Genomic DNA, 230,686 nt, shown 5'->3' with positions numbered 1-230,686 from the left:
TCGCCGACAGCGACAGCAATCACGCCATGACGCTGGGCCGAACCTCGATCATCACCGAGACCGGAATCGAGGGAGTGTCGAGACACCCGCTGGACATGATTGCATGCTGAATAGATGATCGCACACCGTCATCCCTTCACCGCACCGGCGGTCAGGCCCTGGACCAGATAGCACTGGATGAGGGCGAAGAAGACACAGGCGGGGATGAGGGCAAGGACGCCGGCGGCCATCATCTGGCCCCAGTCGACGGAGAACTTGCCGATGAAGCTCAGCAGGCCCACCGGGAAGGTCATCTTTTCCTCGCTGTTGATGAGCATGAGCGAGAACAGCAGTTCCGACCATGCGGCGGTGAAGACGAAGCCGAGTGTGGCCGCCATGCCCGGCAGGGTCAGCGGGAAGATGACCTTGCGCAGCGCCTCGAACCGGGTGCAGCCGTCGATCATGGCACTTTCCTCAAGCTCCTTGGGGATGCCCTCGAAGAACGACTGCATGAGAAAGGTGGCAAACGGTACGTTGAAGGCGGTGTAGGTGATGATCAGCCCCCACAGCGAATCGGTGAGTCCCAGCGGTGTCATCAGCCGGTAGATCGGAGCGATCAGCATGACGATGGGAAACATCTGCGTGAGCAGCATGAGCCCCACGATCAGGGCCTTGCCGGCAAAGCGGAAGCGCGAGAAGGCGTAGCCCGAAAGCGAGGCGAAGATCGTGACGAAAAAGGCGGTTCCGCCTGCGACGACGATCGAATTCCTGAAGAACGCCGGGAAGTCGGTGGCGGTGAGCACCTTGGTGAAGCTGTCGAAGCTCATGGCCGAGGGCCACAGGCGCACACCCTCGGAATAGAGCAGTGATTCGGGGGTGACGGCGATCTTGAACAGCCAGTAGAGCGGGAACAGGGCGAACAGGACGTAGGCCAACAATCCGAGCCTGTGGGCGATGATGCGAAGCGGGCTCTTTTTCATGTCGTCGATCGCATGTTGCGGCGCAGCCTGAACAGGATGGCCGTGTAGAGCAAGAGCAGGCCCAGAAGTACGCAGGCGATAGCCGAGGCATAGCCGAAGTCGAGTTGCTTGTAGGCGGTGGTGAAGATCAAGGACGGCAGGATCTGGGTGGTATTGGCGGGCCCGCCATTGGTCATGACCACGATGAGATCGGCGAAATTGCTGATCCAGATGGTGCGCAGGAGAACCGTGATCGCGATCATGGGCGCGAGATAGGGCAGGGTGACGTGCAGGAACTGCTGCAGGTCGGTGGCGCCGTCGATGGCGGCGGCCTCGTACATCTCGTCGGGAATGGCCTGCAGCGCGGCCAGAAGGGTGATGGCGAAGAAGGGAATGCCGAACCAGACATTGGCGATGATCGGTCCCCACATGGCGAGGCCGGGATCCCCCAGGATCGAATAGGGTTCTTTCATCAGCCCGAGCGCGAAGAACCAGTGCGGCAACGGCCCGATGACCGGATTGAACAGCCAGGCCCAGGTGAGGCCGGAAAGGAAGGTCGGCACCGCCCATGGCAGCAGGACGATCGCCTGCACCAGCCGCTTGCCGGCGAACTTGCGATTGAGCAGCAGGGCAAGTCCGAGGCCGAAGGCGAACTGGAGCGTGACGCTGGCGATCGTCCACCATGCCGTGTTGCCGAGCGCACGGTAGAACACCTTGTCCCCGGTGAGCAGCTTCTCGAAGTGTTCGAGCCCGATCCAGCCCCTGCTGAAGGGTTTCAGGATCTGCACGTCCTGAAAGGCATAGCTGATGCCGACGAACAGCGGCACCACCATTACCATCACGATCAGGACGAGTGCTGGTGACAGGTAGCACCATGGCTCCAGCATGAGTGAAAGCCGCCCCCCGCGAGGGGGGGCGGGCTTGCCGTGGGCAGCCATTACTGCTTGGCTTTCCACTTGGCATAGGCCTCGGTGAAGTCCCCGGCCCATTCAGTCGCGACATCCTCGGGCGTGCGCTGGCCGAGCAGCAGTTCCTGCCCGGTCTGGATCGAGGTGACATCGGCAAAATAGGCGAACTCTTCCAGATAGGTCGGCATGGATACCGGTTCCCAGCGCGGATCGTTGATCTCGGTGAACCAGCCTTCGAACTGCGGCGTACGGAAATAGGGATCCTGTTCGGCACCCTGATAGATCGGGATCACGCCGACGAACTTGGACCATTCGATGTTCATGTCAGGACTGGAGAGGTGCTGCACCAGCTTCCAGGCCTCGTCCTCGTGCTGCGTGGCGGAAAAGATCGACCAGCCCGCATAGCCGATGGTCGGAAACGACTTGCCGTCCGGCCCCAGTGGCATCGGTGCCACCGCAAAGTCGTCGGTGTTCATGCGCTCGGCGACCGCGATGAGCGCATCGGGATCCTGGTCGAGCATGGCGCAGGTGCCGGAATAAAAACCGGCAACGATCTCGTTGAATCCCCAATTGACGCTGTCGCGCGGGACAAAACCGTTCTGGTACATGTCCTGGATGAACTGAAGGCCCTGCACCGCCTTCGGATCGTCGAGTGTCGACTTTCCATCCTCGGTGAAGAACTCGTTCTTGCCCAGATAGTTGAGCATCCACATGATATAGCCGTTGGTGGCGCCGGGACCGCCGCGCAGGCAGTAGCCGGACTTGCCCGGCAGTTCGGAGATCTTCGCCGAATAGTCCATGAAGTCCTGCATGGTTTCGGGCGGACCGTCGAGACCGGCCTCGGCGAACAGCTTCTTGTTCCAGAACATGGCCCGCAGGTAGAAACCATAGGGGATCATGTGGGTCTCGCCGGGGATCACACTGCCGAAATCCCGGGCCGCCTGGGTCAGGTTGGCGGCTTCGGGCCATTGTTCCATCAGCGGCCTGAGATCGACCAGTGCGCCATTGTTGGCATAGAGCGCCATCCACCGGTCGGGCATTTCCACCACGTCGGGGATCTGTCCGCCCTGGACCATGGTTGCCAGCTTCTCGAAGGCCTGACCCCATGGCAGCGAGGTGACCTCGACCTTGATGTCGGGATTGGTCTCCTCGAATTGGGCGATCATGCCCTTGAGGTGTTCGGTACGCGCCGGGCTGGTAATGACTTCCACCAGTTGCAATGTGGTTTCGGCCCACACCTGGCCGGACATGAACAGCGTTCCGGTGAGGGCTACGGTTGTCAGCAGTTTTCTCATCCTTGGCTCCCTTTGCCGTTTCTTGCTGCGGCCCTGATGGCGATATCGAGGTCCGCGACGAGATCCTCGGGCTCTTCCAGCCCGATGTTGAGCCGCACCAGTTGCGGCGGCACGCCGAAATCGACGAGTGCGTTATGCTCGCCGGCCTGGTTGAGGCCGACGGCCATGGGAAAGACGAGGCTCTCGTGGCCGCCCCAGCTGACGCCGAGACGGAAGAGCCGGAGCGTGTCGCAAAAGCGGATGGGGTCGACGCCATCGGCCAGTTCGATGCTGAACAGTCCACCGCGGCCGGAAAGCGCACCGCTGGCGTTTGACAATTCCGGAAGGTTGATCTTCGCCACTTCGGGACGTTTCCGCATCCAGTCGGAAACGCGGGTCACGCTGTCATTGTGCCGGCGCATGCGCAAACCGAGCGTTCGCAGCCCCCGCAACAGGAGCCATGCCTCGAAGGGAGCCAGCTTGCCGCCGAGGAAGGGGTAGGTCAGCGTATTGATCTGCCGAATCCGCTCGCGGCTGCCGATGGCGACGCCGGCCACCGTATCGCTGTGTCCGGAAATGTACTTGGATGCGGAGTGGACGACGATATCGACGCCCAGCGCCAGCGGGCGCTGGAATACCGGGGTGGCCCAGCTGTTGTCGATGACCGAGACTGCTCCGGCCTGGCGGGCAAGGTCCGCCTGGGCGCGGATGTCATGGGTCTCGAAGATGACGCTGGTCGGGCTCTCGAGATAGAGCAGGCTCGCGCCTTCGAGCGCCTTTTCCAGGGCGTCGAGATCGCGACCGTCGACAAATACCGTTTCGATGCCCAGGCGGACCAGCAGACGGCGCATCAGCCTGTAGGTATCGGGATAGACGTTGCGCACGCAGACGATGCGGTCACCGCTGCGTGCGAAGGCAAGAATGGTGGCGGCAATCGCAGCCATCCCCGATGCGAAGCCGCGCGCCGCCTCTCCTCCTTCCAGCGCCGCGATCTTGTCTTCGAAGACCCGCACGGTGGGATTGTTGCCGCGTGTATAGATAGGCCGCTCGTTCCCGCCGGAGAAGGTCTCGACCATCTGCGCGACGTTGTCGAAGGTGAACAGCGAGGACTGGTGGATGGGGGGCACCACCGGCCCGGATTCGAGATCGTCATGGACAAGCATGGTGGCGAACGAGTCGGTCATGAAGCCGCCTTCAGATCCTCCTCGACGACGTCGAGGATGTCGTTGATGTGCTGCCGGGCAGCCTCCGGATTGCGATCACGGATCGCTTCGAAAAGCTTGCGATGGAATGGAAACGAGCGTTCGGCGAAGCCCGGCTGCTTGAGCGGGTTGGTGAAGAAGGTCGCGAAGATGTCGTTCAGCGAGCCGATCAGCTGGACGAACAGCGGATTGCCGGTCGCCTCGTAGATGGCCTGGTGGAACTGCACGTCGATCCGTGCCGACCCGGCGCCGGTGCGGGCATGGTGCTCCTCCATCGCCAGTAGGTGCCTCTCGATGATCGAGAGCTGGCCTTCGCCGGCCCGCAGGGCGGCGAGTGTCACGGCCTCGCTTTCCAGTCCGCGACGGATCTCGAGGCCGTTGAGCAGTTCGGTCTGGCGCAGCGACAGGCTGACTTGCAGGTGGACGGTGTTTTCCTCGATGGAACGGGTGAGGTAGGTGCCCGAACCGATGCGGCGCTCGACCACACCCATTCCTTCGAGCTGCCGCAGGGCCTCGCGCACCGTGGACCGGCCGACCTCGAGCTGCAACATCAGCTCACGTTCCGGCGGCAGCCGTTGGGGCGGTTTCAGCCCTTCCTTGATGATGAAGGCGCGGATCGCTTCGACAACGGCGGTCGTCGATGTCAGCGCACGAACGGGTTCCAGTCGAATGGTCTGCCTTCCCCAATGAATTGGTCAGACCATAGGACCGAAAATTGCATCCTGTCAATCCCCGGGCAGTTGCCCGGATGGGCGGTCGTCACTCGGGAACTGTTGGACGGGGCCGGGTTCAGCCAGGGAAGCGGCCTTGCCTCGACGGAGAACCTGGCCAGGCAGGTCAGAAGCCCGCGGGTGCCGGGAGTCCGGCGGCAGCGAGTGCGGCCCTGATCTCGTCCTTGCGCTCGTTCAACCCCGCCTCGCTCTTGGCTTCAGCCCGGGCGACCAGCACCGCCTGGGTGTTGGACGCGCGCAGGAGCCACCAGCCGTCGCCGCTGTTGACGCGGACACCGTCGGTTTCATCGACGGTCGCTCCGAGTTTCGCCAGATGGGCCTTGATGGCCCTGATGGCCTCGAACTTGCGCTCTTCCGCACAGTCGAAGCGGATTTCCGGCGTATTGAAGGTTTCCGGCATCCGGTCGCGGAGTTCGGCCAGTGTGGTCTTTCCACGGGCGAGGATATCGATCAGGCGTACAGCGACATAAAGCGCATCGTCGTGACCGTAGAACCTGTCCTTGTAGAAGATATGGCCCGACATCTCGCCCGAAAGCGGCGCACCGGTTTCGACCATCTTCGATTTGATCAGCGAGTGGCCGGTCTTGTACATGAGCGGCTTGCCACCCATCCGCGCGATCTCGTCGAAGAGGATCTGGCTGGCCTTGACGTCGGCGATGATGGTGGCACCGGGATGGCGTTCGAGGACGTCGCCGGCGAGGATCTGCAGGATCTGGTCGCCCCAGATGATCCGCCCCTTGCCATCAACCACGCCGATGCGGTCAGCATCGCCGTCGAAGCCGATACCCATCTCGTAGCCGCCTTCCTTCACCCTGGCGATCAGATCGACGAGGTTATGTTCCTCGGTAGGATCAGGATGGTGGTTGGGGAAGGTTCCGTCGACCTCGGCATAGAGGCACTCATGACGGCCGGGAAGACGGTTCGCCAGCGCTTCCATGGCCGGCCCGGCAACGCCGTTGCCCGCATCCCAGACGCAATTCACATCACGCTTCCCGTGATAGTCCTGCATCAGCCGCGCGACGTAGCGGTCGAACACGTCGACATGCTCGACGCTGCCGGTACCGTTCGCCCATGCGCCCGAAGCGGAGATACGGCCCAGTTCGACAATGCGCTCGCCGAAGAACGAGGCCTTGCCCATCATCATCTTGAAGCCGTTGTAGTCGGGCGGGTTGTGCGAGCCGGTCACCTGGATGCCGCCATCGGCTTCCAGCTCGTGCACGGCGAAGTAGAGCATGGGCGTGGGGCTCTGGCCGATGTCGAGCACCGTCATGCCGGTCGACGACAGGCCCTCGACCAGGGCCGCCGACAGCTCGGGAGAGCTCAGTCGGCCATCCCGGCCGACGGCGATCCGGCTGCGCCCTTCGCCTTTCGCGATGGTGCCGAACGATGCGCCGATGGCACGCGCGTCCGCAGCATGCAGCGTCGTACCGACAATTCCGCGAATGTCGTATTCGCGGAGCACGGATGAATGGAACTCATGACCATCGGCCATCGATCAACTCCCTGGACGGACAATTCCCTAGACGTAGACAAGACAAACGAGGGCGAAGGCCGCCCTCGTTCCATTTTTCCCAAATCGGGATGCTCTACCGCACAATCGGGCTTTCGAGCAATCCTATTGCTCAGACGCATTCACTTCGTTCATTCATCCGAGCACTAGTTCCTTGTTTTTGCATCGATTTATCCAGTCAGATCAGTATGATCCGTCTGGGTCGATGCACTATGGCTTCAGTTCGTGGCCAGCGCTCCCGCCTTCGGGCTGGCTTCGACCTTCTCGGCCGTCCGGCTTTCGAGACCGTTTCCCATGCAGGGTCGGCCGATGCTCGTATAGGCGAAACCGGCGCGGGCGACCACGGCCGGATCGAAGATGTTACGCAGGTCGATAATGACGGGAGTGCGCATGATTTCCCGCAACCGGTCAAGGTCGATACCACGGAAGATGTTCCACTCCGTCAGAATGACCACGGCATCGGCACCTTCGGCCACCGAATAGGGATCGTCCTGCCAGTCCACTTCCGGCATCATCTTGCGCGCCTCGTCCATGCCCTCGGGATCGAAGGCTTTGACCGTCGCACCTTCGGCCTTCAAAGCGGGGACGATCACCAGACTGGGACTGTCGCGCATGTCATCGGTGTTGGGCTTGAAGGTGACGCCGAGCACCCCGATGGTCTTGCCGCCGACATTGCCGCCACAGGCATTGATGACCTTGCGCACCATCTGCCGCTTGCGCCCGTCATTGACGCTGACCACCGTCTCGACGATGCGCAGGGGCGAATTGTGCTGTTCGCCGGTCCGCAGCAGGGCAAGGGTATCCTTCGGGAAGCAGGAGCCGCCATATCCGGGGCCCGCATGCAGGAATTTCCGGCCGATGCGGCCGTCGAGCCCCATGCCCTTGGCCACCATCTGCACGTCGGCGCCGACCCGTTCGCACAGATCGGCCATCTCGTTGATGAAGGTGATCTTGGTGGCGAGAAAACTGTTGGTGGCGTACTTGATCAGTTCGGCCGTTTCCAGTGCGGTGAACAGGATCGGCGTCTCATTGAGGTTGAGCGGCCGGTAGCACTGGCTCAGGACATCGCGGGCCTTTTCCGATTCGACGCCACAGACGACGCGGTCGGGGCGCAGGAAATCCTCGATGGCCGAACCTTCGCGCAGGAACTCGGGGTTGGAGGCGACGTGGATCTCGAGATCCGAACGCTTGGCCCTGAAGATAGCCTCCAGCTTGCGGCCGGTGCCCACGGGGACCGTCGACTTGGTGACCACGACAATCGGCTCCACCAGCGATTCGGCAATCTCTTCGGCGGCTGCAAAGACATAGGTCAGATCGGCATGGCCGTCGCCGCGACGGGTGGGGGTGCCTACGGCAATGAACACGGCATCCGCGTTCTGCACGGCTTCGCGCAGGTCGGTGGTGAACTGCAACCGACCCTCGCGCTTGTGACGCTCGACCAGCACGTCAAGGCCCGGCTCATAGATCGGAATCCGGCCTTCGAGCAGCATGTCGATCTTGCGCTGGTCCTTGTCGACACAGGTCACGTCGAGGCCGAATTCGGCAAAGCAGGCCCCCGAAACGAGTCCTACGTAGCCAGTGCCGATCATTGCAATGCGCATGACAAGAAATCCTTGAAAAAACTAGCGGTGATAGGTGGCAAGAATGGAGCGCAGCTGATCGCCGAGCTCCGGTCGTTCGAGGGCCAGGGCGACGATGGCCTCAAGATAACCGAGCTTGTCGCCGCAATCGAACCGCCGGCCCTCAAAGGAAAGGCCGTGGAACGGGCGGCTGCCGATCATGCGTTCCATGGCGTCGGTGAGCTGGATCTCGCCACCGGCACCGATCTGGTGTGCGGACAGATAGTCGAAAATCTCGGGAAGGAGAATATATCGACCGATCACCGCGAAACGTGAGGGTGCTTCCGCCGGATCGGGTTTTTCGACCAGGCCGCGAACTTCGACCAGTTGCCCGTCGCGCGCGCCCGGATCGACCACGCCGTAGCGGGATGTCTGCTCTTCGGGGACTTCCATCACCGCGATGACATTTCCGCCAGTCCGGCCATGAGCATCAGCCAGCTGCTTCATGCACGGTGTCCGGCTGTGAATGAGGTCATCGACCAGCATCACCCCGAAAGGCTCGTTGCCGACGACGTGGCGGGCGCACCAGACGGCATGGCCGAGCCCTCTGGGCTCCTGCTGGCGGGTGTAGATCACTTCGCCGGCCCCGGGCACGTCATCGACCAGTTGCCGGAGTTCCTTCTCCTTGCGCTTTTTCTGCAGGGTCTCGAACAGCTCGAAGGCGCGATCGAAGTGGTCCTCCATGATGGTCTTGCCACGGCCGGTGACGAAGATGAACTGTTCGCAACCCGCTTCGGCAGCCTCTTCCAGCGCATACTGGATGATGGGCTTGTCCACCACGGGCAGCATTTCCTTCGGCATGACCTTGGTGGCGGGCAACATGCGGGTGCCCAGCCCGGCAACCGGAAAGACAACTTTCTTGATCGATGACATCGCAGATCCTCAAAAAGCGTCAGGTCAGACATGCCGCATCATGACGGCGAGCCGAAGTGAAGTTTCTTACGGGCATGCACGGTTTAGCCAATTGGGCAGCCGCATATCAACCATGACGCCCCGTACTTTCGGTCCTTCGACGGCAAAAAGCGATACTCCTTTGTGACACGGACGCCACGGTGGAAGTGCTGTGTTCGCCCGCCACCCTAGCGCCAAGTCGGTAAGATAGTGTTAACGTCACAGGATACCGATGGTTCTCGACGACAAAATACCGCCCCCCGGCGCCGGCGGCGATCAGTCGGACGGGGTGTCCAGATGTGACAGCAGCAGCTCCCTTGCGCGGTTGATCTGGCTGGCGAGATAGGTGCTGCCGCCATGATCGGGGTGGAAGCGCGCCATCAGGCGGCGGTGCGCCTGCCGGATCTCCTCGGCGGTGGCGCCATCCCGGAGGCCGAGGATGTCGAGTGCCATGGCATCGGTCATCACGTCGTGAACGTCGCCACTGCGGGACCTGCCGTCATCGTCACCCTGCGTGGAGTCGTTAAACTCCCGCCAGTCGGGATGATGACGATCGAGGAATGCCTCGACGAGGGAGACGCTGAGCGCGTCATCAAGCCTCACCCGATGCAACAACTGGAGAAGTTCTCCCAGGGACAGGGAAGCCAGCTTGCGGCCCGCAAATGCGCCGTCGATGATCTCGCCGTCGATTTCACCCGTGGCCCGGTCCAGGCGCATGCGCAGGAACCGGGTCTCTATCTCGCTGGTTCCGGTGGTGCTGCCGGCGTTCCGGGCCCAAGGATCGGCCCCGCGCCTGCCGCTCCTCAGCTTGCGGACGGTGATGGCCGTGGCCAGCAGCAGCATGAGAGCGATGCCGAAACGGCCAGCGACCATCAGTCCCATGCCGGCAAGCCCGCTCAGGACGGCGAAGAAGGTGCGCAGCGCATGGGCGATGTCCTGCGGCCTCATGGAGGTGAAATTGCGGGCGGCCCAGCCGAGGGCGGCGAGAGCCGCGATGCCGAGCAGGAAATAGAGGACCATCGCTCAGCCCATCCTCTGTTCCAGCATCCTCGCCGCGCCGACGCCACCCGCCGACAGCCGGCGCAGTTCTCTCAGTCCGCCCGAGGCATAGGCCGCCACCGCGCCGAGCAGGGCCCGCAACTCGCCGGGCGAGCCCGCATCGAAGCGGCAATGGGCTCCGCCTGTGAGCCGCGCGATCTCGCCGAAGGCGAAACCCGCTGCGGCGTCCCCGCCTTCCTGGAACATGAATGCCCTGACCCCGCGCATTCCCAGCTCCCCGGCAAGGTTGCCGAGGCTGTCGACCGGCTCCTCGACGCAATCGCCGATGAAGACCAGCGCCTGCACGGGCTTCTTGCCGGCCTCATTGGCGGCATGGCGCAGGATGCGGCCGATCTGGGTCGTGCCCGCACGGCAGTCGACCCGTGCCATCAGGTCGACCAGCGCCTTGCCACTGGAAACCCAACGGCTGGCCTTGCACTCGTCGAAACCGCGGTAGAAGGCGAGCTGCACGTCCAGGCCGCCATGCCTGTCGGCTTCGAGGAACATCTCGCCCTGGACCCGGCTCGCCCGGTCCCATGCGGGCCTGCGCGATGCGGTCGCATCGAGAGCGAAAATCAGACGGGCGCGACGGCCACCCTGCGGTACCGGCTGCAGCCTGCGCATCTCCGCGACGAAATTCTCGACCTCGGCCGCGCGACCGGGTTCGATCGATGTGCCCTTGCTCATGCTTCTCATGTGCGGACGATGGACCGCGGAGTCCAGACCTTGTCGTGCGACCGCGGGTACTCAGTAGGTGGCGCGACCGCCCGAAAGGTCGAATACGGCACCGGTGGTGAAGCTGTTCTCTCGCGACACCAGCCATGCGACCATGGCCGCGGCCTCCTCCACCTTGAGGAAACGCCCGCGCGGAATTTTCGAGAGCATGTAGTCGATGTGCTCCTGGCTGATCTGGTCGAAGATCCGGGTCTTCGCGGCGGCCGGGGTGATGCAGTTGACGGCGATGTCGTAGCCCGCGAGCTCCTTGCCCAGCGACTTGGTGAGCGCGATCACGCCGGCCTTGGCGGCACTGTAGGGGGCCGCATTCGGGTTGCCCTCCTTGCCGGCGATCGAGGCCGTCGAGCAGATCCGCCCGTAGCCCTTGTCGATCATGTGCGGTACCACCGCGCGCATGCAGTGGAACACGCCGTTCAGGTCGATGTCGACGACATCGCGCCAGGCGTCGAGGTCATACTCCCAGACCTTGGCCGACGGTCCGGCAATCCCCGCATTGCAAACGAGGATGTCAAGCCCGCCCAGCTTTTCCACGGTGACATCGCGGGCCTTCTCGACGCTGGCGTAGTCGGTGACGTCGACGGTCACCGCCACCGCCCTGCCCAGCGACGACAGACCCGCCGCGGCCTCTCCGGCCAGCGCCGCATCGCGATCCCACAGCGCCACCGACGCACCGGAGCGCAACAGCCGTTCGGCAATGGCAAGACCGATGCCCTGGGCACCGCCGGTAATCGCGGCCATGCCGCCCGCGAGGTCGATCTGGTTCATCCGGTTTCCTCCTCCAACGCAGACATGAATGTCCTTTTGCGAGTACGACCGCAATCTGGCAAGCGGTAGCAATGGCTGCGGACCTGGACCACGGCGATTTTACTGTTAAGCGGTCCGGCAAGATGGCTGATGGAGGTGGTGCAACATGTCGTCATGGATCATGACAAGTGGAATATGATGGAAATTTCAAGGAATTAATCCATATATCCATGATCGGGAACGGTCGCTATCCCTGACATATCCTGTTAGGAAACGGGATGATCGATTTCCTGCGACGGAACCTCATGACCCCGGCTTTCACCGTTACGATACCGCACCGGCGAACCGTGTCGCCCGTGACCTGGCTGCCCGTGCTGGCCTATCATCTCGTGTCATGGAGCGGAACGCACCGGCTCTATGCTGCCGCTGTCGACCTGCGTCTGCCGTCGGGACGCAGCTTCGGACTCGGGATCGGCGATATTCTCGTCGTGGCGGCCATGCTGCTGTTGACGTTCACCGCGTTCCGGTGCGGGCGGGGTGCCGTGGCCCGCAGCGGCCCTTTGCGGGCGGGCCAGGTCCTGCTGGCCGTGTCCGCAATCGAATTTCTCTTTGTCAGCGGGTTTGGAACCGCCATCTTCTTCATGCTGATGCTGGCCATGCTGGCGGAGGTGGTGATGCTGGGGCGGAGTGCGGGCGGCGTTCCCGCCAGGTCCGGCCCGAACGATCGAGAGGGGCCCGGCGGATCGACCGGGCGGGAAACGTTCAACGGGGAGGGACAATGACGATGCAACATGACTGCCGCGGGCTGGAACTGACGACCGAAAGCCGTACGGCTGCCGGGGCCTTCGACGATGCGGTCCATCATTTCCTCGAATACCGGGCCGATACGGCGGCCATGATCGACCGCGCTCTCGTGGCCGATCCGGCATTTCTCATGCCGCGCATCCTGCGTGCCGGTGCCATGCTGCTGATGGGCACCAACAGCGTGCGGCCGGCCATCGATGCGGAACTGGCGGCCATCGGCGCGCTCGAAACCCCGCGCAACGAGCGCGAAAGGCTGCATGAACGGGCATTGCTATCCTGGGCTACGGGCGATCTGCGTCGGGCGTCGCGGCACTGGGAGACGATCATCACCCGCTGGCCGCACGATATCCTCGCCCTGCGCAGCCTGCATTTCCAGAACTTCTGGATGGGGGCAGCGCCCTATATGCGGCAGGTGGTCGGCGCGGTCATTCCGCGCTGGACGGAGGACATGCCGGGCTATGGCTTCGTGCTCGGAATGCTGGCCTTCGGCCTGGAGGAATGCGGCCGTTACCGGCAGGCCGAGCGCTGTGGTCGCGAGGCGGTGGAACGCAATGACGACGACATGTGGTCGATCCATGCTGTTGCTCACGTGCTGGAGATGCAGGGACGTACGGCAGAGGGCAGTCGCTGGCTGGATCACCCGCAGGATCGATGGGCCGATCGGGGACCATTCAAGGCGCATCTGTGGTGGCACCGCGCGCTTTTTGCCGTGGAGCGCGAATCGTTCGACGAGGCGCTGGCGCTGTACGACGCGCATGTGCGTCCGGGCGAGCGTTTTGTATCCACCGACATGATGAATGCACCCACGCTGCTCGCCCGTCTGGAGTTTCAGGGGGTCGATGTCGGCGACCGCTGGGAGGGGCTGGCGGAGCGTTCGACGGCCTGGGTGGAGGACCATGTGATCGCCTTCACCGACGCGCATACCATGATGCCGCTGGCGCGAACCGGTCGCGCGGCGGAAGCCGAAGCCTATCTCGAATCACTCGAACGGCTGTCGCATGTGTCGGACTGCTATGCCGCCGAGGTCACCGGTCCCTACATCCTGCCGCTCGCCCGCGCCATCCATGCGTTCTACGGCGGCGATCATCGAGGCTGCGTCGATCTGCTCATGCCGCTGCGGGCAGCGTTGCAGCCCATCGGCGGTAGTCATGCACAGCGTGACGTGTTTCACCAGTTGCTGCTGGAAGCCGCCATGAGGGCCGGCGACTGGCCGGTGGCACGATTGCTGGCGGAGGAACGTATAGCCCTGCGGGCGGACAATCCGCTGAACTGGACGAAACTGGCGGTGATTCTCGATCGGACGGGCGAAACCGCGGCGGCCGAAGCCGCTCGCGGGCGGGCTGCCATGCGGCCGGATTGAACCATCGGAGCCGGCAACGAAAACCGCCCGGCATGCGGTGACGATGATCTCGTCGCCGTAGCCGGGCGGCTGTCTGTCGAACGGGAACCGGAGAGACGCCGGTTCGCGCGGTTGCAGGTCAGTTGATTTCGAAGACCAGGTGGCAGTTTTCGCCAGTGGTGCGGTTGTATTGCGACGCGGTCGTCAGGGCGGAACCACCGTCGAGGCAGGTCGTGTAGGTCTGCCGGATCCAGCCCGTGCCGGGACGTCCGTCATCGAGCTTGCGATCGATGCTCTCGGCCTCGCCGCCGTCGATGATGCCATCGGTTGAGGATGGCGCGCGCTCGAGGTTGATCCAGTGAGCACGCTTGCCGGCCACCGTGACCCATTCGATGCTGAAGCCGCCGCCGACGGGTGCGCTCGGAAGGCCCTGACCATGGGCGCTGACGACGGTGTCGCCAAGCTCGATGCCGGTGATCATGTCGGCCGCGGCGAGATGTTGCCAGTAGAGCAGGGATTCCTGACTGGCACCGGAACCCTCGATGACACCGTCGCCGTCACAGGCGGCATTGCTGCCGTCACAGGCGGGAGTGGTCCAGGTGATGCCGACATGGTCGCCGAGTGCTGCCTGGCCGTCCTTGAAATCGCCGGGCAGGGCGCCGTAACGGTCGCGGAAGGTGTTGTGAGCGGCACGGTAGGCCTCGACCTGGTTCATGGTCGATTTCAGCCGCGCGCTCTGGATCATCTCCTGACCCTTGAGGACGCCGCCGATGATCAGGCCGATGATGACCAGAACGATTGACAGTTCGACGAGTGTGAAACCGGCCTGGCCCGATCGATTGGCGTCGATGCGATTCGGTATTGAAGGTGGTATCGGGGCAACCATTGAAAAGCTCTCCGCGCGAATAGTCTCGTGATGTCAGACAGCTTCGCATGGAAGAGTTAAGCAGCTGTGAACGGTCTCTCCAAAGCAGGAAAATTTTGCCGGATATTGTGTATCAAATGGACCATGACCGCCGAATGTTTCAGCCTTCAGCCCATGTGCCATGTGGCTGTCTGCCGCAGCACGTCGGCCAGTTTCGCGTCGTCACGACGTTCTGCGGCATCTGCCGCCTCAACCGCGCGATCATAGCTTGCAGGTGCTGGATCATCGAGGATGATCCCGACCGCCACCGGCATCGGCTGTTCCATCGATGCGAGCAGAAACGCCAGATGGCGATCGTGCACATCGTGGACGACGGGGTCGCCGTCGGCCAGCGCGAACACTTCGAGTGCCGTACCCTTCTCGTTCAGCCGCAGGCCCTTGTCGCGGTCCTTGCCGAAGATCAGCGGTTCGCCATGGACCAGATGGACCTGCGCCTCGGCCTCGACCTGCCGCTCGGTGAATGACGAGAATGCATTGTCGTTGTAGACGATGCAGTTCTGGATGATCTCGGTCAGTGCCGCACCCTTGTGGTTGCGCCCGGCCTTGAGGATCTCCGGCAGGATCTTCTGCTGGGTATCGATGCCGCGGGCGATGAAGCGGGCGCCAGCTCCAAGGGCGAGGCCGAGGGCGTGCAGAGGGGTATCGATCGATCCTCCGGGAGTCGACGGGCTCCGCGTTCCGACCCGCGAGGTCGGTGAATATTGTCCCTTGGTGAGGCCGTAGATCTCGTTGTTGAAAAGCAGGATGTTGAGATCGACATTGCGGCGCAGGGCGTGAACGAGGTGATTCCCGCCGATCGACAGCATGTCGCCGTCGCCACCAACCACCCAGATGTCGAGATCGGGATTGGCGAGCTTCAGGCCCGTCGCGACCGCCGGAGCCCGGCCGTGAATGGTGTGGAAACCGTAGGTCTCGATATAATACGGGAAACGCGCCGCACAACCGATGCCCGAAACGAATACGGTCCTTGCGGGATCGGCCTGAAGATCGGCCAGTGCCTTCTGTACCGCCTTCAGGATGGCATAGTCGCCACATCCCGGGCACCAGCGCACTTCCTGGTCGGTGGCGTAATCCTTCGGCAGAAGCCGGATCGTTTTGGTCGCGAGCGGCGCGTTCATGCTCCGGTCTCCAGAAGATGGTCGATCGCGTTCTCGATCTCCTCGATGGTGAATGGCTTGCCCGTCACCTTGGCGAGGGATTTCGCATCGACCAGATATTCGCTGCGCAGGATATTTACCAACTGGCCACGGTTCATTTCCGGCACCAGAACATGGTCGAAGCGTTGCAGCATCTCCTTGAGGTTGCGCGGCAACGGCCAGAGATTGCGCAGATGGATATGCGATACGGCCATGCCATGCGCCTGCTTCACGCTCACCGCCCGGCTGATCGGACCATAGGTGCTGCCCCAGCCGACAATGGCGAGCCTGCCGCCGTCAGGGCCGGACTCGACCTCCTGTTCGGGGGTGTCATGGGCAACGGCCAGCACCTTGTTCCAGCGCGCGTCGGTCATGAACTGGTGATTGGCCGGATCGTAGGAAATGTTGCCGGTAAGATTCTGTTTCTCGATACCGCCGATGCGGTGCATGAGGCCCGGTGTGCCGGGCTTTGCCCAGGGGCGTACGCCCTTGTCATCGCGTTGGTAGGGGTGGAAGGGATCGGCGTTCGCCTCCGTGGACGCTTTGGCGAATGCGACCGGGAAAGCCGGCTTGTCCGCCAGCTCCGGTATAAGCCACGGTTCCGAGGCGTTGGCGAGGAAGCCGTCGGTCAGCAACATCACCGGCGTCATGTGTCGGACGGCGATGCGCACCGCCTCGCGTGCCATCGTGAAGCAGTCGGCGGGGGTTGCCGCTGCCAGCACGACAACCGGGGTATCGCCGTTGCGGCCGAGAACGGCCTGGTAGAGATCCGATTGCTCGGTCTTGGTGGGCATGCCGGTGGACGGGCCGGCGCGTTGCGAATTGACGATCACCAGCGGCAGCTCGGTCATGACCGCAAGGCCGATGGCCTCGGACTTGAGCGCTATGCCGGGTCCCGAGCTTGACGTGATCCCGATGGCACCGCCGTAGGAGGCACCGATGGCGGCACAAATGGCGGCGATTTCGTCCTCGGCCTGGAAGGTCTTCACCGGGAACCGTTTCAGCTTTGCCAGATTGTGCAGCAGGCTGGAGGCTGGCGTGATCGGATAGGAGCAGAAGATCAGTTCGAGACCGGCGTTGAGCGCGCCATCGACCAGCCCGAAGGCCAGCGCCTCATGACCGGTAATGGTTCTGTAGAGGCCGGCGGGCAGGCTGGCATGGCCTATGCTGTAACCGGGAAGCTGATGCAGCTCCGCAGTCTCTCCCAGCGCATGCCCGGCATCCAGCGCCTTGCGGTTCGCTTCGCCGAGTTCCGGACGGTCCTTGAAGCGGCGTTCGAGCCACTGCACCGTGGATGTCCGGTCACGGTCGAACATCCACAGCACGATTCCCAGTGCGGTGAAGTTCTTGCATCGCAACTGTTCTCGTGCGGTGAGTCCGGTGTCGGCCAGCGCATTGCGGGTGAGGGCGGTGATGTCGACCTCGACGACGCGCAGGCGGTCGAGCGAGCCGTCCTCGCGCGGATCGGCGACGTAGCCCGCCTTCTTGAGATTGCGTTCGGTGAACGACCCGCTGTCGAGAATGAGAAGCGCGCCATCGGCGAGGTCCGGGGCGTTCACTTTCAGTGCCGCCGGATTGAAGGCCACGAGCACGTCGGGACGATCGCCGATGGTCTTGATCGCGCGCGAGCCGAAATTGATCTGGAACGCCGAAACGCCGAAGGTGGTTCCGACCGGTGCGCGGATTTCTGCCGGAAAATCGGGGAAGGTGGCAAGGTCGGAGCCGGCTGCGGCCGTGGCTTGCGTGAACTGGGCACCGGTGAGCTGGATGCCGTCGCCACTGTCGCCGGCAAAACGGACGACCGCCGATTCGCGAACCTCGCGCGCTAACGCCTCGCGCTCCTCAACTGCGCCGGAAAGGGCCATGTCCTGGTTATCCTCGGGAACGGGATGTCATCTGAGGCAAGGCCATGCATGGCTTGAATGCTTATGTCAATGGCATTCAATGCGTCATGCAAGTGTAGTATAAAATAAATAACACATTAAAAATGTTATAATATTTCGATGCGGCTTCTTTTCTGGCTTTGCGCGGCGGTCACAGTCAGGGGTGTCACGATGTCGATTCCGGGGCTGTCAATGTGACGCATGCTTGTCCGAAACGACCCGATTGGCCATCAACTGCAGGCACGTCATTCGAAAAAAAAGCATAGGGGTCCGCAGGAACTCATGAACTTCATCTTGTCGAAGCTGCTGTGGATGCTCGTCCAGCCGACCAATCTCCTTCTGTTCACGGCATTCATTGCAGCACTTCTCGCTCTCGACATACGTCACAGGGTGGCGGGAAGGCTGGCCGTCGCAATGTTGCTGCTGTTGCTGGTCGTGGCGATCCTGCCGGTGGGGCTGTGGTTGCGGGAGCCGCTCGAAGACCGTTTTTCCCGTCCCGACCCGCTGCCCGATCGCGTGACCGGCATCATCGTCCTGGGTGGCGCCCAGGTACCCGTGATTACCCATGACCGTGGCGTTCTGGCAATGAACGAGCGGGCGGAACGCCTTGTCGAAGCCGTGGAACTGGCCCGGCTCTATCCCGAGGCACGCCTTCTCCTGACGGGCGGCAATGGTGCCCTGGGCACTGGTGGCGTGAGCGAGGGAGAGGTCAACCGGATCTTTATCCGCATGACAGGGCTCGATCCCAGGCGAGTCATTTACGAGGAGCAGTCGCGCAATACGTACGAAAACGCGCTCGACAGCAAGGCGATCATCCGTCCCGATGCAAGCGAGATTTGGCTGCTGGTCACATCCGCCTTCCACATGCCGCGCTCGGTCGGCATCTTTCGCAAGGCCGGCTGGCCGGTCGTGCCCTGGCCGGTCGACTACCAGACCGTGCCCGGCCAGGGAATGGTACCGGAAATCAACATGAGTGGAAGATTGCTGGAACTGGACGAGTCCGTGCGTGAGTGGATCGGGCTCGCAGCCTACTACCTCATGGGCCGCACCGATGCCCTCTTCCCGGCACCCCGCTGAACGGACCGGCGGATTCTCGTGGGAGGAGCGATGCTTGCGCATCGACCGTCCATGGTCTCACCACTCTTGCCAATCGGTCGAAGAGCCGTAATGTTCGATGGCACGCGCAATCAGGGAAGGTCATCGAGATGAAACAGAACAGACGCGGCGTGCTCGCCGGTGCAGCCATGCTGGTGGCAGGTTCGCTTGCTGCCAGCGGCCCGGTGTCAGCGCAGGAAGAGCGTTCCTACATCCTGACCACGGCAACAACCGGCGGAACCTACTATCCGGTGGGCGTGGCCCTGGCGACCCTGGTCAAGGTCAAGCTGCAGAACAGCCAGAAGATTGACATGTCGGCAATCTCCTCGGCGGGGTCGGGGGAAAATCTCAAGCTGATGCGTGAAAATCAGGCGCAGTTCGCCATTCTCCAGGGGCTTTACGGGCAGTGGGCGTGGAAGGGCACCGGCAAGCTTGAGGCGGATGGCAAGCAGGCCAATCTCCGCTCCATCACCATGCTCTGGCAGAACGTCGAGCAGATGGTTCTGGCTTCCGATCTGGCGAAGACGGGCACGGTCGATGACCTCGCCGCCCTTGCGGGCAAGCCCTTTTCCATCGGTGTGAAGAACTCCGGTACCGAGGGGTCGGGGCAGGTTCTTCTGGGCAATCTCGGCATCGACTACGAAGGCTTTGATCTGGTCCATCAGGGATATACGCCGACTGCGGAAGGTCTGCAGAACGGAACGATTCTCGGCGCCAACATGACGGGAGGACCGCCGACGGCAGCCATCACCCAGGCGATGGCTGCCATGGGGAACGGTCTGACGATCCTCGATTTTACCGATGAGCAGATGACGCGTGCGAATGGCGACGGCGATCTCTGGACGCGTCAGGTCATTGCCGCCGGTACCTATCCCGGCCAGGACAAGGCTGTGAATACCATCGCCCAGCCCAATTTCCTTGCCGTCAATGCCGATGTGGATGAGGAGGCGGTCTACCAGATCACCAAGACGATTTTCGAGAACCTGCCATTCCTGCAGAACATTCATTCGGCGACCAAGGCCATGTCTCTCGATGCGGCGACAGGAGGTCTGCCGGCTCCGTTGCATCCGGGCGCCTTGCGGTACTACGAGGAACAGGGCGTCAGCATTCCCGATCAGCTCAAGGGCGGATGAACGTTGCCGTTTCCGCAATGAGCGACAGGGGGGGCGGGGCGATCCCGCCACCCCTGATCTGAAGGCGCCCGGGTCGAGGGAAGCAAAAGCATGGCCGAAGAAGCAGAGCGCGATCTCGACAAGGGCCTTCTTGGCCGGCTGACATTCGGATTCTGTGTGGCATTCGCCCTTTTCCACGTTTGGGCGAACACATTGGGAACCCTGCCGGAGCTGACCCTTTCGGCCATCCACTTCGCTGGATTCGGCCTGCTCTGTGCGCTGCTGATGCCGGCCTGGCGCGGGGCGCCGCTCTGGATCGATGCCCTTGTCGGCTGCGCTGCCCTGGCCTGCGGCATCTATGTCATCTTCGCCTATGACTGGATCTACGAGCGGCCGAACATAAGTTTCATCTGGTCGGACTGGCTGTTTTCCATACTGGCGATCATCGTCATCCTGGAACTGTCCCGTCGGGTTGCCGGCATCTTCATCCCGATCATGACGCTGGTTTTCCTGTCCTACATGACCTGGCTGGGTCCGCTCGTTCCGGGTGTGTTCAAGTTTCCCGGACTGACCTGGGAAACCACGCTGTTCCGCGCCTATATCGAGGTCGCCGGCATGTTCGGCCCGATTGCGCGAATCAGTTCCACCTTCGTTTTCATGTTCATCATCTTCGGGGCCTTCCTCATCCGCTCCGGTGCGGGAGAGTTCGTCATCGATCTTGCGCGCACGGTGGCAGGGCGGATGGTGGGCGGGCCGGGACTGGTGGCGGTGCTCGGATCGGCACTCACCGGCACGGTTTCCGGGTCGGCGGTGGCCAATACGGTTTCCACCGGGACCATCACCATTCCCCTCATGAAGAAGGCCGGCTTTCCGCCGAAGTTCGCTGCCGGCGTCGAAGCCGCGGCCTCCACCGGCGGCCAGCTCATGCCGCCGATCATGGGAGCGGGCGCCTTCGTCATGTCCACCTATACCCAGATTCCCTACCTGACCATCGTCGCCGTTTCGGTATTGCCGGCAATCCTCTACTTCTTCTCGGTTGCGGTATGGGTGCGGATCGAGGCGAAGAAGCATGGACTGGGAGGAGGCGGGGATGATGCGCCATCCTTCAGGGAGGTGATGAGCCGCGGCGGCATCTCCTTTCTGTTGCCCATCGGCGTTCTGGTCTTCATGCTGATGTACGGATTTACACCGACCTATGCCGCAGGCTATGCGATCATATCGGTCGTTGTCTCCAGCTGGCTGACACCCAACAGGATGGGACCGGTGGCCATCATGGAGGCGTTGGCTCTCGGTACCCGCAACATGATCAGTACCGCCATCCTGCTGATATCGGTGGGGATCGTCGTCATGGCGGTGGGAACGACCGGAATCGGCAACACGCTCTCGCTGCTGCTTGCCGACTGGGCCGGAGGAAGTCTCATTCTGGCGCTCATCCTCGTTGCCATCGTATCGCTGGTGCTGGGCATGGGGCTGCCGGTGACTGCTGCCTACATCGTCCTGGCGACGCTCTCGGCACCCGCTCTCAAGGAACTCATCCTCAACGACTTCATGATCGATCAGATCGCCAACGGTACCCTGGCGGAACCGGCCCGCGCCATCTTCATGCTGGCCGACCCGGACGCGTTGGCCAAGCTGGCAGCGCCCATGTCTCATGCGGATGCCGCCGCGCTCTATGCACTGGTACCGCGGGACTTCACCTCGACGCTGTTCGATCAGGCACTCGATCCGGCACTCGTGACAACGGGCCTGCTGTCGGCCCACATGATCATCTTCTGGCTCAGCCAGGACAGCAACGTTACCCCGCCGGTGTGTCTTACGGCATTTGCCGCGGCCGCCATCGCCAAGACACCGCCCATGGCGACGGGACTTTCGGCGTGGCGGATTGCCAAGGGCCTCTATATTGTACCCATCCTGTTCGCCTACACGCCAATTCTCTCCGGGAACTGGCTGTCGGCGCTGGAGATTTCGCTCTATGCCGTCGTCGGTATCTATGCGGTTGCGGCGGCATGGGAAGGGTATGGCGAATGGCCCGTGGCGTTGTGGCTCCGGCCGTTCCTGTTCGTTCTTGGCGTCCTGTTGATCTGGCCGGCGGGGCGGATCTACGACTTGGCGGCGCTGGCGGGGGTGGCCCTGGTTCTGGCTCTTGCCCGGTGGGTCAGTTCGAAGTCCCTGGCGCCGGCGTGAATGGCAGCTGTGGCCGGGCTGTCTGCTCGGGTACCTTTCCCGTGCTGGTGGTTTTCGACAACTGCATGATGCCGGCAGGGCGGCAAGACCGGCTTTCATCTCGTGGGGAGGAATGAAATGAGGCGGATGAACGATCTGCTCTACAAGGGCCTGCAAGGCCTGTTGACCTTGCTCATGATGGCGCTGGTCGTTCCGGTCGCCATGCAGATTCTCTCACGTTACACGGGTCTGATTCCGCGGTTCATCTGGACCGAGGAGATAGCCCGGTTCTGTTTTGTCTGGATCGTGATGATCGGTTCGATGATTGCCGTGCGCGATGGAACCCATTTCGATGTGGATCTGCTGCCGCACAGCTCCGATCCGGCAGTCGAACGCCTGTCGCGGTTGTTTGTCTATCTGGTGATGATCGTCGCCGGGCTGACCTTCCTCGTCTGGGGCTGGGATTTTGCGGTCCTCGGTTCCCGGCAGCGTTCCGAAATTGCCAGCCTTCCCATGCTGTCAATTTATATCGCGTGGCCGCTTGCCGGCGCCATCTGGATCCTTTTCCTGATCGAGAAGATCATGGACGAGTTCGCCATCGGCAAGGATACCTCGCGGGCTGGAGACGAGGCATGAGTCCCGGTGAGGTCGCAGCCATTCTCTTCGGCACTTTCGGATTGCTCGTTGTCCTTCGTGTTCCGGTCGCTTTCGCGCTCGGTGTTGCGGTGATCCCGGTCTTCTTCATCGACGACCGGTTGACACCGCTTCTCCTGCTGCGGGAAATGTTCAAGAGTTACAATGCCTTCATCCTGCTGGCCGTGCCGTTCTTCCTGCTGGCCGCCAATTTGATGAATTCCTCCGGCATCACCGACAGGCTCATCAATCTGAGCCGCGCCCTCGTGGGACACCTGCCGGGTGGCCTTGGCCACATCAATGTCATCGTTTCGATGCTGTTTGCCGGCATATCGGGCAGTTCCACCGCTGATGCTGCCGGAATTGGCTCCCTCCTCATTCCCCAGATGAAGAAGGAAGGCTACGACACCTCGTTCTCCGTCGCGATCACGGCATGCTCGTCGGTCATGGGGGTCATCATTCCGCCTTCCATCCTGATGATCATCTGGGGCGGGCTGATGTCGGTCTCGATCGGCGGGCTGTTCCTTGCCGGTGTTGTCCCCGGCATCCTGATTGCCGGTTCGCAGATGCTGACCGTCTATGTCTATGCCAGGAAGCGGGGCTATCCGGTCTATGGACGTTCTTCGTTCAGGGAACTGTTCAGCGCCTTCGCCAGTGCATTCCTTGCCTTGATGACGCCTGTGATCATTGTCGGCGGTATCGTTGCGGGGTTTTTCACGCCGACGGAGGCATCGCTGATCGCCGTCATCTATTCACTGATGCTCGGCCTGTTCGTCTACCGCACCATCGCACCGCGGGAATTGCCGCATGTCTTCTATGAAAGTGCCCGGTTTGCCGGCATTTCCCTGTTCTGCGTCGGCACGGCGTCGGCCTTCGGCTGGTGTCTCGCGTATTTCAAGATTCCGGCGGCACTGGTAGCGCAGATCGAGATACTGGGACTGGGGGTAACCGGTACAGGCGTCATGATCGCGCTCGCCTTCCTGCTGTTCGGCATGTTCATAGATGCCGTGCCGGCCATCATCATCCTCGGCACCGTGCTGTTTCCGGTCGCGGATCATGTCGGGATGCATGCCATTCATTTCGCCATCATCGGCGTGATCAGTCTGGCCTTCGGCCTTGTGACCCCGCCCTACGGGCTGTGTCTGCTCATCGCCTCGGCCATCGGCGAGATCAAGCTCCTGAGGACGCTCAAGGACGTGGCGATTATCCTCGCACCCATGCTGGCCGTTCTGCTTGTCATCATCCTGCTGCCCGATATCATACTGTTCCTGCCGCGCCTGCTGATGCCGAAATTCGTCAATTGAGCCCGGGTGTGTCGCGCTGGCCCGCGGTCAGCTCCCGTATCCGGGACAATGCCAGGTGTTTCACGATGAAGCGTGACAAGTTCGCAAAGCTCGTCTGTAATCAACGCCAACGAAGTTTGAACGGGAGGTTTGAGACCATGATCAGGATCACCAATTTGCTGGCTACGACGGCCGTGGCCATCCTTGCTGCCACCAGTGCTGTCCGGGCTGAGGATGTGACGCTCGTCGGTGCGGTCCAGTTCGATGAAAGTCACGCCTTCACAAAGGGGCTGCGCAAGTTCGAGGAGCTGGCAGGCGAATGTTCCGGAGGATCACTCAAGTTCGATCTGCATCTCAATTCCGAACTGGGACTCGAGAAGGACTATTTCGAATATATGAGCCAGGGAATATCGGTCGATTACGCGATCGTATCTCCATCCCATATGTCGACGTTCTCGCAGATGGCTCCATTGATGGACATGCCCTTCCTGTTCCGTGACGTCGATCACTGGAACAAGGTTCTTGATCAGGATGCGCTGGCTCCGATCGCGGAAGACGTGCTGGCCAATGCAAATGTCCGGATCATCGGTTACGCCGGCGGCGGGACACGTGAACTCATTGCCAATAGGCCGATCACCAACATGGATGAACTGAACGGCTTTTCGATGCGGGTGATGGGGGCACCGATCCAGACACGGATCTTCGAGGCCATCCATGCCGCACCCTCGGTCATCGCCTACAGCGAGGTTTACAATGCCATCCAGACCGGCGTGATTGACGGGGCCGAAAACGAGGCCGCCGGCATCGAGCAGATGAAGTTCTACGAGGTGGCGCCGGAGATTTCACGGACGGCACATGCCATCACCGTGCGTCCGATCGCGTTCTCGGAAGCCACCTTCGAGCGGCTCACGCCCGAACAACAGGCCTGCGTGCTGTCGGCAGGCAAGGAAGCAGGCAGGTATGCCCGCGGGATCGAGAGCTCGGAGGACTCCCAGAAACTCGAAACGATGCAGTCGGAGGGCCTTCTCACCGTGCATGAGTTCGTCGACCGCGACGAGTTGCTTAAGCTGGCCGAGCCGGTCAAGCAGGCCTATGCGGCCGAACTGGGAGCATCGGAGGTCTACAAGGCGATCAGTGATATCCACTAGGGCGCTTCCCGATCGGGTGGAATACGAGAACGACAGGGAAGCCCGTTCGATGATGGTGGCGGCGGGGCGGCGGTTACTCCGGATCGGTACGTGTTCCTAGCCGAACAATGCGTCGATCGAGTCCTGTTGCAGGCCGTTCCTGTGCAGGGCCGGGCCGTTGAGCAGGGAGGCTTCTCTGGTGATGTTCGATGGAGCGGGAAGGGCTGCGAACCGGTCCTGTCCGTAATGTTTGATCATCGCCAGAAGTCGACTATCAACGTCGCGTAACAGTGCCATCACCTTGCTGATCCGTTGGCCGGTGATGTCCTGGAAGTTGCAGGCTTCGTAGATGTTGGTTACGGTGCTGCCTATCTCGGCGGCCTGTTCGCTGTCGAGGTTTTCGGCAATTCCGTCGAGTTTCTCGGCAGCGGCGAGAATGTGCTCGGTGGCGACTTCCGTCGCCGCGACAATAGCCGCCAGTTCATCGACAGCCGCCTCGACGCGATCATGTCCCATCATCGGATGGCGCAGGGTTGCCACTTCACGCATCGTCGCCTGGATCTGACAGGTCAGTTCTTCGAGCTCTTCGCGCAGTTCCGCGTCTTGATCCGAATGTTCAGCGCTCATCGACGTCCCTTCGTGTTTTTGGCAAAGGCGGATTTCTTCGGATCACGCCATTCCATCAAGAACGTCATTCTAGGCGGCAACGGTAAAGGTGAGGTTAACAGTCAGTGCAGTTTTCGATAATTGTTCGGTAGTTTTGTCGCAAGATGTAGCCAGCGAGGTAAAGTGATCCACAAATGAGGATTGTGCGAGGCGCATCGCTCCGGCGATCGCAAAGACTGTCGAGGGCGGCCTCGATCGTATCGGATGCCTCGGCATCGCTCCAGCCGTGTTCCCGTGCCCGTGACGCCTCCACGGCGGGATCGCGACTAAGGGCCTCGTCGGGTACTCGCACGAAGCGCAAACGGTCGATATGGCCGTGCAGGGGCGCAAGGAATGCCCCGGTATCCTTGGTTTCCAGCATGCCCAGCACCAGGTCCACAGGTCGATCAGGGGCAATTTCGGCCAGGCTCGACGCAATGGCGATGCCGGCGGCCGGATTATGGCCGCCATCGAGCCAAAGTTCGAATGATGGCGGAAGGCGGCCGCGCAACGGGCCGCCCGTCAGTCGTTGCAGGCGTGCCGCCCAGCGGGCTTCATGCAAGCCGGTGACGATACTTGCCCGATCGAGGCCGAGCTGGCACGCGGCGAGGATTGCCAGTCCGGCATTTTCCAGCTGGTGAGACCCGCGCATGGCAGGGCGGTGATAGGATTGCCATTCGCCGTTCATTTCGAGCTGGATATTCTGGCCGTCCGTCGAAAATCCTACATTGCGGCCAAGGGCCAACATGGGAGCTTTCCGCTCGGCGGCATGCCGAGCCAGCACGGCATGGACCACATCGTCCTGCGGTGCTGTAATCAGAGGCACCCCGGCCTTGATGATGCCGGCCTTCTCGCCGGCGATGGAGGCGATATCCGCACCCAGATAGGTTTCGTGGTCCATCGAGATGGGAGTGATCAGAGTTAGCGCGGGACGGTCGATGACATTGGTGGCATCGAGCCGCCCTCCCAATCCTGTCTCCAGCAGCAGATAGTCGGCCGGCATGCGACCGAAGGCGATAAATGCCGCGGCGGTCGTGATTTCGAAAAACGTGATCGGATCGCCGCCATTGACCTGCTCGCATTCGTCGAGCACATCGGCCAGCAGGGATTCGTCGATGGGTTGTCCGTGCAGCATGATGCGCTCGTTGAAGCGCACCAGATGCGGTGAAATATAGCGGTGCACCTTGTGGCCCGCCGCCGTGAGCATGGCGTCGAGCATGGCAAGGGTCGACCCCTTGCCATTGGTGCCCGCGACATGGACGATCGGTGGCAAACGGGCCTCGGGATGTCCAAGCCGGTCGAGCAGTCTTTCGATGCGGGCCAGCGACAGGTCGATGCTCTTGGGATGCAATTGCTGCAGCCTGGCAAGGATGAGATCGCTGCCGAATTCAGTCATCATCGCTGTCCGCAGGAATGATCTTTTCGGGGGCGGGCAGGGCATGGGTCGGCGGGCTTCCGGCGGCAATCTCGGTATCGGGCAGCACCTTGACCCGCAGCAATTCCAGTAGCCGCGCCAGCGTTGCCTTCATCTCGAAGCGATGTACGACCATGTCGACCATGCCGTGCTCCAGCAGGTATTCGGCGCGCTGAAAACCTTCAGGCAGCTTCTCGCGAATGGTCTGTTCAATGACGCGGGCACCGGCGAAGCCGATCACGGCACCGGGTTCCGCGATGTGGATATCGCCCAGCATGGCAAAGGACGCGGTAACACCTCCCGTTGTCGGATCGGTCAATACGACGACATAGGGAAGTCCCGCTTCCTTGACACTCTCGACGGCCAGGGTGGTTCGGGCCATCTGCATGAGTGAAAGGGCACCTTCCTGCATCCGCGCTCCGCCGGAGGACGTGAAGACGATGAAAGCGGCTTCCTGCATCACCGCCAGCCTGGCCGCGGTGATGAAGGCCTCGCCGACCGCCGCACCCATGGAACCGCCCATGAAGCTGAAATTCATCACCGCGATCACCGCAGGCTGGCTGCCAATCCGTCCGTGAGCGGCTTCGAGCGCATCCCCGATCCTGTTTCTGGCCTGCGCCTCCTTGAGCCGATCCGAATACCGCTTGACGTCACGGAACTTGAGCGGATCGACCGGGGCCTTGGGCAGTTCGATCTTCTGCCAGCTGCCCTTGTCGAAAATCGCGTCGAAGCGGTAGGCCGGTCCCACACGCATGTGATGGTTGCAGTGCGGGCAGACGCGCTGGTTCGACTGCAGGTCACGATGGAATATCATCCGTTCGCAGGCGGGGCACTGATGCCACAGGTTCTCGGGTACATCCGGCTTGTCCGAGCTGCGGACCAGGGCACGGAAACGGGGCCGGACGTAGTTGGTGAGCCAGTTCAACTGTGTCGTGCTCCCCGTACGGCTTCGGCCAGCGCGCGAACCTTGTCGTGAACGGATTCGACGAGACCGGGCATCGCCCTGCCCTGTCCATCGAGATGCGAGCGGACGAGGTCGACCAGCGCCGATCCCACGACCGCAGCGTCGGCATGGCGTGCGATCTCAGCGGCCTGTTCCGGCTCACGGATCCCGAAGCCCACCGCGATCGGAAGCGATGTGTGGCGTCGCAATCGCCTTACCGCATCTTCGACCCGGGTGGCCACCGGTGCTGCCGCACCCGTGATGCCGGTGATCGAGACATAGTACAGGAAACCCGATGTATGGGTCATGACCCGCGGCATACGCCTGTCATCGGTGGTCGGAGTGGCGAGACGAATGAAGTTCAGGCCGCGTTCGAGTGCGGGAAGGCACAATTCGCTGTCTTCCTCCGGCGGCAGGTCGACAATGATGAAGCCGTCCACGCCGGCATCGTTCGCCTCGTCCAGGAACGCCGCCGTGCCCATGCGGTGAATGGGGTTGAAATAGCCCATGAGCACGATCGGGGTCTCGTCGTCCGTCTCGCGGAAGCGGCGGACCATGGCGAGTATATCGGCAAGTTTCGTGCCGGCATCGAGGGCACGGAGATTGCCGGCCTGTATCGACGGGCCATCGGCCATCGGATCGGAGAAGGGCATGCCGATCTCGATCACATCCGCGCCGGCCGCGGGCAGCCCCTTGATGATATCGAGCGATATCTGCGGGTCGGGATCGCCGCCGCAAAGGAAGGTGACGAGACCGGCGCGGCCTTCATCGCGCAGCCGGGCAAACCGTCGTTCGATGCGTGTGCTCAAAGCTTCACTCCCATGTGGCTGGCGACGGTGTAGACGTCCTTGTCGCCCCGGCCGCATAGATTCATGACGATGATGTCGTTACGGTCCATGTCCGGTGCCGTCTTGATGACCTGGGCCAGTGCGTGGCTGGGTTCGAGAGCGGGCAGTATTCCCTCCAGCTTCGAGCACAGCGCGAACGCGTCCAGCGCCTCTCGGTCGGTGACGGCGGTGACCTGGATGCGGCCCATGTCCTTGAGCCAGCTATGTTCGGGGCCGATGCCGGGATAATCCAGACCAGCCGATATGGAGTGCGGTTCGATGACCTGTCCGTCATCGTCCTGCAGCAGATAGGATCTGGCGCCGTGGAGGACGCCGGGTTCGCCAGCGCTCATGGCTGCCGCATGGCGACCGGTCTCGATGCCGTCGCCTGCTGCTTCCACGGCGATGATCCCCACGCCGGGATCGTCCAGAAATGCGTGAAACAGTCCCATGGCGTTGGAGCCGCCACCGACCGCCGCGACGAGAAGGTCGGGCAGTCGTCCCTCCTTGTCGAGGATCTGTTCGCGGGCTTCCTGGCCGATGATCGCCTGGAAGTCGCGCACCAGAGCCGGATAGGGATGCGGCCCGGCCACCGAGCCAATGATGTAGAAGGTATTCTCGACATTGGTGACCCAGTCGCGCAGCGCCTCGTTCATGGCATCCTTGAGCGTCCGCGAGCCGGAGGTCACCGGAACGACTTTCGCTCCCAGCAGGCGCATGCGGAACACGTTGGGTTGCTGCCGCTCGATGTCCTTCTCGCCCATGTAGATGATGCATTCGAGGCCGAACCTCGCGGCGACGGTGGCTGTCGCCACGCCATGCTGGCCGGCACCCGTCTCGGCGATGATCCGGGTCTTGCCCATGCGTCGGGCGAGCAGGATCTGTCCGACGCAATTGTTGATCTTGTGAGCACCGGTATGATTCAGCTCGTCGCGCTTGAAGTAGACCTTCGCACCGCCGAGATGTTCGCTCAGGCGGCCTGCATGATAAAGCGGCGATGGCCGGCCGACATAGTCGGCGAACCAGCTCTTGAGCTCGGCATCGAAGGCCGGGTCCTTCTTTGCCGTTTCCCAGGCCTGCTCCAGTTCGAGAATGTTGGGCATCAGCGTCTCGGCGACGAAGCGGCCGCCGTAAATGCCGAAATGTCCGCTCTCGTCGGGTCCGGCCCGATAGCTGTTGGGGCGTGGCTCAGTCGCTGTCATGCGGTACTACCTCGGTTTCGCGTGTTTCGCCTCGTACCAGCGTGCTGGCGCGGGTCAAGAGGCGCTTCATTTCCGTATGGTTCTTCAGGCCCGGTTCGCTTTCGATCCGGGACGACGCATCGATTGTCGAGGCACCCGTGAGCCTCACCGCTTCCGCGACATTGTCGGCATCGAGACCGCCCGCCAGTATCCACGGCAGTCCGATCGGATGCCCCGCGAGCAGGCGCCAGTCGAAACTGATGCCGTTGCCGCCGGGGATCGCTCCCGCGGTCGCGGGCGGTTTCGCATCGAAGAGGATCATGTCAGCGCAATCGAGATAGTCCCTGTGCCTGTCGACATCGTCGGCATTGCGGACCGGGATCGCCTTGATGATCCGGACACCGCTGCGTTCCCGGATTGCAGATGTCCGCCCCGGTGTCTCCCTGCCGTGAAGCTGGATATAGTCGAGCGGGGCCGTTTCCAGAATTTCATCGATCCAGCGATCCTCGGGATCGACCATGACACCGACGTGCGGCACGGTCGACGGACTACCGGAGGCAAGTTGCTTCCAGCGCGAAATGTCCACGTTCCGCGGTGATGGCGGATAGAAGACGAACCCCAGATAGGCGGCACCGCTGGCGACCGCTGCGACGAGATCGTTCGTGTTGGTGATGCCGCAGATCTTGACGTCGATGGCCATCTCAGGCCGCCTCCGCCAGTCCGGCGAGGATGTCGCTGGCTGCCCTGGCGGGATCGGCGGACTGCGTGATCGGCCGTCCGATGACAAGGCGATCGGCGCCTGCGCGCAGGGCTTCGGCAGGTGTCATCGTCCGCTTCTGGTCATCGGTCCCGGCATTGGGACGGATACCCGGCACCACCAGTTTCGGGATGTCGCCGAAACGCTCGCGCATGGCGCGGATCTCCAGGGGCGAACAGACGATGCCGTCGCAACCGGCTTCCAGCGCCAGTTCCGCCAGCCTCAGCGCCTGATCGGTCGACGGGGCGTTCACGCCGGTGGCAACGAGGTCGGCGTCGTCGAGGCTGGTCAGCACGGTCACGGCCAGGACCCACGGCCGCCTGGCGGAGCCGTGGGCGACCTCGCATGCCGATCGCATCATCGCCGATCCGCCGGATGCCATCAGGGTCATCATCGCGACCGGCAATTCGACGATGCCGCGCATGGCACCGGCGACGGTATTGGGAATGTCGTTGAGCTTGGCATCAAGGAAGATCGGTCGTCCCAGTTCACCCAGGGAACGCACGCCCGCCGGACCCTGGGCATAGAGGAACTCCAGTCCCAGCTTGATCGTGCCGACACTGTCGTCGAGCGTTCGGGCGAGTGCCATGGCACCATCGAGATCGGGCCGGTCGATGGCACAGATGATGGGCGAGATGTCGGACATGGGGCGTAACCTTGGCGCAGCTCAACTCGGGCGTAGGCGGCTTGTATCAAAAGGGGTGGGCAAAGCCAATCCAAGGCTCATCGATATCCCGGTGCAGGCGGGCGGTAAATATTTACCATTGCGGTAGGATCCCTGTATTGCTTTGTTACCGCACGGACACAAAGGGGATCGACGTTGAGAGAATCTCCGGGGAGTGAAATTATGACCGTGAAATCGTTCGTCATCGGCTTGGCAGCATGCCTCAGCCTGACGGCTTGTCTTTCCACCAATGAACTCGGTGGCGGGTCCAGCATGGCCACGGGTTCTGCCGGGCTTGCGGGAAATGCCCAGGGGGCGAATGGTGACTTGCCGAGATGTTCGGCTCCTCTGGGAACGGTGGCGCTGGTCGAAGACCAGTATGCAAGCTACACCCGCTACAATGTGGAATCGCCGCTACCCATCCTCCGGTTGCTGGTCGCCCAATCGGGATGTTTCAATGTCGTGGACCGTGGCGCCGGCCTGACGCGCATCCGCCAGGAGGATCAACTCACCGGCAGCACGGGGCAGGGCGAGCAGAAACTCGTGCGAGCGCAGTATTATCTTACGCCACAATTGACATTCGCGGACAGCAACAGTGGCGGCGGCCTGGCCAATCTGGGCGGGCTGTTCGGCAGTGTCGGCAACACGCTCACCCAGGTCGCCGGAAGCGTCGGCCTCACCCAGGCCGAGGCCCAGACCGTGCTGTTCCTTACTCAGACCGACAGCGGCCTTCAGGTGGCCGCCGCCGAGGGGTCGTCGAAGAACACCGACTTCGCCCTGAGGGGCAACAGCTTCATCAACAGGCTCGGCGGCGGTGCCAGTGCCTATGCATCGACGGACATGGGCAAGGTCATCATTGCCTCGCTGGTCGATGGTCTCAACAAGCTGGTGGCCCAGTTGCAGAGCCAGGGCGGAAGCTGAGCACCGGTCCGAAGGCCGCAGGGGTATGACCTCGTTCACTGTCGAGGCGTACCCTGTGCTGCCTCGCACTGGCTGCGGGTGACCAGGCGGAACTCGATCCATTCGGGATCGGTCCCGACAGCGCATTTGACGAAATAGTCCTGCCCGCTGCTGGCGGCAGGCCGGCCATATTCGAGGACCGGGTCAACCGGATAGCCGTATCCCGGATAGGCAACATACCCCTGTGGGCGGATTTCAAGGCGCTGGCAGAAATCCAGCAACAATCGAAAATCCCTCTCGCTGGAAGTCATTCCCGAGGCGAGGGCCTCGCACCGCCGATCGGCGAGCGGCCGGTCAATCGCGGCGGGTCCGGTGCGATGCCCGCCATCCGCATGGGCCAGCGGTACGCCCGTGGCGAGAGCGGCGATGGCGAACCACCCGACTCGTTGCAGTCGTTTCGAGATCGTTCCCGGTTGCGGCATGATCCATCTCCTCACTGCAGCAGGCGCCAGTCGCCGCCGATGTCCTTGCATTGCTGGAAAGTCAGGAAGCGCTCTCCCGCCCAGGCGGCACCGGACCGGGCCTTGCAGGCGACCATTGTGAAAGGCGGCGGTTCGCTTCGCGCCGACGGTGGCGGCATTGTCGCGGGCCGCGCCTGGGCAGCCTCCTGCGGCAACATCGTGACAGGCCCGGCTGCGGATGCTGCTGCCGGCGCGGGAGCTGCCAGCGGTACCGCGGAGCCATCGCCCGGAACAAGATAGAGTTCGCCAAGCAGGGCAGAATTCGTCCAGGGGAGTTGATCGCCATCGGTGCTGGCATAGACGTCGGCCCGCACGCGGGTCATCAGCTGGTTGATTTCGAGCCCCGGGGTCGCGAGATGCCTGATGAGGGCCGTAGTGAACGGGCTGTGCTGGCCGTCGCCGTCGAGGGCGACATCGCCCGGTGCCGTGGCGAATGCGATCATCGAGCCGGTACCGGCACTGAGCCGTGCAAGGCCGTTGCCAACGGTTGCATTGCGTGACCGGCGCTGGAAGCTGCGGCCGAGCGGGTTGTTGCGGCAGGCATCGAGGATCAGGACACTGGCTCGGTCCGGTGCCTCAAGCTGCCTCATCAGGTCGCCGAGGGAGATGGTTTCGTAGGCGAGATCGCTCTCGTGAGCGAGTTCGGCATCGACCGGCAGGAGATAGTTCTCGCCATTCACCTGCAGGCCGTGGCCGGCATAGAAGATCAGGCCGGTATCGGCACCGTCGAGGGAACGGGCGAAGTCCCGGCTCAGCCCGCGCATGGAATCGAGATCGAGGTCGATGCCGGAAAAGACGGTGAAGCCGATCGCCCGCAGGCTCCGGGCCACCGAGCGGGCGTCATTGGGTGGATTCGGCAGCTTGCCGGCGTGGCTGTAGGCGCCGTTGCCCATGACAAGTGCTACTCTCTGCCCAGCGTAGACATTGACCGGAGCGAGCAGGACCAGGCCTGCAAACAGGATCAGCGTGCGGATCGAACCGTGAGTGAACATCTCTTGCCACCTCGTTACAGCCACACTGTACCCGTCCGAGGAGATGCGAGCGGTGATATCCGTCACCGCGGGACATCGATGGGCCAACGGCTGTCCTACTTCCTGCGCCAGCCCGAGCTGTCCATCACCCACTCGCCGGCCGGCGCCTTTTCGACCATCTTCTCGCCGGCGATGGCCGCCACGGCCTTCACCGGCACGCTGCGCTTGCCCGCGATTTCGGCATAGCTCTTTTCGCGTTTGGCGTTGATCTCGTCGGCCAGGGATTTTGCCGAACCGCCGGCATCGGGGGGAACGCCCAGATAGCCGTCGATCCGCTCGCCGAGTTCGCCCGAGGCCTTAGCGTCGTCGAGCGGTTCGGCCATCACCGGTGCAGCACCCAGGAGAAGAATGAAGAGAAAGGCGAGAAGGCGCATCAGAACAGCTCCTTGTCCGTCAGCAGTTCATCCACGTCCTTTTCGACCTTGACCCGGACTTCCTGCTCGATCTTGACGTTGAGGTTGATGGTGATGGGTTTCTCGGGAGCTTCGACCTTGACGGTCGGCTGGCAGGCGCTAGCGAGTGCCGCCAGCAGCATGAGGCCGGCGAATGAAGTCCATCGCGTTCCCGGCCAGAATGTCGGGGAGGCGATAGCTGTCGAGGACCTGGCGAACGAGGCCGGCCAGGGCTCCTTCGAGATTGACGTTGAGATCAAACGGGTGTCCTCCATACAGATCCGGGTTCCGGCCTGCGAGTTGCAGGCCCGCTTGCATCGACCCGTCCAGCTTTCCGTCGACTGTAAGCGTCAGGCGATCATAGTGGAAGTTTTCCAGAGCCTGCATCAGCAATGCCATGCCGCCGGCCTCCGCGGGCGTGTCGGTCGGTGCGTTCCCGGATGGACGATAGCGGATGATGCCCGGTTGACGCGACATGACCATGCCACTGTCAATCGCCGGCACGAGATCGGCGCCGACATGGAAAGGCAGGTTGCCGTCGAACAGGCCGTCTCCGGAGAAATCCGGCAGCGCCAGCGTATCGGCGATCGCCCGCAGGCTGATCCCGTCAAGCCACAGGACGGGTGAGCCCCGGGACCCTTCGGGTGTCAGTTCCAGTCCGTCCATCATCGCGCGGCCGCCCAACGCATCGATCCGCAGTCGACCCAGGGTGATGATGGATGTCTTGCGGTCGATGTCGACGCCGTCGATCGTGCCCCGTTCGCCATGCGGCCCGGTAATGGCGATCTGGCCGATATGAATGGAGCGCGGTGAAAACGCCGACGCCGAATGGCCGTCGGTCACCGTCGTGGCGAGGGCGAGCCCGACGAGGATGACCGGCAGGAACGGTCTTGCCAGCCGGTACCCCTTGCCGCCGGCTGCTTCCGGTCGTCGGCTCGTCTCACCCGTTATCGGGCATCGTGGTCTCATCGCTCCGGCATCCGACATCCGGTTTGCCGAACACGCTTCGTGCGAGTTCGTCGACACAGACCGGCTTTCCGAAATAGTAGGTGATGCGGGGATCTTTGCCAGCGCGCAAACGGTCCCTGGGGTGCATCGAAGTCGAGACGATGGCGATTTTCATGGCCGTCAGTCGATCGGCCAGCATCGCATGCAGGCGGTCGATGAACTGGAAGCCATCGACACGTGGCATGTTGATGTCGATGAACATGATGTATCCGCTGAGATCGTCGATGCCGCTCAGAAACTCCATGGCTGGATCGGCCCAGGCGAATTCGAAGATCTCCGCGGTCGAGCCGGCCTTGCGGATGGCACGCTGGACCAGCATCCGGTCGAACCTGTCATCGTCGATGATGATCACCTTGTCGATCGTCACGGTTCGATCCTTTCTGGCATGTGAATGAGGAAGGTGCTGCCGATACCGACTTCGGACCGAAGTTCGATGTGCCAGCGATGCTCCTGGGCGATTCGCCTGCAAAGCGACAGTCCAAGGCCGGTGCCCGGATATTCGTCGAATGTGTGGAGCTTGATGAAGATGTCGAAGACGCTGGCGTGATGTTCGGGGTCGATGCCCATGCCGTTGTCGGTGATGCTCAGGACGACAGCACCGTCGCGCCTCTCGCAGCCCACCTTGATGATGGCCGTGGGCTTGTCGCAGAACTTGAGGGCGTTGCCGAGGAGGTTCCGGAACAGGGCTCTGGCGGCAACCGGGCTCGCGTCGATACGGGGCAGAGGGTCCCGGACGATGACGGCCTTGTGCCTGGAGATCATCTCCTGCATGTCTTCTTCCAGTTGCGTGAACAGCTCTTCGAGGCTGATGGGTGCCATCTGGAAGTTCCTGCGGTCGGAGAGCATCGCATATTGCAGGATGTCGGTAACGAGCGTGCGCATCCGGTCGAGCAACATGATCGAATTGGTGATGTGTTCGAGTGCGGTACGAGGGATCTGGGTCGAATAGTCTTCGAGCACGATGCCCAGCAGGGCCGATACCGTATTGGCGGGCGCCTTCAGGTCGTGGGACGAGGCGTAGGAAAATTCGATCAGGTGCTTGCCGAGATCGTGGGCTTCTTCGAGTTGCCGTTCGGTCCGTTCCTGCAGCTGTACCATTTGCCGCTGGCGGTCACTTGCGGACTGCGACATCTGCCAGGCGGAATGCGCTACCCGATCCAGTTCTCTGACGAAGCTGGTGGATGGATCCGCTGTCGACGTTCCCGGATGGCCATCCATCATGCAGGTGAGATCGTCGACGAAGGAGGTGAGACGGTGCTGCAGGACAGCGAGCAGGGCAGCTGCCGGTATGCAGGCGACGGCGAGCCCGCCCAGCGTCGCGGCCATGCCGGCAGGCCCGGTGGGCTTCCAGGGCCCGGCGATGATACCCGCCTGGATGGTCGCGGCCAGCAACGCCGCACCGGCCAGCGCTCCGAACCCCACAAGGCCGAGAGCGAACCAGATGAACCGTACGGTCATGGCGTCAACTCACCCTATCCGCCGACGCAGAGGTGATCGCGGTGTGATGGCACATGAAGGCCGTTCGGACGACCCGCAGGCGCATATCGGTCCGGCTGGCGATGGTCGATGAAATCCAGGCATGTCGATCTCCAGAACAATGGGAAGATCCTAGCATGAAACAAGATATGATAGGAAGAAAAACCTTAAATATTTTCCACTTGCCATCTTGCAGTACGGACGGGCGGATGTTGGGGGAGCGATTTGTGCGGCGATGTCGTCCTTCAGGTCCCCCTGTTCGTCGTGGCGATGTCCCAAGATACGCTGAAACGGACCACGGTCGGAAATGATCGTCAAAATGGTGTAAAAGCCGGCGTCCCTGATTGTTGTGGAAACAGCCATGTGCGGCTTTGCCGGATTCTATGCCCCTTCTTCGCCTGTCGATGGTGCAGGTGCCGAACAAATTGCCCGGGCCATGGCCCGGCCCATCGAACATCGGGGGCCTGACGCCGATGGCGTCTGGTGCGACACGGACCGGGGTCTTGCGTTTGCCTTCCGGCGCCTTGCCATCATCGATCTGACCGAGGCCGGCCACCAGCCCATGCTCTCGCGGGGTGGTCGGCTGGCCATCGTCTTCAATGGCGAGATCTACAACGCGGCGACACTGAAAGGCCGGCTGGATGAGCGGGGAGTTGTCCTGCGCGGTCACTCCGATACCGAAATCATGGTCGAGCATATGGCGTTGTTCGGCATTGAAAACACGCTGACTCAACTGGTCGGCATGTTTGCCATCGCGGTTTTCGAACGCGAAAGCGGAAGGCTGACGCTGATTCGCGACCGTCTTGGCATCAAGCCGCTGTACTGGGGCCGGTTCGGGGATGCCGTCTTGTTCGGATCGCAGCCCAAGTGCTTCCTGGGCCATCCGCAATTCCGGCCGGTCATGGATGAGGGCGCGGTCGCCCAGTTCCTGCGCCTTGGCTATGTGCCTGCACCGCATTCGATCTACAGCGGAGTGCGCAAGCTCGAACCCGGGCACATGCTGACGATCGACCGGAGCGGCCGGATAGGGGAGTGCTGCTATTGGGACATCGCTGCGGTTGCCGAAGAGGGGGTGAGCGATCCGCTCAAGGTCGATGATGACATGGCGATCGAACAGTACGATGCGCTTCTGACCGACGCAGTAAAGATGCGCATGGTCGCCGATGTGCCCATCGGGGCCTTCCTGTCTGGTGGCATCGACAGTTCCCTGACGGTTTCGCGCATGCAGAAGCTCGCGGGTCGGCCGGTCAAGACCTTCACGATCGGTTTCACCGATCCCCGTTTCGACGAATCGCACCAGGCCATGCGGATCGCCGAACTGTTGGGTACCGAGCACCATGCGCTGACGCTCGATCCGGGCGAGGCGATGGCGCTCATTCCGCAATTGCCCGAATGGTTCGATGAACCCTTTGCCGATTCTTCACAGCTGCCGACGCTGCTCGTCTCTAGATTTGCCCGGGAACATGTCACGGTGTCGCTGTCGGGCGATGGCGGCGACGAGATGTTTGCCGGTTATACCCGTTACGGCGATGTCATGGCGCTCAAGCGAAAGCTTGGCGTCCTTCCCGCGTCGGCGCGGCATTGGCTGAACCGGATCGACCGTTTGCCGGGCGGCGCTATCGGTGCCGTCGAGGCGCTGGGACGCATGGCCGGAACCGAACTGCGCATCGATGAGCGGGCGCAGAGGCTGGCCATGGCTGCCGGCACCCGTCCGACCATGCTGATGCGTGATGTGCTCAGTCACTGGCGACACCCTGACCGGCTGTTTCCCGGCATCGAGGAGCCGGTCGTCGATGCGTGGCAACATGATACCGCCCTCGAAATGCCGGGCGATCTGCAACTCTGTGACATGCGCACCTATCTGCCGGAAGACATCCTTGCCAAGGTCGATCGTGCGAGCATGGCGTTTTCGCTCGAAGCTCGTGTGCCACTTCTTGATCATCGCCTGGTCGAGTATGTCTGGCATTTGGAAGCATCCAAGCGCCATCGTCCGGGACGATCCAAATGGATGCTGCGTGAACTGCTGGCACGCGAGCTGCCGCGGCATTTGTTCGAGCGACCGAAGAAGGGGTTCAGCATTCCGATTCATGAGTGGCTTCGCGGCCCGATGCGGGACTGGGCCGAGGCACTGCTTGATGTCTCCGTGCTGGGGCGACTGCCCGGCATCGATGCGGGTTATGCCCGGACCATGTGGAATCAGCACATCGCTGGCCGGGCCGATCGTCGTTTCGAGTTGTGGAACCTGCTGATGCTGGTTTCCTGGAACGAGCGGTGGATGCGCGGGCGGAACGGGAAAGGGGTGGAAGCGGGCGGTCTCTATGCCCTGTCGGCTTGATTCCGGCTGCGTGGCCTCAGTCCTTCGAAAAGCAGTTGCCGGATGGCCGTGCGCGCATCCGCGGTGAAAGTTCCGTCGTCGAGACCGGTGCCGGAGACGGCCTTTATTTGTGTGTCGAAATCTGCGTAGTGCTGGGTCATCGCCCATATCATGAAGATGAGGTGCAGTGGCTCGACCGGCGCCAGTCGACCGGCATTGATCCATTCCTGGATGAGTGAGCATTTTTCCGCGACGAGATCGCGCAAGTGGCCTTCGAGGACCTCCTTGATGTGCGGCGCGCCCTGGATGATCTCGGTGGCGAACAATCGTGACGCTTCGGGGCGGTCGCGGGCGAGCTCCAGCTTGCGGTCCAGATAGGCTTCGATCTCGTCGAGAGGTTCGCCATCCGCTGTCATTCCCCTGAGCGGTTCCAGCCATTCGTCCAGCGTGTTTTCGAGAACGGCGGCATAGATCTGGCTCTTGGAGCGAAAATAGTAGAGCAGGTTGGGCTTGGACATGCCGGCACGCCCGGCAATCATGTCCAGCGTGGCTCCGCGAAAGCCGTGCTTGGCAAAGACTTCGAGTGCTGCGCTCAGAATGCGCTCGCGATTGGCTTCCTGGATGCGGCTGCCGCTCGCGGACCGCCGGAACGGGGTCTTCTTGCTCACCTGGGGTCTATCCAATGGCGCAAGACAATCCATTCTTGATAATTGACCACATGGTCAAAATTTGCGAATTTTTCGAGAGGAGTCCATGACGGATCGATATAGCTGGCGGCTGTGAGGTCGTCGATGCCCGGGGAGACGTTGCGCATGACTTTGACCAGCAATCTCACGATCAATGGCGAGCGCCTGTGGGATAGTCTCATGGAAATGGCGAAGATAGGTCCGGGTATTGCGGGCGGCAACAATCGCCAGACCCTGACCGATGCCGACGGAGAGGGCCGCAGACTTTTCCGGAGCTGGTGCGAAGCCGAAGGACTCAGCATCGGAATTGACGAGATGGGTACGATGTTCGCCCGCCGCGAAGGCACCGACGCGGATGCACTGCCGGTCATGGTGGGCAGTCATCTCGATACCCAGCCTACCGGCGGCAGGTATGACGGCGTGCTCGGTGTTCTGGGCGGGCTCGAGATTATCCGGACCCTCAATGAACGCGATATCCGGACGCGGCATCCCATCGTCGTGTCCAACTGGACCAATGAGGAAGGGACCCGGTTCGCTCCGGCCATGCTGGCGTCAGGTGTGTTCGCCGGCATCCACACCAGGGAATGGGCCTATGCCCGCACCGATGCCGAAGGCAAGCGGTTTGGGGACGAACTGGAGCGGATCGGCTTCAAGGGCGATGAACCTGTCGGCGCCCGCAAGCTGCATGCCTTCTTCGAACTGCATATCGAGCAGGGGCCGATCCTGGAGGAACAGGGCAGGGATATCGGCGTCGTCACCCACGGCCAGGGGCTGAAATGGTTGCAGATCACGCTGACGGGCCGGGAGAGCCATACCGGCTCGACCCCGATGCCCATGCGTGTCAACGCCGGTCTGGGGATGGCCCGGATCACCCAGCTCGTGGACGAGATCGCCTGGAGCCACGCACCGAATGCCCTGGGTGCGATCGGCCAGTGCGATGTTTATCCCAATTCGCGCAACATCATCCCGGGCAAATGTGTCTTCACTGTCGACTTTCGCTCGCCGAAGAAGGAGATCATTGCCGACATGGTCGAACGGCTTGAAAAGGGTGCACGCGAGATCGCCGGCAAGATCGGGCTGGAGATCGAGATCGAGGAAGTCGGTGCCTTCGATCCCGTGACCTTCGACGAGGGTTGCGTGACTGCCGTGCGCAATGCCGCCGAGCGGCTCGGCTACAGCCACATGAATATCGTCTCTGGCGCCGGACACGATGCCTGCTGGATCAACCGGGTCGCCCCCACAGCGATGGTGATGTGCCCCTGCGTTGGCGGGCTCAGTCACAACGAGGCCGAGGAGATATCGCCACAATGGGCGAAGGCCGGAGCTGAAGTGCTGTTCCATGCGGTGGTCGAGACCGCCGGCATCGTCGAATAGGCAGGTGGAGGAAAGCGTATGAGCAAGGTTATCAAGGGCGGCACGATCGTCACCGCCGACCGGACCTGGGACGCCGATGTTCTCATCGAAGGGGAGAAGATCGCCGAGATCGGAACCGATCTGAAGGGCGACGAAACCGTTGACGCCGCGGGCGCCTATGTCATTCCAGGCGGCATCGACCCGCACACCCATCTGGAAATGCCGTTCATGGGGACGACCGCCGCCGAGACCTTCGAGAGCGGCACCTTTGCGGCAGCGTCGGGCGGTACCACCATGCTCGTCGATTTCTGCCTGCCGGGGAGCGACGGATCGCTCCTGGCCGCGCTCGATGACTGGGACCGCAAATCAAGGGACCAGATCTGCGTCGACATCTCCTATCACATGGCGATCACCGACTGGAACGAGACCATCTTCGGCGAGATGGAAGAAGTGGTGAAGCGCGGCATCAACACCTTCAAGCACTTCATGGCCTACAAGGGTGCGCTGATGGTGCAGGATGACGAGATGTTCGCCTCGTTCAAGCGTTGTGCCGAACTGGGCGCCCTGCCGCTGGTCCATGCCGAAAATGGCGATATCGTTGCCGAGCTGCAGAAGAAATACATGGACGATGGCACCATCGGTCCCGAGGGCCATGCCTATTCGAGGCCGCCGGAGGTCGAAGGCGAGGCCGCCAACCGGGCGATCATGATTGCCGATGCCGCGGGTGTGCCGCTCTATATCGTTCACGTTTCCTGCGAGCAGGCCCATGAGGCCATTCGCCGTGCCCGGCAAAAGGGCATGCGTGTGTTCGGGGAGCCCCTCATCCAGCATCTCAGCCTCGATGAGAGTGAATATTTCGACAGGGACTGGGATCATGCTGCGCGCCGGGTGATGTCGCCTCCGTTTCGCTCGAAGGATCACCAGGCGAGCCTGTGGGCCGGGTTGGCCGCGGGTTCATTGCAGGTCGTTGCCACCGATCATGCGGCTTTCACTACCGAACAGAAGCGGATGGGCCTGAAGGGCTTTCCCATGATTCCCAACGGGACGGGCGGGCTGGAGGATCGATTGTCCGTGCTCTGGACACTGGGGGTGGAAACCGGACGGCTTACGCCCAACGAGTTCGTCGCCGTCACATCGACCAATATTGCAAAGATCCTCAATTGCTATCCGACCAAGGGTGCAATCCTTCCCGGTGCGGATGCGGATATCTGCGTATGGGACCCGAAGCTCTCGAAGACGATCTCCGCGGCGAACCAGAAATCGATCATCGACTACAACGTGTTCGAGGGGATGAAAGTTGGAGCCCTGCCACGATATACCCTGAGCCGGGGAGAGGTCGTCTGGGCTCACGGGCAGAACTCCGAACCACGGCCCGGACGCGGCAGGTTCGTTCGGCGCCCGGCCTTCGCGGCGACCAATCGCGCGCTGTCGAAGTGGAAGGAACTCACGGCCCCGCGCATGGTTCAGCGCGATCCGACCAATATCCCCTCCGGGGTTTGATCCATCGCGGCAGTCCTTGTCGAGGTGGCGGAGACTGCCACCTCGATCAAAATCCCAGTGAGGGGTAATTTTCCAGCATGATACGACTGCCGATGACGATGGCGATGCCTCCGATGCCGGCCATGGCCAACTGTCCCGTCCAGGCCGCACCATGTTCGAAGCGCCGGAGCGGAAGCGAGGCGGCACATGTCAGCAGGGTCATGCCGATGATCGATCCGACGCCGAAGCTGGCGATGTAGGATATCGAAACGGCGGGAGACCGGGTGGTTGCCACGAGGATCGCGAGCAGGGCGCCTGAGCCGGCGGCCCCGTGAACGATACCCACCAGTAGCGGCCGGACGAACCCGTCCCTGTGCCGGTGTTCGACGGGTAGTCCGGTTGGCCCGCCGGCGGTGGCGGCGAGGGCATGGATATGGGGGCGGCCGTCGGCATGTCGGTGAACCCTCAGCCGTATGTGATCGCGAAGAACTCGCCGTATCACATTTGCTCCCAGCAAGGTGATCATGACGCCCACGGCAAATTCCAGCGCAGCTTCCATGCGCGAGGTGATGATGAACCCCGTGAGGAGAGCGCCTCCGCAAACCAGAAACAGGGCAACGGTATGCCCCGTTCCCCACCAGGCTCCACGCAGGGCCATCGACCATGGCGACGAGCGTCGCGCCGACAGTGCCGCGACCGCGGCCAGGTGATCCGCCTCAAGGGCATGCTGCATGCCGAACAGAAGGCCCAGAAGAAGCAGGCCCGCAACATCCATGGTCATTCGGGCCGAACTCCGATCCTGCTCTCAAGATGTTTCTACGGTCCTGATTTTCCTTTTTCGCTGGCCATGTCAAGGTGGCGACTGTCGCAGGGCAGGGCCATTTTCGGTGACATGAACGACTGCTCATGGCAACCGGTGCTGCATGGCCGTCGTGTCAGTGCTGTTTCGGCGAAGATCTCGATGCAAGGATTTTCGCGTCAAAGGGAAGATTGGCACTCAGTCGAGTTCGAACTTCAGCGAATAGTCGGGATTCGGCAAGACCAGCTGCATGGCGCGACGGGCATCGACATCGACGAAGATGGGTGCGCGCAGGTTGACGTACTTGCGGAAACCGCCAGGGGTCCGCTGGAACGTCACGATCAGGAAAACGAGGAGGTTGTCCGCCTCGATCTCGAGGACCTGCGCAGCAGCGGCAACATCTTCGAGATGGAGAATGCTTGTCGGTTCGCTGACCGACATGACGAAGAAACCGACATCAGGTGATTCGACAGCCTGCAGAAGCAGCAGTTCGGTGTTGACCCCCGGGGGCTGCTCAAGCTGGAACAACTCGTGGCCGGGAAAGCCCGGCAGGCCGCCGGGGACCACGATCTGGCGGTCGGCATTCAGCGGGATCGGGCCAAACCGCGATTCGAAGGTCTCGCGAGGTCCGTCATCGGTGCCCGGCTTGCCAGCCGTGGCGATTTCATCGCGATCGAGTGTTGCCGTCGTCACCGAACCCTCCTCGTAGGTCATCCAACGCGAGCTATCCTAACGGGTGATAGTTAACAGCTCTTGAAGATTTGAACGGTCAGCGGATGAAATCGGCAAGAGAAAGCTGACTGATCTGGGAAATCGCAACATAGGATGCCTCAAGGGTATTCCGGTCCTGTGCAAGGCGGGTCATGACCGTGGGCAGATCCGTGTCCTCGATGCGGCTGACGATTTCGCCCAGATAGTCGGAAGTGCTGCGCTGGCTGTCGGTAATCGCTTCGAGGCGTTCCATGCGCACGCCGGCACTCCCGCGCAGAGTGCTGATCGTGTCGAGATTGTCATCAAGACGTTCGAGACTGTCGCTCAGCGCCGTCATGTCGCCCGAATTGTGAGCTGCCTTGATGTCCGCCAGCGTTTCGAGAATGGGTATGACGTCGGCGGCCGTTGCCGGGGCGTCTACGGTTACCTCGTCATCCGCGCGGATCGAAATCCTGATCGTGTCGCCCCGATATGCATCGGCAAGGTCGGTCGCGTCGTTGACCGCGGACGGCAGGTCGACAGGCTTGATGTTCGTCTTGCTCCCCGAGAACAGGTAGCGGTTGTCGAGCTTGATGTTCAGTTGCCCGGCGGCTTCCTCAAGCATCATGTCGACCTCGGAATCGAGTGGCAGGTCGGCGCCGGCAGGGCCCGAAAGCCGTTCGACGACGAGGACGCGCATGCGGTCGAGCATGTTGGCGATATTACCGAGCGCTCCATCCATCGCCTGGAGGCGATCGATGCCCGTCAGGTTCTGGGAGATGTGGGCATCGGCAATGGCCCTTTCCTGTTTTGCCGACACCAGCAGCGAGGCCTGTTCGCTGATCTTCGAATATTCCTGGGCAGACTTGCCGGTGGCGATCGCCAACTGGTCGTCGCGTATCCGCTCCTGCGTTTGCTGGGTATAGCTTGCCAGACGGGTATTGTGAGCGTAGTCACCGATGCGGCTGAACATGGAAGTCGTTCCTCACTCTAGCGCCCGACATTCATCAGTTCGTCGAACAGCTCGTTGGTCACGGTCATCACACGGGCTGAAACCGTATAGGCGCGTTGATAGATGATGAGCTTCGACAGCTCCTCGTCGAGATTCACTCCCGAGATGGAGGACTGGCGTTGCAGCAGTTCGTCAGTCAGCGCCTGGTTCGACGCGGCCCGATTGTCGGCTTCGGCGGCATCCGAGGCCTGGGCGCCGATCACATCGGAGATATAGTCGACGATCGTGGTTGTTCTCCCGGCGAGGCCGCCCCGGTCGATGGTGGTGAAGTCGGAACGGACGGCGGCAGCGAGATTCTGAAGGCCGCGATTGTCGCCTGCACCGCCGATTTCCGCGGTTCCGGTCGAATAGTCGAGTATGGCCTGGCCAATTCGGGACTGGTCGGAGGAAATATCCGGTCGAACGGACAGCTCGGTCGTCTTGGTTCCGTCCTGAACGATGAGATCGTTCAACCCGAAATAATGCGCAAACCCGTAATTCCAGTCGCGGCCATTATTGTCGGTGAAGGCAATGCTGCTGGTGTCTTCGGACAGCGCAACGCCATAAGGCTGACCACTGACATCATTCCCCATGGTGATTTCAAGCCGGTTGTCGGCTGTGATCGTCGCGCTGCCAAAGCCGCCCAGCTGGGTATTCAGATCGGTGACTAGATCGACTGCCGAGGGATAGGTCGACATGTCGAGCGAGATGTCGGTAGCCAATGTTCCATCGGCAGCGAATACCGCGACATGGGCAATGCCGGTCGCCGTGCCGGTCCCGGCCGCGGCATCGAAATCGGCAAAGCCGGATCTCGTGCCGCTGAATTCGGTTGGCAGAGGGTAGGGCATGGCATTGTTGTGCGCCTTGTTGACATTGTAGCGCACCATGGTGGCGATCTCGGAAATCTGGTCGGCCAGTTGCGGCAGCTTGCGATCCCGGGCCTCCAGCAACCCCTGCAACTTGCCTGTCCGAAGCGGCGAGACGACAATCTGGTCGGAGTCGGCGATGGCATCGTTGGCAAGCTCGGGCGTCAGGTCCATTCTCAGGCCGGAACTGACCAGCACCGAACCGGTTTCCCCGGCTTTGGGCAAGCCTGTCTCGGCGTCGATCTGCCGGTAGTCATAGACGTCGATCGACCGAAATGCCGTACTGTCGGTGACACTGGCCGCCGGAGTGTAGATCAGCTTCTTCGGTCCGTATTCGAGGAGCGCCTCGCCATTGGCGGTATACACCGCGATGGTATTGTTCTCGTGGGTGAAGACGCCGATATCGATCTTCCCGGCGAGGTCCTCAAGGACCTGATCGCGCTGATCGAGCAATTCGGCCGTGGGAATGGCGCGGGCGAATTGCTGGTTGAGGTGATCGAGGCGTTGAATGTCGCCGTTGATGGAATCGATGGTACTCTTGATCTGGCGATCGACATCACCACGCAGGCCCTGGACTGCCGTGGCGTTTCCATCGATCTCGTTCAGCATGTCCTCGAGCTCGGCCATCATCGTGCTGCGGGTGGCGGCATTCTCGGGCGAGGTCGCAACGGCCTCGATCGAGGCGGTGAAATCGGCAAACTTGTTGGACAATCCGCGGTCGCCATCTCCGGGCGCACCGAAAACCCGCATTTCCACCTGGTCGAGCACATCGCTGAGGGCATTGCTTCGACCGAGAAATCCCAGTTGCTTGCGGATCTCGACATCGAGGAACTCATCGACGATCCGGGTCGCTTCCTCGGTGTCAACGCCGTAGCCTTCGCCCTCGATGATACGCGTGGACTGGTGGACTTCCTTGCGCGAGAAACCGTCGGTATTGGCATTGGCGACATTATTGGCCGTAGTGCCAAGGGCGCGCTGGGCCGAATTCAGGCCGGTGAGGGCAGTCTGGAGGGTATAGGTGAGAGACATCAGTCCTGCTCCTCAGATCCGGTGGTTGAAGGCAACCGATATGACACGTCCACGGCTGTCGCTGTCATATCCGGATGGCCTGTTGCGGCGCTGTTCGAGCGTGCGGCCGAGACGACGGACGATCCGGTCGACAACGGTCCGTGCGGCTTCAACCGCATGCGCATTGCGGCGGCTGGCCGATTGCAGCGTTCGGACGGCATCCTCGAAGCTCTGGCGAACTTCGATCGGCAGGGCGCCCAGAACCTCGGGTTCCTTGCGCAGCCTGTACATCTCGATCTCGTAGGCCTCGGCGAGGGCAACCTTTTCATTCTGAAGCGCTTCCAGCCGCTCGATCTTCATCGCCCGCAGATATTCGGTCTCCTCGTCCAGGAGGTTCTGCAGCTGGAGCATCAAGGTCATGACCACGGTCACTTGTTCGAGCGGGCTCATTCCGGCTGTTCCTGCATCTTCAACATTTCCTTGAGCACGGCATCGGCAATGCCGATGCCGCCACTGCGGCTGATGAGCTTGGCGTATTCCTGCTGCAGCATGTCGGCGAACGGATTGCTGTCGCTATCCGCGAGTGGTCCACTGTCTTCGAGACCGGTCGACAGCCCGCGCAGGACCTGGGACAGGAACACGGATTCGAACTCGTCGGCTGTCGCCCGCATCCTTGCCGTCGGGACTGACCCTGCGGCATCGCTGGCGGGTGCACCGACATTGCCGTGGAAGTCGATGTTGCTCATGCTCACATCACCTCGATATCGGCCTGTAGCGCACCGGCTGCGCGGATGGCCTGGATGATGCTGATCATGTCGCGCGGCCCGATGCCGAGCGCATTGAGACCGTCCACCAGTGTTTCCAGGGTCACGCCGGGTTCGAGAACGACCAGCTTCTTGTCGTCGTTCTGATCGACCTGAACGTTGGTCTGGGGCTGCACAGCGGTCTGCCCGCCGGAAAATGGCGGCGGCTGAACCACTTGGGGATTCTCCGTGACCCGTACCGTGAGGTTGCCCTGGGCCACCGCCACCTTGGAGATGGTGACATTGGCGCCCATGACGATGATACCGGCACTTTCGTCGATCACGATGCGCGCAGGCTGGTCGGGTTCGACCCTCAACTGCTCGATGTCGGTGAGCAGGCGTGCGGTCTTGCCGGAAAAACGCTGCGGCAGCGGTATGCGTACCGTTGCGGAGTCGGTTGCCGAGGCCACATTGTCGCCGAGATGGCGATTGATGGCGGTCGCTATCCGTTCGGCGGTGGTAAAGTCGGGATTGCGCAGGGTGAGGCTGACGCTGCGCAGGTCATCGAGGGCGAACTCGACCTCCCGCTCGACAATCGCGCCATTGGGAATGCGTGCTCCGGTTGGTACGCCCCTGGTCACCGTCTCGGCATTGCCAGCCGCGGAAAAGCCTCCGACCGCCAGTGCTCCCTGACTGACGGCGTAGACCTCGCCATCGGCACCGACCAGCGGTGTCACCAGCAGCATGCCGCCGAGCAATGACTTGGCATCGCCCATGGCGCTGACACTGACGTCGATCCGGCTTCCCTGGCGCGCGAACGGTGGCAGTGTCGATGTGACCATCACTGCGGCGACGTTCTTCGTGTTGAGATTGGCACCACGGGTACTGACACCCAGGCGTTCCAGCATGGCCACCAGGCTCTCCTGGGTGAACATCGAATTGCGAAGCGAATCTCCGGTGCCATTTAGGCCGACAACGAGGCCATAGCCGACAAGCATGTTGTCGCGGACGCCCTCGAAATCGGCAATGTCCTTGATCCGCACCGACGCATTCGCGCCGGCACCAAGCATCAGGATCATCGTGGTCATGAGGACAAGGCGCAACAAGCATTTCCCCTTTCATCCGTGGCGGAAGTTCTCCGCTCAAGCTGCCGGAACCGACTCTGTCCGACTTCAAGCAAGAGGCGTGCCAATGTTCGGCATGCCTGCATTCTGACAGTTTCAGCGGGTGGAATTCGTCGATGTCACCGGCAAATTCATCCGCCCGTCGGCAAGTTTTGCCGGGTGGAGGATGAAATCGGGCGCCGGCAATCCCCGCCCATCGATCCCGGCCCTTTCACAAGCATCATTGCCCGGGTGAATGGTGGGTGGGCAGATGTTTATAAACGGTGAACGAGGATAAGTTTGTCGGTCCCGGTCATCTGCATTTCGCCGACCTTCTCGGTTCTGACCTGACTGCCCCGGAGATGGTCGAAGGTCGCGGCGGCGATGAGAATGGTCGTTCGCTCGGCGGGGCTGACCGACTTGCCGAGCTGTTCGAGGCGTTGTGCGACGTTTACCGTATCTCCGACGAGCGTGTAGTTCAGCCGTCCCGGCGCACCGATATTGCCGACAAGTGTCGGGCCGCTCTGGATTCCGATCCGGATCGCCGGTGATCCGGGGTCGGCCGCGAGTGCCGCACGGATGGCGAGCGCGGCCCGGCAGGCCCGTGCCGCGTGGTCGTCCTGAATTTCCGGGGCCCCCCAGAATGCCATCACGCTGTCGCCGATATATTTGTCGATCGTGCCGCCCTCAGCTTCGATGCATTCCTTGAGAATGGCAAAGTGATGGTTGAGGAAGGCCGCGACTGCAGCCGGATTTTTGCCCGTTGTATGCCGGGTGAAACCGACGATATCCGTGAACATCACGCTGACATCGAGTTCGCGTGAAGGGACGCCCGAGGCGCCGTGTGTCCGGATGAGATATTGTACAAGCCGGCGTGGTACATAAGCCTCGAACCACTTGAGGGCCGCGGTCATGCCGTTGAGGGCCTCGGTTGCGGTGTGCAATTCCCGGATCGAGCTCGGTGGAAGCGGTTCGAGCCGGTCGAACTGGAGATCGCCCACCTTGTGGGCAAAATCGGCCAAGCGTACCAATGGGCGGCTAAGTCGCCGTCCGATCCAGAACGTCAAGACCACGGCCGCGAGACTCACCACCAGGCTGAGCGCGATCAGTCCCATGAAACGCCGGACCTGTTCGCCCGCTTCGCTGGCAGGAACATGTGTGCCGATTGTCCAGGCGAGGTCCGTGAATCCCTTGACCTGCCTGGTGATGATGGCGCGACGGACACCATCGACCTCGATGGCCTTGCTCGTCGCGTTGACACCGGGGGCGATCTCGGAAAGCCGGTCCGGCTTGGCATCGTTGAACGCGGCCAGCACCCGGTCGGTGGCTTCGGCGACCTCGACCAGAGGATGCTCGGAAGTCAGGTCGGCCGTTGCGGGATCGAACCCGTTATAGCCGAGGATCCACCGGCCGCCATGCAGCACGAACACCGGCTGGCCGACTTCATTGGCCAGCACGGTCAACTGGCGGGCGAACGTGTCGATCTCGATGGCGGCCAGTACCAGCCGCTCCCTGCCGTCGCCGAGGTCGAGCCTGAGCCTGGCATTGATCACTGTCGTCCTGACGATGGGGCTCCATGTCGGAGGTCCCCAGACGACCCGGTCACCGGCGGAATCCCAGTCGAAGAATCCGTCTTCGCTTCCCGCATCGACCCTGAATTGTGAAAATTGCGGCGAACCGTCACGTTCCTGGTGAATCAGTCCCACGCCCCGCTCGACCACGCCAACGCCCTTGATCTGGTCGGCGGCTGCAAGCATGCCACGCAGGAAGTCGACGGTGCGTTCGTCCTTCAGCGACGGGTCGAGTTGACCACTCTGCATCCGATCGCGGATCAGTCGCAGGCGCGCTTCGACAGGATGCAGATAATTGATGACCCCGCGTTCGATGGCATCGAGCGTCAGGTTTATGCGGGCAGTAAGCAACTGGCGGGTATTTTCGCCCGCCGTGTAAAGGCTGCCGACAATAAAGGTGCCCAGCGTCACGACCAGCATCGCGCAGAAGGCAAGGGCGAGCGCCGTGGCCATCGAGAACAGGCATCGTGGTCGTCGTGTCAGCCGTGCGATCGGCGCCCCCCCGGATCAGACGTTGAAGCGGAAGTGAAAGACGTCGCCATCCTGCGCGACATAGTCCCTGCCTTCCAGTCTCATTCTTCCCGCTTCCCTGGCTCCCTGTTCGCCGCCAAGACGTACATAGTCGTCGAATGCTATGGTCTCCGCGCAGATGAAGCCACGTTGGAAATCGGTATGGATGACGCCCGCCGCCTCCGGTGCGCTGGCGCCTCGATGCACCGTCCAGGCCCGCGCTTCCTTGGGACCGACGGTGAAGAAGGTCAGCAGGTTCAGCAGTGCGTATCCTTCCCGGATGACCCGGTGCAGGCCCGGCTCATCGAGCCCGAGGCTTGCCAGGTACTCGCTCCGGTCGGCCGCGGGCAGGGTGGTGAGTTCGGCCTCGATTGCAGCCGAGACGACAACGCTGCCGGCCCCGATGCCTTCGGCCATGGCCGCGGCTCCGGCGCTTGTGGCATTGCCGGCGGCAGCCGAGCCCTCGTCGACGTTGAGAACGAACAGAACGGGCTTGGAAGTGAGGAGATTGAAGGAGCGGAGCGCTGTGCGCTGGTCGTCGTCAAGCTTGAGCGACCGGGCCGAACGCCCTTCCTGCATCAAGGGCAGGATCTGTTCGAGCAGGGCCAGGCGGGATCTGGCATCCTTGTCCTGTCCGCGTACCCGCTTGACCAGCGAGTCCCTTTGTCGCTCCAGGCTGTCGATGTCGGCGAGCAGCAGCTCCGTTTCAATCAGTTCGGCATCGCGCAGAGGGTCGATCGAGCCTTCGACATGAGTGATGTCGTCATCCTCGAAACAGCGCAGGACATGCAGGATCGCGTCGACCTCGCGAATGGCTCCGAGGAACTGGTTGCCCAACCCCTCGCCCTTGGAGGCTCCCCGGACGAGCCCGGCGATATCCTTGATTTCCAGCTGGGTTGCGATGGTTTTGACCGACTTCGCCAGTTGCGCCAGCCGGTCGAGGCGGGGATCGGGTACGGGAACCCTGCCGATGTTGGGTTCGATGGTACAAAATGGATAGTTCGCGGCTGCAGCCGCGGCCGTTTCCGTCAGGGCATTGAAAAGTGTCGATTTGCCGACATTGGGCAGACCGACGATGCCGCAGTTGAAACCCATTGCGGTTCCTTGTCTCTTGGCGTGCCGTGGATGATGGGCTTGTGGCCAAAATGCGCGGCAGATGCAAGGGGCGCGGCGGTCGCGTTTTTCACAGCAGACAATCGGGAAACGGCATGTCCGGACAACGCTACCGCGGGCGATGAAAAAGAAGAAGCCCCCCGAAAATTTCGGAGGGCTTCGTTCGGCAGTATGACCGGTTTTGAGACGGTCTTAGCCGACGCGCTTCAGGTTCTCGGCCGAGCTCTTGCCGTTTCTGCCACGGACCAGCTCGTACTCGATTTTTTCACCCTCGCGCAGGCCGTCCATGCCGGCCCGCTCGACAGCGGAAATGTGGACAAAGGCGTCAGGGCCGCCATTGCTGGGCTGGATGAAGCCGTAACCCTTCGTGGTGTTGAACCACTTAACAGTACCAGTCTGCAAAACTTGACCTCTAAGAGTAGTGCATCGCCAGCGACGTGCTTGCGATGAGGATAATTCCACGGCACCCGAAGAGTGTTCCATTGGAACTAGCCCGCATCGGTTATGGAGCACGGACCGCCGCGACGCAAGCGCTTCTTTCATCCGGCGGATGATTGCGCTATTGGGGGATAATGCGCAAACGGGGAAGGTATCGTATGTTAGGCAAACGTCGTTTCGGTCGGACGGGGCACATGAGTTCATGCGTGCTGTTTGGCGGTGCTGCGCTCAAGGATGTCGACCAGTCGGTTGCGGACAGGGTTCTGGACCTGTTGCTCGAACATGGTGTCAACCACATCGATACGGCCGCAAGCTATGGCGACAGCGAGCTTCGTATCGGCCCGTGGATGGACCGCCATCGCGATGATTTCTTCCTCGCGACCAAGACCGGCGACCGCAGCTACAAGGGTGCGCGGGATAGCATCGGGCGTTCGCTCGAACGCCTGCGCACGGACCATGTCGATCTCATTCAGCTTCATGCCCTGATCCATCCCGACGAGTGGGACGAGGCGATGGGCGAAGGAGGTGCGCTGGAAGCCTGTGTCGAGGCGCGGGAACAGGGGCTGGTGCGATATATCGGCGTCACCGGGCATGGCTGGAATGTTGCCGCGATGCACCGGCGTTCGCTGTTGCGCTTCGATTTCGATTCCATTCTCCTGCCCTATAACTGGTTCACGGCCCACCACGGCACTTACGCGAGGGATTTCGAGGATGTGGTGGCGCTGGCCGAACGCCGTGACGTGGCCGTGCAGACGATCAAGTCGATTGCCCGCGGTCCATGGTCGGCCATCATGGAGCGTCGGCGGGCGACCTGGTACGAACCGCTGGAAGAGGAGGAAGACATCGGTGTCGCTGTGAAATGGGTTCTCGGGCGTCCGGGAGTGTTCCTGAATTCCGTGGGTGATGTCGACCTGCTGCCGGCTGTCCTGCGCGCGGCATCGGGAAGCGATGAACCGGAAGCCATGCCCGACAATGCGGTCATGGCGGAAATGAGCCAGCGCATGGGACTTTCCAGCATATTCGGCCTCTGACACCCCGGCGAGGTCGTTCGTCGGAGACGTGACGTATGGCGGCACCTTTTCCCGAGTGGGAAAGGTGCCGTTTTCTTTTCATTGCTGTCGGTAAAAAATGTGCCGCATGAGGATATCGATGTGACGACGACGAACTGTTTTCCGTGTTGTTATCAAGAATGAATTAATGGCAATTCAAACTACGGTAGAATTCAAAGGATTTACAAAATAATTAAAAATATAATTTGAATTAACGTTAATAAAAAAGAATGGTGAATGATCGTTTTATTTGTAGCGTTAACGGGATGAAATGATGATATTGCAGTTCATCGAAGCGGCGGGATGAACTTCAGGGTTTGCCGCAGACTTCGAGAAGATGATCGACAGTTCTGCGGGAAGAAGACATGCGTTACCTGGCATTGGGCGTTGCGGTTGTTGTGGCGGGTCTTTCGGTTCGGGCCGAGGCCTTCCAGGATGACTGGCGCGGGCGGGGTCTGGAGACGCCCATCGGCGTCGACGGCGGCCGCATGGAAGAAGGCCCGATGCCGTTTCTGCGCGACGAGATGGGTCGCCGGGTCGAGGTGCGTGCGCCCTACGGCACGACGCTGTCCACGGCCATCGGCAACCTGATCAATGTCCAGGCAGGCCGCGGGGCCACGGTGGTGATCAACGCGATGCAGATCAACACCGGCAACCAGCGGGCCACCACCACCATCGACGGTTCCACCGCCGATGCCATGCTGAAGAATGTCGAGACCGTCGAGCCGGCGGCCGGCCCGGCCAACTGAGCCTTCCTTTCCCCCATCATCGTCCCCATGGCCCGGCCGGCCTCCACCCCTGACCACCGACGGATAGCGATATCTCGATCCCCGGATCGACAACAAACAAAAGGTTCGACCATGCTGAGCAAGATTTCCCTGAAGAGGGCGTCGGCGGCCCTGTGCTGTCTGGCCGCCACCGCCTGCACCAATCCCTACGCCACCGGCGGCAACTACGCCTCGCCGATCGGCGGCGCCCCGGTCCTGGAGAACCCCTCGCTCTACACCCCCGCGCTCACCTGCCTGTCCCTGGAGATGGCGATGAAGGGCCGCGGCCCGGCCACCGTCACCGTCGGCAAGATCCTCGACTATACCGGCAAGGACGACCTCGAGACCGGCAAGCGGCTGACCCAGGGTGCCGCCCTGATGGCGATGTCCGCGCTGGGCAAGGCGAAGATCCCGCAGGTCGAACGCTTCGACACCTCGGTCACCGAGCTCGAACTCAAATGGGCCGACAACAAGCTCATCGGCGACCCCGCCTCGGACAAGGGCTACCGGCCGATCCTCGCCGGCCAGATCGAGGGGTCCGACTACCACATCATCGGCGGCATCACCGAGATGAACTACAACATCCGCTCGAACAATGTCGAACTGCTGTTCGACGCCTTCTCCGGCAGCGGCCGCACCTACGTCATGAACATCGGCGTCGACCTGCGCCTGGTGAACAGCCGCACGCTCAAGGTGGTCGACACGGTGTCCTACCAGAAGCAGGTCATCGGCCGCGAGATCCGCGCCGGCGTGTTCGAGTTCTTCGGCAACAAGGTGTTCGACCTCGGCCTCGGCGAACGCTCGCTCGAACCCATCCAGCTGGCCGTCCGTTCGGTCATCGAGCGCGGCGTGTTCGAGCTGATGCGCGACCTGCACAAGCTGCCGCGCAACACCTGCGGCGACGTGCTCGGCCATTCCGACGCCCAGATGGAGGATGCCTCCGCCATCAGGACCGGGTCCTGACCGCCGCCCGCCGCTTCCCTTCCACCCTTTCCATCCACCCCCGCGAGCCGGCTTCCCCCATCCGGTCCGGTTCGCCCCTGACGAACGCTCAACCCCCCAAGGAGAAAACCTGATGCGTATGTTCACCCTCACCGCCCTGGCCACCGTCCTGGCCGCCTCGGCCGCCGTCTCCGCCCAGGCCCAGGACTGCGGCACCGACTGCGTCGTCTCGCCGGTCGAGATCCACCTCGACAAGGACATCTACCTCAACGGCACCAGCGGCCTGAAGCTCTCCAACGTCAAGGTCGTCGCCCCCGAGGTCGAAATCCCCGTCATCCCCCCCGTCTCCCTCGACAACGCCGTCGAACTCTACCAGTCCAACACCGGCGACATCTCCGCCACGAAGAATCTTACCACGACGGGTGTAGCCGAAGTCGAGGCTTCCTCGACGGCAATCGCCAACGTCGCCAACATCGACGTCCAGGGCGGCCTTTCCCTCGAGGGTGCGCAGGCCAACAGTGGTGATGTGATGTCGACCCTGAACGTGACGTCCACTGACGCCGAGACCGCCAACATCACGGCGACCGCCATCGGCAACGCCGTCAACGCCACCACCACCGGCGACGCCATCTTCGACATGCGCCAGACCAACAGCGGCGACACGATCTCGGCGATGGTCGATGCCAATATCCATGGCACGGGTGGCGTCGGCGAGGTCAACACGGCCGCCACCGCCATCGCCAACAGCTTCAGCATCAATTTCGACGGTTCGGCCATCGGTTCTGTCGCACAGGAGAACTGCGCCGACGTCATTGCCAGCAACACCGACACGATCAATGTCTGGCGCGATCCGGCCACCGCCACCGCCATCGGCAATGCCATCAACATCACCAAGACGGCTTCCAAGTAAGTCTTCTTGCGACTTGTTTCAGCATGACTTGGGGGCAGCTTCGGCTGCCCCTCTTTTTTTGCCTTCCGGTTCCGCCAGCCGGTGACGTATCCGTCGATCGGGGGTGTTCCGCTTGGCAAACCTGTTGCAAGTACTCGGCACAACTGGGAAGATTTGTCCGCGATCAATGAATAATCCGGCTCGTACCGGAAGTTCCAGGGAAGGAGAGTGAAAATTGTCGGATGACGAGACCTTGTCGGCATGGAAGCCGGGTATCCGATCGGTGCTGCCGCGTGCATTCATGCCCATGGTCTCGATGTTTCATCCGGAAAACATGCGGATTTCGTTCGAGGAACTGAACGAACGGGCCGATTTTACCGGACTGGAACGTGAAGAACTCGCGGTCTTCACACCGGGGCGTCTGGCTCTCCATTCTCTTTTGATCCGTATTACCGCGAATGTCGAAATCTCTGATGGGCGGCATTATCGCGATCTGGGAATCAATTTCCGGTCGATTGCTGCCGAGCTGGAAAGAACCCATCTCGAACCGCTGATGCCGCAGATCGAACGGGCCTACGGGACGTTGCGCGACGATGTCCTGAAGATCACGGGCGACTGGCTGAGATCGGCACTCGACCCCGCAGTCGGGACCGAAACAAATCATGCTCCTGAAAAGCGCGGGCTATTCGGTCTTGGGGCGCTATTCTCCAGGCGGCATCGAGCGCCGGCCCCTCAGGTTCCGGCAGCAGCGCCCGATCTCGGGAACATCCTTGCGGATCTCGCCATCACGGTCGATCGGGCCGGTGACGAGAAGGTCGAACGCAGCCTGCGCAGCCTGCACAAGCTTCTGACGGCAATTTCGATCCGTTACGGGCGGATTGTCGGCGATCCGGAAAGGCTGGTCGAAATTTCCACTGACATGGCCATGAATGTGCTCGGTTCGGCACATCTGGGCGAACTGGTGGAGGAAGGGTTCCATGCAGCCGCGACAGGTGCCGGTTGTCGGCTGCTGCCCGCCCAGAGCGAACCGGTGGTCATGAACGTCAAGGGCGCATCGGCCGCCGGCAAGAGCACGATGCGTCCGCTGCAGCACGATCTGGCGGTTCGGCTCGGACTGAACTGGGAGGATTTCGCGCTCATCAGCCCGGACATATGGCGGAAATATCTGCTGGACTATGACGGTCTGGGTGATGCATGGCGCTATGCCGGCACCCTGTCGGGACAGGAGCTCAAGTTCGTCGATCGCAAGCTCGACCTCTACATGACCATGAAGGGCCGGAAAAACCAGATCCCGCACATGCTGATCGACCGCTTCCGGTTCGACAGCTTTGCCGAAATGGACGTCAATCGCGGCGAGCATCGGCTGCTCACCCGTTTCGGGCACGAGATCTTCATGACCTTCATGGTCACGCCGCCTCAGGAGACGGTCGAACGGGCCTGGAGGCGCGGCCTCAGCGTCCAGCGGTTCAAGGCGGTGGACGATCTGCTCGACCACAATGTCGAGGCCTATTCAGGTATGCCGCCGCTCTTCTTCCGCTGGGCCTGCCGTACAGACAAGCGGGTTCACTACGAATTCCTCGACAACAGCGTGGCGCAGGAAATGCGGCCGCCGACCATTGCCTTCGGCGATCGGGGTGAACTGGTCATCCTTCGGATCGGGGGACTCATCGATATCGAGCGTTTCCGTAAGATCCGCCTCGATGCGCGCTCGGCGGAGGACCTCTACCCACCCGACGGCGAAATGGCTGCATCGGCCAATACCACCTTCCTGCGGCAATGCGCAGAGCGACTGGTCCGTCTGCGTTTTGCCGATCCTGCCACCGGCAAGGTGTTCGCCACCCGCGAAGGCGGACGGTTGACGGTCCTCGATGCGGGGCTCTTCGATCATGCGTTGGAAGACGGGAATTTCCGGGCGGGAATGGAAGCCATCGACAAGACGGCGGTCGATGGCGGGTACTCCCTCTGTGTCAGGGATGAGTGGCTCGACGAGAAGGGCACGCGGACGATGGGCCAGTGGGGATCGCGCCCCGCCTTCAGGCAGGCCGGTGATGTCGGCGCTCAGGAATAGCCCCGCTGGCGATCGCGTTCGCGGGCTGCGGCGGACCGCTCTTGCGGGTCGCCATAACCGCCGCCACCAGGGGTCTGGACCTCGATCACGTCACCGGGCGACAGGGCGATGGCCTGAGCCTTCGACAGGTGGGGCGGGTCCGTCACCCGGCCATCGGCATGACGGATGACGATGCGGTTGACGGCGCCATCCTCTCCGCCCAGTGCCCCTTGCGGCCCGGTTCGCCCGTGATCCATGATGAAGGACACCTGCGCTGAACCGCGGCGCAGCTTCATCGCGTAGCTCAGTCCCATGCCGCCGCGATGACGGCCATCGCCGCCCGAACCCTCGCGCAGGCCATAGCGTTCGAACAGGACGGGAAAATACTGTTCGGTCACCTCGATGGGTGCGCTCTTCGAGATGCCGATGGTCGAGCACCCGTAGGACAGCCCGTCATGATCGGCATTGCCGCCATACCCGCCGCCGGTGATGAAATACATGACGAAGGGACGTTCCTTCTCGGGATCGATCCCCCCCATGACGAGATTGCCGGACGTGCCCGCCGGTGCCGCCGTCACCCGTTCGGGAATCAACTGCACCATGGCCGCGAACACGGCCTCGGCAATGCGCTGGCTGACCTCGGCGGCACAACCCGATACCGGACGGGGATATTCCGCATAGAGGAACGTTCCCCGCGGGTCCCTGATCTTCAGCGGCTCGAACATCCCCGCATTGATCGGAACCTCGGGGAAGATGTGCTTGATGGCGAGGAATACCGAGGAACGGGTCGTGGCGATGACGCTGTTCATCGGCCCGCGGCAGGGCGGGCTCGAACCCTCGAAATCGAAATGCAGGTCCTGATCGCGCTTTTCGAGGCGCAGGCGGATGGTGAGCGGTTCATTGACCACGCCGTCACTGTCGACGATGGCCTCGGAATGATAGATGCCATCGGGCAATGGCTCGATCTTGGCGCGCATCTGGATCTCGGCGCGGGCCCGCAGCTCGCCGATGGCCTCGTCGATGGTGTCCTCACCATAGCGATCGAGCATCGCAGCAAGGCGTTTCGCACCGACGTTGAGGGCGGCCTTCTGGGCGCGGATGTCGCCGATGCGCTGTTCCGGCACGCGGATATTGGCATTGATGATGCGCAGGATCTCCGTGTCCATCCGCCCTCGCTTGTAGAGCTTGACCGGCGGCAGGCGCAGGCCCTCCTGCTGGACCTCGGTGGCATTGGCCGAAAAGCCGCCCGCCACGGCGCCGCCGATATCCGGCCAGTGGCCGGTATTCGCCAGCCAGCAGAACAGTCGGCCGCCATGGTAGAAGGGCTGGACGAAGCGCACATCCATGAGATGGGTGCCACCCAGATAGGGATCGTTGACGATGTAGACATCGCCGTCTTCGGGCGCTGCGACCTCGCCCTTGCGCACGGCGTCGATGACTCCCATGGTCGAATATTGCATGGTGCCGACGAAGACCGGCAGACCCAGTTCTCCCTGGGCCACCAGTTCCCCGCTGTCGCGATGATAGATCCCGTCGGAGCGGTCATTGGCCTCGGCAATGATCGGACTGAAGGCCGAGCGCGAGAACGCCAGATCCATCTCGTTGCAGACCTGCACGAGACCGTTCTGGATAACCGTGAGCGTGACCGGGTCGAGTGCCATGCGGACCTCCAAGCATCAGGCCCCTGCCGGCCCTGCGGAACCGAGTCTAGCGGTGAACCGGTGACATGTCATGCAGAGTATCAGTCGCCGTATCTGCCTTGAGAACATATTGGAATTGTCGTATTATCGTCATCATTCGGTCGATTTTATTATTCGATTTATTTTTGACAGGAGGCATGAAGATGAGCAAATTGCTTGTTTGCTGCGATGGCACTTGGAATGATGAAAGGGATGAGACCCATGTCTGGCGCATCGCCACGGTGGCCAAGGCAGATCCGGACATCATCGACAGCTCAAGGGTCCATTACGATTCCGGTGTCGGAACGGACGATCCGAAGGACACCGACAACGGTCAGGGCGTTCTGCGATGGCTGGCCGACTGGATAGGCGGAGGAGCCTTCGGCAAGGGCATCTCGAAGAATATCGTCGAGGCCTACGAGTTCATCGTCGACCGTTACGAACCGGGCGACGAGATCTACATGATCGGATTCTCGCGCGGGGCATTCACCGTGAGAAGCCTGGCCGGGTTGATGGGACAATGCGGTCTGGCTGCAAGGAACAGCGGTCCTGCCGTCTGCAAGACGGCCTACGAAGCCTATCGCTATCGCGACGATGAGGCCATGGGCAAGGATCTCCTCAAGACATGGAACGAATCCGCGGACGGGAAGGCGGCGCGCCGTGAGGTGCCGATCGCGTTTCTCGGCGTGTTCGACACGGTGGGTGCGCTGGGCATTCCGATCGGCATACTCCAGCGGGGCGACGAGTTGCTGAACCCGCGGCGCAAGGTCCAGTTCCATGACACCAGGCTGGGCAAATCCGTCCTTCATGCCGCTCAGGCCCTCGCGGTCGACGAGCATCGCGGCCCGTTCGTGCCGACCTTGTGGACCGGCGGGGAACGGTTCCCGGGACAGAAGATCCGTCAGGTCTGGTTTTCGGGCGTTCACTCCGATGTTGGCGGCGGATATCCGGAAAAGGAACTCGCCGGCATTCCCCTCGCGTGGATGCTGGGCGAAATGGCCGAGGCCGGGCTCGATCTGCGTCACGCCATACCCGAAAGCGGCGATTATCGCGGCGAAATGCATGACTCGATGTCGGCAGCCTACAAGCTGGCCGACCTGCTGCCGTCGATGCGAAGCCGGGTACGGCCCATCGGGGCGAAACGGTCGCCGGACGCGGATGGCAAGCCCGTCGCGGTGCCGGGCGAGGCCCTGAACTGGTCGATACAGGAGAGAATCCTGGCCGGCCCCGTCATTTCCGGCCGGAGGAAGGGAGACTATCGTCCCGTCAATATTCAGCTCGACGATGGTCTCCATATCCATGGCGATATCGGCCTGACGACGTCCGACCGGCGTCGGGAAGGTCGACAGGCGGAAGAAATCGCCGGGCAGATCGCCGGTATCGGCTTTTGCACCTTTGTCGGGTCGAGCCGGACGGGCACGCGGGCGCGCTTCTCGGCGGACCTCCCGCCTGCCGATCAGCTGGTGGCGTCGGACGTGCGGCTGATGGCCGATGCGGTGGAACTGACGGAACGCATGGCAAGGATCGTCTGGGTCGCGAGGGACCACAGGGAACTCGGCCTGCAGTTCGTCTAGCCGCTGCGCCCTGCCCGGCAGGACGGCGGGCGGGGCGGTCCGGTCCGGCGGAACTTTACGATGTTTCGCTGCTCCCCTATACCTCGCGCCGCGCGTTGCCGCGCAAGGGCCGAACGAGTGAGTGGGAAGAGAGACGTGAGCGAGGTTGGCGCGGACAGCGGGGTGGTACATCTGGCCTTGCCCAAGGGGCGGATGCAGGAAAACGTCATGACGATCCTGCATGATGCCGGCGTGCGCCTGTCCTATGACCGGCGGGGCTATCGCCCGTCGATCTCGCTCGAAGGCTTCGAGACCAAGATCCTCAAGCCGCAGAATATCGTCGAGATGCTGCATGCGGGGTCACGCGACATCGGCTTTGCCGGTGCCGACTGGGTAGCCGAGAAGGAGGCCGATCTGGTCGAGCTGCTCGATACCGGGCTCAATCCGGTGCGGATCGTCGCTGCGGCCGACCCGGCCTTTCTCGTCGACGGCAGTCCGCCATCGACGCCGTTCACGGTGGCCACCGAATATGAGCGGCTCACCCGTGACTGGCTCGCGCGGGAACATCTCGACGCGAGGGTGGTCCGGTCCTACGGTGCTACCGAGGTATTCCCGCCCGAAGATGCCGACTGCATCGTGGACAACACCGCCACGGGAGCGACGCTCAAGGCCAACGGACTTTCGATCTTTGCCGATGTGATGCGTTCCTCGACACGGCTCTACGCCCATCCGCGCTCGCTGGACGTGCCGGAGAAGCGCGGGCGGATCGAGTTCTTCTGCCTGCTGGTCCGCTCCGTTCTGGATGCCCGCACCCGGGTGATGATCGAAATGAATGTCAGCAGTGGCGATCTCGAAACGCTGGTAGATCTGCTGCCCTGCATGCGCGAGCCGACCATATCGCCGCTGCATGGCGGGCAGGGCTATGCGGTCAAGGCGGCGGTCCCGCGGGTCGGGCTGCCCGGTCTGATCGGCGACATCAAGGCGGCCGGCGGATCGGACATCGTGATTTCCGAGATTGCGCAGATCGTCGGGTAGGAACGGCACCGGGTAGGAACGGCACATGGACAAGCGACAGGCGACCGTCGAGCGGGCGACTTCCGAAACGGAGATCCGGCTCACGCTCAACCTCGACGGCAGCGGCGAGGGAGAGATCGACACCGGGCTCGGTTTCCTCGACCACATGCTGACCGCACTGACCCGACATGCGCGCTTTGACCTGCAACTGGCCTGTTCGGGCGATCTTCAGGTGGACGATCATCACACCGTGGAGGATTGTGCCCTGGCGCTGGGCCGGGCCATCAACGAGGCGCTGGGCGATCGTGCCGGCATCCACCGCTTCGCCCACGCCTACGCCCCGCTGGACGAGGCGCTGGTGCGGGTGGTCGTCGACCTTTCGGGAAGACCCTTTTCCAGTGTCGACCTGGGATTCGTGCGGCCGAGCGTGGGGGACGTGGCCACCGAGAACCTGACGCACTTCTTCCAGTCGCTCGCTGCCAGCGGGCGCATGTCGCTTCATGTCGACCTTGTCCGCGGGGAGAATGACCACCATCGTGCGGAAGCCGCGTTCAAGGCCCTGGCGCTGGCCCTGCGGCAGGCCGTGTCCCGGGGAGGGTATGGCGACATTCCCAGCACCAAGGGGATGCTCTGATCATGCCTGACGTCGTCATCGTACCGACCGGAACCGCCAACATCGCCTCGGTCAAGGCGGCATTCCGCAGGTTGGGGGCCGAGCCCCGGATTGCGGAAACCGGGAGTGACATCGAACAGGCCAGTCACGTCATGTTGCCGGGCGTCGGTGCGTTCGGTGCCTCCATGCGGCGCCTGCAGGAGCGCGGGATGGACCGGCCGCTGATCGAGCGGGCCAGGGCGAATCGGCCCACCATCGCGATCTGTGTCGGTCACCAGCTCCTGTTCGAGAGCAGCGACGAGAGCCCCGGGGTGCGCGGGCTGGGGATCGCGCCCGGCCACATCACCCGCTTCGGCGAGGGCGTGCGGGTGCCGCAGTTCGGCTGGAACCAGGTGGAGACCGGCGACGACGCCTTGTTGCTCGAAGATGGCTGGGCCTACTTTGCCAACAGCTATCGCGCCGGGACGGCCTCGGGCTGGCGTGTGGCCCACTCCGATCATGGCGGCCGGTTCGTTGCCGCCATGCAACTGGGGAATATCATCGGCTGCCAGTTTCATCCCGAACTGTCAGGTCCCTATGGCGAGGCGCTTCTGTCGCGATTTCTGGAGCAAAGGGCATGATCGCATCACGGATCATCCCGTGTCTCGACGTCAGCCACGGGCGTGTGGTCAAGGGAGTGAAGTTTCAGGGGCTACGGGATGCCGGCGATCCGGCCGAGCGCTCCCTGCTCTATCAGGACCAGGGGGCGGACGAGATCGTCATTCTCGATGTCTCGGCTACGCCCGAGGGACGCGGGAACCAGCATTCGACGGTTGCACGGGTGCGCGAACGACTGTCCATTCCGCTCACCGTGGGCGGCGGGGTGCGGGTCGAGGACGATGCTGCGGCATTGCTCGATGCCGGTGCCGACAAGGTGTCGGTCAATACGGCGGCGGTCAACGATCCCCTGATCCTCACTCATATCGCCGAGCGCTTCGGCAGCCAGTGCTGCGTGCTCGCGATCGATGCCGCCATGCGCGACGGCCGTTTCGAGGTGCTGGTCAAGGGGGGGCGGGAAGGAACCCGCATCGACGCGGTGCAATGGGCCCGGGAAGCGCAGGAGCGCGGCGCCGGTGAAATCCTGCTCACCTCGTGGGATCGCGACGGGACGCGCGAGGGTTTCGATCTGCCCTTGACCCGGGCCATCGCCGAGGCGGTGCATGTGCCGATCATCGCATCCGGTGGCGCCAATTCGGCCCTGCACATGAAAGAGGCCTTCGACGCGGGGGCCGATGCGGTGCTGGCCGCCTCGATCTTCCATGACGATGATCTGACCGTCGGCGATGTGAAGATGTGGCTGATGGAGCATGGCGTGACCATTCGTCCGTCGTGATCCGGATCGCCGTCAGAAAGATGCCGGCGGCTCATCGACGGAAAATGTTTGGCATCGCTGGTTATGGTAGCCATCATGGGCTGATCTTCGGATGAGGAGGAGAGGGTGCTCATGTCGGATCACAAGGGCTCGTGCCTGTGCGGCAAGGTACGTTTCACCGCGCGGGAAATTCATGGTGAGCATCATGTCTGCCACTGCGGAATGTGCCAGAAATGGGCGGGAGGGCCGGTATTCGCGGCCATGGCCGATGGCGTTTCTTTCGAAGGTGGGGACTTCATCAAGACGTACAGTTCGTCGGAGTGGGCGGAGCGGGGTTTCTGCTCGAACTGCGGCTCGAACCTGTACTATCGCCTGAAGGACAGCGGGCAGTACATCATGGCAACCGGCCTGTTCGACGACAAGTCGGTGTTCAAGGTCGTTGGCGAGATCTTCATCGACCGCAAGCCGCCGGGCTACGACATTGCTGGCGATCATCCCCGCCTGACGGAAGCGGAAACTTTCGAGATGTTTGCCAAACAGCAACAATCTACGGAATAGGTCGGTCGACAGAGTGGAGTTGCAGGCTCCCGGCAATCAGTCCTGTTCGGTCGACGCGAGCAACGAGGCATTGCCGCCGGCGGCCGTCGTGTCGATGCACAAATGGCGTTCGAGTGACAGCATTTCCTCGCCGTTGCGACTGTCGACAAGCGGCATGATGGGTCCGTTGCGCGCTGCCAGTGCCTTGCGGATGGCTCGCTGGCGCGGCTCGTCCGCCCATGAAATGATGGCGCCGATCCCTTCTCCGTCCGCGAGTGCAGCCGGATCGAGCGTGCCATCGATGCAGTCGGCATCGTCCGGTCCTGCACCTTCGGCAACAATCAACACCCGGTTGCCATGTTGCCGGGCCATGCGTGCCTGAATTCTCGCCGCGCTCGCACCGGGTCCGAGACACAGCACGATACCGCGCGGATAGTGGCTGAGTCGGTTGGATTCACCGGTCGGCCCGGGCATGTCGAGGACCTCGACGGCAGCTTGATCCGGTGCTGTCAGCCCACGCAGGGTTTCCTGGAGTTGCTGCCCGGTCACGGTCTTGCCAACGGCAACATCCGCGACCACCTTGCTTTTACCGCAGAAGCGCTGGAGATAGGAGGGGCCGCCGGCCTTCGGCCCGGTTCCCGACAGGCCCTCGCCGCCGAATGGCTGCGAGCCGACGACGGCGCCGATCTGGTTGCGGTTGACATAGATGTTGCCGGCCCTGATGCGATCGACGATCTGCTGGACGCGGTCGTCGATGCGCGTGTGCAGGCCGAAGGTCAACCCGTAGCCCTTTGCATTGACGGCGTCGACGACGGCATTGATTTCATCAGCGTCGAAGGTCGCCACGTGGAGAACGGGACCGAAAATCTCCTGTTCCAGTTCGGAGATTCCATCCACTCGCAGAACGGTTGGCGCGACGAAATGGCCCTGCAAGGGGGCGTCGAGCCGCTTCAGCAGTCGGCCATTCTTTTCCATCGCGGCGATGTAGTTCGCGATCATATCATGCGCCTCCCGATCGATGACCGGACCGATATCGGTGGCAAGCGACCATGGATCGCCGAGATCGAGGGCATCCATGGCACCGTACAGCATGGTCAGGAACTTTTCGGAGATATCCCTTTGCAGATAGAGGACCCGCAATGCGGAACATCTCTGTCCGGCACTCTGGAACGCCGAGGCGATGATGTCGCGGACGGCCTGTTCTGGTAGTGCCGTGCTGTCGACAATCATCGCATTGAGACCGCCTGTCTCGGCGATCAGGGGAGCGCCGGGAGGTGCATTTTCCGCCATCGACCTGTGGATCAGCCGCGCGGTGTCGGTCGATCCTGTAAAACAGATGCCATCCACCCGCGGGTCGGCAGTCAACCGGGCACCCACACGGGCTCCGTCGCCCGGAAGCAGCTGGAGAACGTCGCGCGGTATCCCGGCTTCATGCATCAGGGAAACGGCGCGTGCGGCCATCAGCGGCGTCTGTTCGGCGGGTTTGGCCAGCACCGTGTTACCCGTCACGAGAGCTGCGGCGATCTGGCCGGTGAAGATGGCCAACGGGAAATTCCACGGCGAAATGCAGACAAATACGCCGCGCGGTGGACCGAGCTCGGCAGTCTCGGCCTCATTGGCATAATAACGCAGGAAATCTACCGCCTCGCGAATTTCCCCAACCGCATCGAGCAGCGTCTTGCCCGCTTCCCGCGCGGCAATCGCGAACAGCTCGGGCGCATGCTCCTCGTAGAGGTCGGCTGTCCGACGCAACAGGGCCGCCCGTTCGCCTGTGGTCCTGTCTGCCCACGACTTCCTGGCTGTCGTGGCTGCCGCAAGGGCTCTCTCGATATCGGACGGCACGGCATCGGCGACCGAGCCGACGACGTCGGTCGGGTCGGCCGGGTTGACGATGTCATGACGGTCGGCACCCTCGACGGCGTCATCCGCGATCAACGGCCCACAATGCCACTGGTGTCCCCTGGCGAACGGCGCCCGTGTCCTGTCGAGGGTGTCGATCGTGACCGGATCGGCCAGATCGAACCCCATGGCATTGCGCCGTGCCTTGCCATAGAGCATCGGCGGGGTACGGATCAGGGTGTTGGGAATGGAACCGGCGTGCCGTTCCAGCATGGCGAACGGGTCCGCGGCGATCCGTGCCGGGGGGATGGACTCGTTGACGATCTGGTTGACGAATGAACTGTTGGCCCCGTTCTCAAGCAGGCGGCGGACCAGATAGGCCAGCAGGTCGTGATGGGCGCCGACCGGGGCATAGATCCGGCACCGCGTCCGTTCACGCTTCCTGACTGTCTCGTGCAGCGTCTCGCCCATACCGTGCAGGCGCTGGAACTCGAACCTGTCATGGCCGATTCCCAGCATGTTCGAGAGATGCAGGACGGCGGCAATCGAGTGGGCGTTATGAGTGGCGAATTGCGGATAGATGCGATCGGTTCTGCCCAAAAGCAGCCGGGCACAGGCGATATACGATATGTCCGACCACGGCTTGCGGGTGAATACGGGGTAGGACTCAAGGCCCAGAACCTGGCCGCGCTTGATTTCGGTGTCCCAATAGGCTCCCTTGACCAGGCGGATCATGATCCTCCGGTCATGCTTTTCGGCCAGCGCATGCAGCCACTCGATGACATCGACAGCCCTGCGGCCGAATGCCTGGACCACCACGCCGAGCCCACGCCAGTGTCGCAGTGACGGGTCCGCGACGATGGCTTCGATCACATCGAGCGAAAGGTCGAGCCGGTCGGCTTCCTCCGCATCGATATTGAGGCCGATGCCCGCACTTTGCGCAAGCAGGGCCAGCGAGCGGGCACGGGCGATCAGCTCCGGGAGCATGGTCTCGCGCTTGGCGAATTCGTAGCGTGGATGCAGGGCCGACAGCTTGACCGAGATGCCGGGATTGTCCGGTATATCCTTGTGGATGCAGGCCGGCTCAAGCGCCGTGATGGACCGCGAATAGGCCAGATGGTAGCGCTTGGCATCAGCCTCCGTTCGGGCCGCTTCCCCCAGCATGTCGTAGGAATGCGTGTAGCCGCGCTTCTCCAGATCGGCGGCGCGCTTCATCGCCTCCTCGATGGTGCGGCCCAGCACGAACTGTCCGCCCAGCTCCCGCATCGCCTGGCCGACGGCCTTTCGGATCACCGGCTCTCCCAGACGGCGGATCGCGCCGCGCAGCGCGCCGGCAATGCCCTCCTCGCGATCGTCGTGGAGAACCTTGCCGGTGATCAGCAATGCCCATGTGGAAGCATTGACCAGCGACGAACTGGAGTGACCAAGATGGCTTCCCCAGTCCGACGGCGCGATCTTGTCCTCGATCAGCGCGTCGATGGTCTCCGCATCGGGAACGCGCAGAAGTGCTTCGGCCAGGCACATCAGCGCCACGCCTTCCCTGGTCGAAAGCCCGTATTCGGCCAGCAGGGTCTCCATGAGCCCCGGATCAGAGGATTGACGCACGGCCTCGACCAGCTCTTCGGCGGATTTCGAGATGTCGGCGCGCGCGGCCGGTCTGAGGTCGGCCAGCATCACCAGCCGGTCCAGAACTTCCGCTTCGGGAGCCAATGATGCCTTGCGCATCCTCTCGCGAATCGTTTCCAGCATCGCCCGGTCTCCGCCACTTGCGATTCGTGCATGGACGCTCCGGCGCCCGTGCAATCCCGGCCCGTCGTGGGGCCTGGCCGGAGCAGCGTCAAGGCCAATCTACGGCGATCGTGTCAGACGATGCCACCGCCGTAGGAGGCCACCTGCGGTCGTTCATTGTCCTTGCGCAGCCTGTAATTCGAGGCCCGGTAGGTGGCAATCGGGTCGATGGCGCCGCCCTGGCGCAGCCGTGCCTCGGCGATCAGCGGCGAGACATCGCAGCGATAGGCCGACATCAGGCAGTCGCGGGCGATGATCGCATCATTGTCGGCCTGGGCGGCAGCCAGCGCGTCGCGATCCACCAGCAGGGCCTGGGCATGCGAGCGCTGGATGGCGACCGCGCTGTCCATCAGGCTCTCGATCGGATCCGTGACGTTGTGGGATTGGTCGATCATGTAGGCCGGTTCGAAATCCCCGGCCCTGCGTTCCTCTGCGAGGACCAGTTCGTTGAAGACGAGGAAAAGCTGGAAGGGGTTGATGCTGCCGGCATCAAGATCGTCGTCGCCATACTTGCTGTCGTTGAAGTGGAAACCTGCCAAGCGGCCGAACCGTACCAGCCGGGCGACGATCTGCTCGATGTTCACATTGGGGGCATGGTGACCGAGGTCGACCAGGCAACGAGCCCTGGGACCGAGCTCGCACGCGGCAAGGTATGAACTCCCCCAGTCCGAGATGACGGTCGAGTAGAACGCCGGCTCGTAATATTTGTGTTCGAGGAAGACCAGCCAGTCATCGGGCAGACCCGCATAGATCGCCCTCATGGATTCGATGTAGCGATCGAACGCGTCGCCCAGGTCCTGCTGGCCGGGGAAGTTGCTGCCGTCGGCGATCCACACGGTAAGGGCCTTCGAACCCAGCTTGCGGCCGATCTCGATGCATTCGAGGTTGTGCTCGATGGCAAGTTCCCGGGTGGCCGCGTCGCTGTGGCTGAGCGAACCGAACTTGTAGGAGAGGAGCTGGCCCGGCTGGTCCTGGAAGGTATTGGAATTGACGGCGTCGAAACCGAGCCCGTGCTCGCGGGCGAAGCTCACGAGTTCATCGTAGTCATCGCACTTGTCCCAGGGAAAGTGCGGCGAAACTGTCGGCGTGGAGCGCACCAGCCTCTGGATGGTGCCGCAATCCTCGATCTTCTCGAAGATCGACCGCGGCTCGCCCTGTCCGGGGAACCGGCCGAAACGGGTGCCGCCGGTGCCGACACCCCAGCTCGGCACCGCAACCTTGAAGGCACCGATGCGCTCGATCAGCTGCTCGACATCCTGTCCCTGCCGGTCGAGCCTGTTGGCGAGCGAATCGAGATCGGCCTTGTGATTGGCCATGAGCGGCCTGTTGTTGTCCTCGATCATCGATGGCTCGATCATGAAGGTCGTCATGGATCGGTCCTCCCCTTTCATGAATCAGCGGCTGAAGGCCGTGGCATTCCCGGCATCGACGTTGATGATGTTGCCGGTGGACCGGGACGATGCGTTGCTGGCGAAGAAATACACACCTTCGGCAATATCTTCAGGGAGTACATTGCGCTTGAGCATGGAGCGCTGGCGATAGACTTCCTCAAGGGCTTCGCCTTCGGCCTGGTAGGACTGCTCGCGCGCCTTGCGCCACTCGCCCTGCCAGATGCGCGAACCGCGCAGGACGGCATCGGGGTTGACGATATTGGCGCGAATCCCGAGGGGCGCTCCTTCCAGCGCCATGCAGCGGGTGAGGTGCAGGACCGCCGCCTTGGCGGCGCAATAGGCCGAGGCACCGGCGGAAGCGGCAAGCGCGTTCTTGGAGCCGATGGTCACGATCGAGCCCCCCAGTCCCTGCGCCTTCATCACCCGGAAGGCTGCCCGGCAAACGAGGAATGCCCCCTTGCCAAGAACATCCATGTTGCGGTTCCAGTCCTCGACCGAGGTATCCTCGAAGGGGGAAGCGCTGGCGAGACCGGCATTGGCGACGACGATATCCACTCCGCCGAATTCGGCCGTTGCCAGTTTCAGCAGATCGTCCATGGATGTCTCGTCGGTAACGTCGCCCACATGGGTCCGTATGACGTCTCCACCGAAGCTCTGCCGCATGGCCTGCGCCGCCTGTTCCAGAGGCTCCGCGTCGCGGTCGGTCATGACGATGCAGGCACCCTCGCCGGCCAGCCGCCGCGCCGTGGCCTGGCCTATTCCGCCGGCGGCACCGGTGATCACGGCGATGCGCCCGGCCAGGCTCCGGGGCTTGGGCATCCTCTGCAGCTTGGCTTCCTCAAGCAGCCAGTACTCGATGTTGAATGCTTCCTGCGCGTCCAGGCCGACATAGCGGTCCACGCTGGATGCGCCACGCATCACGTTGATGGCATTCACATAGAATTCGCAGGCGATGCGGGCCGTGGCCTTGTCCTTGGCAAAACCCAGCATGCCGACGCCGGGCACCAGATAGATCACCGGGTTGGGATCGCGCATGGCCGGGCTGTCGGGATGCTTGCAGCCTTCGTAATATTCGGCATAGCCGCGCCGGTAACCGTCCAGCAGCCGGTCGAGATCGTCGGCGCCGGTGTCGGCAGGCAGCACGATGGGGCGGATCTTCGTTCGAAGGAAATGATCCGGGCAGGATGTTCCCAGAGCCGCGAGTTCTTCCAGCTGTCCGGAATTGACGAATTCGAGAACGGTATCTGAGGTGTCGATGTGGCCGATCTTCGCTTCTTCTCCACCGATCCTTCCCCGGATCAGTGGCATCAGCCGGGAGATTGTCTCCAGTCGTTGATCTTCGCCAAGACTCTCGCGAACGGTGCCGCCAAAGGCCGGACCGCCGGCCTGCCCGTCGAGCCAGTCCTGCGCCTTCTGGATGATGCGCAGGGTCAGCTCATAGCAGGACTTCGAATCGTCCGCCCAGGTGAAGAGTCCGTGCCCGCCGAGAACCACGCCGCGATAGTGTGGATTCTCGCGGGCGATCTTCTCCAGCTTGAGACCGAGATCGTAACCCGGACGCTGCCAGGGAAGCCAGCCGATCTCGTCGCCGTAGCATTCGCGCGTCAGCTCCCGCGATCGCGCGGAGGCGGCAATCGCGATGACCGCGTCGGGGTGCATGTGGTCGACGTGGCGATAGGGCAGGTAGGCATGCAGGGGTGTGTCGATGGATGCCGCGCGGGGATTGAGGTCGAAGGTGCAATGGGGCAGATAGCCGACCATCTCGTCTTCGTGCTCGATGCCACGATACAATGTCTTGATGGTGTCGAGTTTCGCCATGTAGAGCGTTGCGAATCCGTCGAGCTTCATCGAGCCGAGATCGCCGCCCGATCCCTTGACCCATAGCACCTCGGCCTCGTCGCCTCCCAGCGGATCGGCCATCTTGACCTTCGCCGAGGTGTTGCCGCCACCATAATTGGTGATGCGCTTGTCCGATCCCAGGAGGTTGGAGCGATAGAGCAACAGCTCGGGTTCACTCATGCCATGGGCCAGGGCGTCGTCCCAGCGGTTTTCCAGCCTTGCGCTCAACGCGTTTTCCTCCCGTTCGAGATCGTCTCGGTGCCTCTATAGCGCAAGTGCTGTGTCGGTGTGAGCGTGATATCCCTGCGCGCCGGTTCGTCGCACCTCGATTTGTTCAGGTCGGGGAAAATGTAAACGACATGAGGCATCAACTCGATACCGGCATACGCCATGCCGGAAGTCGACGATATCGGCATGCGCCATGCCGGAAGTCGACAATGTCCCGATCTTCGGTATCAATGATTCCGGCGGCATGGCAGGGCTGCTTTCCGCAATGCGGAAAAACGCTGTCACCAGCCGCTGGAGGCAGGTTGCCGGAAGGACCGTGCGGGCACGGAAGGGAGCTGACCGGACGTCGGCGCAAGCAACATGGATTGACGATGACCCGGTCAGTCAACCATGTTGCTTCGATCAGGGGAGGAAGCGAACATAATGACAGGCACACTCGAATTGTCCGGGGTCACGAAGCGTTTCCCCGGCGTTCTGGCTCTGAACGATGTGCATTTCGACGTGCGTTCCGGCGAGGTCCATGCGCTGCTGGGCGAGAACGGTGCGGGAAAGTCGACGCTGATCAAGCTGATATCCGGTGTCTACCGGCCCGACGAGGGCAAGATCTCGATGGATGGCAAGCCTGTTCATTTCGATGATCCGCAAGCAGCGCAGGCAGCCGGCATTGCCACCATCTTCCAGGAACTGTTGCTGTTTCCCGAACTTACCGTGGCCGAGAACATCTTCATGGGTCATGCGCCGCGCGGGCGCTTCGGGGCATTGGACTGGTCGGCGATGCGTCGCCGTGCACGCGAACTGCTGACATCGCTGGATATTCACGATCTCGATCCAGACGTCATCGTGGGATCGCTGTCGGTTGGTAACCGTCAAAGGGTCGAGATTGCCAAGGCCCTGTCGCATGACGCCCGCATCCTGATCATGGACGAACCGACGGCGGCGCTGACCGAGCACGATGTCGAGCGGTTGTTCGGCATCGTCCGGCTGTTGCGCGAGCGTGGGGTCGGCATCATCTACATCTCTCACCGTCTTGAGGAAATCTTCCTTCTGGCGGACAGGGTCACCGTGCTGCGCGACGGCCAGTATGTTGCGACCAAGCCGGTCAGCGAGACCAGTCATGACGACCTCATCGAGATGATGGTGGGACGGCGGATCGACCAGTTGTTCCCCAAGATCGAGGTGCCTGTCGGCGAACCCGTGCTGCAGGTGGAGAACCTCGTGCGCCGACCGATGACCCGCGATGTGTCGCTGGTCGTTCGCGCTGGCGAGATCGTCGGGCTGGCCGGTCTGGTGGGTGCCGGACGCAGCGAACTGGCGCAGACGATCTTCGGCATCACGCCGGCGGAAAGCGGCACCATCCGCATCAATGGCCGGGAGGTGCAGATCAGCTCCCCGGGCGAGGCCAAGGCGCTCGGGATCGCCTATGTGCCGGAGGACCGCGGGCATCAGGGCCTGGTACGGCCGATGCCGATCCTGCCCAATGTGTCGCTGTCGGTGCTCGATCGGCTGTCCCGCCGGTCGGTGATCGACAGGGGAGCCGAAATCCGGCTGGCGCAGGAGAGCGTCAGCCGCTTCTCGATCCGCGCCAGCGGTATCGACCAGATCGTGGGCAAGCTCTCCGGCGGCAACCAGCAGAAGGTCGTGCTCGCCAAGTGGCTTGCCACCGAGCCGCGCCTGCTGATCATGGACGAGCCCACGCGTGGCATCGATGTCGGCGCGAAAGCCGAGATCCACAGACTGATGAGCGAACTGGCCGGTCAGGGATTGGCCATCTTGATGATCTCTTCCGAACTTCCGGAGATCCTGGGGATGTCCGACCGGGTGCTGGTCATGCGGGGAGGGCGCATCGTCGCCGAGGCCGGTCGCGAACAGGCCACCCAGGAGGTCATTGCCGCGGCCATGATGAGCGACGTCAGCGGAGAAGCGGCATGAAGCGCCTCGTTCGCATCATTGCCAGCCAGGAATTTGTGCTGCTGGTCGTCATTGTCGCATTGATGATCTGTGTCGGCTGGATCAATCCGCGCTTCCTTGCCGAGCGCAACCTTCAGAGCATCTTCCTCGGCAATGCGTATATCGCCGTGGCGGCGATCGGCATGTCGCTCATCATCATTTCGGGGAATATCGATATTTCGGTAGGATCGCTCATTGGCGTCCTTGCCACCCTGAGCGGCACGCTCGCGGTCAACAATGTGCCGATCGTGCTGGCCTGGACGATCCCGATCGTCGTGAGCATCCTGATCACGTCTTTCATGGGGGTACTGGTCGCCTATCTGCGAATACCCTCCATTGTCGTCACTCTCGGCATGATGAGCGTGCTCAAGGGGGCGCTCATCGTCGCCACCGGCGGTGCGTGGATCAACAACCTGCCCGAGGGCTTTCACCTCGCCCAGGCCCATCCGTTCGGAATCCCCATGCCCATCTGGTTCATGGTGACCCTGACGGCAGGTGCCGCGATCTGGATGAAGTATGGAAGTTTCGGCCGCTCGGTCTATGCCATCGGCGGTAATGCCGAGGCGGCCCGTCTCTCGGGCATCGACCGGGAGCGGACGATCGTCAAGGTGTTTGCCATCCACGGCTTTTTCGTCGGCATTGCCGGCATCCTGTTCGCGACCCAGCTGAGCATCATCCAGTCCACGGTGCCGCCCAATCTCGAACTGACCATCATCACCGCTTCGGTCGTGGGCGGTGTGAGCATCCTCGGCGGTACCGGCACGGTCATAGGCTCGACGCTTGCAGCCATCCTCATCGCCGCCATCGCTTCCTCGCTCATCTTCGTCAGCATATCGCCCTACTGGCTGCGGTCGGTGCAGGGTATCCTGATCCTGCTCACGGTGCTCGCCGACCTCTGGCGGCGGCAGCGCCAGCGCCGGAGTGCCCGTTCATGAGCCGCCTGCGCAACCATGCCCACGAACTCGTCCTGCTGGCCATTCTGCTGGCGGCACTGTTCGTCATTTCGAGAATGACCGACCGGTTCCTCACCGTGGACAATCTGCTCAACCAGGGGAGATTGATGGCGGAAGTGGCGCTGGTCGCGCTGCCGATGACCTATATCATCATCACGGGCGGGATCGACCTCTCGGTGGGCTCGATCATGGGCCTCACGGCGATAACACTGGGCTACAGCTGGAAAAACATGGGCCTGCCGCTTGAGCTCGCCATTGTCTTTTCCATCGTCGTCGGCACCTTCGCCGGCTATCTCAACGGCCTGCTCATCACCCGCCTCAAGGTACCGCCGCTCATCATGACGCTGGCGACGCTGGCGCTCTATCGCGGTCTGGCCGAGGGGATCAGCCAGGCCCGTTCGGTGCGCGGATATCCGGAGTGGTTCTTCACTCTGGGACAGGGCGCGCTGTTCGACGTTCCGACGCAGCTGTGGCTGGTGATCATCGCGGTGGTCATCTTCGCGTTCGTGCTGGCCCGGACCACGTTCGGCCGGGCACTCTATGCCATCGGGCACAATGAGACCGCCGCCCGCTTTTCCGGTATCCCGGTCGATCGCATCAAGCTGGTCATCTACACGCTGTCGGGTTTCATGGCGGCCATCGCCGGCTGGATCTTCGTCTCGCGGGTCAGCACCACCCGGTCGGACATGGGAACGGGGCTGGAACTGGATGTCATTGCCGCTGTTGTGCTGGGTGGTACCAGCATCTTCGGTGGAATTGGTACCATTGCCGGAACGGTCATCGGTTTCACGCTGATCCAGCTGCTCAAGAACGGACTGGCGCTCATCGGCGTGAAGGGCGACGCCACGATCATCGTCATCGGCAGCGTGCTCATCGGATCCATTCTCATCACCAACTGGCTTCGTTACAGGCGAGGCCGGGAGGAGTAGGTTCACCATGCTCAGGCAAACAGGGAGTTTCGAAATGCTGAGAACCGTTCTCGTACTTCTGGGAACCACAGCCATGGCCGGCGGGGCCATGGCCGCCGACCTCTGGGATGGCGCCGACGACCTGCCCACCAGTCCGCTGGCCTGTGACGGGACGCCTTCCGAGGTCGCGAGCAAGCCCTATGACGGCGGCACCCCCACGGATGCGCCCGATCGCGCGGGCAAGGATCTCACCCTGATCGACGTGCCGAAGCTCGTCGGCATCGGCTATTTCGCGGCCACCACCAAGGGGATGCAGGAAGCGGCCGCCGAACTGGGCAACGTGACGGTAACGACCGACGGTCCCACCGAGGCCAATATCGACGACCAGATCACCTTCATCGACAACTACATCACCCAGGGTGTGGATGGCGTGCTGTTCGCCGCCAACGACCCGGTGGCGATCGCTCCGGTGCTGAAGAAGGCGCTTGACGCCGGGATCATGGTGGTCGGCTATGACGCCAATTCCGAACCCGACGCCCGCCAGTGGTTCGTCAATCAGGCCGAGTTCAACGGCATCGGCAAGGCGCTGATCGACAGCATGGCGCAGGAGATCGGCGAGGACGGCAAGTTCGCCATCGTCACCTCGACCTTCACCACGCCCAACCAGGCGCGCTGGATCGCCGAGATGCAGGCCTACCAGGAACAGTGCTATCCCAATATGTCCTGGCTGGAGACGGTGGAAGCCCAGGAGGATAACATTCTTTCCTTCAACCAGGCGACCACGCTCATCAACAAGTATGGCGATGACCTCGACGGCATCTTCGGCATGACCTCGGTGGCGACTCCCGCCTCCGCGGAAGCCGTGACCCAGGCTGCGGCCTGCGGTGATGTCGCGGTCATCGGACTGGCGACGCCCAACGCGATGAAGCCCTATGTCGAAAGTGGCTGCGTGAAGTCGGTGGTGCTGTGGAATCCGGTCGATCTGGGTTATGCTGCCGTTTACACGACCCGTGCGATTGCCGATGGCAAGTTGCAACCGGGCGCTGCCGAGGTCTCTGCCGGAAAGCTCGGCAATCTCAAGGTCATCAATGGCAGCGAGATCCTGCTCGGTTCTCCGTTCGTCTTCACCAAGGACAATATCAACGATTTCGATTTCTGATCGGAAACCTGTCTTCAGGGCAGGGCAGCCGAACTGACTGATCCGGACACGGCCGTGCCGCAAGCATGGTCGTGTCCGATTTTAGAAAAGTTCCATGAATTCATGACGACAGCAGTCCTCGATATCGGCAAGACCAACGTCAAGCTCGTGCTTTTCGACGACAAGGGTACAGAGATAGCCGCCCGGTCGAGATCGAACGAGGTGATCGGCGGCGATCCCTATCCGCATTTCGATCTCGATGGTCTGCAACGCTGGTTCATCGACAGTTTCCGGGAAATGCCCGACCGGCAGCAGATCGGGGCGATCGTTCCGGTGACCCACGGTGCATCGGCCGTGTTGTTGCGCGACGATGGCATGCTGGCACTGCCGATGCTGGACTACGAACATTCCGGTCCCAACGAGGTGGCCGACAGGTTTCGCGCGCTTTGCGATCCGTTCGAGCGGACCTTCACTCCGGATCTGCCCGACGGACTGACCGTCGGGCGGCAGCTCTTCTGGTTGCAGGACCGTTTCCCCGGGGACTTTGCCCGGGTGGCGTCTGTTCTTTGCTATCCGCAATACTGGTCGTGGTGGCTGAGCGGCGTGCAGGCCAGCGAAGTGACGTCGATGGGTTGTCACAGCCACCTCTGGTTCGCGCGGGAACGCCGGACCAGCGACATGGTGCGGCGGCTGGGCTGGGAAGCGCTGTTCCCGCCGATCCGCCCGGCTTTCGATGATCTGGGGCCTCTGCGTCCGGAACTGGCCCGGCAGACCGGTCTTTCGCCGCATTGCCGGGTGTTCAACGGCATTCATGACAGCAACGCCTCGCTGCTGCCCTATCTGCGCCATTGCGAGCCGCCATTTGCCGTGGTCTCAAGCGGAACCTGGACGATCAACATGTCGATCGGTGGTGAACTGGAGCACCTCGATCCGGCAAGGGACATGATCGCCAGCATCGATGTCGCCGCCCGTCCGGTGCCGACACTTCGATTCATGGGGGGACGCGAATATGCGGCGATTGCCGGCGAGGACGGGCTGAAGGCGGGGTTCGGCGGCGGCGAACTGCGAAGCCTGATCGGGGAAGGGGTGATGGCGCTGCCGTCGTTCGTCGAAGGTGTCGGACCATTTCCTGCCGGGACGGGGAAGATCATCGGTGCGCAGGATCTCTCGGCATCGCGAAGAGCCGCGCTCGCTACTCTCTACAGTGCGCTGATGGTCGACTACAGCTTGGAATTGCTTGGTGTGGAATTTCCAGTCTTTGTCGATGGTCCCTTTGCGCGGAACGACTGGCTTGTGGGTATGCTTGCGGCACTGCGCGCCCCGCAACCGGTTCATCCGCGTCCCTCGGCCAGCGGTGCGGCTGCCGGTGCGTTCCTGCTCACCCGATGGGAGGACCGACCGTCCTCTCCCGGTGACATCGGTCCCACCAGCGATCCTGTCGACCTGCCGGGTCTTTCCGCCTATCGGGATCTCTGGCGGGAGCGTATCGCCGGGCTTTGATGATTTGCGCAACTCGGCGAAAGCCATGAAGGGGCGGTAGTCAACGAATGATGCGTTGTCGCCAGAGCCGCCACAGGATCGGTCCGGCGGCGAGGATCGGGTGACGGCGCTGCCAGTCGCTCAGTTCCACGGTCGTGCCGCTGTGCCTTTCGATTTTCCATACCAGGTAGTCGGCCCCGCCGGAGAAGGTGAAGGCGGCTTTGACCAGCCGCAGGACGGACAATACCTTGCCTTCGCAGCGTCGCAGGCGTCTCGAACGACTGATCGAGGGGTCGATGGGTGTCGAAGCGAGAATGGTGTCGATAGCATCAAAACGGGACTGGTAGCTGCGATAGATCTGCGCCGCCCGTTCGGGTTTTTCCACGCGCAATTCACTGCGATAGGTCTCCTGCAACACGCCAACCCAACGATCTTGCGCATTGGTCGCATTGCCGCACAGGCAACGGGCATGGCCATGCAGGGTGCGTATGGCTCGAACAAGGACCTGCTGGAGCCGGTCCTTCGCGGCCTCGTCGACTTCGACGATGCCGGTGGGCTGGGCAAAGCGGGCCCAGAAATAGGGGTTCCGGCAATCGGGCTGCATGCGGCGGGCGAACTGATCGAGTGTCAGTACGGCATATTTCGCCCGAACGATACGGTCTCCATACGAACACTGTACGTAATAGACATTGGGTGGCACGAGGCGATTGGTCAGGCGGCTCAGCAGGCCATGGTGCAACGACGCGTAGCGGTCGGCGAGCAGATAGAGGTCGACCATGCCGTCGCTGACCACTCCATCGCGATAGCAACTTCCATAGAACAGGACGGCCACGATGCCGCCGCCCTCGCTTGTGCGTCCGCCGGCCCGTCGGACGGCCTCATCGGCAAGGCTCCGGACCTCGGGCGGAACCGGCTTTTCCAGCTCGGGTGCGATCAGCTCCAGCAATGGCCTTTCGAACGCCTCACACACGCAGCAGGTCCAAAGTCTCGAATGCCGTTATGCGAACCGGGCGGGTACGCAGTGGCTCGAAGAACTCGCCGTCGATGGTGAATGGCTCGTCCAGCCACAGTTCCACACTTCTGGCACCGAGACTGCGATAGTGGGTTTCGGGAAGGCGGCGAGGCTCGCCGCCATAGAGCACTCGCCATGAATTGCGCACGAGGCCCAGGGGAGGATAGGAGATGCGGGTGAAACGCACCGGTCCCCCCTCGCTCTGCCAGAAGGGGCGCGAGCGCAGGACGAGCTGGTCAAGCGTGGTGCAGAGGAGCAGCAGCAGCCGCTCGTCGAGCCGTTCGCCCTGGTCGACTCGCAGGCGGATGTCATGCCCGTCGATGCCAAAGGCTTCGAGCCCCCTGAACAGCGACCCGATGAGGAGCCCCGCCAGTGTCACCGCATGCGACCACTCGCCCTTGAAACCATGGGTGTGAACCGACCCTGTGCAGATTTTTATGGCATCATAGATACCGAGGCCGCCCATGAACATGCCGCGCTGGACGGGAAGGTCGTCGCGATAGTCCACCCGTAACACATGTCGTTTGACGAGGATTTCCTTCAGGCGATTGCTTTCCGCAGCCGCCATGAGCCTTTCCATCGACGACCAGCGCGGCGAGCGCAGGCCGCAATCGGCGGCCGTCATGTTGGCCATGCCGCGCGGCCAGATGGCCATCACCGGCGGCTGGACGAAGATCGGCTTCTCAAGGAGCGAGGTCATGGCTGCCTGCACCATGCCATCGCCGCTGTTGCATACGAGGATGTCGATTCCGGCGTCCGCGAATTCGGCAAGGATATCGTCGAGCGGGCGATCGGGCGCGAGCTGGCGATGGATGATGCGCGGTTCGGCGTCGATCCTGCGGCGCATCCGCTCCAGGGTCTTCTTGTTGCGTTCGCTCCTGGGGTTGCTCACCAGACCTATCAGCGGACTCACGGATCAGGCTCCCGACGGGCGATGCCGCGACACCCGCAGGGCCACGGTGAAAATGAACAGGCAGAGCAACATGGTCGGTCCGAATGCTGCGAGGCTCGGTGGCAGGAACCCGGCTTCACCCAGGGCGATCGCCAGGCCACTGAGGATGAGAAAGGTGAATCCCACGGCAATACCGCGAATGAACAATGAAGCGATACCACCTCCGCGCGTAAAGCGATAGGCGAGGGCGAAGCCCAGAAAGCTCATCAGCATGGGGACGAAGGCGCTGGCAAGACGGTAATAGAGCCAGGTACGGTGCCGCTCGGTCGAGGATACGCCGTATCCATCATGGCGGACGATGTCGATCAGGCCCGCCAGACCGACTTCCTGCGGCGGGCGGGCGAGCGCGGTGACACGTTCGAGCGGCAGGTTGTTGGCCCAGTTCATCTGCTCGATATGCTCGATCGTTCGTCCGCCGACGGCCGTTCTGGTCACTCCGAAAAGCGTCCATTCGCCCGGTGCGATCCTTGCTCGCTCCGTCTGGATGGTCTCGACCAGGCTACCGGCGTCGTCGAGACGGATGATCATCAGTCCCCTGATTTCGGTTGTCCGGTCATCTTCGAACAGGGGAAGGCGCACGATATCGAGGCCATCCTTGACCCAAAGAAATCCCTCGTCGGCACCTAGTGCCGCCGAGCGATAGTCGCCGATGCCCCAGGAGCGCAGGGTTTCCACGGCATAGGGTATGGCAAAATCGTCGTTGGCCAGTTTGAAACCCATGACCAGAAGGCCGGTGGGCACCAGCAGCAGCATGATCCGCAGGACCGAAAGACCGGACGCCCACATGATGACGAGCTGGCTGGTCCGCAACAGCTCGGCAGCGGTGAACAGCGCCGCGAGCAGTGCCGCTATGGGCAGGATCTCCGACAGCAGGGTCGGGAGGCGCAGGACGGCATAGACCAGCAGTCCGCGCAGGAGGCCCTTGTCGTTGCCCAGATCCTCGCCGACCTCGATGAGGTCGAACATCAGGGCGAATATGGCGATGCCGAAGGCGGCAAGGACGAGCCGGGTCAGGTAGATGCGGTTGAGGTAACGCGACAGGACGCTCATGAGCCGGCCTTGGCCTTGCCCCGGCCGCGAAAGACGTGATCGAGGGCTTCGACGATCCGATCGAAGTGCCGGCCATGGGTCGGATCGGGAACTTTCCACGCACTGCGGAAGAACAGCGCGAAAGACCCGATGGTGAAGACGGCATAGGGCAGCCACAGGCCCAGCAACGCGCTCATCTTGCCGTCATCGACGATTCCCTCGGTCGTCTTGATGAGCTGGTTGTAGCCGATCAGGATCGTGATACCGATGATGAAGCCGTAGGAGCGCTGGGCACGCCGCCGGCCGAGCGAAAGGGGCAGGGCGAGGAATGGCAGCACCAGGACCGACAGGCTGCGTACCAGCCTGCCATGCAGTTCCGCGTGGACACCGGAAAAGGCGATGGGCTCGTTGGTGTGGGGATAGACAAACAGCTCCGGCACGGTCAATTCGCGCTCATTGCTTCCCCTCGGGCGGAACGGCTCGGGCTCGCGGCCATGGAGATCGGTGGTGAATTCACGAAAGCGCAGGGTGAGGGCAGCCGGCCCGCCACGTTCTCCGGTATCGCTGCGTTGGCTGCGGATCAGCTGCTGGGTCCCGTCATGGAGTTCGAGTTCCAGCGGGTCGAGGGGACCTCTTTCGATGACATCGCCGGATCTGGCCGTGAGGACGACATCGCCGCGTTCGTCATCAGTCGAATAGAGGAAGACACCATCATAGTGCTCGCCCCTGGCGTCGACCTTCTCGACCCGGTAGGTCGTTCCGGCGATGGTCACGAATCGATCCTCCTGGATCAAGCTCAGGAACGACGCATTGGTGACCGCATGGACGGCGGCCCGGTAGGCATAACGGCTGTAGGGTTGCAGATAGCTGACCAGCGCGAGATGCATGGCCGTTACCACCAGGGCAAGATAGACCATCGGCCGGACCATCTGCACGAGCCCGTATCCCCCCGCGCTCATGGCATCCAGTTCGCTTTCGCGAGACAGTCTCGAATAGGTGAACAGGATCCCGATGAAAAAGGCAGCGGGCAGGGCAAGTCCCATGTAGTGGGGAATAAGGTAGCTCAGCATCTCGAACACGATGAGCACGTTGCCCCTCCAGCCGAGCACCAGCTCGACCACGGACAACGCCCGCTCGGCGAGCAGGGCGAGCAGGGCGATGAGCACCGTGGCGCCCATGGGACGCAGGACCTGTTGCAGCAGGTATCGATCGAGGATCGACATGGATCGCTGATGGACTCCGTTGAACCGGTGTTGTTGAGGGGCTCAATATCTCAAACGGCGGTCGTGGACCAGTCGCCGGCAACGAGCATCACCTCATCGTTCTTGCGCATGAGGTGACCTTCCATGTCGGACTGGAAGGCGTTGCGTTGCCGATCGTAGCGGCGCAGTTGAATGGCAATCCGCCCGTCTCCCGGATCGATGCGCAGTCGCATGTAGCCGCCTTCCTCCCTCCTGTAGGGATCGTCAAGGGATGAAGACGGTGTCACGATCACCGGAACCGGGCCGTCCGGCCCCGGCAGCGAACCCAGTTCGTGGCGATGCTGGTGACCGCTGAGAACGAGATCGGCACCCGTTTTTGCGATCACTTCGGCAAATTCCCCATGATCGCGAAGATTGCGTCGATAGTGCAATCGCGCCAGCGGCGGATGGTGGATCAGGATGACGATGAAACATTCTTCACTGCGCAATTGTCGCAATATCGGTTCGAGTGCCTGGACCTGCTGCCTGCCCATGCGCCCGTAGGCGAAGGCCACCGGACTGGGAATGGCGCTTGACAGGCCGACGAAAGCCACGGGGCCGCGCCGTCGGACATAGGGGAACGAGATATGATCCCCGCCGTCCATCGTCATGTAGTCCCGCCACAGATCCCAGTGTTCGCGGTAGCGACCCTTGACATAGGCATCGTGATTGCCGGGCACGAGCGAAACCTCGTCTGGCGGTCCGAAGCGTTCCAGCCAGGTAGCGGCATTCTTGAATTCCTGTGCGAGCGCGATATTGACCATGTCGCCGGTAATGACGGTGTGATCGGCGTGATGCGTGGCGAGGTCTGCCAGCAGGGCCTCGATGACGTCGATGCGATGCAGCAGGTGGCGCTTGCGGTGCCATGACAGGAAACCGAAGAAGCGCTTTGACAGGAGCTGGCGATAGCTCACGTTTGGCAGGGGACCGATATGGAGGTCGGTCAGATGGGCTATTTCAAACATGGAGGTCCGGGATTCAGGGGGCCTGACGGCGTTCAAGGATGGCATCGGCCAGCAACAGGTCATCGACCTTGTCGACATCGATGGCCGCTTCGGCAAACGGCAGCAGCACCGCCCGCGCCTGCGCACCCACGCGCTGCGACGCCTTTTGCATGGCTTCGTCCAGGCTCAGCCGCCGCAGGAGATAGGAGACGAGCAATCCCGGCCCCATGGCCATCGCGATGCGCCAGGGCTTCTTGCGGTCCTGTTCCACCCGCCGCCAGAAACGTACCGCGTTGCGCGCCCGGTCGTTGCCAAGCCAGAAAAGGTTGGCGCCCGAAAACCGGCCGTCGCGAAATTTCAGGTATGTGCGCCGGTTGTCGGGATAGTCCTGGAGAATCACTGTGGAACTGACCAGGCCGACGGCGATGTCCGCATCGCTGGTCGTGGCCCGGTCGATGAAGTGGGTCAGCATCTCGCGGGTCAGAAGGGGATGGTCGGCCGTCGTCACGAGCATCGGCGCGCCGGCTTCGTGGAGATGCGCGGCCACGGTCAGGCTCGGTGTCGGCTCGCAACCGGTCAATGTCACCCGACATTCATTCGCAATAACGGGAAGGTCTTCAAGTTCAGAAGGTTTCTGGGCTGCAATGCGCAGCCGCACGACACCGTCCAGCGACAGAATCGTTTCGGCCACGCGTTCGACCATGGGCCGACCCGCGACGGCGGCGAGGCATTTCTGGCTGACGCCCGCATGCTGCGCCAAGGGGTCGCTGCCACCGCGCGAGCCTGCGAGGACCAGGACCTGCATCAGGCGATATCCCGCTCGAATATCCTGTAGGTCTTGTAGGCTTGGCCTCCCATCGTCTCGACGACATCGCGGATCGGGGCATTGTCTTCGAGCAGCCATGAGAGTTCACCGCGCCGTGCACCCCGGCCGACATGGTAATCGCGGATGGCGCTGACCACACCCAGCAGAGCCGCGGCCCCCTTGAGCGTGCCCTGGACTTCCTTGCGAATGCCCACCAGCGGGACGCGCCAGCGCCTGATGCCGGAGACCTTCAGCCGCCAGAGCAGCTTGATGAAGCCGAACGGGAACAGCCTTCCGCCCAGATCCCGGCTGGCATCGTTGAGGTCCGGCAGGGTTACCGCCATCGCGACCGGCCTTCCCTTGAGCTCGGCAATGGCCACGCAGCGGTCGGTCACGAGCGGCCTGATGGACTTGCCGAGATGCATCGTCGCCGCCTCATCCAGCGGTATGAAATTCCAGTTCTCGGACCATGCATCATTGAAGATGTCGCAGATGAGAGCGATTTCCTCCTCATACCGGTTCATGTCGAGAGGGCGGATCGTGAGGCCCTTCATCCCGTTCATGCGGCCCAACAGCCGCTGTGCCGCCGGGGGCCATGGTTTGTCGGCGTCGAAGTCGTAGGCGATCAGATCCTTGGCCTTGCGGTATCCAAGCGCTTCCAGCTCCGGTGCATAATAGCGCCTGCCGTGCGGCATCATCAGGTAGGGCGGGGTGTCAAACCCCTCGACCAGCAGGCCCGACTCGTCGTTGATGGACAGCGAAAATGGCCCCTGCAAGCGCTTCATGCCACGCTCGCGCGCCCAGATTTCGGCGGTTTCCATCAGCAGGCCGATCACTTCGGGGTCGTCGACGGCCTCGAAGAAACCGAACTGTCCGGTGGCATCGCCATACTTGTCGAGATGGGCCCGATTGATCTGGCAACTGATGCGCCCGACCACATCCGGCCCCCGCTGGACCGTCCAGTAGGCAACCTCCATCTGTTTCAAGGCGGGGTTTTTCCCCGGATCGAGATGGTCCAGCCGCTCAAAGGTCAATGGTTGCACGAATACCGGATCGTCCGCGTACAATTGGCGCGTCATCTCGATGAAGCGGCGCTTGTCGGCTGTCGTTCGAACGATCGTGATCGAAAGGGGGCGGTCGTCAGACATCGCGCCGCTTGCGTCGCCGGGCATAGGTTTCGTCATCGGCACTGAGTTCGGCGACCCACGGGTACTTGTCCCGCAATGCACCTGCATAGCCCAGATTGTGTACCGTATCGCTGCGCGGCACGTCTTTCGGCTGGGCATAGAACGTGCCGAACACATGGTCGAACATGTTCTGTGTTATTCCGAAATTGCCATGTTCGCTGTGGAAATGATGGGCGAGATGGCGGCGCTTGATCTCGCGCAGGAAGGTTATCCGCGGGTTGAAGGGCAGATGCTGCATGCAATGGGTGAACTCGTAGACACAAAAGATGATGCAGCCGGTGGCGAACGCGGCAAGCGCACCCGCCCAGCCGTCGATGAGGCCGCCGATGGGCAGGGTGATCCCGGCGATTGTCGGCAAGGTGGTGTAGAGGGCACCGAACAACACGGCCAGATCGTGGGGATTCTGGTGGTGGTCGTAGTGGATCCGCTTCCAGACCTTTGCCGTCGCCTTGTGCTTGAACAGTTCGTGCGAGTGCAGCAGGTATCGATGGACGACATATTCGACAAACGGATAGGCCAGCACCACGACGATGACGGCCGTCAGCGGACCCGCCCACCCATCGGCGAGCCAGAATGATCCCGCGATGGCAACAATCGCGACGAGGATATAGGCCTGAATGGAGTAATAGGTGAAATAGGCACGCACGAGGTCCGCGAGCGTCATCTTGTCCAGGAAATAGCTGCGATCGCTCCAGGGGCCCCAGGATATCAACATGGTATGTCTCGGAATTGCGGGTGTCAGGGTACCCCTCTAGCTAGTGTCAGGGAGGACATACGGCAAGCACCCCGCTGCCTCTGGTCCCGCATGTGTGACATGCATGACGCGCGGGACCCCTTCCTTCGCAAGGGACCCCGCCGTCGGCAGTTCAGGGTTGCGCCGACGCATTCACCTCGATTCCGAACTTCTCGAACAGTGGTCCCAACTGGTTCAGGCTGAACTGGCTGGCGCTCATGCCGTCGAGGGATACGGGCTGCGGCGGATTGGCGCGGATGGTGAGATGGCCAGGTGCTGCGATGAAATCCTCGATGGCACGCAGCGCATCGTTGATCCTCGGCGGTACCCCTTCGGGGAACATCAGCCGGGCGAACGTCACGATCTGGAAAGCCAGCCCCTGCGGCTCCATGCCCATGCTGCGGGCGATGTCGTTGACGACCGATCGAACGGCACCGCGATCGACGTAATCGATCACCATGCGGGAAAGCAGCGAAGGCGGCAGATTCGGCGCGACCGCGTCGACCAGGTCGAGTGCTGTGCCTTCGATGTCGATATCGAGGCGCCCCAGATTGTCGGCGGACAGACGTGCTTCGGAGCTTTGGGAGAAGGTGCGCAGATCGGAACGGAAACCGGTCGTGGCGTGCAGGGTCAAGGGAGCGTCCAGGATCGTGTTCGCGCTGCGCGACGATGTGTCATCGGCATAGTTCCCCAGTCCATCGATCGTGACCTGTTCGATGATTCCGCTTCCAACCATGACGTGCTCCCCTTCGAGCCAACTGTCCGCCATGATCTTCGGTATCGATATGTGCCCCTTGTCGAGGCCGATTTCCAACTGGTCTATCTGGAGGTTGAACGGCAACCCGGTGATTATCGCCTCGCGATAGGCGTCGATGTCGAATGTCCGCTTTTCGCCTCGATTCCGCATCAGCATCATCTGCCGGGCCATCTGTTCAATGGAAAAACCACTGATGGCAAACCGTTGAAACGAGACGCGGTTGCGGTCCTCCATGTTGGTGGCCATGCCGCGATCGACGGTGAATGCCAGCATCCGGCCGTCTTCCATGCCGTTGAAGGCGAGACGGTCGCTGGTCAGCGTCAACAGCCCGGCCTGAAGGGCGCCTCCCAGGGCATGAACCGGTCCCAGGTCCAGCATGCGCAAAGCTTCGATGGAGAAGTTTCCTTTCACCAGCGTCGAGAGTTTCTCGATATCGATCTGCTGGATCGAAAGGGAATGGAATGTCAGGCGGACGTCGTCGGGACCGTTGAAGTCCAGCCCATCCATTGCCAGCCGGTCGATGGACCGGATTCCGCCATCGGCGTCGTTGGCGAGACCGGAGATCCTCAGTTCGTCGACCTCGAACGTGGCGCCCCGTCTTGCCAGTTTCAGTCCCCTGACGATCCCGTCTTGGGTGTCCTGTTCGTTTTCCAGTGACCTGTAGCTCAGTCCCGGCCCGATATTCGTCGCGTCGCGAAGTGCAGCGATAAATGTTTCGGCGGTGCCTTCGGCCTGCGCATTCGCGGCCACGAAAATTGCCGCCGTGAACAGCGGCAGAACGGCGAATATCCTGAACAGACCCATGTCGGCTCCCAGTGGATGCGGCCCCCAAACTAGCAGCGTGCGGGGGTATCGCGATAGCGGTGACAGCAAGGAACACCCGCCAAAGCCGGTCCGGCGCCCCCCATGCGTGGAGCATGATAGCCGGAAAGGGAAAATATCCATTTAACACACATAAAAATTGTATTGAAAAATTAAATCGTAAAATTAGATGTTGTTTCCTGACAAGCGCCGGAGAATGACATGAACGCCTCAGCCCTCTTGCCTCTTGCCGTTTCGGGCGGCATTGCCCTTGCCGCGATGGCGGCGAACCTCCCGGCCGCCGCCGACCCGCTGATCGAACCGGACGAGCTTGCCGCGCGGCTGGGTGAGGATCATCTGGCCATCCTCGACATCCGCAGCCAGCCGCGCGATGCGGCCCAGGACGTGTTTGCACAGGGGCACGTGCCGGGAGCCGTTCACGGCGACTATGTCACGGGCGGCTGGCGTACCGAGGTCGATGGCGTAGTCGGCATGGCCCCGACACCGGTGGCGCTGGAGACGATGATCGGCAATCTGGGCATCGGCAATGACGACGAGGTGGTGATTGTCAACGCCGGCACCGACGCATCGGATTTCGGCAGTGCCGCGCGGGTGTACTGGACCTTCAAGTATCTCGGGCACGATGATGTGGCCATACTCGACGGTGGCTTCAGGGGCTGGACCGAGGATGCCTCGCGGCCGGTGGAGGCAGGGCCGTCGGTAGTCCGGGAGCCCAAGATCTTCACAGCGAGCCTGCATCCCGAAATCCTGATTTCCAGCGACGAGGTACTGGCGACGCTGAATGATCCGCGGGTTGTGCGTGTGGATGCCCGTCCCGAAAACCAGTATCGCGGCGAGGCGCAGCATCCCAGGGCGCTGGGCGCCGGCCGTATTCCCGGTTCGGTCGGTGTGGAACAGGCGATCTTCTTCGACGACCGGGGGAGGCTCCTGCCACGCGAGCAGCTTGAGGGACTGGTGCCGGAAAAGGTCAAGAGCGGCGATGCCGACATGGTCGTAAGTTATTGCAATACTGGCCACTGGGCGGCCACGGACTGGTTCGTGCTATCGCAGATGCTGGGCTATCGCAATGTCCGCCTCTACGATGGTTCCATGACCGGCTGGACGGCCGACCCCTCGCGACCGCTCTCCACCGGTCCTGATGAACTCGACAAGATCAGCCGCTGGGTGCCGGCAAGACAGGGCTGAGCGGATTTTCGCGCATCGATTGCAAGGCATGCCATGTTGTCCGGTCCTGAAATAGGAAAACTATACTATCAAACTGGTACTTCCGTTTCAACCCCTTCAGGCGATCGTTTAATTCAATTTTTCTAAAATTTTATGGATCGGGCCGCAAAGACCCCCGTGCGGACCGGGCCATTTTCCGAACGGCAGCGGGCGGACCGTCACGCTGGTGCCCGCATTGCAAAAGCGGGGACGAGCAGAGAAATGTCATGGGGGAAGGGATGGGTCGCAGCCGAGCACCCGAAAGGCCGACACCGGCGAAAATTGCCTTCAGGCCGACCCAGAACCGCGTCTCGCCGAGCATGAGCGCCTGATGCGGCCATGTTTCCGTTTCGACCGACGCATGGGCCAGCCGATGAAACGCCTCGTAATAACTGCGCGCCTTGCGCGCATACCTCGCCTGTCCGGCTTCCATTCCACCTTCCAGCGTCGCAAGGCAGAAGGAACCATCTGTCCGCAATTCGGGCAGGGAAAACGGCACGATCCGCGGTACTCCCGGCCGCTGCCGCAGGACGAGCAGCCAGCCGATCCGCAGGACCTGCACCAGCCCCAGGAACAGGACCCGGCCCGCCAGCTCAAGCGGGCGGGCAACAAGATCGGCAAGGGGCGGGTTGGTCTTCATGCCAACCGTGCTAGCATGGGCTGGAGGGAATGTAAAGGAATAAAATCATATAAAGTCTTGTGCATGCCAGTATGGCCCGCCCGACATGACGGCGCACGACGGTTGTCGTCAGACCTTGTCGGCGATGACGATGCCGAACTTGGTACAGCTGCGGGCCAGCTTCTCCCACCGCAGGGCATCATCCGACTCGATCGTCTTGCGTACGGCCTTCAGACGGTCGTGGAGCTGCGATGCCCTGGCCCGGAGGCTCTTGGGATCGACTTCGTCGAGTTTCCACCATTCGTCTATGGGTACGATATCTTCCTTGCCTGTCACCCTGGTCTTGACCTGTCGCCAGCCGTTCCTGGTCTTTTCCCATCCGGTCTTCGCCAGAAGTTTCGCCCGATCGGCGATGGGAACGAACAGCTTCTCGGCCATCAGCTTGCGCAGCTTGACATAATTCGTGCGCATCGCCGTGGCGGCCTTGCGGATATTTTTTGCTCCCGCTCTGGCATTGTCGGCGATCGCCCTGGCGACGTCATCGGCTCCCTTGCGCAGGGCCGTGTCGCTGCCAGCCTTCGCGACGGCGGAAAGGGCAGAGCCGAGCTTGCGGCCGACAACCGACTGCGTGAATGCCTTGGTGCCCTGCTTCACGCCGGTCTTCGCCAGCTGGGCCGCCTTGCGCGATGCCTTGGCCGGACCGTATCCGCCCAGTGTGGCGATGCTGCCCACCACCTCCAGAGGCGAGGCCACCATGTCGGTGGTGGCCAGCGCGCATTCGGCGGCGGAAGTCGCACAGCCGGCAGCACAGGCTGCGCCGAACCGGCCCTCGCAGGCGCTCCAGCAGACCGGACCGACGCCCGAAAAGCCGCTGCGGCAGGTAGGATAGCACAGTCCGATGCCATCCATTTCATATCCGGCGGGACAGGTGTCGGACGGATAGCATCGGCCGAGATTGAAGAACTCGCCGGAGTTGCAGGTCATCGAAGCCAGGCCCAGCGAACTGGCACCGCGTCCGCAGAATTCGCCATTGTTGGTGTAGCCGGGCTTGCACTCCTTGTAGCAGCGCCCGCCGGTCCGGAATTCGCCGGAACGGCAGGTCATCGAACCGACACCTCGCGAACTGGCGCCGCGGCCGCAGAATTCGCCGTTGTTGGTGTAGCCCGGTTTGCATTCCTTGTAGCAGCGCCCGCCGGTCCGGAATTCGCCGGAGCGACAGGTCATCGAGCTCATGCCGAGACTGCTGAACGGGAACTTGTAACAGGAAGCCCCCATATTGGTGTAGCCCTTCGGGCAGTCGGCGACCCTTGATGCCTGGCCATAGGTGCTGGCGGGACGGAAACAGGTCAGACCCATGTTGGTGTAGCCCTTCGGGCAGTCGGCGACCCTTGATGCCTGAGCATAGGTGCTGGCGGGACGAAAGCAGGTCAGGCCGGTATTCGTGTAATCCTCCGGGCAGTCGGCGACCCGGCCGAATCCCTTGGGCAGGACGCCGGCCGTCCGGCCATAGGAATTCTTCCAGCAGAAATCGCCCACGCCCGTCTCGGCTTCCGTGGTACCGCATTTCGCATAAGTGTAGGCTGCGGCGACGCCGACCACCCCGACGGGGTCGGCGATACTGGCAACGGCGAGCGATGTCCGGGCAATGTCGAAGCTCGACCAGGTTTCGTCGCCGGAATCGCTGTCGGCGGTTTCGACCTGCGGTTCGTATTCGGCCATGAAGGCGGCAAGTTCGCTGCTGTCGAGCTCATCCACGCTGATATTCGTACGCAATTCCATATCGGCCAGCAATTCGGCCCAGACCCGCATCTGATCCGTCTCTGCGCTGTCCCGCTCGGCGACGTCCTGCTGGTAGGCAGGATCATTTGCCAGCCGGCTGGTCGATATCCTCAGCGCGGTACAGAGATTTTTCAGGTCGCCTTGAAGATTTTCATCATCCGCTTGAGCACGCAGGAAATCGGGGAACAGCAGAATGGCAAGAAAGAACAATAGAAATGCGCATTTTTTGAAAATCACTTCACTCTCCTGTTGTTTTTTGGATTGAATTTCAAGGAGTGGAGATTTTCTTCGTAACAAAGTTCAATATTGGATTCCAGAATTTATTCAGTTGTCAAAGCAATGATATCCGTAAGGAGTTCGAGTTCCGTGGCACGGAGTACCCGAACGGGAAGGGCTTCAGCCCCTCCGTCGTCTGGATTTGGCGAAGGTGTCGAAGGCGACGGCGAGCACGATGATAACGCCGATGATGATCTGCTGGACGTAGGAACTGACATTGTTGAGCACGAGGCCGTTCAGGAGGACACCGATCAGGATCGTGCCGATGACCGTGCCGAACACGGTGCCGATCCCGCCGAAGAGCGAGGTTCCACCGATGACGACCGAAGCGATGACCGTGAGCTCGTAGGTCAGCCCGGCCACGGCCTCGGCAGAGTTCAGGCGGGCGGAAAGGATGAAGCCGCCGAGACCGGCGAGTGCCCCCATCAGCAGGTAGACCTGCAGCGTGATCCGGTCGACATCGACCCCCGAGAGTCTCGCGGCTTCCGGGTTGCCGCCGACGGCGTAGACCCTTCGACCGAACCGGCTGTAGCTCAGGACGACGTGGGCGACGACCGCCAGCCCCAGAAAGACGATGACCGGTACGGGAACCGGGCCGACATATCCCTGGCCCCAGAACGTGTATCCGGCATCGAAGCCGCTGATCGGTCCACCGCCGGCGAACAGGAGGGCGCCGCCGCGGAAGGCCGACATTCCGCCAAGCGTGACGACGAAGGGGGGTACCTTCAACTTCGTGATGGCGAGTCCCTGCAAACCGCCGGCGAGAAGGCCCACGACCAGCGCCGCGAGTACCGCCAGCGGCCAGCCATATCCGGCGGCGTCGGTCTGCGAGCCCACGGCAAAGCGGCTCTCGAAGCCGCCCTTGGCGACGGCGGCGGCGACCAGCCCGGCGAAGGCGAGCAGCGAGCCCACCGAAAGGTCGATGCCGCGCGTGAGGATGACGAAGGTCATGCCGATTGCGAGGATGCCGAAGATCGAGACCTGCCGCATGACGTTGAAGAGGTTGAGCGGATTGAGGAAGCGTGGCTCCAGCGCGGCGAACACACCCATCAGGATCAGGAGAAAGATCAGGGGCGCATATTTTGCAAGAAAGCCGAGAACGTCGAAACCGCCATCATTCATGGATCAAGGGTCCGTTCAAACTGTCTGCTCATGGAAGGTCATCAGGGCCATCAGCCGCTCCTCACCGGCATCGGTGCGCATGACCTCGCCCGTGATCCGCCCCTCGCGCATGGTAACGATACGGTCCGCAAGGCGCAGGATCTCCGGCAGCTCGGAGGAAATGACGATGACAGCCATGCCGGCTGCGGCCAGTTCGTCAATCAGTTGATGCACCTCGGCCTTGGCGGCGACATCGATGCCGCGGGTCGGCTCGTCGACGATCAGGATCTTCGGCTCCAGCGCCAGCCAGCGGGCAAGCACGACCTTCTGCTGGTTGCCGCCCGACAGGGTCGCGATCGGCTGCTCCGGACCGGCCATTTTGATCTGGAGCTTGTCGGCAAAGCGCGTGACGAGTTCGCGTTCGCCCGGGCCGCTGACGAGGCCAAGCGAACCGGTGATGCCGTCGATGGCCGTGATCGCCAGGTTGGCACGCACGGCAAGCGCCAGGAACAGCGCCTGCTGCTTGCGATCCTCGGGCACCAGCCCTATTCCCGCCTTGATGGCGTCGTTGGGCGAGGAAAGCGAAATCTCCCGTCCATCAACGAGGACTGTCCCGGCATCGAAAGGGTCGGCACCGAAAACGGCTCGCGCAAGCTCCGTGCGGCCGGCGCCGACCAGACCCGCGAGGCCGAGGATCTCACCTGGAAACACCCGCAGGTCGATGTCCTCAAGACGCGTGGCGTGGGGATCGAGCAGGTCGCCCGCGCTCGACAATCCACGCACCTCAAGGGCCGGCTGCTTGCGCTCGATCCTGCGTTCGCCACCGGGGCGTTGGTCGACATCACGCCCGACCATCATGCGGATGATGCCGTCGACATCGATGTCCGCCACTGCCGCACCGCCGACCAGCCGGCCATCGCGCAGGACGGTGATGCGGTCACAGATGCGCATCACCTCGTCGAGGCGATGGGTGACGAAGACGATGCCGATGCCCCGCGATTTCAGCTCGGCGACAATCCCGAACAGTCGAAGGACTTCGGTATCGGACAGCGCCGAGGTCGGCTCGTCCATGATGATGAGCCGGCTTTCCATGGACAGCGCACGGGCGATCTCGACCATCTGCTGTTCGGCAACGGAAAGATCGGCTACCAGCCGCTGCGGCTCCATCTTCAGCCCGACATCGGCGAGAATGCGCGCGGCCTCGCCATTCATGCGCCGCCAGTCGACCAGCCCGAAACGCACCGGCTCCCGACCGATGAAGATATTCTCCGCTACCGACAATGTCGGCACCAGGTTGAATTCCTGATAGATGGTAACAATGCCGAGTTGCTGCGCCGCCAGCGGACTCGACAGCTCGACCGTCTCGCCGGTGAAGGTGATCGTACCTCGATCCGGTGGCTGGGCACCGGCGAGGATCTTGAGCAGGGTGGATTTTCCTGCACCGTTTTCGCCGAGGAGCGCATGGACCTCGCCGTCGTCGACGGAGAAGTCCACGCCATCAAGGGCCTGGACACCGGGAAAGCCCTTGGCAATCCCGGTCATCCGCAGCAATGGAGCCGACATCCGACGATTGTCCGCGATGCTAGTTCAGCTCGCCCAGCCGTTCGGCCTTGTCGAGATTGTCCTTGGTGATGGCGATGGGTTCGAGCAGGATCAGCGTTTCGGCCGGCGGCTCGCCGGTCCTGAGATGCTCGACGAGCACCTGCACCGCCTTGCGGCTCTGGCCACCGGGAAACTGCTCGACGGTCGCCGTAAGCGCGCCGTCGCGAACGGCGGCCAGCGCCTCGGGAAGCGCATCGAAACCGAGGATGGCGACCTCACCGGCGAGGTTGGCCGCCTTGATCGCCTCGGCGGCACCGAGCGCCATGTCGTCATTGGCGGCGACGATGACGTCGGGCGGACTGTCCAGTCCCGCAAGAATGCTCTCGGTGACACTCAGGCCCTGATCGCGGGCGAAGTTGGCGGTCTGCTCAACGATGAACTCGTACTTGTCGTTACCGTCGAGAATGTTGTGGACACCGGCATTGCGGTCGATCGCCGGACTGGCACCCGGCTGACCCTGCAGGTTGACGATGCGCGCACCATCCGGGAACATTTCCATGATGAGCTTGGCCTGCGCCTCGCCGCCGATGACATTGTCCGCGCCCACATGGGCCAGAATGCCGGGAACGCCATCCACGCGGCGGTCGATGGTCACCACCGGCACGCCATTGTCGACGGCCGCCTGCAGCGCCGGTGCCATCGCGTTGACGTCCGACGGGCTGATGACGATGCCCGACAACCCCTGAATCACTGCAGCCTCGACATCGGCCGTCTGCTTGGGCGTGCTGTTCTGTCCGTCGCTTTCAACGGTCGCCACACCCAGCGCGTCGGCCTCCGCCTTGAGTTCCTTCATCATGTGCACGAAGAATGGAAAGCCCAGGCTCGGCACGGAGGTCAGGATCGTGAGTTCCTGCGCCTTGACCGGCAGCGGGCCGGCCGCGAGTGCTGCGACCGCAGTTCCGACAAGCATCAGCCGCCTTGTCATTCTCAACATCGGTAACCTCCCCGTCATGAGGCCAATCTGACCTTTTATTCATGCGCCAACATGTGACACTGGTGTTGACCATGTCAATTGGCAGTTTTCTTCAGAAAGGGAACGATGCCGGGGCCATCGCTTCGCTGCACGACCGATCGCAGCCGTTCGAAGCCCGATCAAGCGCGGTCAATTGTCCGGTCGGAGCCTCCTGGCCCCTGCACGTCACTGTCTGGTCAGTCGCGCAGGGCTTCACAGGCGCGGACGATCCGCTTGCCGGCATCGTCGAGTGCTTCGGTCGAGGTGGCGTAGGAGATGCGAAAATAGGGATCGAGACCGAAGGCCGATCCGTGCACCACCGCAACGCCTTCCCCTTCAAGCAGGTAGCGGGCAAAAGTCTCGCTGTCCCCGATGACCATGCCCTCCGGCGTGCGCTTGCCGATCACTCCCGCACAGCTCGGATAGACATAGAATGCGCCCTCGGGTGTATGGCAACGCAGGCCCGGTGCATTGTTGAGATGGTCAACGATCAGATTGCGCCGCTTCGCGAATTCGGCGTTGCGCCCGACCAGGAAACCATGGTCGCCATTCAGGGCAGCCACCGAGGCGGCCTGGCTGATGGAGCACGGATTGCTCGTGCTCTGCGACTGGATCTTGCCCATCGCCTTGATAAGCGGCTCCGGTCCGGCGGCGTAGCCGATACGCCATCCGGTCATCGCATAGGCCTTGGAGACGCCGTTGACGGTGAGCGTGCGCTCCTTAAGCGATGGCGCAACCTGTGCTATGGTCGTGAACCGGAAGCCGTCGTAGACGAGGTGCTCATACATGTCGTCGGTCATGATGTGCACATGCGGGTGTCTTTCCAGCACCGCTGCCAGCGCGCGCAGTTCGTCGGCGGTATAGGCCGAACCCGTGGGATTGCTCGGCGAGTTGAGAATCAGCCACTTCGTCTTCGGCGTGATCGCTTTTTCAAGGTGTTCGGGGAGCAGTTTGAAGCCGGCCTGAGCAGGGCAGTCGACAGCAACGGGCTTGCCACTCGCGAGCAGGGTCATGTCCGGATAGGAAACCCAGTAGGGAGCCGGAATGACGACCTCGTCGCCCGGATTGAGCGTCGCCATCAGGGCATTGTACAATACCTGCTTGCCGCCGGTTCCAACCGTGACCTCGGAAACCTTGTAGCTCAGGTCGTTGTCCCGGGCGAACTTGGCGACGATGGCTTCCTTCAGCTCCGGCGTTCCATCCACCGCCGTATATTTTGTGTCGCCCTTGCGGATCGCCTCGATCGCCGCTTCCTTGATATGATCCGGCGTATCGAAATCCGGTTCGCCGGCACCCAGACCGATGATGTCACGGCCCTTGGCCTTCAGTTCACGTGCCAGATTGGTGACGGCTATGGTGGGCGAGGGCTTGATACGGTCGAGCTGTTCGGAGAGGAGCGGCATGAGACGGGTTCCCACGATGACAGAAGAACGATGGGACGGACATGCGCTCCATCGGCAGGTCCTGACAACCACGCCGTCGATACCCCGTCAAGTATCAACGAATGCCGGCATGTTCAGTAGAGGGAACCGCGTTCCGTGGCATCGAGTTCCCTGTCCAGGCGGGCTATCCGGTCATACAGGCTGCGGGATTGCCGGGACAGGCGGAGAAGGCGCGTCGAGGCTGACGCCGGCGGATCGCCATCGACATCGCAGACGCCCGCTCCGCCCAGGCGATATTCGGGTGCCAGGCTTTCCTCTTTCGAGATTTCTGCCGCGATGACGGCATTGCGGGCCATCAGCCAGGCGACGGCAAACCCCACACGTGACGTAATGCGGCTGATTTCAGCCGTCTCCCTGAGTTGATCGATCGGCGCCACGAACGGACCCCTGGAAGGGCGACTGCGGATGAAGTCGCGTACATCCTCGGCCAGTTCCACCGACTCCTCCAGCAGAAGAGCCAGCAATGACCGGCGCCGCGACGCGCCGTGCTCTCCGAAAGACACGACCGACATGAACAACGCTCCCATATTCTCTTGGGATTTTGTTGTTTCATACGGACGATGTCAAACCGAGTTGCCCTATCATGTTGCGCATGCAAGAGAAATTCCCGCCACCTCCTGGCGGCGGATGTCGGGGTTCAGTCGCTGTTGGGTATCCATTCCCCAGCGATGACAATGCCATCACAGTGGAATGCTTCATTATGGGACATCTTCTGCCCGAGGACATCGGTGAACGTGTATCTGCCCTGCCGGACATCGAGCACTGCGGCATCGCCCACCGAGCCGGGGGCGAGGCGACCGAGATCAGACCGGGCGATCGCCCGGGCAGGTTCGCTGCTGGCCATGCGCACGATGTCCATGACCGGAAGCCCCAGGGCGAGGAACTTGGACATGGTGTGCAGCAGGTCGTAGGCCGGCCCGTCGATGTTGAGGGCATGGATATCGCTCGAAATGACGTCGGGATAAAATCCCTCGTCGATCATGCCTCTGGCCACTTCGAAGTCGAACGAGCCCATGCCGTGGCCGATGTCGAAAATCACGCCACGCTCGCGAGCCGCGAGGATTTCCTCGCGGACCGTGCGATCGGCGGTGATCGGTGCGCTCGGATAGGGCTTGAAACAGTGGGTGAGGACATCCTGGGACCGCAACCGGTTGATCACCTGGCGACGGCTGGGCGGGGGCTTGTCGATATGCGCCATCACCGGCATGTGCAGGCTTTCTGCCGACTCTATGGCGATGTCAAGGGGAGCCGCGCCGCTCGTGCCGCCGGCAACGAGGCCGACGCGGACTTTCACGCCACACAGGATGTCGGTGTGCTCGCGGGCGATATCGCGACAGGCGCGGGCATCGCACATGCGGATGTCGGAATTTTCTCCGACCATCAGATAGTGCGAAAAACCGAAGATACCGGCAAAGGAAACGTTGATGTAAGCCAGAATGCGGGCCCTGGAACGCTCGATCACGTGCTTGCGGAAGCCGAGGAGATTGCCGGCTCCCGCCGAACCGGCATCGATGAAGGTCGTGGTGCCGCTTCGAACGGCGATCTTGTCGGCGTCCACGCCAAGGGATGTCCCGCCCCAGTAGACATGGGTATGCAGGTCGATCAATCCGGGAACGACGTAACGGCCGCCCACGTCGACGGTGGAGCGCGCCTGATGTTCCTCGATGTCGCGATCGATGACTGCGACCCTGCCCTTGTCGAAGGCGACATCCGCCGGTTCGTTCCGGCCGGATGCCGGATCGATGACATGCCCGCCCTTGAGCAACAATTCAAACATGACGCTCCCCCGTCATTCACGTTCTGCCAATGGCCAGCCGGTCATGCCCGCTGCCGGCGCTGGAAGTGGAAACCCGTGTCGGGATGGAAGTCAATCGTTGCCCGATGACAAGCGCCATGTTTTCCCCGGTGTGGATGGATACGGACATGGGATATCCCCCATGTTCATCGGCCCTCGTCAGGGGGGTGGCGAACGACCTTTCCTATCTCGGGCGGTAGATGGCCGGCCGCGAGCCTGTCTCGACGATCGTGTCCAGCCCGTGGAGGGCGACGATGCTTCCCGCACGCGGCTGATTCGCGGCGGCAATCGCGGTTCCTGCCGGCTCGTGCTTGCTCCCGGCGCTTTTCCTGTCGGCGCTTTTCGGACGGACGATATCGAGGGATCGGCCGCCCTTGCCGAAGAAGAGTGTCTCGGTGACAAGCGATCCGGGAGATGCGTCGGTGTCGAAGGACGCTTGCAGTACGGACGCGTTGGAGCGGACATCGTTCCAGTAGCCGGTCACCCGCTTTCGATATTGTCGTCCGCGCTCGGTATCGCTGGAATGGTAACGCTCGATGGCCTTGGCCCAGGTACCGGTTTCCCTGCGAAGACGCTTCAGGAAACGGGCCGCATAGAGCATGTTGTTGACCGGGTCGAGCGCCTGGTTGACCGATGCGAACGCATCTCCGTGGTAGAAGAGATTGACCTGCATGCAGCCGACATCGATGTTGCCGCGCCCCTCCCGCTGCAGGTTGTGGACGATGCGCAACGCGTCGGCCGCATTGGTGGCGACGAAGGAATCGCTCCTGGAGGTTATCGTCCATGGCCAGGCGTAGCTGACCTTGAGTTCGGGATTCCAGCGACCGGATTCAGTGAGTGCGATCGCGTAGAGCAACCCTTCGGGGAGTTTTTCGCGCTTTTCGATCTCGGTTGCCACCGTCCTGCACGTATTCGACGTTGCCGCCACCGCCGATGGGCTCGGGCTTGCGACCAGCGTCAACAGAACGACCGGCAACATTGCCGCTATCGCATGAGTTCGGCGCACGTAACCTCCAGGCACAATCGTAAAGCCGGAGTCTAGCTTTCGATCGTTAAGATTCCCCTAACGGAACCCCAAGATGATATCATCGTATAAGTTGTGTTTCAATATGGTATTAACAACTATATGTAGACTTAACCATGGGTGAGATGCGATTGAAGTTCGCGCCACTCGCCAGCGCCGAGACCTGATGTCTCCTGCGTGACCGTTTCTCCCGCAAGCATGCGCTGCACGCATGCCAGCGCCTTGCCTGAAAGTGTGACGGCATTCAGGCGATAGTCCTCGAATGCGGACGCGGTCAAGGGTACCCAGCGACGCAGCACCTCCATAAGCCTGTCCGCGTAGACCCTGATTTCGTACTGGGCATGCGGGTCCGCGCGCAGTGCGAGGAAATGGAGCAGATTGTGCAGATCGGTCTTCCAGTACCACTGGGTATAACTCGACAATGGAAGAACGATTCTGGCGAGTTCCCGCGAAAGGCCGGGCCGCTGTCCGTCTTCCTCCGCGTTGAGCAACCAGCGGTAATCATCCAGATTGCGTGCCGCGTTGTCGGCGAGGCGGGCGAGGAGCGCGTCGCTGTGGCGTTCGTCCACCCTGTCGCCACGCCCCTGGCGATTGGTCGTTGCCTGTACGGCCAGTTCGTGAGCCTCCGGCTGGTAGGTCCCGTCGTCGAGAATGGAGTAGCGGGCCGAATATTCGTTCACATTCGCTGTTCTGTGGCGGATCCACTGGCGCGCGACGAAGATCGGAAGCTTGATGTGCAGCTTGATCTCGCACATTTCAAACGGGCTGGTGTGGCGGTGGCGCATCAGATAGTTGATGAGTCCCCGGTCGTTGCTCACATGCTTGGTGCCCTTGCCGTATGAAACACGCGCCGCCTGAACGATGGCCGCATCGTCACCCATGTAGTCGATCACGCGGATGAACCCCTGATCCAGGACCGGCAGCGGTTCGTAGAGGATATCCTCCAGGGCGGGCACGGTGGCGCGGCGGGTGGATGTCCGCTCTGCCCTCTGTTCGGCGATTTCCTGCTGCTGCTCGATTGTCAACGGCATGCGGCGAGTACCCCATGATGATCATCTGTCTTGCGACGTGGTCGCCTCTTTAAGTGAACTTGGCAAGACATTATATAGGGAGTGCCGGCGCAAGTCGGCTATGGCGATAAACGTAGCCCGGAATAGGCGTTGCGGACCCGGGGGCAGAGCCCGGCGCCTCCACCAGACCCTTTCAGGGACGTGCGGGGGCGAACCAGGATCGACGTGCGTAGTAAAGGGGCGTGCTTTCGCTCGGTATGGTACCCGCCGTTATCGGGCCAAACATGACAAGTGCCAACGATAACCGTGTGGCCTTCGCTGCCGCTGCCTAATAAGCAGTAGCAAGCGCGGCTGGTGAGAGCCGGGCAACAGAATCTTGCCAGAAAGTCCAGGAAGCTTCGGCCTCCTGGCGCGGTTCGGGGAGCACCGGGCAACAGAAGCTCCCCACTTCGTGGCATGGTACAGCGCGGTTGTCCGGCTGGTATCGAGAAGTTGCAGGATGTCAGCGTCGAACACGTCGGAGCGTGCATGCGCCAGGAAAAGATAGAGTACGGGCTTCTTGTCGAGGCTGCGCTTCGTCAGGTTGTGCGTGACGTGCTGGGTCGGCTCATGCGCGATGAAGTCGCTCAGCCGCATCACTTCTACATCACCTTTCGCACGACTCATTCCGGTGTCGTCATACCGGAATTCCTGCTGGATCGTTATCCCACCGAGATGACGATCGTGTTGCAGCACCAGTACTGGGATCTTGAGGTCGGCGAGACCTCGTTCTCGGTAACGCTCAGTTTCAATGACAAGCATGAGAGGCTGATCATACCGTTTGATGCGATCAAGGTATTCGCCGATCCGGGTGTGGAATTCGGCCTTCAGTTCACCATCGATGTCGATGACGACGTCGTGGACGAGGACCATCAGCCCATTCGCCTCGAACGCAAGACAGACCTGTCGGTTGCGCCGACGGATGGCGAGGACCGGGGCGACGGCGCTGATGCGGATGGTGACCGGGACGAGACACAGGACAAGTCGGGTGCCGAGATTGTCGCCCTCGACCGGTTCCGCAAGAAATAGGGACTGCTGGTCACCAGACGACCTGTCGTGAAGGCCGTCGCAATCCTGAACCAGACGACCTGTCGTGAAGGCCGTCGCAATCCTGAAAAAGAGAATGGTTGGCGAAAGCCGGCCCGCGAGTGCCTGAGTGGGGAGGCGATCTTATGCGGACATACAACATCGCGAGCATTCCAGGCGATGGCATCGGTCGTGAGGTCATCGATAGCGGCATCGATGTGCTCGATGTGCTGGCGTCGCGGGATGGCGGCTTTCGCTTCGAGTTCGAGGCCTTCGACTGGGGGACGGACCACTACCGGCGCACGGGCTTGATGATGCCCGCGGACGGGCTGGACAGGATACGCGACAAGGACGCGATCTATTTCGGGTCGGTCGGTGCACCCGATGTACCGGACCATGTCACCTTGTGGGGGCTCCGGCTCGCGATCTGTCAGGGATTCGACCAGTACGCCAACGTTCGTCCGACCAGGATCCTGCCGGGCATACGCAGCCCGTTGCGTGATGTCGGGCCGGGCGATCTCGACTGGGTGATCGTCCGGGAGAATTCGGAAGGCGAGTATGCGGGGCAGGGTGGCCGTTCCCATCGTGGACTGCCTGAGGAAATTGCCACCGAGGTATCAATCTTCACCCGTAGCGGCGTGGAGCGGATCATGCGCTTCGCCTTCGAGCTGGCCCGCTCGCGGCCGCGAAGGCATCTCACCGTGGTGACCAAGTCGAATGCCCAGCGCCACGGCATGGTGATGTGGGACGAGATCGCCCGCGAGGTTGCCGGTGATTTCGCGGATGTACAGCTGGACAAGATGCTGGTCGATGCGATGACCGTACGCATGACGATGAACCCCGGAAGTCTTGATACCATCGTCGCCACCAATCTTCATGCCGATATCCTCTCCGATCTGGCAGCGGCACTGGCCGGATCCATCGGTATCGCTCCCACTGCGAATATCGACCCGCAGCGGCGTTTTCCGTCGATGTTCGAACCTATCCATGGTTCGGCATTCGACATCACGGGAAAGGGCATTGCCAATCCCGTGGGGAGCTTCTGGAGTGCGGTGATGATGCTTGATCACCTGGGGGAAGGCGATGCCGCCGCGCGTCTCATGCGCGCCATCGAACGGGCGACCGGCGATGCTTCGCTGCATACGCCCGATCTGGGCGGTTCCGCGCGCACGAAGGATGTTACCGACGCGGTGATAGCCGCAATCAAAGGCGATAATCTCTGAAGTCGTTTCTGATCAGGTAGATACATCAGAACGATGAGAAGTTTCATTAAATCGTGGAGTCATCGCGGCGGACCGTTCCCGCCGGATTGGGAACGGCTCCAAGGATTGTCCTTCAACGCAGATCGATCATCTCGACTGGGATAGGGACCTGGCTGTCCCTGCCGGTCTGTTCGCTCCAGTCGCGGTGGTTGAGAACGTTGCCATCCGCACGTGTGCGCGCGACGAGATTCATGTCGACCTGTCCCATGACCCAGCATGGCTCGTTGGCGACGCCCGCTGCCAGAATGCCGCTGGCCGGCCAGCCGGCATCGGGAGGTCCGTAGATGGCCGCTGCGCCGAAATTGGTGTCGACCGCCGGTGACCAGGAGACCGTGCCGACAGTCGGGCTGTGTACGGCGATGCACTGGTTTTCGAGAGCGCGTGCCTGGGAGCCCAGTCGTACCCGCCAGTATCCCGCCTCGGTTTCGGTGCAGGACGGGACCAGAAGGAGTGTTGCGCCGGCCTCGCACAGGGCGCGAGCGAGCAGGGGAAATTCGCTGTCATAGCAGATGAGGATACCCATCGGCCCGAGTGACGTGTCGAACAGGCGAAGGGGGGCGTTGCCTGAAATCATCCAGGTCTCGCGCTCGAAGCGGGTCATGATCTGCTTGTCCTGGAAGCCACTGCGTCCGCCGGGAGCATGCAGCCATGCACGATTGACGTAACGGCCGCGATCGATGGCAACAGGCAGCGAGCCCTGCAGGATATGCACGCCGAACCGCCGGGCAAGCTGGGCGTGCAGGGAGACGGCATCGGCAATGAACGACTGCATGCCGCGGATGGATCCGTTCAGGTCACGGGCCTCTTCATCGGGCAGCAGACCGGCCAGTTCCATGCCGGCATATTCGGGAAAGACCAGCAGTTTCGCGTCGGCGCAAGATGCGCGCTCGCACCATTCGCTGATCTTTCGGCACCAGGCATCGAACGAGGAAGGTCTCGTAATGGCATATTGTGCCGTGGCGATCTTGAATATGCTCAAAGTTGCTTCATCCAGAATTGCATCGGTTTGCCGGTAGCGGCCACTTCGCCGACATCCCGCCATGTAAACGAACCCACGAGGCCATCGATCGGGGCATAGCCACGGTTGCGCCAGAACGGATCGAGGGGACGGTAGCCGACAGGCCGTGCCGGGTGGTCGTCCGGTCGCACGACACCGCAGAACATGGCGCTCCGAAAGCCGCCCAGGCGACGAGCCTGCTCCTCGCGCAAATCGAAGAAGCGATGGCCGATGCCCTGTCCTCGATAGTGCGTCCGAAGCACCGATTCGGCCAGATAATAGATTTTCTCCGGATCGAGACCGAAATCGAGAACCGGCCGCAGGAATTCCGGGTGTTCTTCGGCCATGGGCATGGCCGTGGCGCAGCCCACGACGTCATCGCCATCGAACGCACCGACGATCACCGCCCCTTTCGACGAGGCCAGCCGTTCCAGGTAGCCGGCCTCGTAGTCGAGCGTGCCATCGTAGAGATAGGGGAAATCCCGGAACACCTCGATGCGAAGCCGTGCCAGAGCGGGCAGTGCATGGGCCATGGCAGGGCCGACAAGCGCTTCGACGCGAATGCTCACGGGCCCTGCACCTGGCGAATCCACTCCTGGAGATTGTAGAATGTCGTGACCCTGCGGATGCGACCATTCCCGATCTCGAAGAATGTTCCGGCTGGCAGACGGTAGGTCTGGCCGTCAGCTGGCGGCAGGCCCTCGTCGTCGGCAAGATAACGACCCTCGACGACGAATTCCGCCGAGGCCCGACTTCCGTCATCGTTCGACATGATCACGATGTCATGAAGCTGTTCGGCATAACAACGCGCCATGTGCCTGCAGAAGGCCGCAAAGGCCTTCTTGCCCTGTCGTCTCTCCCCCTGATTGACGTCATGGACTACCCCGTCATCAAGGCAGTCCAGCATGTCGCCGATGTTGCCATCGTTGAAGGCCGCGAAATATCGCCTGATCAGTTTCACCGTATCGTTCACGCTTGCCTCGCCCTGTTATCGCGATCCATGCCGACGCATGATGCCCGTCCCGCTTCGTCCCTATTCGGCCGGCGCAGGTACGGGAGCCATTGCCGCGTCGGTCCGTCGTTCCGCGCCGGGCCGCAGAACCAGGGCCAGCATCGGCGGTATCAGGAGGAGTGTCAGAACGGCCGAGAGCGACAGACCGCCGACAACGACCGAGCCCAGCCCACGATAGAGTTCCGAACCGGCACCCGGGAAAAGGACCAGGGGAAGCATGCCGAATACCGAGGTCAGCGTACTCATGAAGATCGGCCGCAAGCGGTTCCTTGTCGCCTCGATGATGGCATCGACGGGCGCCATGCCCTCTTCCCGCAGGTGATAGAGCGACTGGTGGACCAGCAGGATGGCATTGTTCACAACGATGCCGATGAGGATGACGAAACCGAGCAGGGTCAGCATGTCGAGTGCCTGGAACTTGAAGATGTTGAGCACGGCCAGTCCCGCCACGCCGCCGGCTGCCGCCAGGGGCACCGAAACCATGATGATCAGCGGGTAGATGAAGCTTTCGAACAGAACCGCCATCACCAGATAGACGATGACCAGCGCCAGGAGCAGGTCCAGCTTCATTTCCTCGAATGTCTCGGTGAGCTGGTCTGCCGTGCCGGACAATGAAAGCTGGACGCCAGCCGGCAGTCCCGCGTCGCGCAGTGGGGTGACCACGTTGTTTTCGAGAATGCCCAGAGCATCTTCCAGCGGCAGATTGTTGGTCGGGGTGATCACCAGTGTCACCGTGCGCTGGCGTTCGAGGTGGCGGATTTCTGTTGGCCCGGACGTCACCTCGATGTCGGCCAGCGCACTGGCCGGAAGGATTTCGCCATTGGCCGTGACGATGGGCAGGGCGTCGATCGACTGGGTGGTGTCGGCTCCGTTCTCGGGGCCCTTGAGCATCAGGTCCATGCGGTCGTTGCCGACCGTGATCTCTTCGACCCGCACGCCGTCATTGAAGGCGTCGACAGTGGTGGCGAAATTGAAGGTCGAGACGCCGGCGTCGGCCAACCGTACCCGGTCGGGGATCAACCGCACCTCGGGAGCGCCCAGTTCGAGACCCGGAACCGGGCGGTACTGGTTGCCCTGCTCGCGTGGAAGATACTGGGTGACAAGGCCCATGGCCCGGACGGCAGTGGTGAGGATCGGTTCGATCTCCTCGCCACTGACATCGAGGTCGATGGCGCGCGACCCGCCCAGGCCGCCGCCGAAGATCGAGGGCTGACGGATGAAGCCGAAGGTGCCGGGCTCCTGGAAGATGGGTGCGCTCATGGGCGGTATCAGTTCGCCTGCACGCATCTCGTCGACCGCACTGGCACCGATGAAGGCATTGCCGCCGAATGCCGCGAAGAAGAACTGCTCCATCCTGGGCGGTTCCCCGGGTTTCGATTCGGTGCCTGCCTCGCTTGCCCAGAGGGGGCGGGTTGCCTGTTCGACGTGGGTGGCGATCTCGAACATGGTTTCGAGATTGTAGCCTGGGGGAGGCAGGATAAACCCAAACACCAGGTTTCGATTGCCTTCAGGCAGATATTCCAGTTTCGGTAGAAACCGGTAGGCAAACAGGCCGGAGGTCACTGTCACCACGAGCACGACGAGCAATGCCAGCATCCGGTTCGAGGCAACCCGCCGCACGAAGCCGACGACGGCATCGCGGAATCCGCCGGCCAGGTCGTCGACGACCGGAATTCTTCGCTGGACGATCGTCCCGCTTGCGTCGCCGCCCAGGAGTCTCCTGGCCATCGCCGGAACCAGCGTGATCGCCACGAGCAGCGACAGCGTCACCGCAACGGAGATCGCCACGGCGATGTCGCGGAAAAGCTGCCCGACTTCGAGCTTCATGACCAGAATGGGGATGAATACCATGATGGTCGTCAGTGCCGAAACGAGAATGGCTCCCCAGACCTGACGTGCTCCCTGGTAGGCGGCTTCGGCCGCGGGCATTCCCTGTTGGCGCAGGCGGTAGATGTTCTCCAGAACGACAATGGCTGCATCCACCACCATGCCCACGGCAAACGCAATTCCCGCCAGCGAGATGACATTGATCGAGCGTCCCATCGCCGCCATGGCAACAAAGCTCGCCACCACCGATACCGGAATGGCGATGGACACGATCAGTGTCGCACCGAAACTGCGCAGGAAGAGCATCAGCATCAGGGCGGCGAGGGTCCCGCCGATGTAGATGTTGGAGGTGACCAGATCTATGGCACTGTCGATATAGGTCGTCTCGTCATAGACCTGACGTATCATCAGTCCCCCGGCCGGGAGCGATGACGCGTTGAGTTCATCGACCGCTTCGCGAATGCCCTCCATGGTGGCAATGACGTTTGCTCCCTTCTCGCGGATGGCCCGCGACACCAGGGCGCTTTCTCCGAGCATGCGGATACGCGCACCCGGTTCCTTGAATGCGAACCGGACATCGGCGATATCGCCCACGGTAACCCGCGCCAGCCGTCCCGTCGCCGGATCGGTCATGGTCCGCAACACCACGTCGGCGACTTGCGACGGGGATTCGAAATCGCCCTCCGTGCGCACGACATAACGGCGCTTGCCTTCCTCGACGTCTCCGGCGCTCATCGATACTCCGGCGGCGCGCAGGGCGGCCAGCACGTCGGGTACGGTCAGGTGGTAGCGGGCGAGTTGCTGCGGCTGCACCACCACCTGCATCTCGCGCTCGCTGCCGCCGAAGATGTCGACTCTGGCCACGCCCGGCACGCGCTGCAGCCGGTCCTGAACGAGGTCCTCGGCGATGTCGCCGAACTCGTTGATCGGCGCGTCGTTGCCGGGGGTGCGGCGAATGATGAACCAGGCGATCGCGTTGTCGTCGTCGCCCGATGTGGACAAGGTGGGTTCGCTCGCCTCGTCGGGATAGTTGCCGACGCGATCAAGGCGGTTGGCGACCAGCAGAAGCGCCTTGTCCATGTTGGTGTCGATGGAGAATTCGAGGGTGATGCTGCCCTCGTCGTCCTTCGAGCTTGAGGTCATCTTGTTGAGGCCCTCAAGGCCCTTGAAGACCTCTTCCTGTCGATTGACGATCTCGCGCTCGACTTCCGCCGGTGCCGCGCCGGGCCACAGGGTGGTGATGGTGATGACCGGCTTCTCGACGTCGGGAGCGAGCTGGATGGGGATGTTCTGCAGCGAGACGTAGCCGAACATCACGGCCATCAGCACGGCGGCGATGACGGCGATCGGGCGCTCGATGGCAAGGCGGATGATATCCATGTCTCAGGGCTTTCCGGCGGTCGGGTTGGCCGGGACCGAAGCATCCGCTTCGGTCGTTTCCCCGGAGGGGGCGACGGTATCGGTCCGGCCGGTTTCGCCTGCCGGCGGCTCGAACTGCACCTCCTGCCCCGGACGCAGCCGCTCGTTGCCCTTGGTGACGACCAGATCGCCATCGGTCAGACCGCTGACGACCTCGAAGCGACTGCCCAATGCGGCACCCAGGATCACCGGCACGGGCTCGACGACATTTTCCTTGGTGACACGGAAGACCATGCGCGCACCCTGCATCGGCGTCACCGCATCCTTGGAGACGGTCAAGGCGTCGCGCGGAGCGCCGATCGGCAGGTCGATGGTCACGCTCTGGCCGATCGCGCTCACGGCGTCATCCGGAGGATCGACAGGCTCGAAACGCACGGCACGGGTGCGGGTCATCGGATTTTCCATGGGAACGATGGCCCGCAGCCGCGCCTCATAGGTCTGATCGCCGATCTCCAGTTCCATGGTTCCGCCCGGCTGGATCCCGCGCAGACGCTGGGCCGGGACGTCGGCTTCGATCTCGATGCTCCCGGCATCGACCATCATGACCACGGGATCGCCTACCCGGACATAGGCACCGGCACTGACCTTGCGTTCGACCACAACCCCCTTGTAGGGCGCTCGAATGGCGGCGTCGGCAACGTCCGTCGCCCGGTAGCGAAGGTTGACCCGAGAGCGTTCGAGGCGGGCGCTGGCCGCTTCCGCCCTGCTGGCAGCGGCGGCGATTTCGGTCACCTTGTCATCGAGGCGGGCGCGGGAGAATGCTGCCGATCCGCGCAGTTTCTCCAGTCGATCCAGCTCCTGTTTCAGCAGGTCGATTTCCCTGAGGATCGTGTTGTGCTCGGCATTGGCCGCATGCAGCTCTGCTTCGGCCAACGCCCGATCGAGCTCCAGTCTCGCTGTATCGAGTTGTATCAGGATATCGCCCGCCTCGACCCGATCCCCGACCTGGGCACGGGCGGTCGCAACCGGAGCCGATACCCGTGCCGCGACATAACCTTCGCGCGTGGCCACGACCCGTCCCAGTACCGAGATGGTTTCCGTGAGCTGCTCGAGTCGCACGGCGTCGACCACGACGGGCGCTGCGGGCGCCTGGGCCATGACAGCATGCGCGTTCAGCCCCGAGATTGCCAGGACGAGCACGCCCGCGATCCATGGGGTATTACAGACTGACTTCATGTGGCGTGGACTCCGAACCTGCGACGCGATTCCGGTTTTCAATCCGGTTGATTTAGGGCACCAGCGAACGGATGTCGACCATACCGGCTTCGAGCAGCCCGCTAACGTTAGTTTCATGATTTCGCTCCTAGTCTTGCATCCGTCCGACGATGTGGCGACCAAGTGAAATGCCGCCTGACCCTCGGAACAGGAGCCGGTACGGACATGAGCGACGATCAGATCCTCATCGAACTACGACGATTTGCTGGAATTCTCAAGGTGACAGCGGTCGATCCGCATGATGCGCTGGAGATAAGCTTCCAGGTTCCCGCGCAATGCAGCAGGGCCGCGATCGCCCGTCTGGCGCGGGCCAAGCTCGACTATGTTCGCAGCAGGGCGCAGGCGGACGTGTCTTCGGGTCTCCGCCGTTAGCTTTTCCCGTTCAGGCGGAATAGCCTGAACGATCAGGAAATGCGTCGAAACAAACAGATAGAGCCAGTTTTCCGATTTCACCTAAACTAAAATAGGAGATCCCCCGGCTATGCCGGGGCGGCAGCCCGAGTTTGACGTTTCCGGCAGTCCATCGCCGGGTTTCTTTCGTTTGCCACCACGCATACGGAAGGAACGTCAGCGATGGACACGTATCAGAGCCTAAGTCACAGCGTTTGGGACTGCAAATATCATGTCGTCTTTATCCCGAAATGCCGACGCAAGACGCTGTATACAGGCCTGCGCCCACATCTCGGCGCGGTTTTTCGACAGCTAGCCAAACAAAAGGAGAGCAAGGTCATAGAAGGTCATCTGCTACCGGATCACGTCCACATGATGCTCGCCATTCCCCCCAAATATGCTGTCTCCAATGTCGTCGGCTTCATCAAAGGGAAGAGCGCCATTCACTTAGCCCGTGTTTATGGCGAACGCCGACGCAATTTCGTTGGCCAACATTTCTGGGCAAGAGGATATTTTGTCAGCACGGTCGGGCGAGACGAAACGGTCATCCGCGACTACATTCGCAATCAGGAGAAGGAAGATCGCCGGCTCGATCAACTCGCGCTGTTACCCTGAACATGCCGCCTTCAGGCGGCGAACAGATTGCGGCCGCGCAGCGCCGCAAACCGCCGCTTTGAGCGGCTCTCAACCAAAGCCCCCGGCTCTGCCGGGGGATATTTACTCGGGAAACGCTAGCGATAGCGGTCGGGCCCGAAGCTCCGGCGGCGGTCTGCGGGATCATTCGTTCCGGTTCCAGGCCATCGCCCGCCGGGAAAAGAACCATGACAAACCGGTGAATGTCGTTTTAACCTGCGGACGAGGTTCCCGGGGAATGGAGAATTGCCGTGCCCATCGTCAATCGTGTTGCCGAATTCCATGATGACATGACGGCATGGCGCCGGCACCTGCATGCAAACCCGGAACTCGGCTACGAGGAAGTGATGACCTCGGCTTTCGTCAGCGGGAAACTCCAGGATTTCGGTGTTGACGAGATTCACGAGGGGGTGGGCAGGACAGGCGTCGTTGGCGTGATCCGTGGAGGCGACGGGCAGCGGCGCGTCGGCTTGCGCGCGGACATGGACGCGTTGCCGATCCAGGAAGCGACAGGGGTGCCGCACGCTTCGAAAAATCCGGGCAAAATGCATGCCTGCGGTCATGATGGCCATACCACCATGCTGCTGGGGGCAGCCCGCTATCTGGCGGAGACCCGGAATTTCAACGGTACGGTCTACCTTTACTTCCAGCCCGCCGAGGAAGGTCGCGCCGGAGCGAAGGCGATGATCGATGACGGCCTGTTCGAGCGCTTTCCGGCCGAAGCCGTTTTCGGACTGCACAACTGGCCGAGCATGCCCGTGGGTGTATTCGGAATGTGCAAGGGGCCGGCCATGGCCGCGTCCGACGAATTCCGCCTCACGCTCTCGGGCAAGGGCAGCCATGCCGCCATGCCCCAGGCATCGCACGATCCCGTGGTCGCCGGTGCCGCCATCGTCCAGGCGTTGCAGACGATCGTTTCGCGCCAGATCGACCCGATCGACAACGCGGTCGTCTCGGTCACCCAGTTTGTCGCCGGCGACACCTTCAACGTCATACCCGAAACGGCCCTGCTGGGCGGAACGGTGCGGACGTTCAACGCCGGGACCCGTGATTTCTGCGAGAAACGGCTGCGCGAGATTGCAGGCGGTATCGCCGCGACGATGGGTGTCGAGTGCGATATCTTCTATCGTCGGGGTTATCCGCCGATGGTCAATCATGAACGTGAATCGGATTTTGCCGCCGACAGCGCTGCCGAGATCGTGGGAGAGGACAAGGTGCAGCGCAATCCGCATCCGGTGATGGGAGCAGAGGATTTCGCCTTCATGCTTGAGGAAAAGCCCGGAAGCTACATCTGGTTGGGAACCGGTGGAGCCGAACAGGGCAAGTCCCTGCATAGCCCGCATTTCGATTTCAATGACGAAGTCTTGCCTATCGGCGCAAGCTATTGGGTCCGGTTGGTCGAACGTCTCATGGCAGCTTAAGGATTATTGTTAACCTTTTGTTATCCAAAGCATTCCATTGGGCACCAAATGGGATGCACGGGGTCCACGGTGGGATGTTGAACGGTGCTGGAAAATGCGAATACTTCGAGGAAGCGAAACAGGTATCGACATTCGACAGGGTGACAGGTGATGGATCAGGAACGCTACGAGGGCGAGGGGCGCGGTCTCGGTTGCTTTCTCGAGGACATCGCGCAAGGTGTCGAGGAGCAGCTCGGGCGGCAGTCGATACTGTATCATGCGCTCAGACGGGCGCTCTCGAGACGCGATCTCAAGTCCTTGCGCCATGCCCGGGACCTGTTCAATGCACTGCCGCGCCCGCAACGTCAGTTGCTTTCCCTGTCTGGAGTCGTTCGCTCGGTGGAAACCGGTGACGCGCCGGAACAATCGGCCATGGGAGATTTGCCGCCCGCGGCGACGGTGATCTGCTTTCGGACATCGGGCGATGCACTGTACAACCACCGCAATCCCCCCATCGAGGTCGAGACGGCCGATGGTGAAGAACCCGGTATGCGGGTATTGATCAAGGCGGATACGTTGCCGAAAGAAGCAGCCTGCCGTTTGAGGGAAATCGCCGACATGATCGAGACCGATCGAAAGCTGCTGTCGACCCGCTACTGGCGTGGAACATCGACGGGCAGCAAGTCATCCGATGACACAGGTTTCCTCGCGTAGATGTGATCGCCGCTTCGTCCACCCGGCGAACTGCCGCTTCCTTCAGCAGCTGTTAAGGTTTTCATGATATAGTTGTTTCTCCTTATGAACGACCGTCACGAGCCGTAAATGTGCCGAACGATGGTGAGGAAACGAGAAACGACATGACAACAAACCTGTCGAGGAAGTCGGCTGCATCGCCTTTCATGGCATGTCATCGCTGGACGCAAGGCGACCTTGCGGCCCTTTGGCCGCGACGCCCTACGGCGGGTCATGCCCGCCTTTCATTGGATATCGACGTCGGCTGCAACATTCCCGGTTGCGGCCTGGTCAGGAACCCTGGCGGGGCGCGTGGTGGATCATGTTGAAATTGCTTCAGGAATGGCACCCCGTATCACGGGTGGTGGCACTGGCAGGTCCGCTCGTCATCGGTTCGCTGTTGAGTCTCGATCTGCTGACGTCTGTCGAAAGTGCAAGTCCGAAGGCTATCGCGATTCGCCAGACTTCCCTACCCGTGGAAACTGCAAGGACCGATCAGCTTGCCCGCGTACGAAGGACAATGTCCGGTGACCTGGTTTCCTACCAGGCCATGGTCGACCGACCGCTCTTCACTCCCACGCGTCATGCCCGGGATGAAGCGGCAGCCGGGAGCCAGCCCGGGCGTCCCCGGTTGATGGCGATCCGTCCGCCTGCCGTTCCGTCCAGCGGCATCGAGCTCGTGGGGACGCTGATGCGGGATGGACATCAATTGGCGATGTTGAACCGTACGGGAAAACGGCAAATCGAAACCGTCGAAGCCGGGGCGGTCGTGGAAGGGTGGCAGGTCACGGCCATTCACGACACGGCCATCGAGATCGTTTCGAGGAATGGAGCCGTTCACAAGCGCTTGACCTTCCCCCGACTGGGAAATCCCGACGATGTGGTTCATCTCTTCTCGAACAGGGACTGCATCCCGGGCGAAACGGGCGATTTCTGCAATTCGATGGAAACTTACAATACACTTGGGCAGGACAACGCCATAGGCGGGTAGGTCAATCGCCTTGCCCGATATGGCGTCCTCTGTCCCCGGACCCAACGGCATTCCGATTTCGTGAAATCGGAATGCCGGATCGATCCCTTTGTTCCGTCGCACTTTCCGGTCGTTGATGCAGGACCATTCGAACGGATAAGTGGGTACGGACAGGTGAAGCCGGGCGGTCAGTTGGCGCCGGACAGGAGGCGGCGGGCGATGACCTGGGCCTGGATTTCGGCCGCACCCTCGAAGATGTTCAGGATGCGGGCATCGCACAGGACCCGGCTTATGGGATATTCCTGGGCATAGCCGTTGCCGCCATGGATCTGCAGGGCATTGTCGGCTGCCGCGAAAGCGACCTGCGCTCCAAGCAGCTTGGCAAGGCCCGCCTCCAGATCGCAGCGACGGTCGCCGTCTTTCTGCCTTGCGGCATGGAGAGTAAGCTGCCGGGCGATCATGGTCTCGGTGGCCATCCATGCGAGCTTCTGTGCGACGCGAGGGAAGGAGAAAAGCTCCCGGCCGAATTGCCGGCGGTCATGGGCATAGGCCAGGCCGAGATCGAATGCGCAGGATGCGACGCCAACAGCACGCGCTGCCGTCTGGATGCGCGCGCTCTCGAAGGTTGCCATCAGCTGCTTGAAGCCCTGTCCCTGCACGCCACCCAGCAGGTTCTCTTCCGGGACCTCGAAACCGTCGAACGACAGCGCATATTCCTTCATGCCGCGATAGCCGAGAACGCCGATCTCGCTGCCATCGAGCCCATCGACAGGAAATGCATCGTGTTCGGTGCCGCGTGGCTTGCGCGCCAGCAGCATGGACAGTCCCCTGTATCCCTTCTCGTCGGGAATCGTGCGACAGAGCACGGTCATCATGTCGGCCCGTGCGGCGTGAGTGATCCAGTTCTTCGCCCCGGTGATCCGCCAGTGACCGTTCAGACATTCGGCGCGGGTCTTGAGGTGTGCAAGATCGGAGCCTGTGTCGGGCTCGGTGAATACGGCTGTCGGGATGATCTCGCCGGATGCAATCCGGGGGAGGAACTCCTCCTTCTGTGCATCGGTGCCCCCCAGTCGAATCAGCTCGCCGGCGATTTCGGAACGGGTGGAAAGCGAACCGACACCGATATAGCCACGGGACAGTTCTTCGGTGACAATGCACATGGCCTCCTTGCCCATTCCGAGGCCGCCATGCTCTTCCGGCAGAGTGAGGCCGAAAACGCCGAGTCCCGCCAGTTCCTCGATGATCGACATCGGGATGAGTTCATCGCGATCATGCCAGCCCTGAGCAAAGGGCGTCACCTTCTCGGCGGCGAAGCGCCGGAACTGGTCCTGCACCAGTTCGAGCGTTTCGTCGCCCAGGCCGTGATCGCCCGTATCTCCTTCGCTCATCAGGCTGGCCAGGCGTGCGCGGCGTTCCGCCGATCCGCCTTCGCGAATGAGGGTGCGCACGGACGGATGACGTGAAAATTCCGCGATGTCGGCATCGGCCATGCCAAGATCGGCCGGGCGGACATATTCCACCTGGCTCATCGCAATGCCGCCTTCGAGCCGCGCGAGATATTCGGCGAAGGCCCAGTCACGCATCAGGCATTCGAGTTCGCGAAGGCGGCCGCGTTCGGCCAGTTCGCGCGACCAGGCCAGCATCTGCCGAAGACCTTCGACATAGACTTCGATCCACGCCACACCATGGGCGGCGTGCTGTTCGCGATCCAGCAGCTCGGAAGAAATCCTGCCATCCAGGCTGACCCGTGGACGGACGGCAGCGATGGCGGCATCTCGCAGCCTTTCGGCCGCCGCCAGCGCCTGGTCGAGGCAGGGGGTAAGGTCGCCGGATCCAATCTCTCGATCAAGGGGCTCGACCAGGGCGCTGGCCATGGTTCAGCCCTCCATCGCTTCGTCGAGTGTGCGCATGCCGGGCCTGCGCGCGGAGACCAGTACCGCCATGTTGCCGGGCTTGTGCTCGTTCTTGCGCATCTTCTGATGCGCGCGCGGGATGTCCTCCCATGCGAACACTTCCGACATGCACGGATCGACCTGTCGGTTGAGGACGAAACGATTGGCGGCGGATGCCTGCTTCAGATTGGCGAAATGACTGCCCTGCATGCGCTTTTGCCGCATCCACATGTAACGGGCGTCGACGGTGAGCTTGTAGCCCGTGGTGCCTGCGCAGATCACGACCATGCCGCCGCGCTTGACCACCAGTGCCGAGACGGGGAATGTCGCGGCACCGGGATGTTCGAACACCATGTCGACATCGTTCCCCTTGCCGGTGATGTCCCAGATGGCCTTGCCGAACTTGCGCGCTTCCTTGAGCCAGCTGCCATAGGCTTCCTGGTCCATCGGATCCGGCATTTCGCCCCAGCAGTTGAAGTCCTTGCGGTTGATAGCGGCCCTGGCTCCCAGCGAGAGGACGAAATCGCGCTTGTCCTCCTCGGAGATCACGGCGATGGCGTTGGCTCCCGAAGCGGCGATCATCTGGATCGCCATGGAACCGAGACCGCCGGCGCCGCCCCAGACCAGCACGTTGTCGCCCGGCTTGAGGGTATGCGGCTGGTGACCGAAGAGCATGCGGTAGGCCGTGGCCAGCACCAGGGTATAGCAGCCGGCTTCTTCCCAGGTGAGGTGTTGCGGGCGCGGCATGAGCTGGCGGCTCTGGACCCGGCAGAACTGGGCAAAACTGCCATCGGTCGTCTCGTAGCCCCAGATGCGCTGGCTGGCGGAGTTCATCGGATCGCCGCCGTTGCATTCCTCGTCGTCGCCATCGTCCTGGTTGCAATGGATGACGACTTCGTCACCGACCTTCCAGCGCTTGACCTTGGAACCGACCGCCCAGACCACGCCGGCGGCGTCGGAACCGGCGATGTGATAGGGCTGCCTGTGCAGGTCGAGCGGCGACAGCGGGATGCCGAGTGCCGCCCAGACGCCATTGTAGTTAACACCGGCGGCCATGACCAGCACCAACACTTCATCGTCGCCCGGCTGAGGTGTTGGAACGACTTCCTGCTGCATTGCGGTAATAGGCTCGCCATGCCGCTCCTTGCGAATGGTCCAGGCATACATGCTGGCCGGCACGTGCCCGAGTGGCGGAATCTCGCCGATCTCGTACAGATCCTTGCCCTTCGGCATTTCGTCGATATTGGCGGCTTGGGTCTTGACCAAGGGAATCACCTCTGCGCTCGTGCTCATCTGTGGCTCCTGCGACCGTGCCGACTGCCGGCCCGGCCTTGAAATTCCGTGCGTTCCCGTCTGCGCAACCGTTGACGAGAAGAAATCCTCCGGCTGAAGATCAATGCCTTCGCGTCGCGCGGCTTCCAGGACTTCCTGCTGTCGTCGCGCCGGTATGGCGCCCCGGCGGACCCACCCCGAGACGGCGGTCTGCCAGATGCCGAGAAGTTCGGCCAGACGCTGCTGTGAGCCGAATTTCTGGATGATCTGCTCGACCTGACTCTTTTGCATCTTTCCGTCCATGCTGCACATGCGTGACGCTGACGCACAAAAGTGTTGAAGTCAACACTATAAATGTTTTGCCGACCATGCCACGAAGGTGTTAGGGAAAGCTTACCCGTGTGCAACGACTCCGAACGAGGTGTTAGGCATGACCGACAAGCCCTGGCTCTTTCGCACCTATGCCGGCCACAGTTCGGCCAAGGCCAGCAACGAGCTTTACCGGACCAATCTCGCGCGCGGGCAGACGGGCCTGTCGGTGGCTTTCGACCTGCCGACGCAGACGGGCTATGACAGCGACCATCCGCTCGCGCGCGGCGAGGTGGGCAAGGTCGGTGTGCCGGTCTCACATCTGGGCGACATGCTGGTCCTGATGGACGGCATCCCGCTCGATCGCATGAACACGTCCATGACGATCAACGCGACGGCGCCCTGGCTGCTCTCCCTCTACATCGCGGCAGCCGAAAAGCAGGGCGTCGGGCGTTCGGTCCTCACCGGCACGGTGCAGAATGACATCATCAAGGAATATCTCTCGCGCGGGACCTACATCTTCCCGCCAGCACCTTCGATCAGGCTGATCGCCGATGTGGTCGCTTTCACGACGTCGGAAATGCCGAAATGGAATCCGACGAATGTGTGTTCCTATCACCTGCAGGAGGCGGGTGCCACGCCGGTGCAGGAACTGGCCTACGCGCTTGCAACCGCGATTGCCGTGCTCGATGCGGTGAAGGAAAGCGGGCAGATCGAGGATGCGGCGTTCGAAAAGGTCGTCGGGCGGATCAGCTTTTTCGTCAATGCGGGTATCCGCTTTGTCACCGAACTCTGCAAGATGCGCGCCTTCACCGAACTGTGGGACGAGATCGCGCGCGAGCGTTATGGCGTCAAGGATGAGAAATACCGGCGCTTCCGCTATGGCGTGCAGGTGAATTCGCTGGGGCTCACCGAGCAACAGCCAGAAAACAATGTCTATCGCATCCTGCTCGAAATGCTGGCTGTGACCCTGTCGAAGAATGCCCGGGCGAGGGCGGTCCAGCTTCCGGCATGGAACGAGGCGTTGGGCCTGCCGCGCCCCTTCGACCAGCAGTGGTCGCTGCGCATGCAGCAGATCCTGGCCTTCGAGACTGATCTTCTCGAATATGAGGATATCTTCGATGGCAGCCATGTGATCGCCGCCCGGGTCGAGTCGCTGAAGGATGAGGCGCGCGCCGAACTGGCGCGCATCGACGAGATGGGCGGTTCGCTGTCGGCGGTGGAAAGCGGCTACATGAAGGCGCGGCTGGTCGAGAGCAACACGAAACGTGTTGGCGATATCGCCGGCGGCCGGCAGAAGGTGATCGGTGTGAACTGTTACACCGACAGCGCACCGTCGCCGCTGACCACCGGCGATGCCTTCCTCGCCGTCGATGCCCGCGCCGAACAGGACCAGATCGGGGCGCTGCAGGCGTTCCGTGAACAGCGGGACGGTGCTGCCGTCGACGGTGCTCTTGCCGAATTGCGCCGGGTCGCGTCCGAGGGCGGCAATATCATGGAACCGTCGCTCGTCTGCGCGCGTTCGGGGGTGACCACCGGTGAGTGGAGCGGCGTGCTGCGCGAGGTGTTCGGCGAATATCGCGCACCGACAGGCGTTGCCGCCGCCAGCGTTCTCGACGAGGTCGATCATCTGGCGCTCGTGCGTGAAAAGGTGGATGCGCATGAACGGAGCAGCGGTCGCCGGTTGAAGATCCTCATCGGCAAGCCCGGTCTCGACGGTCATTCCAACGGTGCGGAACAGATCGCGGTGGCGGCGCGCGACAGCGGCATGGAAGTCGTCTACGAAGGCATCCGCCTGACGCCCGCGCGCATCGTCAACACCGCACTCGAGGAGAGCGTGCACGTCATCGGCCTGTCGGTGCTGTCCGGCTCGCACCTGCCGCTTGTGAGCGAGGTGGTCGAGCGCATGCACAAGGTCGGCATCGGCGACATCCCGCTCATCGTCGGCGGCATCATCCCCGAGGAAGACGCCCGCCAGCTCCTCGCCAAGGGTGTGGCCCGCGTCTACACACCCAAGGACTTCGCCATCCACGAAATCATGAGCGGCATCGTCGATATCGTCACGGAACGCGAGGAACGCGCGGCCTAATCGCCGTTGAGCCATCCTCGATCTTCGGGCACCGTTTCGAAGACGCGGGCGTCGTCGGAGAAGATGACCCAGGATTGGGCGCTGGCCGTGTGGACATGGTGCGTCGGACGCAGCCAACTCGTATCGTCGAGTGTGCCGGGTTTCAGGCTCAGATGACCCGCTGCGCGGCTGGCGCGGTGATGGATGCGGGTGCCGCAGAGCGGGCAGAAGGAATTGGTGAAGATCTGCCCGCTGGCAGCTTCACGCCTGAAGCTTCGAAGCTCGCCAGCGACGATTTCGAAATCCTGTTCATGGATGCGCATCGCCATGCCGAACGCGCTGCCGGACTGAGTCTGGCAGATGGTGCAATGGCAGGCATAGATGACAATCGGTGGCCCGGTGAGGACATAACGGAACGCACCGCATTCGCACCCACCGGGATGCCGGTCGATCATGTCCGTGGCATCATTTCTTCCAGTGCACTTTCGTCAGGTCATTGGCCTGAATGGGGCTGTTGGCCCACAGGCCTTCGAGGCGGGCGTCCCAGACGCCGCGTTTGGCCAGTTCGAACAGGAAGACATTGACACAATCTTCCGCAAGCATGCGTTGGGCATCGCCCAGGATGCGGTTCTGCCCGGCAGGGCTGGTGGTCGCGGCCAGTTCATCCATCAGCTTGTTGAAGTCCGGATTCCTGTATCCCCAATAGTAGTCGTCGCGGGCGTAATTTCCGATATCCATGGGCTCGGTATGGCTGACGATGGTCAGGTCGTAGTCCTTGCCGCCATAGACCTGTTCGAGCCACTGCGCCCATTCCATCGGGATCAGTTCGGCGCTGATCCCGACTTGTGCGAATTGTGCCTGGATGATCTCGCCGCCACGCCGGGCATAGGGCGGTGGCGGCAGCTTGATGGTGAGCTTGAGGTTGCTCTGCCCGGCCTCGGCAAGCAGTTCCTTCGCCTTTTCGACATCGTGCGGATAGCGGCCGGTCAGGTCGACATAGGCCGGGTGGTGCGGGGCGAAGTGACTGCCGATGGGCGTGCCGTAGCCATATTCCGAACCGTCGATGATGGCCTGCCTGTCGATTGCGTAGGCCAGCGCGCGGCGTACCCGGATGTCATTGAAAGGTGGCCGGGCATTGTTGATGGCAAGGATCGTCTCGCCTTCCGTCGAACCGATCTCGACATGGAAACGGGGATCGGCTTCGAACTGGGGGATGCTCTCGGGCGAGGGAAAATTGGCAAAGGCATCGACATCGCCCGCCATCATCGCCGCCACGGCCGCGGCGGGATCCGGAATGAACTTGAACACCGCGGATTTCAGCCCCACGGGTTCGCCCCAGTAATCATCACGGCGCTGCAGCCGGACGGAATCGCCCTTGCGCCATTCGACGAAGCGGAACGGTCCTGTCCCGACAGGCATCGTCTTGTTGTTGTCGGCGGATGCCGGGTCGACGATGACGGCATCGCCCAGACCGATGTCGAACAGAAACTGGCCGGTCGGCCGTTTGAGCGTGATGACCACGCTGCTGCCATCATCGCCGGCCGCCACGCTCGCGACCGGTTCGAACAGGTCCTTGTGGGCGTTCGTGCTGTCGTCGGCCATGGCGCGCTCGAAGGTGAACACGACATCGGACGCATCGAAGGCCGCACCATCCTGGAAGGTCACGCCGTCGGCCAACTGGAAGGTGTAGGTCAATCCGTCTTCGGAAATCGACCATTCCCGGGCAAGGGCCGGCTGCACCACGCCATTTTCATCAATCCGGGTCAGCCCCTCGAAGATATTGGCATAGACGACCTCGTCGATGGCGGCAGCGGCACCGGCGGTCGGATCAAGGTGCGGCGGTTCGAGCACCATGCCCATGACCAGCGTATCCGGCGGTCCGGCAAGCACGGGTATTGGCAGGACGGCAGCAATCGCTCCGGCGAGGATCGTGCCGAGCAGGCGGTTCGAGCCGGGGTTGCAGGTCGTTGACATGGCCATTTCCTCCAGATCCGCGTTGCGCGGAAAATCAGCACAATGCGCGGGGCTTGGCTAGAGTTCTTGTCAGGGTGGCGGACCGGCGGCAGGGAAGGGGGCAGGCATTCCACGTGAACCGGGTCATGCCCAGAGGCGAAGAAGTCCGAGGGCCGTCATGCCGGCAAGCATGGTCAGGGGAAGGTTGCGTGTGGGAATGGCCACCGCCGTCGCAACTGCCGCCGCAGTCCATTCGAGAGGCCCCGTCTGCAGGAGCAGGACGGTTGTCAGTGCGAGGATGAGGCATCCCGGAAGGGCGGCAAATCCCCGTGCCCAGCGGCCGTCGCGCGGCAGGCGGGCGCCGAGAAGATAGCCGGCCAGGCGGATGGCCAGCGTGCCCAGGGCGAGCAGGACGATGAGAAGCCAGCGGTCATCCATGAACGCCATCCGCGGTCGTCTGCGCCTGGCGACCTTTCTGCGGCATCAGGGCAGCGGTCAGTGCTCCCGCGATACCGCCCGCCACCAGCGCCCATGACGGCTCGATGCCGGTCGTCAGGACAAACATGCCGCTTGCGAGTACGGAGGCGACCCAGGGCAGGAGATCGTCATGGTCGCGCCAAAGGTTGCGCAAAATGGCGATGAAGGCTGCGACGAAGGCAAAATCGAGCCCGAGAGCCTGGGGGTCGGCCAACTGCTGCGCAAACATCGCTCCACTGGTCGTGGCGGCGATCCAGGCCAGGAAAAGGCCGCTGCCGGCACCGACAAGATAGGCAAAGCCTGCCGGTCGACCCCGAGCGCGCGTCGCGTGCATCAGTGACCAGCTCTCATCGCTGGCGAGATGAATGCCCAGGAGAACCTGCCAGGGCGGTCGTCCGGCCAGTTCATCCCTTAGCGATGCGGTGATCAGTATCAGGCGCAGATTGAGGGCGAGGCCGGCGACCAGTGCCGTGATGGGACCAGCACCCGCGATCAGCCGTTCCACGGAGACGATCTGTGACGATCCGGCAAAGACGACCGCACCCATGATGCCGGTCCCGATGCCGCCCAGGTCGGCACGCGCCGCCAGGATGCCGAAGGCGATGCCGTAGATGGCAACGCCCGCTGCCAGCGGCAGCCCATCGATCATGCCGGCCTTGAAAGCCGATGCCGTATCGCCGTGGATGGGCTTCATGGGTGACCGTCAACCCTTTCATGTCGAACGACGTTCGATTTGATGAACAGGCCGCCAGCGTTCGTCAACGCAAACAGGAGAGTGGCTGCCATGGACATCCCGGCGGACCTCGTCCGTTCCGGCGAGGCGCTGGAGGATCCTGCTGTCAGCCTGCCGGTCCTTGCAAGGCCCGGCCGAACGTCAGGTACCGGATGCGGAGTCCGGGCACGGAAAACCCTCGTTGCCGCATCTGCGGTTTCGTGCCTGTCCGGCTCATGTCTTGTGCGTGCATTCCTCGACACTCGTGCAGATGGTACCATTGGGCACATAGGCACCGCATTTGGGGCATTTGACGAGTTCAACCGTCCTGGCGGACTGCCGGCTTGCCGAACGCGGCTGGCCGCCGCGCGCCGGCTTGCGCGGCGTGGACCTCGGCGGATCGTCGGCGATGTGCGTGCGCAGGGTCTCGAACAGCTTGAAGCCCTTCCAGACCGCGATGATGATGCCGATGGTGAAAGCGATCTTGTAGATCATCGCAAGCCGTAACGATTGTAGAGCATGCGTTCCTCGATGGTGCCGATGAGGCTCCGGGCGATCAGGTCGGGCGACATGGCCTGCTGGAGCCCCAGCTTGCGCTGCAGCCACGAGCGGGTCGGGTTGACATTGACAAGGCGCACGCGGTCACCGTGGCGATCGCGCATGATGCTGCGGAGGTCGCCGATGGCATCGACCAGGCCGTGACCCACGGCCCGGGTCCCGGTCCACACCCGCCCGGAGAACAGTTCGTTCTCGTCGATCGCGAGCTTGCCGGACCTGCGTTCGCGCACATGCGCCTTGAAGGCTTCGAAGATATCGGCCTGCACCTCCTTGAGGATCACCCGGTCTTCCTCGCGCTCCGGTCGGAAGGGATCGAGCATGCCCTTGTCGGGGCCGGTCGTGTGACTGCGCCGCTCGATGCCGAGTTTTTCAATCGCCCCGGTGAACCCGAATCCCGCGCTGATCACACCGATGGAGCCGACGATGGAGCTGGGGTCGACGAAGATTTCATCGGCGGCGAGGGCCAGCCAGTAGCCGCCCGATGCTGCCACATCCTCGACGAAGGCAATCACCGGCAGGTTCTTTTCTTGCGCCATCGCCCGGATACGCCCGGCGATCAGCGAGGACTGCACCGGTGAGCCGCCGGGTGAATTGATGGCCAATGCGACCGCCCTCGCCCGCTTCATGGAGAATGCGGCCTCGATGGGACCCGCGAGGGCCGCCATGCTCAATCCGCCGCGACGACCGGGCAGGGCGCCAATGGCACCGGAGAGGCGCAGGACCGGGATGACCGGCGGCCGCCCCCTGGTCAGACGGTCCCTTATTGTCGAGAAGAGCATCGCGTTCCTTCCATCACGGTGTCGAGACCGGCGGCATCGCGCAGGATGGCCCTGGCTTCATCCGTCTCGTCACCGTTCTCCCTCCTTAGATAGAGCCCTTTGTGCAGGCGCAAGGGGGCACGGCTGCCTTTTCGTCCGCGCAGGATCACCCGATGGGCGAAGGGATGGTCGGGACGGGTGAAGATCGGGACAACGAGAAGGTCGCCGAAGCGGCCGCTCATTTCCGACAGCAGCAGTCCCGCCTTGTCGGCCGTGTTGATGACAACAAGGGTGCCGCCCGACACCGTTCGCCTCATGCAGGCTTCCATCCACGATCCCGGATCGATCCCGGCATGGTCGGCCGAACGCTTCGAGGCGCAGCGCGGCAGCCGGTGGGCACCGGGTTCGAAGAAGGGCGGATTGGTGGCGACATGGTCGAAATTCTCGCCGCGCAGAACATCCGAGGTGATGTCGCCGGCGACGATCCGCGCGCCCGCATGCGCGAGATTGGCCTCCAGATAGTCCACATGCCGGTCCAGGATTTCCACGGCAGTGAGTTGCACACCCCTCACGCGTGCCATCACGCACAGTCCCAGCGCACCCGTCCCGGCCCCCGCATCGAGCAGGCTTTGCCCCGGGCGGATCGGCACGGCTGCCGCCGCGAGCAATGTGTCAATTGCAACACGGTAGCCGCGGCTGGGCTGCAACAGGCTGACCCGTCCATCCAGCAGCGTGTCCCGTGTCGAGGACGTTTCGCCCCTCATGGTTTTTCCACGAAAATGTCGTTGAATTCGCCGCCGCTGGCATCTTCGAGTACCGCCTTTGCGCGTTCCCGGTCGGATTGCGGGACCAGCAGGCGACGCGGAATTGCACCGATGCTGCCTTCGAGTGCGCTCATGTGCTCATCGAGCAGCAGAACGTCGATGCCTGCCGCTTCGAGCATGGCTCGTGCCCAGGACAACCGGACCATGTCATTGCTCGAAAACAGTTCCACCATCATGTGACCCAGTGCCTCGCCCGTTTACGCAGGGCTTGAGTTTGCTTGCGAGTTCCGCCACGTGTTAGCAGGATAGGTCGCGTCGGATAAGGAAAGCTTGCGCGATTCGGCGGGGTCGAACCGTGAAGGAAGGGGCCGGGTCGCAAACGGCGCAGTCCTGAGCAGGAACGACGCCGCACCTGCCCGCCGAAGATGCGGGCTGAAACGGGGCAAGGGAGTTCGCCTTTTGAGCGCAGTGCCGCTGGAAAAATCGGAAGATGACGGGCGCGGCGACGCCATGTTGCAGGCGCGCATGCTGATTGGCGACGATCTCGTCGGTGTGAACGCGCTCATCGTCGAACGCATGGAAAGTGAAGTTCCGCTCATTCCCGAACTCGCGCGCCATCTGATCGCGGCCGGCGGCAAGCGCATCCGCCCGGTCCTCACGCTTCTTGCTGCCCGGCTCTGCGGATATGCGGGCGATCGTCATGTCGCCCTTGCCGCCTGCGTCGAGTTCATTCACACGGCCACGCTCCTGCACGATGACGTCGTCGACGAAAGCGATCTGCGCCGAGGCCGATCCACCGCCAATGCTCTCTGGGGCAACAAGGCGCCCGTGCTCGTCGGCGACTTCCTCTTTTCCCGTGCCTTCGAGCTCATGGTCTCCGATGGCTCGCTGCGCGTGCTCGAAATCCTTTCCAACGCGTCTGCCGTCATTGCAGAAGGCGAGGTGGCCCAGCTCGTCACCGCCAATGACATGTCGACCGACGAGGACGCCTATTTCAACGTCATCCGGTCCAAGACCGCCGCCCTCTTCAGGGCGGCCAGCCGCATCGGTGCCGTCGTCGCCGGCCGTCCGCACGAGGAGGAGGTCGCCCTTGCCGCATTCGGCGAGGAACTGGGTATTGCCTTCCAGCTCGTCGACGATGCGCTGGACTACGCCGCCCGTCAGGCGCTGCTCGGCAAGACCGTCGGCGATGATTTTGTCGATGGCAAGGTTACGCTGCCGGCGATCATCGCCTATCGCGAAGGCAATGAGGACGAACGCTCCTTCTGGCGGCGTACCATGGAGGAACAGGTTCAATCGCCGGGCGATCTCAAGCAGGCCCAGGCCTTCCTCGCGCGGCACCGGGCCATCGAGCGTACCATCGACCGGGCCATCGAGGCCGGCCAGCGGGCGCGGGACAGCCTTTCGATCTTCCCCGACAACCCGACGCGCCGGGCCATGCTCGACCTCGTCGACTTCGCCACCCGCCGCGCTTTCTGATTTTTGCAGCCCTGCGTGACGCGAACCTGCAACTTCCCCTTGCATGGTCGCGAAATCCCTTTAAAAAGCGGCGCACCAACATGGTCACGCGGTTGTGGCGGAATTGGTAGACGCGCAGCGTTGAGGGCGCTGTGGGCCTAGCCCGTGGAGGTTCGAGTCCTCTCAACCGCACCATCCCGTTTCTCAAGTCTGAAATATCCCCTGAAGTCGAATTGTCAGGTTTGCCGGAACTGGCCGTTTCATCGGCAGTCGGCGGCTTTTTTCGTTCCGGCCGGACGGTGCGTTTCTCATGGCCGGGTCCTCCCTGGCATCCGCTGGCAGCGGGGAATGTACCCAAAGAGATTCAATCGAATGCAAAAGGGATGTCATTCCCTTACCTTGCCGTCATCCTCATGATACCTTGCGGTGAAATTTGCGATGGATGTCGGTATGTCGACGAAACGCGGGAAAGGCCGTGACTGTAAGTGAGGTGCAGTCGAGGCGTGCCGGGTCCGGGGGGACTCCGGGGGAGGTTTTCGGCGTCTTCATGAAACTGGGTCTGACTTCGTTCGGCGGGCCCGTCGCGCATCTCGGATATTTTCGCGATGAGCTGGTCACGCGGCGCAAGTGGCTCGACGATCGCGCCTTTGCCGATCTGGTCGCCCTGTGCCAGTTCCTGCCCGGGCCGGCTTCGAGCCAGGTGGGGTTTGCACTGGGGCTGATGCGGGCGGGCTGGCTCGGCGCGCTCGCGGCCTTTGTCGCCTTTACCCTGCCTTCCGCCCTGGTCCTGCTCGCCTTCGCCATGACGGCCTCGTCGATATCCGGCCCGGTCGGGTCCGGTGCCCTGCACGGGCTGAAGATCGTCGCCGTGGCCATTGTCGCGCAGGCGGTGTGGGGCATGGCCAGGACCCTGTGTCCCGATCGTGAACGTGCGGCCATCGCCGCGGGTGCCGTGATCTGGCTCGCGCTGGTTCCCGGTGCGTTCGGAATGGCGGGTGCCATCCTCATTGGCGCCATCGCCGGCCTGATTCTGGGCCGGGGTGCGGCGGGGTCCGTCGGCGCCCCTGTTGCCATGCCCGTCCGCCGCAGGGATGCGGGCATGGCCCTGACGGTCTTTGCCGCCCTTCTCGTTTGCCTGCCGCTCGCCGCCGGCGGGTCGCAGTTGCTGGCGGTCATCGACAGTTTCTATCGGGCGGGGGCACTGGTGTTCGGGGGAGGTCATGTCGTGCTGCCCCTCCTGCAGGCTGGTGTCGTGCAGCCCGGCTGGGTCACGCCCGACGCGTTCCTCGCCGGCTATGGCGCGGCACAGGCGGTGCCCGGGCCGCTCTTCACCTTCGCCGCCTATCTCGGCGCGTTGCTCGTCCCGGGGCCGGATGGTGTCGCCGGAGCGGCGATCGCGCTGGTTGCGGTGTTCCTGCCGGGCTTCCTGGTCCTGATCGGCGTCCTGCCGTTCTGGGACCGGTTCCGGATGATGGCGCCGGCACAATCGGCCATGCAGGGGGCCAATGCCGCGGTCGTCGGAATTCTCGCAGCGGCGCTCTATGCTCCCGTTTTCACCGGTGCCATCGGAGATCAGGGCGACTTCGCGCTGGCGCTTGCATGCTTCGTTCTGCTGGTGGCATGGAAGGCGCCACCCTGGACCGTCGTCCTCGCAGCGGCCGTCGGTGGCATCACCATGGCGGTCGTGCGAACGTCGGGGATCATTTCCTTTTAAAGAATAAAATCCTTTATTCGATACGGTATCGTATGGTACTGTCGTCTTATGGCTGGATTCGTGAAGCATATCGCGGGCCTGCATGTCCGGGGCGTGCTGGAGCGGTCGTTGCGGCTGCTCCGGACGTGTCGGGCGCTGGCAGGCGTCGGGAACCGGGTGCACAGGCAGCGGCGACCGGCGGTCGCGTTCATGAAGGAAGGAGCGCTGACGGCATTCCGGCTGGCGGCGCGACATGTCCGTGCGGCGGGCCTGCGCTGTGTCCTGCGGCGGTTCATGCCGGTTCTGGATGCGTTCGTCGCGGCGGAATCCGCCGGACTGGCGCTGGATGCCGGGGAAAAGCGGCAGTTCCGCCGGGCGTGGCTCGCCTATCTTGCGGGCGACGATCCGGCCGAAGCCGTGGGTCTGCTGCTGCAATCGGTGCGGCGGCGTCGCGCGGCCGGCGGCGGGCCGGACAAGCCCGTGCCCGTTTGCGCGAGCGATTCCGCGCCTGTCGGCGAGGTCGCCGAAGGACTCTGGCACAGCCGGCTGATCGTCTTCATTCAGGGCGCTCTCGGCCGTTCATGTATTCCAGGCGGGCGATTGCCGGATGCGGTCATGGCCCGGTCCATCGAAATGTCGGTCGCCTGCGTGTCGGCCATGGCATGGCTGGCCGCCCGCGCCCGCGATCCGCCCCGCCCTTGCTGCCCGATAGCCGGACCAGCCTGGAGACCGTTCGCGTCGCCGGGCTTTTCGTGCTGGCCGGATGAATCTCTTGGGTTCATTCCCCGTTTCTTGCCCTGCTGCTTGCGGCGGGGTTGTTTTTCGGCCGGTGTCACGACCGGTCGCGCGAGGCCGACGGATCGCCGCCATTCTCCGGGCCGGTTCCCCGTTCGCTGCGGATGATGCCTTCCAGTCCGTCGGCAACGAGGTCGGCGATCATGCGCGATCCGCGGTCATTGTAGTGAACGAAGTCATACATGGTTTCGGGACCGGCCTCGAAGGTTTCGGCGAGGTCGATCAGCGGCACCTCGTAGTGCCGGGCGAGGTTGCGGATATCGTCGTTGAACAGGTGGAAGAGGGTCGCCATCTGGTCGGGATCGACGCCGAGCCTGTGCGCTTCGGCGCGCAGGGCTTCCAGGTCATCGCCCTTGAAACGGCCCGGCTGGGTCATCAGTACCGGCTCGATATCCCATATGCGTGCTGTGGATACGAAGGTGTGCAGGGATCTCCGGAACATCTGCCGGTAGGCGTCGAAGCGCTGCGGATCGCCGATGCGCCGGCTTGCGGCGAAGGATTCTTCGGATTTCGACAGCTTTCTCTTGAGGACGGACAGGGCGCGGTAGGTGTCCGGCAGGAGATTCTGGACGCGCCAGGCGAGTGCATCGGTGAAGCCGGGAAGTTCCTCGAAGTGGACAAGTCCCCGGTCGCTGTCATTCCAGTAGGTGTCGAAATAGAGCAGGGGCACCACATCGTTGATGTCGTGCATCAGGACCACCATGTCGGGCTGCAACGGTACGATCTTGCCGAGCAGGATCAGGTTGCTGTGCATGGAATCGTTGCCCGAGACGCCCGAGTTCCAGGTGTCCACGGCGATGTCGAGGCGCTCGTCGAGGATCCTGCCGACGCGGTAGGGCCAGCGTTCGAGTTCGGCCGCGTGCTTGTTCTCGGTGGTTGATCCGCCGAGGAAGACGATCTTCAGGTCGGGATCGGGCAGGGTGCCGGATGGTTCGACATAGCGCCCGGGACCTACCTGGAAGCGGACGGTCGAGCGGCCTTCGGGGTGCACGCTGCGATCGGTGAAGGAGAGCGGCAGGATGTTGTCCTGGGGAACGTGTTCGCGCAGCGTCAGGGCCCGGCGCATCTGGGCGTCGTCGCCAGCGGGAAGGAGCCACTCGCCGACTGCGACCAGCGACATCAGGAGCAGGAGCAGTGCCGTCAGCATGATGATCACGACGAGCGGTCGGGTGCGTGCGTCGACAGCATCGCGCTCGGGGCGCTCGGGGTTTGTCATGGTTGCCTCCAGCGACAATGAGCAGGATTTGTCGCAGTCTAGTCCGAAGTTCGCCTGTTGCCGCCATGACCTGCCCTTCAGCGTCGTCAGATATGCATGGTGCGTCAGGGCAAGATCCGGAGGGTGGCGAATCGTCCGGGCGAAACGACGCGAACGGCTTGTCACCCGGTACTGCAAGCGGCTATGACGCCAACGCCTGCGCAAGTCAGGACATCGTCGGGCCCGTAGCTCAGCGGTTAGAGCCGGCCGCTCATAACGGTCTGGTCGTAGGTTCGAATCCTACCGGGCCCACCATTTCAGCTATTTGGAAATATTCGATATTTCTTCAAAGCTCTTGAAGTCCATCGATATTTCGAAAGACATCGTTCCCGGCTGTTCGATGGTCTCCGCTTTGCTCGGAAGCCAGGCCCACCGGATTGAATTGGCACGATTCCACTTTCGATGCCCGTCCAGGCCTCACGCACGTTGTGGCCCGCAAGGTCCCTCAACCGCGCCGAGGTGGCCCTTGTCGCGGGGTTTCTTCGATGCCGCCGGTCGTCCGGCGACACCGCCTGACAGCTATCGGGGCGAATAGACTACTGTCCGGATGGAACCTCCCTCCGCTGGTTGTTCCGAATAGACCGTTCTAGGCCGATGCGAAGGCGACTTCTCCGGCTTCGGCGATGATCGCGATCTCGGTGACATGCATGCCGTCGTCGGCGTGGGGGATCATGAGGACCTGATAGCTGAACGGTTCGTCCTGGATCGACAATCCGAGCGTGAGGAAGACGGGCGCGCCGGCAAAGGCCGCATTGTGCAGGTCATCGACCAGAGCCTCGCCGAGGTCGACGGGTTGAAGGTGGTTGTGACCGGTACTGGCCGCACCGGCAAAGCCTTCGAGCGGACCCAGATGGATATCCTCGTTCTCGTTGAACTTGCGCAGATCGATCCAGTGGACGTCGGGAACCAGCAGGCGGAACTGGGGCGTGTCGACGGCACAGCGTGGCGGCAGGCAGCCTTCCTCCCTTGAGTTGTTCCAGCAGCGGAATGCAACGGTGAGGGCCGGATTGGCGCCGACCAACGCCGGAATCGGCAATATCTTCTTTGTCAGCCAGTACATGCGACGTTCCTCTACTTGAGGCCCTCGGCCCGTTTCAGGTATCCGCCGGGCTTTCCGGCGCCCGGACATCCACCCTTTTCCCCGGCACCAGCGAGAAACTCCGCTTCGAACTTCATGTTCGAAACGGCTCGCATTTTTCGATCCGCCTGCCGGATGGCGAGGCGAATTGCGGGCACCGTTCGATCAGCCTGATTATCGTCCATCGCGGTAAATCGCCGGTGAATCCCGACAGATTCCCGGGAAATCAGCGACATACCCTGTAGTGACTGGCGAGTATTTGCCCACCTGTTCGTGACATTTTTTCGACATGCCGCGGATGGAGAACGAACAGCAGCGATCGGGGACCCGGCTTCATACCGGGTTGCTCCCTTGTCCATGGCGCTGACAGGCGACACAATGCCGATGGGAATGAAGAACAGCTGGCCGTGTGCGTGAGTCGTGGAGGTGAGCCGGAACATGCATGGCGAGAGGGAATATGCGCGGCCGGAATCGCTCGCCGATGCGGTCGAACTGTTGCGAGACGGCCTGTGGCGGCCTGTAGCCGGCGCCACCGACCTCTATCCGGCGATGGTGACACGGCAGGACCCGGGACCGTGGCTGGATCTGGGCGGGCTCCGCGAACTCCGCGGCATCGATCTCGTTGACGGGGTCTGGCGCATCGGCGCGCTTGTGTGCTGGCGCGAACTGGCGGAAGCGGACTTGCCCGAATGGTTCCATGCCTTGCGGCAGGCCGCGGTACGGGTGGGCGGGCGGCAGATCCAGAATGTCGCGACGATCTGCGGGAATATCGTCAATGCCTCGCCGGCGGCGGATGGCGCGCCACCCTTGCTGGCGCTCGATGCTTCCGTCGAACTGTGTTCCGTTGACGGTCGGCGGCAATTGCCACTCCATGAATTTCTTCTGGGCAATCGCAAGACCGCGCGGCGGAACGATGAGCTTGTCACCGCATTGCTGGTCCCGGACCGGGCGGCAACGGATCGCAGCGTCTTTCTCAAGCTCGGCGCGCGCAGTCACCTGGTGATCTCGATCAGCATGGTGGCGGTGCGGGTGGAGCGTGACCCGGGCGATGGCCGGGTTGGGGAGTGTGCGGTTGCGGTGGGAGCCTGCGCACCGACGGCCCGGCGACTGCCCCGCCTCGAACGGCGGTTGCGGACCATGGACCGGGCGGCGGCCTGCACGGTATCGGTCGAGCCGGACGATCTTGCACCGCTGGCACCCATCGACGATGTCCGGGCATCGGCCGCCTATCGCCTGGAAGCCACGGCGACGCTCATCCGGCGAGCCATGGCCGAAGTGTTGCCGGAGGAATGCGCATGAAGGTGGATTTCGAGATCAACGGCAGGGCCGTCCATGTCGAAACACCTCCCATGACCCGCCTGGCCCATGTCCTGCGCCGGCAACTCGATCTCGAGGGAACCAAGATCGGTTGCGATGCCGGGGATTGCGGCGCCTGTACGGTGCTGGTCGATGGTCGGCAGACCTGCGCCTGCCTGATGCCCGTCGCACATGTCCGGGGACGGCGGGTTGTCACGGTCGAAGGGCTGGCATCACTGCCGTTCGGCAAGCGCCTGCAACGGCGCTTTCTCGATATCGGTGCCGCCCAGTGCGGCATCTGCACGCCCGGCATGCTGATGGCGGCAGTCGAGCTCCTCTCAGGCAACCCGTCGCCGGACGAAGCCGAGGTCGAAGCCGCTTTGGGCGGCGTGCTCTGCCGATGCACGGGCTACCGCAAGATCATCGAGGCGGTGACGGACATGGCCGTGGATGCCGCGCCATCAGCCGGGAATGCTTCGTGCCGGCCCGCCGTCGGCGCCCGGATCGCACGGCTGGACGGGCCGGACAAGGTGACGGGACAGGCGCAATTCGGCGCCGATGGCTGGCCGGATGACTGCCTTGAACTGCGGCTGGTTCGCTCCCCCCATCATGCCGCCACGTTCGAACTGGGAAATGTCGAGGCCTGGCGACTTCTGCATCCGGGTGTCGATCGCATCTTGCTGGCGGGTGACATACCGGGACGTAATGCCTTTGGCATCTATCCCGAGATCAAGGACCAGCCGCTCCTGGCCGACGGACTGGTCCGCCATCGTGGCGAGCCGGTTGCTGCCATCATCGGCGAACCACAGGCCATCCGGGCCCTCGACCTTGCCGGTTTTCCGGTAATCTGGTGTGAAACGAAACCGGTGCTGGGGCTGGATGCGACGCTTGTGTTCGATCGTCCGGCCATTCATGCGCAGACCCCTGACAACGTTCTGGCGCGCGGACGGCTTGCCACCGGCGATGTCAGCCAGTCTCTCGCCGCGGCAGCGGTCACGGTCCGGCACACGGTCGAAACCTCGTTCGTCGAACATGCCTATATCGAGCCCGAGGCGGGATATGCACGGCGCATCGGCGACCGCATCGAGATCGTCGCCACGACACAGGCTCCCTACATGGACCGCACCGAGGTGGCGGCCGTTCTCGGCATCGCGCCCGAACGGGTGCGGATCGTGCCGACGGCCTGCGGAGGTGGGTTCGGCAGCAAGATCGACGTGTCGTTGCAGCCGATCATCGCGGTGGCGGCCTGGCTGACCGGTCGCCCGGTCGGCTGTGTCTACGACCGCCCCGAGAGCATATCCTCGACGACGAAAAGGCATCCGGCAAGGATCACCGCCACGGCAGGTGCGGATGCCGACGGGCGCCTGCTGGCGATGCGGTTCCACGGCGATTTCGACACGGGCGCCTATGCCTCGTGGGGACCTACCGTCGCCACCCGTGTGCCCGTCCATGCCAGCGGTCCCTATCGCATCGGGGCGGCCCATTGCACCACCACGGCCCTCTACAGCAACGGTACGCCGGCCGGGGCATTTCGGGGCTTCGGCGTTCCGCAGGCGGCGATCGTGCACGAGGCGTTGATGGATGAACTTGCCGACGGGCTCGGCATTGATCGCCTCGACTTTCGCCTGATCAACGCGTTACGCGATGGAGATCGCACGGCCAGCGGGCAGCTGCTCGGGTCGGGAACCGGGCTGGTGGCCTGTCTGGAACGACTGAAACCCCGCTGGCAGGCCGAGAAGGCGGGGTTGCGACGCGAGGAGGGCGATCTGCGCCGTGGTATCGGTGTGGCCTGCATGTGGTATGGTATTGGCAATACGGCCCTGACCAATCCGTCCGCGATGGATGTGGGCATCGATTCAAGCGGCAGGCTGACCCTGTACAATGGTGCGGTCGATATCGGGCAGGGCAGTGCCACGGTCATGGTGCAGATCTGTGCCGATGCGCTGAGGCTGCCGGTGGAAGCCTTCTGCCAGGTAGCGGGCGATACCGATCGCACGAGGGATGCCGGCAAGACATCCGCCTCGCGCCAGACCTTTGTCTCCGGCAATGCCGCAAGGCTGGCGGGCCTCGATCTCCGCGGTCGGATCCTGCGGCTGGCCAATGCCGGGGAAGAGGCGTCGTTGAAACTCGCAGAGGGGCACATCCTTGTCGATGACGGGGGACGTAAGACAAGAATCGACCTTACCCGCATGAAGAGTGATGCCACTGGTGACGTTCTCAAGGGGCAGGGCTTCTGGGATCCCCCCACCGAACCTCTCGACGAGAACGGGCAGGGGGTGCCTTATGCATCCTATGGCTTTGCCGCCCAGATGGCGCGTGTTGCCGTCGATACCGGCCTCGGCACCGTCACGGTCGAGCGCATGTGGGCGGCTCACGACGTGGGCCGGGCCATCAATCCGACCCTGTGCGAAGGTCAGATCGATGGCGGGATCGCCCAGGGACTGGGACTGGCCCTGATGGAGGAATATCTGCCGGGGCGTAACGAAAACCTGCATGACTACCTGATACCGACAATAGGAGACATTCCTCCCATTGAAATTTTCCTCGTTGAAGAAGGCGATCCGCTGGGTCCCGACGGGGCGAAGGGGTTGGGCGAGCCCGCACTGGCCGCCACCGCGCCGGCGATCTTCGGCGCCATCCACGACGCGGTGGGCGTCCGGCCCGACAAGGTACCACTCACGCCCGACCGCCTGCTGCAACGCATGCAGCGGGTCCGCCGCATGCGGTCAGGTTGAATGTCCGGAGGTCAGTCTTCGGGAGCACGTTGCGAAGAGAGCGGGCGAGGGGTCATCCCGTCATAGACACCCCGGTGCCGCAGCAGATGGTCGGCGAGGACGCAGGCCATCATCGCCTCGCCGACGGGAACCGCGCGGATGCCGACGCAGGGGTCGTGACGCCCCTTGGTGCGCAGCTCGATTTCCGCGCCATGACGGTCAATGGTCCGTCTCGGGGTGAGGATCGAGGAAGTCGGCTTGACGGCGAAACGGCAGACGATCTCCTGTCCGGTCGAAATTCCGCCCAGGATGCCGCCGGCCTGATTGGACTCGAAACGCGGCCCGTCATTGCCACCGCGGCGGATCTCGTCGGCATTCTGTTCGCCGCTGAGTGCGGCGGCCCGGAAGCCGGCACCGATTTCAACACCCTTGACCGCGTTGATGCTCATCATCGCCTTGGCAAGATCGCTGTCGAGCTTGTCGTAGACGGGCTCGCCCAGGCCGGCGGGAACGCCGCGGGCCACGACCTCGACCACGGCTCCCACCGACGAGCCATTCTTGCGCACATGGTCGAGTTGCCGCTCGAAGCGGATTGCCGCCTGCGCATCGGGACACCAGAAGGGGTTGCGTCCGATCTCGGCCTCATCGAAATGTGCCGGGTCGACGGCATCCTCGCCGATCCGGGTGAGGTAGCCGAGGATCTGGACGCTGTCGCCCAGTATCTTGCGGGCAATGGCGCCTGCGGCCACTCGCATCGCCGTCTCGCGGGCCGATGAACGACCGCCGCCGCGATAGTCGCGAATGCCGTACTTCATGTCATAGGTGATGTCGGCGTGGCCCGGGCGGTAGCTGTCCTTGATCTCGCCGTAATCCTTCGAGCGCTGGTCCTGGTTGCGGATCAGCAGACTCACGGGTGTACCGGTGGTCAATCCCTCGAACACGCCGGAGAGGATCTCGACGGTATCGGGTTCCCGGCGCTGGGTGGTGAAGCGCGACTGGCCGGGCTTGCGCCGGTCCAGCCATGTCTGGATATCGGCCTCGCTGAGCGGTATGCGCGAAGGCACGCCATCGACGACGCAGCCAATGGCCGGACCGTGGCTTTCTCCCCAGGTCGTGAAGCGAAAGAGTGTACCGAAACTGTTACCGGCCATCAGTCGAGGTTCTTTTCCATGAAGACGGACAGGGGATCGGGGCGATATTTACCGAATGCTCCAATGCGCCGGAATCCGGCCTTCTCATGGAGCACCGGCACTTCTGCCGGATCGGGCGATGCCGCATGGTTGCGTGCATTCTGCAACAAGGGAATGATGTCCAGGCGTTCAGACCGTGGCGATATCGGGCGCATCCTCCGCCTTCATGCCGACGACATGGTAACCGCTGTCGACATGCAGAATTTCTCCGGTCGTGCCAGCTCCGAGCTCGGAGAGCAGGTAGACACCGGCTCCGCCCACGTCATCCAGTGTCGTGTTGCGCTTGAGCGGGGCGTTGTATTCGTTCCAGCGCAGGATGTAGCGGAAATCACCGATGCCCGATGCGGCCAGTGTACGAACCGGCCCGGCGGAAATGGCATTCACCCGGACATTCTGGCCGCCAAGGTCGACAGCGAGATAGCGGACGGATGCCTCAAGAGCCGCCTTGGCCACCCCCATGACATTGTAGTGCGGCACGACCTTCTCGGCACCGTAATAGCTCAACGTCACCAGTGATCCACCATCGGCCATCAGCGGTGCGCAGCGCCGGGCGAGATCGGTGAAGGAGAAACAGGAAATATGCATCGACCTGAGGAAATTATCCGCAGTGGTATCGAGATATTTTCCCTTGAGCTGTTCCTTGTCCGAATAGGCGATGGCATGGACGGCGAAATCGAGTTTGCCCCAGCGTTCCTCGATGGTCTCGAAGAGGGTATCCATGCTGTCGTTGTCGGTGACATCGGCCGGCAGGATGAAATCCTGACCGAGTTGTCCTGCGAGTGGCGCCACGCGCTTTTTCAGCGCCTCTCCCTGATAGGTGACGGCGAGTTGTGCCCCTTGTGCCGAAACGGCCTGGGCGATACCCCATGCCAGCGAGCGATCATTGGCGATGCCCATGATAAGCCCTTTCCTGCCCTGCATGAGCAATCCCGAATTGGCCATGGCGATCCGATCCCTTGAATTGAAATGCCGTTCGATTTGAACGGTATCCTAGACGTCACCCCCCCGATATCCAAGAGGGGGAGGCGACACACGCCATATCTTGCAGCAATAGTGGCTCAATCGCGTCGTTCCTGCATCATGGCCGCATTGATCTGTGCTCCAAAAATGAAGATGATCGCCGAAATATAGAAGAAGAACAGAGTAAAAATCACACCGCCAAGACTGCCATATAGAATACTGTAACGGCCGAAATTGCGCAGGTAAATCGAGTAGGCCGCAGTGGCGACCACCCAGAGCGTCACCGAGATGAGGGCGCCGGGCAACACGTCGCGGAGGCGCAGGTCGGTGTTGGTCAGTGACAGGTAAAGGCCGATGGTGAATGTCAGCAGCAGTATGACTCCGATGATATAGCGTACCACCGTGTAGAGGTTTCGGTCGAACAGGTCGCGTTCGGCAAGCCAGGTGACGACCTCGCGGGCGATCGGCAGGCCGACCAGGACGAGCATCGCGGTGAGGATGATGGCCGCATAGACCACGGTGAGTGCCATGCTGCGCAGGCGATTGGCCCAGAATGCCGGCGGATCCTTGACCCTGAAGGCGAGATTGAGGGCGTGCCGCAGGCTTTCCAGTCCCGACGACGAGAACCAGACGGAAAGGGCGATCGAGACTGTCAGCAGGGTACCGTGGGGACCGCCACGCAGCTCGGTGACCACTGGACGCAGAACGCCTTCGACTTCCGGCGGCAGAATTTCCAGACCGATCTCGATGGCATCGGCGGCGGCCCCACCCCAGCCCATGAAACCGGCGAGGGCCAGCAGGAAGATCATGAAGGGGAACATCGCAAACAATGCCGTGAAGGCGATGTAACCGGCCAGAACGAAACCTTCGTCATTGGCGAAATGAGCGATGGCCGGCCAGAGCACGCGGCGCATCCATGAAAGATCGGGCGGCCGGAGGCGACGGGTCCGCACCGGACTGGTCGGCGCTTCGAGGTCGTTCGTGGCAAAGGGCTCGATCGGTGCCAGCTTCATCAGGTCGGTGCGATTCCGCCTCTTCCCTGTCCGCTGGGATGGTGTCTGGAGGTCACGGACAATGGCCATGAAGCGCGAGCCCTATGCTTCGTCCCGGAGATCCCGCCCCGTCGCGTTCACCGGAATTCTTCTTTCAGTCGCAATGGCTCGTACAGCACGAGCGCATGACAGGCCAGCCCCACCTGACCCGCATATTCCGGCAGTAACGGGGCATCGCGCACTCATGGCCGGCATGAACGACCCCGGCAGCGAATACATCCTTCACAGCCGGGGTCGGCATCCGCCAGGCAAGGAGGTGTTCAGCTCACCACTTCAGGCTCTTCGTCCATGACACCGTCATCATCGTCGTCATCATCCGAGTCCGGTGCTGCCAACAGCTTTTGCGAGCGTCCGGCCGGTTGTGTCTGGAAGACCAGCTTGCTGTCCTCGCCCACGGTGACAAGAACCTTGCCGCCCTTGGAAAGGTCGCCAAAGAGCAACTCGTCGGCCAGCGGCTTCTTGATGTTGTCCTCGATGACCCGGGCCAGCGGCCGTGCGCCATACAGGGGATCGAAGCCATGTTCGGCCAGCCAGTCCATGGCCGCATCGTCGAGTTCGATCGACACGCGGCGGTCGGCAAGCTGTGCCGCCAGCTGGCGAATGAACTTCTCGACCACCGAGCGGATGACCACCGCACTGAGCCCGCTGAACGGAATGACGGCATCGAGGCGGTTGCGGAATTCAGGCGTGAACAACCTCTTGATGGCTTCGGTATCCTCGCCTTCACGGGTGGTCCCGCCGAAACCCATGACCGGCTTGCTCATATCCGACGCGCCGGCATTGGTGGTCATGATGAGGATGACATTGCGGAAATCGACAGTCTTGCCGTTGTTGTCGGTGAGCTTTCCGTAATCCATCACCTGCAGGAGGATGTTGAACACATCGGGATGGGCCTTCTCGATCTCGTCGAGCAACAGTACCGCGTGCGGGTGCTGATCGACCGCATCGGTCAACAAGCCACCCTGGTCGAAGCCGACATACCCCGGAGGAGCGCCGATCAACCGGGAAACGGCATGCCGTTCCATATATTCCGACATGTCGAAGCGAACCAGTTCGATGGCCATGACATCGGCCAGCTGGCGGGCGACTTCTGTCTTGCCGACACCGGTGGGACCGGAGAAGAGGTAGCAGCCTATCGGCTTTTGCGGGTCGCGCAGGCCGGCGCGGCTGAGCTTGATGGCACTGGCGAGGGCCTCGATTGCACGATCCTGACCGAACACAGCACCCTTGAGATCCGCATCGAGCGACTTGAGCGCATCGCGGTCGCGAGCGCTCACGGCCTTGATCGGCACGCGGGCGATCTTGGCCACAATCTCCTCGATATCCTTGGGACCGACATTCTTCTTGCGCTGCTGCGGCGGGCGAAGCATCTGGGCCGCACCGACCTCGTCGATCACATCGATGGCCTTGTCCGGAAGCTTGCGGTCATGGATGTATCGGGTGGCCAGCTTGACCGCGGCCTTGAGCGCACCCTGGCTGTATTTCACGCCATGATGCTCCTCGAAGCTCGGCTTGAGGCCCTCAAGGATCTTGACCGCCTCTTCCTCGGTCGGTTCGGGGATATCAATCTTCTGGAAGCGGCGGACCAGTGCCCGGTCCTTCTCGAAGTAGTTGCGGAATTCCTTGTAGGTGGTCGAGCCGATGCAGCGCAGGGCTCCCGAGGCGAGGGCGGGTTTGAGGATATTGGAGGCATCGAGCGAACCGCCACTGGTGGCACCCGCACCGATGACGGTGTGGATCTCGTCGATGAACAACACCGCATTCCTGTCATTTTCGAGTTCGTTGATGACGGTCTTCAACCGTTCCTCGAAATCGCCGCGATAACGGGTTCCGGCGAGCAGGGCCCCCATGTCGAGTGCATAGATGACGGCTTCGCGCAACACCTCGGGGACATCGCCCTCGATGATGCGGCGGGCCAACCCTTCCGCAATGGCGGTTTTCCCGACGCCGGGATCGCCGACAAAAAGAGGATTGTTCTTCGACCGACGGCACAGGATCTGGATGGTACGCTCGATCTCCGCGGCACGACCGACGAGGATGTCGATCTTGCCGGCACGTGCCTTCTCGTTGAGGTCGGTACAATAGGCCGACAGCGCCTCGCCGGCCTGCGGCTTGTCGGTGCGGGCCTTTTCCTCATTGCCTTCCGGTTGTTGCTGCGGCTGCTCGTCGGCACCACGCACGACCTTCTGCTGGCTCATGCCGGGCTTCTTGGCGATGCCATGCGCGATGTAATTGACGGCATCCAGACGCGAGACATTCTGCTCCTGCAGGAAATACACCGCATGGGATTCACGCTCGGAAAACAGCGCAACCAGGACATTGGCACCGGTCACCTCGGTCCGGCCCGAGGACTGCACGTGGATGGCCGCCCGCTGAATCACCCGCTGGAAGCCGGCGGTCGGCTTGGCGTCGACCACCCCCTCGACAACCAGGCCCAAAAGCTCGTGATCGAGAAAGTCGGTCAGCGTCATCCGCAAGCGTTCGAGTTCGACCGCGCATGCCTTGAGCACGGCAACCGCGTCCTGATCCTCGGTGAGGGCCATGAGCAGATGCTCAAGCGTCGCATATTCATGCTGGCGCGCATTGGCCAGGGCCAGAGCCCGTCGAAGCGTCTTTTCTAGAGTGCGCGAAAGCATGGACGTTGCCCTCGATGATTCGGGCGCGAGGCCCGGTTCAAACCCGTAGCGATCAAGCCGCTACTCCTTTTCCATCGCGCATTGTAGCGGATGCTGGTTCTGGCGGGCAAACTCGATCACCTGGGCGACCTTCGTTTCCGCGACCTCAAAGGTATAAACGCCACAAATTCCGACCCCCTTATGGTGGACGTGCAACATGATCTGCGTCGCGTCCTCCCGGCTTTTGGAAAAGAAGCGTTCGAGAACCAGGACGACAAACTCCATGGGCGTATAGTCGTCGTTCAGCAGCAGCACCTTGTACAGGGAGGGGCGCTGGGTCTTCGTCTTGGTTTTCGTGGCGATGCCGCCCTGGGCCGCATCACCTTCCTCGTCGTCAAAAGAACCGCTACTCATCTTCCCTCGACCAGATTCCCACCTTGGTGACCCGTCCAGTATGATAGTTCATTCAGCCCTTCGGACAAATTCATTTCGAAGCCACGGCACGGCAACAGATGAATCCCATGATCCTCCGCCAACACCAACAAAACGTTAACGTCGTGACGATTGCCCGGATCTCCGGAGCGTCACCGGCGAACGGCACACCGTTCCCCGACCCGGATGATCCTTCATATGGTAGTGCCGCCGCCGTGATGAAAGGCCTCGCCGTGCAAACGGATGTCAGTGGCCCCCGCCACCTATCCCGTTGCCCGCGAAGGTAATCGCCAGATAGACCGCGAGCACGACGATGATCCAGAATGTCATGCTGCCGGAACCGACCGAACGCGCCAGCGCTCCCTCCGGGCCGGAATAACGCGAAACCTGGCCTGCAAAGCGGCTGAAGCCGCGGACGAGCCAGCGGCGAACTGCCGCATCCATCGGCCCGAATACCCGGCAGAACCAGTGGGCGAAGGCGGGCAGTCCCTTGCGGTAAAGCACATCGGTATCGAGGACGACGGAACGCAATTCTGGCGGGTAGACGCCACCGCGCATCAGCCAGGTGAACGCCAGTGCGGAAAACAGCAGCAATTGCAGCTGGGTGACCACGTGTTCGAAAGTATAGGGAGAGAAGTCGACCGGATAGGGCAGCATTGCATAGAGGGGGCCGGGCAATACACCGATGCCGATGCACAGAAACGATGCAACACCCATGGCGATCAGCATGTTGCGTGGAGCTTCCTCGACCCGACGTCCACTGTCATGCGCGAAAAAGGCGAAAAACGGGATCTTGATTCCCGAATGGTGGAAGACACCGGCGGATGCGAACAGCAGGACGAGCCACGGGACAAAATAACCGTTCTCCGCCAGAGCTGCCAGGATCATCGACTTCGAGACAAATCCGCTGAACAGCGGGAAGGCGGAGATCGAGGCGGCACCGACGATGCAGAAACCGGTCGTCCAGGGCATCGACTTGTACAGCCCGCCCAGCTCCGAGCCCTTGCACGTCCCGGTACGGAACATGACCGCCCCCATCGACATGAACAGGAGCCCCTTGTAGAGGATGTGGCAGAAGGCATGCGCCACCGTGCCGTTGAGCGCCAGTTCGGTCCCGACGCCGATACCGGTCACCATGAAGCCCAGCTGGTTGTTGAGACTGTAGGCCAGCACCCGTCGCAGATCGTTCTCGATGACGGCGTAGAAGATCGGGAAGGCGGTCATGACGACGCCGACCCAGATGAGCATCTCGGTTCCGGCATAGCCACGTGCCAGCGCATAGACGGCAAGTTTGGTGGTAAATGCGGAAAGCCATACCGTACCGGTAATGGTCGCCTCGGGATAGGCGTCCTGCAGCCAGTTGTGCAACAGCGGGAAGGCGCACTTGATGCCGAAGGCGACGAGGATGATCTTGCCGCCGAGGCTCTCGATGCCGAGCGCGTTGAAGGCGAGCGAGCCGGTCTGCGCGTAGTGGACGAGCGTTCCGGCGAGAAGGAGCACCCCGGATCCGACCTGGATCAGCATGTAGCGCATGCCGGCCTTGTACGCGCGATCGGTGCCGCGGGCCCAGATCAGGAACACCGAGGATATGGCAGTGAGTTCCCAGAAGATGAACAGTGTGAGGAGGTCGCCGGCCAGTGCCGCGCCGATCGCACTGCCCGAATAGATCAGGCCGGCCGTTTCCTGCACCGGATCATCCTGATGCAGGGAGTAGATGACGCTGAGTCCTGCAGCGATCGAAAAGATGATCGCAAAGATCCGCGAGAGGGAATCGAGCCGATAGGTCTCAAGCTCCATGCCCATGAGGTTCATGTGGCCAAAACTGCCCGAATCGCCGAACGAAACCTGATAAAGGCAGGCCAGCGGCAGGAACAGCATCCACGCCTTGCGCAACGAAACGGGCAGGAGTGCCAGAGGCAGTGCGCCGATGATGAGGATCAGGGCCGGGTTCAGCTCAGTCATGCCGTTCACTCGTCCGGGTCATAATAATCCTCAGGCCGCATCAGGATGAGCCGCATCCACTTGGCTACCAGCACCAGACCGACACATACGACGAAACCATAGACGCCGTAAAAGCCGAAGAAATGCTCGATCCCGAAGTAACCATGCTTCTGATAAAGGGCATCGGCAAAGAACAACAACACGCAAATACTGACGAGTGCATAAACGATCTTGTTGACATTGCCAGGCTGGTCAAGCCACCATTGCTGGTCATTCTCCTGGACTTTTCGATCACTCATTGAACGACTCCGGCACTTTCAGGTGAGTGGGCGATCGGCAGGACGAATTCGTAAAGCGGCTCGGCGAGGAAGAACAACGCCACCGAACCGATGGCCGTCAGGCACAAGGGGATGACGCAGAACATCGGCGCTTCCTCGATCTTCCAGCCTTGCGGGGCATCCGATCCGCGGGCCGGCATGAAACCCCGGACCGCGACCGGCAGGAGGTAGGCGATGTTGAGGATCGAGGAAATCATGTAGGTCGCCAGCAACAGGATATGTCCGGATTCCGCCGCACCCAGGGAGAGTTCCCACTTGCTCCACGCTCCGCCCAGAGGTGGCAGGCCGATGATGCTGAGCGAGGCGATGAAGAAGGCGATGAAGGTGAAGGGCATGCGCCGTCCCAGTCCGTTCATCTGGCTGATCTCGGTCTTGTGCGTGGCGACCATGATGGCACCGGCACAAAAGAACAGCGTGATCTTGCCAAAGGCATGCATGACGATGTGCATGGCTCCGCCGACCACTCCGGCGCTGGTGGCGAGCATGGCTCCGAGCACGATGTAGGACAGTTGGCTGACTGTGGAATAGGCCAGCCGCGCCTTGAGATTGTCCTTGGTCATCGCCACCAGCGAGGCGATGACGATGGTCGCTGCCGCCACATAGGCAATCCACACACCGGAACCTGTACGGCTGAGCAGATCCAGCCCGAAGATGTAGATCGCCACCTTGAGAATGGTGAAGACACCGGCCTTGACCACCGCCACGGCATGCAGCAACGCGCTCACCGGCGTCGGGGCAACCATGGCTGCGGGCAACCAGCGATGGAATGGCATGAGGGCCGCCTTGCCGATGCCAAACGCATAGAGCCCGGCCAGCACGCCCACCACCGTATCCGAGACCTTGCCCGAGAGAATCCCGCCTGGCGTGAAATCGAGCGTTCCGGCGGCAACGTAGGTCCAGCCGATGGCCACCAGTTGCAGGCCGATCGAGGTGCCCAGCAGGATTCCCAGATAGATGCGGCCCGCCCGCTTGGCCTCGGGTGTACCGGCATGCGTGACGAGCGGATATGTGCTGACGCTGAGCACTTCGTAGAAGACGAACAGGGTCATCATGTTGTCTGCGAGAGCCACACCCATCGCACTGGCAATGGCAATGGCGAAGCAGGCAAAGAACCGCGTCTGGTTTTCCTCGTGATGCCCGCGCATGTAGCCGATGGCATAGAACGATGTGGCGATCCACAGGAGGCTGGCAATCCCGGCAAAGACCGCCCCGAGCGGTTCGGCCTGGAAGGCGATGGGCAATCCGGGGAAGATCTCCAGGAGTGTCAGTTCGGGTCGGCCGCCGCCCATGACATCGACGATGATCTGCACCACGCAGTAGAAAAGGGCCACCGACGTCAGGATGGTGATGGTATCGCGCAGATTGGGAATGCGCCCGGCAAGCAGGATGAGCAGTGTGCCGACCAGCGGAATGGCGAGGGCGAACTGCATGGCGGTCGAAGGGGTCATTGGCCGGCTCCCGCTGCACCCGTGACCGGATCACCCAGAATGGCGGTGGCGGCCTGGATTGCATAGTCCAGCGTCCAGCTGGCATTCACACCGAAAAGAATGCACAATCCAGCAAGGATCCAGAGCGGGACCAGCATTGAAAGGGGGGCTTCGTGGACGTCCTCCCGGCCGGGCGGTTCCGGGGTGAAATATGCCGCTTCCACCAGTCTCCAGTTGTAGATGATCGCCAGAAGGCCGCTGATGCCGATGATGAAGGCGATATACCAGTCGCCGGCATGGAACGAGGACTGGATAAGATACCATTTCGAGACGAAACCGACCGTCAGCGGCACGCCGATCAGGCTGAGCGAGCCCACGACCATGGCGGCCATGGTCAGGGGCATTCGCCGTCCGAGACCGGCAAGATCCTCGACCTTGACCACGCTCGCCTGCGTCGTCGCGCAACCCATGGCCATGAACATGGTGGCCTTCATGATCGCATGATTGATGATGTGGACGATGGATGCCGCGAGACCGAAGACATTGCCCAGCGAGAGACCCAGAACCATGTAACCGATCTGGGAAATGCTCGAATAGGCAAGCAACCGCTTCACATTGGTCTGGAAGATGGCGACCAGCGAACCGCAGATCATCCCGGCGATGCCGAGCGTCAGCAAGGCCTCGTCGATGCTCACCGTCTGAAGGAACGCCACTCCGCCGAACACCGAATAGAGGACGCGGATCATCGCGTAGACCGACACCTTGGTGGCCGTGGCGGCGAGGAATATCGTGACCGTCGTGGGGGCGAATGCATAGGCATTGGGCAACCAGAGGTGCAAGGGGAACAATGCCAGCTTGAGACTGATGCCCACGAGCAGGAATGCCAGCGCGATCTCCAGCTTGCCCAGTTCCGGCAGCCGGTCGGCGAGATCGGCCATGTTGAGCGTGCCGGTCATCATGTAGAGGGCGCCGATACCGATGACGTAGAACGTCGCACCGATGGTTCCCATGATGAGATAGCGGAAGGCCGCCGTCAGCGCCCTGCTGTCCCTGCCCAGGCTGATGAGGACGTAGGACGACAGCGACGAGATTTCGAGGAACACGAAGAGGTTGAATGCGTCTCCGGTGATGGTGATGCCCAGCAGGCCGGTCAGGCACAGCAGGTACATCACGTAGAACAGGTAGATCCGCTCCTCCGGCACCTCGCGTTCGACGCTGATGCGGGCGAAGGGCATCACCAGCGCCCCGACGCCCGAGACCACGAGCAGCACGAGCGTGGTCAGCGTGTCGACATAATACTCGATGCCCCAGGGCGGTTCCCATCCGCCGAGATAGTAGGAGATCGGTCCGTTCGCCTGGACTTCCCTGAACAACAGGATCGAGATGGCGAATGCCACCCAGGTCACCAGTGTGGCAAACAGCCACGCCAGCGAACGCTGGCGGAGGATGAAGCAGACAGGGGCGGCAATGAGCGGGATGACGACCTGAAGGGCCGGCAGATGGGCCTCTAGATTCACGACAGCTCGTCCTCCAGCCTTTCGATGTCGTCTTCCTCGATCGTTCCGTAGGCATCCTTGATGCGCACGATGAGCGCCAGCCCCAGCGCCATCGTCGCCACGCCGACCACGATGGCCGTCAGGATCAGGACATGCGGCAGCGGATTGGAATAGACGGCATAACGGTCATCGAGGATCGGAGCCGTGCCGTCCGTGACCTTGCCCATGGAGATGTAGAAGAGGAAGACCGAGACCTGGAAAATGTTCAGTCCGAAGATCTTCTTCACCAGATTGCCCTGGGCGATGACCACGTAAAAACCGATCATCATCAGGACGACAACCATCCAGTAATTGAATGTACTGAAAATATCCGATGTCATTGTGCTGACCCGCTGGACCGGTAGCCGGCGAATGTAAAGAAGATCGTGATCATCGCACCGGTAACGGTGAGCCCGACACCGGCTTCGACGAGAAGAATCCCGAGATGCTGGCCATGCACCGGATCGTGATGGTCGAGTGCGCCGTAATCGAGATAGTTGCCATGCATGAACAGCGAAGCGACACCTACACCGGCGTAGAGCAGCACGCCGGTGGCAAGAACGAGGCGCACCAGCCATGGCGGCGCGACGCGTCGCGCCTCGCCGATGCCGAAAATGATGGCGTGGAGGATGAAGGCCGCGGCAAAGATCACGCCGGCCTGAAACCCGCCGCCCGGACCGAAATCGCCGTGAAACTGGACATAGAGCGCGAACAGCATGATTGCCGGGATCAGCAGCTTGCTGGTGACGCGCAGGATCGCCTCGCGTTCCATCACCGGTCGCCTCCGGACTTGCGTCTCCTGCCGATGAGGACCAGCACCCCGACGGCGGCGGTGAAGATCACCGTCGTCTCGCCCAGCGTGTCGAAGCCGCGATAGCTGGCCAATATCGAGGTGACGATATTCGGCACGCCGATTTCCTTGCCGGATTCCTCAATGTAGCGCGGGGCAACATGCTTGTTGATGGGAGCATCGGCGTCGCCGAAACCGGGCAGGGCGGCGGTATGCTGCAGGAGCAGCACGCCGACCACAAGCACCAGTACGAATTCGCCGATGGCACTGCGCGCCTGTGGCTTCTCGTCGGGAATGCCGATGATGCCCAGTGTCGCGATACCGAGCACGGTGGCGATGCCGGCACCCACGGCAGCCTCGGTGAAGGCGACGTCGACCGCGTCCATCACCACGTACAGCGTCGCCGCGGCAAGGCTGAAAATGCCGGACAACATCACCACCGCGAACAGGTTGCGCACGAACACGAAAGCCAGGGCGGTCGCAGCCATGAACAGCAAAAGGACGATGTCGATCAGGAATTCGATGGCTCACCTCCCTCGCGCAGGATCGCGGATTGCGCATGATTGTCACCGGCCGGTTCCTGATCCGCCTCGATCTGCCGGGCTGCCGGGCTTACGCCTCCGAAGATCGCCGCCCGGGCCAGCGCATGGGTCACGGCGGGGCTGGTGTAGAACACGAAGACGATGATCGCGAACAGCTTGAAGGTGATGAGCGTGAAACCGGCCTTGAACATCAGCCCGATCAGGATCAGGGCCAGACCGAGCGTATCGATCATGCCCGCACTGTGCATGCGGGCGAACACGTCGCGCAGGCGCAGCAGCCCGAAACCGCCGATGAGCAGCAACAGGCAACCGGGAATGAGGAACACGGCGGAGACGATGTCGAGCAGCCATTCCATCAGATATCATCCCAGGTCTGGTCGCCTTCGCGATCGCCCAGATGATCGTTGGTCACATATTTGGTGACCGCGATGGTGCCGATGAAATTGATCAGGGCGTAGACGATCGCGATATCGAGGAATTCAGGTCTTGCCATGAGGAACCCGTGGACGGCGATCAGCAGGACGGTAAGGGTGCCGAACGAATTGACGGCAAGGATGCGATCATAGACCGACGGCCCGAGCAGGGCGCGGGCCAGAGCCATGCCCATGACGATGAGGATGGCGATGGCGGTGACGGCCAGAACCGGCATCAGCATTCACCCACGAGTTCGCAGACCCGGCGATCCATCTCGCCCGTCGCCAGGCCATCCATCGCCCCCTGTGTCAGCGCATGGATGACCAGGTGCTCGTCGTCGAGCGCCACGGTAACGGTGCCAGGTGTCAGGGTTATCGAATTGGCATAGATCACGCGACCGAGATCGGTGGCCTGCGACGCACGAACCGAGAACATCATCGGCTCGACCTTGCCGCCGCCGATGCCGAGAATCGCCTTGGCGACATCGATATTGGCCACCACGATTTCCTTGATGAGCCAGGGCCAGTAGATGATACCGCGCAGGGCGAGATGGGCCGGATGACCTTCACGGTCGACGATGCGCATGCGCCAGGCAATGATCACCGAGACCACGACCGAACCGGCACCGAGTGCCAGGATGAGATGGTTGTCCCAGTAGCCCGAGAGAAGGAGCCACAGGATGGAAAGGGCGGCAGTGAGGCTTACGGCTTGCAGCACGTCTTCTGTTCCTGACCGGGCGTCTTTCTTCGTCGGGCCGGCGGTTCCTGACCCGACAGCCTCCTCCCGACCTGCTTAGCGTCTTTTCATGCCACTGTCACCCGCTCGTCTCGCATTGCTTCTCACTTCGGGGATGCTCGCCACGCGGCGGCCTCGTCATGTCGTCAGGAGTCCGCGGCGCCTGATCTCATGAGCAATCTCGCTCGCCGTATCGACAAGGGTGCCGGTTGGCAGGTGAACCGGCCGGGCAAGATCACACGCCAGGCGATTTTCCCGAAGAAGATCATGCAGGATGGCAAGCTTGCCATGCGAGGCCTGTCCCAGGCGGTCGATGAGCAACGGCCGGCCGAAGCGGGCGGCATCGGCCATGACACTGGCACTCTCGCCCGTGACCGCGACCCTCTCGCAGCGGGCCAGCCGTTCGACATAGGTGTCGAACGGCTGCAAGTCAGGCAGGGTGGCGAGACCGGCCGGCGTGCGCGGGCTGGCGATGAACTCCACCGGCCCGCCGCCTGCCGCCCGCCGCACCCGTTCGACGAACCCGGCAACATCGGCAGCACGGCCGCGCCGCGTCCCGCCGATGACCGCCAGCAGCGATCCGGAAGCGATCCGTGACGGGGCGGGTGGCATGAGATCGGTGGGCGGCAGCAGGACCCGCAGAATCGACGCAGCCCGCCGCCGGCGGTCATGTTCCGGCAGTACCACCAGATCGAAGCGGCCGGGCATCACCTCGGGCCACATGATCTGGACCAGCCGCGTGGCGGTGAAACGGTGTGCGATGGCCAGGGCCACCGGCGCCGTACGCCGGCCGCACCCTATCACCAGATCCGGGGCAGGGCTGACCCAGCCCTGGCGCGTGGTATCCAGCCACCACCCTGTCAGCAGGTTCGGCAGCCGCGCCGTCGCGCGATAATCCGGCTTCATGACCGCAAAGGGATGACCCAGTGACCGGGCCACTCCCAGGGCCTGGCTGGCATGTCCCCTGCTGTTGTCGAGGAGGACGAGGACCCGTGCCGCGGTCAGCCGAAGCTCACCTTGAGGACCTCGAAATAGCGTACGCCACGCGGGGTATGCACCTCGACGCTGTCCCCCGCCTCCTTGCCCAGAAGGGCCCTGGCCACCGGCGACTGGATCGACAGCAGTCCCTGCTCGATATCCGATTCCTCCGGGCCGACGATCTGGTAGTCGACTTCCTCGTCGGTCTCCTCGTCCGCCAGCTTGACGCGCGCACCGAAGACGACCTTGGAGCCGGACAGTTCGCTGACGTCGATCACCTCGGCTCGACCGAGCTTGTCCTCGAGCTCCATCAACCGGCCCTCGATGAAGCCCTGCCGCTCGCGTGCCGCGTGATATTCGGCGTTCTCCGAAAGGTCGCCATGTTCACGCGCTGCCGCAATGGCGCGGATGACGGCCGGACGTTCCTCGTTTTTCAAGCGCTTGAGCTCGGCTGCCAGCCGCGCATGGCCCTCGGGCGTCATCGGGATCTTTTCGATCATGGCCGATCATTCCATAGAAGATAAGAAAAGGTACAATACAAAACACGACCGGCGGCTCGTTGAACCGCCGGATGAGGCTATTTTAGGGAGTCAAAATACGATTGCAAAGATGCAACTTGCAATTCACCGGCATTGAGCCGCTTGAGGCCTTCAACCAGAGAGCGTGCTCCGGCCATGGTCGTATAATAGGGGGTGCGCGACATCAGCGCTTCGCGACGCAACGAATAGCTGTCCTTGAGGGCCCTTCCGCCGAAGGACGTATTGATGACCAGGGCGATTTCACCGTCCTTGAGATAGTCCACGATATGCGGCCTTCCCTCATGGGCCTTGTTGACCGTCCGGACCTCCAGTCCCGCATCGGCCAGGGCCCGGGCCGTTCCACGTGTGGCGACAATCGAGAATCCGAGATCGATCAACCCCCTGGCGAGCCCCACAGCACCCTCCTTGTCGCCGTCGCGCACCGAGATGAAGGCCTGACCCGCATTCCCGCCTGTACGGGGCAGGGCGACGCCAGCCGCCAGCTGCGACTTGGCGAAGGCCGCGCCGAAATCCCGGTCGAGCCCCATGACTTCACCTGTGGATTTCATCTCCGGTCCGAGAAGGAGATCGACGCCGGCAAATCTCGCAAAGGGGAATACAGCCTCCTTGATCGCGACGTGGCCGAGCGGCCGGCTGACAAAGCCCTGCTCGCCCAGCGGTGCCCCGGCCATGATCCGGGCAGCCATGCCCGCCACCGGCTGGCCGATGGCCTTGGCCACGAAGGGAACCGTGCGGCTGGCGCGCGGGTTCACTTCGAGGATGAAAACCTCGCCATCCTTGAGGGCCATCTGCACGTTCATCAACCCGCGGACATCGAGTGCCCTTGCGAGAAGTTCGCTCTGGCGGGCGATTTCAGCCACGGTGGCATCGTCGAGCGAATAGGGTGGGAGGGAGCATGCGCTGTCTCCCGAATGAATGCCGGCCTCCTCGATATGTTCCATGATGCCGGCGATCGCGACATCCCTGCCGTCGGCAAGCACGTCGACATCGACCTCGATGGCGGCTTCGAGATAGCGGTCGAGCAGGATCGAGCCCTGTTCGGATGCGGCGGCCGCTTCGACGACGAACTGGTGCAGCTGGTCCATCGAGTGGACGATGCGCATCGCGCGGCCACCGAGGACGTAGGAAGGCCTGACCACCAGCGGCAGACCCAGCTTCTGCGCCTCCGCCAGGGCTTCATGCTCATCGCGGCAGATGGCATTGGCCGGTTGCCTGAGCCCGAGTTGCTGGAGCAGCTTCTGGAACCTGTCCCTGTCTTCCGCGAGGTCGATGGCGTCGACGGAGGTGCCGAGGATCGGGATCGCCGCTTCCTCCAGCGCCGACGCAAGCTTGAGCGGTGTCTGTCCGCCGAGCTGGACGATGGCTCCGGTCAGTTCCCCGTTCGAGCGTTCGACGGATGCCAGTTCGATGACATCCTCGGCGGTGAGCGGCTCGAAATAGAGACGGTCGGACGTCTCGGGGTCGGTGGAGACCGTTTCGGGATTGCAGTTGACCATGATGGTCTCGTAGCCCGAAGCCTTGAGCGCCATCGACGCATGCACGCAGCAATAGTCGAACTCGATGCCCTGACCGATGCGGTTGGGGCCGCCACCGAGAATGATGACCTTGCGCCGGTCGCCGGGCTGGCTTTCGCAGGCGGGTCGGGCGCCTGCAGCCGCCCTTTCGTAGGTGCTGTACATGTACGGAGTTCGCGCGGGGAATTCGGCCGCACAGGTATCGATGCGCTTGTAGACGGGACGTACGCCGAGTGCATGCCGTCTGGCGCGAACCTCAGCCTCGTCCAGACCGCTCAGCCGTGCGAGGCGGGCATCGCCGAAGCCCATGGACTTGATCTCGATCCAGCCATCAACATCCGGTGGCAATCCATTGTTCTTGATGTCATTCTCGACGGCGATAATATCTTCGATCTGGGCAAGGAACCACGGGTCATAGGCACACACGGCCTGGATGTCCTCAAGTGAGGCGCCGGCCCGGAACGCCTGGGCGATCAGGCGCAGGCGGTCGGGGGTCTGCCGGCTCAGGGCCGCCAGCAGGGTGCCTTTCTCGTCGCCATCGGGATTGTCCGGCACGATCTCATCGAGCCCCCTGAGCCCAGTTTCGAGCCCGCGAAGGGCCTTTTGCAGCGACTCGGCGAAGGTCCGGCCGATGGCCATGACCTCTCCCACCGACTTCATTGCCGTTGTGAGGACAGCCTCCGTTTCGGGAAATTTCTCAAACGTGAAGCGTGGAATCTTGGTGACGACATAATCGATCGTCGGCTCGAACGACGCCGGCGTGGCACCGGTGATATCGTTGGTGATCTCGTCCAGCGTGAAGCCCACCGCCAGTTTGGCGGCGACCTTGGCGATGGGAAAGCCGGTCGCCTTCGAGGCGAGGGCCGAGGAGCGCGACACCCGCGGATTCATCTCGATCACCACCATCCGGCCGGTGCGCGGGTCGACGCCAAACTGGACGTTGGAGCCACCGGTATCCACGCCGATCTCGCGCAGGACGGCGATCGAGGCTTCCCGCATCCGCTGATATTCCTTGTCGGTCAACGTCAAGGCGGGGGCGACCGTCACGCTGTCGCCGGTATGAACTCCCATCGGGTCGACATTCTCGATGGAGCAGATGATGATGCAGTTGTCCGCCCGGTCGCGGACCACCTCCATCTCGTACTCTTTCCATCCCAGCACCGATTCGTCGATCAGTACCTCGTTGACGGGCGAGGCGTCGAGACCGGAGCGGACGATCTCCTCATATTCCTCCCTGTTGAAGGCAATGCCGCCGCCCGTGCCGCCCAGTGTGAAGGATGGACGGATGATCGCCGGAAGGCCGATGTCGTCGAGGGCCGAGCGTGCCTGGTCCAGTGTGTGGGCAATCGCGCTGCGCGGCATGTCGAGACCGATGCGGTTCATCGCATCGCGGAACAGTTCGCGATCCTCGGCCTTGTTGATCGCCTCCAGCGAGGCACCGATCAGTTCGCAGCCATGCCTGTCCAGAACGCCGGATTCGGCCAGTGCCTTGGCCGTGTTGAGGGCTGTCTGCCCCCCCATGGTGGGCAGCAGCGCATCGGGTTTTTCCTTCTCGATGATGCGCTCGACCATCTCGGGCGTGATCGGCTCGATATAGGTCGCGTCGGCCATCTCCGGGTCGGTCATGATCGTCGCCGGGTTGGAATTGACGAGAATCACCCGATAGCCGAGTTCTTTCAATGCCTTGCAGGCCTGGGTTCCTGAATAGTCGAATTCGCAGGCCTGGCCGATGACGATCGGACCGGCGCCGATCAGCAGGATCGAGCGGATGTCGGTGCGTTGGGGCATGGGGTCAGCCTTGCTGGACGGTCCTGGGAAAGCGCACGAGTTCAGCCTCGCCGCACGATTTGCAGAAATCGGTCGAACAGGTAGTGACTGTCCGTGGGGCCGGGGGATGCTTCGGGATGATACTGTACGGAGAATACCGGGCGATCCCTGAGCCTGATGCCCTGGATCGTACCGTCGAACAACGAGCGGTGGGTTACCTCCACATTTTCCGGCAACGCCTCGTCGGCGATGGCAAAACCGTGATTCTGGCTGGTGATCTCGACCTTGCCGGTGACAAGGTCCTTGACCGGATGGTTGGCGCCGTGATGACCGAAGGCCATCTTGGTCGTGCGTGCTCCCAGGGCAATGCCCAGCATCTGGTGTCCCAGGCAGATACCGAAGACGGGTTTGCCGCTGGCCACCAGCTTCGCGATCTCGCTCACCGCATAGCGGCCGGTGGCGGCCGGGTCGCCGGGACCGTTGGAAAGGAGAACGCCGTCGGGAGCCTTCGCCAGGATGTCGTCGGCCGCCGTGCCTGCGGGCACGACGGTGATGCGAAAGCCCATCCGGGAGAGTGAGCGCAGGATATTGCGCTTCACACCATAGTCGACAACCACCACGTGCGGACCGTCGCCGCTGCCGCTGGCATAGTCCTGATGACCGTTCCAGCCTGCCTCGGTCCAATCGAACGCCCGGGCGCAGGTTACGCCCGGAACGAGATCCGCACCGACGATGCCGGGAAAGGAACGGGCGCGATCGACCAGTGCGTCGACGTCGATGTCTCCCCGAGGATCATGGGCAAGGGCGGCATTCTGCGCACCCCTGTCGCGCAGCAGCGAAGCCAGCTGGCGGGTGTCGATGCCACCGATGGCGACGATATCGTTATCCCGCAGCCAGCCGCTGAAATCGTCCCGATTGCGCCAGCTTGAAGGCCGCGTCGGCACCGTCCGGGTCACAATTCCGCGGGCCACCGGCACCTTGGCCTCGACATCCAGTCCATTCGTGCCCACATTCCCGACATGCGGAAAGGTGAAGGTGATGATCTGGCCGGCATAGGAAGGGTCGCTCATGATCTCCTGATAGCCGGTCATCGCGGTATTGAAGACGAGTTCGCCGTCGCGCACGCCGCAAGCGCCATAGCCGCGCCCATGGTAAACGGTTCCGTCGGCGAGCGCGATGGCGGCCGATGGCCTTCGAGTGAGAGCTGCTTGCATGCCGGGTGCAATCCACGTAAGAGCACGGCTCCACGATCCCGGAGCCAGATCTCGGCCATGCCCGGCAGGGGCCGGGGGACCACGATGGGGTGAGTTCAGATCGCGACGCGCGTTTTATCATTGTCGATCGGGGCGTCAAGGATGCCCGTCGATGCGCCACGATCCGTGTCGGAAACGGTTCTTCATCGGGGAACCTCGAACCGGCAGGTCGGGCAGAACGTTCGGGGTTTAGTCTTGCTGAGATCACGATTGAGCGAGGCGCTCAGGGAAGCCGCCGAATCGGGCGACGAACGGGCGCATTCCACCTTGAGGCTGGTGTTGGCCGCACTCAAGGAACGCGATACCTGTGCGCGACTTGCCGGTGTCGAGGATGGTCTGGAGGATGCCCAGATCCGCGAATTGATCGTCGATATGATCAACCAGCGGAAGGAGCAGATCGAGCGTTGCGAAAGTAAGGCCCGTCTCGATCTGGCAGAGCAGGAGGCCGAGGAAATCGGAGTGCTCGAGCATTTCATCCCTGCGCAGATGTCGGTCGAGGAGATGGATGCGGCCGTCAGTGAGGTGATCTCCGATCTCGGGGCCAGTCGTCTCAAGGACATGGGACGCGTCATGGCCGCGTTGCACGAGCGCTATGAAGGACAGATGGATTTCGCGCTTGCCAAACGACAGACCTGCCGCCTGCTGAGCTGAGCGGATGACGAGCGCGTTTGCCAGGCGGGCGCGATCCCTCACCATTCATTTGCGGGGATCCCGATCGTGAGCCATGATGGCGAATCGACGCTGGAGGCATTCAAGGCAAGGTTGTCGCTGGCCGATATCGTCGGCCGGCATGTCCGGTTGACCCGGCGCGGCCGCGAATACACGGGGCTGTGTCCCTTCCACAAGGAAAAGTCGCCCTCCTTCTCGGTGGTGGAGGACAAGGGCTTCTACCACTGTTTCGGCTGTGGTGCGCATGGCGATGTCATTCGCTTCGTAATGGAGATCGAGGGGCTCGAATTCCCCGAGGCTCTCGCCCGTCTGGCGGACATGACGGGCATCGAGCCGCCTCGCCGGCGGGTTGACAAGGCGGAGCGGACCGCTCCAGGGCTGGCGGAGGCCAATGCCGCCGCCATGCGCTTTTTCGAGGAACGGCTGCATTCGTCGCAAGGGCGGGGAGCGCTGGCCTATCTCGAACGGCGCCAGGTGGGTCATGAGGTCCGTGAACGCTTCCGGCTGGGCTATGCCCCGCCGGGTCGCCACGACCTGAAGGGCTGGCTGCACGAACAGGGATTTGCGGAGTCGCTCGCCGTGGAAGCAGGACTCCTTATTCGCCCCGACGACGGCGGCACCGCCTATGACCGCTTCCGCGAACGGCTGGTCTTTCCCATCGAGGACATGCGCGGGCGGATCGTCGGCTTCGGCGGGCGGGCACTCGCGGACCAGAGGGCCAAGTACCTCAACAGCCCGGAAACACCGCTGTTTCACAAGGGAACGCTGTTGTTCGGCCTGCCGCTGGCCAGTCGGGCGGCAAAGGAAGCCGGACGGATCGTGCTGGTCGAGGGCTACATGGACGTCGTGGCCATGAGCGAAGCCGGCATCGCCGAAACCGTCGCCCCGCTTGGCACCGCCGTGACGGAGGAACAGCTGCGGCTCCTGTGGCGTTATGCCGATGAGCCGGTCGTCTGTCTGGATGGCGACAAGGCAGGCTTTGCGGCGGCCCTGCGCGCGGCCCGCCGTGCCTTGCCGGTGATGCAGGGTGGACAGTCGCTGCGGTTTGCCCTGCTGCCCGAGGGGGACGATCCCGATACCTTCATCCGCAGTCGCGGGCGAGCGGCGATGGATGGCCTCCTTCGGGCAGCCATGCCTCTCTCTCGCCTGATCTGGCAGGCAGAATTGACGGCGGGCCCGGTTGCGACGCCGGAGCAGCTGGCCGGCCTCAGGCAACGGCTCATGGACTACGCGGCGCTCGCCAGCGACCATGCGCTGGCGGGGTTCCTGCGCCAGCAGTTCGATGAGTTGATCCGCGCCCGCCGGCCGCAGCGCCAGGGGGCTTGGCGCAGGGATGGTCGCGGCAGCGGCGCATGGGGCTCCGGCCGGCATGACGCAAAGGGCGGCCCGCGGTCCTCCTCGCAGGGCTGGGACAGGTCGCCGCAGCTTGGCTCGGGCCTGCAATCCGGCGAGGCTGCCAGCGCCATTCGTGCCCTGGCCCTGTTTCTGCTCGATCCGGGCCTCCTGCACCACCACGAGGAGGACCTGCTCAATCTGGAGTTCGCGGACCCGCGGCACGACAGGGTGCGCAACGAAATTCTCTCGTGTTTTGCGACCCATGGTGATCTTGACCAACAGGTTCTCGATCACCATCTCACCTCGAGCGGGTGCGATGAACTGGTCAGAAAGGTAATCGATACCCTCGGCCCCTTGCCGGGGGGTGGGGCCGTCGACCGGGTTGCGGCAGGGCAGATGTTTGCAACCATGAGGTTGCGAGCTGCACGGAATCGCGAGCTCGAAGAATATGCAAGCGCGTTGAGCGAACGGAGATATACGGAGCTCGATGTGCGCCGGCGTTCGCAGGACGAATTGCTGAATGGCTTGCCGGAAGGCGGCTTTCCGGGTTTGCCCGGGGAAAAATGATTGGGCGTGAAACAGGTCGCGGCGAGTACCGGTCGATCTGTTCTATCTGTTTTGGCTACCAGGGGTAAGGGTGCATGGCGAAAGCGGCCGTCGCGTCGAGAACCGAGCGCAAGAGTGGCAAGGGCAGGGAAGCTTCGTCGCTTGAGAGGCTTCTGGCCGGATCCGGTTCTGCGGCATTGCAGAAGCTGCTCACTTCGGCGAAGGCGAAAGGTTCGTTGTCGTTCGACGATCTGAACAACGCCCTGCCGGATGGCATCTCCCCGGACCAGATCGACGAGTTGATCTCCGGTCTCGAAAGGCGTGGCATTTCGGTGCGGCGCGATTCCGGGTCGGCGGAATCGGGCAATGACAACGAGGCCGATGACGGCGACAAGCCCGCCGAATCGGCGGATGCCTCGGACGGTTCCGATGACAAGTCCTCGGACGACGACGACGATAGCAGCGACAACACGGTCGCCATCAGCGAAAGCGATCTCGGTCGCACCGACGATCCCGTCCGCATGTATCTGCGCGAGATGGGAACCATCGAGTTGCTCACCCGCGAGGGCGAGATCGAGATCGCCAAGCGCATCGAGGCCGGCCGCAACATGATCCTCGAGGCTCTCTGCGAGAGCCCCTTGACCATGCGTGCGGTCATCGGCTGGCGCGATGCCATACGTGACGGGCGCGTGTTGCTGCGTGATATCATCGATCTCGACGCCACCAACGATGCGGAACTTTCCGGCATTGAAGGTGAAGGCGATGCGACGGCCGGTAACGGGATCGGCAAGGCCAATGGTGAGGCGGCGGATGCTGCCGGGAACACTCCGGTTTCTTCCCAGCCGCAGGCCAACGGATCGGTCGATGCGGATTCCGGCGAGGGCAGTGGCGATGGTGCCGAGAACGGCGCCGGCGAGGGCGAGGAGGATTTCGACGACGAGGCCCTGTCGCTCTCCGCGCTTGAGGAGAAGCTCAAGGAAGGTGTGCTGCAGACCTTCGACCAGATCGCCGAATCCTATGCCGAGCTGCGCGATCTTCAGGACGAGCGGCTGGCGGCCGTGCAGGCAGCGGAACAGGTCGGCTCGAAGCTCAACAAGCATTACGAGAAATGCCGTGCTGCCATCGTCGAGCAGATGACCCAGGTGCAGCTCAATCAGGGACGTGTCGAAGCTCTGGTCGAGCAGTTGTTCGACATGAACAAGATGTTGCAGAGCCTTGAGGGAAAGCTGCTGCGGCTGGCAATCGGCAACAAGGTGACGCGCGAGAGTTTCCTCAAGCACTATTTCGGCAACGAGCTCGATCCGGAGTGGATGGAGCGTGTCGGCCGCCTGAAGGACCGGGGCTGGGGCGATTTCATCACGAGGCATTTCGAGGAGATCGAGGGCCTGCGCGCCGACGTCGCAGCCATCGCCGAGGAGACCGGCCTGCAGATCGGCGAGTTCCGCCGTATCGTCGCCAAGGTGCAGAAGGGCGAACGCGATGCCGGGCAGGCCAAGAAGGAGATGGTCGAGGCCAATTTGCGCCTGGTCATTTCCATTGCCAAGAAATACACCAATCGTGGGCTTCAGTTCCTGGACCTTATCCAGGAGGGGAACATCGGCCTGATGAAGGCCGTGGACAAGTTCGAATATCGCCGCGGCTACAAGTTCTCCACTTATGCGACATGGTGGATCCGTCAGGCGATCACCCGTTCGATCGCCGATCAGGCCCGCACCATCCGCATTCCCGTGCACATGATCGAGACCATCAACAAGCTGGTTCGCGCCTCGCGGCAGATGCTGCACGAATATGGCCGGGAGCCGACGCCCGAGGAACTGGCGATCAAGCTCAACATGCCGCTCGACAAGGTGCGTAAGGTCCTCAAGATCGCCAAGGAGCCGATCAGTCTTGAGACTCCGATCGGCGACGAGGAAGATTCCCATCTCGGCGATTTCATCGAGGACAAGAATGCCGTCCAGCCGCTCGAAGCGGCCACGCTCGCCAATCTGCGCGAGGCGACCACCCGTGTGCTGGCCACGCTCACCCCGCGCGAGGAACGCGTCCTGCGGATGCGTTTCGGCATCGGCATGAACACCGACCACACGCTTGAAGAGGTCGGCCAGCAGTTCTCGGTCACCCGCGAACGCATCCGCCAGATCGAGGCCAAGGCCCTGCGCAAGCTCAAGCATCCCAGCCGTTCTCGCAAGCTCCGCAGCTTCCTTGACACCTGAACTCGATCGCAACCGGACCGGATCCGGGGGCGAACCGAACCAACATGGGAGTCCCCCCGCCCTGTCGGGGGGTATTTATTGTTGCCGAGAATAATTCAGGTTTATATTTCTATACTAAACTAAAATAGGAGATCCCCCGGCTATGCCGGGGCGGCAGCCCGAGTTTGACGTTTCCGGCAGTCCATCGCCGGGTTTCTTTCGTTTGCCACCACGCATACGGAAGGAACGTCAGCGATGGACACGTATCAGAGCCTAAGTCACAGCGTTTGGGACTGCAAATATCATGTCGCCTTTATCCCGAAATGCCGACGCAAGACGCTGTATACAGGCCTGCGCCCACATCTCGGCGCGGTTTTTCGACAGCTAGCCAAACAAAAGGAGAGCAAGGTCATAGAAGGTCATCTGCTACCGGATCACGTCCACATGATGCTCGCCATTCCCCCCAAATATGCTGTCTCCAATGTCGTCGGCTTCATCAAAGGGAAGAGCACCATTCACTTAGCCCGTGTTTATGGCGAACGCCGACGCAATTTCGTTGGCCAACATTTCTGGGCAAGAGGATATTTTGTCAGCACGGTCGGGCGAGACGAAACGGTCATCCGCGACTACATTCGCAATCAGGAGAAGGAAGATCGCCGGCTCGATCAACTCGCGCTGTTACCCTGAACATGCCGCCTTCAGGCGGCGAACAGATTGCGGCCGCGCAGCGCCGCAAACCGCCGCTTTGAGCGGCTCTCAACCAAAGCCCCCGGCTCTGCCGGGGGATATTTACTTTATATTGATTATGCTTATGGGCACGCGAACCTATCAAAGGCCGTCGATTGTCGTGCAGGACAAGATATCGACATAACAATCATGTAGTTATGATGATCTAACAGATCTCATTCCTCCATCCCGGGCGGCCTACCATTCCCCGCCTGCACCCCGGTATCGTTCCCGCCTGGCCGTGTCCTTGCGAATCCTGCAGGCAAGCTCAGAGTCTCACCGTGCCGACCTGTCCCAGCTGGGTACCGGTCTGCACCTCGATCAGGCGCAATGTCCCGCTGCCGCCATTGGCCAGCCGGTGCGGCACATCACGACCTACCGCCAGGCTTTCACCGGGGCCGATCTCGACGCTCTTGCCGTCGCGTTCGATCCGCGCCCGCCCCTCGACGATGGTCCAGTGTTCGCTGCGGCCGGGATGGCGCTGGCGGTCGAGCGAGGCTCCCTCGTCGATCGCAACATCGCGAACGGTGACACCGGGTTCCCGCAGCAGGACGGTGAATGTCCCCCAGGGGCGCATTTCCCGGGCATGGATATCGGCTTCGTTGCGGTTTCCGGCACCCAGCCGTCCGACGATGGCCTTGACAGCCTCGCTATTGGTCTTGTCCGCCACCAGCACGGCATCCGCGGTCTCGATCACGGCAAGGTCGCTCACCCCCGCCAGCGCCACCAGCCGGTGCTCCGACTTGACCAGGTTGCCCGAGCCGGCCTCGATCAGGGCGTCGCCATGCATGACATTGTCGTGGTCGTCCTTCTCCATGATCTCCCAAAGGGCCTGCCACGACCCGACATCCGACCAGCGCGGGTCGCAGGGAACCACCAGCACACGCTGCGAACGCTCCATGACCGCCTTGTCGATCGGCAGGGACGGAATGTCGGCGAACAGTTCCAGCGGGATCTCGCCACCGGCCTCGCGTCCGGCCGCGAAGGCCCGGGCGGTGCGCCGTGCGATGTCGGGCTCGAAGTGCGCGAGTTCGTCGAGCAGGGTGCGGGCCCGCATGAGGAACATGCCGCTGTTCCAGTAGTGCCCGCCGGCTGCGAGCATCCGTTCGGCCTCGGCACGCGGCGGCTTTTCCACGAACCGTTCGACCTCGCAGACGCCCCTCGCACCGTCGATTTCCGCGCCGGTGGCGATATAGCCGAAGCCGGTATCGGGGCGCGACGGGGTAATGCCGAAGGTGATGATCCGGCCGTCACGGGCAAATGGCAGCCCCTTGTCGACGGCGTCGAACAGCCGTTCGGGAGCAAGGATCAGGTGGTCGGACGGGCAGACGAAGATGACCGACTCCTCGCCGAAGCACGCGAGCGCCTCGAATGCGGCGAGGGCCACGGCGGCTGCGGTGTTGCGCGGAGCCGGTTCGAGCTGGATATGCGCGACCGCGTGCGGGTCCAGCTCGCGCAGCTGCCGGCGCACCAGCGTTGCCTGCCCGGCGGCCGAGACGATGACGAGCCGTTCGTAGGGCGCCAGCTCCCGCAGCCGGGCCGCCGTCTGCTGCAGCATTGATCCGGTACCGGTCAGCTCGGTCAGGTGCTTGGGAAAGGCGGATCGGCTGACCGGCCACAGCCGGGTGCCGGACCCGCCGGCAAGGATGACCGGAATGACGTTGTCGCGATACGAGACTTTGGTCGGCATCATCGTCCTTTTTCGAACAGCCGGTGTCAGGGGAAGGGCGTGGCGGATGCGACCCTCACGCAGGAAGCAGATGGTGGGAGTGGTATGGCGCGAATGGCAATCTTTGCAACCCCGCAGGCGATTCGTCCGGCCGTTCGGGAACGGCGCCGGATTCATCCCCGGTTAAGTTTATGGGGGCTATGATATCTCCAATTGGATAACAATGATGATTGTCTCGGAAAGCGATGCAAGCATGGACTGGAGTTTCGATTTCGACCACAGCCTGATGATCGCGGAAAACGTCTTTGAGTATCTCCGCAAGTGGAAGATACCACCGACGCCCCAGAATTATGTCATCTGGTATACCTTTTTCACGGGTTCGAACCCTGCGTTGAGCCGCCTCATCCGGCAGCTCGAAGCCAATTGCGACGATTTCGGTCACCGCCGTTGTCAGGAGGTCTACGAACGCTTCTTCGGCGCACAGGAACAGTCGAGGCTGGTCTCCCAGTCGGCGGTGCGCATTCAGGATATCATCGAGGTGATCGGCAGCAAGGTTCAGGCTACCAGCGATGGTGCCGTCGAGTTCTGTGACGCATTGAGCTCGGCCAGCAGCGAACTCGATCCGGAAATTGCGCCGGAAAAGCTGGTCAGATTGGTCGTCGACCTCCAGCAGCGTACCGACATGATGCAGGAACATGCGATGTTCCTGAAGGATCACCTCGATCGCAGCAGTCAGGAGATCGAGATGCTGCGCAATGATCTGGTGTCGATGCGCCGTGCAGCCTATGCTGACCAGCTTACAGGTCTGGGCAACCGAAAATTGTTCGACGAGACAATTCGCAAGGAAGTGACGGCCGTATCCGAGGAGGGGGGCGATCTGGCACTTCTGGTGGCCGACATCGATCATTTCAAGACGTTCAACGACCTGCACGGTCACCAGGTCGGCGACGTGGTGCTGCGGTTGGTGGCGGGCAAGCTCAAGGCCACCGTCAACGAAGGCGACACCGTAACCCGTTATGGCGGAGAGGAATTCGTCGTCATCCTGCCGCGGACCCGGTGCGACGAAGCGCGCAAGATGGCCGAACGGATCTGCGGGGACATTGCCACGAGCCGCATCGTGCTGCGCCGCTCGGAACGGGATCTCGGCGTCATCACCCTGTCGATCGGCATCAGCTGCTTCAGGCCCGGAGACACTGCCGAAAGCCTGTTCCAGCGGGCCGATCAGGCGCTCTACCGGGCCAAGGACGAAGGGCGCAATCGCGTCGCGCTCGAAGAAGTCGACAGCCGGCCAATGTCTGTGGCTTCATGATTTCCGCGGGACCCGAGCAGGTTCGGCACTGCGGCTGATTGTTTCATGGCGTTTCTATATATAACAATTGTTTAGTGGAGATTTTGTGCTCCGAAACGATTGGTTTGAGATGCAACCGGATCTAAACTCGCGCATGGCCAGGTCAAAAGGGGACTGCCATGCGAACCCGGTTCCTGATCGCCGGCATGCTGCTGACCGCCCAATCCTTCGCCTTGCCTCTCATGGCGCAGCAGGAAGGGGCCGATGCGACGCTGCCGTCCGCAGCCGGTGCCGGCATACCGGCAGTTGACGATGTCGAGGCGCTGGTCGCGCGCATGCGCGAGCGGATCGATGCCATTGCGGCCGCCGAGAACCGGCGCAACGACGCCTTGAACCATCTCGAAAGACAGGTCGAGAAAGCTGCCAGCCGCATCGAAGGTTCGCAAGCTTCGGCGGAAGCGGAGCGTCAGCGTGCGGCCAACCTCGGAGCGAGGGTCGAGGATCTCGACGCCGAGCGGGCCGAACTCGCGAGCATTGCCGACAAGAGCGCCAGCCTCGTATCCGATCTTCAAGGTCGGATCACCGACCTTGCGGACATGATTGCGGCGAGCCGGCAGGACAAGGACGAACTCGAACGGCGCCTTGCAGCCGAGCGCGCTGCCCGTACGTCGTTCGCGGTCAAACTGGCGGAACTGCGGCGCAGGAGCGGGCAGGAGCGGAATACCCGGGACAGGCAGCTCGATGAACGCAGCGCGGCGCTGGGCGTTGCCGAGGAGGAGGTGGTACGGCTCCGGGACCAGCTCGCGAAGCTGACCGCGCAGCTCGCGTCGGTGAGCGATCTCCTGGAGCAGTCCGATGATACCGTACGCGAGCAGCAGACCCGGATCGACGATCTTGGCGGCCAGCTCGACGAGGCCCTTCGGGCCAGGGTCGAGGAATTGTCCACCTATCGCTCGGAGTTCTTCGGAAAACTCAAGGCAGCGCTGGGGAATCGCCCGGAATTCCGTGTGGTAGGCGACCGCTTCGTGTTTCAGTCGGAAGTGCTGTTCGCTTCCGGGTCGGCACGGATCGATCCCGCGGGGCAGGCCGAACTGCGCCAGTTGGCCACCACGCTCAGGGAGGTCGCCGCCACGATACCCCCCGATCTCGACTGGATTCTCAGGGTGGACGGACACACCGACAGGATTCCCGTCGGCACCGGAAGTCCGTTCGCCTCGAACTGGGAACTTTCGACTGCACGTGCCATTTCAGTCGTGCAATTCCTCATCCGTGACGGTATCGATCCGAAAAGGCTGGCCGCCGCCGGGTTCGGCGAGTTCCAGCCGCTGGATCCGGCCGACGACGAAATCGCCTACAGGCGCAACCGCCGCATCGAGTTCAAACTGACATCGGGTTGAGGACGCGACCATGGGCAAGACGAAGATCATCATCGACTGCGATCCGGGGCAGGACGATGCCATTGCGCTGCTCATGGCCTTCGGCTCGCCGGACGAGATCGAGGTGCTTGCGGTGACAGCCGTCGCCGGCAATGTCCCGTTGCAACTCACCGAACGCAATGCCCTCCGTATCACCGAACTGGCCCGCCGCAGCGACGTTCCCGTCCATGCCGGCTGCAGCCGGCCGCTTCTGCGCAGCCTGGCGACGGCCGAAAATGTCCACGGTGCGACCGGCCTCGACGGTTGCGGGCTGCCCGATCCGAGCCAGGCGCTGGCTCCGGGCCACGCAGTCGACGCCATCATCGATATCCTGCGGCGCGAGCCCGAGGGGACGGTCACGCTCTGCCCGATGGGCCCGCTCACCAATATCGCCCTGGGCATGGTCAAGGAGCCCGGAGTGCTTGCACGCACCCGGCAGATTGTCCTCATGGGAGGGGCGATGGGCCTCGGCAATGTGACGCCTTCCGCCGAGTTCAACTTTCATGTGGATCCGCATGCGGCCCGTATCGTGTTCGAGTTCGGCGTGCCGATCACCATGTTCGGTCTCGACGTCACCCACAAGGTGCTGGTCACCGACGACCGGCTGCAAGCGGTGAGAGCGGTTGGCAACCGACAGGCCGAGGCCGCGTTCGGAATGCTCGAATTCTATAACCGCTACGATCGGGAACGTTATCGAAGTGATGGTGGTCCCCTTCATGATCCTTGTGTCATTGCGTGGTTGCTGCAACCGGAACTGTTCGATGGCCGGGACTGTCACGTGCAGATAGAGACCGAATCGGAAACCAGCACCGGCCGATCGATCGTCGACTGGTGGCAATCGGCAATCGATCGGCCGAAGAATGCCAGGGTCATGTGCGACGTCGACCATGACGGCTTCTTCGCGCTGCTGACCCGTACGCTGGCCAGCTACTGAACCGGCCCGGCATTCTCGCGGGCTCCGGTGTCCGCCATGACACTTTCGGGCTCGCGGGATGAGATCGTGATCGTGCTCCTGCCGCTGTCGTCTGGCGAACACATCAGGGTTTCGAGAACATGGCTCAACAGGTCGCCGCGTCCCCTTGTACCCGATTTGCGGTAGATGGAATTGAGGTGCGACTTGATTGTCCCCTCGGCATTGCCGCGCAGGGCCGCGATCTCGGTGATGGTGCAGCCCTTGACGAGGAAAGTGGCGATATCCTGCTCGGATGGCGTCAACCCCCAACTGTCGAAATGAGCGTCGATGACATCATGGACGGCAGCTGCGGCAACCGAGACGCTGCGTTCGAGATGGGCCTTGCGGCGCATCAGCCAGATCAGCAGACGCACTTCGACGGCAACGGCCGCGCACATCGAGATCGCAGCCAGCCACTCGATGGTCAGGTGCCAGTCGAGCCGGGCGAAAACGCCTTCCTCCCGATAGTCGGTGAAGGCATCGCCCACGAAGAACAGCGCACAGAACACCTGCACGACGATGAGGACGGCGAGGAACAGGGACAGGCGCGATTCGGCAGTTCGTGCAGGAGGTTCCAAGACGGGTTCAGTCTCCGTTCTCCGGGATGTGCTTGTATCCCGTGATCATGGCTCTCGGCAGGTTGATGTGGGTGCGGAAACTCTCGAAGGCCACCGCGGCGATATGCAGCACCACACAGATCTCGGCCCAGGTCACGGCAGCCTCGTGGACCTCTTCCGGCCATTCGACACCCCAGAACATGTCGGTCGTCATCAAGTAGCCCGACAGGCCGATCACCAGCATGGTCAATAGCAGGTTGTAGATCATCCAGGCACCAAGCGGCGTGTGTCCTTCGTGAAGGGGCGTGCGGCCGGTGAACATGTCGCAAAGCTGCCCGATGGCACCGGAAATACTGGGTGGAAAGCTGGAAAAGCGCGCATGGGTGGTGCCTGCAAAACCCCATAGCACACGTGCGACGACCAGTGCCACCACACCATAGCCGATCCAACGGTGGAGGTGGTGCTCCCCATCGGTGAACAGGGCGTTGGCCGTAAACATCGCGACCAGCGACCAGTGAAAGATGCGGACGAACGGGTCCCAGACCCTGAGTTTCCTCATGATGGCATACCTCTCGGTCTGCGCTTTCCACCCGGGTCGAACCGTGGGCGCTGGCGGAAAAGCGCAGCGGAATTGGGCAGTGAGACATGGATGGATCCCGATCGGGATCGACCGGGTCCGGTCTCCCGAAGGAACTGCCGGGGCAGCCCACGATGGTGCTGCCCCGGCGGTTACGTCAGTCGCCGTCCTGCGTGCGGACGATTTCGTAGTTCTCGTCGAGAAGGACCTCGAGCTTCTTGCCATCCTTCTTCGCATAGGCTTCGTACATGCCATCCTCGACCTTGATCTTGCCGACCTCGTAGCCCTGTTCGGTCAGCTTCGCCCGGATGGCATCCTTGGCCTGATCGGTGAGCTCGACACCGGAGGCAAAGGCGCCGGTGGCCTGAACGAGTAGGGCGGCGGCAATGGCGGTGACGGCAATCATCTTGCGCATTTTCTGTTTTCTCCACGGGTGAGTTCGAAGGGTTGGTGGTGATGCGGCCATCTGGCTCGCGACGCCACTCCTACCGCCTGGATTTCACGGTGGTCCATCACACCCACGGTGGAGCCGGGAGAGTTCCCAACCGTTGTTCAGGTTTCTATAACTTTGGTTTAGACAGCAAAATAACCGTGAAAATCTATCTGGCAATTCCAATGGCTGCCGCCATTTCTCCATCGGTTTCCGATGCTTGCCGCAGATCTTCGTCAACCTGATCTTAGGAACTTCTCTATAGATAATCTGTCGAAACGTTTTGGCTGGCACAATTCCACTTATCTGGACCACTTGCGGATGATGATCGAATCTCAGGGCTTGCCCTCCTTCGAAATCTATTTCGAGATCCATCTGCTCCACAGCGACCGATGGACCATCGACAGCATCACCACGGACCGGCGGGATGCCTTCGAGCAGGCCAGCCTGGTTGCCGATAGCGGTGCGCGCAGCAACGCCTTCCGGCACATCAGGGGCGTCCGGATCGTCAAGGAAATCTACAGTCCCAGGCTGAACAATGCCGCCGCCCGCATCGTCTTCGAGTGGAGCCCCGGATCGGAGGCACTCGATGACCGGCGCCGCGTCTCGAAGATCCGGTGATCCGTCCGGGACCGCGATGCCACCGCGGCCCGTGAATACAGCCTGTCGGAACTGACCGGGCGGCGCGCCCGCACATTTCCCGCGTCCGGCGCCTTCTGTCGCCGCCAGCCCGGGGAGGTCGACACCCGACGGAAGCGTTCCTCCTCCAGGAGCCGACGGTCATCGGTCGGTTCCATCGCGCCGGCCAGCCATGCCGGACGGCGGACGATGTGTCGATTTTTCACCTTTTCGTGAGACATGCTGACGCTGGTCATTTACCGCGCAACTTGCTCAAATGCGCGGCGAAACCGACCGAACACGGGAGAACGGATGCGCCGCCTGGTTTTGGCGATCACGGGTGCCAGTGGTGCCATCTACGGTGTCCGCCTGTTGCAGATCCTGCGCGAGCTGGGCGGGATCGAGACGCATCTGGTAGTCAGCCGGGCGGCGTTCCTGACGCTGGCGGCGGAATGTGACATGGGTGCCGGCGACGTCGCGAAGCTGGCGCACCGCGTGCATGCCGCGAACAATCCCGGTGCCCCGATCTCGTCCGGCTCGTTCCGCAGCGAAGGAATGATCGTTGCTCCGTGCTCAGTGCGCGCCGCCTCGGCCATTGCATCCGGGATCACCGACGATCTCATCGCCCGTGCCGCTGACGTGATGCTCAAGGAGCGGCGGCGGCTTCTGGTCGCCATTCGCGAAACGCCGCTCCATGCGGGTCATCTGGAAACGCTGACGCGGCTGGCACGACTGGGTGCCATCATCTTTCCACCCGTGCCGGCCTTCTACCACCGGCCGCAGACTTTGGCGGAGATGGTCGATCAGAGCTGCATGCGCATGCTCGACCAGTTCGGCATCGAATCGGATGCAGCACCGCGATGGGGCGAAGACGGCGGCGTTCCGGCCATCGGAGAGCGATCCGCAGCAGCAGGCTGCGCGGACCCGAAGGTGCAAGGCGGACAACAGACGTGCGGAAGTGAACGAAACCATGAGTGATCCCCAGCCGCTTTGGCCCTTCGTCATCACCTTCTACGGCAAGCCCGGCATTGCCCGGGGATTGATCGCCCTGCAGGATCGTCATGGCCTCGATGTCGATCTGCTGCTCTGGGGCCTGTGGGTCGGGCATGAATGCCATCATCGGCTTGACGATGCGCAGCGCCGGACAGCACGGGCGCGGGTCGGCTCCTGGCAGACACGGGTCATGCGGCCGTTGCGCGAGGCCCGTCGACATATCCGCGATCATGCACCTCTGGGCGAGGACGAACATGAACGCGTCGATGCTCTGCGCGAGGAAGTGCTGGAGCTGGAGATCCGGCTCGAACGGGTGGAACTCGATGTGCTCGAAGCCATTGTCGCCGACTGCCCTTCACCGTCTCCGATGTCGCCCAGCGAGGCCCATCGGCTGGCGATGGCCAACCTGCGCGAGCTCATCCGGGACGAAGGAATCGCGCTCGGCGGCGAGGACGAGGGAACGGTGGCGGTGATCGCGGCCGCCCTGCGCCGTATCGACCACCGCTAGCGCTCAGGCGCATTCACTTCGTTCATTCACCCCGAGCGCTAGTTCCTTGTTTTTGTTTGTTTCGACGCATTTCCTGATCGTTCAGGCTATTCCGCCTGAACGGGAAAAGCTTGGGTTTCCCGTTCAGGGTGAATCGCCCCGGCGACCAGGACATCCGTCGGGGCAATGAGATATGGCTGTCTTCCAGATCGCGCATGACCGGCAAATGTCCGCGCTTCATCTGATCGCCAGCACTTCCACTCTTCACGCCTGCCTGCCTGCCCTTGTGGCGTGAGTTGCGGCAAGCGCTTCGTCCAGTTCCCGCGTAACGGCGCCGGCGGGGCGTGTAAAGCGTGCGAGCAGGTCGTAAAGCACCGGGGTGACGAACAGGGTGAGCAGGGTCGACAGGCCGAGGCCGCCGATGATGACCGAAGCGATCGCGACGCGGCTTTCCGAACCCGCACCGCTACTTAGGACGAGCGGTACCGCCCCGAGAACCGTCGAAATCACGGTCATGATGATCGGCCGCAGCCTGAGAGCCGACGCTTCGAGCACGGCTTCGCGAATGCCGCGTCCCTCGTCGCGCAACTGGTTGGCAAACTCGACGATGAGAATGCCATTCTTGGCCATCAATCCCACCAGAAGGACGATGCCGATTTCGGTATAGACATTGAGGGTCGAGCCCGTGAGCCAGATGGCCAGCAGGGCGCCCGTGGTGCCGAGCGGAACGGTGAGCATGATGATGATCGGGTGAATGAAGCTCTCGAACTGGCCAGCCAACACGAGGAAGACAACCAGCACGGCCATGGCGAAGACCATGATCATGCCGCTGGAGGTTTCGAGAAAGACCTGCGACTGCCCCGCAAAGCTCATGCTGACATCCGGCGGCAGGGCGTCGACCGCCGCCTGCTGCATGAAGGCAATCGCCGCACCGAGGTCGTAACCATCGGCCAGCGAGGCCGAGATCGTCACGGACGGCAGGCGGTTGTAGCGGTTGAGCGTCGGCGATTCGGCCGACTCGCTGAAGCTGACGAGGGCTTCCAGCGGCACGAGTTCCCCGCGACCCGTGCGGATGAACAGGTTGGCGAGATCGCTGGGCGAACGCCGGTCTTCGGCGGCGGCCTGGACGATCACCGGGTATTCGCGACCCCGGTCGATATAGGTGGTGATCTCGCGCGAGGCGAGCATGGTCCGCAGGGTCGAACTGATGTCCTCGACGGTGATGCCGAGATCGTCGGCGCGCTCGCGATCGATGTTGATGTCGATCTGGGCGGCGTTCTCCTCGTAATCCATGTCGACGTTCTGCAGGCCGGGATTGTCCTCGGCCAGCAGCTTGAGGTTCTCGCCCCAGGTCTGCGCCGTCTCGTAGTCCGATGCACCGATGACCACTTGCAGTGGCGACTGGCTGCCACGCACGCCGAGCCCGTTGGGGCTCACCGGAAAGGCGCGCGCACCGATGAGGCCACTGATCTTCGGGATCAGCGAGCGGACGATCTCCTGCTGGCTGCGCTCGCGTTCGGACCAGTCGGCCAGCCGGCCAACGATGAAGGCGCGGTTACCGGAGCCGCGCCCGACGAGCGCGAAGGCCGCGGTAAGTTCGCCCCGGTCGCGCAGGGGATCGATCATCGCCTCGACCTTGCGGACCTCGCGGTCGGTATAGGCGACGGTCGATCCCTGGGGAGCGGTGATCGGTACGAAGAAGACACCGCGGTCTTCCTCGGGTGCCAGTTCCGAGGGAACCACATTCAGCAGGAGGGGCGAGGCTGCGCCCACCATGATCGCAAGGACGATCACCAGAAGCGGAACATGGAGCGCGCCACGGAGCAACCACCGATAGCCGCGCTCGACGAATCCCATGACCGCATCGACGATACGGGCAAACAGGGATGGATGTTCCTCGCGCTTGATGATCCGCGACGCCAGCGCCGGACACAGCGTCAGCGCGACGAATGTGGATATGACCACCGATGACGCAAGCACGAACCCGAACTCGCTGAACAGGCGGCCGACCTGTCCCTCGAGAAAGGAGATGGGAAGGAAGACGGCGATCAGGGTCACCGAGGTGGCCAGCACGGCGAACGTCACCTGGCGCGTACCGAGAAAGGCGGCAACCACACCGCTTTCGCCTGCGCGCACACGTCGTTGGATGTTTTCGAGCACGACGATGGCATCGTCGACGACGAGACCGATGGCGAGGATCAGCGCCAGGAGATTGAGGACGTTGATCGAGAAACCGAGTGCATAGACGCCGATGAAGGTTCCGATCACCGAAACCGGAATGGTCACTGCCGGCACCAGCGTGGCCCGGGCCGAGGCGAGGAAGAGGAAGATGACGAGGATCACCAGGCCGATGGCGATGCTGAGTGCGTTGAGGACTTCGTGGATCGACTGGCTGATGAAGGTGGCGTCGTCGGAGGCGATATCGATGTCCATGCCTTGCGGCAAGGTCTCGCGGATCGAATCGATTTCCTTTCGCACCTTGTCGGAAATGGCGATCGTATTCGACTGGGACTGGCGGAGCACGGAGAGACCGACCGCCTGCCGGTGATCGAGGCGGACGATCGTGTCATCGTCCTCGGACCCCAGCTCGACGCGGGCGATGTCCGAGAGCCGCACGGGATAACCGTCCACGCGGCTGATGATCATCTGCTGGAACTGCCCGACCCGGCTCAGTCTCGAATCGGTGCGGATGGTGAATTCACGATCGATCGATGTGAGTTCGCCGGTGGGCAGGTCGATATTGTTGCGGCGCAGAGCCTGCTCGATGTCCTGGACGGTCAGCCGGCGCGCGGCCATGGCCCGCCGGTCGAGCCATACGCGGATGGCAAAGGAACGCGCACCGGCAATTTCCACATCCGCCACGCCGTCGAGGGTCGACAGGCGGTCGACGATGTAGCGCTCGACGAAATCGGTGAGCTGCGAAGCGGTCATGGCGTCGCTGGTGACGGCCAGGCGCATGACCGGATCGTTGTTGTTGTCGTTCTTGTAGATGCGTGGTTCGTCGACGTCGTCCGGCAACTGCCCGCGCACCCGGCTGACGGCATCGCGGACGTCGTTGGCAGCCTCGTCGATGTCGCGGCCGGGGATGAACTCGATGACGGTGCGTCCGCGGCCCCGCTGGCTGGAGGAACTGATGGACTTGACGCCGGAGACGCCAGCGACCGCTCCCTCGATCACCTCGACCACGTCCGTGTCGATGACCGACGGAACGGCCCCCGAATATCCGACGGAAACGGTGATGACCGAGGCATCGATGTCCGGCAGCTCGCGCACGGGCAGGCGGAGGAGCGAGGCGATACCAAGGACGATGATGACGAGGCTGGCAACGGTCGCCAGCACCGGGCGGCGGATACTGATGTCGGACAGGCTCATGCGCCAGCACCCTTGTCCTGGCCGGCCTTGTCGTTCTCGCCGGATCCGGCTTGCGGTTGCTTGCGGTCATCGCCTGTCTGGATCGCTATGCCGTCGCGCAGGCGCTGGAGTCCGGTGGAGATGACCTCGTCGCCTTCGGCAATGCCCGAAGTGATTTCAACCATGCCGTTTTCACGTTGGCCGACGGTCACATGACGCATCACCGCCCTGCCGTCCTCGGCGACAAACAGATAGCTGCCCTGGGCCGATGCCTGGACAGCCTGTTCGGGGACCAGCAGGGCCTGGCGCTCATCGAGCTCGATCTCGACATAGAGGAACATGCCCGCAGGCAAGGCACGATCGGCATTGGGGAGAATGGCGCGGATCTTGAATGCACGCGTGGCGGTGGCGATGCGGCTGTCGATGCTCTCAATCTTGCCGACGAATACGCGATCGGGCCATGTCGCCGCGCGGGCCTTGACTGTCTGGCCGACAGTGACCGCACCGAACCACGTCTCGGGTACGCTGAACTCCACCAATACCTGCGAAAGGTCATCGAGCGTCGTGACGACGGTGTTGTCGTCGACCCGTGCACCCATGTCGACGTTGCGCATGCCGACCATGCCCTCAAAGGGAGCAGCCACGCTGCGGTCGTCCAGTTTCTTGCGCGCGGCGGAGAGCTGGGCGGCTGCGGCTTCCTCGGCAACGGTCGCCTCGTCCAGCGTCGATTGGGCGGTATTGCCGCTGCGGCGAAGCTTGGTGGCCCGGTCGAGCGCTACGCGCGTCTGGCCGAGCCGGGCCTCGGCCTCGCTCACGGCGGCCTGCTCAAGCGTGTCGTCCAGCCTGAGCAGTACCTGCCCGGCATCGACCTCCTGACCCGGTTCAAAGCTGATGGAAACGACCTGGCCCGAGGACAGGGGGACGATGTCGATGGCCTGGAGCGCCTTGGTGCTGCCAACGGCTTCAATGCGCGAACGGATGGTGTGCAGTTCGGCGCGGGTCACCTCGACCCTGGCCTCGCGTCCGCCACGCCGCCCGCCATCGGCTCCACCTGCAGCACCCTGCACGGCTTCACCGCCCATATAGCGTTCATAGGCGGTGAAACCTCCATAGGCGATGCCGCCAAGCAGGATGAGCAGCAGGACTTGCCTCAATAGTGACAACGGGCAGGCTCCCCGAAGATTGAAGGAAACACAGGTTCACCGATGAAATAGAGCCAGCTGGACGCCGATGCGAGATTAAAAGTGTAACAATTCGTCCCATCGCGAAGTTTTGCGCATGTCATTTTCGCCCATGGCGGGAGAAGTGTCGGCGTTGGAATCACCATGGGAACATCCGAAATGATTGCCGCCGTTGCAGACGGTTACGTACGGACAGTTTGTGAGCGGATGTGACGCAGGTTCTCTTGTCAGGCTGATAAAATAGCGCTTTGGTGTGCGTTGCAGTAGAATGACATTTGGTGTGGCAGACGGAACATGCAAGAAATGTTACGTTTTGTGTCGGATCGTGACAGGCTGCAACGCAACGTTCAAAAAATGTATGAACTTCCAGTAGGGGGCTTGCCCTGCCAAATTGTGAGTTGTGCTTTGAGCTTAGTCATAGTCGATGATGATCCCCATGTTCGCAATGTCCTCGAACGTTACTTGCGTTCCGAGGGCTACAAGGTCAATTCGGTGCCGAGTGCTGCCAGCTTTCGTGACGATGTCTCGCTGGCCGATACAGCTCTCGTCTTTGTCGATCTTGGGCTCCCCGACGAAAATGGCCTGGAGCTGGTGCGGGAGATCCGATCCCGGACGAACGTGCCGGTCATCATCATCACCGGCAAGAACGATCCTCTCGAACGTGTGATCGGCCTGGAGATAGGTGCGGACGATTATATCGCCAAGCCTTTCGAACTTCGTGAAGTCCTGGCGAGGGTGCGGGCGGTGTTGCGCCGCACGGCTGCCATGCGCAAGACGCTCGACACCGGCGATGTTGCACAAGGCGGCCTGTCGGAAGGGGGGGCATCGCCCGGCCTGCAATCCGGCACCATGGCCGGCTCGCCGAGATTCACCTTCGACAACATGGTGCTCGACACGCTCAAGCGCGAGCTGCGCGATGGCGATGGCGAGATTGTCAGCCTTACCAGCGGAGAATTCGACCTGCTATGTGTGTTCGCCGAGTGTCCCAACCGCGTGTTGACGCGCGAACAACTGCTCGACCGGGCGCATGGCCGGGGCTGGTCGGCTTTCGATCGCAGCATAGACACCCAGATCGCCCGCCTGCGCAAGAAGATCGAGAACAAGCCGTCGGCGCCGAAGCTCATCAAGACGGTGCGAGGTGCGGGTTACATCTTCACCGCCGAGGTCAGCCGGGTCGAGTGAATCGGTCGACATGATCGGCTTTGCCGCCGGAAAGTGGGCAAGACCGTGGTCGTACGGTGCCGGGGCGGGGCAGGTCATGACCGTTCCGGGTCCGTCGCGTTCGAATTCCTCGTATCGAGTGCCGAGCGGATGAACAGGGCCAGGGCTTCGGTGGTGAAGGGCTTGCGCAGCAGCGGCCGGTTACCCGTGTCCACCTGTTCCTGGTCGATATAGCCCGAGACCAGCAGGACCAGAAGGTCGGGCCGTTGCCTTTCCGCCTCGACGATCAGGTCCATGGCCGAGATGCCGCCGGGCATCATCACATCGGAGAGGATGATGCCGTTCTCGGGAACCATGTCGAGCAGCTCGATCGCCTCTTCGCCGTTCGCCGCCTCGAACACGACATAATCCAGCTGTTCGAGGCAGGAGACCGTGACCCTCCGGACGAGCGGGTCATCTTCAAGTACCAATACCGTTTCACCATCGCCACGCGGCAGTTGCTCGATCCCGGTTGCGCGTTCCGCCTCTTTCGCCGTTTCATCCGGACCCCTGGCTTCCGGTAGCCAGACGAAGATCCGGGTACCTTCGCCCAGGAGACTCTCCAAAGTCACGAAACCACCCGACTGACGGGCGAAACCGTAGACCATGCTCAGGCCGAGACCTGTACCGCGCCCGGATTCCTTCGATGTGTAGAAGGGTTCGAAAACGCGCTGTTGTTCGTCGGGGTCGATGCCGGTACCCGTATCGGCAATCTCGATGATCCCATAACGTCCGGCAGGGACCTCGTGCCTTGTCGCCCGATCCGGGCTGACGAACACGGGTGCGGTGCGGATGAGCAGATGGCCGCCGCGAGGCATGGCGTCACGGGCATTGATGGCCAGATTGATGACTGCGTTGCGCATCTGTGTCGGATCGACCCGGACCTTCGGCGTACCCGGCACGAGTTCCGTCTCGATGTCGATCTTGCTGCCCAGCGTGCGGGACAGCAACGGCACCAGATCGGCAATGGTCGCACCCAGGTCGATTGTACGTGACTGCAATGGTGACCGTCTGGAGAAGGCCAGCAATCTGCTCACCAGATCGGCCCCCAGGGTTGCCGCGGCCTTCAGGTCGTCAATCATGGGAAGAAGGTCTTCCCGTTCTTGCACCCGGGGTTCGAGCATCTCGATATTGCCGAGAATGGCCGTGAGCAGATTGTTGAAGTCGTGAGCCACACCGCCGGTGAGCTGGCCGATGGCCTCCATCTTCTGCGCCTGGCGCAAGGCGTCGTCGCGTTTGCGGAGTTCCGTGATATCACTGATGAACACCGTAAAACCGGGCTGGTCGCCGATGGACGTGGTGACGACCGACAGGATTGCGGGAAACAGGCTGCCATCCGCCCTTCGCGCCCGCACCTCAAGCTGGCTGATCTCCGCGGGTGCGTTCGTCCACCAGCGGCCGAAGGGCAAATCGGTGTCGTCGACCGGCATGAACCGGTCGATCATCGTCTCGACAACATCGGCTTCCGTCACGCCGAACATGTTTTCAGCAAACCGGCTGAAGGCGCCGATACGCCCGTTGTCGTCTATGTTGATGATGCCGTCCGGTGCCGCATCGAAAATGGTTCGCAGCCGCTGTTCGGAGAGATGGCTGAGCGCTTCGGCGCGGCGGATGTCGGTGATGTCGATGGCAAGCCAGATGATGCTGCCATCCGGTATTGGGAAGTCGCTGGTCGACATCCACCGGTCGTCATCATACTGGAACTCGAAGCGAATGGCGGGCTTGAGGCGCCGGTTGCGCCGGTTGGCAAGCCAGGTGTTGCGCGACCGGTGGTTGCCTGCCAGCCGGTTGCAGGCAAAATGCTCCATCAGGATGTCATAGCGGTATTCATGAACCGCCGGATCGGACGTGATGTCGAACACCTCGCGGAAGCGCGGATTGCTGATGAGCAAACGGTCACCCTTGTCGAACAGGGCGAAAAGGAGCGGCAGGGATTCGACCGCGCGAACCAGCTGCAACTCCGCGGTAGCCTGCTTTTCCTCCATGGCGACGATCAGGGAAATGTCGGTGCCGGCACCCCTGTAGCCGACAAACCGCTCGTCGGCATCGAAGACCGGCTTGCCGCTCAGATGCATGTGGATCGGCGCATCTCCATCAACATAACGGGTGAGGCGGACCTCGCGGAAGGGCTTGCGCTCGGACATGGCCTTCTCGATGCGCGAGAGGGCGAGACGGTCGCGGACATCGGTATCGGAACGTTGTTGCGACACCCCGGCTACCTCGCGCAACGGCCGGTTGGCGAGTTCGGGAAAACGGGCCGAAACGAAGGTGAAACGGTGGTCGAGGCCCGACTCCCAGAACCAGTCGGACGTCGCATCGGCATAGTCGCGGAACCGCCGTTCACTCGATGCGAGGCGTTCCTGGGTAAGCTTGAGCTGGGTGATGTCGATGCGCAATGCCACCGTGCCGCCATCGGACGTCTTGCGGTCGCTGATCTGCAGCCACCGCCCGTCGGCGAGACGCTGGACAAGGCTGCTGTCAAAGCGGTTGTCGCTACTCATACGGGCCGCGAGCCATTCCTCCTCGCACCCGATGGCCTCTTTGATCAGGCCGGCCATGACACCGGCGCGGATCTGTTCGTAGTAGGTCGTGCCGGGCTTGAAGATGTCTCCGGCCGCCTCGAATATCTTGCGGAAATGGCGGTTGCACATGACCATGCGATCCTGGGCATCGTAGAGCGCGAAACCGTCCTGCATGCTCTCGACCGCATCGATGAACTGGCGCCGGAAACGTTCCGCCTCGGCCTGATGCATCAGACGCAGTTCTTCGGCCTTCTTGAAGGCGTCGATGTCGTTGGTGGCCCCGATGAGGCGGAACGGCCGTCCATCCGGCCTCCGCAGCACGCGTCCCTTGCTTTCGACCCAGCGATATTCCCCATTGTTGCGGCGAATGCGCATCTCCACCCGGTAGGGGGCGCCATGTTCGACATGGCGGGAGAGGGCCTGTTCGATCTTGTCCCGGTCGTTCGCGTGGACACGTTCGATGAACATGTGATGCCGGGGGTGCGCTACCTGTTCGCGGTCGATGTCGAGAACGTCGTAGATACCGGGAGACCAGTATTCCTCTCCGGTTTCCATGTTGTGCTCGAAATGTCCGTCCGTCACCGCATCGAGGATCAGCCGCAGGCGCTGCTCGTTCGTGGCCAGTTCGTCCTGCGCCTGCTTGAGTGCCGTGATGTCCGAACGGATACCGACCGTTTCACCCGTTGGTGTCCGCCGTTCACTCAGGCGGATCCAGCGTCCATCGGCCAGATGCACGATATGGTTGCCATCCGGATTGCGGTGCTGGTGCAACCTTTGCGCAATCCATTCCTCTTCACGTCCCCTTGCGTCGGACAGATACCCCTTGCTGATGGCATCGCGCAGGTGTTCCTCGTACGTCAGGCCGACGGGAGATGCACCGTCGCCATAGGGGTGGATTTCAAGGAAACGCCGGTTGCAGACGACGATGCGATCAGCCTCGTCATAGAGCGCAAAGCCGTCGTCGAGGCTTTCAATGGCGATTTCCAGCCGCTGGCGGCTGGCATCCGCCTCCTCCTGCGCGCGCAACCTGGCATCTTCGGCTCTCTTGATGGGGTCGATATTGATGGCTGTGCCGTAGAAATGACGTGGGGTGCCATCATCGCCGAGTTCGGCGATACCCACCGAGAGGATCCAGCGGTAGCTGCCATCGGGCTGGCGGATGCGCAACTCAGCGCGATATTCCTGACCTTCGGAAATATGCCGTCGGAAAGTTTCGTCGAATCGGGAAACATCGTCTGGATGAAGTAGGGAACGGATCCTGTCACCATTGGGCGTGAACACGCCCGGCTCCAACCCGAACAGTCGAAAGATGCCGTCCGACCAGTACACTTCGTCGCTATCGGTTTCACGTTCCCAGTAACCGTCGACTGCGCGCAGAACCGAGCGCAGTCGCGCCTGGTAACGTTCGGCCGTACGAGCCTTGTCTTCAAGGGACCTGAACGTGTCGAGCAGTACCTGGCGTTGTTTGACGGACCCGGCGACCTGACGGCAGGTCAGCGCGAAGACCACCAGAAGGGAGGCCGTTGTCAGAAGAGGTTCCGTGTCCCCGTCGGTCCATTGCATCGGCAGGTGCCAGGAGCCGTTCATCAGGGTCAGCGCCACGCATGCCGCGGCCGTCAGCGCCAGCCAGGATCGTCGTGCCGCGGAACCGGACCCCGCCAGAAGCAGGGCCGGGAAAAACAGGACCGCCGCATGCAGCGTCGGTGCGGCGTGCATGAGCACGAATGCGAGGATGACCAGTGCGACTGCCGAGACAAGCGGAAACCAGTCCAGGAACTCGGCTGCGGGAGGTCGAGAGACAATGTTCCGATCGGGCTCGCCATGTTGCAGGAATAAGTTCATTCAGCTTGCTTTCGCTCTGAACTCACGGAAGTATGACGATATGACTTATATCAAATGGAAGTCCGACTGCAGCGGTAATAAGTACTGCTACGCATGGTAACAAAATGTCATGATTTTCAGTTAATTGGCGTCACCCCTGACATCATGGCGTAACCTGGACCCGATATATTGAGAAAGCTGGCGGAGGGTATTCGTGGATGCCGGCAAATCGAGCAAGGAAAGTCTGCAAAAAGGAAATGGACCGTGATTGTCCAGGATACAGCGCGACGTCATGAGGTAATGCAGGGACTGAAACAGGCTGCCAGCGAGCTTCAACTGATGGCCATCCGCCTTCGGTGCATGGAGGTCCCGCATGTGGGATTGCAGATCGATGCACATGACATTGCCCGCGAGATGGAGGCGCTGGCATTGGCAATCGAATCGGAGGGGCATCTGCCGCATTCCCGCCCGTTCAGGATGACGGGCTTGTCAGGAAGCTTCGGGTAGGGCCGTCTGGGTCGGACGGCACCATATGCCGACGGGCGAACAATCTGCCAAAGCTGAATCCCGCAAGCCGGGGACAGCGGGGAGCCTGGCGGAGAAACATACGGGTCAGATCCGCCAGGCGGCCATTTTGCTGGGCACCAGATAGCCAGTACGGGATGGTTCCATCGCCATCTCTTGAATATGCATGTTGCCGGTGGCTGGCCTTTCAGGCGCCAGATGCCCGATCCAGGGGCGGGCAGGCCAGACGCATGGAGACGGTGAACCTGAAGGGCGAGCCTGGCCCGCCCGCGATGATGCTGTTGTTGCCCGGGGGAAGGTGCGCGCGCAGCACACCTGCTCTCTGCCCCAGCACGACGTCATTGACGATGGTTCCCTGACGGCTGCCGGTATCGACGACAATGAGACCGTCGCGACCGCGGATAATCGCGAAATGACAGCGTGAAAGCTGGTAAGGGCGACGATCGGGCAAGGCGAGGTCGACGGGACGTCCCATGGCACGCTCGCCATGGCCGAGGCGGCGACCCACGGAAAAGGGGAGCTTGTCGATCAACTGTTCCTCGCATCCGAGGGCCAGACGGACATCGTGGGACTGACCCAGGAGGATCACTTCGAACGCAGGTTCAATCATATTTGACAGGATGTGCACGACAATCGCCTCAATTGGGTCGTTGACTACAGGTCCTTCTGCAATGCGCGTCAATCATTCGCGATCACGCGACCTTCCTTCGCACAAATGATCCCTCGATAAGCGAAGAATGGCGACAATGCACCCTTCAAGGTGCCTTCCGGGTCAATCATCCATTCATGATGAAGACCGCTTTTCCGGGCGACAAGGGGGCATTCCGGATCATGCATCGCGGCTGTCGGCATTCTGTCGACAGGCTGAAATTGGATATCGCAATGGCGATCCGGGTGGTGCTAGGTCGTCGTTGCCGATGGGCGACGTCCGGAAATGCGGGTGGATGGCCGTGACGGTCGATCGGTGGCACTGACATGATCAACGTTCGGAGACGATATGGGTGTAGCGATCAAGGCCCTGCCGGCCGCAGGCGAAAGCCTCGACCTGATCGAGGCGGCGTGGGTTGGCCGTGGTGTTGCCCTGTTCCTCGATTTCGACGGCACCTTGTCGCCGATTGCGGATCATCCCGAGGATGCGCAATTATACGAGGGCGTGAAGCCTGTCCTGGTCGATCTTGCCGAACTGATGCCGGTTGCCGTGGTGAGTGGTCGTGACATCGACGACGTGCGCCAACGGGTGGCCATTGACGGACTGTTCTACGCCGGCAGCCATGGATATGTGATGGAGGGGCCAGGCGGCTTCGCCGAGCGCCGCGGTGACGAGTTCCTTGCCGATCTGGATCGGATCGGGGAAGCCCTGCCACGGGTGATCGGTCATCTCGACGGCATTCTCAGCGAGCGCAAATCGCATTCGATCGCCATCCATTACCGTCTTGCCGGCGAGACTGCGTGTGCCGATCTTGCCGGACGGCTGAAGACCCTGTTGGCGGGCGAAGGGCGGCTCGAACTTCATGGCGGCAAGATGGTCTTCGAGATTCGTCCGAAATTCGAATGGCACAAGGGCATGGCTGTCCGTTGCATGCTGGACGAGCTGGGAAAGCGTCAGTCGGGGCTCATGCCGGTTTTCATCGGCGACGATCTGACCGACGAGCACGCTTTCAGTGCCATCGGCTTCAAGGGCGTGTCGATCGTCGTCGGTTCGTGCGAACGGCAGACAGATGCGCGCTACCGTCTCGACGATGTCGCCGCGGTGGCGCGGTTCCTTGCCAAGCTCCTCGACAGGCTGCGCTGAACGGCGGAGACCGACCGGAAAAGAAGAAGCCCGGGACCGAAATCCCGGGCTCAAGGAGGAGAATACAAGGAAAGAACGTCCCGCTGCCCGACGGGACGCATGTGATCGCGTCAGCTACATCCTGTTGTGGAGCCGCACGTGTCACATTTCAGGCAGGTGCCATTGCGCACCAGCGTGAAGTTGCCGCAGGAAGGACAGCTGTCGCCGACATAGCCCTGCATCCGGGCGATCTCGGCCTGCTGTTCGCGGCTGTCTCTTGATGGCGACGACACGTCGCCGACGGCGGCACTGCCGACCGTCGAACCGGTCTTCACCTTGCTGTCCGGTTTGTCCTTCGTTTCGTGTCCCGGGCCATGGCCACCCGCAAGCAGGCGGAGCTTGCCACGCACGAAACCGGTGGATGCGATCTGGGCCACGGCTTCCTCGTCCACCCCGCCCTCGCGGCTGCCGCGGCCGATCGCATCGTGGCGAAGCTGATCGGGGTCGACATTGGCAAGGTCGTTGCGGCCGAGATAGGAAATGGCCAGTTCACGGAAAATGTAGTCGATGACGGATGTCGCCATCTTGATCGAATCATTGCCCTGCACGATACCCGAAGGCTCGAAGCGCACATAAGAGAAGGCCTCGACGAACTTCTCCAGCGGTACGCCATATTGCAGTCCGGTAGAAATCGCGATGGCGAAACTGTTCATCAGGGAACGGAAGGCAGCCCCTTCCTTGTGCATGTCGACAAAGATCTCGCCCAGGGTACCGTCTTCATATTCACCGGTACGCAGATAGACCTTGTGGCCGCCAACCATGGCCTTCTGGGTGTAACCCTTGCGCCGCTGCGGCAGGACCCGGCGTTCGCCGACGATGCGTTCGACCACCTTTTCGGTGACCTGGATGATTCGCTCGACCTGTGCCTTCTCCTCGTCCTCACCGGCATCATCCTCGATCTCGAGCATCATCGAGGAGAGCGGCTGGGAGAGCTTCGAACCGTCGCGATAGAGGGCCAGCGCCTTGAGCCCCAGACGCCAGCCTTCGAGATAGGCGACATCGCAATCGGCCACGGTCGCCGTGCCCGGCATGTTGATGGTCTTCGAGATGGCACCGGAGATGAAGGGCTGGGCGGCGGCCATCATGTGAATGTGGCTCATCGCCGATAGATAGCGCCTGCCCCTGCGGCCGCAGGGATTGGCACAGTCGAACACCGGCAGATGCCGGTCCTTGAGATGCGGTGCACCCTCGACGGTCATGGTGCCGCAGCAATAGGCATTGGCCGCCTCGATCTGCTGACGGCCGAAACCCAGGGCGGCCAGCATGTCGAAGGCCGGGTCGCCGATCTGCTCGTCGCTGAAACCCAGGGCCCGGCAGGCATCGTCGCCCAGCGTGAAGCGGTTGAAGACGAACTTGATGTCGAAGGCCGTGGGCAGCTTGGTTTCGAGGTTGCGCAAGACGTCCCTGGTGAACCCCTTGGCTTCCAGTGACTGATGATTGATGTGCGGCGCCCCCTCAAGCGTGCCGCGCCCCACCGCATAACGGGTGATGTCCTCGATCTGTGCCTCGTTGTAGCCCAGCGTGCGCAGGGCCTGCGGTACCATGCGGTTGATGATCTTGAAGAAGCCGCCGCCGGCGAGCTTCTTGAATTTCACCAGTGCAAAGTCAGGCTCGATGCCGGTGGTGTCGCAGTCCATGACCAGACCGATGGTACCGGTCGGAGCGATCACCGACACCTGTGCGTTGCGCACGCCGTTCCTTTCGGCCAGTTCCACGGCTTCGTCCCAGGCGATCATGGCAGTCTCGGCGAGACCACTCACCGGCACGTTGGCCGCATCGAGCACAACCGGCAGGATCGACAGCTGCTCATACCCCTCATGTTCGCTGCGGGCCGCCCGGCGATGGTTGCGCAAGACGCGCAGCATATCCTCGCGGTTACCGTCATAGCCGGGGAACGCTCCGAGCTCGCCAGCCATTTCTGCCGACACCTTATACGATGTCCCCGTCATCAATGCCGTGATGGCACCGCAATAGGCGCGGCCGGCGGCACTGTCATAGGGAATGCCCGATGCCATGAGCAGGCCGCCGATATTCGCATAGCCCAGCCCCAGCGTGCGGAAGCGGTAGGACAGCTCGGCAATTCTTGCACTGGGGAATTGTGCCATCAGTACGGAGACCTCAAGCACGATCGTCCAAAGCCGGGTCGCGTGCTCGAAGCTCCGGATGTCGAATTCTCCGTCGGGCGTGCGGAACTGCATCAGGTTCAGCGATGCGAGATTGCAGGCCGTATCGTCGAGGAACATGTACTCCGAACAGGGATTGGAAGCGTTGATGCGGCCATCGCCGGGGCAGGTGTGCCATTCGTTGATGGTGGTATCGTACTGGATGCCCGGGTCGGCGCTGGCCCAGGCCGCATGGCAGATCTGCTCCCAGAGGTCGCGGGCACGCACCGTGCTGGAGACCCGGCCATCGGTGCGGCGGACGAGTTGCCACGGTGCATCCCGGCGAACCGCTTCAAGGAACGCCTCGCTGACCCGAACCGAATTGTTGGAGTTCTGGCCGGCAACGGTCAGATAGGCATCACTGTCCCAGTCGGCATTGAACTCGGGCAGCTCGATGGCGGTGTGTCCCTGCCGGGCAAGCAACAGGGCCTGCTGGATCGAGCCTTCGGGCAGGAAGCCGCGGCGAGCCTCACGCACGGCTTTCGCCAGCGCCTTGTTGACCTTCGGATCGAAGCGCCCGTCACTGTCACCTTCGCCTTCAGCATCGCCGCAGGCGGCGAGAATGGCGTTGACATGGCGCTTGACCAGCCTGGAGCCGGCGACCAGTGCGGCAACTTTCTGCTCTTCGAGAACTTTCCAGGAGATGAACTGTTCGATGTCCGGATGATCGACATCGCAGATGACCATCTTGGCGGCACGGCGTGTGGTTCCGCCGGACTTGATCGCACCGGCCGCCCGGTCGCCGATCTTGAGGAAGCTCATCAGGCCTGACGAACGGCCACCGCCCGACAGGGCCTCGCCCTCGCCGCGCAGGTTCGAGAAGTTCGTGCCGGTACCCGAGCCGTATTTGAACAGGCGCGCCTCACGGACCCACAAATCCATGATGCCGCCCTCGTTCACCAGATCGTCATTGATGCTCTGGATGAAACAGGCATGCGGCTGCGGACGTTCATAGGCCGTCTTCGACGCGTGGACCGTACCGTCCTTCGGGTCGACGAAGAAATGCCCCTGGGCCGGCCCGTCAATGCCGTAGGCCCAGTGCAGACCGGTATTGAACCATTGCGGCGAATTGGGCGCGGCCATCTGGCGGGCCAGCATGTAGCGGTGTTCGTCGAAGAAGGCGCGAGCATCCACCTCCGTATCGAAATAGCCATGCTTCCAGCCCCAGTAGGTCCACGTGCCGGCAAGACGATCAAAGACCTGCTGCGCACTGGTCTCGCCTCCCAGGCGCTCATCGGCCGGCAGGGAGGCCAGCGCCTCGTCATCGGCCACGCGCCGCTGCAACCAGCTCGGCACCCCCTTCTCTCGAACGACCTTCAGCCGCGCCGGGACACCGGCCTTGCGAAAATACTTCTGCGCCAGGACGTCGACAGCCACCTGCGACCAGCTCGAAGGCACCTCGGCCTCGTCGAGCCGAAAGACCACCGTTCCGTCCGGATTGCGAATCTCGCTGCTCGCCAGCCGGAAGGGGATCGCCTCGTAGGGTGATTCACCTGCCTTCGTATAGGCGCGCTGGATCTTCATCGACCGCATTCTCCTCGTCGTCGAATTCCTAGAATGTTCTCGAACCGTTCGTCAAATCAAAAACGGGATCCCGCAAACCGCGCAGGAACGGTATCCCATGACGTAACGGTCAGCGTCGACTGATCCGCTTATCACTCAACGCTTAGTTTAGACCTGTCCGCGGCAAATCTCAATCGGCATATGAAACCGGACCTTTCCAGCCACGAAAGGGCGGCAGGACGCTCCCAAAGTCATCGACATGAGCTTCGGGAGAGCAGGACCCATCGCTGGTTGCCCAACAATCGCTAGATATAGCCACAACAAGAGGAAGGCAAACTAAATATTGATTTGAAGCGAAAAGACTCCCGGTAGGGGTCGAACGCTTGGATGGCGCATCTTGTTGCAATCAATCCGCGCCTGAGTCGAGAGTGATATCAACCTCCCTCAGGTGATCGGTCCCTCGATCGTGCCCGCAGGGCAACATCGAGAGCGCGGGGTGGCAACGACGAGAGAGAACCCCTGTGGATCATTTTGCCGGGTTGTGAATTGCCGCTGGCTACCTGTGGACAAGCGGGGAATGAAGGCAACAGGGGATATCTCGCGCCCACCGGTGGAAAATGATGGCGATCATCAATTCGCTGATGGTGCTCAGCGAAAGTCAATCTTGGCGGTTTTCCCATTTATCCACAGCCTGTTGGCGGATCTCCCGGAGCGCCTGCGACCGTTCGGCCCGGCAGGCGCGTAGTACTGGACGCCCTGGACCCGACGCGGCATAACGGGCGCGACATTGCTGGAACTCGGGAGTGCAATCTTGCTCAAGTGGCTCAAGCTCAATCGTCTCGGCACTCACCTCCTGACGCAGCGCAAGGGCGTGAAGGTCGGTGAGGATGAGTATGGCAACGTCTATTATCGCGAACGCGGCGACGTGGATGACTGGCGCAATGAACGGCGCTGGGTTGTCTATCCCGGGGAAGGCGAGATCGACGCGAGCTCGGTGCCGGCCGGTTGGAACGCCTGGCTGCACAAAAATCGCGAAAAGGCTCCAAGCGAGTTGTCGCCGTTGGTCAAGAGCTGGGAGAAGGAGCATCAACCCAATCAATCGGGGACCGGCAACGCCCACCTGCCGAAGGGGCATGTCAGTCGTGGCGGCCAGAGGGCTCACGCAACCGGCGATTACGAAGCCTGGTCTCCGGAATAGATCATCTTCTCATGGGCATCCGCATCGAAGGCGTCGGGAAATCCGGCGCCTTTTTTGATGCCCGCACGGCGAGCGTGTCAGGGGTGGGAGAGGGATCCGCTGACCTGCGATTGAGTTCCGCTTAGCGGGTTGATCGCGGTATCAGTTGTTATCCCCAGCCTGTGGACAATCGGGAAATCCCCAGATCAGCGGTGTTGCGATCTCAAGGCTGTTACCATCCGGGTCGCGAAAATAGAAGGACCTGCCGCCGCGTGGCCATGCCTGGCGCTGTTCGATCGCGATGCCGTGACGGGTCAGTCGCTGCTCCCATGCGGCAAGCTCGGCTTCGGGAACCTTGAAGCAGGCATGGCCGCTGCCGTCCGTACCGTGCGAAGGAACGCCGCGGCTTTCCCGGGCTGCCGCGCGCTGGAAGACGAGCAGCATTGCCTGGTCGAGCCTGAAGAAGATGAACAACCCTTCCTTGCGACTGTCCACTTCGAGGCCAAGCACGCCGGCATAGAATGTCTCGGCAGCCGCAAGATCGTCGACATAGAGAACGGTCTCGAGAATGCCGCGCAACATGTCAGTCGGTGTTCCGGTAGCGTACCAGCCCCGCTTCGAGGTCGGCCATGAGGTCGGCAGGCTCCTCGAGCCCGATATGCAGGCGCAACAGCGGGCCGGGACCGCTCCACGTCGTGGCCGTGCGGATAGCGGTGGGGTCGGGAGCGGTGACGAGGCTTTCGAAACCACCCCAGCTGGCGCCGATCCCGAAGAGTTCGAGATTGTCGACCATCGCCTCCACCGCTGCGCGGCTTCCCGGCTGCATCACCACGCCGAACAGGCTCGATGCGCCGGTCATGTCGCGCTTCCACAACTCGTGCCCGGGATCGGAGGGCAGGGCAGGATAGAGCACCCTGTCGACTTCGGGGCGCTCGTGCAGCCATCGGGCCACTTCCATCGCGCTGCGCTGCTGGCGTTCGAGGCGGGCCGCCATGCTGCGCATGCCGCGCATCGCCAGAAAGCAGTCCTCCGGAGAGACACTGTCCCCGAAATGCGAGATATGTTCGCGCATGCGTTCATGGACCGCCTCGGTCGTGGTGATGACGCCCATGAGAATATCGCTGTGACCGCCGATATATTTGGTTACGGCCTGGATCGAGATGTCGATGCCCAGATCGAGCGGCTTGAAGAACAGGGGGGTCGCCCAGGTGTTGTCGATGAGTGTCAGGACCCCGTGTTTTTTTGCCACAGCGGCGATGGCCGGCACATCCTGCATTTCGAAGGTGAGGCTGCCGGGCGATTCCAGCAGGATGAGCTTCGTTTCGGGACGGATCAGGTCCTCGATGCCACCGCCGACGGCAGGGTCGTAGTAGGTGGTTTCTATCCCGTAGCGCGCAAGGTCGCGATCGCAGAAACGTCGGGTGGGGAAATAGGCGCTGTCTGTAACGAGAAGGTGGTCGCCGGCACCCAGCAAGGCTGCAAGGGGAAGTGTAATGGCGGCGAGGCCGCTTGAGACGGCAAGCGAGCGGTATCCGTGTTCGAGTTCGGCGATCGCCTCCTCGAACGCGAATTTCGTCTGGGTGCCGTGGGTTCCGTAGGTGAGATCGACATGCGTGCGGGCCTTGCCCTGCGCTTCGAGCGTCGGGAACAGGATGGTCGAGGACCGGAATATCGGGGTGCTGACCATGCCCCCGTAAAGCTCCGGAGAACGGGCGAGGGTTACCAGCTTGGTTTTTTCTTCCAATGAGGACATCCATGGCAGAAGTCAATCAACACTGCTGCGGCGTTAGCATGAACTCATCGCCCCTGCCAGTATTCCGAAGGCGGTTTGATTGATTCTCCTTTTCCACCGGCAAGCGCTTTTACCGCTGTCGGACGCCCGGAATACGTGAGCTGACGCGCCTCTGGTCATCTTGTTATTGGCATATGGGATTTTGCGTGCCATGAATCGCTCAGCATCCGGCGCTGTGGTCAGACGCCGGGCATGACACGGTGTGACGCGTTCAAGTGAACAAGGAGGTCTCCCCAGTGAATATAAGATACATGGCGCTTGCCGGATCCGTCTTTCTCATGGCCGGTCTGGCCACCGGAGCGAAGGCCGGCGAAACCCTTGATGCGGTCAAGGCCAAGGGTTTCCTGCAGTGCGGTGTCTCGTCCGGTCTCGCAGGGTTCTCGTTTACCGGCGCCGATGGTGAATGGGACGGCTTCGACGTCGATTTCTGCCGGGCCATGGCTGCCGGCATCTTTGGCGACAGGAATGCCGCAAAGTTTACTCCCACGACCGGCAAGACCCGTTTCACCGCGCTGGCCTCGGGCGAGATCGACGTACTCGCCCGCAACACGACCTGGACCTTCAGCCGGGACGTCGACCTGAAGTTCGAATTCATCGGCGTCAACTATTATGACGGCCAGGGTTTCATGGTGCCCGAGTCGCTCGGCGTAACCAGCGCCAAGGAACTCGACGGTGCGACCGTCTGCATCCAGACCGGCACGACCACCGAGCTCAATCTCGCGGACTTCTTCCGTGCGAACAACATGAGCTACGAGCCGGTGCCGATCGAGACCAATGCCGAGGCCCAGCAGAAGTACCTGTCGAACGCCTGTGACGTCTACACGACCGATGCGTCGGGTCTCGCCGCGACCCGTGCGACCTTCGAGGACCCCGGCGCGCATATCATCCTGCCGGAGATCATTTCCAAGGAGCCGCTTGGTCCGCTGGTCCGCCATGGCGATCCCGACTGGGGCGATATCGCCCGCTGGACCCTGAATGCGCTCGTCATCGCCGAGGAGCTCGGTATTACCCAGGCCAATGTCAATGAACTGGCCGCATCGGCGGGTGATAATCCCGAAATCAACCGCCTGCTTGGTACCGAAGGCGAATACGGTGCCATGATGGGCCTGTCGAAGGACTGGGCGGTCAACGCCATCGCCGCGGGCGGCAACTATGGCGAGATCTTCGAACGCCACCTTGGTACCTCGACTCCCATCGATCTCGAACGCGGTCTCAACCAGCTCTGGTCGAAGGGCGGTATCCTCTATGCTCCGCCGTTCCGGTGATTCCTGATCTGAAACAATAACAAGAAGAAGGGTGCGCCGGTCGGGGAGGCGGCGTACCCTTGCCGATGGAAAACTCGCGGCGGTGGAAGAGTGGAGACACACCGGCTCCTGACTGCCGCAGGGTTCCTGCCTGCAAGTTCGAACGAAGGGCGGCCCGGCTGATGGCAACGACCACAATGCCCCCCACTGACGGCTTTCGTGTCGGAATGCTCCTGTCCGACACCCGATATCGCGGTATCACGATCCAGATCATCGCGCTTTTCATCGTCATGCTGATGATCGCGTGGCTGGTCGACAACACGATCCGCAACCTTTCGGATCTGGGAAAGGACTTCAGTTTCGCCTTTCTCTGGCAGCCATCCGGCTATGACATCAACCAGCACCTGATCGACTACACATCGCGCTCGACCAATGCCCGGGCGGCCCTGGTCGGTATCCTCAACACGCTGCTGGTGGCGGTGATGGGCTGCGTGACGGCCACGGTCATCGGCGTATTCGCCGGTGTCCTTCGGTTGTCCAGGAACTGGCTCGTCGCGAAGCTGATGACCGTCTATATCGAGACCTTCCGCAACGTGCCGGTGCTGATCTGGATCCTGATCATCTCCGCTGCCGTGAACGAATTCCTGCCGAGCCCCCGCGACTTCCGCCTCAATGCCGAAGGTGTCGCCAACGCCGCGCCCTACCTGAACGGTGCACTGGTGATGACCAATCGTGGTTTTTACACCGCTGCTCCGGTGTTTCATGACGGGTCAGGCGTTGTCGTCATCGGCCTGCTCGCCGCCATCGCGCTTGCCATCCTGTTCGGCACCTGGGCGCGCAAGCGCCAGGAGGCCACTGGGGAGATCCTGCCCTCGGGCTGGATCCGGCTGGGCATCATCGTCGGTATCCCGCTGGTGTTGTACTTCATCATGGGCATGCCCATCGGTGTCGAATATCCCGAGCTCAAGGGCTTCAATTTCCAGGGTGGCATCTACGCCCGGGATTCGCTCATCGCCCTGTGGCTGGCGCTTTCGATCTATACCGGTGCGTTCATCGCCGAGAATGTCCGGGCCGGCATCCTTGCCGTGAGCAAGGGACAGACCGAGGCGGCCTCCGCACTGGGGCTGCGGCCGGGAAGGATCATGCGGCTGGTGGTCCTGCCGCAGGCGCTCCGTATCATCATCCCGCCGCTCATCTCGCAGTACCTGAACCTGACCAAGAACTCGTCGCTGGCGATTGCCGTCGGCTACATGGATGCCACCGGCACCTTGGGCGGCATCACGCTGAACCAGACCGGCCGCGAGATGGAGTGCATCCTGCTGCTGATGACCTTCTACCTGATCACCTCGCTCACCATCTCGATGGCAATGAACTGGTACAATTCCCGCGTGAAGCTGAAGGAGCGCTGAGATGCCCGATCGCACCATCGCCTTCGTCGCCCGGGAGACGATCCCGCCTTCGCCGCCACCGTCATCCTCCACGGGCGCCGTCGGATGGCTGCGGGAGAACCTGTTCTCAAGCTGGTTCAATGCCGTTTTGACGGTCGTAGCGCTGTATATCATCTACAACGTTCTGGCCGCCGTCATTCCCTGGCTGTTCCTCGATTCGGTGTGGAATGCCTCTTCGCTGGCACAGTGCCGGGAGATTTCCGGCGACGGCGCCTGCCTTGCGGTGATCCACGAACGCTTCCACCAGTTCATCTACGGCTTCTATCCGGCCGAACAGCGCTGGCGGCCGAATCTCGCCTTCCTGCTGTTGCTGGTCGCAGTGGCTCCTGTCCTGTTCGACCGACTGCCGCGGAGCATGCTCTGGTTCTCGGCCATCTATCCCGTCATCGCCTTCCTGCTGATCTGGGGTGGATTCTTCGGTCTGCGGGCGGTTTCCTCCGACCAGCTCGGCGGCTTCCTGCTGACCCTGATCATCGGTGTCACCGGCATCGCCGCCTCGCTGCCGCTGGGCATCATGCTGGCTCTTGGCCGCCAGTCGGACATGTTCTTGATCCGCACCCTTTCGGTGGCCTTCATCGAGTTCATCCGCGGCGTGCCGCTGATCACCCTGCTGTTCGTCGCCTCCACGCTGCTCAATTACTTCCTGCCGCCCGGGACCACCTTCGACATCATCCTGCGCGTGCTCATCATGGTCACCCTGTTCGCCTCGGCCTACATGGCCGAAGTCATTCGAGGCGGGCTCGCAGCCCTGCCGAAGGGACAGTACGAGGCAGCCGATGCGCTGGGGCTCGACTACTGGAAATCGATGCGGCTGATCATCCTGCCGCAGGCACTCAAGATTGCCATTCCGGGTATCGTCAACACCTTCATCGGCCTTTTCAAGGATACCACTCTGGTATCGGTGATCGGCCTGCTCGACCCGCTCGGCATCATCTCGCCGATCCGCGCGGACCAGAGCTGGAACGGCATCGTCTGGGAGCTCTACGGCTTCGTTGCGCTGTTCTTCTTCATCTGCTGCTTTTCCATGTCCCGCTATTCCATGTACCTGGAGCGCAAGCTCCAGACCGGCCACCGCTGAGGGAGAGCCTTCATGAACGAACACGTCCAGACCAACGGCGCCGACCAGGCGGTCGACCGTTCCCGCATGCAGGTCTCCGATGAGGTCGCCATCGAGATCAAGGGCATGAACAAGTGGTATGGCGACTTCCACGTGCTGCGTGACATCAACCTCACCGTCATGCGAGGCGAGCGGATCGTCATCTGCGGCCCGTCCGGTTCTGGCAAGTCGACGCTGATCCGTTGCATCAACCGCCTCGAGGAACACCAGGCGGGCACCATCACCGTCGACGGCACCACGCTCTCCTCCGACCTCAAGAACATCGACAAGATCCGTTCGGAAGTCGGCATGGTCTTCCAGCACTTCAACCTGTTCCCGCATCTCACCATCCTCGAGAACTGCACGCTGGCGCCGATCTGGGTGCGCAAGACGCCCAGGAAGGAAGCCGAGGAGACGGCGATGCACTTCCTCTCCAAGGTCAAGATTCCCGAACAGGCCAACAAATATCCGGGCCAGCTCTCCGGCGGCCAGCAGCAGCGCGTCGCCATCGCCCGAAGCCTGTGCATGAAGCCGCGCATCATGCTGTTCGACGAGCCTACGTCCGCCCTCGATCCGGAGATGATCAAGGAGGTGCTCGACACCATGATCAGCCTTGCCGAGGAGGGCATGACCATGCTCTGCGTCACCCATGAGATGGGCTTCGCCCGCAAGGTCGCCAACCGCGTCATCTTCATGGACCAGGGCCAGATCGTCGAACAGAATGAACCTGAAGAGTTCTTCCTCAATCCGCAGAATGAGAGAACAAAACTGTTCTTGAGCCAGATCCTGCAGCATTGATTTTTTTTGCGAGTCGGCCGTTTGCCTTGGAATGCAGGACCAGGGCGACCGGGCCATTTTCCCGTGTTCTTTGGCTGAATCGTTAGCTGATGCCCGTTTCATGTTCTTCGGGAGACCGGAAGATCAGTTGACAGGGCACGAAGAATTCAAATGACTGTTGTCGATGGCGAAGACGAGGCGACGCTCGTCAAGTTGCGTCTTGGGCGCTTGCCCGCATTGTCGGGGCGAAGGCATGGAGCCACGGTCGACTCTCGACGGCAAACGCGAACACGGCAAAAAGAAAGCCCGCGCAAAGACGCGGGCTTTCCCCGAGATCGCTTGACGATCCCCGTGGCCCCATTCGCGGGTTCGCGGGGGCGTGCCTCCCAAGCCTACTCGGCTGCGCAGCTTTCCGCGCAGGAGCAGGTTACCACATTCACCTCATGGGGCAATCTGTCGCTTTCAGTTGAAATATTAAACTTTCGGCGTTGAACAATTCGGTACGGTTTCATCTGGTGCGGGGACGCCATCGTGCCTGTGCATCGATCCGCACCCGGGTCACGCCGTTCTTCTCGTATCCGAGCTTGCGGGCCGCTGCGGCACTCAGGTCGATGATGCGGCGTGGAACAAAGGGACCACGATCATTCACGCGAACACGGACCTTGCGGCCATTGGCAAGATTGGTGACCGTGACGATGGTGCCGAATGGCAGGACCGGATGGGCTGCGGTCAATCGGGAGGGGTCGAAGATCTCACCGCTGGCCGTGGGCTGGCCTTCGAACTCGCTGCCGTACCAAGAAGCGCTGCCGCTTTCGACATGACGGGCAACGGGAACCGGGATCTCGCCCGCCATTGCACCGGCGGGCGAGATCAGATGCAAGAGGCCGGCTGCGACCAGCAATGATCGGGCGAGAGGTGTCGTACTGCTCGATGTCAAATTCCTGCTTCTCCGCTCTGTGGACGTATGCCTGCGCGCGGACAAGCCGTGCACCTGACGGAATCGACCATGGCGGAAAAGAGGTTAAGATTTCATGGGCATGACATGAAATTACCGGATTTGCGGCTGTTCAACAGACGGTGATGTCCGGCTGGGGCGGGCTACCAGGCGATCGGCGTTCCATCATAGTTGAAGAATGCCCCGTTGCTCCCGGAATCGAGACCGAGGATCAGCGTCTTGATGCCGTCGGCACTCTCGTCGACACTGATGGCGGCAGCGGGGCCGCCCATGTCGGTCCGGACCCAGCCCGGATGAACCATGGTGCAGATCATCCCCTTGTCGGCAAGGTCAAAGGAAAGGGAACGCATCACAGCGTTAACCGCTGCCTTGGACGAACGATAGACCATCTCGCCGCCGCTGGTGTTTTCGCCCATGCTGCCCATCCGGCTCGAAATGGTGACGATCTTCTTGTGTCGACCGGCTTCGAGATGGGGCAGGAAGGCCCGTACGACCCGTGCCGGCCCGAGAACGTTCACATCGAGCACCTCTCGCCAGACGGCTTCATCCATATGATCGAGACCGGTGCCACGATCGCCGAAAATGCCGGCATTGTTGACCAGAACGTCGATGGGCCTGTCCTTGAGCTGTCGGGCCGCGGCACTGACCGACGCATTGTCGCCGACATCCATGGTGACGGATTCCGTCGCGTAGATCGTGGGACCATGGCGCGAGGCCGCCAGCACATCGTAGCCCTCTCGCACGAAAAGCTCGGCAAGCTTGCGGCCGATACCACGTCCGGTACCGGTGATCAGAATGGTGGGCATGAGGGGGCTCCGAAACAGGAATGGGACACAGGCAGGTTTCATCCGCGTGGTAGCAGACCCGCCGCATCAAGCGAAGGCCCCGAAGGCATGAAAATCAACAGTCGTGTAAGATAGCGGCAGCCTCGCGGAATTCGCGCAGGCTCGGTCATCGCCGACAGGATACGGTCAGTGCAGTTTCCGACAGCCCCGCGCATCCAGATGTGCCCATAGCACATCGGCTCCATCCCGTTCCACCCGGACCGCCCAGGTAACCAGGTGAGTTGCCAGCGCCTCGATCAGGCCGGCTGTTTCCACGTCATCGACGCCCATCGCTGCCAGACTCGTACCGAAGGACTGCGAGGCCACCGGTATGTCGATGGCGAGCCCGATGCTGCCCGACAACCCGTCGGTATCCGTCAGCACTCCGATCCGGCACAACTCACGGCCATTGACCCGTACCGCCGCGGGCGGCTGGGTCACGGTCAGCTCGACATCATCGGGCAGGATGGCAGCGACGGTATCGCCAAGCGCCGCCAGCATCAGATCGGTGGCAGCCCGGACATCCTCGCCCGGCTGCAGATGGACCATGAACACGCAATCGAGCCGCAGGGCGCTTTCGCGCCACACGACCAGTCCATCCGCCATCTCGCCATGGCCCATGATCTGGGTGGCAACGATGGTCTTCGGATTCTCCGATCCCGGAAGGATGACGAGCTCGAAGCCGGAGGGCAGGTTCGGATGGCGCATCACGATTTTGGCAATTCCGTATCCCCGGCGGAAGTCATGAAGATCGAGGCATTGGATAACGGGCAGCTTTCCGTTGCTGGCACACGGTGTCGACTACCACAGTTGTCGGGCTTTTCCTATGCTTCGGGCCCCTCCTTGTTCAACTTGAGATCTTCCCAGCGCCGTCCGGCAGCGAGGATGCAGCCTTCGCCTTGCGGCGAGATCGACAGGATTGTCCAGCTGTCCTTGTCCTTCGAGGCAAAGACCTGCAGGATATTGCCGTTCGATTGCATGCCCAGGGAGATGGGGGCCTCTTCGTAACGACTGTCGAGCTGGCGGGCGATCTCCTTGTAATCGTGGCAGGAAACACGCGGCGGTACTGACAGGACCTGGGCTTGCGGCGCCGATCCTCCGGCGACGATGCCCGCGAGTGTCAGCGCGCAGAGCTTGCCACCCATGACCGGTACTCCATTCTTGCGGGCGTGGCCGCAGCGGCACGCCTTGATCGGATTGGAACAAAACGAGGTTAACAAAGCGTTAGCCCGGCATCTTTTTTAACGAGATTGCTACGGGTTTTCATGTCGAATTGAATGGATCCCAGGGAGGAGCTGACGATGAATGACCATGAACTGCTGTCCGCCAATGCCCGCGACCTGCACGACTTGTACCGGTCGCGGAGCCTGTCGCCGGTCGATGTCGCCCGGGCTTGCCTCGAAGCCGCCCATCGCCATCAGGAACGGTTCTGTGCCTTCAGCCTGATCGATGACGAATGCGCTCTCGCTGCAGCCCGTGCCTCGCAGGAGCGCTTTGCCCGGAAAGAACCGCTCGGACCGCTGGACGGCATCCCCGGCACGATCAAGGACCTTGTCCTGGCCGAGGGATGGCCCACCCGACGCGGCAGCCATACGACCGGCGATCCGGCGCCGGAGACGAGGGATGCGCCCGTCGTGCGGGCGCTGCGTGCCACAGGCATGGTCTTTCTCGGAAAGACGACCACTCCCGAGTTCGGATGGAAGGCACTCACTGACAATCCCCTTGGCGAGATCGCTCGCAACCCGTGGAACGAACGCATGACCGCCGGCGGCAGCAGCGGCGGGGCGGCCATTGCCGCAGCCCTCGGCATGGGGGTGATGCATATCGGCACGGATGGCGGCGGTTCGATCCGCATCCCGGCCGGACTGACCGGCACGGTCGGCCTCAAGCCGACCTTCGGGCGGGTTCCCGCCTATCCGCCAAGCCCGTACGGCACCGTCTCCCATGTCGGCCCGATGACCCGAAGCGTGGTCGATACGGCCCTGATGCTCGATGCCATGAGCGTGGCCGACCTCGACGACTGGTACGCGGTCCCGGCACCGGCGATGCGGTTCGCAGATGCCCTCGATGCGCGGAGTCGCGAAGGCGGTTTCGCCGGAATGCGCATTGCGGTGAGTCCGGATCTGGGATTTATCGATGTTCACCCCGATGTTCTTGACCTGTTCGAACAGGCGGTAAGCGTGTTCGCACGCCTGGGTGCGCGAATCGAACGGGTTACACCGCCCCTTGGCCAACCGTTCCGGCTGTTCACCGATCACTGGTATACCGGCGCCGCCAATCTTCTGGAGACAATCCCCGAAGGTCTGCAAGATCGCATCGATCCCGGGCTTCGCGAAATCGCTTCGAAAGGACGCGAATTGTCCAGTACCCGGCAACGCCATGCGCAGCTCGAACGTGCCCGGCTCGGTACTGCCATGCAGCAGTTCTTCGCCGATCATGACCTGTTGCTGACCCCGAGTGTTGCCATCCCCGCCTTTGAGGCCGGGCATGAGGTGCCGCCCGGCAGTGGACTCGAACGGTGGATCGAATGGGCCGGCTTCAGTTATCCCTTCAATCTCACACAGCAGCCGGCGATGAGCGTGCCGGCAGGACTGACGGCGCAGGGCCTGCCCGCGGGCCTGCAGATCGTCGGTGCGAAATTCGACGAGGGGAAGGTGCTGGCTGCCGCTGCAGCGTTCGAGGCTGCCCGTCCATGGCCGCGCTTGGCTCCGCCTGCAACGATGCCATGAGCTGAGCTTCGGGGGTCGCCAACTCGCGCCGGTCAGCCGGCATCCGGCGGGTCGATGGGAAGGGCCGTATCGTACTTGATCTCGCGCAGGGTGAAGCTCGATTTCACATGCTGTATGCCGGGGATGCGGAAGATATGGTCGTTCAGCAGGCGATCGTAGTCGCGGACGCTCTTGACGTGGATCTTGAGAAGAAAGTCCGCATCCCCGGTAAGCGCATAGCATTCGAGAACTTCGGGCAGCTTTTTCACGATCTCCTCGAAATCCGTATACATTTCGCGATTGTGCTTCTCGATGGTCACCTGTGCGAAGACACATTCGCCGACACCCACGGCATCCGGTTCCAGCAAGGCTGCGTAACGGCGGATGACGCCACCTTCCTCCATCTCCTTGACCCGGCGCCAGACCGGCGACGCCGAGGCTCCCACCCGTTCGGCCAGTTCCTGGTTGGTCAGGCGGCCGTCTTTCTGCAATTCGATGAGGATTTTGCGGCGCAAGACATCATCAAGCAGATCGACCATGGCGAAAAATTCCCGGTGTGAACGCTTCAGGACAGGAAAATCCTTTCCCTGCATCCAAACGTCAAGTCCGACATAGGCAACTCATTTCCACCTCCCCGCCTTAAGATCGCTACCAACGTTGAAAGCATTTGACTGATCAGGAGCCGGTTTCATGCTCGCCACCGGATTTGCCGTTGATGAAGACTATCGCCTTGACGATGCGCTCACACGCGAGCGCGGTGCCGTATTCCTGTCCGGCACCCAGGCGTTTGCCCGCCTTGCCCTCATGCAGCGCCATCTCGACGCTGCCAACGGCCTGAACACGGCGGGATTCATCACGGGATATCGAGGATCGCCGGTGGCTGGAGTCGACCTTGCGCTCTGGCGCGCGAAGGCCCTTCTGGATCGTGCGCAGATTCGTTTCCAGCCCGGTCTCAACGAGGCACTTGCCGCAACCTCGGTCCTTGGTTCGCAGCAGGTCGAGGCCGAGGGCAGTGCCCTGCACGACGGCGTATTCGCCTTCTGGTACGGCAAGGGACCCGGTATCGACTGGGCGGGCGATGCGATCAAGCATGGCAATGCCTATGGCAGCTCGCCGCATGGCGGCGTGCTGGTCATTGCCGGCGACGACCATGGTGCAGTCTCATCGACCATGGCGCATCAGAGCGATCAAGTCCTCCAGTCGTGGTATCTGCCGGTACTACACCCGGCCACCATTGCTGAATATCTCGAACTGGGGCTCTATGGCATCGCACTATCGCGCTACAGTGGCGCCTGGGTCGGCATGAAGGCCATCAGCGAGACGGTGGAGGGGGCGTCGAGCCTCGTCATTCCGGCGGCCCTGCCGCATTTCCATCGACCCGGCGATCATGCCGTACCGCCCGGTGGATTGAGTTTCCGCTGGAACGATCCGCCGAGCGTTGCCCTTGAGGCCCGCCTGCAGGCGAAGATCGCGGCCGCCGAAGCCTTTGCCCGTGCCAACCCCGTGGACCGCCGGATTACCGATCCCGATCATCCGCGCCTGGGCATCGTCACCGTCGGCAAAGCCCATCTGGACGTGATGGAAGCGTTCCGGATGCTGGGCTTTGCCGGGCCCGGCGACATCGAAGCGCTGGGCGTGCGCATCTACAAGATCGCCCAGACCTGGCCGATCGAGCGTGAGGGACTGCTGGCCGCCACCGGGGGGCTGGAGACGTTGCTGGTGGTCGAGGAAAAACGTCCCTTCGTCGAGGAGCAGATCAAGAGCCTGCTGTATGGCATGGATGCAAGCCGTCGCCCGGCCGTGTTCGGCAAGACCGACGATCGTGGCGCACCGATGCTGCCGGCATTCGGCGAACTGCGTCCGACCATGCTCATGAAGCCGATCGCGGAGCGGCTCGAACATCTCTATCCGAACCTCGAACTGGCGCCGACACTGGATCGCTACGCGTTTGAACCGGCGCCCCGGCCGGAACTGCGGCGGGTGCCGCATTTCTGCTCGGGCTGTCCGCACAACAGCTCCACCGTGCTGCCGGAGGGGGCGAAGGCCTTCGGTGGCATCGGCTGCCACATCATGGCTACCTGGATGGGGCGGTCGACCCGCGGGGTGACCCAGATGGGCGGCGAGGGAAGCAACTGGATCGGCCTTTCCCCATTCGTGGAACGTGAGCACATGTTCCAGAATCTCGGTGACGGGACCTTCTACCATTCGGGATCGCTCGGGATTCGTGCTGCTGTGGCAGCGAAGTCGCGCATCACGTTCAAGATCCTGTTCAATGACGCAGTGGCCATGACGGGCGGCCAGCCGCATGATGGCCCGCTCGATCCCGCAAGGATCACCCGGCAGGTGCATGAGGAAGGTGTGCGCCGGATCGCCGTCGTCAGCGACGACCCGACCCGGTATCCGGCCAACACCGACTGGGCACCGGGCGTGAAAATATTTCACCGCGACATGCTGGAAAAGGTGCAGGAGGACCTCGCTGCCCATGACGGCGTGTCGGTGCTGGTCTACGACCAGACCTGTGCGGCCGAGAAGCGCCGCCGCCGCAAGAAGGGGCTCCATCCCGACCCCGCACGCCGTGCGGTCATCAATACGCTGGTTTGCGAGGCCTGTGGCGATTGTTCGAAGAAATCGAACTGTCTCTCAGTTCAGCCGGTGAGAACCGAGTTCGGCATCAAGCGGCAGATCGACCAGTCGTCATGCAACAAGGACTATTCCTGTCAGGACGGTTTCTGCCCGAGCTTTGTCACCGTCGAAGGTGGACAATTGCGCAAGGGGGCCGGTCTCGAAGGCAGGGAGATCGACGGCAAGCTCGCATCCATCCCGCATCCCCGCCTTCCGGCCATCGAGCAGACCTACGAGATCCTGGTCACCGGCATCGGCGGTACGGGTGTGCTCACCGTCGGTGCGGTGATCGGCATGGCAGCCCATCTGGAGAGTCGTCCGGCCAGCGTGCTCGACTTTACCGGCCTTGCGCAGAAGGGCGGAGCGGTCCTGAGCCATGTGCGTATTGCCAGCTCGCGGGAATATCTCAATCAGTCGCGTATCGAGCCGCGCCAGGCCCACGCCATGATCGCCTGTGATCTGGTTGTGGCCGCCGACCGAAGTGCCCTCGAAACCCTGCGTGAAGGTCGTACCAGGATTGCAGCCAACGTCCATGTCACGGCAACGGCCGGCATCATCCGCGACCCGGCCTACGACATCCACACGGAGCGGCTGATTGCGCGCATCGAGAAGCGGGCCGGGGCCCGGTCGCTGAGCACCATCGACGCCCACAGGCTCGCCCTTGCCGTCACGGGCGACGCAATTGGCGCCAACATGCTCCTGCTCGGCTTTGCCTGGCAGAAGCAACTCCTGCCCTTCACCCTTCGCGCGATGGAGCGTGCCATCGAGCTCAATGGCGTGGCCGTGGCGGCCAATCTGCGGGCCTTCGCCTTCGGCCGTCTGGCGGCCCACGATCCGGCCTGGCTGGAGAACATGCTCGATGACGACGAAGTGGAGCCGCAGACGCTGGATGAGTTGGTCGCACATCGCGCTTCTCATCTCGAAGCCTATCAGAATCGTGCCTATGCCCGGAGGTATCGCGATTTCGTATCGACGATGGCGGAACATGATACCGAGCTGGGTATGACCGTCGCCCGGCAGCTTTTCCGCCTCATGGCCTACAAGGACGAGTACGAGGTGGCCCGGCTGTTCACCGATGGCCGCTTCAAGGCCGAGATCGACAGCGCTTTCGAGGGAGATTTCAGACTGCGCTATCACATGGCGCCTCCTGCGTTGTCCTTCCTGCGGAATGCCCGTGGCGAACCGCGCAAGCTGGCGCCGGGATCGTGGATGACCTTGCCCCTGCGCGTTCTCGCTGCGCTGAAAGGGCTGCGGGGAACCGTGCTCGATCCGTTCGGCATGAACGTCGAGCGCAGGAAGGAGCGCCAGCTCATCGAGACCTATTGCACTGATCTGGAGAGGTTGGTCGCCGCCGGCGATATCGGGCGTGCCCGCAGTCTTGCGGCCCTGCCTGACGTCATTCGCGGCTTCGGTCACATCAAGATGGCCAATATCGTGCTGTACGAGCAACGCAGGGCGCGGCTGCTGGCGCCGCCCGAGAGGGTCGGTCCCGAGCCGCTGGCGGTGGCTGCCGAATAGGGACCTTCAACCCTCTTTGCCTGTCTCCTTTCCTTGCCTATGCTCCGGCTGTGCCGGTCGCGATGGGATGGCCGGAGTTTGTCCAGGGGAGGAACGACATGCTCATCGGTATCAATCCACTATTGACCGGCGATGTGCTGGGAATGTTGCGCGACATGGGGCACGGTGACACCCTCTGCGTCGTCGATGCCAACTTCCCGGGGCGCGAAACGGCACGACGGGCGAATGTCCCCTGGGCGCACATGGATTGCGACCTGCCGACGGCGATGCGCGCCATCCTGTCGGTGTTCCCGCTCGACAGCTATGTCGATGAACCCGTGCACCGCATGGAAGATGGCGGCAACCCCAAGGAACTCAATGCCGCCCATCGCGACGTCAAGGCGGCGATGGACGATGTCGCGGGCCCGCAATGGAAGCTCGGCGGCATCGAGCGTTTCGCGTTCTACAGGGAATCGCTGAACTGCTCGATGGTGATCTCCACCCAGGAGCGTCGCGGCTATGCCTGTTTCATCCTCAAGAAGGGGATCCTGACGCCCCAGGGCGAAGTCGGCTGAACGATTCGGTTCGCCCCGTCAGGTGAAGGTCCGCGTCATAGCTGAACTTGAGTTCGAGCAGACGCGGATCGGAGCCGATGACATGCGGCAGGATGGTCCGGTCGGTTTTCGGCATCGCAATGTCGTCGATTTCGCTGACGGCCCACCAGCGTAACGGGCCTTCGCGCTCGTCACTGGTGACCGCACCGCTGACATCATGAGCGAGATAGGCAAAGACCAACCAGTCGAAGTCCGCCCGTGGCGCCGTTTCGCGAAAGACGGCGCGCAACGAGACGCTGCCGGCGACGAGGCCGGTTTCCTCGCGCAGTTCACGAACGGCACATTCGTACGGCGCCTCGTGCTCGTCCACCTTGCCGCCAGGTGCCACCCAGCGTCCGACAAAGGGCGGTTTCACGCGCCTTTGCAACAATACGCAGTCATCGCGGACAACGAATACGAGGGTTCCGAGTACTGGCATGTCCATCCTTCCCGAGATCCGCCGCTGCGAGGCATCGGCGATCAACGCGTCTTGATACGCAACTCGACGAGTACGGCCTTGTGATCCGATCCCGGCATGTTGACCACCTCGCGCGAGACGATTTCCACCTCATTGCTGGTCAGGACCTGGTCGATGGGCAGTCTCAGCGGCCATGGCAGTGCTGACGGCCATGTACCCTGAATGCCCCGGTGGGCGGTCAGCCTCGAATTCCGTTCGATTTCGTGCACCACGCGGCCCCATGGAACCGCGTTGAAGTCGCCCACCAGGACCGTCGGGCCATCCACGCCGGCGGCGAGGTCGGTGATCAGCTGGGCATGCCGTTCCTGATGATAGACCTGCCCGATGGGAATGGGACGGGTCATGTGGGCACCTATGACGGCAAGCGGGCCCTGAGGGGTATCCACGTCTGCCAGAACGGCCCGGCTGCGCAACCAGCGATCCGCCGGAGTGCTGGTGGCCGATACGGGGAAGCGGGAGAGAATGACGACATCGCAACCGCTCAGATTGAAACAGTCGGCCTGTGCCGGATAGGATGCAATCAATGCCGCGGCATCCTTTCTCCAGTCCCGGAGAAATTCCGCGAGGACGAGAATATCCGGATTCATGCGTTCGATGGTGCTGATCGCCGCCGCCCGGCTGGTATTGTCCGCCCAAAGATTGCTGAACAGGAGACGGATGGTGGGGACATGAGCCTCGGCGGAGGAGGATGGAACCAGCGCCGGTTGGATGTGGAATATCTGGACCAGCAGGCAGAGGCCGTAGATCGTCGTCGACGGCCAGCGATGACGCAATAGCATGATGGCGGCGGAGATGGCGGTCAGGGCCGCCGCCTGCAGTAGGAACTGGGTCAGGAGATCCGCCCGCGAACTCAGATCCGAGGCAAAGGGAATGATCGCCATCGCGCCGGCAAGGGCAAGCCCGATCGCATTGAGCAGATGTCCAGGACGGAACCCTCGCAAAAGGCGCATCAGCCGCGCGGCTCCACGGTGTGCAGCAGGCGGATTGTACCATTTGCCCAGGAGACACCGCCCGCATCCTCGATGGCCTTGATGCCATCGATACGGACGAGCGCCATGCCGTAGCCGTCGCATGAGCTTCGCATCTCGGCAACCTCCTTGCCATCGAGTTCGAGCAAGGTCCCACAGGCGGGAGACTCGCCGTCGATGATGACAGGCAGGAGCCGACGCTTGGCCAGGCCACGATGTTTCATGCGGGCGGTGAGTTCCTGTCCCACATAGCAGCCCTTGGTGAATGAAACGCCATTCAACCGTTCGAAATCCGCCTCGGCGAGGGTGGACCGTTCGCGCACGAGATCCCTTGCACCATCAGGGATGCCGAGTTTCAGGCGATGAAGGTCGTAGAGGGCAGGATCGTCGAGGGAGGGAGGAAGCATGGCCTCGCTGCCGACGAGGCGAAGGCCGAGGCCGGGATCGCGCGGATCCGCGAAGGCCATGAAGCCTTCGGGCATGGATTCACGTCGTTCGGGAAACATCGCGAGCACGCAACTCCGCGTTTCCTCGTCGATGTCGACCTTGGCGCGCAACCTGTACATCGTCAATCTTCGGACCAGATCCTGCCGGCCCTCCGCCGCCACATCGACCAGAATGACGCCACCATCCTGCTCATAGAGGATGAAGTCATGCAAAAACTTGCCTTGCGGCGTCAGCAGTGCCGCGTAAAGTGGGCATGCGGGCTGCAGGGCACCCACATCGTTGCTGACGATACCCTGCAGGAACGCCCTTGCGTCCTTTCCGGAGATGCGCAACAGGGCACGATCTGCGAGGTGGACGAGATGCTCTTTCGCCATTCCCTTGCCGTTCTTCACTTTTGAACGTTCGTGGCATGACGTGGGGCCTCGTGGGGCCGGGCACAAGAGGGGAAGGGCCATTGCGTCGCAGATGCCCGGGTTTTACCCGACAATGAAAACTCACAATTGAGATACTGCATGAACAACCTCGACTACGGTCTGATCGGCAACTGCACGATCAACGCCCTCATTGACCGCGATGCCAACATCGTCTGGAGCTGCTTTCCCCGTTTCGATGGCGATCCGGTGTTCAGTCGCCTGCTCGATAATGACACCGAACGCGGCTATTTCGGCATCGAGATGGAGGGCACCGTCGAAAGGGAGCAGTCCTATATACGCAACACGGCGATTTTGCGCACCGTGTTTCGCAACGACCGTGGTTCCGGCATCGAGATTGTCGATTTCTGCCCGCGTTTCGAGCAGTTCGACCGCATGTTCCGGCCGACCATGATCGTGCGGATGGTCTGTCCGCTGGGCGAGGCGCCGCGCATCCGTGTCCGCCTGGCTCCGCATTTCAACTACGGTGGCACGAAGCCGGGTGTCACGCGCGGCAGCAACCACCTGCGCTTTGTCGACGATACACAGTCCTTGCGCCTGACTACCGACGCGCCACTGACCTACATCACCGATGGCGATGCCTTCCGACTCGACAGCCCGATTGTGCTGATGCTGGGACCCGACGAGAGCCTGAGGGGCGCCTTGCGCGACACAGCCCGCGAATTTCTCGAAAAGACAACGGCCTACTGGCAGCATCTGTCGGGCCGCCTGCACGTGCCGTTCGAATGGCAGGAGGCCGTGATCCGCTCGGCGATCACACTCAAGCTGTGCAGCTTCGAGGAAACCGGCGCGATCATCGCCTCGCCGACGACCTCGATGCCGGAAGCCGATAACGAAGGCCGGAACTGGGATTACCGCTATTGCTGGATCCGCGACGCCTTCTTCGTCGTGCGCATTCTCAATCGCCTCGGTTATATCGAGACGATGGATGATTACCTTCGCTACATTGAGAATATCGTCTCGGGTAGCAGGGATGGCTTCATGCAACCGGTGTTCGGGATCGCGGCCGAACGCGAGCTGGTCGAGCGCACGATCGAGACCCTTGCGGGCTTTCGTGGCAACAAGCCTGTCCGGGTCGGGAACCAGGCTTATGAACACCTGCAGCATGATGGCTACGGCTCGGTCATCCTTGCGGCGACACAGGCGTTTTTCGATCAGCGCATTCGCCAGCCCGCCGGCATTTCCACCTTCGAAAGGCTGGAAATCCTGGGTGAGAAGGCCTGGGAGTACCACAACCAGCCGGATGCCGGATTATGGGAATTCCGTACCAAGGCATTCGTTCACACACACTCGTCATTCATGTGCTGGGCTGCATGCGACCGGCTCGCGCGTATCGCCGCCCGTCTGGAACTGAATGAACGCAGGGCCTTCTGGCGGGGACGTGCGGACCACATCAAGGCCCTGATCGAAAGGGAGGCATGGAACGAGAAGCTCGGCAGCTTCACGGCCAGCTTCGGCGGCGACGACCTCGATGCCAGCCTCCTGCTGATGGAAGAAGTCGGCTTCATCAAGGCCGATGATCCGCGCTACATCGGTACGGTGGAGGCGGTTGCGCGCGAACTGCGCGATGGTCCCTACCTGCACCGCTACAAGGCCCCGGACGATTTCGGAGCGCCGGAAAACGCATTCCTCATCTGCAGTTTCTGGCTGGTCGAAGCGTTTGCCGCCATCGGTCGTCATCAGGAGGCGCGCGAATTGTTCGAAGAACTGCTATCCTGTCGCAATCATCTTGGCCTGCTGGCCGAGCATGTAAACCGGGATACCAAGCAATTGTGGGGCAATTTCCCGCAGACCTATAGTCATGTCGGCCTGATTTCCTGTGCCATGCGATTGAGCAAGTCCTGGAACCAGGTGGTCTGAAGCCCTACACTCTTCATCCCCAAGTTCAAGAGGAAGATACGCTGTCCCGTCTCGTCGTTGTGTCCAATCGCGTTACCCCCATCACCTCGCGCCAAGTCAGTTCGGCCGGCGGTCTGGCGGTAGGTGTGCATGCCGCCCTCAAGGACACCGGAGGTCTGTGGTTTGGCTGGAGCGGCGAGACGGGCGAGAATCCGCGTGAAGAACCGAAGGTCTTTCGTACCGGCAAGGTCACTTATGGCCTTGTCGACCTGAATACCGATGATTTCGAAGCCTATTACAGCGGTTTTTCCAATCGAACGCTGTGGCCGCTGTTTCACTACCGACTCGATCTCGCCAGTTTCGAGCATCAATGGTATTCGTCCTATCGAAAGGTCAACCAGCGCTTTGCCGAGGCCCTGTTCCCGCTTCTGCGTCACGATGACGTCATCTGGATCCACGACTACCAGTTGATACCGATGGCCACTGAGCTACGCCGTCTGGGCGTGACGACAAGGATTGGCTTCTTTCTGCATATTCCCTTTCCCACGCCGGAAATATACCTGACACTACCGTGGCATCGCCAGTTGTCCGCTGATATGGCCAATTACGACCTGATCGGGTTCCAGACTGGCACGGACCAGCGCGAATTCAGCCACTACATTGAACACGAGCTCAATGGTACGGTGAAGCGCGGCACATCCGTCGAGGCACTGGGGAGACAGTTCACGATTGGCACCTATCCCATCGGCATCGATGTCGACGATGTCATGGCCATGTCACGGTCGGCCGAAGCCCGCAAGCATGCCGACAGGGTCCGCGCAACGCTGCCCGGCGACCGCAAGCTGATGATCGGTGTGGATCGCCTCGACTACACCAAGGGGCTGATCGAGCGCCTGCGAGCCTATGAAATGCTGTTGCAGGATTATCCGGCCCTGCGCCGTCAGATGGTGCTCATGCAGATTTCTGCCCCCTCGCGAGAGGATGTGCCGGAATATACCGAGATCCGCCAGCAGGTCGAACTGATGAGCGGCCATATCAACGGCACCTACAGCGAGTCAGACTGGGTACCGCTCCGTTACATCAACCGCAGCCATACCCGCCGCGTGCTGACAGGCTTTTTCCGCATCAGTCGGGTCTGCCTCGTCACTCCCTTGCGCGATGGCATGAATCTCGTTGCGGAAGAATATGTCGCCTCGCAGGATCCCGACGATCCGGGTGTGCTGGTGCTCTCGCGTTTCGCCGGTTGCGCGCGCATTCTCGAAGGTGCGCTGATCGTCAACCCGTATGACGTCTATCATGTCGCGGACACGCTGCACGCGGCCTTGAACATGCCGCTCGCAGAACGCCAGGACCGGTGGCAGCGCATGATGCAATCGACACGCCGGAACGACATCAATGCATGGCGGGAGCGCTTCCTTCGCGATCTCTGCCGCAAGACGGGCGATGCCAGCGAAGACGGGGTGGCAGCGCCGAACTGACGGAATCGCCAGGGTCCCGACGCCGTCCAGCTTGCGATTATCCCGCCGAGACTTCCAGCGAGCACAAGGCAGCCTCCACACCGCCCGGCTCGATGGGAATGCCGGAGCGGCGCAGGGCCAGTTCGGTGGTCGCCAGCGCCCCGAGAATCATCGGCTCGTTGAGATCCCCCAGATGACCGATCCGGAACACCTTTTTCTCAAGCTCGCCAAGTCCTCCGCCCAGTATCAGGTTGTACCGCTCACTGGCCATCCGGCGCATGCCATCGACATCGTGACCGTCCGCCACACGAATGGCAGTGACGGCATTGGCGCGCGCTGTCGCATCCCGGCATTGGAAGGACAAGGCACCAGCCTTTGACCAGTGGACCACTGCCGCCCGGGTGGCATCGGCCAGCCGCCGATGGCGCTCGACCACCCGGTCGATGCCTTCGCCCAGCACCCGGTCGAGAGCCGCACGCAGGCCCCATACCTGCTGCAGGGGCGGCGTTCCATGAAACCACATGTAGCTCAGTTCGCCTCGACGGAACTGCAGATCCCAGTACCGGCGCGGATGCCGGCAGCGTTCCGCCACCGTCATCGCCCGGTTGTTGAAGGCGAGGAAGGCAAGGCCGGGCGGCATCATCAGGCCCTTTTGCGACGCGCTCATGGCGCAATCCACGCCCCAACCGTCCATGTCGAATTTTTCAATAGCCAGTGAGGCTATGGCGTCGACCACCAGCAGGGCAGGGTGGCCGGTCTCGTCGAGGATCCGACGAATGGCCGCAATATCGTTCCGGGCGCCGGAAGCCGTTTCGGTATGGACGCACAGTATGGCCCGGATCGCGTGCTCCGTATCAGCCTCGATTTCGTCACGCACCTGTTGCGGATCGACGGCACGGGTCAAGTCAGCCGGCGTGGTCCGGACATGGAGGCCCAGACGCTCCGCCATCTGCGCCCAGGCATCGGAAAATCGCCCGGTCACCGGTACGAGTACGGTATCGCCGGGTTCGAGCAGATTGACCAGCGGCACCTCCCAGGCTCCGTGTCCGTTGGAGATGAAGCAGAAGACCTCGCCGGATGTGCGAAAGACCTTCTTCAGGTCATCGAGGCAGCCGCGTGCCGTGGTCGTGAATGCCGGCGACGCAAAATCCTCGGCCGGACGATGCATCGCGCGAAGTACATCGTCGGGAATATTGGTAGGTCCGGGCGTATGCAGGAAAATTCGACCGGGGGCTTGGAACATGATTGCTGCGGGCTTTCAGGAAATGAATGACGGTGGGTCCAGGGGAGGGTTGCGCTGTAGGACGGGTAGCTCGCCTTGTAAAGATGCCGGTATTTTCAAGGCCATGGACTCTCAGTTCGCGATCATCGGCTTCTTGCGCAGGAAAGGCTCGATGGCGACCCACGCCATAAACAGCATGGCCGACAACGGCAGTAATATCCACGGTGTCATGAGATGCGAATGGGTAAGGCTGACAATGGCACCGGCGATGCCGAGGAGACCCGCAAGCCTGGCCATGACGACGCGCATCTGCCGGCGTGCACGGGGCGTTCCGATCACCTTGAGCACTTCGCCGGAAACCAGCGGCTCCGGTGGATCGGCAAGATCGGCCGGAAGTTCGAGCCCCTCGATCAGGTCGGGCAGGTCAATCCCAAGACCCAGAAGCCGGCGCGGTTCGTTGTCATGGGCATCGACCATCTGGATGAGGCTGGCGCCCGCCTTCTCCTCGGCATCGAGTTCCTCGATGCTGCAATCGAGATGTTCGGCCATCAGATCAAGTCTCAGGCGGCGGATATTCTCATCTGCTTCAATGCTCTCGTAGGCGAGATTGGTCTCCGAATCGAGGCCCATGGACCGCCGCGCCAGGTTGGCCGAACCGACCATGAGAAAGCGATCGTCGACAATCAGCATCTTCGAATGGACAGTAATGCCCAGTCCGTCGACTTCGGGGTAGACCAGCCGGCAGCGATCGGCGAACGGTGCCAGGGCCTGCGCGAAGCGCTGCCGCCCCAGGTCCATCACCGCCGTTTCGAGGAAGCCCTGACAGACCTCGCCGGTGACGATGAGAACGACGAGCCCCGGCACCTCTTCCAGCCGCTTGCGCAGCGCCTCGCGGACCTGCGGGTAGGTCAGGTACTGGTTTTCCAGATAGATGTGATGACGGGCCGATGTCACGGCGTCGAGCCACAGTGCCGAGATCTCGTCCGTCTTCGCGGTCTGTCCGTAGGGCGCGCGGGTGCGTGCCACGGCGAAGAGCACGTCGCGCCATTGCGGTTCGACCACGTCAACCCATAACGGGCGATGTTCTTTGCAGGATACAGGGTCGCGCTCGGTGACATTCTTCCAGCGTTGCATGGCGATCGTCTGGACCTCGGCGGCAATCGGCCCCTCGACCATCATCATCATGTCGTGGAACGGCTTGGGCGGCTCCTCGTCCTGCACCGAGCGAAGATCGTCGCCTGGCCGGTGAAGACGCGTGTCGTAACGTCCGGTCGCCAGGTCGAGGCCGCCGACAAAGGCAAGGCTGCCGTCGATCACGACCATCTTCTCGTGATGCGATCCGCCCAGCGGGTGGTGGTCGTCGAGTTCGAGCCGCAGCCGCGGATGATCCACGGAAAACCGCCAGCCCGGCAATGGCTGGCGCTCGATCGAATAGGTGATCAGCCAGTCCCAGATGAGAACATGAATCTCGAGGTCGGGTGCCCGCTCGACCTGCCGCAGGAGAATTTCCCCCAGAGTGCCGCATTGCGGTTCGTCCTGTTCGAGGACGAGATCGGCACGGATATCCCAGCCGACGATGAACACGCTCCTCCTGGCCTGGGCAAGGGCACGGGCCAGCGCGCGAAAATAGTTTTCGCCGTCGATGAGGACGGCGGCACGTGTTGCCCGGGCTACGGCCATGCAGTTGTGGCCGGGCCGCAGGATGGGAGGTTCGCTCATCCCTTCACAGCTCCCATGGAAACGCCCCTTACGAGAAATTTCTGCAACATGGCGACAGCAACGAAGATGGGGATAGTGCCAAGCGTGCTCATGGCCGCGATCTTGGCCCAGAAGTTGGATTGTCCTCCGAAGTAGTGGGTCACCTGGACGGGAAAGGTGGTCGCCTCGTTACGCGTGAGGACCAGGGCGAAGATGAAATCGTTCCAGGCAAAGACGAAGGTGAAGACGGCAGTCGCGAACAGGCCGCTGCGTACCACCGGGAGTACAATTCTGAAGAAGGTCTGCCAGCGGGTACAACCGTCCACCAAAGCGGATTCCTCCAGTTCGATCGGCACATCCTTGATGTACCCGCGCATCATCCAGATGACATAGGGCAGGTTGAATGCCGTGTAGAGCAGGATCAGGCCGGTAAAGGTGTCGACCAGCGACAGCTTCACATAGAGTAGGAATACTGGAAAGACGATTACAATGGGCGGAATCATCCGATTTGAGATGACCCACATCGAAAAATGTTTCCCACCTGTCCGAAATCTCGCCATGGAGTAGGCACACATGGTGCCCAGCATCATCGCCAGTGCCGTACTGACCGTGGCGATGACCAGTGAATTCCACACTGTTTCCGCGTCGCCATCCTTGAACAACACCAGATAGTTGGAAAACTGGACCTGTGCCGGCCACCAAACGGGCGGGCTCGAGAAGATCTCCTCCGGTGTCTTGAACGAGATCATCACCAGCCAGTAGATGGGGAACAGGAAGAACAGCAGGGCGAAGCAGGCCAGCAGGTAGCGCAGCGGCAACGACCACCATTTCCGCCTCATCGGTCGATCTCCATGCGATTGAGGGCGGCCATCACCGCCACGGTCAGCAGGATGATGATGACAAAGGCCATCGCCGCCGCGTAGCTGGTTTCGAACTGCTGAAATCCCTCGACATAGGCATAGATCGAGATCGTTTCGGTGGCCGTACCGGGTCCGCCCCTGGTCAGCGCCCATACCACATCGAAAAGGCGGAAAAGGTCGAGCCCGCGGATCAGCAGGGCAATCCACATCACCGGTCTGATGATGGGCAGGGTCACATACCAGAATGTCTGCCAGAAATTGGCCCCGTCGAGTTCAGCCGCTTCGGTCAGCGAGGTATCGACGTTGGAGAGGCCTGCCAGCAGGAGAAGGAACATGAACGGTGTCCATTGCCAGATTTCGGCGATCAGGATGGCAGGGTAGACGAAAGACGGATTGACCAGCCACAAGATGGCCTGCGGTTCGCCGGTGATCCAGCCGAGGATCTCGTTGACCGGGCCGAAACGGTTGTCGAACAGCAGCCGCCAGGCGGCTCCGGCGATGATCGGCGAAGTGACCACCGGCAGGATCAGCAGGGAGATGAAAATCTGCTTGCCCGGCATGCGTTCGAGGAACAGCAGCGCCAGCAGCATTCCCAGAGCCAGCTCGACCGGCAGGGCGATGATCAGAAAGATCATCGTATGCAGCAACGCCTGCCAGAAGCGCGCGTCGCCCGCCAGTCTCGCATAGTTGAGCCATCCCGAAAAGCCCGTGTCCTCCTCGAACATGTTGATGTTCTGGAAACTGATGACGAGCGTGTAGATGACCGGAAAAAGCCCCACCAGCAGGATGACGAAAACTGCGGGCCAGACCATGGCGTGACGAAAATGGCGGTCGCCGAACCGCGAGCCGCCAACGGCCCCGTCAAAGGTCGACATGACGATGCCTTTCCTCCCCTGAAAGCATTTGCCGACTGGATATCGCAGGCCTGCTGCACTGTCGATGGTTGCAGCCGCTTGTTCCCCGGCTGATAACCGTCGACGAAGGTCGGAAGGTTGTCGGACTGTAGCTTTTCACCGGGTAGTTTGAGGCGCGGAATGACAGTCATGCCATGAGGAGGTCATTGATGGAGCAGCGCGTCACACTCATTACTCTCGGTGTCCGCGACCTTGACCGGAGCACCGCATTTTTCGAAAGGCTCGGATGGAAGCGTTCGGTCCGACAGGCGCATGGCATCTCTTTCTTCCAGTGTGGTTCAATTGCATTGGGGTTGTTTCCCCACGATGAACTGGTCAGAGACTGTGGACTGGATGCCGGCGTCGAGGAAATGGCGGCGACTGCCCGGCGCGGTATTTCCATTGCGCATAACGGGCGCAGCCGCGAGGACGTCGACCGGATCATGGCGGAAGCCGAAGCTGCCGGCGCTACCATTGTCAAGACGCCCCGAAATCTCGACTGGGGCGGGTATGGCGGCTATTTCACGGATATCGACGGGCATTTGTGGGAGGTCGCCTGGAATCCCGGCTTTCCGCTGGACAATGAGGGTGCGGTCAGCCTGCCCGACTGAAGCAGAAGCTGCGGGCAAGGAGCCCGCCAGGTGAGCGCCGCTGGGGCAGCCGCCTTTCGGGCCTTGGTCGCCGGGGAGACTTCCCTTATCCTCTCTTTACAGGTTTCGATATCCGGGGAGAGAGACATGACGACTATCAAAGTGGCCTGCATCCAGAATCATGCCACGCTCGACGAGCAGGCGACTGTGGCGTGGCTTGAGGAGCGGATCGGTGAGGTAGCGGCCGCCGGTGCCGAGCTTGTCACCTTTCCCGAATACGGGACGTGTTTCGGTCGCAAGGGGACCGGATACGAACTCGGCGCGCGCGACGAGGCTTCCCATCCGGTCCTGCGGCGGATGCAGGAGCTGGCGGCCGCATGCAACGTCTGGCTGCTGGGCGGCTCGCTGGCGATCGACACGCCGGACGGGCGAATCAACAACCGCTCGTTCATGATAGGGCCGGATGGTTCGATTGCCGCGCGTTACAACAAGATCCACCTGTTCGATGTCGACCTGGCGGGCAAGGAAAGCTATCGCGAGAGCGACGCGGTGTCGCCGGGCGACCGTGCAGTCGTGGCGGATATCGGCAAGGCGAGGGTGGGCATGACCATCTGCTACGATATCCGCTTTCCCGGACTGTACAGGACCCTGGCGAAGGCTGGTGCCCATATCCTGACCATTCCGGCAGCGTTCACGCGCAAGACGGGCAGCGCACACTGGCATGTGCTGGCCCGTTCACGGGCCATCGAGACCGGCTGCTTCGTGCTGGCCAACGGCCAGTGCGGCGAGGATGACGAGGGCAAGCTGCAGCGCTACGGTCATTCGCTGATCGTCGCCCCGTGGGGAGAGGTGCTGGCGGATGCGGGACCGGAACCGGGTGTCATCTCGGCAGAACTCGATCTGGCGAAGGTCGCCGAGGCGCGCAGGATGGTGCCGGCGCTGAAGCATGACCGCGATTACACGCTCGATGCCGGGGTGCCGCTGGCTGCCGAGTGAGGATATCTCCCGACCGGCGACGCTGAATTTGTGACAAAGGTGCCGTTTTGGGCAAAGTCATCCTTGTGTTCGCGGGCCTATGGGATCACTGACGGGCGTGGACAGCGCGAGTGGATGGTCTGCGGGCAAGCGAAGGGAGCGGCGCATGACGGCACGGGTGATCGACGGCAAGGCCATGGCGGCGGAGCTGCGCGGGGAACTGGTCGGGCAGGTGGCGGGCATGACGGTGAAGCCGGCCTTGCGGGTGATCATCGTCGGCGACAATCCGGCGAGCCGGGCCTATGTTCGCACCAAAACGAAGAATGCTGCCGAAGTGGGAATGGATGGCGGCCTGATCGAGATGCCGGTGGAGACCGACACGCAGCAATTGCTCGACCGCATAGGACAGCTCAACGCCGATCCAGCCGTGCACGGGATCCTTGTCCAACTACCGCTACCGCCACAGATCGACGAGGCGGTGGTGCTGGATGCTATCGATGCGAAGAAGGATGTCGATGGGTTTCATCCGCTGAATGTGGGCAAGCTGTTTTCGGCCGGACGCTCGATTCCGGACGACCTGCTGGTGCCGTGTACACCCTATGGCTGTCTCCATATGTTGAAAAAGTCGCTGGGGGATGATGGTCTTGCGGGCCGGAAGGCTGTCATTCTTGGAAGGTCCAACATCGTAGGCAAACCGATGGCGGCCTTGTTGCTGTCGGCCGATTGTACCGTGACCATCGCGCATTCCCGCACGCGTGACCTTCCCGAAGTCGCACGCAGTGCGGAGATCCTCGTCGCCGCCGTCGGTCGGGCGGAGATGGTGCGTGGCGAATGGGTCAGGCCAGGTGCCACCGTCATCGATGTCGGAATCAACAGGGTGAGCGGTGTCTACGGCAAAAGCCACCTCGTCGGCGATGTGCATTACCCGTCGGCGAGCGAGGTGGCGGGCGCGATCACGCCGGTCCCCGGCGGCGTCGGCCCGATGACGGTGGCCTGTCTGCTGCGCAATACCCTGGTTGCCGCACGCGGTCTCGGAGCGTCGTGACAGCCGCCATGCGCTACTCGATCTTCCAGCTCGCACGACAGGCGCTGACAGGCCATGAAAACTGGCCGAGGGTGTGGCGCGAGCCCGACCCGCGACCTGCCTACGATGTCATCATCATCGGGGGCGGCGGGCATGGTCTCGCGACGGCCTTCTATCTCGCCAGAGAGCACGGCATCACCAATGTTGCCGTGCTGGAGAAAAGCTATATCGGTTCGGGGAATATCGGTCGCAATACCACCATCATCCGCTCCAATTACGGCCTTCCGCCGAATACCCGTTTCTACGAGAAGTCGTTGCAACTCTATGAACAGCTTGAGAGCGAGACGAACTTCAATTCGATGATAAGCCAGCGGGGTGTGCTCAACCTGTTCCATAGCGATGGCCAGCGTGATGCGTTCGCCCGGCGTGGCAACACCATGCGGCTTTGCGGTGTCGACGCGGAACTTCTCGGTCCGGCGGAAGTCAAGCGTCTGGTACCGATCCTCGATTTCGACAATGCCCGTTTCCCCATCAAGGGGGGATTGTTCCAGCCGCGTGGAGGTACCGGCCGGCATGATGCCGTTGCCTGGGGATTTGCCCGAGGTGCAGACCAGTGCGGTGTGGATATTATCCAGAATTGTGAGGTAACCGGCATCCTCATCGAGGGCGGCCGCACGGTAGGCGTGCAAACCAGTCGCGGCCGCATCGATGCAAGGAAGATAGGCATCGCCGTGGCAGGCTATACCTCGCAATTGGCGCAGATGGCCGGTATCGAACTGCCGGTCGAGAGCCATGTGCTGCAAGCCTACGTATCCGAAGGTGTGAAGCCGCTGATCGATACCGTCGTCACCTTCGGTGCCGGTCATTTCTACATCAGCCAGTCGGACAAGGGCGGGTTGGTCTATGGCGGTGATCTCGACGGCTACAATTCATTCGCCCAAAGGGGAAATCTGCCAGTCATGCAGGATGTCATGGCCGGCGCGATGGCGATCATGCCCGGCGTCGGACGCCTGCGCCTGTTGCGGCAGTGGGGAGGCATCATGGACATGACCATGGATGGCAGCCCGTTCATCTGCAGGACGCCCATCGATGGCCTCTATCTCAATGGCGGCTGGTGCTACGGAGGTTTCAAGGCGGCTCCGGGTTCGGGCTGGTGCTTTGCCCACACCATCGCCCGCGACGAGCCGCATCCACTCAACGCAGCCTTCACCATCGAGCGTTTCCGGCAAGGGCGCATGATCGACGAGAAGGGGGTCGGACCGAACCCCTGGATCCAGTAGGGAGAATTCCGTTTGCATCAGATCCGCTGTCCCTGGTGCGGTGTCCGCGACGAGGCCGAATTCCAGTACAAGGGCGACGCGACGAAGCGCCGGCCGGCGGACGGTGCCGGCGAGGCGGCGTTCTTCGATTACGTCTATCAGCGCCGCAATCCCAAGGGCTGGCATGTGGAATGGTGGCATCACGTCACTGGCTGCCGGCGGTTCGTGAAGGTGGTGCGGCACACCGTCACTCATCGTATCCATGTCACCGGCTGGCCCGATGACGATCTTGAGGTGCCGGAATGACCGGGCAGCCCTTCCGCCTGCTCCATGGCGGCCGGATCGATCGCGGCCGTCGGATACGCTTCCGCTTCGATGGCGAGGTGTATTATGGACATCCCGGCGACACCCTCGCCTCGGCATTGCTCGCCAATGGCGTGAGACTGGTCGGGCGAAGTTTCAAATATCACCGGCCGCGTGGGATTTTCTCTTCCGGCTCGGAGGAGCCCAATGCACTCGTCGAACTGCGCGACGGTGCCCGTCGCGAACCCAATACCCGCGCCACGACCGTGGAACTGTTCGAGGGACTCGAGGCGCGGAGCCAGAACCGCTTCCCTTCGCTGAGGTTCGACCTGCTGGCGGTCAACCAGCTTCTGGCCCCGCTGTTTGTCGGCGGCTTCTACTACAAGACGTTCATGTGGCCAGCCTCGTTCTGGGAACCGGTCTATGAAAAACTGATACGCAGCGCGGCAGGACTCGGACGGGCGGCGCCCATGGCCGATCCGGATCGTTATGCGCATGGTCACCTGCATTGCGATGTCCTTGTCGTGGGTGCGGGGCCGGCCGGTCTGATGGCCGCCCGCGAAGCGGCACGATCCGGTGCAAGGACTGTTCTGGTCGATGAACAGGCCGAATTCGGTGGCGCTATCCTGCGCGAGCGCTCCGATATCGACGGACAACCCGGCGCCGCGTGGCTCGAAGGCGTCCTGCGCGAGCTGGCTGCCGCGCCCGAACTGCGAATGTTCAGGCGGACAACGGCATTCGGCTATTATGACCATAACGTGATCGGTGCCATCGAGCGGGTAAGCGACCACAAGGCCATTCCGGAGACCGGCGAGCCACGGCAATGCCTGTGGACAATCCGCGCAAGACAGGTCGTCCTGGCCACCGGTGCCATCGAGCGCGCCTATATCTTCGGCGACAACGACCGGCCAGGTATCATGCTGGCCGGTGCCGTACGCGCTTATGTCAATCGCTACGGCGTCGCGCCGGGCAGGCGGACGGTCGTCGCCACCTGTCATGACGATGCCTATCGTACCGCATTCGACCTGCAGGATGCCGGCGGTGACATTGCTGGCATTGTTGATGCCCGCGACGAGCCCGGAGCAATCGGCGAAACGGCGCGGGAACGCGGAATAGCGGTCTGGCACGGGTCTGTCGTCAGCCGTGCCCATGGCAGCCGGAGCCTGCAAGCGATCGAGATCCAGGGGGCCTACAAGATGCCGGTGGCCTGCGATCTTCTTGCTATTTCAAGCGGATGGAACCCCGTTGTTCATCTCGCATCGCAATCTGGTGCGAAACCGGTCTGGCACGATGCATTGCAGGCATTTGTCCCTGGCAAGCCTGTCCAGTCCGAACGGTCCGCGGGATCGGCACGCGGCATCATGGACCTCGATGCCTGTCTGGCCGATGGCATCATGGCCGGGCGAGCTGCATCCGGGGCCGCCGGATTTGAAGGTGATGGATTACATCAGGAAAAATCTCCATCCATCAGTGTAACAACGAGTATCGTGCCATTATTTCATGTAGAAGGTGAAGGGAAGGCATTTGTCGATCTGCAGAACGACGTGACGGTTGCCGACATCAGGATCGCCGAGCGCGAGGGGTATCGCTCCGTCGAGCACGTCAAGCGCTATACTACGCTGGGTATGGCGACTGATCAGGGAAAGACATCGAATATCAATGGCATGTTGATCCTTGCGGAAGCAAGAAATGAGGAAATGCCCGAGATCGGCACGACGACGTTTCGCCCTCCCTTCACGCCGGTGGCCATCGGGGCGTTCGCCGGTCATGAGCGCGGCATGGCCTTCAAGCCGGTCCGGCGAACGGCACTGCATCGCTGGCATGAACGTAACGGAGCTGTTTTTATCGAGACAGGACAATGGCTTCGAGCGCAATATTATGGTCATGGATCAGGAGATGATGTCATGACTGCCTGCGCGCGGGAGGCCAGCGCGGTCCGACGCTCGGTAGGGCTGTGCGACGTGTCGACTCTCGGCAAGATCGAGCTTTTCGGTCTGGATGCAGCTAAGTTCCTGGATCACCTTTATATCAACGGGTTCTCGAAGCTCGCGGTCGGACGGGCACGCTACGGGATCATGTTGCGTGAAGATGGCCACGTCTTCGACGATGGAACAATATCCAGGCTGGGAGACCATCACTATCTGATCACGACCACGACGGCGAATGCCGCGGCGGTGCTGGCCCATATGGAGTATTGCCAACAGTGCGTATGGCCGGAACTGGATGTTGCATTCTGTTCGGCCACCGAGCAATGGTGTGCGATCGCCGTTGCCGGGCCGAAGGCTCGCGAGGTGGTGACCACTGTGGTCGATGGCGGTGATGTCACCAACAGGACATTACCCTATATGGGAGTGATGTGTGCCAACTCAGGCGGATACCCGATCCGCTTGTTCCGCATCAGCTTCTCCGGTGAGCTCGGCTACGAGATCCATATCGGCTGGCGCCATGGCGAAGCGATGTGGCAACGACTGATGGATGCCGGCAGACCTTTCAATATCGTGCCCTATGGCACCGAGGCCCTGGCGGTCATGAGGATCGAAAAGGGTCATGTCGCAGGCAATGAGCTCGACGGGCGGACCACGGCCGCCGATCTCGGGCTCGAACGCATGCAGAGTTCGGTCAAATCCTTCATCGGGCAGGCGATGGCGACACGCGATGGCATGATCGATCCAGCGCGTCCGCGCCTTGTCGGGTTGCGTCCTGTCGACAAGGACAAGCAGCTTCGCGGTGGGGCGCATCTGGTCAAGGATCCATTAACGGCCACGGCCGAGGACAGCCTGGGGTGGGTCAGTTCGGCCCATTGGAGCCCGCATGTGGGCTCGTGGATCGCATTGGGCTTCGTGCGTGGCGGGCACGAACGGCGTGGCCAGACGCTCGTTGCCACTTATCCTTTGAAGGACGAGGTTGTCGAGGTGGAGATTGTCGACCCGTGTTTCATCGATCCGCAAGGGGAGCGCCTGCGTGTCTGAAACTTATGCGCTCGATCGCCGTATCGGCGAAAGCTATGGTCGCGAGCCTGCCGGGATCACCATCGTCGAGCGGCGTGGTCTCGGCTTCGTGCAGATCATGGCTGCAAGAGGAAAGGCCGGTGCCGTTGCGCAGGCACTCGGCCTGGGAAGTGTCCGGGCCGGCCATGCCGCAACCATGGCCGACGGGGCAACGGCATTGCCACTGGCGCCAGGGCAATGGCTGGTTATCGGCAAGGATATTGGTGTTGATGAAATCACCCGATGCTTGAGTCATCGCGGTCAAGCCATCGGATATGCCAGCGATCAAAGTCATGGTCGCACTGTTCTGCGTCTCTCCGGGACGAATGTCAGATCCGTGATGGAAAAAGGCTGCCGGCTCGACCTGCACCCGCGCATCGCCGGAGCGAGCTTCTGCGCACAGACGGTCATCGCCCAGATCGGAGTGCTGCTGCATCAGGTCGATGATGGCCCCACCTTCGATCTGATCCTCTATCCGGGACTGGCCGAAAGCCTGCTGGACTGGCTGGTCGACGCCTCTCTCGAATATGGCTATCGATTGGCGGCAGCCTGCTGAAGGAATGGCCCCATCAGGGGCCGAGCAGAGCGCCGACGCGACCTTTCATGTATGGAATGAGTTCGTCATCCATCCATGGATTGCGCTTGAACCAGGCGATATTGCGCGGGCTGGGGTGCGGTAGCGGCAGGTAGGGCGATGGAGCATCGCGCCAGTTGCGGACGCTGTCGGTGAGTGTCTGTTTCTTCTCGCTCTTGAGATAGTAGTGGATGGCATATGAACCCACGAGCAGGATAAGCTCAAGGTTCGGCAAATGTGCCATGACTCGACCATGCCATAATGGCGCACATTCCGGTCGGGGCGGAAGATCGCCCGACTGGCCTTTTCCGGGATAGCAGAAACCCATGGGCATGATGGCAACCCGACTCTCATCGTAGAACGTCTCGCGATCAAGCCCCATCCACAAACGAAGACGATCTCCGGAGGCGTCATTCCACGGGATGCCACTGGCATGCACCTTGGTACCGGGCGCTTGTCCGATCAAGAGAATTCGGGCCGAAGTCTGGGCACGAATGATCGGGCGCGGCCCGAGAGGCAGATATTTCTCACAATGCCGGCAGGCGCGGATGTCTTCGAGCAGTGTTGTCAGGTCGTCCATGTCACAATGGCCAGAGCAGTTCGCCCGCATTGTACTGTTCAATGCGTCCCTCTCTCTCGACGGTAATCGATCCGTCGCAGGAAAGGGCAAGAAATCTGCCACTGTGGATCTCATCGCCAAGACGGACACGAATGAGTCCGCCGATACCTTCGGCCCGGTCGATCCAGCGATCGCGAAGGGCACGAAAACCTTCGTTCGACCAGATGGCATAGTTGGGCGAGAAGCGGTGCAGGAAGGCTTCGACCAGCATATCGCCATTCAGGTCGACACCATGGGCCGAAAGCGAGGTGGCCGGATAGGGCGTATCGGTCGGTGCCGAAACAATGTTGACCCCCATGCCGACGGTCAGCGCCCCGCCTTCCATCTCCAGCAGGATACCGGCCACCTTGGCCCCGCCGATCAGAACGTCATTCGGCCATTTCAATCGGGCCGGATCGCCGATTGCCTCGGCCAGCGACAGTGCCACGGCCAGAGACAGCGTAGCAGGATGGCTGCCATGCGACGGGCGGGGCCGCAGAAGTAACGAACAGTACAGATTGCCCGACGGACTGGTCCATGAGCGGCCCTGGCGACCACGCCCGCAGCGCTGGGCGGTGGCTGTCACCATCAGGCCTTCCGGTTCACCACCTGCGGCCCGCATGGCAATGATGTCATTGGTGCTGTCGACTTCGCCGTGTCGCTCGATCCGGAACGGATGAGGAAGCTTCACCGGACAATCGCGGTCGCCGCTGCCTGGGCCGCCTGCAACAACCCACCCGGCATGAAGATGAACCCCAAAAGGAGAATGGCGGTCAAACCGCTTACAAGGCGAACCTCAAAGGCCGGGTAGCTGTCGAACGGCTCAGCTGCCTCGTCAAAATACATGATCTTGACAATTCGCAGGTAGTAATAGGCACCCACCACCGAGGTGAGAACACCGATTATCGCCAGGATTGTCAGACCGGCATCTATTGCCGCCATGAACACATAGAGCTTGCCGAAAAAGCCGGCAAGCGGGGGAATGCCGGCCAACGAGAACATGAAAATTGCCAAGGCTGCGGCAAACAGCGGTTGACGCTTCGACAGGCCGGCCAGATCGGCAATCGTCTCGACATAACGGCCCTGACGGCGCATCATCAGGATACAACCGAACGTTCCAATCGCCGTGACCATGTATATGGCCATGTAGACAATGACACCGTAGACACCTTTTTCCGTACCGGAAGCAAGGCCGACCAGGGCATAGCCCACGTGACTGATGCCCGAATAGGCCATAAGGCGCTTGAAGTTGGATTGTCCGATCGCCGCAAAGGCTCCCAGCCCCATGGACGCAACCGAGATGAAAACGATGATCTGCTGCCATTCCGCCGCTGCATCACCGAAGGCCTGCATCATCACGCGAAGGGCGAGGCCCATGGCGGCAAATTTCGGCGCCGAGGCGAAGAATGCGGTCACGGGCGTGGGAGCGCCTTCATAGACATCCGGCGTCCACATGTGGAATGGCACGGCACCAAGCTTGAACACAATGCCCGCCACGAGGAAGACAAGGCCGACCAGAATGCCGATCGACAGTCCGCCGGTGCCATCCGTCGCAATGCGGGCAGCGAGTTCGTTGAAATTGAGCGTTCCGGTGAAACCGTAGATCATGGAACAGCCGTAAAGCAGCATGCCCGAGGCCAGTGCACCGAGGACAAAATATTTAAGTCCCGCTTCGGTGGAGCGAAGATTGTCCCGGTTATAGGCGGCAAGCACGTAGAGTGGCAGACTTTGCAGTTCGAGGGCCATGTACAGGGCGAGCAGGCTGTTGGCCGAGACCATCATGCACATGCCAAGGGCGGAGAACATCGCCAGCAAGGGAAATTCAAAGCGGTTGATCTTCTGTTCACTGAGGAAATTCTGCGCCAGCAGGATCGTTGCGGCCGTGCCCAGAAGAATGAACAGCTTCATGAAGGCGGCGAAGTCATCGAAGATGAAATGACTGCTGAATGCGGTGACATCGCGGGTCGCGCCCAGACCAAGCATGGCAGTGAAGACGAGAACCAGCAGGGCCATGGGTGTAACCACCCGCGCCGCGTCTTTCTCTCGAAAGGCTCCGACGACCATCAATACCAGAATGGAGATGAAAAGGACGATCTCCTGCAGGGCCGCCTGGAGATTGAGCACGGGAGCTTCGATCATGGTCGCCTCAGCGGAGATCTTCGATGAGTGAAAAGGCCGTCGTCTCGGTTGTCGTGGACGACTGGGTGACCTGCGTCACCAGATTGTCCACCGATGCAGCCATCGGGTCGAGGAACAGCGACGGGTAGATGCCCATCAACAGCGTGAGAATGACAAGCGGAGCGAACGCCACCACCTCGTTCATTCTCAAATCCTTGATATGCTTGAGATTTTCCTTCGTCAGTGCGCCGAATACCACGCGCCTGTAGAGCCACAGCATGTAGGTTGCACTGAGGATGAGACTGGTGGCGGCGAAGGTCGCAACCCAGGTGGACTGCTGGAACACACCGACGATCACCATCAGTTCACCCGGAAAACCGGCTGTCCCGGGCAGGCCCACCGATGCCATCATGAACAGCATGAAGAAGACCGCATAGGCGGGCATGCGTTCGGCGAGGCCGCCATAAACCTCGATCTCGCGACTGTGAATCCGGTCATAGATGACACCGACGATCATGAAGAGTGCGCCGGAGACGATACCATGCGAGAGCATCTGGAAGATTGCTCCCGAAATCCCCTGCGCATTCGGGGTAAAGACCCCGATGGTGACGATCCCCATGTGCGCCACCGAGGAATAGGCGATGAGCTTCTTCATGTCCTTTTGCGCCAGCGCCACCAGCGAGGTGTAGATGATGGCGACGATGGACAGGGTGAAGATGAACGGGGCGAAATAGGCGGATGCATCGGGAAGTATGGGCAGGGAGAAGCGCAGGAAGCCGTAGCCGCCAAGCTTCAACAGCACACCCGCCAGCAACACCGACCCCGCCGTCGGTGCCTCGACATGTGCATCGGGCAGCCAGGTATGCACCGGCCACATCGGCACCTTCACCGCAAACGACGCAAACATGGCCAGCCACAGCCAGTACTGCAGGTTCTCAGCGATGTCCGTCTGCATCAGCGTCGGAATGTCCGTCGTTCCGGCCTGCAGGTAGAGAGCGAGGATCGCCAGCAGGAAAAGCACCGAACCCAGCAGCGTATAAAGGAAGAACTTGAACGAAGCGTAGATGCGTCGCGGGCCACCCCAGACACCGATGATGAGATACATCGGGATCAGGATGCCTTCGAAGAAGATGTAGAACAACACCAGGTCGAGGGCACAGAACGTACCGACCATGAGCGTGTCCATGACGAGGAACGCCACCATGTATTCACGCACGCGGGAATGGACCGAGTGCCAAGAACCGATGATGCAGACCATGGTGAGGAGCGTCGAGAGCAGGACGAACCAGAGCGAGATGCCGTCGACGCCCATCTTGTAGTTGATCTCGAAGCCCTTGAGCCAGGGAGCCTGTTCGACCATCTGGAAGCCGGCCTGACTGTTGTCGAAATTCCCCCATATCAGCAAGGACAGGAGAAAGGTGACAAGCGAGGTCCATAGCGCCACCGAGCGGGCATTCTGTGCGACGACCTCTTCTTCACCACGAATGAACATGATGAAGACGGCACCGACGAGCGGCAGGAAGGTGATGAGGGAGAGAAGCGGCCAGTCGCTCATCGGATCACCCCTGACCCAGGAAGATATAATAACTCACGAATGCGGCAACCCCGATCAGCATGGCAAAGGCATAATGGTAGACGTAGCCAGTCTGCAACCGCACCGCCTTGCGGGCAGTGTAGAGCGTCGATGCTGCGATACCATCCGGTCCGTAGCGGTCGATGATCCCGGCATCGCCGGCCTTCCAGAGGAAGCTGCCCAATGCCTTTGCGTTGCGGACAAACAGGCGGTCATAGAGCTCGTCGAAGTACCACTTGTTGAACAGGAAGGCATGCAGTCTCTGGAAACGGTTCACGAGTTGCGCAGGAATACCTGGATTGACCATGTAGAACCAGTAGGAAAGCGCAAGACCGCTGGCCATGGCGAGAAACGGCAGGACCTTCACCATGAAGGGGACGTCGTGCATGGCATGCATGGTGTGATTGTGCTCGCCATAGACGATCGAGCCGGCCCAGAACTCGCCATCCGCCCCGATCATGCCCAAGCCGAAGAACCCGGCCGTTACGGCGCCGCAAGCCAGCACGGCGAGCGGAATGGTCATCACGGGCGGGCTTTCATGGATATGTGCCTGGACATGATCGTCCGCACGGCAATCCCCATGGAAGGTCATCCAGATCAGACGCCCCGAGTAGAAGGCCGTCAGCACGGCCGCGGCAATCCCCATGATGAAGGCATAGCTGTGGAAGCTGTTCTGCGATGCCCATGCGGCCTCGATGATCGCGTCCTTGGAAAAATAACCGGCAAACCCCGGAAAACCGATCAGTGCCAGCGTGCCGATCCACATCATCGTGTAGGTAACGGGAATCTTGCGCCAGATACCCCCCATGCTGCGCATGTCCTGTTCATCCGACATCGCATGGATGACCGAACCGGCGCCGAGGAAGAGCAGGGCCTTGAAGAAGGCATGGGTGAGCAGATGGAAGACACCGGCCCCATAGGCGCCGACACCGCAGGCAAAGAACATGTAACCCAGCTGCGAGCAGGTCGAGTAAGCGATCACGCGCTTGATGTCGAACTGGGTGAGGCCGATCGTGGCGGCGAAAAGGGCGGTGGTACCGCCGACCACCGTCACCATCGCCAGTGCAGCCGGAGCATGTTCGAACAGCGGCGAGAAACGGGCCACCAGAAACACACCGGCGGTGACCATGGTGGCTGCGTGAATCAGGGCCGAAACCGGCGTGGGACCCTCCATGGCATCGGGCAACCAGGTATGCAGGCCGATCTGGGCCGACTTGCCCATCGCACCAATGAACAGCAGGACACACAGGACATTCAGTGTCTGAAAATCCATGTCCCACACCACGAGGTGGGTTTCCGCTACCTGCGCCGCCTGGCCGAAAATGACGTCGTATTGCAGGCTGTCGAAGACCAGGTAGATGCCCGCCAGTCCCAGCATGAGGGCGAAGTCACCGACCCTGTTGACGATGAAGGCCTTGATGGCGGCAGCGCAGGCCGACGGCCTGGTATACCAGAAGCCGATCAGCAGGTAGGAGGCCACACCGACACCCTCCCAGCCGAAGAACATCTGCACGAGGTTGTCGCTGGTCACCAGCATCAGCATGGCAAAGGTGAAGAAGGACAGATAGGCCATGAATCGCGGGATCGACTTGTCATGCGACATGTATCCCACGGAATAGATGTGGATCAGCATCGAGCAGAAGGCGACGACGAACATCATCACTGACGACAGCGGATCGACACGCAACGCCCAGTCCACCTCGAATGTGCCGACATGGATGAAGCTGAAGACCGGAACCGTGTAGCCTTCGACGTAGACGTTCTGGAACAGGGCGAAAACCGCCATCAGGGCCGAGAGACCCATGAATCCGCAGGTCACGATCTGCGACGCACGATCCCCGATCAGCCGGCCGAACAAGCCGGCGACCAACGCGCCAAGCAGTGGTGAGAAGACGAGGATGATGTGCTGCACGGCGTCCCTCAGCCCTTCATCATGTTGATGTCGTCCACCTCGATGGACCCGCGGTTGCGGAAATAGACGACGAGAATGGCAAGACCGATGGCCGCTTCTGCGGCAGCCACGGTAATGATGAACATCGCAAACACCTGACCGGCCATGTCACCGAGCTGGACCGAGAAGGCGACGAGATTGATGTTGACCGCAAGCAACAGCAGTTCGATCGACATCAGGATGATGATGACATTCTTGCGGTTGAGAAATATTCCGAACACGCCTGTTGTGAACAGGATCGCCGCAAGGGTCAGGAAATGGGACAGGGGCACACTCATCAGATGCCGGCTCCCGACTTGATGTTCTTCAATTCGACGGTCTCGTCGGCGTTGCGATTCACTTGTCGACCGATGTCCTGGCGACGGACATTCCCGCGCGAGCGCAGCGTGAGCGAAATCGCCCCGATAATCGCTACCAGCAGGATCATCCCGGCCGCCTGGAACAGGTAGAAATAGTCGGTGTAGAGCAGATTCCCGAGCGCTTCCGTGTTGGGCAGGCCGGCAGGTGTGGGAACGGCCGGCGCCTGTACCTTTTCCGTCAGTGCCCAGCTACCGCCGACCATGATCAGCTCAAGCAGCAGGATCAGTCCGACAAGGCCGCCAATGGGCAGATATTGCAGAAAACCCTCGCGCATCTGCACGTAGTTGATGTCGAGCATCATGACCACGAAGATAAATAGTACAGCGACCGCGCCGACATAGACCACGACGAGTACCATCGCGAGGAATTCGGCGCCGATCAGCACGAAAAGACCGGCTGCATTGAAGAAGGTGAGGATCAGAAACAACACCGCATGTACGGGGTTTTTCGCCGACACCACCATGACCGCCGAAGCGACGCACACAATGGCGAGGATGTAGAACAGGAACAGCTCGATGGTCATCGCGTCTTACCCGTCATCGATAAGGAGCATCGGCAGCGAGGTTGGCGGCGATTTCACGCTCCCAGCGCTCACCGTTGGCGAGCAGCTTTTCCTTATCGTAGTAAAGCTCCTCATGAGTCTCCGCCGCAAACTCAAAATTCGGACCCTCGACAATCGCATCCACCGGACAGGCCTCCTCGCAGAAGCCGCAATAGATGCATTTGGTCATGTCGATGTCGTAGCGCGTCGTCCGGCGCGATCCATCCGCACGTGGTTCGCTTTCGATGGTGATCGCCTGAGCCGGACAGATGGCCTCACAGAGCTTGCAGGCGATGCAGCGTTCCTCACCGCTGGGATAACGGCGAAGTGCATGTTCACCGCGAAAACGCGGGCTCAACGGACCTTTCTCGTAAGGGTAGTTGAGCGTCACCTTCTTCTTGAACATGTATTTCAGCGTCAGGCCGAAACCGATGGCGATCTCAGGCCAGAGAAAGGTGCGTGCGAGGCGATCCAGCATTGAGACCTCAGTTCGGCAGCATGTCGAAATAGACGAGGAAGCCCGAAGTCAGCACGACCCAGAGCAGCGAGAGCGGCAGGAACACTTTCCAGCCAAGACGCATCAGCTGGTCATAGCGGTATCGCGGCAAGGTCGCGCGAACCGCTATGAAGATAAACAGAACGAAACAGATCTTGAGAATGAACCAGATCGGTCCGGGTATGACATCGAAGGGGAAGAAGCTGAACGGAGGCAGCCAACCACCCAGGAAAAGAACCGAACAGATCGCACTCATCAGGATCATGTTCATGTATTCGCCAAGGAAGAACAGGGCGAATGCCATGGCCGAATATTCGACATTGTACCCGGTGACCAGAGTGGCCTCGTCCTCGGGAAGGTCGAACGGGTGCCGATTGGTTTCCGCCAGGATCGACACGATGAAGATCATGAACATCGGGAAATGCGGAATGAAATACCACAATCCCCTCTGTGATTCGACGATGTCGGTGAGGTTCAGCGATCCCGCGGTGATCAGGACGTTGATGATGATCAGGCCGATGGCGACTTCGTAGGAGACCATCTGTGCCGCCGACCGCAGGGCACCCAGAAAGGCATAGCGCGAGTTGGAAGCCCAGCCAGCCATGATGATGCCGTAGACACCGAGCGAACTCACCGCCAGCAGATAGAGCACGCCGACATTGATATCGGCAAGCACCAGACCTTCGCCGAACGGTATGACCGCCCAGGCGACCAGAGCAAGAATGAAGGTCACCATGGGAGCCATGATGAACACGATCTTGTTGGCACCGGACGGAATGACCGTCTCTTTCACGAACAGCTTGAGGCCATCGGCCAACGGCTGCAGCAGGCCGAACGGGCCGACGAACATCGGTCCCTGACGCAGCTGCATGAAACCGATCACCTTGCGTTCGGCATAGGTGACATAGGCCATGGCGATCATCAGCGGCACGGCGATGACAAGGATGTAGAAGATCAGGGTGATCAGGGTCCAGAGCTCAGCCATTGGTACCGGTCGCCTCCGCGCTCGAACCATCGGCCAGCAAATCCGAGCACTCCTGCATGATGGCAGAGGCCCGGCTCACCGGATCCGTCTGGTAATAATGTTCGATCACCCGAGGGAAGGGACCCTTGAGGAGCTCGCCGCCACTACGGCCGAACTCTCCCCATTCGGCCGTCGAGACCCTGTCGATACCGGCAAGCCAGGGAGCGATGGCGACCATTCGCTCGCGAACCTGTGACAAGTTGTCAAGCGGCAGGGCCTTGCCCAGCACTTCCGACAAAGCACGCAAAATACGCCAGTCCTCACGCGCATCGCCCGGCGGGAAGGCTGCAAGATTGGCGCGCTGAGGACGACCTTCGGTATTCACATAAGTCCCGTACTTTTCCGTATAGGCTGCACCGGGCAGGATGATATCGGCCCCATGGGCGCCACGGTCACCATGGGTGCCCTGGTAAATGACGAAGGCATTCTCCAGCTTTGCCATGTCCAATTCGTCGGCACCTATGAGGAATACCGTATCGATCTCGCCCGTCGCGCAGCCTGCCAGGATGCCGGCAACATTCCTGCCGTCTCTCCCGGGGACAAGCCCCAGGTCGAGCCCACCGACGCGTGCGGCAGCCGTATGCAGCACGTTGAAACCGTTCCAGTCTTCAGCGATCATGCCGTATTTCTCGGCCAGCTGCCGCGCCAGGGCGAGGATCGCATCCCCATCGGGACGGCACAACGCCCCCTGACCTATGATCAGCATCGGCCGCTCGGCCTTCTCCAGTATCCCGGCCGCCTCGATGCCGCCATCGAGCAGTTGCTGCAGCGTATCGGCACCACCACCCAGATCGGTCACCGGATAAGTAAGGTCGGCCGGCAGGCCAACCCGCAGGACCCTGAAGCCCCCCAGCCGTTGACGCTTGCGCAGGCGGGCGTTGACCAGCGTCGCCTCGTGTCGCGGGTCGCAACCGATCAGCAGGCAGGCATCGGCCCGTTCAATGCCGGCAATCGTGGTGTTGAAAATGTAGGAGCCGCGGCCACCGCTACCGAGACAGGTGCCATCCTGCCGGCAATCGACATTCTCCACGCCGAGGGTGGATGCCAGATCCCGGACCAGCACCATCGTTTCGCAATCGACAGTATCGCCGACGATGAAGGCAACCTTCGATGGATCGCGGCCATTGAGACGGGTTCTGATCGCCTCGAATGCCGAACGCCAGTCGGACGGACTCAGCTTGCCGTCGGTCTTGACAAACGGCTTGTCGAGCCTGCGGCGCTTCAACCCGTCATAGGAAAACCGCGTCTTGTCGGAGATCCACTCTTCATTGATGTCTTCATGCAACCGGGGAACGATACGCATGACCTCGTTGCCGCGGGTGTCCACGCGAATGTTCGAACCGACCGCATCCATTACGTCGATCGATTCGGTCTTTTTCAATTCCCAGGCGCGGGCCGTGTATTCGTAAGGCTTGGAGTTGAGCGCACCAACCGGGCACAGATCAATGATATTGCCCGACAGCTCCGAACTCAGGGCCTTCTCGACCCAGGTCGTGATCTCCATGTGCTCGCCACGGTGACACGCCCCAAGTTCCTCAATACCGGCGATCTCATTGATGAACCGGATACAGCGGGTACAGTGGATGCAGCGGGTCATGTGGGTCGCGATGAGCGGCCCCAGGTACTTGTCGGCGACCGGACGCTTGTTCTCATCGAAGCGCGACTTGTCGGGGCCGTAGAACAGGGTGATGTCCTGCAGGTCACATTCGCCGCCCTGATCGCATATGGGGCAATCGAGCGGATGGTTGATCAGCAGCATCTCCAGCGTGCCGCGACGGGCCTTGTGCACCTGCTCGGTATCGGTCCTGATGACCATGCCGTCGGCGGCGGGCATCGCGCAGGATGCGATCGGTTTGGGGGATTTCTCCATCTCGACAAGACACATCCGGCAATTGCCGGCGATGTTCAGGCGCGGATGGAAACAGAAGACGGGAACCTCGCGGCCCGCCGCCTCGATCGCCTGCAGTACGGTCGAGCCCGACTCGACCTCGACTT

At 62.1% G+C, this 230,686-nt stretch carries 204 protein-coding genes, 2 tRNA genes, 1 other RNA gene and 1 pseudogene (2 of these 208 only partly in view); 76 read left to right on the top strand and 132 right to left on the bottom strand.

Going from position 1 to position 230,686, the window contains the following annotated elements; translation table 11 throughout:
• On the top strand, positions 1–110 hold the final stretch of the coding sequence (locus H6851_16175) for an aminopeptidase P family protein (protein MCB9945143.1). Its footprint begins 1,042 nt before the window's first position; only the last 110 of its 1,152 coding nucleotides appear in the window; its start codon lies off the left edge, out of view; the stop codon is at positions 108–110.
• A gap of 18 nt (positions 111–128) precedes the next feature.
• On the opposite strand, the gene H6851_16170 is transcribed toward H6851_16175, so the two are convergent.
• From H6851_16170 to H6851_16120, 11 genes and pseudogenes are all read right to left on the bottom strand, one after another.
• Positions 129–959 (bottom strand): carbohydrate ABC transporter permease, encoded by an 831-nt coding sequence (locus H6851_16170; protein MCB9945142.1) that lies wholly within the window; start codon positions 957–959, stop codon positions 129–131.
• Positions 956–1,876, bottom strand: a complete 921-nt coding sequence (locus H6851_16165; GenBank protein ID MCB9945141.1) for a sugar ABC transporter permease — start codon at positions 1,874–1,876, stop codon at positions 956–958. The genes H6851_16170 and H6851_16165 overlap by 4 nt, the downstream gene beginning before the upstream one ends.
• Positions 1,876–3,141: a sugar ABC transporter substrate-binding protein gene (locus tag H6851_16160; protein ID MCB9945140.1), complete on the bottom strand. Its 1,266-nt coding sequence runs from the start codon at positions 3,139–3,141 to the stop codon at positions 1,876–1,878. Before H6851_16160 ends, H6851_16165 begins: the two co-directional genes overlap by 1 nt.
• Complete coding sequence (locus H6851_16155; protein ID MCB9945139.1) at positions 3,138–4,304, bottom strand: PLP-dependent transferase; 1,167 nt, start codon at positions 4,302–4,304, stop codon at positions 3,138–3,140. Before H6851_16155 ends, H6851_16160 begins: the two co-directional genes overlap by 4 nt.
• A pseudogene (locus tag H6851_16150) lies at positions 4,301–4,948 on the bottom strand (FadR family transcriptional regulator). Before H6851_16150 ends, H6851_16155 begins: the two are co-directional and overlap by 4 nt.
• A 211-nt stretch (positions 4,949–5,159) precedes the next feature.
• On the bottom strand, positions 5,160–6,545 hold the full coding sequence (locus H6851_16145) for a phosphomannomutase/phosphoglucomutase (protein MCB9945138.1): 1,386 nt from the start codon (positions 6,543–6,545) through the stop codon (positions 5,160–5,162).
• Between the two features lie 236 nt (positions 6,546–6,781).
• Positions 6,782–8,164, bottom strand: a complete 1,383-nt coding sequence (locus H6851_16140) for a UDP-glucose/GDP-mannose dehydrogenase family protein (GenBank protein MCB9945137.1) — start codon at positions 8,162–8,164, stop codon at positions 6,782–6,784.
• A gap of 21 nt (positions 8,165–8,185) precedes the next feature.
• Positions 8,186–9,055: a UTP--glucose-1-phosphate uridylyltransferase GalU gene (galU, locus tag H6851_16135; protein ID MCB9945136.1), complete on the bottom strand. Its 870-nt coding sequence runs from the start codon at positions 9,053–9,055 to the stop codon at positions 8,186–8,188.
• Positions 9,056–9,349: 294 nt separating this feature from the next.
• A complete protein-coding gene (locus H6851_16130) occupies positions 9,350–10,093 on the bottom strand; it encodes a molecular chaperone DnaJ (GenBank protein MCB9945135.1) in 744 nt (247 codons plus the stop codon).
• Between the two features lie 3 nt (positions 10,094–10,096).
• Positions 10,097–10,807 (bottom strand): VWA domain-containing protein, encoded by a 711-nt coding sequence (locus H6851_16125; GenBank protein MCB9945134.1) that lies wholly within the window; start codon positions 10,805–10,807, stop codon positions 10,097–10,099.
• A 51-nt stretch (positions 10,808–10,858) separates the two neighbouring features.
• Complete coding sequence (locus H6851_16120; GenBank protein ID MCB9945133.1) at positions 10,859–11,611, bottom strand: SDR family oxidoreductase; 753 nt, start codon at positions 11,609–11,611, stop codon at positions 10,859–10,861.
• A 257-nt stretch (positions 11,612–11,868) separates the two neighbouring features.
• On the opposite strand from H6851_16120, the gene H6851_16115 reads away from it, so the two are divergent.
• Positions 11,869–12,372 (top strand): hypothetical protein, encoded by a 504-nt coding sequence (locus tag H6851_16115; GenBank protein MCB9945132.1) that lies wholly within the window; start codon positions 11,869–11,871, stop codon positions 12,370–12,372.
• Positions 12,369–13,754 (top strand): tetratricopeptide repeat protein, encoded by a 1,386-nt coding sequence (locus H6851_16110; protein ID MCB9945131.1) that lies wholly within the window; start codon positions 12,369–12,371, stop codon positions 13,752–13,754. The genes H6851_16115 and H6851_16110 overlap by 4 nt, the downstream gene beginning before the upstream one ends.
• A 118-nt stretch (positions 13,755–13,872) precedes the next feature.
• Here the strand turns inward: H6851_16110 and H6851_16105 are convergent, their stop codons facing one another.
• The 3 genes from H6851_16105 to H6851_16095 form a co-directional block, all read right to left on the bottom strand.
• The gene (locus H6851_16105) at positions 13,873–14,619 is read right to left on the bottom strand and encodes a prepilin-type N-terminal cleavage/methylation domain-containing protein (protein MCB9945130.1); all 747 of its coding nucleotides are present in this window, start codon (positions 14,617–14,619) and stop codon (positions 13,873–13,875) included.
• A 146-nt stretch (positions 14,620–14,765) separates the two neighbouring features.
• On the bottom strand, positions 14,766–15,776 hold the full coding sequence (locus H6851_16100; protein ID MCB9945129.1) for a 2-oxoacid:ferredoxin oxidoreductase subunit beta: 1,011 nt from the start codon (positions 15,774–15,776) through the stop codon (positions 14,766–14,768).
• On the bottom strand, positions 15,773–17,659 hold the full coding sequence (locus H6851_16095) for a 2-oxoacid:acceptor oxidoreductase subunit alpha (GenBank protein MCB9945128.1): 1,887 nt from the start codon (positions 17,657–17,659) through the stop codon (positions 15,773–15,775). The genes H6851_16100 and H6851_16095 overlap by 4 nt, the downstream gene beginning before the upstream one ends.
• A 300-nt stretch (positions 17,660–17,959) precedes the next feature.
• Between H6851_16095 and H6851_16090 the strand changes: the two genes are divergently transcribed.
• The 6 genes from H6851_16090 to H6851_16065 all read left to right on the top strand — a co-directional run bounded on the left by H6851_16090 (position 17,960) and on the right by H6851_16065 (position 25,111).
• Entirely contained in the window at positions 17,960–18,754 is a 795-nt protein-coding gene (locus H6851_16090) for a YdcF family protein (protein ID MCB9945127.1), read from the top strand.
• A gap of 128 nt (positions 18,755–18,882) precedes the next feature.
• Entirely contained in the window at positions 18,883–19,905 is a 1,023-nt protein-coding gene (locus H6851_16085) for a TAXI family TRAP transporter solute-binding subunit (GenBank protein MCB9945126.1), read from the top strand.
• A gap of 90 nt (positions 19,906–19,995) precedes the next feature.
• Entirely contained in the window at positions 19,996–22,068 is a 2,073-nt protein-coding gene (locus H6851_16080) for a TRAP transporter fused permease subunit (GenBank protein MCB9945125.1), read from the top strand.
• A 117-nt stretch (positions 22,069–22,185) separates the two neighbouring features.
• A complete protein-coding gene (locus H6851_16075) occupies positions 22,186–22,683 on the top strand; it encodes a TRAP transporter small permease (GenBank protein ID MCB9945124.1) in 498 nt (165 codons plus the stop codon).
• Positions 22,680–23,984 carry a TRAP transporter large permease gene (locus H6851_16070; protein ID MCB9945123.1) on the top strand — a complete coding sequence of 435 codons (1,305 nt, stop codon included), beginning with the start codon at positions 22,680–22,682 and terminating at the stop codon, positions 23,982–23,984. Before H6851_16075 ends, H6851_16070 begins: the two co-directional genes overlap by 4 nt.
• Before the next feature lie 137 nt (positions 23,985–24,121).
• Positions 24,122–25,111: a TRAP transporter substrate-binding protein gene (locus H6851_16065; protein ID MCB9945122.1), complete on the top strand. Its 990-nt coding sequence runs from the start codon at positions 24,122–24,124 to the stop codon at positions 25,109–25,111.
• 96 nt (positions 25,112–25,207) lie between these two features.
• On the opposite strand, the gene H6851_16060 is transcribed toward H6851_16065, so the two are convergent.
• The 7 genes from H6851_16060 to pyrF all read right to left on the bottom strand — a co-directional run bounded on the left by H6851_16060 (position 25,208) and on the right by pyrF (position 31,503).
• Complete coding sequence (locus H6851_16060) at positions 25,208–25,717, bottom strand: protein phosphatase CheZ (protein MCB9945121.1); 510 nt, start codon at positions 25,715–25,717, stop codon at positions 25,208–25,210.
• A 94-nt stretch (positions 25,718–25,811) separates the two neighbouring features.
• Positions 25,812–27,131: a bifunctional folylpolyglutamate synthase/dihydrofolate synthase gene (locus H6851_16055; protein ID MCB9945120.1), complete on the bottom strand. Its 1,320-nt coding sequence runs from the start codon at positions 27,129–27,131 to the stop codon at positions 25,812–25,814.
• Positions 27,124–28,074, bottom strand: a complete 951-nt coding sequence (locus H6851_16050; GenBank protein ID MCB9945119.1) for an acetyl-CoA carboxylase carboxyltransferase subunit beta — start codon at positions 28,072–28,074, stop codon at positions 27,124–27,126. Before H6851_16050 ends, H6851_16055 begins: the two co-directional genes overlap by 8 nt.
• Positions 28,071–28,901 (bottom strand): tryptophan synthase subunit alpha, encoded by an 831-nt coding sequence (locus tag H6851_16045; protein ID MCB9945118.1) that lies wholly within the window; start codon positions 28,899–28,901, stop codon positions 28,071–28,073. The genes H6851_16050 and H6851_16045 overlap by 4 nt, the downstream gene beginning before the upstream one ends.
• Complete coding sequence (gene trpB, locus H6851_16040; protein MCB9945117.1) at positions 28,898–30,121, bottom strand: tryptophan synthase subunit beta; 1,224 nt, start codon at positions 30,119–30,121, stop codon at positions 28,898–28,900. The genes H6851_16045 and trpB overlap by 4 nt, the downstream gene beginning before the upstream one ends.
• Positions 30,108–30,800 (bottom strand): phosphoribosylanthranilate isomerase, encoded by a 693-nt coding sequence (locus H6851_16035; protein ID MCB9945116.1) that lies wholly within the window; start codon positions 30,798–30,800, stop codon positions 30,108–30,110. Before H6851_16035 ends, trpB begins: the two co-directional genes overlap by 14 nt.
• A 1-nt stretch (position 30,801) precedes the next feature.
• Positions 30,802–31,503 carry an orotidine-5'-phosphate decarboxylase gene (pyrF, locus tag H6851_16030; protein MCB9945115.1) on the bottom strand — a complete coding sequence of 234 codons (702 nt, stop codon included), beginning with the start codon at positions 31,501–31,503 and terminating at the stop codon, positions 30,802–30,804.
• Between the two features lie 201 nt (positions 31,504–31,704).
• On the opposite strand from pyrF, the gene H6851_16025 reads away from it, so the two are divergent.
• On the top strand, positions 31,705–32,442 hold the full coding sequence (locus H6851_16025) for a peptidoglycan-binding protein (GenBank protein MCB9945114.1): 738 nt from the start codon (positions 31,705–31,707) through the stop codon (positions 32,440–32,442).
• Positions 32,443–32,477: 35 nt separating this feature from the next.
• Here H6851_16025 and H6851_16020 read toward each other — a convergent pair whose 3' ends face one another.
• The 7 genes from H6851_16020 to H6851_15990 all read right to left on the bottom strand — a co-directional run bounded on the left by H6851_16020 (position 32,478) and on the right by H6851_15990 (position 36,831).
• A complete protein-coding gene (locus H6851_16020; protein ID MCB9945113.1) occupies positions 32,478–32,903 on the bottom strand; it encodes a hypothetical protein in 426 nt (141 codons plus the stop codon).
• An 11-nt stretch (positions 32,904–32,914) separates the two neighbouring features.
• Complete coding sequence (locus tag H6851_16015) at positions 32,915–33,934, bottom strand: caspase family protein (protein MCB9945112.1); 1,020 nt, start codon at positions 33,932–33,934, stop codon at positions 32,915–32,917.
• Between the two features lie 95 nt (positions 33,935–34,029).
• A complete protein-coding gene (locus tag H6851_16010) occupies positions 34,030–34,347 on the bottom strand; it encodes a YdbL family protein (GenBank protein ID MCB9945111.1) in 318 nt (105 codons plus the stop codon).
• Positions 34,347–34,508, bottom strand: a complete 162-nt coding sequence (locus H6851_16005; GenBank protein ID MCB9945110.1) for a YnbE family lipoprotein — start codon at positions 34,506–34,508, stop codon at positions 34,347–34,349. Before H6851_16005 ends, H6851_16010 begins: the two co-directional genes overlap by 1 nt.
• Positions 34,486–35,334 (bottom strand): YdbH domain-containing protein, encoded by an 849-nt coding sequence (locus H6851_16000; protein ID MCB9945109.1) that lies wholly within the window; start codon positions 35,332–35,334, stop codon positions 34,486–34,488. Before H6851_16000 ends, H6851_16005 begins: the two co-directional genes overlap by 23 nt.
• The gene (locus H6851_15995; GenBank protein MCB9945108.1) at positions 35,306–35,740 is read right to left on the bottom strand and encodes a response regulator; all 435 of its coding nucleotides are present in this window, start codon (positions 35,738–35,740) and stop codon (positions 35,306–35,308) included. Before H6851_15995 ends, H6851_16000 begins: the two co-directional genes overlap by 29 nt.
• On the bottom strand, positions 35,737–36,831 hold the full coding sequence (locus H6851_15990) for a hypothetical protein (GenBank protein MCB9945107.1): 1,095 nt from the start codon (positions 36,829–36,831) through the stop codon (positions 35,737–35,739). The genes H6851_15995 and H6851_15990 overlap by 4 nt, the downstream gene beginning before the upstream one ends.
• 379 nt (positions 36,832–37,210) lie before the next feature.
• On the opposite strand from H6851_15990, the gene asnB reads away from it, so the two are divergent.
• Positions 37,211–39,184, top strand: coding sequence for an asparagine synthase (glutamine-hydrolyzing) (asnB, locus tag H6851_15985; GenBank protein ID MCB9945106.1), 1,974 nt, complete (start codon positions 37,211–37,213; stop codon positions 39,182–39,184).
• Here asnB and rutR read toward each other — a convergent pair.
• A complete protein-coding gene (gene rutR, locus H6851_15980) occupies positions 39,166–39,864 on the bottom strand; it encodes an HTH-type transcriptional regulator RutR (protein MCB9945105.1) in 699 nt (232 codons plus the stop codon). The genes asnB and rutR overlap by 19 nt on opposite strands.
• Before the next feature lie 111 nt (positions 39,865–39,975).
• Between rutR and H6851_15975 the strand changes: the two genes are divergently transcribed.
• On the top strand, positions 39,976–41,223 hold the full coding sequence (locus H6851_15975) for a Zn-dependent hydrolase (protein MCB9945104.1): 1,248 nt from the start codon (positions 39,976–39,978) through the stop codon (positions 41,221–41,223).
• A gap of 18 nt (positions 41,224–41,241) precedes the next feature.
• The gene (hydA, locus tag H6851_15970) at positions 41,242–42,702 is read left to right on the top strand and encodes a dihydropyrimidinase (protein MCB9945103.1); all 1,461 of its coding nucleotides are present in this window, start codon (positions 41,242–41,244) and stop codon (positions 42,700–42,702) included.
• A 46-nt stretch (positions 42,703–42,748) separates the two neighbouring features.
• On the opposite strand, the gene H6851_15965 is transcribed toward hydA, so the two are convergent.
• The 10 genes from H6851_15965 to H6851_15920 all read right to left on the bottom strand — a co-directional run bounded on the left by H6851_15965 (position 42,749) and on the right by H6851_15920 (position 52,477).
• Positions 42,749–43,462, bottom strand: a complete 714-nt coding sequence (locus tag H6851_15965) for an urease accessory protein (GenBank protein MCB9945102.1) — start codon at positions 43,460–43,462, stop codon at positions 42,749–42,751.
• Positions 43,463–43,678: 216 nt separating this feature from the next.
• Positions 43,679–44,194, bottom strand: coding sequence for a flagellar assembly protein FliW (locus tag H6851_15960; GenBank protein MCB9945101.1), 516 nt, complete (start codon positions 44,192–44,194; stop codon positions 43,679–43,681).
• Between the two features lie 55 nt (positions 44,195–44,249).
• Complete coding sequence (locus H6851_15955; GenBank protein MCB9945100.1) at positions 44,250–45,143, bottom strand: hypothetical protein; 894 nt, start codon at positions 45,141–45,143, stop codon at positions 44,250–44,252.
• Between the two features lie 17 nt (positions 45,144–45,160).
• On the bottom strand, positions 45,161–47,056 hold the full coding sequence (gene flgK, locus H6851_15950; protein MCB9945099.1) for a flagellar hook-associated protein FlgK: 1,896 nt from the start codon (positions 47,054–47,056) through the stop codon (positions 45,161–45,163).
• Positions 47,057–47,068: 12 nt separating this feature from the next.
• Positions 47,069–47,485, bottom strand: a complete 417-nt coding sequence (locus tag H6851_15945; protein ID MCB9945098.1) for a hypothetical protein — start codon at positions 47,483–47,485, stop codon at positions 47,069–47,071.
• Positions 47,482–47,781, bottom strand: a complete 300-nt coding sequence (locus H6851_15940; protein MCB9945097.1) for a rod-binding protein — start codon at positions 47,779–47,781, stop codon at positions 47,482–47,484. The genes H6851_15945 and H6851_15940 overlap by 4 nt, the downstream gene beginning before the upstream one ends.
• Positions 47,782–47,783: 2 nt before the next feature.
• A complete protein-coding gene (locus tag H6851_15935; GenBank protein MCB9945096.1) occupies positions 47,784–48,866 on the bottom strand; it encodes a flagellar basal body P-ring protein FlgI in 1,083 nt (360 codons plus the stop codon).
• Positions 48,867–49,156: 290 nt separating this feature from the next.
• Complete coding sequence (locus H6851_15930) at positions 49,157–50,905, bottom strand: hypothetical protein (protein ID MCB9945095.1); 1,749 nt, start codon at positions 50,903–50,905, stop codon at positions 49,157–49,159.
• A gap of 54 nt (positions 50,906–50,959) precedes the next feature.
• Positions 50,960–52,057: a redox-regulated ATPase YchF gene (ychF, locus tag H6851_15925; protein ID MCB9945094.1), complete on the bottom strand. Its 1,098-nt coding sequence runs from the start codon at positions 52,055–52,057 to the stop codon at positions 50,960–50,962.
• A gap of 210 nt (positions 52,058–52,267) precedes the next feature.
• On the bottom strand, positions 52,268–52,477 hold the full coding sequence (locus H6851_15920) for a cold-shock protein (GenBank protein MCB9945093.1): 210 nt from the start codon (positions 52,475–52,477) through the stop codon (positions 52,268–52,270).
• Between the two features lie 230 nt (positions 52,478–52,707).
• On the opposite strand from H6851_15920, the gene H6851_15915 reads away from it, so the two are divergent.
• The 5 genes from H6851_15915 (at position 52,708) to H6851_15895 (ending at position 58,228) form a co-directional block, all read left to right on the top strand.
• Positions 52,708–53,544: an aldo/keto reductase gene (locus tag H6851_15915; protein ID MCB9945092.1), complete on the top strand. Its 837-nt coding sequence runs from the start codon at positions 52,708–52,710 to the stop codon at positions 53,542–53,544.
• 383 nt (positions 53,545–53,927) lie between these two features.
• Complete coding sequence (locus H6851_15910; GenBank protein ID MCB9945091.1) at positions 53,928–54,311, top strand: hypothetical protein; 384 nt, start codon at positions 53,928–53,930, stop codon at positions 54,309–54,311.
• Positions 54,312–54,422: 111 nt separating this feature from the next.
• A complete protein-coding gene (hfaB, locus tag H6851_15905; GenBank protein MCB9945090.1) occupies positions 54,423–55,292 on the top strand; it encodes a holdfast anchoring protein HfaB in 870 nt (289 codons plus the stop codon).
• Positions 55,293–55,404: 112 nt separating this feature from the next.
• Positions 55,405–56,181 carry a hypothetical protein gene (locus tag H6851_15900; protein MCB9945089.1) on the top strand — a complete coding sequence of 259 codons (777 nt, stop codon included), beginning with the start codon at positions 55,405–55,407 and terminating at the stop codon, positions 56,179–56,181.
• 214 nt (positions 56,182–56,395) lie between these two features.
• The gene (locus tag H6851_15895; GenBank protein MCB9945088.1) at positions 56,396–58,228 is read left to right on the top strand and encodes a hypothetical protein; all 1,833 of its coding nucleotides are present in this window, start codon (positions 56,396–56,398) and stop codon (positions 58,226–58,228) included.
• Here H6851_15895 and H6851_15890 read toward each other — a convergent pair.
• The gene (locus tag H6851_15890; GenBank protein MCB9945087.1) at positions 58,219–59,868 is read right to left on the bottom strand and encodes a hydantoinase B/oxoprolinase family protein; all 1,650 of its coding nucleotides are present in this window, start codon (positions 59,866–59,868) and stop codon (positions 58,219–58,221) included. The genes H6851_15895 and H6851_15890 overlap by 10 nt on opposite strands.
• 182 nt (positions 59,869–60,050) lie before the next feature.
• On the opposite strand from H6851_15890, the gene H6851_15885 reads away from it, so the two are divergent.
• From H6851_15885 to H6851_15860, 6 genes are all read left to right on the top strand, one after another.
• On the top strand, positions 60,051–61,460 hold the full coding sequence (locus H6851_15885) for a DUF2235 domain-containing protein (protein ID MCB9945086.1): 1,410 nt from the start codon (positions 60,051–60,053) through the stop codon (positions 61,458–61,460).
• A gap of 135 nt (positions 61,461–61,595) precedes the next feature.
• Entirely contained in the window at positions 61,596–62,474 is an 879-nt protein-coding gene (hisG, locus tag H6851_15880) for an ATP phosphoribosyltransferase (protein ID MCB9945085.1), read from the top strand.
• A 25-nt stretch (positions 62,475–62,499) separates the two neighbouring features.
• Positions 62,500–63,087, top strand: coding sequence for an imidazoleglycerol-phosphate dehydratase HisB (gene hisB, locus H6851_15875; protein ID MCB9945084.1), 588 nt, complete (start codon positions 62,500–62,502; stop codon positions 63,085–63,087).
• Between the two features lie 2 nt (positions 63,088–63,089).
• Positions 63,090–63,686 (top strand): imidazole glycerol phosphate synthase subunit HisH, encoded by a 597-nt coding sequence (gene hisH / locus H6851_15870; GenBank protein ID MCB9945083.1) that lies wholly within the window; start codon positions 63,090–63,092, stop codon positions 63,684–63,686.
• A complete protein-coding gene (gene hisF, locus H6851_15865) occupies positions 63,683–64,438 on the top strand; it encodes an imidazole glycerol phosphate synthase subunit HisF (protein ID MCB9945082.1) in 756 nt (251 codons plus the stop codon). The genes hisH and hisF overlap by 4 nt, the downstream gene beginning before the upstream one ends.
• A 111-nt stretch (positions 64,439–64,549) precedes the next feature.
• Positions 64,550–64,975 carry a GFA family protein gene (locus H6851_15860; GenBank protein MCB9945081.1) on the top strand — a complete coding sequence of 142 codons (426 nt, stop codon included), beginning with the start codon at positions 64,550–64,552 and terminating at the stop codon, positions 64,973–64,975.
• A 36-nt stretch (positions 64,976–65,011) separates the two neighbouring features.
• On the opposite strand, the gene putA is transcribed toward H6851_15860, so the two are convergent.
• The 3 genes from putA to H6851_15845 all read right to left on the bottom strand — a co-directional run bounded on the left by putA (position 65,012) and on the right by H6851_15845 (position 71,991).
• The gene (gene putA / locus H6851_15855) at positions 65,012–68,542 is read right to left on the bottom strand and encodes a bifunctional proline dehydrogenase/L-glutamate gamma-semialdehyde dehydrogenase PutA (GenBank protein ID MCB9945080.1); all 3,531 of its coding nucleotides are present in this window, start codon (positions 68,540–68,542) and stop codon (positions 65,012–65,014) included.
• Between the two features lie 113 nt (positions 68,543–68,655).
• Positions 68,656–69,951 (bottom strand): L-rhamnose catabolism isomerase, encoded by a 1,296-nt coding sequence (gene rhaI / locus H6851_15850; GenBank protein ID MCB9945079.1) that lies wholly within the window; start codon positions 69,949–69,951, stop codon positions 68,656–68,658.
• A 24-nt stretch (positions 69,952–69,975) separates the two neighbouring features.
• Positions 69,976–71,991, bottom strand: a complete 2,016-nt coding sequence (locus H6851_15845; GenBank protein ID MCB9945078.1) for a bifunctional rhamnulose-1-phosphate aldolase/short-chain dehydrogenase — start codon at positions 71,989–71,991, stop codon at positions 69,976–69,978.
• Between the two features lie 471 nt (positions 71,992–72,462).
• Between H6851_15845 and H6851_15840 the strand changes: the two genes are divergently transcribed.
• The 5 genes from H6851_15840 (at position 72,463) to H6851_15820 (ending at position 78,485) form a co-directional block, all read left to right on the top strand.
• Positions 72,463–73,968: a sugar ABC transporter ATP-binding protein gene (locus H6851_15840; protein ID MCB9945077.1), complete on the top strand. Its 1,506-nt coding sequence runs from the start codon at positions 72,463–72,465 to the stop codon at positions 73,966–73,968.
• Entirely contained in the window at positions 73,965–74,921 is a 957-nt protein-coding gene (locus H6851_15835; GenBank protein MCB9945076.1) for an ABC transporter permease, read from the top strand. Before H6851_15840 ends, H6851_15835 begins: the two co-directional genes overlap by 4 nt.
• Positions 74,918–75,868, top strand: coding sequence for an ABC transporter permease (locus tag H6851_15830; GenBank protein MCB9945075.1), 951 nt, complete (start codon positions 74,918–74,920; stop codon positions 75,866–75,868). Before H6851_15835 ends, H6851_15830 begins: the two co-directional genes overlap by 4 nt.
• A gap of 34 nt (positions 75,869–75,902) precedes the next feature.
• Positions 75,903–77,006, top strand: a complete 1,104-nt coding sequence (locus tag H6851_15825; GenBank protein MCB9945074.1) for a substrate-binding domain-containing protein — start codon at positions 75,903–75,905, stop codon at positions 77,004–77,006.
• 102 nt (positions 77,007–77,108) lie between these two features.
• Complete coding sequence (locus H6851_15820) at positions 77,109–78,485, top strand: hypothetical protein (GenBank protein MCB9945073.1); 1,377 nt, start codon at positions 77,109–77,111, stop codon at positions 78,483–78,485.
• Positions 78,486–78,525: 40 nt separating this feature from the next.
• Here the strand turns inward: H6851_15820 and H6851_15815 are convergent, their stop codons facing one another.
• The 9 genes from H6851_15815 to H6851_15775 form a co-directional block, all read right to left on the bottom strand.
• Complete coding sequence (locus tag H6851_15815; GenBank protein ID MCB9945072.1) at positions 78,526–79,434, bottom strand: hypothetical protein; 909 nt, start codon at positions 79,432–79,434, stop codon at positions 78,526–78,528.
• Positions 79,427–80,389, bottom strand: a complete 963-nt coding sequence (locus H6851_15810; protein MCB9945071.1) for a hypothetical protein — start codon at positions 80,387–80,389, stop codon at positions 79,427–79,429. The genes H6851_15815 and H6851_15810 overlap by 8 nt, the downstream gene beginning before the upstream one ends.
• A gap of 3 nt (positions 80,390–80,392) precedes the next feature.
• Positions 80,393–81,478, bottom strand: coding sequence for an LptF/LptG family permease (locus H6851_15805; GenBank protein MCB9945070.1), 1,086 nt, complete (start codon positions 81,476–81,478; stop codon positions 80,393–80,395).
• Positions 81,475–82,680 (bottom strand): LptF/LptG family permease, encoded by a 1,206-nt coding sequence (locus tag H6851_15800; protein MCB9945069.1) that lies wholly within the window; start codon positions 82,678–82,680, stop codon positions 81,475–81,477. The genes H6851_15805 and H6851_15800 overlap by 4 nt, the downstream gene beginning before the upstream one ends.
• 50 nt (positions 82,681–82,730) lie before the next feature.
• A complete protein-coding gene (locus tag H6851_15795; GenBank protein ID MCB9945068.1) occupies positions 82,731–83,663 on the bottom strand; it encodes a metallophosphoesterase in 933 nt (310 codons plus the stop codon).
• 13 nt (positions 83,664–83,676) lie between these two features.
• Positions 83,677–84,447 (bottom strand): NTP transferase domain-containing protein, encoded by a 771-nt coding sequence (locus tag H6851_15790; protein MCB9945067.1) that lies wholly within the window; start codon positions 84,445–84,447, stop codon positions 83,677–83,679.
• Positions 84,447–85,595, bottom strand: coding sequence for a hypothetical protein (locus H6851_15785; GenBank protein MCB9945066.1), 1,149 nt, complete (start codon positions 85,593–85,595; stop codon positions 84,447–84,449). Before H6851_15785 ends, H6851_15790 begins: the two co-directional genes overlap by 1 nt.
• Complete coding sequence (locus H6851_15780) at positions 85,588–86,349, bottom strand: sterol desaturase family protein (protein ID MCB9945065.1); 762 nt, start codon at positions 86,347–86,349, stop codon at positions 85,588–85,590. The genes H6851_15785 and H6851_15780 overlap by 8 nt, the downstream gene beginning before the upstream one ends.
• Positions 86,350–86,500: 151 nt before the next feature.
• Positions 86,501–87,928, bottom strand: coding sequence for a hypothetical protein (locus tag H6851_15775; protein MCB9945064.1), 1,428 nt, complete (start codon positions 87,926–87,928; stop codon positions 86,501–86,503).
• 219 nt (positions 87,929–88,147) lie between these two features.
• Here H6851_15775 and H6851_15770 point away from each other — a divergent pair, with 219 nt between their 5' ends.
• Positions 88,148–89,131 (top strand): sulfurtransferase, encoded by a 984-nt coding sequence (locus H6851_15770; GenBank protein MCB9945063.1) that lies wholly within the window; start codon positions 88,148–88,150, stop codon positions 89,129–89,131.
• 130 nt (positions 89,132–89,261) lie between these two features.
• Here the strand turns inward: H6851_15770 and H6851_15765 are convergent, their stop codons facing one another.
• The 10 genes from H6851_15765 to H6851_15720 form a co-directional block, all read right to left on the bottom strand.
• Positions 89,262–89,789 (bottom strand): hypothetical protein, encoded by a 528-nt coding sequence (locus H6851_15765; GenBank protein ID MCB9945062.1) that lies wholly within the window; start codon positions 89,787–89,789, stop codon positions 89,262–89,264.
• 108 nt (positions 89,790–89,897) lie between these two features.
• Positions 89,898–91,784 carry a hypothetical protein gene (locus H6851_15760; GenBank protein ID MCB9945061.1) on the bottom strand — a complete coding sequence of 629 codons (1,887 nt, stop codon included), beginning with the start codon at positions 91,782–91,784 and terminating at the stop codon, positions 89,898–89,900.
• A 159-nt stretch (positions 91,785–91,943) separates the two neighbouring features.
• Positions 91,944–92,945, bottom strand: coding sequence for an ABC transporter permease (locus H6851_15755; GenBank protein MCB9945060.1), 1,002 nt, complete (start codon positions 92,943–92,945; stop codon positions 91,944–91,946).
• Positions 92,946–92,960: 15 nt separating this feature from the next.
• The gene (locus tag H6851_15750; protein ID MCB9945059.1) at positions 92,961–94,487 is read right to left on the bottom strand and encodes a sugar ABC transporter ATP-binding protein; all 1,527 of its coding nucleotides are present in this window, start codon (positions 94,485–94,487) and stop codon (positions 92,961–92,963) included.
• A 19-nt stretch (positions 94,488–94,506) separates the two neighbouring features.
• Positions 94,507–95,451, bottom strand: a complete 945-nt coding sequence (locus tag H6851_15745) for a substrate-binding domain-containing protein (GenBank protein MCB9945058.1) — start codon at positions 95,449–95,451, stop codon at positions 94,507–94,509.
• A 224-nt stretch (positions 95,452–95,675) separates the two neighbouring features.
• A complete protein-coding gene (locus H6851_15740; protein ID MCB9945057.1) occupies positions 95,676–96,881 on the bottom strand; it encodes a pyridoxal phosphate-dependent aminotransferase in 1,206 nt (401 codons plus the stop codon).
• A 113-nt stretch (positions 96,882–96,994) separates the two neighbouring features.
• Positions 96,995–97,432 carry a DUF1465 family protein gene (locus H6851_15735; GenBank protein MCB9945056.1) on the bottom strand — a complete coding sequence of 146 codons (438 nt, stop codon included), beginning with the start codon at positions 97,430–97,432 and terminating at the stop codon, positions 96,995–96,997.
• Positions 97,433–97,557: 125 nt separating this feature from the next.
• Positions 97,558–98,697 carry an amidohydrolase/deacetylase family metallohydrolase gene (locus H6851_15730; GenBank protein MCB9945055.1) on the bottom strand — a complete coding sequence of 380 codons (1,140 nt, stop codon included), beginning with the start codon at positions 98,695–98,697 and terminating at the stop codon, positions 97,558–97,560.
• Positions 98,698–98,899: 202 nt separating this feature from the next.
• Entirely contained in the window at positions 98,900–99,694 is a 795-nt protein-coding gene (locus H6851_15725; GenBank protein MCB9945054.1) for a transglycosylase SLT domain-containing protein, read from the bottom strand.
• Between the two features lie 155 nt (positions 99,695–99,849).
• Entirely contained in the window at positions 99,850–100,770 is a 921-nt protein-coding gene (locus H6851_15720; protein ID MCB9945053.1) for an FAD-dependent thymidylate synthase, read from the bottom strand.
• Positions 100,771–100,814: 44 nt separating this feature from the next.
• Here H6851_15720 and ssrA point away from each other — a divergent pair.
• The 3 genes from ssrA to H6851_15705 all read left to right on the top strand — a co-directional run bounded on the left by ssrA (position 100,815) and on the right by H6851_15705 (position 103,037).
• Positions 100,815–101,198: a transfer-messenger RNA gene (ssrA, locus tag H6851_15715) on the top strand.
• Positions 101,199–101,277: 79 nt separating this feature from the next.
• Complete coding sequence (locus H6851_15710; protein ID MCB9945052.1) at positions 101,278–101,817, top strand: hypothetical protein; 540 nt, start codon at positions 101,278–101,280, stop codon at positions 101,815–101,817.
• Between the two features lie 143 nt (positions 101,818–101,960).
• Positions 101,961–103,037, top strand: a complete 1,077-nt coding sequence (locus H6851_15705) for a tartrate dehydrogenase (protein MCB9945051.1) — start codon at positions 101,961–101,963, stop codon at positions 103,035–103,037.
• A gap of 112 nt (positions 103,038–103,149) precedes the next feature.
• Here the strand turns inward: H6851_15705 and H6851_15700 are convergent, their stop codons facing one another.
• From H6851_15700 to H6851_15680, 5 genes are read right to left on the bottom strand one after another with little or no spacing between them, the layout of a single operon-like run.
• Complete coding sequence (locus H6851_15700; protein ID MCB9945050.1) at positions 103,150–104,118, bottom strand: carbon-nitrogen hydrolase family protein; 969 nt, start codon at positions 104,116–104,118, stop codon at positions 103,150–103,152.
• Complete coding sequence (locus H6851_15695; protein MCB9945049.1) at positions 104,052–104,606, bottom strand: GNAT family N-acetyltransferase; 555 nt, start codon at positions 104,604–104,606, stop codon at positions 104,052–104,054. Before H6851_15695 ends, H6851_15700 begins: the two co-directional genes overlap by 67 nt.
• 32 nt (positions 104,607–104,638) lie before the next feature.
• A complete protein-coding gene (locus H6851_15690) occupies positions 104,639–105,046 on the bottom strand; it encodes a nuclear transport factor 2 family protein (protein MCB9945048.1) in 408 nt (135 codons plus the stop codon).
• A 60-nt stretch (positions 105,047–105,106) separates the two neighbouring features.
• On the bottom strand, positions 105,107–108,292 hold the full coding sequence (locus H6851_15685) for an efflux RND transporter permease subunit (GenBank protein MCB9945047.1): 3,186 nt from the start codon (positions 108,290–108,292) through the stop codon (positions 105,107–105,109).
• Positions 108,293–108,295: 3 nt separating this feature from the next.
• Positions 108,296–109,507 (bottom strand): efflux RND transporter periplasmic adaptor subunit, encoded by a 1,212-nt coding sequence (locus H6851_15680; GenBank protein MCB9945046.1) that lies wholly within the window; start codon positions 109,505–109,507, stop codon positions 108,296–108,298.
• 204 nt (positions 109,508–109,711) lie between these two features.
• On the opposite strand from H6851_15680, the gene H6851_15675 reads away from it, so the two are divergent.
• The 5 genes from H6851_15675 to H6851_15655 all read left to right on the top strand — a co-directional run bounded on the left by H6851_15675 (position 109,712) and on the right by H6851_15655 (position 113,692).
• Complete coding sequence (locus tag H6851_15675; GenBank protein MCB9945045.1) at positions 109,712–109,918, top strand: hypothetical protein; 207 nt, start codon at positions 109,712–109,714, stop codon at positions 109,916–109,918.
• 201 nt (positions 109,919–110,119) lie between these two features.
• On the top strand, positions 110,120–110,551 hold the full coding sequence (gene tnpA, locus H6851_15670; GenBank protein ID MCB9945044.1) for an IS200/IS605 family transposase: 432 nt from the start codon (positions 110,120–110,122) through the stop codon (positions 110,549–110,551).
• 269 nt (positions 110,552–110,820) lie between these two features.
• The gene (locus H6851_15665; protein MCB9945043.1) at positions 110,821–111,990 is read left to right on the top strand and encodes an amidohydrolase; all 1,170 of its coding nucleotides are present in this window, start codon (positions 110,821–110,823) and stop codon (positions 111,988–111,990) included.
• Between the two features lie 150 nt (positions 111,991–112,140).
• Positions 112,141–112,683, top strand: coding sequence for a hypothetical protein (locus H6851_15660; protein MCB9945042.1), 543 nt, complete (start codon positions 112,141–112,143; stop codon positions 112,681–112,683).
• A 340-nt stretch (positions 112,684–113,023) separates the two neighbouring features.
• The gene (locus H6851_15655) at positions 113,024–113,692 is read left to right on the top strand and encodes a hypothetical protein (GenBank protein MCB9945041.1); all 669 of its coding nucleotides are present in this window, start codon (positions 113,024–113,026) and stop codon (positions 113,690–113,692) included.
• Positions 113,693–113,859: 167 nt separating this feature from the next.
• Here the strand turns inward: H6851_15655 and H6851_15650 are convergent, their stop codons facing one another.
• Together H6851_15650 and ccrA are read right to left on the bottom strand one after the other, a co-directional pair.
• A complete protein-coding gene (locus H6851_15650) occupies positions 113,860–115,545 on the bottom strand; it encodes an acyl-CoA/acyl-ACP dehydrogenase (GenBank protein MCB9945040.1) in 1,686 nt (561 codons plus the stop codon).
• A 3-nt stretch (positions 115,546–115,548) separates the two neighbouring features.
• Positions 115,549–117,126, bottom strand: a complete 1,578-nt coding sequence (gene ccrA, locus H6851_15645) for a crotonyl-CoA carboxylase/reductase (GenBank protein ID MCB9945039.1) — start codon at positions 117,124–117,126, stop codon at positions 115,549–115,551.
• A 139-nt stretch (positions 117,127–117,265) separates the two neighbouring features.
• On the opposite strand from ccrA, the gene H6851_15640 reads away from it, so the two are divergent.
• Positions 117,266–119,233, top strand: a complete 1,968-nt coding sequence (locus tag H6851_15640; GenBank protein ID MCB9945038.1) for a protein meaA — start codon at positions 117,266–117,268, stop codon at positions 119,231–119,233.
• Here H6851_15640 and H6851_15635 read toward each other — a convergent pair.
• The 8 genes from H6851_15635 to H6851_15600 form a co-directional block, all read right to left on the bottom strand.
• Positions 119,230–119,667, bottom strand: coding sequence for a GFA family protein (locus H6851_15635; protein ID MCB9945037.1), 438 nt, complete (start codon positions 119,665–119,667; stop codon positions 119,230–119,232). The genes H6851_15640 and H6851_15635 overlap by 4 nt on opposite strands.
• 10 nt (positions 119,668–119,677) lie before the next feature.
• Positions 119,678–121,186 (bottom strand): ABC transporter substrate-binding protein, encoded by a 1,509-nt coding sequence (locus H6851_15630; GenBank protein MCB9945036.1) that lies wholly within the window; start codon positions 121,184–121,186, stop codon positions 119,678–119,680.
• A 123-nt stretch (positions 121,187–121,309) separates the two neighbouring features.
• Positions 121,310–121,603: an AzlD domain-containing protein gene (locus H6851_15625; GenBank protein MCB9945035.1), complete on the bottom strand. Its 294-nt coding sequence runs from the start codon at positions 121,601–121,603 to the stop codon at positions 121,310–121,312.
• The gene (locus tag H6851_15620) at positions 121,596–122,336 is read right to left on the bottom strand and encodes an AzlC family ABC transporter permease (protein ID MCB9945034.1); all 741 of its coding nucleotides are present in this window, start codon (positions 122,334–122,336) and stop codon (positions 121,596–121,598) included. The genes H6851_15625 and H6851_15620 overlap by 8 nt, the downstream gene beginning before the upstream one ends.
• A gap of 252 nt (positions 122,337–122,588) precedes the next feature.
• Positions 122,589–122,849: a hypothetical protein gene (locus tag H6851_15615; GenBank protein MCB9945033.1), complete on the bottom strand. Its 261-nt coding sequence runs from the start codon at positions 122,847–122,849 to the stop codon at positions 122,589–122,591.
• Positions 122,846–123,691, bottom strand: coding sequence for a S49 family peptidase (locus tag H6851_15610; GenBank protein ID MCB9945032.1), 846 nt, complete (start codon positions 123,689–123,691; stop codon positions 122,846–122,848). Before H6851_15610 ends, H6851_15615 begins: the two co-directional genes overlap by 4 nt.
• Positions 123,673–124,434 (bottom strand): methyltransferase, encoded by a 762-nt coding sequence (locus H6851_15605; protein MCB9945031.1) that lies wholly within the window; start codon positions 124,432–124,434, stop codon positions 123,673–123,675. Before H6851_15605 ends, H6851_15610 begins: the two co-directional genes overlap by 19 nt.
• Positions 124,431–124,667, bottom strand: coding sequence for a DUF2007 domain-containing protein (locus H6851_15600; GenBank protein ID MCB9945030.1), 237 nt, complete (start codon positions 124,665–124,667; stop codon positions 124,431–124,433). Before H6851_15600 ends, H6851_15605 begins: the two co-directional genes overlap by 4 nt.
• A gap of 277 nt (positions 124,668–124,944) precedes the next feature.
• Between H6851_15600 and H6851_15595 the strand changes: the two genes are divergently transcribed.
• From H6851_15595 to H6851_15580, 4 genes are all read left to right on the top strand, one after another.
• Complete coding sequence (locus H6851_15595) at positions 124,945–125,913, top strand: polyprenyl synthetase family protein (GenBank protein MCB9945029.1); 969 nt, start codon at positions 124,945–124,947, stop codon at positions 125,911–125,913.
• An 88-nt stretch (positions 125,914–126,001) separates the two neighbouring features.
• Positions 126,002–126,087 (top strand) — tRNA-Leu (locus tag H6851_15590).
• A gap of 247 nt (positions 126,088–126,334) precedes the next feature.
• Entirely contained in the window at positions 126,335–127,606 is a 1,272-nt protein-coding gene (gene chrA, locus H6851_15585) for a chromate efflux transporter (protein ID MCB9945028.1), read from the top strand.
• A gap of 60 nt (positions 127,607–127,666) precedes the next feature.
• On the top strand, positions 127,667–128,488 hold the full coding sequence (locus H6851_15580; GenBank protein MCB9945027.1) for a hypothetical protein: 822 nt from the start codon (positions 127,667–127,669) through the stop codon (positions 128,486–128,488).
• On the opposite strand, the gene H6851_15575 is transcribed toward H6851_15580, so the two are convergent.
• Positions 128,418–129,596 carry an SGNH/GDSL hydrolase family protein gene (locus tag H6851_15575; protein MCB9945026.1) on the bottom strand — a complete coding sequence of 393 codons (1,179 nt, stop codon included), beginning with the start codon at positions 129,594–129,596 and terminating at the stop codon, positions 128,418–128,420. The genes H6851_15580 and H6851_15575 overlap by 71 nt on opposite strands.
• A 218-nt stretch (positions 129,597–129,814) precedes the next feature.
• Between H6851_15575 and H6851_15570 the strand changes: the two genes are divergently transcribed.
• Positions 129,815–129,890 (top strand) — tRNA-Ile (locus H6851_15570).
• 331 nt (positions 129,891–130,221) lie between these two features.
• Here H6851_15570 and H6851_15565 read toward each other — a convergent pair.
• Positions 130,222–130,695 carry a hypothetical protein gene (locus H6851_15565; protein ID MCB9945025.1) on the bottom strand — a complete coding sequence of 158 codons (474 nt, stop codon included), beginning with the start codon at positions 130,693–130,695 and terminating at the stop codon, positions 130,222–130,224.
• A gap of 456 nt (positions 130,696–131,151) precedes the next feature.
• Here H6851_15565 and H6851_15560 point away from each other — a divergent pair, with 456 nt between their 5' ends.
• On the top strand, positions 131,152–132,012 hold the full coding sequence (locus H6851_15560; GenBank protein MCB9945024.1) for an FAD binding domain-containing protein: 861 nt from the start codon (positions 131,152–131,154) through the stop codon (positions 132,010–132,012).
• Positions 132,009–134,744: a molybdopterin-dependent oxidoreductase gene (locus tag H6851_15555; GenBank protein ID MCB9945023.1), complete on the top strand. Its 2,736-nt coding sequence runs from the start codon at positions 132,009–132,011 to the stop codon at positions 134,742–134,744. Before H6851_15560 ends, H6851_15555 begins: the two co-directional genes overlap by 4 nt.
• A gap of 11 nt (positions 134,745–134,755) precedes the next feature.
• Here the strand turns inward: H6851_15555 and aroC are convergent, their stop codons facing one another.
• From aroC to carA, 20 genes are all read right to left on the bottom strand, one after another.
• Positions 134,756–135,874 (bottom strand): chorismate synthase, encoded by a 1,119-nt coding sequence (gene aroC / locus H6851_15550; GenBank protein MCB9945022.1) that lies wholly within the window; start codon positions 135,872–135,874, stop codon positions 134,756–134,758.
• The gene (locus H6851_15545; GenBank protein MCB9945021.1) at positions 135,874–136,023 is read right to left on the bottom strand and encodes a hypothetical protein; all 150 of its coding nucleotides are present in this window, start codon (positions 136,021–136,023) and stop codon (positions 135,874–135,876) included. Before H6851_15545 ends, aroC begins: the two co-directional genes overlap by 1 nt.
• Positions 136,024–136,042: 19 nt before the next feature.
• Complete coding sequence (gene fabI / locus H6851_15540; GenBank protein MCB9945020.1) at positions 136,043–136,855, bottom strand: enoyl-ACP reductase FabI; 813 nt, start codon at positions 136,853–136,855, stop codon at positions 136,043–136,045.
• 116 nt (positions 136,856–136,971) lie between these two features.
• The gene (locus H6851_15535; GenBank protein ID MCB9945019.1) at positions 136,972–137,886 is read right to left on the bottom strand and encodes a YihY/virulence factor BrkB family protein; all 915 of its coding nucleotides are present in this window, start codon (positions 137,884–137,886) and stop codon (positions 136,972–136,974) included.
• 299 nt (positions 137,887–138,185) lie between these two features.
• Complete coding sequence (gene clpA / locus H6851_15530; GenBank protein ID MCB9945018.1) at positions 138,186–140,561, bottom strand: ATP-dependent Clp protease ATP-binding subunit ClpA; 2,376 nt, start codon at positions 140,559–140,561, stop codon at positions 138,186–138,188.
• Positions 140,562–140,621: 60 nt separating this feature from the next.
• Complete coding sequence (gene clpS, locus H6851_15525) at positions 140,622–140,954, bottom strand: ATP-dependent Clp protease adapter ClpS (GenBank protein MCB9945017.1); 333 nt, start codon at positions 140,952–140,954, stop codon at positions 140,622–140,624.
• Positions 140,955–141,218: 264 nt separating this feature from the next.
• Positions 141,219–142,934 (bottom strand): Na(+)/H(+) antiporter subunit D, encoded by a 1,716-nt coding sequence (locus H6851_15520; GenBank protein ID MCB9945016.1) that lies wholly within the window; start codon positions 142,932–142,934, stop codon positions 141,219–141,221.
• Positions 142,935–142,939: 5 nt separating this feature from the next.
• The gene (locus tag H6851_15515) at positions 142,940–143,212 is read right to left on the bottom strand and encodes a hypothetical protein (GenBank protein ID MCB9945015.1); all 273 of its coding nucleotides are present in this window, start codon (positions 143,210–143,212) and stop codon (positions 142,940–142,942) included.
• Positions 143,209–144,699, bottom strand: coding sequence for a monovalent cation/H+ antiporter subunit D family protein (locus H6851_15510; GenBank protein ID MCB9945014.1), 1,491 nt, complete (start codon positions 144,697–144,699; stop codon positions 143,209–143,211). The genes H6851_15515 and H6851_15510 overlap by 4 nt, the downstream gene beginning before the upstream one ends.
• Positions 144,696–146,195 (bottom strand): monovalent cation/H+ antiporter subunit D family protein, encoded by a 1,500-nt coding sequence (locus tag H6851_15505; GenBank protein MCB9945013.1) that lies wholly within the window; start codon positions 146,193–146,195, stop codon positions 144,696–144,698. Before H6851_15505 ends, H6851_15510 begins: the two co-directional genes overlap by 4 nt.
• Positions 146,192–146,554 carry a cation:proton antiporter subunit C gene (locus H6851_15500; GenBank protein ID MCB9945012.1) on the bottom strand — a complete coding sequence of 121 codons (363 nt, stop codon included), beginning with the start codon at positions 146,552–146,554 and terminating at the stop codon, positions 146,192–146,194. The genes H6851_15505 and H6851_15500 overlap by 4 nt, the downstream gene beginning before the upstream one ends.
• The gene (locus H6851_15495; protein ID MCB9945011.1) at positions 146,551–146,985 is read right to left on the bottom strand and encodes a Na(+)/H(+) antiporter subunit B; all 435 of its coding nucleotides are present in this window, start codon (positions 146,983–146,985) and stop codon (positions 146,551–146,553) included. Before H6851_15495 ends, H6851_15500 begins: the two co-directional genes overlap by 4 nt.
• Entirely contained in the window at positions 146,985–147,527 is a 543-nt protein-coding gene (locus H6851_15490) for a DUF4040 domain-containing protein (protein ID MCB9945010.1), read from the bottom strand. The genes H6851_15495 and H6851_15490 overlap by 1 nt, the downstream gene beginning before the upstream one ends.
• Positions 147,515–147,901, bottom strand: coding sequence for a monovalent cation/H(+) antiporter subunit G (locus H6851_15485; protein MCB9945009.1), 387 nt, complete (start codon positions 147,899–147,901; stop codon positions 147,515–147,517). Before H6851_15485 ends, H6851_15490 begins: the two co-directional genes overlap by 13 nt.
• Positions 147,901–148,200, bottom strand: coding sequence for a pH regulation protein F (locus tag H6851_15480; protein ID MCB9945008.1), 300 nt, complete (start codon positions 148,198–148,200; stop codon positions 147,901–147,903). The genes H6851_15485 and H6851_15480 overlap by 1 nt, the downstream gene beginning before the upstream one ends.
• On the bottom strand, positions 148,194–148,676 hold the full coding sequence (locus tag H6851_15475) for a Na+/H+ antiporter subunit E (GenBank protein ID MCB9945007.1): 483 nt from the start codon (positions 148,674–148,676) through the stop codon (positions 148,194–148,196). Before H6851_15475 ends, H6851_15480 begins: the two co-directional genes overlap by 7 nt.
• Before the next feature lie 156 nt (positions 148,677–148,832).
• The gene (locus H6851_15470) at positions 148,833–149,633 is read right to left on the bottom strand and encodes a mitochondrial fission ELM1 family protein (GenBank protein ID MCB9945006.1); all 801 of its coding nucleotides are present in this window, start codon (positions 149,631–149,633) and stop codon (positions 148,833–148,835) included.
• Positions 149,634–149,695: 62 nt separating this feature from the next.
• Positions 149,696–150,169, bottom strand: coding sequence for a transcription elongation factor GreA (gene greA / locus H6851_15465; GenBank protein ID MCB9945005.1), 474 nt, complete (start codon positions 150,167–150,169; stop codon positions 149,696–149,698).
• Positions 150,170–150,249: 80 nt separating this feature from the next.
• Positions 150,250–153,513, bottom strand: a complete 3,264-nt coding sequence (carB, locus tag H6851_15460; protein MCB9945004.1) for a carbamoyl-phosphate synthase large subunit — start codon at positions 153,511–153,513, stop codon at positions 150,250–150,252.
• A 41-nt stretch (positions 153,514–153,554) separates the two neighbouring features.
• Positions 153,555–154,706, bottom strand: a complete 1,152-nt coding sequence (gene carA, locus H6851_15455; GenBank protein MCB9945003.1) for a glutamine-hydrolyzing carbamoyl-phosphate synthase small subunit — start codon at positions 154,704–154,706, stop codon at positions 153,555–153,557.
• A 234-nt stretch (positions 154,707–154,940) separates the two neighbouring features.
• Between carA and H6851_15450 the strand changes: the two genes are divergently transcribed.
• From H6851_15450 to tnpA (H6851_15435), 4 genes are all read left to right on the top strand, one after another.
• Complete coding sequence (locus H6851_15450) at positions 154,941–155,396, top strand: GatB/YqeY domain-containing protein (protein ID MCB9945002.1); 456 nt, start codon at positions 154,941–154,943, stop codon at positions 155,394–155,396.
• A gap of 66 nt (positions 155,397–155,462) precedes the next feature.
• Positions 155,463–157,316, top strand: coding sequence for a DNA primase (locus tag H6851_15445; protein ID MCB9945001.1), 1,854 nt, complete (start codon positions 155,463–155,465; stop codon positions 157,314–157,316).
• A 74-nt stretch (positions 157,317–157,390) separates the two neighbouring features.
• Positions 157,391–159,505: an RNA polymerase sigma factor RpoD gene (gene rpoD, locus H6851_15440; protein ID MCB9945000.1), complete on the top strand. Its 2,115-nt coding sequence runs from the start codon at positions 157,391–157,393 to the stop codon at positions 159,503–159,505.
• A gap of 234 nt (positions 159,506–159,739) precedes the next feature.
• Positions 159,740–160,171, top strand: coding sequence for an IS200/IS605 family transposase (gene tnpA, locus H6851_15435; GenBank protein ID MCB9944999.1), 432 nt, complete (start codon positions 159,740–159,742; stop codon positions 160,169–160,171).
• Between the two features lie 307 nt (positions 160,172–160,478).
• On the opposite strand, the gene H6851_15430 is transcribed toward tnpA (H6851_15435), so the two are convergent.
• Positions 160,479–161,903, bottom strand: a complete 1,425-nt coding sequence (locus H6851_15430) for a mannose-1-phosphate guanylyltransferase/mannose-6-phosphate isomerase (protein MCB9944998.1) — start codon at positions 161,901–161,903, stop codon at positions 160,479–160,481.
• A gap of 199 nt (positions 161,904–162,102) precedes the next feature.
• Between H6851_15430 and H6851_15425 the strand changes: the two genes are divergently transcribed.
• From H6851_15425 to H6851_15415, 3 genes are all read left to right on the top strand, one after another.
• On the top strand, positions 162,103–163,188 hold the full coding sequence (locus H6851_15425) for a GGDEF domain-containing protein (protein ID MCB9944997.1): 1,086 nt from the start codon (positions 162,103–162,105) through the stop codon (positions 163,186–163,188).
• Between the two features lie 158 nt (positions 163,189–163,346).
• Positions 163,347–164,564: an OmpA family protein gene (locus tag H6851_15420; protein ID MCB9944996.1), complete on the top strand. Its 1,218-nt coding sequence runs from the start codon at positions 163,347–163,349 to the stop codon at positions 164,562–164,564.
• A 10-nt stretch (positions 164,565–164,574) separates the two neighbouring features.
• Positions 164,575–165,516 carry a nucleoside hydrolase gene (locus H6851_15415; GenBank protein MCB9944995.1) on the top strand — a complete coding sequence of 314 codons (942 nt, stop codon included), beginning with the start codon at positions 164,575–164,577 and terminating at the stop codon, positions 165,514–165,516.
• On the opposite strand, the gene H6851_15410 is transcribed toward H6851_15415, so the two are convergent.
• From H6851_15410 to H6851_15400, 3 genes are all read right to left on the bottom strand, one after another.
• Complete coding sequence (locus H6851_15410; GenBank protein MCB9944994.1) at positions 165,510–166,079, bottom strand: helix-turn-helix transcriptional regulator; 570 nt, start codon at positions 166,077–166,079, stop codon at positions 165,510–165,512. The two genes, H6851_15415 and H6851_15410, sit on opposite strands and share 7 nt — an antisense overlap.
• A gap of 40 nt (positions 166,080–166,119) precedes the next feature.
• Entirely contained in the window at positions 166,120–166,650 is a 531-nt protein-coding gene (locus H6851_15405; protein MCB9944993.1) for a cytochrome b/b6 domain-containing protein, read from the bottom strand.
• A 175-nt stretch (positions 166,651–166,825) separates the two neighbouring features.
• Entirely contained in the window at positions 166,826–167,074 is a 249-nt protein-coding gene (locus tag H6851_15400) for a PepSY domain-containing protein (protein MCB9944992.1), read from the bottom strand.
• 345 nt (positions 167,075–167,419) lie between these two features.
• Here H6851_15400 and H6851_15395 point away from each other — a divergent pair, with 345 nt between their 5' ends.
• From H6851_15395 to H6851_15385, 3 genes are all read left to right on the top strand, one after another.
• The gene (locus tag H6851_15395) at positions 167,420–167,719 is read left to right on the top strand and encodes a hypothetical protein (GenBank protein ID MCB9944991.1); all 300 of its coding nucleotides are present in this window, start codon (positions 167,420–167,422) and stop codon (positions 167,717–167,719) included.
• 309 nt (positions 167,720–168,028) lie between these two features.
• Positions 168,029–168,694 (top strand): UbiX family flavin prenyltransferase, encoded by a 666-nt coding sequence (locus tag H6851_15390; protein MCB9944990.1) that lies wholly within the window; start codon positions 168,029–168,031, stop codon positions 168,692–168,694.
• Complete coding sequence (locus H6851_15385) at positions 168,687–169,217, top strand: TIGR02444 family protein (protein MCB9944989.1); 531 nt, start codon at positions 168,687–168,689, stop codon at positions 169,215–169,217. The genes H6851_15390 and H6851_15385 overlap by 8 nt, the downstream gene beginning before the upstream one ends.
• A 243-nt stretch (positions 169,218–169,460) precedes the next feature.
• On the opposite strand, the gene H6851_15380 is transcribed toward H6851_15385, so the two are convergent.
• Both H6851_15380 and H6851_15375 read right to left on the bottom strand, forming a co-directional pair.
• On the bottom strand, positions 169,461–172,568 hold the full coding sequence (locus H6851_15380; protein MCB9944988.1) for an efflux RND transporter permease subunit: 3,108 nt from the start codon (positions 172,566–172,568) through the stop codon (positions 169,461–169,463).
• Positions 172,565–173,710, bottom strand: coding sequence for an efflux RND transporter periplasmic adaptor subunit (locus H6851_15375; protein MCB9944987.1), 1,146 nt, complete (start codon positions 173,708–173,710; stop codon positions 172,565–172,567). Before H6851_15375 ends, H6851_15380 begins: the two co-directional genes overlap by 4 nt.
• 372 nt (positions 173,711–174,082) lie before the next feature.
• Between H6851_15375 and H6851_15370 the strand changes: the two genes are divergently transcribed.
• The gene (locus H6851_15370; protein MCB9944986.1) at positions 174,083–174,910 is read left to right on the top strand and encodes a response regulator transcription factor; all 828 of its coding nucleotides are present in this window, start codon (positions 174,083–174,085) and stop codon (positions 174,908–174,910) included.
• A gap of 74 nt (positions 174,911–174,984) precedes the next feature.
• Here H6851_15370 and H6851_15365 read toward each other — a convergent pair whose 3' ends face one another.
• Positions 174,985–179,292 carry a PAS domain S-box protein gene (locus H6851_15365; protein MCB9944985.1) on the bottom strand — a complete coding sequence of 1,436 codons (4,308 nt, stop codon included), beginning with the start codon at positions 179,290–179,292 and terminating at the stop codon, positions 174,985–174,987.
• 243 nt (positions 179,293–179,535) lie between these two features.
• On the opposite strand from H6851_15365, the gene H6851_15360 reads away from it, so the two are divergent.
• Positions 179,536–179,778: a hypothetical protein gene (locus H6851_15360; protein ID MCB9944984.1), complete on the top strand. Its 243-nt coding sequence runs from the start codon at positions 179,536–179,538 to the stop codon at positions 179,776–179,778.
• Between the two features lie 205 nt (positions 179,779–179,983).
• On the opposite strand, the gene H6851_15355 is transcribed toward H6851_15360, so the two are convergent.
• On the bottom strand, positions 179,984–180,406 hold the full coding sequence (locus H6851_15355) for an FHA domain-containing protein (protein ID MCB9944983.1): 423 nt from the start codon (positions 180,404–180,406) through the stop codon (positions 179,984–179,986).
• A 387-nt stretch (positions 180,407–180,793) separates the two neighbouring features.
• On the opposite strand from H6851_15355, the gene otsB reads away from it, so the two are divergent.
• A complete protein-coding gene (gene otsB / locus H6851_15350; GenBank protein MCB9944982.1) occupies positions 180,794–181,588 on the top strand; it encodes a trehalose-phosphatase in 795 nt (264 codons plus the stop codon).
• Between the two features lie 110 nt (positions 181,589–181,698).
• On the opposite strand, the gene H6851_15345 is transcribed toward otsB, so the two are convergent.
• Positions 181,699–185,313, bottom strand: coding sequence for a vitamin B12-dependent ribonucleotide reductase (locus tag H6851_15345; protein ID MCB9944981.1), 3,615 nt, complete (start codon positions 185,311–185,313; stop codon positions 181,699–181,701).
• Positions 185,314–186,100: 787 nt separating this feature from the next.
• Between H6851_15345 and H6851_15340 the strand changes: the two genes are divergently transcribed.
• Positions 186,101–186,490, top strand: coding sequence for an NADH:ubiquinone oxidoreductase subunit NDUFA12 (locus tag H6851_15340; protein MCB9944980.1), 390 nt, complete (start codon positions 186,101–186,103; stop codon positions 186,488–186,490).
• 141 nt (positions 186,491–186,631) lie between these two features.
• Here H6851_15340 and H6851_15335 read toward each other — a convergent pair whose 3' ends face one another.
• Together H6851_15335 and metC are read right to left on the bottom strand one after the other, a co-directional pair.
• Positions 186,632–187,051 carry a VOC family protein gene (locus H6851_15335; GenBank protein ID MCB9944979.1) on the bottom strand — a complete coding sequence of 140 codons (420 nt, stop codon included), beginning with the start codon at positions 187,049–187,051 and terminating at the stop codon, positions 186,632–186,634.
• A gap of 1 nt (position 187,052) precedes the next feature.
• Entirely contained in the window at positions 187,053–188,222 is a 1,170-nt protein-coding gene (gene metC, locus H6851_15330; GenBank protein MCB9944978.1) for a cystathionine beta-lyase, read from the bottom strand.
• 290 nt (positions 188,223–188,512) lie between these two features.
• On the opposite strand from metC, the gene H6851_15325 reads away from it, so the two are divergent.
• The 4 genes from H6851_15325 (at position 188,513) to H6851_15310 (ending at position 192,847) form a co-directional block, all read left to right on the top strand.
• Positions 188,513–189,526 carry an amino acid ABC transporter substrate-binding protein gene (locus H6851_15325; protein ID MCB9944977.1) on the top strand — a complete coding sequence of 338 codons (1,014 nt, stop codon included), beginning with the start codon at positions 188,513–188,515 and terminating at the stop codon, positions 189,524–189,526.
• A gap of 161 nt (positions 189,527–189,687) precedes the next feature.
• Positions 189,688–190,914, top strand: a complete 1,227-nt coding sequence (locus tag H6851_15320; protein ID MCB9944976.1) for an ABC transporter permease subunit — start codon at positions 189,688–189,690, stop codon at positions 190,912–190,914.
• Position 190,915: 1 nt separating this feature from the next.
• Entirely contained in the window at positions 190,916–192,031 is a 1,116-nt protein-coding gene (locus H6851_15315) for an amino acid ABC transporter permease (GenBank protein ID MCB9944975.1), read from the top strand.
• 66 nt (positions 192,032–192,097) lie between these two features.
• Positions 192,098–192,847, top strand: coding sequence for an amino acid ABC transporter ATP-binding protein (locus H6851_15310; protein MCB9944974.1), 750 nt, complete (start codon positions 192,098–192,100; stop codon positions 192,845–192,847).
• A 487-nt stretch (positions 192,848–193,334) separates the two neighbouring features.
• Here the strand turns inward: H6851_15310 and H6851_15305 are convergent, their stop codons facing one another.
• The 4 genes from H6851_15305 to H6851_15290 form a co-directional block, all read right to left on the bottom strand.
• On the bottom strand, positions 193,335–193,679 hold the full coding sequence (locus H6851_15305; GenBank protein ID MCB9944973.1) for a septal ring lytic transglycosylase RlpA family protein: 345 nt from the start codon (positions 193,677–193,679) through the stop codon (positions 193,335–193,337).
• A gap of 245 nt (positions 193,680–193,924) precedes the next feature.
• Positions 193,925–194,587, bottom strand: a complete 663-nt coding sequence (locus H6851_15300; GenBank protein MCB9944972.1) for an SDR family oxidoreductase — start codon at positions 194,585–194,587, stop codon at positions 193,925–193,927.
• Positions 194,588–194,752: 165 nt separating this feature from the next.
• A complete protein-coding gene (locus tag H6851_15295; GenBank protein ID MCB9944971.1) occupies positions 194,753–195,316 on the bottom strand; it encodes a hypothetical protein in 564 nt (187 codons plus the stop codon).
• Between the two features lie 113 nt (positions 195,317–195,429).
• Positions 195,430–195,750, bottom strand: coding sequence for a hypothetical protein (locus H6851_15290; GenBank protein ID MCB9944970.1), 321 nt, complete (start codon positions 195,748–195,750; stop codon positions 195,430–195,432).
• Between the two features lie 156 nt (positions 195,751–195,906).
• On the opposite strand from H6851_15290, the gene H6851_15285 reads away from it, so the two are divergent.
• The gene (locus tag H6851_15285) at positions 195,907–197,334 is read left to right on the top strand and encodes an amidase (GenBank protein MCB9944969.1); all 1,428 of its coding nucleotides are present in this window, start codon (positions 195,907–195,909) and stop codon (positions 197,332–197,334) included.
• Positions 197,335–197,366: 32 nt separating this feature from the next.
• On the opposite strand, the gene H6851_15280 is transcribed toward H6851_15285, so the two are convergent.
• Positions 197,367–197,852, bottom strand: coding sequence for an Lrp/AsnC family transcriptional regulator (locus H6851_15280; protein ID MCB9944968.1), 486 nt, complete (start codon positions 197,850–197,852; stop codon positions 197,367–197,369).
• 151 nt (positions 197,853–198,003) lie between these two features.
• Between H6851_15280 and H6851_15275 the strand changes: the two genes are divergently transcribed.
• The gene (locus H6851_15275) at positions 198,004–201,453 is read left to right on the top strand and encodes an indolepyruvate ferredoxin oxidoreductase family protein (GenBank protein MCB9944967.1); all 3,450 of its coding nucleotides are present in this window, start codon (positions 198,004–198,006) and stop codon (positions 201,451–201,453) included.
• Positions 201,454–201,551: 98 nt separating this feature from the next.
• Positions 201,552–202,007, top strand: coding sequence for a ribose ABC transporter (locus tag H6851_15270; GenBank protein ID MCB9944966.1), 456 nt, complete (start codon positions 201,552–201,554; stop codon positions 202,005–202,007).
• On the opposite strand, the gene H6851_15265 is transcribed toward H6851_15270, so the two are convergent.
• From H6851_15265 to H6851_15255, 3 genes are read right to left on the bottom strand one after another with little or no spacing between them, the layout of a single operon-like run.
• A complete protein-coding gene (locus H6851_15265; protein ID MCB9944965.1) occupies positions 201,967–202,464 on the bottom strand; it encodes an 8-oxo-dGTP diphosphatase in 498 nt (165 codons plus the stop codon). The two genes, H6851_15270 and H6851_15265, sit on opposite strands and share 41 nt — an antisense overlap.
• Positions 202,465–202,505: 41 nt before the next feature.
• A complete protein-coding gene (locus H6851_15260; GenBank protein MCB9944964.1) occupies positions 202,506–203,453 on the bottom strand; it encodes an endonuclease/exonuclease/phosphatase family protein in 948 nt (315 codons plus the stop codon).
• Positions 203,453–204,292: a folate-binding protein YgfZ gene (locus tag H6851_15255; GenBank protein MCB9944963.1), complete on the bottom strand. Its 840-nt coding sequence runs from the start codon at positions 204,290–204,292 to the stop codon at positions 203,453–203,455. Before H6851_15255 ends, H6851_15260 begins: the two co-directional genes overlap by 1 nt.
• Before the next feature lie 138 nt (positions 204,293–204,430).
• Here H6851_15255 and H6851_15250 point away from each other — a divergent pair, with 138 nt between their 5' ends.
• Together H6851_15250 and otsA are read left to right on the top strand one after the other, a co-directional pair.
• Entirely contained in the window at positions 204,431–206,209 is a 1,779-nt protein-coding gene (locus H6851_15250) for a glycoside hydrolase family 15 protein (protein MCB9944962.1), read from the top strand.
• 41 nt (positions 206,210–206,250) lie between these two features.
• Positions 206,251–207,666 (top strand): alpha,alpha-trehalose-phosphate synthase (UDP-forming), encoded by a 1,416-nt coding sequence (gene otsA / locus H6851_15245; protein MCB9944961.1) that lies wholly within the window; start codon positions 206,251–206,253, stop codon positions 207,664–207,666.
• 37 nt (positions 207,667–207,703) lie between these two features.
• Here the strand turns inward: otsA and H6851_15240 are convergent, their stop codons facing one another.
• The 4 genes from H6851_15240 to H6851_15225 form a co-directional block, all read right to left on the bottom strand.
• Entirely contained in the window at positions 207,704–208,888 is a 1,185-nt protein-coding gene (locus tag H6851_15240; GenBank protein MCB9944960.1) for an aminotransferase class V-fold PLP-dependent enzyme, read from the bottom strand.
• A 111-nt stretch (positions 208,889–208,999) separates the two neighbouring features.
• On the bottom strand, positions 209,000–210,586 hold the full coding sequence (locus tag H6851_15235) for a hypothetical protein (protein MCB9944959.1): 1,587 nt from the start codon (positions 210,584–210,586) through the stop codon (positions 209,000–209,002).
• Positions 210,583–211,404 carry a carbohydrate ABC transporter permease gene (locus tag H6851_15230; protein ID MCB9944958.1) on the bottom strand — a complete coding sequence of 274 codons (822 nt, stop codon included), beginning with the start codon at positions 211,402–211,404 and terminating at the stop codon, positions 210,583–210,585. Before H6851_15230 ends, H6851_15235 begins: the two co-directional genes overlap by 4 nt.
• Positions 211,401–212,300, bottom strand: coding sequence for a sugar ABC transporter permease (locus H6851_15225; protein MCB9944957.1), 900 nt, complete (start codon positions 212,298–212,300; stop codon positions 211,401–211,403). Before H6851_15225 ends, H6851_15230 begins: the two co-directional genes overlap by 4 nt.
• A gap of 188 nt (positions 212,301–212,488) precedes the next feature.
• Between H6851_15225 and H6851_15220 the strand changes: the two genes are divergently transcribed.
• The 7 genes from H6851_15220 to H6851_15190 all read left to right on the top strand — a co-directional run bounded on the left by H6851_15220 (position 212,489) and on the right by H6851_15190 (position 220,012).
• Positions 212,489–212,929, top strand: coding sequence for a VOC family protein (locus H6851_15220; protein MCB9944956.1), 441 nt, complete (start codon positions 212,489–212,491; stop codon positions 212,927–212,929).
• Between the two features lie 126 nt (positions 212,930–213,055).
• Complete coding sequence (locus H6851_15215; GenBank protein MCB9944955.1) at positions 213,056–213,904, top strand: carbon-nitrogen hydrolase family protein; 849 nt, start codon at positions 213,056–213,058, stop codon at positions 213,902–213,904.
• Positions 213,905–214,049: 145 nt separating this feature from the next.
• On the top strand, positions 214,050–214,928 hold the full coding sequence (locus tag H6851_15210; GenBank protein ID MCB9944954.1) for a bifunctional methylenetetrahydrofolate dehydrogenase/methenyltetrahydrofolate cyclohydrolase: 879 nt from the start codon (positions 214,050–214,052) through the stop codon (positions 214,926–214,928).
• An 8-nt stretch (positions 214,929–214,936) separates the two neighbouring features.
• Positions 214,937–216,187 carry a sarcosine oxidase subunit beta family protein gene (locus H6851_15205; protein MCB9944953.1) on the top strand — a complete coding sequence of 417 codons (1,251 nt, stop codon included), beginning with the start codon at positions 214,937–214,939 and terminating at the stop codon, positions 216,185–216,187.
• A gap of 12 nt (positions 216,188–216,199) precedes the next feature.
• A complete protein-coding gene (locus tag H6851_15200; GenBank protein MCB9944952.1) occupies positions 216,200–216,472 on the top strand; it encodes a sarcosine oxidase subunit delta in 273 nt (90 codons plus the stop codon).
• The gene (locus H6851_15195; protein ID MCB9944951.1) at positions 216,469–219,438 is read left to right on the top strand and encodes a sarcosine oxidase subunit alpha family protein; all 2,970 of its coding nucleotides are present in this window, start codon (positions 216,469–216,471) and stop codon (positions 219,436–219,438) included. Before H6851_15200 ends, H6851_15195 begins: the two co-directional genes overlap by 4 nt.
• Positions 219,431–220,012 carry a hypothetical protein gene (locus H6851_15190; protein MCB9944950.1) on the top strand — a complete coding sequence of 194 codons (582 nt, stop codon included), beginning with the start codon at positions 219,431–219,433 and terminating at the stop codon, positions 220,010–220,012. Before H6851_15195 ends, H6851_15190 begins: the two co-directional genes overlap by 8 nt.
• A gap of 13 nt (positions 220,013–220,025) precedes the next feature.
• Here H6851_15190 and H6851_15185 read toward each other — a convergent pair whose 3' ends face one another.
• The 10 genes in view from H6851_15185 to H6851_15140 are tightly spaced (at most 13 nt apart) and all read right to left on the bottom strand, a layout consistent with a single transcriptional unit that may run on beyond the window.
• Positions 220,026–220,610 carry a uracil-DNA glycosylase family protein gene (locus tag H6851_15185; protein ID MCB9944949.1) on the bottom strand — a complete coding sequence of 195 codons (585 nt, stop codon included), beginning with the start codon at positions 220,608–220,610 and terminating at the stop codon, positions 220,026–220,028.
• Position 220,611: 1 nt separating this feature from the next.
• On the bottom strand, positions 220,612–221,319 hold the full coding sequence (locus tag H6851_15180) for a biotin--[acetyl-CoA-carboxylase] ligase (GenBank protein ID MCB9944948.1): 708 nt from the start codon (positions 221,317–221,319) through the stop codon (positions 220,612–220,614).
• Positions 221,316–222,767 carry an NADH-quinone oxidoreductase subunit NuoN gene (nuoN, locus tag H6851_15175; protein ID MCB9944947.1) on the bottom strand — a complete coding sequence of 484 codons (1,452 nt, stop codon included), beginning with the start codon at positions 222,765–222,767 and terminating at the stop codon, positions 221,316–221,318. Before nuoN ends, H6851_15180 begins: the two co-directional genes overlap by 4 nt.
• 7 nt (positions 222,768–222,774) lie before the next feature.
• On the bottom strand, positions 222,775–224,301 hold the full coding sequence (locus H6851_15170; protein ID MCB9944946.1) for an NADH-quinone oxidoreductase subunit M: 1,527 nt from the start codon (positions 224,299–224,301) through the stop codon (positions 222,775–222,777).
• Positions 224,302–224,305: 4 nt separating this feature from the next.
• Positions 224,306–226,231 (bottom strand): NADH-quinone oxidoreductase subunit L, encoded by a 1,926-nt coding sequence (nuoL, locus tag H6851_15165; protein ID MCB9944945.1) that lies wholly within the window; start codon positions 226,229–226,231, stop codon positions 224,306–224,308.
• Positions 226,232–226,239: 8 nt separating this feature from the next.
• The gene (nuoK, locus tag H6851_15160) at positions 226,240–226,548 is read right to left on the bottom strand and encodes an NADH-quinone oxidoreductase subunit NuoK (GenBank protein MCB9944944.1); all 309 of its coding nucleotides are present in this window, start codon (positions 226,546–226,548) and stop codon (positions 226,240–226,242) included.
• On the bottom strand, positions 226,548–227,153 hold the full coding sequence (locus tag H6851_15155; protein MCB9944943.1) for an NADH-quinone oxidoreductase subunit J: 606 nt from the start codon (positions 227,151–227,153) through the stop codon (positions 226,548–226,550). Before H6851_15155 ends, nuoK begins: the two co-directional genes overlap by 1 nt.
• A 13-nt stretch (positions 227,154–227,166) precedes the next feature.
• Positions 227,167–227,649 (bottom strand): NADH-quinone oxidoreductase subunit NuoI, encoded by a 483-nt coding sequence (gene nuoI / locus H6851_15150; GenBank protein ID MCB9944942.1) that lies wholly within the window; start codon positions 227,647–227,649, stop codon positions 227,167–227,169.
• 7 nt (positions 227,650–227,656) lie between these two features.
• The gene (nuoH, locus tag H6851_15145) at positions 227,657–228,652 is read right to left on the bottom strand and encodes an NADH-quinone oxidoreductase subunit NuoH (protein MCB9944941.1); all 996 of its coding nucleotides are present in this window, start codon (positions 228,650–228,652) and stop codon (positions 227,657–227,659) included.
• A protein-coding gene (locus H6851_15140) for an NADH-quinone oxidoreductase subunit G (protein MCB9944940.1) crosses the window boundary here: on the bottom strand, positions 228,645–230,686 show its 3' portion. 28 nt of this gene lie beyond the right edge of the window; 2,042 of the gene's 2,070 nt are visible here — the last part of the coding sequence; its start codon lies beyond the right edge, outside the window; the stop codon is at positions 228,645–228,647. The genes nuoH and H6851_15140 overlap by 8 nt, the downstream gene beginning before the upstream one ends.

Source organism: Geminicoccaceae bacterium, assembly GCA_020638465.1.
Taxonomy (GTDB): Bacteria; Pseudomonadota; Alphaproteobacteria; order Geminicoccales; family Geminicoccaceae; genus JAGREO01.
The sequence above is the reverse complement of the archived record's forward strand: the minus strand, read 5'-3'. Positions and strand labels throughout refer to the sequence as shown.

Excerpts from the sequence above, each read along its gene's own strand:
- H6851_16170 (MCB9945142.1), bottom strand. The coding sequence starts at position 959 with ATGAAAAAGAGCCCGCTTCGCATCATCGCCCACAGGCTCGGATTGTTG.
- H6851_16165 (MCB9945141.1), bottom strand. The coding sequence starts at position 1,876 with ATGGCTGCCCACGGCAAGCCCGCCCCCCCTCGCGGGGGGCGGCTTTCA.
- H6851_16160 (MCB9945140.1), bottom strand. The coding sequence starts at position 3,141 with ATGAGAAAACTGCTGACAACCGTAGCCCTCACCGGAACGCTGTTCATG.
- H6851_16155 (MCB9945139.1), bottom strand. The coding sequence starts at position 4,304 with ATGACCGACTCGTTCGCCACCATGCTTGTCCATGACGATCTCGAATCC.
- H6851_16145 (MCB9945138.1), bottom strand. The coding sequence starts at position 6,545 with ATGGCCGATGGTCATGAGTTCCATTCATCCGTGCTCCGCGAATACGAC.
- H6851_16140 (MCB9945137.1), bottom strand. The coding sequence starts at position 8,164 with ATGCGCATTGCAATGATCGGCACTGGCTACGTAGGACTCGTTTCGGGG.
- galU (MCB9945136.1), bottom strand. The coding sequence starts at position 9,055 with ATGTCATCGATCAAGAAAGTTGTCTTTCCGGTTGCCGGGCTGGGCACC.
- H6851_16130 (MCB9945135.1), bottom strand. The coding sequence starts at position 10,093 with ATGGTCCTCTATTTCCTGCTCGGCATCGCGGCTCTCGCCGCCCTCGGC.
- H6851_16125 (MCB9945134.1), bottom strand. The coding sequence starts at position 10,807 with ATGAGAAGCATGAGCAAGGGCACATCGATCGAACCCGGTCGCGCGGCC.
- H6851_16120 (MCB9945133.1), bottom strand. The coding sequence starts at position 11,611 with ATGAACCAGATCGACCTCGCGGGCGGCATGGCCGCGATTACCGGCGGT.
- H6851_16115 (MCB9945132.1), top strand. The coding sequence starts at position 11,869 with ATGATCGATTTCCTGCGACGGAACCTCATGACCCCGGCTTTCACCGTT.
- H6851_16110 (MCB9945131.1), top strand. The coding sequence starts at position 12,369 with ATGACGATGCAACATGACTGCCGCGGGCTGGAACTGACGACCGAAAGC.
- H6851_16105 (MCB9945130.1), bottom strand. The coding sequence starts at position 14,619 with ATGGTTGCCCCGATACCACCTTCAATACCGAATCGCATCGACGCCAAT.
- H6851_16100 (MCB9945129.1), bottom strand. The coding sequence starts at position 15,776 with ATGAACGCGCCGCTCGCGACCAAAACGATCCGGCTTCTGCCGAAGGAT.
- H6851_16095 (MCB9945128.1), bottom strand. The coding sequence starts at position 17,659 with ATGGCCCTTTCCGGCGCAGTTGAGGAGCGCGAGGCGTTAGCGCGCGAG.
- H6851_16090 (MCB9945127.1), top strand. The coding sequence starts at position 17,960 with ATGAACTTCATCTTGTCGAAGCTGCTGTGGATGCTCGTCCAGCCGACC.
- H6851_16085 (MCB9945126.1), top strand. The coding sequence starts at position 18,883 with ATGAAACAGAACAGACGCGGCGTGCTCGCCGGTGCAGCCATGCTGGTG.
- H6851_16080 (MCB9945125.1), top strand. The coding sequence starts at position 19,996 with ATGGCCGAAGAAGCAGAGCGCGATCTCGACAAGGGCCTTCTTGGCCGG.
- H6851_16075 (MCB9945124.1), top strand. The coding sequence starts at position 22,186 with ATGAGGCGGATGAACGATCTGCTCTACAAGGGCCTGCAAGGCCTGTTG.
- H6851_16070 (MCB9945123.1), top strand. The coding sequence starts at position 22,680 with ATGAGTCCCGGTGAGGTCGCAGCCATTCTCTTCGGCACTTTCGGATTG.
- H6851_16065 (MCB9945122.1), top strand. The coding sequence starts at position 24,122 with ATGATCAGGATCACCAATTTGCTGGCTACGACGGCCGTGGCCATCCTT.
- H6851_16060 (MCB9945121.1), bottom strand. The coding sequence starts at position 25,717 with ATGAGCGCTGAACATTCGGATCAAGACGCGGAACTGCGCGAAGAGCTC.
- H6851_16055 (MCB9945120.1), bottom strand. The coding sequence starts at position 27,131 with ATGACTGAATTCGGCAGCGATCTCATCCTTGCCAGGCTGCAGCAATTG.
- trpB (MCB9945117.1), bottom strand. The coding sequence starts at position 30,121 with ATGACAGCGACTGAGCCACGCCCCAACAGCTATCGGGCCGGACCCGAC.
- H6851_16035 (MCB9945116.1), bottom strand. The coding sequence starts at position 30,800 with ATGGCCATCGACGTCAAGATCTGCGGCATCACCAACACGAACGATCTC.
- pyrF (MCB9945115.1), bottom strand. The coding sequence starts at position 31,503 with ATGTCCGACATCTCGCCCATCATCTGTGCCATCGACCGGCCCGATCTC.
- H6851_16025 (MCB9945114.1), top strand. The coding sequence starts at position 31,705 with ATGACCGTGAAATCGTTCGTCATCGGCTTGGCAGCATGCCTCAGCCTG.
- H6851_16020 (MCB9945113.1), bottom strand. The coding sequence starts at position 32,903 with ATGCCGCAACCGGGAACGATCTCGAAACGACTGCAACGAGTCGGGTGG.
- H6851_16015 (MCB9945112.1), bottom strand. The coding sequence starts at position 33,934 with ATGTTCACTCACGGTTCGATCCGCACGCTGATCCTGTTTGCAGGCCTG.
- H6851_16010 (MCB9945111.1), bottom strand. The coding sequence starts at position 34,347 with ATGCGCCTTCTCGCCTTTCTCTTCATTCTTCTCCTGGGTGCTGCACCG.
- H6851_16005 (MCB9945110.1), bottom strand. The coding sequence starts at position 34,508 with ATGCTGCTGGCGGCACTCGCTAGCGCCTGCCAGCCGACCGTCAAGGTC.
- H6851_16000 (MCB9945109.1), bottom strand. The coding sequence starts at position 35,334 with ATGAGACCACGATGCCCGATAACGGGTGAGACGAGCCGACGACCGGAA.
- H6851_15990 (MCB9945107.1), bottom strand. The coding sequence starts at position 36,831 with ATGACCGTACGGTTCATCTGGTTCGCTCTCGGCCTTGTGGGGTTCGGA.
- asnB (MCB9945106.1), top strand. The coding sequence starts at position 37,211 with ATGTGCGGCTTTGCCGGATTCTATGCCCCTTCTTCGCCTGTCGATGGT.
- rutR (MCB9945105.1), bottom strand. The coding sequence starts at position 39,864 with ATGGATTGTCTTGCGCCATTGGATAGACCCCAGGTGAGCAAGAAGACC.
- H6851_15975 (MCB9945104.1), top strand. The coding sequence starts at position 39,976 with ATGACTTTGACCAGCAATCTCACGATCAATGGCGAGCGCCTGTGGGAT.
- hydA (MCB9945103.1), top strand. The coding sequence starts at position 41,242 with ATGAGCAAGGTTATCAAGGGCGGCACGATCGTCACCGCCGACCGGACC.
- H6851_15965 (MCB9945102.1), bottom strand. The coding sequence starts at position 43,462 with ATGACCATGGATGTTGCGGGCCTGCTTCTTCTGGGCCTTCTGTTCGGC.
- H6851_15960 (MCB9945101.1), bottom strand. The coding sequence starts at position 44,194 with ATGACCTACGAGGAGGGTTCGGTGACGACGGCAACACTCGATCGCGAT.
- H6851_15955 (MCB9945100.1), bottom strand. The coding sequence starts at position 45,143 with ATGTTCAGCCGCATCGGTGACTACGCTCACAATACCCGTCTGGCAAGC.
- flgK (MCB9945099.1), bottom strand. The coding sequence starts at position 47,056 with ATGTCTCTCACCTATACCCTCCAGACTGCCCTCACCGGCCTGAATTCG.
- H6851_15945 (MCB9945098.1), bottom strand. The coding sequence starts at position 47,485 with ATGAGCCCGCTCGAACAAGTGACCGTGGTCATGACCTTGATGCTCCAG.
- H6851_15940 (MCB9945097.1), bottom strand. The coding sequence starts at position 47,781 with ATGAGCAACATCGACTTCCACGGCAATGTCGGTGCACCCGCCAGCGAT.
- H6851_15935 (MCB9945096.1), bottom strand. The coding sequence starts at position 48,866 with ATGACCACGATGATCCTGATGCTTGGTGCCGGCGCGAATGCGTCGGTG.
- H6851_15930 (MCB9945095.1), bottom strand. The coding sequence starts at position 50,905 with ATGGCCACGGCGCTCGCCCTTGCCTTCTGCGCGATGCTGGTCGTGACG.
- ychF (MCB9945094.1), bottom strand. The coding sequence starts at position 52,057 with ATGGGTTTCAACTGCGGCATCGTCGGTCTGCCCAATGTCGGCAAATCG.
- H6851_15915 (MCB9945092.1), top strand. The coding sequence starts at position 52,708 with ATGAGTTCATGCGTGCTGTTTGGCGGTGCTGCGCTCAAGGATGTCGAC.
- H6851_15910 (MCB9945091.1), top strand. The coding sequence starts at position 53,928 with ATGCGTTACCTGGCATTGGGCGTTGCGGTTGTTGTGGCGGGTCTTTCG.
- hfaB (MCB9945090.1), top strand. The coding sequence starts at position 54,423 with ATGCTGAGCAAGATTTCCCTGAAGAGGGCGTCGGCGGCCCTGTGCTGT.
- H6851_15900 (MCB9945089.1), top strand. The coding sequence starts at position 55,405 with ATGCGTATGTTCACCCTCACCGCCCTGGCCACCGTCCTGGCCGCCTCG.
- H6851_15890 (MCB9945087.1), bottom strand. The coding sequence starts at position 59,868 with ATGGCACTCGACCCGGTCACGCTCACGGTTATCCAGAACGGTCTCGTG.
- H6851_15885 (MCB9945086.1), top strand. The coding sequence starts at position 60,051 with ATGAGCAAATTGCTTGTTTGCTGCGATGGCACTTGGAATGATGAAAGG.
- hisB (MCB9945084.1), top strand. The coding sequence starts at position 62,500 with ATGGACAAGCGACAGGCGACCGTCGAGCGGGCGACTTCCGAAACGGAG.
- hisH (MCB9945083.1), top strand. The coding sequence starts at position 63,090 with ATGCCTGACGTCGTCATCGTACCGACCGGAACCGCCAACATCGCCTCG.
- hisF (MCB9945082.1), top strand. The coding sequence starts at position 63,683 with ATGATCGCATCACGGATCATCCCGTGTCTCGACGTCAGCCACGGGCGT.
- H6851_15860 (MCB9945081.1), top strand. The coding sequence starts at position 64,550 with ATGTCGGATCACAAGGGCTCGTGCCTGTGCGGCAAGGTACGTTTCACC.
- putA (MCB9945080.1), bottom strand. The coding sequence starts at position 68,542 with ATGCTGGAAACGATTCGCGAGAGGATGCGCAAGGCATCATTGGCTCCC.
- rhaI (MCB9945079.1), bottom strand. The coding sequence starts at position 69,951 with ATGACGACCTTCATGATCGAGCCATCGATGATCGAGGACAACAACAGG.
- H6851_15845 (MCB9945078.1), bottom strand. The coding sequence starts at position 71,991 with ATGAGTGAACCCGAGCTGTTGCTCTATCGCTCCAACCTCCTGGGATCG.
- H6851_15840 (MCB9945077.1), top strand. The coding sequence starts at position 72,463 with ATGACAGGCACACTCGAATTGTCCGGGGTCACGAAGCGTTTCCCCGGC.
- H6851_15835 (MCB9945076.1), top strand. The coding sequence starts at position 73,965 with ATGAAGCGCCTCGTTCGCATCATTGCCAGCCAGGAATTTGTGCTGCTG.
- H6851_15830 (MCB9945075.1), top strand. The coding sequence starts at position 74,918 with ATGAGCCGCCTGCGCAACCATGCCCACGAACTCGTCCTGCTGGCCATT.
- H6851_15825 (MCB9945074.1), top strand. The coding sequence starts at position 75,903 with ATGCTGAGAACCGTTCTCGTACTTCTGGGAACCACAGCCATGGCCGGC.
- H6851_15820 (MCB9945073.1), top strand. The coding sequence starts at position 77,109 with ATGACGACAGCAGTCCTCGATATCGGCAAGACCAACGTCAAGCTCGTG.
- H6851_15805 (MCB9945070.1), bottom strand. The coding sequence starts at position 81,478 with ATGAGCGTCCTGTCGCGTTACCTCAACCGCATCTACCTGACCCGGCTC.
- H6851_15800 (MCB9945069.1), bottom strand. The coding sequence starts at position 82,680 with ATGTCGATCCTCGATCGATACCTGCTGCAACAGGTCCTGCGTCCCATG.
- H6851_15795 (MCB9945068.1), bottom strand. The coding sequence starts at position 83,663 with ATGTTTGAAATAGCCCATCTGACCGACCTCCATATCGGTCCCCTGCCA.
- H6851_15790 (MCB9945067.1), bottom strand. The coding sequence starts at position 84,447 with ATGCAGGTCCTGGTCCTCGCAGGCTCGCGCGGTGGCAGCGACCCCTTG.
- H6851_15785 (MCB9945066.1), bottom strand. The coding sequence starts at position 85,595 with ATGTCTGACGACCGCCCCCTTTCGATCACGATCGTTCGAACGACAGCC.
- H6851_15780 (MCB9945065.1), bottom strand. The coding sequence starts at position 86,349 with ATGTTGATATCCTGGGGCCCCTGGAGCGATCGCAGCTATTTCCTGGAC.
- H6851_15775 (MCB9945064.1), bottom strand. The coding sequence starts at position 87,928 with ATGGGTCTGTTCAGGATATTCGCCGTTCTGCCGCTGTTCACGGCGGCA.
- H6851_15770 (MCB9945063.1), top strand. The coding sequence starts at position 88,148 with ATGAACGCCTCAGCCCTCTTGCCTCTTGCCGTTTCGGGCGGCATTGCC.
- H6851_15765 (MCB9945062.1), bottom strand. The coding sequence starts at position 89,789 with ATGAAGACCAACCCGCCCCTTGCCGATCTTGTTGCCCGCCCGCTTGAG.
- H6851_15755 (MCB9945060.1), bottom strand. The coding sequence starts at position 92,945 with ATGAATGATGGCGGTTTCGACGTTCTCGGCTTTCTTGCAAAATATGCG.
- H6851_15750 (MCB9945059.1), bottom strand. The coding sequence starts at position 94,487 with ATGTCGGCTCCATTGCTGCGGATGACCGGGATTGCCAAGGGCTTTCCC.
- H6851_15745 (MCB9945058.1), bottom strand. The coding sequence starts at position 95,451 with ATGACAAGGCGGCTGATGCTTGTCGGAACTGCGGTCGCAGCACTCGCG.
- H6851_15740 (MCB9945057.1), bottom strand. The coding sequence starts at position 96,881 with ATGCCGCTCCTCTCCGAACAGCTCGACCGTATCAAGCCCTCGCCCACC.
- H6851_15735 (MCB9945056.1), bottom strand. The coding sequence starts at position 97,432 with ATGTCGGTCGTGTCTTTCGGAGAGCACGGCGCGTCGCGGCGCCGGTCA.
- H6851_15730 (MCB9945055.1), bottom strand. The coding sequence starts at position 98,697 with ATGTTTGAATTGTTGCTCAAGGGCGGGCATGTCATCGATCCGGCATCC.
- H6851_15725 (MCB9945054.1), bottom strand. The coding sequence starts at position 99,694 with ATGTTGCCGGTCGTTCTGTTGACGCTGGTCGCAAGCCCGAGCCCATCG.
- H6851_15720 (MCB9945053.1), bottom strand. The coding sequence starts at position 100,770 with ATGCCGTTGACAATCGAGCAGCAGCAGGAAATCGCCGAACAGAGGGCA.
- H6851_15710 (MCB9945052.1), top strand. The coding sequence starts at position 101,278 with ATGCGCCAGGAAAAGATAGAGTACGGGCTTCTTGTCGAGGCTGCGCTT.
- H6851_15705 (MCB9945051.1), top strand. The coding sequence starts at position 101,961 with ATGCGGACATACAACATCGCGAGCATTCCAGGCGATGGCATCGGTCGT.
- H6851_15700 (MCB9945050.1), bottom strand. The coding sequence starts at position 104,118 with ATGGCGGGATGTCGGCGAAGTGGCCGCTACCGGCAAACCGATGCAATT.
- H6851_15695 (MCB9945049.1), bottom strand. The coding sequence starts at position 104,606 with ATGGCCCATGCACTGCCCGCTCTGGCACGGCTTCGCATCGAGGTGTTC.
- H6851_15685 (MCB9945047.1), bottom strand. The coding sequence starts at position 108,292 with ATGGATATCATCCGCCTTGCCATCGAGCGCCCGATCGCCGTCATCGCC.
- H6851_15680 (MCB9945046.1), bottom strand. The coding sequence starts at position 109,507 with ATGAAGTCAGTCTGTAATACCCCATGGATCGCGGGCGTGCTCGTCCTG.
- H6851_15675 (MCB9945045.1), top strand. The coding sequence starts at position 109,712 with ATGAGCGACGATCAGATCCTCATCGAACTACGACGATTTGCTGGAATT.
- tnpA (MCB9945044.1), top strand. The coding sequence starts at position 110,120 with ATGGACACGTATCAGAGCCTAAGTCACAGCGTTTGGGACTGCAAATAT.
- H6851_15660 (MCB9945042.1), top strand. The coding sequence starts at position 112,141 with ATGGATCAGGAACGCTACGAGGGCGAGGGGCGCGGTCTCGGTTGCTTT.
- H6851_15655 (MCB9945041.1), top strand. The coding sequence starts at position 113,024 with ATGTTGAAATTGCTTCAGGAATGGCACCCCGTATCACGGGTGGTGGCA.
- H6851_15650 (MCB9945040.1), bottom strand. The coding sequence starts at position 115,545 with ATGGCCAGCGCCCTGGTCGAGCCCCTTGATCGAGAGATTGGATCCGGC.
- ccrA (MCB9945039.1), bottom strand. The coding sequence starts at position 117,126 with ATGCAAAAGAGTCAGGTCGAGCAGATCATCCAGAAATTCGGCTCACAG.
- H6851_15640 (MCB9945038.1), top strand. The coding sequence starts at position 117,266 with ATGACCGACAAGCCCTGGCTCTTTCGCACCTATGCCGGCCACAGTTCG.
- H6851_15635 (MCB9945037.1), bottom strand. The coding sequence starts at position 119,667 with ATGATCGACCGGCATCCCGGTGGGTGCGAATGCGGTGCGTTCCGTTAT.
- H6851_15630 (MCB9945036.1), bottom strand. The coding sequence starts at position 121,186 with ATGTCAACGACCTGCAACCCCGGCTCGAACCGCCTGCTCGGCACGATC.
- H6851_15625 (MCB9945035.1), bottom strand. The coding sequence starts at position 121,603 with ATGGATGACCGCTGGCTTCTCATCGTCCTGCTCGCCCTGGGCACGCTG.
- H6851_15620 (MCB9945034.1), bottom strand. The coding sequence starts at position 122,336 with ATGAAGCCCATCCACGGCGATACGGCATCGGCTTTCAAGGCCGGCATG.
- H6851_15615 (MCB9945033.1), bottom strand. The coding sequence starts at position 122,849 with ATGATCTACAAGATCGCTTTCACCATCGGCATCATCATCGCGGTCTGG.
- H6851_15610 (MCB9945032.1), bottom strand. The coding sequence starts at position 123,691 with ATGCTCTTCTCGACAATAAGGGACCGTCTGACCAGGGGGCGGCCGCCG.
- H6851_15605 (MCB9945031.1), bottom strand. The coding sequence starts at position 124,434 with ATGAGGGGCGAAACGTCCTCGACACGGGACACGCTGCTGGATGGACGG.
- H6851_15600 (MCB9945030.1), bottom strand. The coding sequence starts at position 124,667 with ATGGTGGAACTGTTTTCGAGCAATGACATGGTCCGGTTGTCCTGGGCA.
- H6851_15595 (MCB9945029.1), top strand. The coding sequence starts at position 124,945 with ATGTTGCAGGCGCGCATGCTGATTGGCGACGATCTCGTCGGTGTGAAC.
- chrA (MCB9945028.1), top strand. The coding sequence starts at position 126,335 with ATGTCGGTATGTCGACGAAACGCGGGAAAGGCCGTGACTGTAAGTGAG.
- H6851_15575 (MCB9945026.1), bottom strand. The coding sequence starts at position 129,596 with ATGACAAACCCCGAGCGCCCCGAGCGCGATGCTGTCGACGCACGCACC.
- H6851_15565 (MCB9945025.1), bottom strand. The coding sequence starts at position 130,695 with ATGTACTGGCTGACAAAGAAGATATTGCCGATTCCGGCGTTGGTCGGC.
- H6851_15560 (MCB9945024.1), top strand. The coding sequence starts at position 131,152 with ATGCATGGCGAGAGGGAATATGCGCGGCCGGAATCGCTCGCCGATGCG.
- H6851_15555 (MCB9945023.1), top strand. The coding sequence starts at position 132,009 with ATGAAGGTGGATTTCGAGATCAACGGCAGGGCCGTCCATGTCGAAACA.
- aroC (MCB9945022.1), bottom strand. The coding sequence starts at position 135,874 with ATGGCCGGTAACAGTTTCGGTACACTCTTTCGCTTCACGACCTGGGGA.
- fabI (MCB9945020.1), bottom strand. The coding sequence starts at position 136,855 with ATGGCCAATTCGGGATTGCTCATGCAGGGCAGGAAAGGGCTTATCATG.
- H6851_15535 (MCB9945019.1), bottom strand. The coding sequence starts at position 137,886 with ATGAAGCTGGCACCGATCGAGCCCTTTGCCACGAACGACCTCGAAGCG.
- clpA (MCB9945018.1), bottom strand. The coding sequence starts at position 140,561 with ATGCTTTCGCGCACTCTAGAAAAGACGCTTCGACGGGCTCTGGCCCTG.
- clpS (MCB9945017.1), bottom strand. The coding sequence starts at position 140,954 with ATGAGTAGCGGTTCTTTTGACGACGAGGAAGGTGATGCGGCCCAGGGC.
- H6851_15520 (MCB9945016.1), bottom strand. The coding sequence starts at position 142,934 with ATGACTGAGCTGAACCCGGCCCTGATCCTCATCATCGGCGCACTGCCT.
- H6851_15515 (MCB9945015.1), bottom strand. The coding sequence starts at position 143,212 with ATGAGTGATCGAAAAGTCCAGGAGAATGACCAGCAATGGTGGCTTGAC.
- H6851_15510 (MCB9945014.1), bottom strand. The coding sequence starts at position 144,699 with ATGACCCCTTCGACCGCCATGCAGTTCGCCCTCGCCATTCCGCTGGTC.
- H6851_15500 (MCB9945012.1), bottom strand. The coding sequence starts at position 146,554 with ATGACATCGGATATTTTCAGTACATTCAATTACTGGATGGTTGTCGTC.
- H6851_15495 (MCB9945011.1), bottom strand. The coding sequence starts at position 146,985 with ATGGAACGCGAGGCGATCCTGCGCGTCACCAGCAAGCTGCTGATCCCG.
- H6851_15485 (MCB9945009.1), bottom strand. The coding sequence starts at position 147,901 with ATGGAATGGCTGCTCGACATCGTCTCCGCCGTGTTCCTCATTCCCGGT.
- H6851_15480 (MCB9945008.1), bottom strand. The coding sequence starts at position 148,200 with ATGCTGATGCCGGTTCTGGCCGTCACCGCCATCGCCATCCTCATCGTC.
- carB (MCB9945004.1), bottom strand. The coding sequence starts at position 153,513 with ATGCCCCAACGCACCGACATCCGCTCGATCCTGCTGATCGGCGCCGGT.
- carA (MCB9945003.1), bottom strand. The coding sequence starts at position 154,706 with ATGCAAGCAGCTCTCACTCGAAGGCCATCGGCCGCCATCGCGCTCGCC.
- rpoD (MCB9945000.1), top strand. The coding sequence starts at position 157,391 with ATGGCGAAAGCGGCCGTCGCGTCGAGAACCGAGCGCAAGAGTGGCAAG.
- tnpA (MCB9944999.1), top strand. The coding sequence starts at position 159,740 with ATGGACACGTATCAGAGCCTAAGTCACAGCGTTTGGGACTGCAAATAT.
- H6851_15430 (MCB9944998.1), bottom strand. The coding sequence starts at position 161,903 with ATGATGCCGACCAAAGTCTCGTATCGCGACAACGTCATTCCGGTCATC.
- H6851_15425 (MCB9944997.1), top strand. The coding sequence starts at position 162,103 with ATGATGATTGTCTCGGAAAGCGATGCAAGCATGGACTGGAGTTTCGAT.
- H6851_15420 (MCB9944996.1), top strand. The coding sequence starts at position 163,347 with ATGCGAACCCGGTTCCTGATCGCCGGCATGCTGCTGACCGCCCAATCC.
- H6851_15415 (MCB9944995.1), top strand. The coding sequence starts at position 164,575 with ATGGGCAAGACGAAGATCATCATCGACTGCGATCCGGGGCAGGACGAT.
- H6851_15405 (MCB9944993.1), bottom strand. The coding sequence starts at position 166,650 with ATGAGGAAACTCAGGGTCTGGGACCCGTTCGTCCGCATCTTTCACTGG.
- H6851_15400 (MCB9944992.1), bottom strand. The coding sequence starts at position 167,074 with ATGATTGCCGTCACCGCCATTGCCGCCGCCCTACTCGTTCAGGCCACC.
- H6851_15395 (MCB9944991.1), top strand. The coding sequence starts at position 167,420 with ATGATGATCGAATCTCAGGGCTTGCCCTCCTTCGAAATCTATTTCGAG.
- H6851_15390 (MCB9944990.1), top strand. The coding sequence starts at position 168,029 with ATGCGCCGCCTGGTTTTGGCGATCACGGGTGCCAGTGGTGCCATCTAC.
- H6851_15385 (MCB9944989.1), top strand. The coding sequence starts at position 168,687 with ATGAGTGATCCCCAGCCGCTTTGGCCCTTCGTCATCACCTTCTACGGC.
- H6851_15380 (MCB9944988.1), bottom strand. The coding sequence starts at position 172,568 with ATGAGCCTGTCCGACATCAGTATCCGCCGCCCGGTGCTGGCGACCGTT.
- H6851_15370 (MCB9944986.1), top strand. The coding sequence starts at position 174,083 with ATGTATGAACTTCCAGTAGGGGGCTTGCCCTGCCAAATTGTGAGTTGT.
- H6851_15365 (MCB9944985.1), bottom strand. The coding sequence starts at position 179,292 with ATGAACTTATTCCTGCAACATGGCGAGCCCGATCGGAACATTGTCTCT.
- H6851_15355 (MCB9944983.1), bottom strand. The coding sequence starts at position 180,406 with ATGATTGAACCTGCGTTCGAAGTGATCCTCCTGGGTCAGTCCCACGAT.
- otsB (MCB9944982.1), top strand. The coding sequence starts at position 180,794 with ATGGGTGTAGCGATCAAGGCCCTGCCGGCCGCAGGCGAAAGCCTCGAC.
- H6851_15345 (MCB9944981.1), bottom strand. The coding sequence starts at position 185,313 with ATGAAGATCCAGCGCGCCTATACGAAGGCAGGTGAATCACCCTACGAG.
- H6851_15335 (MCB9944979.1), bottom strand. The coding sequence starts at position 187,051 with ATGTTGCGCGGCATTCTCGAGACCGTTCTCTATGTCGACGATCTTGCG.
- metC (MCB9944978.1), bottom strand. The coding sequence starts at position 188,222 with ATGTCCTCATTGGAAGAAAAAACCAAGCTGGTAACCCTCGCCCGTTCT.
- H6851_15325 (MCB9944977.1), top strand. The coding sequence starts at position 188,513 with ATGGCGCTTGCCGGATCCGTCTTTCTCATGGCCGGTCTGGCCACCGGA.
- H6851_15320 (MCB9944976.1), top strand. The coding sequence starts at position 189,688 with ATGGCAACGACCACAATGCCCCCCACTGACGGCTTTCGTGTCGGAATG.
- H6851_15315 (MCB9944975.1), top strand. The coding sequence starts at position 190,916 with ATGCCCGATCGCACCATCGCCTTCGTCGCCCGGGAGACGATCCCGCCT.
- H6851_15310 (MCB9944974.1), top strand. The coding sequence starts at position 192,098 with ATGCAGGTCTCCGATGAGGTCGCCATCGAGATCAAGGGCATGAACAAG.
- H6851_15305 (MCB9944973.1), bottom strand. The coding sequence starts at position 193,679 with ATGGCGGGCGAGATCCCGGTTCCCGTTGCCCGTCATGTCGAAAGCGGC.
- H6851_15300 (MCB9944972.1), bottom strand. The coding sequence starts at position 194,587 with ATGCCCACCATTCTGATCACCGGTACCGGACGTGGTATCGGCCGCAAG.
- H6851_15290 (MCB9944970.1), bottom strand. The coding sequence starts at position 195,750 with ATGGGTGGCAAGCTCTGCGCGCTGACACTCGCGGGCATCGTCGCCGGA.
- H6851_15285 (MCB9944969.1), top strand. The coding sequence starts at position 195,907 with ATGAATGACCATGAACTGCTGTCCGCCAATGCCCGCGACCTGCACGAC.
- H6851_15280 (MCB9944968.1), bottom strand. The coding sequence starts at position 197,852 with ATGGTCGATCTGCTTGATGATGTCTTGCGCCGCAAAATCCTCATCGAA.
- H6851_15275 (MCB9944967.1), top strand. The coding sequence starts at position 198,004 with ATGCTCGCCACCGGATTTGCCGTTGATGAAGACTATCGCCTTGACGAT.
- H6851_15270 (MCB9944966.1), top strand. The coding sequence starts at position 201,552 with ATGCTCATCGGTATCAATCCACTATTGACCGGCGATGTGCTGGGAATG.
- H6851_15265 (MCB9944965.1), bottom strand. The coding sequence starts at position 202,464 with ATGCCAGTACTCGGAACCCTCGTATTCGTTGTCCGCGATGACTGCGTA.
- H6851_15260 (MCB9944964.1), bottom strand. The coding sequence starts at position 203,453 with ATGCGCCTTTTGCGAGGGTTCCGTCCTGGACATCTGCTCAATGCGATC.
- H6851_15255 (MCB9944963.1), bottom strand. The coding sequence starts at position 204,292 with ATGGCGAAAGAGCATCTCGTCCACCTCGCAGATCGTGCCCTGTTGCGC.
- H6851_15250 (MCB9944962.1), top strand. The coding sequence starts at position 204,431 with ATGAACAACCTCGACTACGGTCTGATCGGCAACTGCACGATCAACGCC.
- H6851_15240 (MCB9944960.1), bottom strand. The coding sequence starts at position 208,888 with ATGTTCCAAGCCCCCGGTCGAATTTTCCTGCATACGCCCGGACCTACC.
- H6851_15235 (MCB9944959.1), bottom strand. The coding sequence starts at position 210,586 with ATGAGCGAACCTCCCATCCTGCGGCCCGGCCACAACTGCATGGCCGTA.
- H6851_15230 (MCB9944958.1), bottom strand. The coding sequence starts at position 211,404 with ATGAGGCGGAAATGGTGGTCGTTGCCGCTGCGCTACCTGCTGGCCTGC.
- H6851_15225 (MCB9944957.1), bottom strand. The coding sequence starts at position 212,300 with ATGTCGACCTTTGACGGGGCCGTTGGCGGCTCGCGGTTCGGCGACCGC.
- H6851_15220 (MCB9944956.1), top strand. The coding sequence starts at position 212,489 with ATGGAGCAGCGCGTCACACTCATTACTCTCGGTGTCCGCGACCTTGAC.
- H6851_15215 (MCB9944955.1), top strand. The coding sequence starts at position 213,056 with ATGACGACTATCAAAGTGGCCTGCATCCAGAATCATGCCACGCTCGAC.
- H6851_15210 (MCB9944954.1), top strand. The coding sequence starts at position 214,050 with ATGACGGCACGGGTGATCGACGGCAAGGCCATGGCGGCGGAGCTGCGC.
- H6851_15205 (MCB9944953.1), top strand. The coding sequence starts at position 214,937 with ATGCGCTACTCGATCTTCCAGCTCGCACGACAGGCGCTGACAGGCCAT.
- H6851_15195 (MCB9944951.1), top strand. The coding sequence starts at position 216,469 with ATGACCGGGCAGCCCTTCCGCCTGCTCCATGGCGGCCGGATCGATCGC.
- H6851_15185 (MCB9944949.1), bottom strand. The coding sequence starts at position 220,610 with ATGGACGACCTGACAACACTGCTCGAAGACATCCGCGCCTGCCGGCAT.
- nuoN (MCB9944947.1), bottom strand. The coding sequence starts at position 222,767 with ATGATCGAAGCTCCCGTGCTCAATCTCCAGGCGGCCCTGCAGGAGATC.
- H6851_15170 (MCB9944946.1), bottom strand. The coding sequence starts at position 224,301 with ATGAGCGACTGGCCGCTTCTCTCCCTCATCACCTTCCTGCCGCTCGTC.
- nuoK (MCB9944944.1), bottom strand. The coding sequence starts at position 226,548 with ATGAGTGTGCCCCTGTCCCATTTCCTGACCCTTGCGGCGATCCTGTTC.
- H6851_15155 (MCB9944943.1), bottom strand. The coding sequence starts at position 227,153 with ATGACCATCGAGCTGTTCCTGTTCTACATCCTCGCCATTGTGTGCGTC.
- nuoI (MCB9944942.1), bottom strand. The coding sequence starts at position 227,649 with ATGCTGGATCGCCTCGCACGCACCTTTCTCTGGCCTGAGATCGCCATC.
- nuoH (MCB9944941.1), bottom strand. The coding sequence starts at position 228,652 with ATGGCTGAGCTCTGGACCCTGATCACCCTGATCTTCTACATCCTTGTC.